The organism is Aquimarina spinulae (assembly GCF_943373825.1).
GTDB lineage: Bacteria > Bacteroidota > Bacteroidia > Flavobacteriales > Flavobacteriaceae > Aquimarina > Aquimarina spinulae.
Window position 1 is genome coordinate 1,181,887 of sequence record NZ_CALSBP010000002.1, and the last position, 230,686, is coordinate 1,412,572.

200 protein-coding genes, 3 tRNA genes and 3 rRNA genes (2 of these 206 running past the window's edge) are annotated in these 230,686 nt (G+C 33.3%); 109 read left to right on the forward strand and 97 right to left on the reverse strand.

The features are described from left to right. The 4 genes from NNH57_RS10875 to NNH57_RS10890 all read right to left on the reverse strand — a co-directional run. Nucleotides 1-785, reverse strand: the 5' portion of a protein-coding gene (locus NNH57_RS10875) for a beta-N-acetylhexosaminidase (protein ID WP_108807675.1). The gene continues 1,255 nt to the left of window position 1, outside the view; only the first 785 of its 2,040 coding nucleotides appear in the window; the start codon lies at nt 783-785; its stop codon lies off the left edge, out of view. 284 nt (nt 786-1,069) lie between these two features. After that, a complete protein-coding gene (locus tag NNH57_RS10880; protein WP_074409080.1) occupies nt 1,070-2,635 on the reverse strand; it encodes a SusD/RagB family nutrient-binding outer membrane lipoprotein in 1,566 nt (521 codons plus the stop codon). A gap of 21 nt (nt 2,636-2,656) precedes the next feature. Further along, nucleotides 2,657-6,088, reverse strand: a complete 3,432-nt coding sequence (locus NNH57_RS10885; RefSeq protein ID WP_159099199.1) for a SusC/RagA family TonB-linked outer membrane protein — start codon at nt 6,086-6,088, stop codon at nt 2,657-2,659. Between the two features lie 257 nt (nt 6,089-6,345). Beyond that, the gene (locus tag NNH57_RS10890) at nt 6,346-7,467 is read right to left on the reverse strand and encodes a FecR family protein (RefSeq protein ID WP_074409082.1); all 1,122 of its coding nucleotides are present in this window, start codon (nt 7,465-7,467) and stop codon (nt 6,346-6,348) included. Nucleotides 7,468-7,617: 150 nt separating this feature from the next. On the opposite strand from NNH57_RS10890, the gene NNH57_RS10895 reads away from it, so the two are divergent. Then, nucleotides 7,618-8,190, forward strand: coding sequence for an RNA polymerase sigma factor (locus NNH57_RS10895; protein WP_159099198.1), 573 nt, complete (start codon nt 7,618-7,620; stop codon nt 8,188-8,190). 145 nt (nt 8,191-8,335) lie between these two features. On the opposite strand, the gene NNH57_RS10900 is transcribed toward NNH57_RS10895, so the two are convergent. From NNH57_RS10900 to NNH57_RS10930, 7 genes are all read right to left on the reverse strand, one after another. Beyond that, nucleotides 8,336-8,413, reverse strand: a tRNA-Val gene (locus NNH57_RS10900). 69 nt (nt 8,414-8,482) lie between these two features. Next, nucleotides 8,483-9,700: a bifunctional folylpolyglutamate synthase/dihydrofolate synthase gene (locus NNH57_RS10905; protein ID WP_074409083.1), complete on the reverse strand. Its 1,218-nt coding sequence runs from the start codon at nt 9,698-9,700 to the stop codon at nt 8,483-8,485. Nucleotides 9,701-9,708: 8 nt separating this feature from the next. Further along, nucleotides 9,709-10,602, reverse strand: a complete 894-nt coding sequence (locus tag NNH57_RS10910) for a cell envelope integrity protein TolA (protein ID WP_074409084.1) — start codon at nt 10,600-10,602, stop codon at nt 9,709-9,711. 2 nt (nt 10,603-10,604) lie between these two features. After that, nucleotides 10,605-10,997, reverse strand: coding sequence for an ExbD/TolR family protein (locus NNH57_RS10915; protein WP_074409085.1), 393 nt, complete (start codon nt 10,995-10,997; stop codon nt 10,605-10,607). A gap of 1 nt (nt 10,998) precedes the next feature. Beyond that, a complete protein-coding gene (locus NNH57_RS10920; protein ID WP_074409086.1) occupies nt 10,999-11,685 on the reverse strand; it encodes a MotA/TolQ/ExbB proton channel family protein in 687 nt (228 codons plus the stop codon). 82 nt (nt 11,686-11,767) lie between these two features. Further along, entirely contained in the window at nt 11,768-13,237 is a 1,470-nt protein-coding gene (gene nhaB, locus NNH57_RS10925; protein WP_108807673.1) for a sodium/proton antiporter NhaB, read from the reverse strand. A gap of 27 nt (nt 13,238-13,264) precedes the next feature. After that, nucleotides 13,265-14,491, reverse strand: a complete 1,227-nt coding sequence (locus NNH57_RS10930; protein ID WP_074409088.1) for a Glu/Leu/Phe/Val dehydrogenase dimerization domain-containing protein — start codon at nt 14,489-14,491, stop codon at nt 13,265-13,267. A 471-nt stretch (nt 14,492-14,962) separates the two neighbouring features. On the opposite strand from NNH57_RS10930, the gene NNH57_RS10935 reads away from it, so the two are divergent. Further along, a complete protein-coding gene (locus NNH57_RS10935) occupies nt 14,963-16,105 on the forward strand; it encodes an acyl-CoA dehydrogenase (RefSeq protein ID WP_108807672.1) in 1,143 nt (380 codons plus the stop codon). 94 nt (nt 16,106-16,199) lie between these two features. On the opposite strand, the gene NNH57_RS10940 is transcribed toward NNH57_RS10935, so the two are convergent. Both NNH57_RS10940 and NNH57_RS10945 read right to left on the reverse strand, forming a co-directional pair. Further along, entirely contained in the window at nt 16,200-16,400 is a 201-nt protein-coding gene (locus NNH57_RS10940; RefSeq protein ID WP_132066301.1) for a hypothetical protein, read from the reverse strand. A gap of 130 nt (nt 16,401-16,530) precedes the next feature. Next, nucleotides 16,531-18,234, reverse strand: coding sequence for a helix-turn-helix domain-containing protein (locus NNH57_RS10945; protein ID WP_108807670.1), 1,704 nt, complete (start codon nt 18,232-18,234; stop codon nt 16,531-16,533). 670 nt (nt 18,235-18,904) lie between these two features. Between NNH57_RS10945 and NNH57_RS10950 the strand changes: the two genes are divergently transcribed. Beyond that, nucleotides 18,905-19,105: a hypothetical protein gene (locus NNH57_RS10950; RefSeq protein ID WP_108807669.1), complete on the forward strand. Its 201-nt coding sequence runs from the start codon at nt 18,905-18,907 to the stop codon at nt 19,103-19,105. A 94-nt stretch (nt 19,106-19,199) separates the two neighbouring features. Here the strand turns inward: NNH57_RS10950 and NNH57_RS10955 are convergent, their stop codons facing one another. The 31 genes from NNH57_RS10955 to NNH57_RS11105 all read right to left on the reverse strand — a co-directional run bounded on the left by NNH57_RS10955 (nt 19,200) and on the right by NNH57_RS11105 (nt 52,666). Then, a complete protein-coding gene (locus NNH57_RS10955; protein WP_074409093.1) occupies nt 19,200-19,457 on the reverse strand; it encodes a hypothetical protein in 258 nt (85 codons plus the stop codon). Between the two features lie 678 nt (nt 19,458-20,135). Beyond that, nucleotides 20,136-21,008, reverse strand: a complete 873-nt coding sequence (locus tag NNH57_RS10960; protein WP_108807668.1) for a sugar phosphate nucleotidyltransferase — start codon at nt 21,006-21,008, stop codon at nt 20,136-20,138. Nucleotides 21,009-21,022: 14 nt separating this feature from the next. Beyond that, on the reverse strand, nt 21,023-22,108 hold the full coding sequence (locus NNH57_RS10965) for a GHMP family kinase ATP-binding protein (protein WP_234423353.1): 1,086 nt from the start codon (nt 22,106-22,108) through the stop codon (nt 21,023-21,025). 46 nt (nt 22,109-22,154) lie between these two features. Then, a complete protein-coding gene (locus NNH57_RS10970; RefSeq protein ID WP_108807667.1) occupies nt 22,155-23,522 on the reverse strand; it encodes a Gfo/Idh/MocA family protein in 1,368 nt (455 codons plus the stop codon). 216 nt (nt 23,523-23,738) lie between these two features. Beyond that, nucleotides 23,739-23,846 (reverse strand): 5S ribosomal RNA (gene rrf / locus NNH57_RS10975). Nucleotides 23,847-24,025: 179 nt separating this feature from the next. Next, nucleotides 24,026-26,852, reverse strand: a 23S ribosomal RNA gene (locus NNH57_RS10980). A 230-nt stretch (nt 26,853-27,082) separates the two neighbouring features. After that, nucleotides 27,083-27,156, reverse strand: a tRNA-Ala gene (locus NNH57_RS10985). 217 nt (nt 27,157-27,373) lie between these two features. Beyond that, nucleotides 27,374-27,447: transfer RNA gene (locus NNH57_RS10990), tRNA-Ile, on the reverse strand. Nucleotides 27,448-27,611: 164 nt separating this feature from the next. Next, nucleotides 27,612-29,134, reverse strand: a 16S ribosomal RNA gene (locus NNH57_RS10995). The 16S, 23S and 5S rRNA genes sit together here with 2 tRNA genes alongside, the layout of an rRNA operon. Nucleotides 29,135-29,881: 747 nt before the next feature. Beyond that, nucleotides 29,882-30,370 carry a DUF2938 domain-containing protein gene (locus NNH57_RS11000; RefSeq protein ID WP_074410389.1) on the reverse strand — a complete coding sequence of 163 codons (489 nt, stop codon included), beginning with the start codon at nt 30,368-30,370 and terminating at the stop codon, nt 29,882-29,884. 124 nt (nt 30,371-30,494) lie between these two features. Continuing rightward, on the reverse strand, nt 30,495-31,340 hold the full coding sequence (locus tag NNH57_RS11005; protein WP_074410388.1) for an AraC family transcriptional regulator: 846 nt from the start codon (nt 31,338-31,340) through the stop codon (nt 30,495-30,497). 213 nt (nt 31,341-31,553) lie between these two features. Beyond that, entirely contained in the window at nt 31,554-32,633 is a 1,080-nt protein-coding gene (locus NNH57_RS11010) for a serine hydrolase domain-containing protein (protein WP_159099150.1), read from the reverse strand. A gap of 156 nt (nt 32,634-32,789) precedes the next feature. Further along, on the reverse strand, nt 32,790-33,935 hold the full coding sequence (locus NNH57_RS11015) for a helix-turn-helix domain-containing protein (RefSeq protein ID WP_108807312.1): 1,146 nt from the start codon (nt 33,933-33,935) through the stop codon (nt 32,790-32,792). 83 nt (nt 33,936-34,018) lie between these two features. Next, entirely contained in the window at nt 34,019-34,513 is a 495-nt protein-coding gene (locus NNH57_RS11020; protein ID WP_074410385.1) for a hypothetical protein, read from the reverse strand. A gap of 161 nt (nt 34,514-34,674) precedes the next feature. Then, nucleotides 34,675-35,640 carry an NAD(P)-dependent alcohol dehydrogenase gene (locus tag NNH57_RS11025; RefSeq protein WP_108807313.1) on the reverse strand — a complete coding sequence of 322 codons (966 nt, stop codon included), beginning with the start codon at nt 35,638-35,640 and terminating at the stop codon, nt 34,675-34,677. A 178-nt stretch (nt 35,641-35,818) separates the two neighbouring features. Then, entirely contained in the window at nt 35,819-36,766 is a 948-nt protein-coding gene (locus NNH57_RS11030) for a TolB-like translocation protein (RefSeq protein ID WP_074410383.1), read from the reverse strand. A 161-nt stretch (nt 36,767-36,927) separates the two neighbouring features. Further along, nucleotides 36,928-37,620, reverse strand: coding sequence for a LytR/AlgR family response regulator transcription factor (locus NNH57_RS11035; protein ID WP_074410382.1), 693 nt, complete (start codon nt 37,618-37,620; stop codon nt 36,928-36,930). Continuing rightward, nucleotides 37,617-39,311 (reverse strand): histidine kinase, encoded by a 1,695-nt coding sequence (locus NNH57_RS11040; RefSeq protein ID WP_159099151.1) that lies wholly within the window; start codon nt 39,309-39,311, stop codon nt 37,617-37,619. Before NNH57_RS11040 ends, NNH57_RS11035 begins: the two co-directional genes overlap by 4 nt. A gap of 107 nt (nt 39,312-39,418) precedes the next feature. Beyond that, nucleotides 39,419-40,843 carry an SBBP repeat-containing protein gene (locus tag NNH57_RS11045; protein WP_108807314.1) on the reverse strand — a complete coding sequence of 475 codons (1,425 nt, stop codon included), beginning with the start codon at nt 40,841-40,843 and terminating at the stop codon, nt 39,419-39,421. A 156-nt stretch (nt 40,844-40,999) separates the two neighbouring features. Continuing rightward, nucleotides 41,000-41,467, reverse strand: coding sequence for a GNAT family N-acetyltransferase (locus tag NNH57_RS11050; RefSeq protein ID WP_074410379.1), 468 nt, complete (start codon nt 41,465-41,467; stop codon nt 41,000-41,002). Between the two features lie 35 nt (nt 41,468-41,502). Further along, nucleotides 41,503-42,390, reverse strand: a complete 888-nt coding sequence (locus NNH57_RS11055; RefSeq protein WP_074410378.1) for an alpha/beta hydrolase — start codon at nt 42,388-42,390, stop codon at nt 41,503-41,505. 226 nt (nt 42,391-42,616) lie between these two features. Continuing rightward, nucleotides 42,617-43,009 (reverse strand): hypothetical protein, encoded by a 393-nt coding sequence (locus NNH57_RS11060; RefSeq protein WP_074410377.1) that lies wholly within the window; start codon nt 43,007-43,009, stop codon nt 42,617-42,619. A 44-nt stretch (nt 43,010-43,053) separates the two neighbouring features. Then, entirely contained in the window at nt 43,054-43,668 is a 615-nt protein-coding gene (locus NNH57_RS11065) for a hypothetical protein (protein ID WP_199915402.1), read from the reverse strand. Between the two features lie 100 nt (nt 43,669-43,768). Then, nucleotides 43,769-44,377 (reverse strand): hypothetical protein, encoded by a 609-nt coding sequence (locus NNH57_RS11070; RefSeq protein WP_108807315.1) that lies wholly within the window; start codon nt 44,375-44,377, stop codon nt 43,769-43,771. Nucleotides 44,378-44,588: 211 nt separating this feature from the next. Further along, on the reverse strand, nt 44,589-45,596 hold the full coding sequence (locus NNH57_RS11075) for a hypothetical protein (RefSeq protein ID WP_074410374.1): 1,008 nt from the start codon (nt 45,594-45,596) through the stop codon (nt 44,589-44,591). Nucleotides 45,597-45,959: 363 nt separating this feature from the next. Next, complete coding sequence (locus NNH57_RS11080; RefSeq protein WP_108807316.1) at nt 45,960-47,603, reverse strand: serine hydrolase domain-containing protein; 1,644 nt, start codon at nt 47,601-47,603, stop codon at nt 45,960-45,962. Nucleotides 47,604-47,690: 87 nt separating this feature from the next. Then, nucleotides 47,691-48,506, reverse strand: coding sequence for a helix-turn-helix domain-containing protein (locus NNH57_RS11085; protein WP_254504157.1), 816 nt, complete (start codon nt 48,504-48,506; stop codon nt 47,691-47,693). 580 nt (nt 48,507-49,086) lie between these two features. Then, nucleotides 49,087-49,554 carry a hypothetical protein gene (locus tag NNH57_RS11090; protein ID WP_132065930.1) on the reverse strand — a complete coding sequence of 156 codons (468 nt, stop codon included), beginning with the start codon at nt 49,552-49,554 and terminating at the stop codon, nt 49,087-49,089. Between the two features lie 145 nt (nt 49,555-49,699). After that, nucleotides 49,700-49,951 carry an FUSC family protein gene (locus NNH57_RS11095; protein WP_074410390.1) on the reverse strand — a complete coding sequence of 84 codons (252 nt, stop codon included), beginning with the start codon at nt 49,949-49,951 and terminating at the stop codon, nt 49,700-49,702. Between the two features lie 138 nt (nt 49,952-50,089). Next, nucleotides 50,090-50,557, reverse strand: a complete 468-nt coding sequence (locus NNH57_RS11100) for a hypothetical protein (RefSeq protein WP_132065928.1) — start codon at nt 50,555-50,557, stop codon at nt 50,090-50,092. Nucleotides 50,558-50,683: 126 nt separating this feature from the next. Next, nucleotides 50,684-52,666, reverse strand: a complete 1,983-nt coding sequence (locus tag NNH57_RS11105; RefSeq protein ID WP_108807317.1) for a putative porin — start codon at nt 52,664-52,666, stop codon at nt 50,684-50,686. 134 nt (nt 52,667-52,800) lie between these two features. Between NNH57_RS11105 and NNH57_RS11110 the strand changes: the two genes are divergently transcribed. The 3 genes from NNH57_RS11110 to NNH57_RS11120 all read left to right on the forward strand — a co-directional run bounded on the left by NNH57_RS11110 (nt 52,801) and on the right by NNH57_RS11120 (nt 59,962). Next, complete coding sequence (locus NNH57_RS11110) at nt 52,801-53,403, forward strand: ribonuclease HII (protein ID WP_074410368.1); 603 nt, start codon at nt 52,801-52,803, stop codon at nt 53,401-53,403. A gap of 149 nt (nt 53,404-53,552) precedes the next feature. Then, the gene (locus tag NNH57_RS11115) at nt 53,553-56,021 is read left to right on the forward strand and encodes a hypothetical protein (RefSeq protein WP_108807318.1); all 2,469 of its coding nucleotides are present in this window, start codon (nt 53,553-53,555) and stop codon (nt 56,019-56,021) included. A 284-nt stretch (nt 56,022-56,305) separates the two neighbouring features. Further along, entirely contained in the window at nt 56,306-59,962 is a 3,657-nt protein-coding gene (locus NNH57_RS11120) for a reprolysin-like metallopeptidase (protein ID WP_082995068.1), read from the forward strand. Nucleotides 59,963-60,037: 75 nt separating this feature from the next. Here the strand turns inward: NNH57_RS11120 and NNH57_RS11125 are convergent, their stop codons facing one another. The 5 genes from NNH57_RS11125 to NNH57_RS11145 all read right to left on the reverse strand — a co-directional run bounded on the left by NNH57_RS11125 (nt 60,038) and on the right by NNH57_RS11145 (nt 64,488). Further along, nucleotides 60,038-60,574, reverse strand: a complete 537-nt coding sequence (locus NNH57_RS11125) for a hypothetical protein (RefSeq protein WP_074410365.1) — start codon at nt 60,572-60,574, stop codon at nt 60,038-60,040. A 274-nt stretch (nt 60,575-60,848) separates the two neighbouring features. Further along, on the reverse strand, nt 60,849-61,565 hold the full coding sequence (gene lipB, locus NNH57_RS11130) for a lipoyl(octanoyl) transferase LipB (protein WP_108807319.1): 717 nt from the start codon (nt 61,563-61,565) through the stop codon (nt 60,849-60,851). Nucleotides 61,566-61,609: 44 nt separating this feature from the next. After that, nucleotides 61,610-62,374 carry a hypothetical protein gene (locus tag NNH57_RS11135; RefSeq protein ID WP_074410363.1) on the reverse strand — a complete coding sequence of 255 codons (765 nt, stop codon included), beginning with the start codon at nt 62,372-62,374 and terminating at the stop codon, nt 61,610-61,612. A gap of 261 nt (nt 62,375-62,635) precedes the next feature. After that, nucleotides 62,636-64,201, reverse strand: coding sequence for a S41 family peptidase (locus tag NNH57_RS11140; RefSeq protein ID WP_108807321.1), 1,566 nt, complete (start codon nt 64,199-64,201; stop codon nt 62,636-62,638). Nucleotides 64,202-64,332: 131 nt separating this feature from the next. Then, nucleotides 64,333-64,488, reverse strand: coding sequence for a YqaE/Pmp3 family membrane protein (locus NNH57_RS11145; RefSeq protein ID WP_074410361.1), 156 nt, complete (start codon nt 64,486-64,488; stop codon nt 64,333-64,335). Nucleotides 64,489-64,648: 160 nt separating this feature from the next. Between NNH57_RS11145 and NNH57_RS11150 the strand changes: the two genes are divergently transcribed. From NNH57_RS11150 to NNH57_RS11220, 15 genes are all read left to right on the forward strand, one after another. Next, complete coding sequence (locus NNH57_RS11150) at nt 64,649-65,704, forward strand: LuxR C-terminal-related transcriptional regulator (RefSeq protein ID WP_108807322.1); 1,056 nt, start codon at nt 64,649-64,651, stop codon at nt 65,702-65,704. 102 nt (nt 65,705-65,806) lie between these two features. Beyond that, complete coding sequence (locus NNH57_RS11155; protein WP_108807323.1) at nt 65,807-66,982, forward strand: hypothetical protein; 1,176 nt, start codon at nt 65,807-65,809, stop codon at nt 66,980-66,982. 111 nt (nt 66,983-67,093) lie between these two features. Further along, nucleotides 67,094-67,573, forward strand: a complete 480-nt coding sequence (locus NNH57_RS11160; RefSeq protein WP_074410358.1) for a DUF1573 domain-containing protein — start codon at nt 67,094-67,096, stop codon at nt 67,571-67,573. A 250-nt stretch (nt 67,574-67,823) separates the two neighbouring features. Further along, nucleotides 67,824-68,723, forward strand: a complete 900-nt coding sequence (locus tag NNH57_RS11165; RefSeq protein WP_108807324.1) for a hypothetical protein — start codon at nt 67,824-67,826, stop codon at nt 68,721-68,723. 319 nt (nt 68,724-69,042) lie between these two features. Beyond that, nucleotides 69,043-69,813, forward strand: coding sequence for a hypothetical protein (locus NNH57_RS11170; protein ID WP_108807325.1), 771 nt, complete (start codon nt 69,043-69,045; stop codon nt 69,811-69,813). Nucleotides 69,814-69,951: 138 nt separating this feature from the next. Beyond that, nucleotides 69,952-70,917: an alpha/beta hydrolase family protein gene (locus tag NNH57_RS11175; protein ID WP_074410355.1), complete on the forward strand. Its 966-nt coding sequence runs from the start codon at nt 69,952-69,954 to the stop codon at nt 70,915-70,917. 64 nt (nt 70,918-70,981) lie between these two features. Continuing rightward, nucleotides 70,982-71,914 carry an AraC family transcriptional regulator gene (locus tag NNH57_RS11180; RefSeq protein ID WP_159099152.1) on the forward strand — a complete coding sequence of 311 codons (933 nt, stop codon included), beginning with the start codon at nt 70,982-70,984 and terminating at the stop codon, nt 71,912-71,914. A 167-nt stretch (nt 71,915-72,081) separates the two neighbouring features. Further along, nucleotides 72,082-72,489, forward strand: coding sequence for a hypothetical protein (locus tag NNH57_RS11185; protein ID WP_074410353.1), 408 nt, complete (start codon nt 72,082-72,084; stop codon nt 72,487-72,489). A gap of 109 nt (nt 72,490-72,598) precedes the next feature. Further along, nucleotides 72,599-73,114: a hypothetical protein gene (locus NNH57_RS11190; protein ID WP_108807328.1), complete on the forward strand. Its 516-nt coding sequence runs from the start codon at nt 72,599-72,601 to the stop codon at nt 73,112-73,114. Between the two features lie 38 nt (nt 73,115-73,152). Continuing rightward, the gene (locus NNH57_RS11195; RefSeq protein WP_108807329.1) at nt 73,153-74,565 is read left to right on the forward strand and encodes a S41 family peptidase; all 1,413 of its coding nucleotides are present in this window, start codon (nt 73,153-73,155) and stop codon (nt 74,563-74,565) included. Between the two features lie 161 nt (nt 74,566-74,726). Further along, on the forward strand, nt 74,727-75,389 hold the full coding sequence (locus NNH57_RS11200; RefSeq protein WP_108807330.1) for a suppressor of fused domain protein: 663 nt from the start codon (nt 74,727-74,729) through the stop codon (nt 75,387-75,389). A 160-nt stretch (nt 75,390-75,549) separates the two neighbouring features. Continuing rightward, the gene (gene lysS / locus NNH57_RS11205; RefSeq protein WP_108807331.1) at nt 75,550-77,241 is read left to right on the forward strand and encodes a lysine--tRNA ligase; all 1,692 of its coding nucleotides are present in this window, start codon (nt 75,550-75,552) and stop codon (nt 77,239-77,241) included. Nucleotides 77,242-77,329: 88 nt separating this feature from the next. Next, complete coding sequence (locus tag NNH57_RS11210) at nt 77,330-78,934, forward strand: hypothetical protein (protein ID WP_108807332.1); 1,605 nt, start codon at nt 77,330-77,332, stop codon at nt 78,932-78,934. 472 nt (nt 78,935-79,406) lie between these two features. After that, a complete protein-coding gene (locus NNH57_RS11215; protein WP_159099153.1) occupies nt 79,407-79,544 on the forward strand; it encodes a hypothetical protein in 138 nt (45 codons plus the stop codon). A 536-nt stretch (nt 79,545-80,080) separates the two neighbouring features. Continuing rightward, the gene (locus tag NNH57_RS11220; protein WP_108807333.1) at nt 80,081-80,695 is read left to right on the forward strand and encodes an SPOR domain-containing protein; all 615 of its coding nucleotides are present in this window, start codon (nt 80,081-80,083) and stop codon (nt 80,693-80,695) included. An 85-nt stretch (nt 80,696-80,780) separates the two neighbouring features. Here NNH57_RS11220 and NNH57_RS11225 read toward each other — a convergent pair whose 3' ends face one another. From NNH57_RS11225 to yiaA, 5 genes are all read right to left on the reverse strand, one after another. Beyond that, a complete protein-coding gene (locus NNH57_RS11225; protein ID WP_108807334.1) occupies nt 80,781-81,125 on the reverse strand; it encodes a DUF6515 family protein in 345 nt (114 codons plus the stop codon). Nucleotides 81,126-81,378: 253 nt separating this feature from the next. Then, nucleotides 81,379-81,924, reverse strand: a complete 546-nt coding sequence (locus tag NNH57_RS11230) for a GDYXXLXY domain-containing protein (protein ID WP_082995064.1) — start codon at nt 81,922-81,924, stop codon at nt 81,379-81,381. Nucleotides 81,925-82,107: 183 nt separating this feature from the next. Continuing rightward, a complete protein-coding gene (locus tag NNH57_RS11235; protein ID WP_108807335.1) occupies nt 82,108-83,388 on the reverse strand; it encodes a DUF2157 domain-containing protein in 1,281 nt (426 codons plus the stop codon). A gap of 131 nt (nt 83,389-83,519) precedes the next feature. Continuing rightward, nucleotides 83,520-83,876, reverse strand: a complete 357-nt coding sequence (locus NNH57_RS11240; RefSeq protein ID WP_108807336.1) for a hypothetical protein — start codon at nt 83,874-83,876, stop codon at nt 83,520-83,522. A 305-nt stretch (nt 83,877-84,181) separates the two neighbouring features. Continuing rightward, on the reverse strand, nt 84,182-84,658 hold the full coding sequence (gene yiaA / locus NNH57_RS11245; RefSeq protein ID WP_034242593.1) for an inner membrane protein YiaA: 477 nt from the start codon (nt 84,656-84,658) through the stop codon (nt 84,182-84,184). A 180-nt stretch (nt 84,659-84,838) separates the two neighbouring features. Between yiaA and NNH57_RS11250 the strand changes: the two genes are divergently transcribed. From NNH57_RS11250 to NNH57_RS11300, 11 genes are all read left to right on the forward strand, one after another. Continuing rightward, nucleotides 84,839-86,323 (forward strand): hypothetical protein, encoded by a 1,485-nt coding sequence (locus tag NNH57_RS11250; protein ID WP_108807337.1) that lies wholly within the window; start codon nt 84,839-84,841, stop codon nt 86,321-86,323. A gap of 84 nt (nt 86,324-86,407) precedes the next feature. Next, on the forward strand, nt 86,408-87,181 hold the full coding sequence (locus NNH57_RS11255; protein ID WP_108807338.1) for a helix-turn-helix transcriptional regulator: 774 nt from the start codon (nt 86,408-86,410) through the stop codon (nt 87,179-87,181). Nucleotides 87,182-87,532: 351 nt separating this feature from the next. After that, complete coding sequence (locus NNH57_RS11260) at nt 87,533-88,987, forward strand: S41 family peptidase (RefSeq protein ID WP_108807339.1); 1,455 nt, start codon at nt 87,533-87,535, stop codon at nt 88,985-88,987. A gap of 340 nt (nt 88,988-89,327) precedes the next feature. After that, nucleotides 89,328-89,900, forward strand: a complete 573-nt coding sequence (locus NNH57_RS11265) for a hypothetical protein (protein WP_132065926.1) — start codon at nt 89,328-89,330, stop codon at nt 89,898-89,900. A 1-nt stretch (nt 89,901) separates the two neighbouring features. Beyond that, nucleotides 89,902-90,042 (forward strand): hypothetical protein, encoded by a 141-nt coding sequence (locus NNH57_RS11270; protein ID WP_159099154.1) that lies wholly within the window; start codon nt 89,902-89,904, stop codon nt 90,040-90,042. Further along, nucleotides 90,043-90,963, forward strand: a complete 921-nt coding sequence (locus NNH57_RS11275; RefSeq protein WP_132065924.1) for a DnaJ domain-containing protein — start codon at nt 90,043-90,045, stop codon at nt 90,961-90,963. 267 nt (nt 90,964-91,230) lie between these two features. Beyond that, nucleotides 91,231-94,281, forward strand: a complete 3,051-nt coding sequence (locus NNH57_RS11280) for an NACHT domain-containing protein (protein ID WP_108807341.1) — start codon at nt 91,231-91,233, stop codon at nt 94,279-94,281. 255 nt (nt 94,282-94,536) lie between these two features. Next, entirely contained in the window at nt 94,537-95,331 is a 795-nt protein-coding gene (locus tag NNH57_RS11285; RefSeq protein ID WP_108807342.1) for a DUF6602 domain-containing protein, read from the forward strand. A gap of 155 nt (nt 95,332-95,486) precedes the next feature. Continuing rightward, nucleotides 95,487-96,962, forward strand: a complete 1,476-nt coding sequence (locus tag NNH57_RS11290; RefSeq protein WP_132065922.1) for a DUF3644 domain-containing protein — start codon at nt 95,487-95,489, stop codon at nt 96,960-96,962. A 109-nt stretch (nt 96,963-97,071) separates the two neighbouring features. Beyond that, nucleotides 97,072-98,130, forward strand: coding sequence for a GumC domain-containing protein (locus tag NNH57_RS11295; protein ID WP_108807344.1), 1,059 nt, complete (start codon nt 97,072-97,074; stop codon nt 98,128-98,130). 165 nt (nt 98,131-98,295) lie between these two features. After that, nucleotides 98,296-98,601 carry a hypothetical protein gene (locus tag NNH57_RS11300; protein WP_132065920.1) on the forward strand — a complete coding sequence of 102 codons (306 nt, stop codon included), beginning with the start codon at nt 98,296-98,298 and terminating at the stop codon, nt 98,599-98,601. Nucleotides 98,602-98,862: 261 nt separating this feature from the next. Here NNH57_RS11300 and NNH57_RS11305 read toward each other — a convergent pair whose 3' ends face one another. Next, nucleotides 98,863-99,150 (reverse strand): GIY-YIG nuclease family protein, encoded by a 288-nt coding sequence (locus tag NNH57_RS11305; protein ID WP_025668179.1) that lies wholly within the window; start codon nt 99,148-99,150, stop codon nt 98,863-98,865. Between the two features lie 333 nt (nt 99,151-99,483). Here NNH57_RS11305 and NNH57_RS11310 point away from each other — a divergent pair, with 333 nt between their 5' ends. The 18 genes from NNH57_RS11310 (at nt 99,484) to NNH57_RS11395 (ending at nt 121,707) form a co-directional block, all read left to right on the forward strand. Further along, entirely contained in the window at nt 99,484-99,972 is a 489-nt protein-coding gene (locus NNH57_RS11310) for a hypothetical protein (RefSeq protein ID WP_108807346.1), read from the forward strand. A 563-nt stretch (nt 99,973-100,535) separates the two neighbouring features. After that, a complete protein-coding gene (locus tag NNH57_RS11315; protein WP_132065918.1) occupies nt 100,536-101,795 on the forward strand; it encodes a hypothetical protein in 1,260 nt (419 codons plus the stop codon). A 253-nt stretch (nt 101,796-102,048) separates the two neighbouring features. After that, the gene (gene bla / locus NNH57_RS11320) at nt 102,049-102,963 is read left to right on the forward strand and encodes a class A beta-lactamase, subclass A2 (RefSeq protein WP_108807349.1); all 915 of its coding nucleotides are present in this window, start codon (nt 102,049-102,051) and stop codon (nt 102,961-102,963) included. Between the two features lie 203 nt (nt 102,964-103,166). Then, complete coding sequence (locus NNH57_RS11325) at nt 103,167-103,865, forward strand: VOC family protein (protein WP_159099155.1); 699 nt, start codon at nt 103,167-103,169, stop codon at nt 103,863-103,865. A 188-nt stretch (nt 103,866-104,053) separates the two neighbouring features. Then, the gene (locus NNH57_RS11330; RefSeq protein WP_108807351.1) at nt 104,054-104,695 is read left to right on the forward strand and encodes a hypothetical protein; all 642 of its coding nucleotides are present in this window, start codon (nt 104,054-104,056) and stop codon (nt 104,693-104,695) included. 288 nt (nt 104,696-104,983) lie between these two features. Further along, a complete protein-coding gene (locus NNH57_RS11335) occupies nt 104,984-105,442 on the forward strand; it encodes a hypothetical protein (protein ID WP_082994842.1) in 459 nt (152 codons plus the stop codon). Between the two features lie 122 nt (nt 105,443-105,564). Further along, nucleotides 105,565-106,107: a DUF4287 domain-containing protein gene (locus NNH57_RS11340; protein WP_108807352.1), complete on the forward strand. Its 543-nt coding sequence runs from the start codon at nt 105,565-105,567 to the stop codon at nt 106,105-106,107. A 319-nt stretch (nt 106,108-106,426) separates the two neighbouring features. Beyond that, nucleotides 106,427-107,014, forward strand: coding sequence for a hypothetical protein (locus NNH57_RS11345; protein ID WP_108807353.1), 588 nt, complete (start codon nt 106,427-106,429; stop codon nt 107,012-107,014). A 215-nt stretch (nt 107,015-107,229) separates the two neighbouring features. Then, a complete protein-coding gene (locus NNH57_RS11350) occupies nt 107,230-108,033 on the forward strand; it encodes an AraC family transcriptional regulator (protein ID WP_108807354.1) in 804 nt (267 codons plus the stop codon). Nucleotides 108,034-108,109: 76 nt separating this feature from the next. After that, nucleotides 108,110-109,756, forward strand: a complete 1,647-nt coding sequence (locus NNH57_RS11355) for a serine hydrolase domain-containing protein (RefSeq protein ID WP_108807355.1) — start codon at nt 108,110-108,112, stop codon at nt 109,754-109,756. 410 nt (nt 109,757-110,166) lie between these two features. After that, a complete protein-coding gene (locus tag NNH57_RS11360; RefSeq protein WP_108807356.1) occupies nt 110,167-112,665 on the forward strand; it encodes a zinc-dependent metalloprotease in 2,499 nt (832 codons plus the stop codon). 480 nt (nt 112,666-113,145) lie between these two features. Next, nucleotides 113,146-113,832 (forward strand): aquaporin Z, encoded by a 687-nt coding sequence (gene aqpZ, locus NNH57_RS11365; protein ID WP_074407640.1) that lies wholly within the window; start codon nt 113,146-113,148, stop codon nt 113,830-113,832. A gap of 323 nt (nt 113,833-114,155) precedes the next feature. Next, nucleotides 114,156-114,608 carry a hypothetical protein gene (locus tag NNH57_RS11370; protein WP_074407639.1) on the forward strand — a complete coding sequence of 151 codons (453 nt, stop codon included), beginning with the start codon at nt 114,156-114,158 and terminating at the stop codon, nt 114,606-114,608. A gap of 99 nt (nt 114,609-114,707) precedes the next feature. Next, entirely contained in the window at nt 114,708-116,132 is a 1,425-nt protein-coding gene (locus tag NNH57_RS11375; RefSeq protein WP_074407638.1) for an SDR family oxidoreductase, read from the forward strand. A 365-nt stretch (nt 116,133-116,497) separates the two neighbouring features. After that, on the forward strand, nt 116,498-117,493 hold the full coding sequence (locus NNH57_RS11380; protein ID WP_074407637.1) for a nucleoside hydrolase: 996 nt from the start codon (nt 116,498-116,500) through the stop codon (nt 117,491-117,493). Between the two features lie 8 nt (nt 117,494-117,501). Beyond that, nucleotides 117,502-119,067 carry a protein-tyrosine phosphatase family protein gene (locus NNH57_RS11385; RefSeq protein WP_108807357.1) on the forward strand — a complete coding sequence of 522 codons (1,566 nt, stop codon included), beginning with the start codon at nt 117,502-117,504 and terminating at the stop codon, nt 119,065-119,067. A gap of 454 nt (nt 119,068-119,521) precedes the next feature. Further along, a complete protein-coding gene (locus NNH57_RS11390; RefSeq protein WP_108807358.1) occupies nt 119,522-120,865 on the forward strand; it encodes a hypothetical protein in 1,344 nt (447 codons plus the stop codon). A gap of 146 nt (nt 120,866-121,011) precedes the next feature. Next, nucleotides 121,012-121,707: a formylglycine-generating enzyme family protein gene (locus NNH57_RS11395; protein ID WP_074407634.1), complete on the forward strand. Its 696-nt coding sequence runs from the start codon at nt 121,012-121,014 to the stop codon at nt 121,705-121,707. Between the two features lie 93 nt (nt 121,708-121,800). Here the strand turns inward: NNH57_RS11395 and NNH57_RS11400 are convergent, their stop codons facing one another. After that, nucleotides 121,801-122,436: a TetR/AcrR family transcriptional regulator gene (locus NNH57_RS11400; RefSeq protein WP_074407633.1), complete on the reverse strand. Its 636-nt coding sequence runs from the start codon at nt 122,434-122,436 to the stop codon at nt 121,801-121,803. 54 nt (nt 122,437-122,490) lie between these two features. On the opposite strand from NNH57_RS11400, the gene NNH57_RS11405 reads away from it, so the two are divergent. From NNH57_RS11405 to NNH57_RS11435, 7 genes are all read left to right on the forward strand, one after another. Beyond that, nucleotides 122,491-123,348 carry an alpha/beta fold hydrolase gene (locus tag NNH57_RS11405; protein WP_074407632.1) on the forward strand — a complete coding sequence of 286 codons (858 nt, stop codon included), beginning with the start codon at nt 122,491-122,493 and terminating at the stop codon, nt 123,346-123,348. A 148-nt stretch (nt 123,349-123,496) separates the two neighbouring features. Continuing rightward, nucleotides 123,497-124,195, forward strand: coding sequence for a hypothetical protein (locus NNH57_RS11410; protein WP_074407631.1), 699 nt, complete (start codon nt 123,497-123,499; stop codon nt 124,193-124,195). Nucleotides 124,196-124,446: 251 nt separating this feature from the next. Beyond that, the gene (locus NNH57_RS11415; protein WP_074407630.1) at nt 124,447-124,803 is read left to right on the forward strand and encodes an FEKKY domain-containing protein; all 357 of its coding nucleotides are present in this window, start codon (nt 124,447-124,449) and stop codon (nt 124,801-124,803) included. 63 nt (nt 124,804-124,866) lie between these two features. Continuing rightward, nucleotides 124,867-126,147 carry an RNA polymerase sigma factor gene (locus NNH57_RS11420; RefSeq protein ID WP_074407629.1) on the forward strand — a complete coding sequence of 427 codons (1,281 nt, stop codon included), beginning with the start codon at nt 124,867-124,869 and terminating at the stop codon, nt 126,145-126,147. A 90-nt stretch (nt 126,148-126,237) separates the two neighbouring features. After that, nucleotides 126,238-126,594, forward strand: a complete 357-nt coding sequence (locus tag NNH57_RS11425; RefSeq protein WP_074407628.1) for a YciI family protein — start codon at nt 126,238-126,240, stop codon at nt 126,592-126,594. 11 nt (nt 126,595-126,605) lie between these two features. Further along, a complete protein-coding gene (locus NNH57_RS11430) occupies nt 126,606-126,806 on the forward strand; it encodes a hypothetical protein (protein WP_074407627.1) in 201 nt (66 codons plus the stop codon). A gap of 2 nt (nt 126,807-126,808) precedes the next feature. Then, nucleotides 126,809-127,342: an SRPBCC family protein gene (locus NNH57_RS11435; protein ID WP_074407626.1), complete on the forward strand. Its 534-nt coding sequence runs from the start codon at nt 126,809-126,811 to the stop codon at nt 127,340-127,342. Between the two features lie 187 nt (nt 127,343-127,529). On the opposite strand, the gene NNH57_RS11440 is transcribed toward NNH57_RS11435, so the two are convergent. Continuing rightward, on the reverse strand, nt 127,530-128,213 hold the full coding sequence (locus NNH57_RS11440) for a class I SAM-dependent methyltransferase (protein ID WP_108807359.1): 684 nt from the start codon (nt 128,211-128,213) through the stop codon (nt 127,530-127,532). A 257-nt stretch (nt 128,214-128,470) separates the two neighbouring features. On the opposite strand from NNH57_RS11440, the gene NNH57_RS11445 reads away from it, so the two are divergent. The 28 genes from NNH57_RS11445 to NNH57_RS11580 all read left to right on the forward strand — a co-directional run bounded on the left by NNH57_RS11445 (nt 128,471) and on the right by NNH57_RS11580 (nt 155,650). Beyond that, a complete protein-coding gene (locus NNH57_RS11445; protein ID WP_074407624.1) occupies nt 128,471-128,989 on the forward strand; it encodes a hypothetical protein in 519 nt (172 codons plus the stop codon). 57 nt (nt 128,990-129,046) lie between these two features. Further along, entirely contained in the window at nt 129,047-130,213 is a 1,167-nt protein-coding gene (locus NNH57_RS11450) for an MBL fold metallo-hydrolase (RefSeq protein ID WP_082994841.1), read from the forward strand. A 185-nt stretch (nt 130,214-130,398) separates the two neighbouring features. Beyond that, complete coding sequence (locus NNH57_RS11455) at nt 130,399-130,968, forward strand: Crp/Fnr family transcriptional regulator (protein ID WP_074407704.1); 570 nt, start codon at nt 130,399-130,401, stop codon at nt 130,966-130,968. A 70-nt stretch (nt 130,969-131,038) separates the two neighbouring features. Further along, entirely contained in the window at nt 131,039-131,524 is a 486-nt protein-coding gene (locus tag NNH57_RS11460) for a pyridoxamine 5'-phosphate oxidase family protein (RefSeq protein ID WP_074407622.1), read from the forward strand. Beyond that, nucleotides 131,521-131,703 carry a thioesterase family protein gene (locus tag NNH57_RS11465; RefSeq protein WP_074407621.1) on the forward strand — a complete coding sequence of 61 codons (183 nt, stop codon included), beginning with the start codon at nt 131,521-131,523 and terminating at the stop codon, nt 131,701-131,703. The genes NNH57_RS11460 and NNH57_RS11465 overlap by 4 nt, the downstream gene beginning before the upstream one ends. Before the next feature lie 41 nt (nt 131,704-131,744). Beyond that, nucleotides 131,745-132,005 carry a hypothetical protein gene (locus NNH57_RS11470; protein ID WP_074407620.1) on the forward strand — a complete coding sequence of 87 codons (261 nt, stop codon included), beginning with the start codon at nt 131,745-131,747 and terminating at the stop codon, nt 132,003-132,005. 56 nt (nt 132,006-132,061) lie between these two features. After that, entirely contained in the window at nt 132,062-132,493 is a 432-nt protein-coding gene (locus NNH57_RS11475) for a hypothetical protein (protein WP_132066246.1), read from the forward strand. A gap of 101 nt (nt 132,494-132,594) precedes the next feature. After that, the gene (locus NNH57_RS11480) at nt 132,595-133,689 is read left to right on the forward strand and encodes a serine hydrolase domain-containing protein (protein ID WP_234423320.1); all 1,095 of its coding nucleotides are present in this window, start codon (nt 132,595-132,597) and stop codon (nt 133,687-133,689) included. A 776-nt stretch (nt 133,690-134,465) separates the two neighbouring features. Beyond that, a complete protein-coding gene (locus tag NNH57_RS11485; RefSeq protein ID WP_108807360.1) occupies nt 134,466-135,224 on the forward strand; it encodes an SDR family NAD(P)-dependent oxidoreductase in 759 nt (252 codons plus the stop codon). A gap of 24 nt (nt 135,225-135,248) precedes the next feature. Further along, nucleotides 135,249-136,166 carry a helix-turn-helix domain-containing protein gene (locus NNH57_RS11490; protein WP_108807361.1) on the forward strand — a complete coding sequence of 306 codons (918 nt, stop codon included), beginning with the start codon at nt 135,249-135,251 and terminating at the stop codon, nt 136,164-136,166. A 169-nt stretch (nt 136,167-136,335) separates the two neighbouring features. Beyond that, nucleotides 136,336-137,253: a pyridoxal-phosphate dependent enzyme gene (locus NNH57_RS11495; protein WP_074407617.1), complete on the forward strand. Its 918-nt coding sequence runs from the start codon at nt 136,336-136,338 to the stop codon at nt 137,251-137,253. 180 nt (nt 137,254-137,433) lie between these two features. Next, nucleotides 137,434-138,225: a leucine-rich repeat domain-containing protein gene (locus NNH57_RS11500; RefSeq protein WP_108807362.1), complete on the forward strand. Its 792-nt coding sequence runs from the start codon at nt 137,434-137,436 to the stop codon at nt 138,223-138,225. Nucleotides 138,226-138,285: 60 nt separating this feature from the next. Beyond that, nucleotides 138,286-139,116, forward strand: coding sequence for a CPBP family intramembrane glutamic endopeptidase (locus NNH57_RS11505; protein WP_074407615.1), 831 nt, complete (start codon nt 138,286-138,288; stop codon nt 139,114-139,116). 180 nt (nt 139,117-139,296) lie between these two features. Beyond that, on the forward strand, nt 139,297-139,809 hold the full coding sequence (locus NNH57_RS11510; RefSeq protein WP_074407614.1) for a GNAT family N-acetyltransferase: 513 nt from the start codon (nt 139,297-139,299) through the stop codon (nt 139,807-139,809). 38 nt (nt 139,810-139,847) lie between these two features. Next, nucleotides 139,848-140,225 (forward strand): nuclear transport factor 2 family protein, encoded by a 378-nt coding sequence (locus NNH57_RS11515; protein ID WP_074407702.1) that lies wholly within the window; start codon nt 139,848-139,850, stop codon nt 140,223-140,225. A gap of 251 nt (nt 140,226-140,476) precedes the next feature. Further along, a complete protein-coding gene (locus tag NNH57_RS11520; RefSeq protein WP_132066248.1) occupies nt 140,477-141,346 on the forward strand; it encodes a DUF5694 domain-containing protein in 870 nt (289 codons plus the stop codon). A gap of 283 nt (nt 141,347-141,629) precedes the next feature. After that, nucleotides 141,630-142,136 carry a flavodoxin family protein gene (locus tag NNH57_RS11525; RefSeq protein ID WP_074407612.1) on the forward strand — a complete coding sequence of 169 codons (507 nt, stop codon included), beginning with the start codon at nt 141,630-141,632 and terminating at the stop codon, nt 142,134-142,136. After that, entirely contained in the window at nt 142,136-142,900 is a 765-nt protein-coding gene (locus NNH57_RS11530; protein ID WP_108807363.1) for an arylamine N-acetyltransferase family protein, read from the forward strand. Before NNH57_RS11525 ends, NNH57_RS11530 begins: the two co-directional genes overlap by 1 nt. Nucleotides 142,901-142,929: 29 nt before the next feature. Beyond that, nucleotides 142,930-143,478: a GNAT family N-acetyltransferase gene (locus NNH57_RS11535; RefSeq protein WP_074407610.1), complete on the forward strand. Its 549-nt coding sequence runs from the start codon at nt 142,930-142,932 to the stop codon at nt 143,476-143,478. Between the two features lie 81 nt (nt 143,479-143,559). After that, nucleotides 143,560-145,059, forward strand: coding sequence for a malate dehydrogenase (quinone) (gene mqo / locus NNH57_RS11540; protein ID WP_074407609.1), 1,500 nt, complete (start codon nt 143,560-143,562; stop codon nt 145,057-145,059). Between the two features lie 128 nt (nt 145,060-145,187). Further along, complete coding sequence (locus tag NNH57_RS11545) at nt 145,188-146,309, forward strand: helix-turn-helix domain-containing protein (protein WP_108807364.1); 1,122 nt, start codon at nt 145,188-145,190, stop codon at nt 146,307-146,309. Between the two features lie 102 nt (nt 146,310-146,411). Continuing rightward, nucleotides 146,412-146,819, forward strand: coding sequence for a lipocalin family protein (locus NNH57_RS11550; protein ID WP_108807365.1), 408 nt, complete (start codon nt 146,412-146,414; stop codon nt 146,817-146,819). A 197-nt stretch (nt 146,820-147,016) separates the two neighbouring features. Further along, a complete protein-coding gene (locus tag NNH57_RS11555) occupies nt 147,017-147,577 on the forward strand; it encodes a TIR domain-containing protein (protein WP_108807366.1) in 561 nt (186 codons plus the stop codon). A gap of 628 nt (nt 147,578-148,205) precedes the next feature. Further along, complete coding sequence (locus NNH57_RS11560; protein WP_108807367.1) at nt 148,206-151,433, forward strand: SusC/RagA family TonB-linked outer membrane protein; 3,228 nt, start codon at nt 148,206-148,208, stop codon at nt 151,431-151,433. An 11-nt stretch (nt 151,434-151,444) separates the two neighbouring features. Next, the gene (locus NNH57_RS11565) at nt 151,445-152,860 is read left to right on the forward strand and encodes a SusD/RagB family nutrient-binding outer membrane lipoprotein (RefSeq protein ID WP_074407604.1); all 1,416 of its coding nucleotides are present in this window, start codon (nt 151,445-151,447) and stop codon (nt 152,858-152,860) included. Between the two features lie 294 nt (nt 152,861-153,154). Beyond that, nucleotides 153,155-153,535, forward strand: a complete 381-nt coding sequence (locus NNH57_RS11570; RefSeq protein WP_074407603.1) for a hypothetical protein — start codon at nt 153,155-153,157, stop codon at nt 153,533-153,535. A gap of 49 nt (nt 153,536-153,584) precedes the next feature. Continuing rightward, entirely contained in the window at nt 153,585-154,169 is a 585-nt protein-coding gene (locus tag NNH57_RS11575) for a penicillin-binding protein activator LpoB (RefSeq protein ID WP_074407602.1), read from the forward strand. Nucleotides 154,170-154,249: 80 nt separating this feature from the next. Beyond that, on the forward strand, nt 154,250-155,650 hold the full coding sequence (locus NNH57_RS11580; protein ID WP_074407601.1) for a COG3014 family protein: 1,401 nt from the start codon (nt 154,250-154,252) through the stop codon (nt 155,648-155,650). A 15-nt stretch (nt 155,651-155,665) separates the two neighbouring features. Here NNH57_RS11580 and hemL read toward each other — a convergent pair whose 3' ends face one another. Genes hemL through NNH57_RS11600 form a run of 4 tightly spaced genes read right to left on the reverse strand, consistent with a single transcriptional unit; the run spans nt 155,666 to nt 159,103 of the window. Beyond that, nucleotides 155,666-156,952, reverse strand: a complete 1,287-nt coding sequence (gene hemL, locus NNH57_RS11585) for a glutamate-1-semialdehyde 2,1-aminomutase (protein WP_108807369.1) — start codon at nt 156,950-156,952, stop codon at nt 155,666-155,668. Nucleotides 156,953-156,954: 2 nt separating this feature from the next. Then, a complete protein-coding gene (locus NNH57_RS11590; RefSeq protein ID WP_108807370.1) occupies nt 156,955-157,827 on the reverse strand; it encodes a glucosaminidase domain-containing protein in 873 nt (290 codons plus the stop codon). A 1-nt stretch (nt 157,828) separates the two neighbouring features. Beyond that, complete coding sequence (locus NNH57_RS11595) at nt 157,829-158,776, reverse strand: 1-aminocyclopropane-1-carboxylate deaminase/D-cysteine desulfhydrase (RefSeq protein ID WP_074407598.1); 948 nt, start codon at nt 158,774-158,776, stop codon at nt 157,829-157,831. Beyond that, entirely contained in the window at nt 158,777-159,103 is a 327-nt protein-coding gene (locus NNH57_RS11600) for a hypothetical protein (protein ID WP_074407597.1), read from the reverse strand. A 28-nt stretch (nt 159,104-159,131) separates the two neighbouring features. On the opposite strand from NNH57_RS11600, the gene NNH57_RS11605 reads away from it, so the two are divergent. From NNH57_RS11605 to NNH57_RS11615, 3 genes are all read left to right on the forward strand, one after another. Continuing rightward, nucleotides 159,132-159,308 (forward strand): DUF5522 domain-containing protein, encoded by a 177-nt coding sequence (locus NNH57_RS11605; protein WP_159025630.1) that lies wholly within the window; start codon nt 159,132-159,134, stop codon nt 159,306-159,308. Nucleotides 159,309-159,463: 155 nt separating this feature from the next. Continuing rightward, nucleotides 159,464-159,994 carry a DUF4136 domain-containing protein gene (locus NNH57_RS11610; RefSeq protein ID WP_074407596.1) on the forward strand — a complete coding sequence of 177 codons (531 nt, stop codon included), beginning with the start codon at nt 159,464-159,466 and terminating at the stop codon, nt 159,992-159,994. A gap of 94 nt (nt 159,995-160,088) precedes the next feature. Continuing rightward, nucleotides 160,089-160,700, forward strand: a complete 612-nt coding sequence (locus NNH57_RS11615) for a DUF4230 domain-containing protein (RefSeq protein WP_108807371.1) — start codon at nt 160,089-160,091, stop codon at nt 160,698-160,700. Between the two features lie 277 nt (nt 160,701-160,977). Here the strand turns inward: NNH57_RS11615 and NNH57_RS11620 are convergent, their stop codons facing one another. After that, nucleotides 160,978-161,448: a GNAT family N-acetyltransferase gene (locus NNH57_RS11620; protein ID WP_159099156.1), complete on the reverse strand. Its 471-nt coding sequence runs from the start codon at nt 161,446-161,448 to the stop codon at nt 160,978-160,980. Between the two features lie 220 nt (nt 161,449-161,668). Between NNH57_RS11620 and NNH57_RS11625 the strand changes: the two genes are divergently transcribed. Genes NNH57_RS11625 through NNH57_RS11645 form a run of 5 tightly spaced genes read left to right on the forward strand, consistent with a single transcriptional unit; the run spans nt 161,669 to nt 164,140 of the window. Further along, a complete protein-coding gene (locus NNH57_RS11625) occupies nt 161,669-162,040 on the forward strand; it encodes a hypothetical protein (RefSeq protein WP_074407593.1) in 372 nt (123 codons plus the stop codon). A gap of 5 nt (nt 162,041-162,045) precedes the next feature. Further along, entirely contained in the window at nt 162,046-162,591 is a 546-nt protein-coding gene (locus tag NNH57_RS11630) for a YceI family protein (protein WP_074407592.1), read from the forward strand. After that, a complete protein-coding gene (locus NNH57_RS11635) occupies nt 162,588-162,980 on the forward strand; it encodes a hypothetical protein (protein ID WP_108807372.1) in 393 nt (130 codons plus the stop codon). Before NNH57_RS11630 ends, NNH57_RS11635 begins: the two co-directional genes overlap by 4 nt. 10 nt (nt 162,981-162,990) lie before the next feature. Further along, nucleotides 162,991-163,836, forward strand: a complete 846-nt coding sequence (locus NNH57_RS11640) for a DUF5777 family beta-barrel protein (RefSeq protein WP_074407590.1) — start codon at nt 162,991-162,993, stop codon at nt 163,834-163,836. 10 nt (nt 163,837-163,846) lie between these two features. Then, on the forward strand, nt 163,847-164,140 hold the full coding sequence (locus tag NNH57_RS11645) for a hypothetical protein (RefSeq protein WP_025667141.1): 294 nt from the start codon (nt 163,847-163,849) through the stop codon (nt 164,138-164,140). 75 nt (nt 164,141-164,215) lie between these two features. Here the strand turns inward: NNH57_RS11645 and NNH57_RS11650 are convergent, their stop codons facing one another. From NNH57_RS11650 to NNH57_RS11675, 6 genes are all read right to left on the reverse strand, one after another. Beyond that, the gene (locus NNH57_RS11650) at nt 164,216-164,908 is read right to left on the reverse strand and encodes a nitroreductase family protein (protein WP_108807374.1); all 693 of its coding nucleotides are present in this window, start codon (nt 164,906-164,908) and stop codon (nt 164,216-164,218) included. A gap of 291 nt (nt 164,909-165,199) precedes the next feature. Next, complete coding sequence (locus NNH57_RS11655; protein WP_074407587.1) at nt 165,200-165,658, reverse strand: GNAT family N-acetyltransferase; 459 nt, start codon at nt 165,656-165,658, stop codon at nt 165,200-165,202. Nucleotides 165,659-165,868: 210 nt separating this feature from the next. Then, nucleotides 165,869-166,915: an alpha/beta fold hydrolase gene (locus NNH57_RS11660; protein ID WP_108807375.1), complete on the reverse strand. Its 1,047-nt coding sequence runs from the start codon at nt 166,913-166,915 to the stop codon at nt 165,869-165,871. After that, on the reverse strand, nt 166,915-167,526 hold the full coding sequence (locus tag NNH57_RS11665; protein WP_108807376.1) for a hypothetical protein: 612 nt from the start codon (nt 167,524-167,526) through the stop codon (nt 166,915-166,917). The genes NNH57_RS11660 and NNH57_RS11665 overlap by 1 nt, the downstream gene beginning before the upstream one ends. A gap of 208 nt (nt 167,527-167,734) precedes the next feature. Further along, nucleotides 167,735-168,871: a helix-turn-helix domain-containing protein gene (locus NNH57_RS11670; RefSeq protein WP_108807377.1), complete on the reverse strand. Its 1,137-nt coding sequence runs from the start codon at nt 168,869-168,871 to the stop codon at nt 167,735-167,737. A 115-nt stretch (nt 168,872-168,986) separates the two neighbouring features. Beyond that, nucleotides 168,987-170,123 (reverse strand): ankyrin repeat domain-containing protein, encoded by a 1,137-nt coding sequence (locus NNH57_RS11675; protein WP_074407583.1) that lies wholly within the window; start codon nt 170,121-170,123, stop codon nt 168,987-168,989. Nucleotides 170,124-170,473: 350 nt separating this feature from the next. Between NNH57_RS11675 and NNH57_RS11680 the strand changes: the two genes are divergently transcribed. Continuing rightward, nucleotides 170,474-170,806: a single-stranded DNA-binding protein gene (locus tag NNH57_RS11680; RefSeq protein WP_074407582.1), complete on the forward strand. Its 333-nt coding sequence runs from the start codon at nt 170,474-170,476 to the stop codon at nt 170,804-170,806. 94 nt (nt 170,807-170,900) lie between these two features. On the opposite strand, the gene NNH57_RS11685 is transcribed toward NNH57_RS11680, so the two are convergent. Continuing rightward, nucleotides 170,901-171,551 carry an OmpW/AlkL family protein gene (locus NNH57_RS11685; protein WP_074407581.1) on the reverse strand — a complete coding sequence of 217 codons (651 nt, stop codon included), beginning with the start codon at nt 171,549-171,551 and terminating at the stop codon, nt 170,901-170,903. A 296-nt stretch (nt 171,552-171,847) separates the two neighbouring features. On the opposite strand from NNH57_RS11685, the gene NNH57_RS11690 reads away from it, so the two are divergent. Then, nucleotides 171,848-173,089, forward strand: coding sequence for a peptidase U32 family protein (locus NNH57_RS11690; RefSeq protein WP_108807378.1), 1,242 nt, complete (start codon nt 171,848-171,850; stop codon nt 173,087-173,089). Continuing rightward, on the forward strand, nt 173,089-173,319 hold the full coding sequence (locus NNH57_RS11695) for a ferredoxin (protein ID WP_025667151.1): 231 nt from the start codon (nt 173,089-173,091) through the stop codon (nt 173,317-173,319). The genes NNH57_RS11690 and NNH57_RS11695 overlap by 1 nt, the downstream gene beginning before the upstream one ends. A 62-nt stretch (nt 173,320-173,381) precedes the next feature. On the opposite strand, the gene hppD is transcribed toward NNH57_RS11695, so the two are convergent. Both hppD and NNH57_RS11705 read right to left on the reverse strand, forming a co-directional pair. Next, the gene (gene hppD / locus NNH57_RS11700; RefSeq protein WP_074407579.1) at nt 173,382-174,539 is read right to left on the reverse strand and encodes a 4-hydroxyphenylpyruvate dioxygenase; all 1,158 of its coding nucleotides are present in this window, start codon (nt 174,537-174,539) and stop codon (nt 173,382-173,384) included. A gap of 25 nt (nt 174,540-174,564) precedes the next feature. Then, nucleotides 174,565-175,725: a homogentisate 1,2-dioxygenase gene (locus tag NNH57_RS11705; RefSeq protein ID WP_074407578.1), complete on the reverse strand. Its 1,161-nt coding sequence runs from the start codon at nt 175,723-175,725 to the stop codon at nt 174,565-174,567. A 397-nt stretch (nt 175,726-176,122) separates the two neighbouring features. Between NNH57_RS11705 and NNH57_RS11710 the strand changes: the two genes are divergently transcribed. Next, the gene (locus NNH57_RS11710; RefSeq protein ID WP_082994839.1) at nt 176,123-176,701 is read left to right on the forward strand and encodes a helix-turn-helix domain-containing protein; all 579 of its coding nucleotides are present in this window, start codon (nt 176,123-176,125) and stop codon (nt 176,699-176,701) included. Between the two features lie 43 nt (nt 176,702-176,744). Here the strand turns inward: NNH57_RS11710 and NNH57_RS11715 are convergent, their stop codons facing one another. The 4 genes from NNH57_RS11715 to NNH57_RS11730 all read right to left on the reverse strand — a co-directional run bounded on the left by NNH57_RS11715 (nt 176,745) and on the right by NNH57_RS11730 (nt 181,911). Further along, on the reverse strand, nt 176,745-178,568 hold the full coding sequence (locus NNH57_RS11715; RefSeq protein ID WP_108807379.1) for a hemopexin repeat-containing protein: 1,824 nt from the start codon (nt 178,566-178,568) through the stop codon (nt 176,745-176,747). 220 nt (nt 178,569-178,788) lie between these two features. Beyond that, nucleotides 178,789-179,475, reverse strand: a complete 687-nt coding sequence (locus NNH57_RS11720) for an HAD hydrolase-like protein (RefSeq protein ID WP_074407576.1) — start codon at nt 179,473-179,475, stop codon at nt 178,789-178,791. Between the two features lie 2 nt (nt 179,476-179,477). Beyond that, complete coding sequence (locus NNH57_RS11725) at nt 179,478-180,632, reverse strand: TIGR03364 family FAD-dependent oxidoreductase (RefSeq protein WP_074407575.1); 1,155 nt, start codon at nt 180,630-180,632, stop codon at nt 179,478-179,480. Further along, nucleotides 180,619-181,911, reverse strand: a complete 1,293-nt coding sequence (locus NNH57_RS11730) for a DUF5690 family protein (protein ID WP_108807381.1) — start codon at nt 181,909-181,911, stop codon at nt 180,619-180,621. Before NNH57_RS11730 ends, NNH57_RS11725 begins: the two co-directional genes overlap by 14 nt. 663 nt (nt 181,912-182,574) lie before the next feature. Here NNH57_RS11730 and NNH57_RS11735 point away from each other — a divergent pair. From NNH57_RS11735 to NNH57_RS11750, 4 genes are all read left to right on the forward strand, one after another. Next, the gene (locus NNH57_RS11735; RefSeq protein ID WP_074407573.1) at nt 182,575-184,185 is read left to right on the forward strand and encodes a glutamate synthase-related protein; all 1,611 of its coding nucleotides are present in this window, start codon (nt 182,575-182,577) and stop codon (nt 184,183-184,185) included. Between the two features lie 69 nt (nt 184,186-184,254). Next, nucleotides 184,255-185,001: a hypothetical protein gene (locus tag NNH57_RS11740; RefSeq protein ID WP_074407572.1), complete on the forward strand. Its 747-nt coding sequence runs from the start codon at nt 184,255-184,257 to the stop codon at nt 184,999-185,001. A 5-nt stretch (nt 185,002-185,006) separates the two neighbouring features. Then, the gene (locus tag NNH57_RS11745; protein WP_159099157.1) at nt 185,007-185,180 is read left to right on the forward strand and encodes a hypothetical protein; all 174 of its coding nucleotides are present in this window, start codon (nt 185,007-185,009) and stop codon (nt 185,178-185,180) included. A gap of 13 nt (nt 185,181-185,193) precedes the next feature. Further along, on the forward strand, nt 185,194-186,435 hold the full coding sequence (locus NNH57_RS11750) for a cation:proton antiporter (protein ID WP_108807382.1): 1,242 nt from the start codon (nt 185,194-185,196) through the stop codon (nt 186,433-186,435). Between the two features lie 18 nt (nt 186,436-186,453). On the opposite strand, the gene NNH57_RS11755 is transcribed toward NNH57_RS11750, so the two are convergent. The 4 genes from NNH57_RS11755 to NNH57_RS11770 form a co-directional block, all read right to left on the reverse strand. Further along, nucleotides 186,454-187,152, reverse strand: coding sequence for a Crp/Fnr family transcriptional regulator (locus tag NNH57_RS11755; protein WP_082994838.1), 699 nt, complete (start codon nt 187,150-187,152; stop codon nt 186,454-186,456). 250 nt (nt 187,153-187,402) lie between these two features. Beyond that, nucleotides 187,403-188,260, reverse strand: a complete 858-nt coding sequence (locus NNH57_RS11760; protein WP_254504159.1) for a carbonic anhydrase — start codon at nt 188,258-188,260, stop codon at nt 187,403-187,405. Nucleotides 188,261-188,438: 178 nt separating this feature from the next. Beyond that, a complete protein-coding gene (locus tag NNH57_RS11765; RefSeq protein ID WP_132066339.1) occupies nt 188,439-189,125 on the reverse strand; it encodes a Crp/Fnr family transcriptional regulator in 687 nt (228 codons plus the stop codon). 150 nt (nt 189,126-189,275) lie between these two features. After that, complete coding sequence (locus tag NNH57_RS11770) at nt 189,276-190,130, reverse strand: carbonic anhydrase (RefSeq protein ID WP_254504160.1); 855 nt, start codon at nt 190,128-190,130, stop codon at nt 189,276-189,278. 171 nt (nt 190,131-190,301) lie between these two features. On the opposite strand from NNH57_RS11770, the gene NNH57_RS11775 reads away from it, so the two are divergent. Further along, nucleotides 190,302-191,201: a hypothetical protein gene (locus tag NNH57_RS11775; protein WP_108807384.1), complete on the forward strand. Its 900-nt coding sequence runs from the start codon at nt 190,302-190,304 to the stop codon at nt 191,199-191,201. Between the two features lie 342 nt (nt 191,202-191,543). On the opposite strand, the gene NNH57_RS11780 is transcribed toward NNH57_RS11775, so the two are convergent. Continuing rightward, nucleotides 191,544-197,498 carry a fibronectin type III domain-containing protein gene (locus NNH57_RS11780; RefSeq protein ID WP_254504162.1) on the reverse strand — a complete coding sequence of 1,985 codons (5,955 nt, stop codon included), beginning with the start codon at nt 197,496-197,498 and terminating at the stop codon, nt 191,544-191,546. Between the two features lie 724 nt (nt 197,499-198,222). Between NNH57_RS11780 and NNH57_RS11785 the strand changes: the two genes are divergently transcribed. Continuing rightward, the gene (locus NNH57_RS11785; protein ID WP_108807386.1) at nt 198,223-201,642 is read left to right on the forward strand and encodes an amidohydrolase family protein; all 3,420 of its coding nucleotides are present in this window, start codon (nt 198,223-198,225) and stop codon (nt 201,640-201,642) included. Between the two features lie 979 nt (nt 201,643-202,621). Here the strand turns inward: NNH57_RS11785 and NNH57_RS11790 are convergent. After that, nucleotides 202,622-203,488, reverse strand: a complete 867-nt coding sequence (locus NNH57_RS11790; RefSeq protein WP_074407567.1) for a bile acid:sodium symporter family protein — start codon at nt 203,486-203,488, stop codon at nt 202,622-202,624. Nucleotides 203,489-203,690: 202 nt separating this feature from the next. On the opposite strand from NNH57_RS11790, the gene NNH57_RS11795 reads away from it, so the two are divergent. Then, a complete protein-coding gene (locus tag NNH57_RS11795) occupies nt 203,691-203,915 on the forward strand; it encodes a hypothetical protein (RefSeq protein WP_108807387.1) in 225 nt (74 codons plus the stop codon). Between the two features lie 23 nt (nt 203,916-203,938). Then, nucleotides 203,939-204,097 (forward strand): hypothetical protein, encoded by a 159-nt coding sequence (locus NNH57_RS11800; protein ID WP_159099158.1) that lies wholly within the window; start codon nt 203,939-203,941, stop codon nt 204,095-204,097. Nucleotides 204,098-204,166: 69 nt separating this feature from the next. Here the strand turns inward: NNH57_RS11800 and NNH57_RS11805 are convergent, their stop codons facing one another. The 6 genes from NNH57_RS11805 to NNH57_RS11830 all read right to left on the reverse strand — a co-directional run bounded on the left by NNH57_RS11805 (nt 204,167) and on the right by NNH57_RS11830 (nt 215,268). Then, nucleotides 204,167-205,762 (reverse strand): solute:sodium symporter family transporter, encoded by a 1,596-nt coding sequence (locus NNH57_RS11805; protein ID WP_234423321.1) that lies wholly within the window; start codon nt 205,760-205,762, stop codon nt 204,167-204,169. Nucleotides 205,763-206,095: 333 nt separating this feature from the next. Then, nucleotides 206,096-207,619, reverse strand: coding sequence for a RagB/SusD family nutrient uptake outer membrane protein (locus NNH57_RS11810; RefSeq protein WP_074407565.1), 1,524 nt, complete (start codon nt 207,617-207,619; stop codon nt 206,096-206,098). 20 nt (nt 207,620-207,639) lie between these two features. Beyond that, nucleotides 207,640-210,993 (reverse strand): SusC/RagA family TonB-linked outer membrane protein, encoded by a 3,354-nt coding sequence (locus NNH57_RS11815; protein WP_074407564.1) that lies wholly within the window; start codon nt 210,991-210,993, stop codon nt 207,640-207,642. 136 nt (nt 210,994-211,129) lie between these two features. Further along, nucleotides 211,130-212,137, reverse strand: a complete 1,008-nt coding sequence (locus NNH57_RS11820) for a FecR family protein (RefSeq protein ID WP_108807388.1) — start codon at nt 212,135-212,137, stop codon at nt 211,130-211,132. Nucleotides 212,138-212,323: 186 nt separating this feature from the next. Next, the gene (locus NNH57_RS11825; RefSeq protein WP_108807389.1) at nt 212,324-212,872 is read right to left on the reverse strand and encodes an RNA polymerase sigma factor; all 549 of its coding nucleotides are present in this window, start codon (nt 212,870-212,872) and stop codon (nt 212,324-212,326) included. 110 nt (nt 212,873-212,982) lie between these two features. Further along, complete coding sequence (locus NNH57_RS11830) at nt 212,983-215,268, reverse strand: glycoside hydrolase family 3 N-terminal domain-containing protein (protein ID WP_234423322.1); 2,286 nt, start codon at nt 215,266-215,268, stop codon at nt 212,983-212,985. Between the two features lie 272 nt (nt 215,269-215,540). Here NNH57_RS11830 and NNH57_RS11835 point away from each other — a divergent pair, with 272 nt between their 5' ends. From NNH57_RS11835 to NNH57_RS11850, 4 genes are all read left to right on the forward strand, one after another. Next, nucleotides 215,541-216,479 carry a hypothetical protein gene (locus tag NNH57_RS11835; RefSeq protein WP_108807390.1) on the forward strand — a complete coding sequence of 313 codons (939 nt, stop codon included), beginning with the start codon at nt 215,541-215,543 and terminating at the stop codon, nt 216,477-216,479. A 49-nt stretch (nt 216,480-216,528) separates the two neighbouring features. Next, entirely contained in the window at nt 216,529-217,260 is a 732-nt protein-coding gene (locus tag NNH57_RS11840) for a glycoside hydrolase family 25 protein (RefSeq protein ID WP_108807391.1), read from the forward strand. A 146-nt stretch (nt 217,261-217,406) separates the two neighbouring features. Next, nucleotides 217,407-218,945, forward strand: coding sequence for a serine hydrolase (locus NNH57_RS11845; RefSeq protein WP_108807392.1), 1,539 nt, complete (start codon nt 217,407-217,409; stop codon nt 218,943-218,945). Nucleotides 218,946-219,149: 204 nt separating this feature from the next. After that, a complete protein-coding gene (locus NNH57_RS11850) occupies nt 219,150-219,329 on the forward strand; it encodes a hypothetical protein (protein WP_074407557.1) in 180 nt (59 codons plus the stop codon). 62 nt (nt 219,330-219,391) lie between these two features. On the opposite strand, the gene NNH57_RS11855 is transcribed toward NNH57_RS11850, so the two are convergent. The 10 genes from NNH57_RS11855 to NNH57_RS11900 form a co-directional block, all read right to left on the reverse strand. Then, on the reverse strand, nt 219,392-221,455 hold the full coding sequence (locus tag NNH57_RS11855) for an alpha-ketoacid dehydrogenase subunit alpha/beta (protein ID WP_108807393.1): 2,064 nt from the start codon (nt 221,453-221,455) through the stop codon (nt 219,392-219,394). 151 nt (nt 221,456-221,606) lie between these two features. Further along, a complete protein-coding gene (locus tag NNH57_RS11860; RefSeq protein WP_108807414.1) occupies nt 221,607-222,680 on the reverse strand; it encodes a branched-chain amino acid aminotransferase in 1,074 nt (357 codons plus the stop codon). A gap of 83 nt (nt 222,681-222,763) precedes the next feature. Continuing rightward, on the reverse strand, nt 222,764-224,044 hold the full coding sequence (locus NNH57_RS11865) for a dihydrolipoamide acetyltransferase family protein (protein WP_234423323.1): 1,281 nt from the start codon (nt 224,042-224,044) through the stop codon (nt 222,764-222,766). Between the two features lie 152 nt (nt 224,045-224,196). Then, the gene (locus NNH57_RS11870; RefSeq protein WP_074407553.1) at nt 224,197-224,793 is read right to left on the reverse strand and encodes an acyltransferase; all 597 of its coding nucleotides are present in this window, start codon (nt 224,791-224,793) and stop codon (nt 224,197-224,199) included. A gap of 106 nt (nt 224,794-224,899) precedes the next feature. Then, complete coding sequence (locus tag NNH57_RS11875) at nt 224,900-225,652, reverse strand: enoyl-CoA hydratase/isomerase family protein (RefSeq protein WP_074407552.1); 753 nt, start codon at nt 225,650-225,652, stop codon at nt 224,900-224,902. A gap of 31 nt (nt 225,653-225,683) precedes the next feature. Further along, nucleotides 225,684-226,004, reverse strand: coding sequence for a GIY-YIG nuclease family protein (locus NNH57_RS11880; protein ID WP_074407551.1), 321 nt, complete (start codon nt 226,002-226,004; stop codon nt 225,684-225,686). A 70-nt stretch (nt 226,005-226,074) separates the two neighbouring features. Next, nucleotides 226,075-228,576, reverse strand: coding sequence for a phenylacetic acid degradation bifunctional protein PaaZ (gene paaZ, locus NNH57_RS11885; protein WP_074407550.1), 2,502 nt, complete (start codon nt 228,574-228,576; stop codon nt 226,075-226,077). Nucleotides 228,577-228,579: 3 nt separating this feature from the next. Continuing rightward, nucleotides 228,580-229,791, reverse strand: coding sequence for a 3-oxoadipyl-CoA thiolase (gene pcaF / locus NNH57_RS11890; protein ID WP_074407549.1), 1,212 nt, complete (start codon nt 229,789-229,791; stop codon nt 228,580-228,582). 118 nt (nt 229,792-229,909) lie between these two features. Further along, nucleotides 229,910-230,320, reverse strand: a complete 411-nt coding sequence (locus tag NNH57_RS11895) for a PaaI family thioesterase (RefSeq protein ID WP_174412250.1) — start codon at nt 230,318-230,320, stop codon at nt 229,910-229,912. A gap of 9 nt (nt 230,321-230,329) precedes the next feature. Continuing rightward, nucleotides 230,330-230,686 carry the 3' end of a 3-hydroxyacyl-CoA dehydrogenase NAD-binding domain-containing protein gene (locus NNH57_RS11900; protein ID WP_108807415.1) on the reverse strand. It continues 822 nt past the right edge of the window, so only the last 357 of its 1,179 coding nucleotides appear in the window; its start codon lies beyond the right edge, outside the window; its stop codon occupies nt 230,330-230,332.

Below are 230,686 nucleotides of genomic sequence, written 5' to 3' on the forward strand. Positions count from 1 at the left end.
AACCAAGAAGTAGCATGACCTGGTATATCAAATTCGGGGACAACTCTAATTCCTAAGTTGGATGCATACGCTACTAATTCTTTTATCTGCTCATGAGTATAGTATTGTCCATCTGATGCTAATTGATGAAATTTAGGTCTTGATTTTATCTCCACTCTAAAACCTTGATCCTCGGTTAAATGCCAATGAAAAACATTCATTTTTACAGCAGCCATGGCATCTAAGTTATTTTTTAGCACTTCTAGTGGTTCATAATGCCTAGCGACATCTATCATTAAACCTCTCCAGGGAAATCTGGGTGCGTCTTTAATATTAACTCCATGAAAAAAATATTCGGTTTTAGTGTGAGCATTAAGCTGTAATAAGGTTTCTAATCCTCTTATTACACCTATATCTGTTATAGCTGTTAAGGTTATTTGGTTATCTAATACTGAAAGTTCATAGGATTCGTCTTCATTTAACTCTAGTTTACCTTCTCTGGTATAATTTATAACCAAAGATGGGTCTTTACTTTTAGAGGCAATTGTTGCAAATCCTTCGTCAATAAATACTCCTGTTCTATCAGATAGTCTTCTCAGAAATTTGGTTGTTGCGTTACCTATTTTGGGATTAATATTGTCTTTATTTACTGTAATCGTAAAATCTTCTTTAATGATAAATTTTTGACCGTTCTCTGTGATTTCTTTTGGCCAGGGCATTAACTCATATTTCTCTGACAACTCAACTTGTGCGTTAGTTTGAAAACATGATACTATAAAAACAAAAATTAATATATTTTTTTTCATAACTAGTATTGCATTTTACTTCAAATTTCTATGGTTTGATGATTACATAGTGAAAACGATGATGTCTTCTAATATGTATTAAAAGCTTGAATTAAAGCATAAATTACCAGACTAAGTTTGTTGCATGTATATCCTGATTTTTTTATATCATTATTCTTATACAAAATTTGCAATAATCATGACTACAAAAAACACTTTTCTATTTTCTGAAATTAATACTGAAAAATAGCCATTCTTAAAAACTTAATCTGGCATTCATTTATACTTCTATTATAAATAGTAAATTAATTTACATCCCACCAAAGAGCCGTAGACATTATATCTGGACCTTGAGCATTAATTGCTTCTTGTACATTAACACTATTAGAGATTAATTCTGTACTAGAATATTGTAATCTTTTAGGAACATTACCATTATTAGGTTGGCTTACCCAAAAATTAACATTATCGGTTATTTGTGGTATCATATCTACCCTTCTTACCAATGCCCAACTCTCATATCCGTTTGTTAAAGATGCTAACCATCTTTGGTTATACACCTGATTAAGCTGATCCTGAGTAGCACCACTTAATGTAGCAATAGCTTCATTTGTTATGAAATCACCGGCATCTTGACCTCCCCAAAAATCAATACTAGCTAGTATACCACTTTGGTATAAACTATTAGCATCTCCTCCATATCCTAACAATGCAGCTTCTGCTTGTAAAAAATAGGATTCGGCTGCTGTTAATACCATTACAGGTACTTGATCATTAATGTCAGAAAAAGACGTTCCTACTATTTTTGGTCCAGGCTTAGACATATCCTCCCAGGCTGGAGAAACTCTTACATTAGACATACCTCCAGCATACCCTCCATTTTCTGCTTCAATTGCAATTTCTGGTAATCTTGGATCATTATTATCTTGCATAAGATTTACAAGTCTATCTGTTAAAATCCATTTAGAACCTGTAACTCCATTACCTCCTGCACCAGTTCCAAATCCCCAATAAACATCTTCAAAACCACCATCCAGATTACCATTAACCAGAGGGTCACGAGATCTAATTAGTGTAGCCTCATTAGTTTCGTCTATTAATGGATTTAATAAGCAATCTGCTATGACACCATCAATAAAAGCGCTTTCTCCATCTGCATTAAACGCATCTCTACTTCGTAATGCCATGCGTAATCGTAATGTATTTGCCAAAATTTTCCACTTTTGAGGATCTCCTTCATATATAAAATCTCCGTTATCACCACTAATAGTTGTTGTTGAGTTTCCTATGACATCCATTTGTGCTTTTAGATCTTCTAAAATGCTTCTATAAATAACTTTTTGAGTGTCATATTTTGGAGGATTCACTTCAAACTCAGGCAGTATAACTTCGGCATAAGGGACATTTCCAAAGATATCAGTCATTTTTTGATAAAAAAGAGACATCATAATTTTGGTCGCAGCTTGACCATTGGTATCCTCTAATTCGCCAAATTTGATTAATAAATTACGTAGATTTAAACTACTCTTTGTAAAAGATTTATCAAATACAGCATTGGTCCAACCTTGATCATTATCATATATATCACCACCATCCCACCAGCTTCCTACAACACTTGTTGAGAATTGATGAGAAAATTGTGATGAATATAATAAATTACCTCTCCATGCCACAAATCTAGGCTCTGCAAAGGTAAAATATTGCACCCCTCCCATAATGTTATCTGCTCCACTTTCTTCGGGTAAATTAGGGTTGGTATTTATTTCTTCAAAGTCTTTAGTACATGAAGACGTTAAGAAACCAAACATTAACACAATAGTGAAAAATTGTCTTTTAATGTTTGAATAATTTTTATTATCAATGTTTTTCATAATATTTTAAATTATTTAGTATTAAAATGACAAGTTTAACTTTACACCATGGCTAGAGGTAGAAGGGAAATCATAAATTTCAATTCCTTGGATAGAGGTATTAAAACCAACTTCTGGATCAAAATTTTGTGTATTCTTATGAAGAATTGCTAAGTTTCTCCCGATATAGCTTATAGACAGATTTGCAATCGAAAATCTATCTAAAATACTAGATGGAAAGTTATACGTTAAGGATACTTGTCTTAGTTTAACATAACTACCATCAGAAATCCAGTTTTCAGAGATATTACCTAATCTTTGATAGTATGTTGCTGGGTCTACCCCTCTAGAGGCAACACTTGGAGATAATGTACCGTCTACAACGGCGTCACTTGGTACCATAATACCATTACCTCCTGTATAAAATTCTCTTCCTTCTAAGGTTCTAATATCGTTACCATTTGTACTGGCTACAAAATCAGTAAATGAGAACACATCTCCTCCTGATTTAATATCAATCAAAAACCCAAGTTCTATGTTTTTATATGAAAATGAATTATTAATTCCAAGTAAGAAATCTGGAGTAACATTTCCTATGATTTTATTTTCTCCTACAACTGGTAAACCATCACTATCATAAATCACACGTCCCTGATCATCCCGAGAAAATGATGGTCCAACCAAATCTCCATACACATTCCCTTCGGTGGCAGTTAATTGTATAACATCATTAAATTGTCTTGCTATAATAGCAGTGGGTAGTTCTTCTACAAGCTTTTCTATTCTATTTTCATTCTTACTAAAATTAAAAGCTGTATTCCATTCGAAATTTGTTGATTTTATAGGAGTTGCTGTTAAAGCGATCTCTACTCCTTTATTAGAAACCAAACCTGCATTAATTATTTTGCTTTGCGCTCCTGTGGTAGAGGGTAAAGAGATTGATAATATTTGGTTTTTTGTCTCCTTATTATAGTATGTAACATCTAATCCTAATCGATTATTGAATAGCTTAACATCCATACCCAACTCATATTCTGATGACAATTCGGCTTTTAGATCTTTATTAGGTATTACAGTTCCCGGAGCTGCTCCTTCTTCTGCTTGTCCCTGTGTTAAATTAGGGTCACCAAAATAAAATAATGTAAGCCCATCATACGGAGCAGAAGATACATTATATACTGGAGCCAATCTGTAAGGCAGTGTTGCATTTCCTGTTTTTGCCCAACTTGCTCTAAGTTTTATAAGATTAACCTTATCGCTATCTATACCAAAAATATCATGCAATAGAAAACTTGTTCCTACAGAAGGATAAAAAAATGAAAAACTATCTACTGGTAATGTAGAACTCCAATCATTTCTCCCCGTTACTTCAACAAATGCAAAATCATTAAATCCAAATTGTACCGAACCAAATAAAGATTGAGATTTAAGGTTACTTATTCTTGTACTAGCTCCTTTAGTTCCAAAATTATTTACTGAAAAAAGTGAAGGATCTAATAAATCCGATGCTTGCACAGTTGTAGATTTTGCTTTGTTCTCAAAACCACTATATCCTACAGTTGAGTTTACAGATATTTTTTCTGTTAAATATCCATTATATGATAATAAGAAATCATAATTTGATGTGGTAGTTTGCTGTGTGATTTCTACTAATTGCCCTGAAGGTGCATTATCAAAAACTCCTCGACCTTTGAATATAGAAGCGGCATAATTACTTTGATCCTGAGAATATCTAGCAGTAGCAGATAAATTATCTATAAGTTTATATGTTGCACTTATTAATCCTGTATACCTGTTTTTGGTATCTTCATTCAGCTTAGTATTAATTGCATAGTAAGGGTTCATTGTAAATGAAGATCCTCCAAAATTATTTGGCGTACCATCGGGGTTAATATAATTGGCTTCTAAATCTGCATTAGAAATGTTTCTAGATTTTAAAATCAAACTTCGAACTGTATTTGCCTGTCCATCTGTTATATCGGCTCTATTAATTGCTGTGTTTTTTACATATGCAATTTTGGCTTGTACTTTTAATTTATCTGTCACATTGGTATTTGTATTTAACGACAAAGATTGACGTTTATAATCACTACCTGATAAAATTGGCTTATTAAATAAATTAGAATAAGACAATCTATAATCTATAATATCAGATCCCCCAGATAAGCCTACAGAATTTATCATAGTTAAACCTGTTCCATAAAAATCTTTAAAATCACCGGGATTACCACTGTAAGGAGCTGTACCTACACCGTCAAATCGTGTTTGCTGACTACCGTCTAATGCTGGTCCCCAACTACCGGCTCTGGTAATATCATAAACCAACTGTCCTGTAGCAGCATCAAAACGACCTTGCCCATAACTATTCTGTAGTTTAGGGGCAACTAATACATTATCAAAAGTCACTGAAGAAGACAGATCAACTTTAATTCTGCCTGCTTTACCTTTCTTTGTCGTAATTACAATAACCCCTGCAGAACCTCTGTAACCATAAAGTGCAGTGGCATTCCCTCCTTTTAAAATGTTAATACTTTCAACATCATCAGAATTTATATCGGATAATGCATTTCCATAATCCAGGCCTCCAGAAAAACTTCCTTCTCCTAAACTACCTCCATCCAAAACAACACCATCTACAACAATCAACGCCGAGTTTTGTCCTGGCACTAGTGAAGTAACACCTCTAACGGTAACCGACGCAGATCCTCCTATACCGGTCCCGTTTTGATTAACCTGAACACCAGTTACTCTACCTGCAAGATTATTAACTACATTAACATTTCTAACTTTTGTTAATTCTTCGCCGTCTACCGTTTGTATTGAGTATCCTAATTTTTTGGCCTCCCTTTTAATTCCTAAGGCAGTCACTACTACTTCTTCTAAACTTGCAGTGTCATCTTCCATAACGACATCAATAGTTGATGAATCTCCTACTGCAATTGAAACTGTTTTCATTCCTATAAATGAAAAATCTAATACATCTCCTATTGAAGCTTTTATAGTATATCTTCCATCAAAATCTGTTTGCACTCCTCTAGTCGTTCCTGATATGATTATATTTACACCTGTTAATGGAACTCCTAGTTGATCTTTTACAGTACCATTGATTTCTTTTTCCTGTTTTGTCTTTCTAACCGGTTCTGGGATTAACTTTTTAACAGTCTTATTGTTTAGTTTATTTTTGACTAAAATAATTTGCCGATCTACAACTTTATATGTTACCCCTTGATTATTAAACAGTTGATTTAATATCTTATAGATTTTTTTATTTTTCATGTTAATCGAAACCAAACGGTTTTGATCTATTACATTTTCATTTGCCAAAAATTTAAACTCAGATAACGACTCTATAGTCTCTAATACTTCTATAACTTTTACAGATTCTAAATTAATGGTAATCCTAGTATTTTGAGAATATGATTCAGCTTGAATTTTAAAGAGAGAAATGAATGTTAATAACAGTGTTAGTTTCATTTTTAAATTCAATTTAGGGGGCGTATATAAACATGCCCCTGAGGTAAAGAATTTTTTCATATTTTTGTGATGATTTAGTTAATAATAAAGATTCATGTCGAAATGATTCATATTGATTAAATCGTATTCTATAATCGGGAAATACGTCACTATTTCTCGATTTTTTTTGCAATACGTTTTTATTCAATTAATAATTTTATATTAAAAGTTTATATCATAGGCATTACTTTGGTTTAATGGTTTAATGGTTAATAAAATTATCGTTTATTTATTGTTATTCTATTTTCTTCAATTGTAAAAGAAAATTCTTCACTACTCTGAAAAGATATTAGTACTTGTTCTATAGTTTCTGTATCAAATTTTGCTAAAAAACGTTTTTCATTTAGTGAACTATAATTGTTTGTAATAACGACATCATAATTTCTTTCTAATATTTTAATGATTTCAGAAAATGGTTTCATTTTAAACAACAACTCTCCTTTAGTCCAAGCAGTGTACTCACTAACATCAACTTCTTTTACATTAATACTCTGTTGAGATTTATTCAAAGTAAATTTATAACCTGGCTGTAATACAGTAGAAGTATTTGCATCAAATTTCTCATCCACTTTATAAACTCCAACTGATCCTTCTACCAAAACAGTATTCATTTCATTATCTTCTCTATAAGAATTAACATTAAATTTAGTTCCCAAAGCTTGAACATTTACATCTTGAGTATTTACAATAAAGGGATGTTGTTTATCTTTTGCTATTGCAAAATATGCTTCTCCGCTTAAAAATACTTTTCGATCTTTACCTTTTAAAAATTTTACTGGATATTTTAATGAACTTCCAGCATTTAAATGAACCATGCTCCCATCGGATAAAACAAGTTGTAGTTTTTTACCATAAGGAATTGACACCTCATTATATACAAGCTCCTTATCATTTACTTTAGTATTTTTATATTCGAGCTTATCATCCTGATATACACCTACTATTGTTCCTTCTTTATTTACTATTTTTTCATTGTTATTCTCTCGAATAATTTTTACATCTCCATTTTCTAATTTTAAAGTAATCTCATTATCTTCGGTAACTACCTCATTAGAAGTATTTAAAAGAAATAAACTACTAAGTCCAACAACGCCAACAAAAATAGCAGCCCATTTATACCACCTTTTATAACTATTTTTTTGTTTCCTAATGGATTTCATCAATGTCGTATATTCGTTTTCAACATCTACATCTTGTAAGGCATAATTTAGATCATAATATTGTAGTATATATGCTTTAAAAATTTCTTTATTTTCATCTTTCCTTAACCAATTAGATAAATCCATCATTTCTGAAGAGCTAATCGTGTTGGTCAAATATTTTTCAATTAATTTTTTCAAGTTTCTGCTTTTTTTTCAACACTAACTACTATTCTTTATTGATTAAACGTATGGTTTGTCAAAAACCCTTAAAAGAAAATTCTTTTTTTTTTGCATATTTGTAATTCACATTTCAGGAATAACGTTGAATTTAGCATGAATGACAGTAGTTTGGTTTTAAAAATTAAGAAAAATGATGAAGATGCATTTAAATTAATTTTCAATGAATTGTATAAGCCTTTATTAGCTTACGTAACAACTTTAACATACGACACAGAAAAAGCTAAGGATATTGTTCAGAATTCTTTTATTATTTTATGGAATAAACGAGAAATTTTATCTGAAGAGTCTTCTTTAAAAAATTACCTTTTCACAGTTTGCTACAGATTGTATATTGATCAATACCGTAAAGATCAAATAAGAAACAAGGTAATCGATGAATTAAAACTAAGTGTTTTAAAAAATCAAATCGAATACAATGATTCTACAGAACGGCAATTAAGGGTAAAAAAGATTCTAGCAGTTATTGAAGAGCTTCCTCCACGCTGCAAACAGATTTTATTGCTAAATAAAAGAGACGGGGTAAAGTATAAAGAAATTGCTGAAAAATTAGATGTATCTGTAAAAACCGTTGAATCTCAAATGCGAATAGCTTTTCAAAAAATTAGAGATAGTTTTAAAAATGAGAAAATCATTTTATTTATTTCAATGTTAAAAAAACGTTCTTTAAAATATTTGGACTAAAAAGAGGTGCTTCTAACGAAGTGCAAATTCTTTTCTTTCATCACTCCTTATTACTATTTCTCACCTATTGTTATCCTAAATAGTAATAGGTAATTTATAAGAAATAAAAAAAGGAATCAACATTATAAAAATGAAGATTCCTTTTTGGTGGGCGCGAAGGGATTCGAACCCCTGACCCCTTGGGTGTAAACCAAGTGCTCTGAACCAACTGAGCTACGCGCCCGCTATCTTGCGATTGCGGATGCAAATATAAGACAGTTTTATAGTCTACCAAAAGAATTTTAAAGAAAAATTAAATTATTTCTGCAACAACAAATGTACTTCCTCCCACATAAACAACATCTTTCTCTGTAGCCTGCTGTAATGCAGCTTTATACGCTTCTGCAACCGAGCTATACTCTTCTCCTATTAAGTTAAACTTTAAAGCTTCTTTTTTTAATTTTTTCTCATCAAGCCCTCTTAAAATATTAGGTTGAGAAAAATAATATCGGGCCTGCACAGGAAATAACGGCAAAATAGTATCTAAATCTTTATCGTCGACCACACCTAATACTATATGAAGATGATCATATTCTTCTTCAATCAATTGCTTCATCACCATTTTTAATCCATCTTCGTTATGAGCGGTATCACATATCACTTTAGGGTTTTCTTGCAATATCTGCCATCTTCCCAACAAATGAGTGTTTTTTACAACATTCTGAAGTCCTTTCTTAATATCATTTTCAGTTATACTCCACCCATTTAACTTAATCAAACCTACAGTTTGTAAAACAGTCTTTATATTTTCTTTTTGATAACTTCCTTTTAGATCAGACGAATATATTGTACCATTACGGTCTTCGGCAAAATACAAAGGACTTTGGGATGCATTAGCGGCCTCTACAAAAACTTTTGAGGTCTCTTCTACATTCCTTCCTATAATAACTGGCACACCTTCTTTAATGATTCCTGCTTTTTCTGAAGCTACTGCAGCTAATGTATTCCCCAAAAAACGAGTATGATCTAATCCTATATTAGTAATTACAGAAATTTCTGGAGTAATAATATTAGTAGAATCCAATCTTCCCCCTAGTCCAACTTCTACCACTGCTATATCTACCTTTGATTCTGCAAAATACTGAAATGCCATTCCTACGGTCATTTCAAAAAAAGAAAGTTGATTCGATTCGAGATAAGGTTGATGTTTTGAAATAAAATCAATCACATATTCTTCAGATATAGTAACTCCGTTAATTCGAATGCGTTCTCTAAAGTCTTTGAGATGCGGCGAAGTATACAATCCTACTTTATAACCTGCTTCCTGTAGTATTGAAGCTAGCATATGACTAGTAGAGCCTTTACCATTTGTTCCTGCTACGTGTATACTTTTAAATTTGGTTTCGGGATTTCCTAGATATGCTGCTAATTGTATCGTATTATGAAGATCTACTTTGTATGCACTGGCACCCTGGCGCTGATACATTGGTAATTGGGTAAACATCCAATCGAGGGTCTCCCTATAGTTCATTCTTTGTATTATTCAGAAAGTTTAAACTGATAAATAATTGTTCCTACTTGCTTTGCCGGAGCTTTAGAATCGCTATTAAACCGCGTAGCCAAGGCTGCTCTTTTTGCTGGCCCCATTAAACATGAAGCACTATTGGTCGTTCCTTTAACTCCAGGAGTGGCTCTAATCACTTTTCCGCTTTGGTTAACTTCTATTTTTACCACCACAATACCTGATTCATTACAATCCTGAACAAATTTTTCTTTATTAAGGGCTTTTCTACCGCCTAATCGATAATTACCATCTCCATCTAATCCTTTACCAGTTCCGTAGTATGACCTGGCATTAGGATCTCCATCCGGGCTTCCTTTATCCCCTGGTGATTTATCATCTCCTTCTCCCCCTTTTGCTTTACCATCATTCTTTGGGCCGTTAGAAAAACTATTTAGAATATCCAAAGTAGACTTATCTGGTTTTGGATCTGGTTTTTTTTCTTCTACCTTTTTAACAGGCTTTTCTTTTGTTGTATTTTTTGAAGGCTTCTGATCCGAAGGTTTCGGTTTTTCTTTAGGCTTCTCTGTCTTCTTTTTAGGTTTCTTTTTTGGTTTTTTTTCTATCACTGGTGCATCTTCGAGCTCTTGAGTTACCACTTTATCTTTTATTTGAGGAGATTCTTCTTGTGGTTCTGGAATCGATGATGTAGTTTCTGGAGTAGTTTGCCTGGGTGAGGATTTAATAGGGGTATTAGGCTGGATTTTACCCGAACCAGTTGCTGTAGTCCCAAAATTTACAGCAATACCACCTTCTTCTTCGGGCTCCATGTAATTTAAGCTCAGATAAAACAATAAAAAGATAATCGCTACATGCACTAGTATAGTAAGCACAAAGGATTTCTTTTTATGTTTTGTATCCAGCTTTATCATTTCTATTCGGGCCTAACGGCTAATATTACTTTAAATTTATTTCTATTGGCAATATCCATTACACCAACTGCCTTTTCTATAGGAACCCCTTCTTCTGCTCTTAGAATAATGGTAGGTTCATTTTTTCCTTGTAATCGTGATAATAATGTAGATTCTAAACTACTTTGACTTATACGCTCTTCATCGATATAGTATTGTAACTTATTAGTAATACTTACCGATATATTTTGCACATTAGAACTCTTTCCTTTGGCTTTTGGTAATATTAAATCCAAAGCTTCTGGAGTAATCGCAGGAGATGTTAGTAAAAAGAAAACTAATAACAGAAATACAATATCTGTCATAGAAGACATACTAAACTCTGGACTAACTTTATTTCTTCCTCTTAAATTCATATTACGCAGGTTCGTTTAACAAGTCTAAGAAATCTACAGCATTAGCTTCCATACTGTGGATCACTTTATCTGTACGAACCACCAAATGATTATATCCTATATAGGCTACAATCCCAACTACTAGTCCACCAACAGTTGTTGTCATTGCCGTATAAATACCTTCGGCTAAAACACCCATATCTGCTGTTCCCGAACTTGATGCCAGATTATGGAATGCAATAATCATACCTATTACCGTTCCTAGAAAACCAATCATAGGAGCAGCTCCTGCCACTGTAGCAAGAATACTAACATTTTTTTCTAGTTTATACACTTCAAGTCTACCAGCATTTTCTATTGCTTTATTAATATCTTCTAACGAATGCCCTATTCTCGAAATTCCTTTTTCGGTCAATCTTGCTATAGGGTTATTCGTCTGTGCACATAAAATTTTTGCGGCTTCAATTTTACCACTCACCACGCTATCTCTAATCTTATCCATAAAACTTTCATCATATTTTGAAGCTGCTTTAATTGCAAAAATTCTTTCAAAATAAATATACACAGCGACAAATAGTAATACAAAAAGAATCGATATGATTACGATTGCTCCTGTTCCACCACTAAGTAAAAGGTCCATAATGGACAATGTATTCTCTTCTACTTGCGGATCAATTTCTGGGGTATTTTGGGCTAAAGCACCAAGCATTGATAAATACGTCATTTTGATTTTGTTAATTTAGTGTTAGTATACTAACGTTATTTCTGTAGGTTAAGTATATTCTTTATTCTTATAATATATATATAACTCCTAATAAACCAATACCTCCGAGCACTATTGTATATGGAAAAGCCATCTTTACCATTTTAGTATATGACAATCCAATTAACGGTGCTAAGGAAGAGGTTAGTAAAAATAAAAACGCAGCTTGACCATTAGGTGTTGCAACACTAGGTAAATTTGTTCCTGTATTAATTGCAATTGCTAATTTTTCGAACTGTTCTCGTGATATTGCTCCATTATTAAACGCTTGTTCTACTTCTCCTATATATACTGTTGCGACAAAAACGTTATCACTAATCATTGATAAAACTCCATTAGCCACATAAAACATAGAAGGTTGTTGGCCCGGATCTAAGGATAATGCCCAATCAATAATTGGTGTAAAAAGATGTTGGTCATGTATCATTGCTACTATAACAAAGAAAACCACAATCAAACCTGTAAACGGAAGTGCTTCTTCAAAAGCTTTTCCTAATTGATGTTCTTCTGTAATTCCCATAAAAGCAGTCTGAACAATAATTAATGCTAAGCCTATAAGACCAACTGGTGCCAGATGCAATGCTAAACCAATAATCAAAAGTACTGCAGATACTGCTTGAACGATTAATCCATATTTAGATTTATCAGATCTGTTTGCATCTTCATCTTCTGTATAGCTTTCTATAATCCTTCTGGCAACTTCTGGTAATTTTGCTCCAAAACCGAATGACTTTGTACTTTCTAAAACTATTGTTGTAAGCAACCCTGCCCCCAGAACAGGTATTGTAATTGGTGCCATTTTTAAAAAGAATTGTATAAAATCCCATCCCATTCGTTCTCCGATAAGTAAGTTTTGCGGTTCTCCTACCAAGGTACATACACCTCCCAATGCTGTTCCTACTACCCCGTGCATCACCAAACTTCTTAAGAAACTTCTAAACTGCTCTAAAGTTTCTCCACTTAATTCTTTTCTATCCAAAACCCCACTCTCATCAAAATCTCCTGACCCAGAATGAATTTTGTGATATACTCCATAAAATCCTACCGTAACACTTATTAAAACAGCTGTTACTGTCAAAGCATCCAAAAATGCAGAAAGTATTGCCGCCAGAAATACAAACAATAGCGACAATACCATCTTGGATTTTATTTTAGTAAATACTTTACTAAAAATATACATTAGCAAGGGCTTCATAAAATAAATCCCTGCAACCATAAAAACTAATAGTAAAACTACCTCTAAGTTCTGATCTACTTCATGATATGCTTTTTTGGGTGTTGTGAGATTTAATGCCAGGATTTCTATCGCTAATAATCCTCCCGATTGTAACGGATAGCATTTAAGCGCCATGGCAAGGGTGAAAATAAACTCCCCAATAAACAACCATGCGGTTACAGTTGGCCCTAAAAGAAAATAAGAAAATACATTAAAAATCAAAAATCCGATCATTACGGTTTTAAACCATTTCGGACTGCTCCCTAAAAAATACTTGAACATAGTTTTACTCGGTTAATACAATTAATATTATATCAGCTGTCTGAGAGCTATCTCAAACGCTGTTTTACTGATATTGGTTTCTGTTTGTTTTTCGTTATATGTATCCTGAATCGCTTTCTTTATGGTTTCTGAAGTGTCTTTAAAAATAGCTTCATCAGTCATCTGTACTTTTCGCTCCATAAAATAAGCAAAAACTCTTGCCATTCCACAGTTAGAAATAAAATCGGGAATTAGGCTTACTCGTTCATCGGTATATTCCATTATTGGACCAAAAAATATTTCGCTATCTGCAAAAGGTACATTGGCTCCACATGAAATAACTTCTAAACCAGAATCAATCATTTTGGTAATTTGGTCTTTAGTAATCAATCTGGATGCTGCACAAGGAGCAAAGATTTCGGTTTGTAAAGACCATATTCTTTCATTCATTTCATCAAAAGGAATGCGTTGTTCGCTATACAACTTATTTCCTCTCTTATTTAAATACAATTCTTTTATTTCTTCAAACGAAAAGCCATCTTCGTTTATAAGTCCTCCGGCATGATCAATTATCCCCACAATCTTTGCTCCCATCTCAGAAAGATAGTATGCTGCTGCAGATCCTACATTACCAAAACCTTGCACTACTGCTTTTTTCCCTTTTACTTCACCCCCATAAATAGTATAATAGTGCCGTACAGCCTCTGCTACTCCATATCCTGTAATCATATCTGCCACAGTATATTTTTTGGTAACATCGGGAGAAAACATAGTATTCTCTAGTACTTTAATAACACCCTGGCGCAGTTGCCCTATTCTATTTATTTTATCAGCTTCGGTAGGTTGAAAATGACCATTAAATACTCCTTCTTGCGGGTGCCAAACTCCACATTCTTCGGTTATAGGTATAACCTCATGGATCTCATCTACATTAAGATCTCCTCCTGTACCGTAATAACTTTTTAACAAAGGAGATACAGCTTTATACCAGCGTTTAAGAACTCCTTTTTTGCGGGGATCATCAGGATCAAAATTAATACCCGACTTTGCTCCTCCTATTGCCGGGCCAGATACTGTAAATTTGACTTCCATTGTTTTTGCTAAAGAAAGGACCTCATTCATATCTAATCCTTTACGCATTCTGGTTCCTCCGCCTGCAGCACCACCTCTCAATGAATTTATAACTGTCCATCCTTCTGCTTCAGTTTCAGCATCTTTCCAATTAAAAACTATTTCGGGTGTTTTATTTTCGTATTTACTTAATAACTCTTTCATTCTTAAAATTTCAATTTATTGAATAACCAATTGTGTTTTTAAAAAACATTTCAAAAAACAACATACTTATTTTATCCTATCTTTTTAATTAAAAATAATCCTCCATTACGGAGGTTAGAGTTGAGTCATATTACCAGATATTACAATAAATCGAACTATTGTCAAAATTCGACTTCACAAATATAAAAAACTAAACATGGCAAAAGCTTAAATAAAAATAAAATTATGGTAATTATGTAGTAGTTTTTTTACTTTAAAAAAAATAATCTACAGTATTTTTATATCCCTTATAAAAATCTTCTACACTTTATCTTGAAAAATGATTATCTCAAAAAATCAAAAAAACAGTAAAACTATCATATTATAGCCTATATTTGTAGAATTAATAACAAAATCGTGATTATCTCGATTTATTTTCATTGAAAGTGAAAATTTCGTGTTATGCACGCACAGTAAATTATAAAGAAAATTATGGACTTCAAATTATCCGAAGAGCAGTTAATGATACGCGACGCAGCTCGTGATTTTGCTAAAACAGAACTATTACCAGGTGTAATCGAACGTGATAACAAACAAGAATTCCCTAAAGAACAAGTAAGAAGAATGGGAGAACTTGGATTTTTAGGAATGATGGCTTCCCCAGAGTATGGTGGTGGTGGAATGGACACTATTTCTTATGTTTTGGCAATGGAAGAATTATCCAAAGTAGATGCTTCTTGTTCTGTAATTGTATCTGTAAACAATTCTTTGGTATGTTGGGGCCTTGACACTTTTGGAAATGCTGAGCAAAAAGAAAAATATTTAACTAAACTTGCTACAGGAGAATCAATAGGTGCTTTTTGTTTATCTGAACCAGAAGCTGGTAGTGATGCTACTTCTCAAAAAACAACGGCTATTGACAAAGGGGATCACTATGTACTAAACGGAACAAAAAACTGGATTACTAATGGTAATTCTGCTGATTATTATTTGGTTATTGCTCAAACAGATAGAGAAAAAAGACATAAAGGTATCAATGCTTTTATTGTTGAAAAAGGATGGGAAGGATTTGAAGTTGGCCCAAAAGAAGATAAATTAGGAATACGAGGAAGTGACACACATTCTCTTATATTTAATGATGTAAAAGTTCCTAAAGAAAATCGAATTGGCGAAGATGGTTTTGGGTTTAAGTTTGCTATGAAAACATTGGCTGGAGGCCGTATAGGAATTGCTGCACAAGCATTAGGAATCGCTTCGGGGGCGTATGAACTAGCAAAAGAATATGCTAAGGTTCGTAAAGCTTTTGGCACAGAAATTATGAATCACCAGGCAATTGCTTTTAAGCTTGCCGACATGCATGTACAGATTGAAGCTGCCCGTATGTTAGTTTATAAAGCTGCAATGGACAAAGATAACCATGAAAACTATGACTTATCTGGTGCTATGGCAAAACTAGCTGCGTCTCAAGCCGCAATGGATGTTAGTATAGAAGCAGTACAAATTCATGGTGGTAATGGTTTTGTTAAAGAATATCACGTAGAACGATTAATGAGAGATGCAAAAATCACTCAAATTTATGAAGGTACCAGTGAAATACAGAAGATTGTAATATCAAGAAGTATTCTTAGAGATTAATTAGTTAAAACTCTCTAATAAAAAAGCCCAGTTTGTAAAATTACGAACTGGGCTTTTGTGTTATTTATTTTAGATTAGATTAGTTATATCATTACTATTTTCTAATCCAATTAGTTTTTGTCACCTCAAAATTACAAGGAGGATTAGAATCGCAACCAGCACTATTACAAAGCTTAATTATGGAATCATTAGTATCTTGAAAACCACCACCTCTCACATCATATTTCATTGGGTTATCTAATTTTGTTATTTTAATTTTTTGAAGATTGATTTTAATCTTGTTCTTTCTTTTCATGGTTTCTTTTGTATTAATGAATACATCAAAAGTAATAAAGAAACAATCTTGTAACATCTATTAAAAATCATTTGCAGGTCAAAATTCATAAATCTTTACCTTATTTCACTACAAATACAAGCATCCCAAACTAATTAGCGTATCTTTTCATAAACTCTGCAGGATTACATCCTTTTCGTTTAGAAAAAGCTGTGACAAAAGATTGTAAATTATTAAAACCAACTTCTTTTGCCATTGACCTGATCGAGTAGCGTTTAAAATTTTTATTTTGTTCTATCTGTTGTATGCAATATTCAATTCTTAAATCATTAATATAATTTGCAAAATTCTTTTTCTTCTCCATGTTAATCACCTTAGACAAATAAGTAGAATTTGTTTTTAAGTTTTTCGAAACTTTATTTAAAGTAAGATCGTTTTTTAAATATCCTTTATTATCTTCAAAATCGTTCAACTTCTCAAGTATTTCTTTTTTCAATTTAGTTGAAAAAGCCTTACTTGACTTCACAATCTTCCTCTCTTTATTCTCTAAAACTTTAACCTTCTCTAATTCCCTATTTAATTGAATTTTATAATTATTTTTTCTTTTCTTCGAAAAATAGATATATAAAGAACTTACAATTATGATCAAAAAGACACTAAACGCTATTGACTTATAAGTTAAAACTTTATTGTTATTTCTAATTTCACTTATCAAGTGATCTTTATCTTTTATCAACTGTGGTATATCGTACTTTTTTACAATAGAATGATTTAATTGGCTATATTTTATACTAGAGGCGTTTTCATACCGTAACAGTTTTTTCATTATTTCTAACTGATTCTTTTGATCTTTATTCTTTTTATAGTGATCAAGCAATAATGTAAACGCTTCTCTTATTTCTAATCTATAGTTTGACTCATTAGTAATTTCATCTACTTTCTTTAAATATTTCAATGCTTTTCGCTCTTCTTTTAGTTGCAAATAGGTTTTCCCCAAATACAGATATCCTTTTCTTACATTTACATCATTGACATCTTCTTCTGATAAAATCAATGCTTTATCCAAACTATCAATAGCCGATTGGTATTCTTCCCTATAATAACTATTGATTCCGTAAGCAAATAAAAGATTTGGGTAATGATGCCTATAAGTACCAGACAGACTAGCTGTTATTCCTTTTTTAAGATAAAAGTATGCCGAATCATAGTGCTTAAGTCGATTATAACTATCAGACAATTTATACAACGTAGCTATATAAATCTGACTACGCTTCATAACACTATCTTGTTTTAGTAAGTAACTATAATTTTCTTTATATACCAGTAGTGCTTCTTTCTCTTTTCCCAGGATGGTTTTTAACAATGCAATGTTATGTTTTAAACCAATTAACTGTCGTTTATTGTTATTCCTTTCTGCATATTCTTTAGCAACTAAATATGCTTCTAATGCTTTATCGTGCTGTTCTATTGTACTTAATATATTTCCTTTTATCATATATCCTGTAGAAGGATAATGATTATTTCGTAACTTTTTTGTTATTTCAATTATAGAATCTGCATACTGCAATGATATTTCAGGCTGTTTTTTGTAGATAGAAAGAAACATTTGATATCCATCTGCTATCCTCTCATTATTAATCTGTTTTTTCGCTTTAGAAATATAAGTATCTGCAAGTTTTCGTTTATAAACAGAATCGAGGTCTTTCCCTTTCCAAAACTCAATTGTTAATTCTCTTAATGTTTTACTCTTTAATGAATCTGCATCAACAATTTTCTGTTCGGTTTGTAATTGGCATGTTGCGTGTAATGAAGGGATATAAAATGTTAATATTATCAATAAACCGATCCATTTCATATATAAGTAGATTAAAAAGGGTATGTATGTTTAATAAACAAACTTACAAAGAATAAAAAACTTCAAAAAAGTAGTTATCCTGGCAATTACAAAAAAAGAACCTAAGTATAAAAACGTAGGTTAAAATTTATAAATCGATAAGGTAAAATTTATAAATCCTAACCAGAGCACCTTGAAAAACTTGTCTTTTCCATATAATTTTATCCCACAAATTTACTCTTTAGATATATATCATCATCATAAGACAGATAAAAAGTGAATATATAGTCGTAAAACCATAGACGACACTAAACATATTGTGGTATCAAATTATTAATATATATTATGAAAAAATCGATTTTAGATTTCAGAAAAACGTTAAGTAAAGATCAACAAAAAAAATAGTCGGTGGGGCACGTATATGTGATCATAGATCAGAAACTTGTTATGAAGGTTCTGCACCCAGTTCTAATCTCAACCAACTAGTAGTTATTGATTCTTAAGGGTTTATCACATATATTAATTAATCAAGGCATAGGTGTTAACATTATTTAACTTTCAATAAGCAAAATAATTATATTAACTTATAAATTCCGGAAACAAACAGTTAATATAAATTATTGCAAAAAAAGTTCGATGCTAACTACTTATAATTAAATAATTATTCAATAACACTTTAAAATTACATTTTATGTATTTAAAAAATTTTTCTAAGTATAGAATTGACAAGAAATTATTATCAAAAATAAATGCAGGCGGGCATGGTTTAGTAATTTGTGGTAATGGAGAATCATTTAGTGCATCTGCAGAATCAGAAGGCTCAGTAGAACGAGGCGGTAGCCGTTGGTGTCGAGATAGAGATGGTGTATCTGCTACTGTATATCTTGAATAAAAATAAACTTTTACTAAACGCTACGAAAAGACAAAGTAGGGCTTGGTGTTAATTTCAAGTTCCTAATGAATCGTGTTTCTAAACATTCTTCTTTCTAATTGTAGCGTTTAGCAACCAATAAAACATTCAATTTACTAATAGCCAATCTACAGAATTGGCTAACCCCACAAATAGCAAAGAAATAGAATCCCCCTCTATTCCCTATGATTTTATATGCTATGGGATCTATAATATTAATTTTACAACTGGCAAATAAAGAATATAGCATTACAGCTTTTTGAGTAGTTCTATGAAAACCAGAAAACAGATAATTCTTTCTACCTAAAGCCCGTGATCTGATGATGTTTTCCATCTAATTGTGGTCAATTTCATAACGACATCAGTGATATATCTTTTCAGCTTGTACCGTAATTTTAATACATATCCAATTGCTTTTCCAATAGCACTTTTAGGCAGAACCCCAAGAACATGTGCCTTAAAGCTAATTTTCAAAACTATTTAAAATCGAAGCAGCATATAATTTGCGGTAACGTTTTCTCTGTTCAACTGAACTTTCAAGTTTCCTTGCTTTTCACTCTATAGCGTATAGCTTTTGATTTTGTTCCAATACATATCTGGCTCTGAATGCATCACCATTCAGTACTTTTTCAAAATATCCTCTAGCATGTACTATACATACCAATAAAGTAATGTTTCCTTTTGTATTTAAGTTTGTGAAAACCGAAAAGCTTAATAAAAACAGAGTAGGTAAAATTCTTAACAATTTAAAATAAATGAAGAACAACTAAAAAAAGTAAAAGGAGGAGATGGAAACAAACCTAAAGTTACTTCTATCGATACATCAGGTCTTGAACAACCTATAGAACCTGTAGGTACAGGATTCGATACTGAACTAGTACTTTAATTAAAAAAACTAGAGATTTCACGATAACAAATCTCTAGTTTTTTTCTTTTTATCATATTTATTAAGATGAACCTTTCATTATCTACCTTTAAAAACAACCCTTTTTAAAAGATCATATAAAATACCTTATCGGTTCCAATCCATATCAACATAGTGTATCTCTATATATTCTTTAAGAATAGTAATATCTTCCTTTGATGTTAGATCTGGTACATGTTCTGATATCGGTATCCCAATTACCGATGTAGGGTGTTCTTTTACCATATCTAATAGTGCTGTGGGAAGTTCTTTTTCATTCCTTTTTTCATTAACTGGGCAATTCACTACATACCCCTTAAACATTGCTCCATCAAACTTAAAAATATTCATACTTACTCTAAGTTTACCAGATCCATCTTTATAGAGTTCACTGTCTTCGATCGAAGGTTTTTCAATAATATCCTTCAAAAATCCTTCTTCATCCAAAGACACCAGAGCAAACCGAGCTATACGTTGTAAACTAAACTGTAATGCATCTCTATCATAACTCACAAAAGCATTTGCATGATCTGTACAGCGTAAAGCCTTTAAAGCAACCTCAGAATACAGATTATCACTGTTACAAACGGTATAGGTCGTAGTATTCAATTCTGGATATTGTGTAATTGCCTGATGAACAGCATCTGCGGTCCCAAAAGGTTTTTCTCTATCTTTAGGAATATATTGTATTGCATAATTAATAGTGAGGCCATAAAAACTATTTCCCTTAAGATTATTCCCATAGAACTCCTTTATCAGGTTTTCTTTTTCTCCGATAACAATGAATATATGTTTATACCCTGCCTGTTTAGCGTTATATAAAAGATAGTCCATTACAGGTCTCCCACTTGCATCTATACTAATAAGAGATTTTGATCGCGTATTAGCTTGTGTTGTCAAATCAGTATTTAATTCGGTTTTTATTGCCTTTTTCATTCTCGAAGATGCTCCTCCTGCCAAAATGATTAAATTTTCATGCATAATTTTTCCTTGCTTTAAACAACTCTTGCCCCAGAGTCTACATTTACAATATAAGCTGTTTTACCTTCTCGTTTAATAGCTTCTACAACTTCCTGCTCCTTATCTTTTGGAGCTATAGCCACAATACTACCTCCTCCACCTGATCCAACAATCTTAACTCCATAGGCCCCAGCTTCTATTGCACTATCTACCATTTTATCTATTACAGGAACTGTTATTTTAAGGATATCTTTTAGAATATGATGGTGTTGATTCATTAAATCTCCTAAATACTTCATATTCGGAACTTCCTTTTTAAATTCTTGTAAAGCTTCAAGCGTTATAGAATGATTTTTTAGAGCCGCAAAGAAATAAGGTTTCAAATCAGATGGAATATATTTTTCATATTCGTTATACTCTTCCGGTAAAGTAGATTTTATACTGAAATCAGGTTTTTTTAGCGTCACGTATTCTATAGCTTTAAGTGCTTTTTCTTTTCGATCTCCCAGCGTACCTATGGTTTCTTTTTTCACTCCGGATTCACCTACAATTAATCCCGGTACCGTATTCTGTATCCTTTCATAAGATGTTTTCTCACTGGTATCGATAAACAAAACTCCTCCCAAGCCAATTGAATATTGATCCATCAATCCTCCAGGTTCATTATGTTCCAGAACTTCGGCTTCATAAGCTATTCTTGAAACCAGTATTGGGGTTACTTCCTGGTTTGCACCAAATGCTTCTAACAGAAATCTTATCCATGCTACTATTAGTGCAGAAGAACTTGAGACTCCCGCATTAAGTGGTAAATCTCCTTTTATCTCTATATCATAACCTTGATCTGGGATGCAGCCATATCGTCTTAGCACTCTAAGAGATGAAGCAAAATAATCTCTGTGCTTGATCTGCTCAAATTTTTCACCTATAAGAATCTCCCTCTCTTTTCCGATATCCGGTAATTTTATCTTGAAAAGAGTGGTCATATTTTCAATAGCATTTAGTGTGATATATTTATCTATCGCACATGCAATAACGGGCAATCCAAGATAATCCTGATGATCTCCAAACAAGCAAGTTCTTCCCGGAGATACTATATTTATTTTTTTCAAAATTGCTTTCAAATAATGTATGTTTTATAATAAACCATCTCAATAATCTCTATCAAAATTAGTAGGTATCCTTAATCCAGTTGTAAGGTTTTCTTTTGAGCCACAATCCTCTTGTAAAATCCGGAAAATCCTGTGGTTCGCCGTTATTCTCTATAGAAACTTCTGATAGCGGTGTAATTGCACTCCATGCAGCCGCATCATACACATCTAATGGTGGTGCTATATTTTGTTTTGCAGATTCTACAAAAGCATTAATAACAAAAAAATCCATCCCGCCATGACCAGCGCCCATCGCATGTTCTCCATATTTTTTCCATAAAGGATGGTCATATTTTGCCAGCCATTCATCTGCCTGATCCCATTTATGCGATTCTGATTTTCCTTCTATATATATTCTATTTCCATCAACCTCCCATAATCCATTGGCTCCCTGAACTCTAAATCCTAATGAATAAGGACGAGGCAAGTTACAATCATGAGTAACTATGATGGTTTCTCCCATTGTAGTCTCAATGGTCGAAGTAATAACATCCCCTTGTTTAAACTTAACTTTTGCATTTGGATGGTTTTCTCCTCCATTTTTTACAATATAATTGTGTAAACCTATACTTTTTGTTGCATTAGAAGTAATTGATGAAAAGCGATTACCTCTATTAATATTACACATTGTAGCCATAGGACCTACACCATGAGTTGGATATACATCTGCATTTCTTGCTACCGAGTGCTGTGTTCTCCATTTTGATTCAGAAATGCCTTTTTCACCAAACTCTACTCCTTTTCCATATGCAGTTTTTCCATCATTTAGTTTTACAAATCTCAGATCATGTTGATATCCACATCTAAAATGTACCAACTCTCCAAACACATTTTGTCTAACCATATTTAAGACTGCCATAACATCACGTCTATAATTAACGTTTTCTAAAATCATAAGATGTGCACCGGTAGCTTCATGGGTATTTACCAAATCCCAACATTCTTCAAGAGTATTTGCAGCAGAAACTTCAAGACCAGTATATTTACCAGCTGTCATCGAATCTTTGGCCATCTTTGCATGCCATAACCAGGGAGTAGATATAATCACAGCATCTACATCCTCTAGGTTTAGCAGATTTCTGTAATCATACTCATTTTTGCTAAATACTTTTGGTTTAGTTTTCCCTGCTTTATTGATTGCTTCTAAAGAAAGATCTATCCGAGTCTGATCAATATCACAAATTGCTGTTACTAACACATCATCTCTTAAAAGAACATTTCTTAAATGATTTGTTCCTCTTAGACCAACACCAATTAATCCCAATTTAAGTTTTTCTTTTTGACTATATCCCTTATTTCCGAAAGTTAAGTTAGGTAGTACAGAAATACCAGCCCCTGCTATTGCTGTTTTTTTAATAAAATTTCGTCTAGACTTGTGTGTATTCATGGTGTTTAGTTTTTCTATTACATTCTTTAAATATAACAGAAAAGCTCATAGTTAAAAAGGACTGTGTATTTCTTTTTTTCTATCTGTATAAGCTACGAGCTTTCATTTTTTTTTAACGGCTCTATCTTATTGTATGACTACTCTATTTTCTAAAGTATTTGGGGTTGGTTTTAGAGCATAAAAAAAACCCTTCATTATATAATGAAGGGTTTTCAAGGAAGGCGGTGACCTACTCTCCCACGATTGTAGTACCATTGGCGCTAACGGGCTTAACTTCTCTGTTCGGAATGGTAAGAGGTGAGCCCCGATGCTATAACCACCTTAAGCTGTTAATCCTGAAGTTATTTCAGGATCTGCTGAGTCATTAATACTTGCTTGTTAATATTTAAGCAACTATAAAGAATCAACTAATAAGTTAACATATTGATTTAATATACGATAAAAGAACACTAAAATTAGCTTGCAAAGCAATTCTCCACTCCGATAGTTGCCTATCGGAGTGTGCGCATAAGCCTATGGGTTATTAGTACTACTCGGCTATGACATTACTGCCTTTACACCTATAGCCTATCAACGTGGTAGTCTCCCACGACCCTTTAAAGAAATCTCATCTTGTGGTGGGTTTCGCGCTTATATGCTTTCAGCGCTTATCCCTTCCGAACGTAGCTACTCTGCAATGCTCCTGGCGGAACAACAGATACACCAGCGGTTCGTCCAACTCGGTCCTCTCGTACTAAAGTCAGATCCACTCAAATTTCTAACGCCCACTGTAGATAGAGACCGAACTGTCTCACGACGTTCTGAACCCAGCTCGCGTGCCACTTTAATGGGCGAACAGCCCAACCCTTGGGACCTTCTCCAGCCCCAGGATGTGACGAGCCGACATCGAGGTGCCAAACCCCCCCGTCGATGTGAGCTCTTGGGGGAGATCAGCCTGTTATCCCCGGAGTACCTTTTATCCTTTGAGCGATGGCCCTTCCATACGGAACCACCGGATCACTATGCTCTACTTTCGTACCTGATCGAGCTGTATCTCTCTCAGTCAAGCTTGCTTATGCCATTGCACTCTACGCACGATTACCAACCGTACTGAGCAAACCTTTAGAAGCCTCCGTTACTCTTTTGGAGGCGACCACCCCAGTCAAACTACCCACCAAGCACTGTCCATCTCACGATGTTAGGCTTCGAATAAGCAAAGGGTGGTATTTCAACAATGACTCACACACGCCTGGCGACGCATGATCAAAGTCTCCCACCTATCCTACACATTACTTATCCAAAGTCAATACTAAGCTATAGTAAAGGTTCACGGGGTCTTTTCGTCCCACAGCGGGTAACCGGCATCTTCACCGATACTACAATTTCACCGAGCTCATGGCTGAGACAGTGTCCAGATCGTTGCACCATTCGTGCAGGTCGGAACTTACCCGACAAGGAATTTCGCTACCTTAGGACCGTTATAGTTACGGCCGCCGTTTACCGGGGCTTCAATTCAATGCTTCTCCGAAGATAACATCTCCTCTTAACCTTCCGGCACCGGGCAGGTGTCAGGCCATATACATCATATTTCTATTTAGCATAGCCCTGTGTTTTTGATAAACAGTCGCCTGGACCTTTTAACTGCGGCCTCGCCGAAGCGAGGCGACCCTTCTCCCGAAGTTACGGGTCGATTTTGCCTAGTTCCTTAGCCATGAATCTCTCGAGCACCTTAGAATTCTCATCCCAACTACCTGTGTCGGTTTACGGTACGGGCTGCTTCACTTGGTTTTCTTGGAAGTCGATCCGCTAGATTATCACCTCGACCGTAGTCTTAGTGTACTATCGCCGTGTTACCACTGGCTTCAACGCACATTTCCGTCAGTGCGCACTAACTTCTCGCCTCCGTCACTTTTAATGTGAGCAGGTACAGGAATATTAACCTGTTGTCCATCCACTACCCCTTTCGGGTTCGCGTTAGGGCCCGACTAACCCTCAGCTGATTAGCATAGCTGAGGAAACCTTAGTCTTTCGGTGTGCGGGTTTCTCGCCCGCATTATCGTTACTTATGCCTACATTTTCTTTTGTAGATACTCCAGCATACCTCACAGTACACCTTCAACGTCACTACAATGCTCCCCTACCCCTCCAAACTAGTTGGAGGCCATAGCTTCGGTAATATGCTTATGCCCGATTATTATCCATGCCGAACCGCTCGACTAGTGAGCTGTTACGCACTCTTTAAATGAATGGCTGCTTCCAAGCCAACATCCTAGCTGTCTAAGCAGTTCAACCGCGTTTTTTCAACTTAGCATATATTTTGGGACCTTAGCTGATGGTCTGGGTTCTTTCCCTCTCGGACATGGACCTTAGCACCCATGCCCTCACTGCTGGTAAACATTTTATAGCATTCGGAGTTTGTCAGGAATTGGTAGGCGGTGAAGCCCCCGCATCCAATCAGTAGCTCTACCTCTATAAAACTATACCAACGCTGCACCTAAATGCATTTCGGGGAGTACGAGCTATTTCCGAGTTTGATTGGCCTTTCACCCCTACCCTCAGGTCATCCCAAGACTTTTCAACGTCAACGGGTTCGGTCCTCCACTTTGGATTAACAAAGCTTCAACCTGCCCAAGGGTAGATCACACGGTTTCGCGTCTACTACTACTAACTTAATCGCCCTATTCAGACTCGCTTTCGCTACGGATCCGATGCTGAACATCTTAACCTTGCTAGTAAAAGTAACTCGTAGGCTCATTATGCAAAAGGCACGCCGTCACACATAAATGCGCTCCGACCGCTTGTAAGCGTATGGTTTCAGGATCTTTTTCACTCCCTTATTCAGGGTTCTTTTCACCTTTCCCTCACGGTACTGGTTCACTATCGGTCTCTCAGGAGTATTTAGCCTTAACGGATGGTCCCGCCAGATTCATACAGGATTACACGTGTCCCGCACTACTCAGGATACTACTAAATCAATGTGCTTTACTTATACCAGGCTATCACTGTCTATGGCTCCTCTTTCCAAAGGATTCTAATTCATTACATATCTTATATTGTAGTCCTACAACCCCTGCATTGCCGTAACAATACAGGTTTGGGCTAATCCGCGTTCGCTCGCCACTACTAACGGAATCACTTTTGTTTTCTTCTCCTCCGGGTACTTAGATGTTTCAGTTCTCCGGGTTCGCCTCCTCGAAAGGATACTATATCTTCAATATAGTGGGTTGCCCCATTCGGATATCTACGGATCAATCAGTATGTGCCTGTCCCCGTAGCTTTTCGCAGCTTATCACGTCCTTCTTCGCCTCTGAGAGCCTAGGCATTCCCCATACGCCCTTAATTAGCTTATGCGTCTTGCTTTAACTTGCTCTTTTAGTTTTTGCCGATACTAATAAAGTAACTAAATTAGTATCAACCTCTTTTATGTTCATTAATTGTAAACAATTAATGCTCGTATTTTTAAATCAATATGTCAATGAACGTTTTTCTTAATAACAATATAAAATCAATGAATATAAAGACTATTTCATTTCATGAATCCTGTGCTTTATAATCTATCAATACTTATACCTAAAGAATCGTGGAGAATATCGGAGTCGAACCGATGACCTCCTGCGTGCAAGGCAGGCGCTCTAGCCAGCTGAGCTAATCCCCCGTATTAGTTGTTAGTTATCAGTTAATAGTTGTTAGAACTTTAACATAACTCCTACTTTCTTAACGTGAACGCTAACTCCTAGAATTTCCTTTCAATATAATATGAACTTAGTTTTTAATCCGTAATTCTAAATCATGAATCACTAATTAAAATCGTAGTCTCAGCCAGACTCCCTTCGATAAACTCAGGATAAACTTCTTGTCTGTCTTTCGACTTGTAGTCTCAGGCAGACTCGAACTGCCGACCTCTACATTATCAGTGTAGCGCTCTAACCAGCTGAGCTATGAGACTTCTTCATAGTTGTGTGTTGGTGGTTAATTGTTGATCGTTGAAACAATCAACTAACAACCAAAAACTAACAACTAAATAATTAATTAACAGCATAAAGACTAAAAACAACTAAGATACATTCCATCGTATCATTTCTTGGTTTCCTTATAAAAGGAAATCTCTAGAAAGGAGGTGTTCCAGCCGCACCTTCCGGTACGGCTACCTTGTTACGACTTAGCCCCAGTTACCAGTTTTACCCTAGGCCGCTCCTAAACGGTGACGGACTTCAGGTACTCCCAGCTTCCATGGCTTGACGGGCGGTGTGTACAAGGCCCGGGAACGTATTCACCGGATCATGGCTGATATCCGATTACTAGCGATTCCAGCTTCACGGAGTCGAGTTGCAGACTCCGATCCGAACTGTGACCGGCTTTATAGATTCGCTCCTATTCACATAGTGGCTGCTCTCTGTACCGGCCATTGTAGCACGTGTGTGGCCCAGGACGTAAGGGCCGTGATGATTTGACGTCATCCCCACCTTCCTCGCGGTTTGCACCGGCAGTCTTGCTAGAGTTCCCGACATGACTCGCTGGCAACTAACAACAGGGGTTGCGCTCGTTATAGGACTTAACCTGACACCTCACGGCACGAGCTGACGACAACCATGCAGCACCTTGTAAATTGTCCGAAGAAAAGTCTATCTCTAAACCTGTCAATCTACATTTAAGCCCTGGTAAGGTTCCTCGCGTATCATCGAATTAAACCACATGCTCCACCGCTTGTGCGGGCCCCCGTCAATTCCTTTGAGTTTCATTCTTGCGAACGTACTCCCCAGGTGGGTTACTTATCACTTTCGCTTAGCCACTCAGACCGAAGTCCGAACAGCTAGTAACCATCGTTTACGGCGTGGACTACCAGGGTATCTAATCCTGTTCGCTACCCACGCTTTCGTCCCTTAGCGTCAATTAATTGTTAGTGATCTGCCTTCGCAATCGGTATTCTGTGTAATATCTATGCATTTCACCGCTACACTACACATTCTAACCACTTCACAATAATTCAAGTCTTGCAGTATCAATGGCAATTTTCCGGTTGAGCCGAAAACTTTCACCACTGACTTACTAAACCGCCTACGGACCCTTTAAACCCAATGATTCCGGATAACGCTTGGATCCTCCGTATTACCGCGGCTGCTGGCACGGAGTTAGCCGATCCTTATTCGTAGAGTACCGTCAGCATTCCACACGTGGAATGGTTTCTTCCTCTATAAAAGTAGTTTACAACCCATAGGGCAGTCTTCCTACACGCGGCATGGCTGGATCAGAGTTGCCTCCATTGTCCAATATTCCTCACTGCTGCCTCCCGTAGGAGTCTGGTCCGTGTCTCAGTACCAGTGTGGGGGATCTCCCTCTCAGGACCCCTATCTATCGTAGCCTTGGTATGCCGTTACCATACCAACTAGCTAATAGAACGCATAGCCATCTTATAGCGATAAATCTTTAATCCTTAGTGAAGGCTCACTTAAGATACTATAAGGTATTAATCCAAATTTCTCTGGGCTATCCCTTACTATAAGGTAGGTACTATACGCGTTACGCACCCGTGCGCCGGTCGTCAGCGAGTGCAAGCACTCCTGTTACCCCTCGACTTGCATGTGTTAAGCCTGCCGCTAGCGTTCATCCTGAGCCAGGATCAAACTCTTCATCGTTTGTCTTTAAATATTATTCAAAACAATACAACGGAATTATAATCGTATCTCAATATGTCTCTAGTCTTTATTCTCTGTATAAACTATCTCTAGCTTTATACGCGCTGTCAATCAATATGTCTATGAACTTCGTTTAATTAATAAAGCAATCTTCATCGCTATTAATTATAGATCGTAAATAAGGAATCGAACCCCATAAATGTTAACTAAAACACCCTAAACCATTACTACTGTTTTTTATGAACTTGTGCTGTTTCTCTAAGCGGGTGCAAATATATAACCCCTTTTATTATTAGCAAAACTTTTTGTGAATTATTTTTAAAAAAAATCAACCCTACTTAATCCTCTAATCCAATCTCAATGAACATACAAAACAATATCCCGTTTTGCGGGCGCAAACATACAACCCTTTTTTATTCTGACAAGATTTTTTTAATAAAGTTTTTAAAACTTTTTCTTAACTATAAAACCAAAAACAAACCTCTCAATGAACTCACAAAACATTATCCCGTTTTGCGGGTGCAAACATACAATCCTTTTTCCTTCTATCAACAAAATTTGGTAACTATTTTGAAACTTTTTTTTAACACTCTGATATCACAAACTTTACATGAACATAAAAAGTATAAACTGTACTACGACCCCAGACATAAGGTATCTCAATCTAAGCAGAGGTATTCTTTTTTTACATCACAGAAGCACAATACCTATACTATCTAATTGTTTATTTTAAATAACAGCAAAGAATTACATTGTCAATATTTTATTTAACAGAGTTGCACTTAGGTATAATCCTATCCCGAAAATGGTATGAGCAAGCAAGCTTTTTATTCTACCTGTAGCTGGATTTGGTATATCTGATAATGCAATTCCTAATCCAAATGCGGGCTGCATAATAAAAAAAGGAGCGACAATGGTAACAAGACCTATTAAAATCGCAGGTTGAAGAGTTGGATTAGTTAGCCAATTTTTACTGCAAACAAATACCAATAAAAATGCAAATGATATTCCTATTATATAATGTGACAACCAACCTATTATCAATTCATTTTTTAATGAGGGGGAATTAAAGATTTTATCATGAAAGAATTTTCCTTTGGGTATATAACCAACCCAACGACCAAGAAGACTATAGTCAAGTGATTTTATTTTAAACAGACTTAATATATATGACCAAATATCCATTGTAAATGTAGCACTAACACCAATAATTATTGTTTTTAATATCCAATTCATTTTATATCTGTTTTCTTGATTAGTTTAGACGATAAAGAGAAATAATAAGAGATTATATTAACACACACAAAATTAGTACGCATACAGGATGCTGGAGTAGGACAAAATTTTGGTTTACCAGGACTTATCTAAAATTATGTCTAAACACTTTGGGTGAACACCCCATATGTTTTTTAAAAAACCTGATAAAATAAGATGCATCATCATATCCTAAATCATAAGCTATACTACTTACTTGATTAGACGTAGCCAAAAGATATCTTTTAGCTTCTAAAATTATATGTTCATTGATTAACTCTGAACATGTTTTACCTAATGTAGATTTAGTGATGGCATTAAGCTGATATAAAGAAAGGTTCATCATTTCTGCATACTGAGCTGCTCGTTTATAGGTAATGCTATGTGTTTCTAAAAGTTCTAAAAATTCTTCGAGTCGTTCTTGTGAATATGGTGTACCGTTACCCCTATGGTCTTTTCCTATTTTTCGACTAAGTTCGGTAAGTAATATGCTTAAGTTTGCATTAATTACTTCCTGGTACCCCTCATCCTTATTTGTAAATTCCTGAAAAATTGCTTCTAAAACAGATATTGGTTTTTTAAAACTATTACTATCAAATTGATAACAGTTCAAACTACTTATTTTTCTTAGCAATGCTACCTTTACCCTATCATGAGCAACATAAGAATTGGCATTAAAATTAAGTAAATACCCAGTGCTCTCCTTATTTAATGTAAGCTGATGTACCTGACCCGGGCGAAGAACAAATATAGAATACGCACAAACATCATAAGAAATAAAATCTATTTCATGAAAACCCGACCCTTGCTCCAGTGCAAGTAAAAAGAAAAAATCATGCCTGTGAAGATTTTGGGTCATCCGTTTTCCGCCTAACATCTTCTTAACATCTTTAATTGCGAAAATAGACTCGTTTGAGTTCACATTACCTTTTCTTACCGGAATCTCTTGCATTATACGACTCAAGGATTTAAATTCAACTAGTCTTTTTAAAAATCACACCATTTACTACAAGCCTATATTCATTCATGGGATAAGAAAATCTCATATTAAATTAAATTTCATCGAATCTTTCTTACCCCTTGCACAAAAGCTTTGCATCAGAAAAGTATACTAATACTTTTTCGCACCACTAAGATAATTAAACCGATAAAAACGTAGTTCTGTTTATTTACCTAATTCATTCCAGATTTTCTTAAATCTTTCTAAATTATCTGAAGTTAGATCTTCGTTTGCCATTAGAATCTGTCCAATGTTTGTTTTGGGATCAAACATCATAAAAGCAGATACTCCTAGATCTGAACCGGTATGCCCTATTTTACCAGATTTAAAATACGCCATAAAAAGTCCGGTATTAGGTTCTCTTGGGCTAATGTTCTGAACGTTTTTCCTTTCATCAAAATTCTTAGTATATAACTCAACCCACGACTTTTTAGTAAGTAATGTACTATTTCCATTATATCCTTTTATGAGTTCAATTAAGTAAAGAGATAAGTCTTCTATGTTTGTTTTTAAGCTTCCGTCGGGATACGTCACACAAGAATAAGGCCGTATAGCCTGATCTTTTTCATCGTATAGTATACTATGTTGTGTACTGTCTATATTCTTATAAAACCAAGCTGTATTATTCATGTTTAGTGGTTTGAATATATGTTCTTCGGTAAACTCATTAAAAGGTTTATCACTAACTTTTTCAATTATATAAGCCGCTAATGCCGCTCCAATATTCGAATACTCATATTGTACTCCCGCTTTCTTTTTCGAGAAGCTTTTCTTTACACTCTTCCTATTATGATTAAGATGCTCATATAGGTATGTTTTTAAAGATATTTTTGGGGAAAGCTCATAGGCATATGCAGATTCGTATATATTTTTATTATCTATGATTCCTGAGGTATGGGTTGCCAGGTGTCTCAATGTAATAATGTTCGAATCGTCGACATGCGGATTAACAATTTTAAAGTCCAGATATTCATTAATATCCTTATCCAAATCAAGTAGTCCTTTCTCTTTGGCGATCATTAAGGAAACTCCGATAACTGTTTTACTCACCGATCCAACGGGTTGAATTGTATTTTTTGAATACTTCTTCTTTTTTTCTGTATTAGCTAATCCAAATGTTTCAACTTTTAGAACCTCATCCCCATTAACTACAGCTGTAGCATAGCCCGTAAATTTTCTATCTTGAGATATACAACTCTGGATGCTTAAAAAAGCAATCAAAATAAAAGTAAAATAAGATTTCATAATTATTGTTTTTTTGATTGATATATTCATTTTGAAATTACATACTACTCAAACATTACATATCACCCTATCGAATAATTATTCTGTTGAGATTTGACACAAATAAATATGAAAATGAAGATCTAAACGCCCCAATGCTTCTATTGGCACCTATTTTTAAGATGTTTCCTGAAGTGAGGATTTGAATTGAGAAGGAGACAAACCAGTTTCTTTTTTAAATATTCGATTAAAGCTGGTCTTAGATTTAAAGCCAGATTCGTATGCAATACCCAAAAGTGTGATATTGTTATACTCTGGTGATTTTATTTTTTCTTTGACAGAGGCTACGCGATACTTATTCACATAGTCATAAAATGTAGTTTTCAAATATTGATTTAAAAATGCTGAGAGTTTTTTATCAGAAATTGAAATTGCATTTGCTAATGTGCTTAAGGTAAGATCTTCGTCTAAATACTTTTTCTCAGCAAACATTACACGTTCTAGTGATAATTTCAGCATATTCAATTCTTCATCATTTATACCAGATAAGTACTCATTTTTTTTACTCTCTTTATCTTTTTTTTCTGGTGTATTGATCAAGAAATCCGGGAGTAAAATTTTTGACTGTTTAACTCCATAATATCCTAAATATATTATCAATATAATTACTGAGACTAATGTTAAATACGAGGTTTCAAAATTCAAATCTTTGACGTTGACCTCATATAAAGTAAATATCACATCCAGGCATGAAATCACGAGCACACCGATTAGCATTCGTTTCACCCAACCAAAATCACTTTCAGAAATGTTTGAAAAATTGAGTTTCATTGCACCTTTATATCTATTAAATAATTTTAATGAATACAATGTGTAGAAAATAAAATACAACATCAACAAAATACCAAACAGATCTCCATGATCATTGATGGTTTTTAAATAGTTAAAAACAAACTCTTTCTTAATGATTGAGATCAAAAAAGGAATGGACACACATAGCAAATAGAGCAAAGTGGGAACAAAATGAATGTAGTATTTCCTTATTAGTTTTGTCTTTCCCTCAAATAGAGACTTTATATAAACAAATATCAAAGGTCCGGTAAAAAATTCAATAATTTCATTAAACACAAAAGTGCTTAGAAATAAGAATTTTAATTTATGAACTTGTGCATACCCATGAATAATGTAAAATAGGGTTATAGAAAAAAACAAAAGAAGTAATTGCTGTGGTGTTTCTTTGGTTTTAGATTTTATCAACAACAGAAGTATAATAGCATTAATAACGATTCCTGTGGTTAAAAAAAAGGTAATTATTAAATTCATAAACTAAAAATGCTGTAAATTATCTCTAATTATATAGCGAGTATTGGGTTATTTTACGATTAAACCAAAATAACAATGTCTATTTAATAATTTGCAAAATGCGTATGTATTATTTTCGCATTACCTTGTTTATCATTACTAAGAATAAATGTAACGGGGCCTTTTGAAATACTATCTTTTACTGCATTTCTATCTCCAAAATACCATACCGCAGCTACCATTGCAGTTTCTCCATAAATTTTTGTCGTCATATCTTCTAACCAGAGCGATTTTTCAGGTTGCTTTCCCCCTTCTACAAAACCAAATCCCAGGTGATGTGGTTTTAGATGCTTGTATCCAATCATCAAACCTTCCTTTTCTGATGAAAAATAGGTAAGATCTTCGGTTTGAAGAAAGATATCGTCTAGCAGATTTAAGTCATAAGTCTCCCACAAATTTAACCATTTATTAATCACATGTTCTGTCTCATTTTGAGATAAAGCTGCTTTCTTATTTTGAATCTCTATTTCATTTTTTTGCGTATTGCAAGCAATTACGAATACAAGGAAAGGGATTATATTTAGAAATTTAAAGTTCATAATCAGAGCTTGTTTTTTATACTATCAATCTATCAAAAAATAAGCAGGTTCGCAAATGTAAAATCAAGTGTAGTCTATCATTAAATCTCTCAATGCTATATCACATCTTGTTGATAGACATTCGGTTTCGTCTTTTTCTTTCTTAAACTTAGGTTTTTTGTCTATTCCAGAGCTATCACAACATTTCCTTTTTTTAGATCTTGTTCTATATACCTATGTGCATCAGCAACTTCTTCTAATGCATACTTCTTATCTATTATTGTCTTTAGCGTACCAGCCTCAATTAATTCTTTAAGAAACTCCAAATCTTTTATTTTAGGACTTGTTAATCCTGTCATCATTTTCTTTTTGCTTGTTAATGACACCCACAAATTTGGGAGTACTCTCGAAAGTAGCGGAATAGCAGAAATATACCTTCCATTTTTATTTAGTAATCGCAGAGATCTTGTATGTGAGAGTGCGCCTACTACATCAAAAACAACATCATATGTTGTTCCATCATGGGAGAAATCCCCAGCTTTGTAATCAATCACTTTGTCTGCTCCAATAGAGCGAAGCATTTCTAGTTTGTCTGCACTGTCTACTGCAGTTACCTGTGCCCCAAAATACTTAGCCAATTGTATTGCATAAGTACCGATGCCACCACCTGCACCATTAATCAGTATCTCTTCTTTATTATTAATTTTTGCCTTTTTTAGGAAATGCAATGAATCTAGCCCCAGAGCAACAGGAGCGGCTTCTTCATAAGTCATATTAGAAGGTAAAGCTGTTAGTACTGCTTTATCTGATAAACTAATATATTCGGCATACGCACCAAAACGCTCACTAATCCCGAAAAGTCGATCTCCTTTACTGAATGAAGTTACCTCTTTTCCCACAGATTCAATTTCACCAGCCAGGTAACTTCCTAATATTCTCTTTCTCGGTTTTCTAAGACCAAAGAACAATCGAACTATCAGCCATGTTACGTTGGGGATTTTCGGGCTACGCATCTCACAATCTCCCATTGTTATTGCAGAAGCACGAATTTTTAGTAGTATTTCATTGTCTTTGAGTACTGGTTTTTCAAGCTCTTTGAGGTAAAGCACTTCTGGAGCTCCATATCGATCATAATAGATAGTTTTCATGTAAATCTAATTAAGAGGTTGATGTATTTTCTCAAATTCTTATACCAGATAACGATTTGTATATAATTAATAGTCTATTATTCGATATCTTTTTCTGTCATATTCATCTTTTGAATATTCCTTAACAAGTTCTTTTAAACCTTTCTAGATCTCTTAGCATATTGATATTAGCCATTATCTATTTTCTTTGATCTTTAAAAACAGTACTAACATCTACCCAATACACTTCTCCTTTGGTTACTCCTTTCCATCCACTCTTTGGAGGGTTACTGTATCTTTTTGAAAAGAAAAAATACTTGTCGTCTGGTGACATATATGGGCAGAAATAAATCCAATCTTTCTTTAGCGACTCACCAATATCAAAATGAACCGGAGCTTGCCATTTGTTATTTTCTTTAAATGATATTGCAAAGCCTTTCTCATCTGTATATGTGTTTCCTGTAATCAAATAACTTTCATCGGGAGAAACATAGGTGCCGCGTTGGCCTTCTTCAGAATTCACCTCAGAACCAATATTCTTTGGGGTATCGAATTTTCCTTCTCCCAGATATTGGGCTCTATAAATATCTCCTTTACCAAGACCACCAGGGCGATTTGATGTGAAATATATACTTCCATCTGCAACTACTACCGGATACGATTCTACATATTTTTCTGTGGATACGGGGTATCCAACCTTTGAAGCGATTTGCCATTTCCCTTCAATTTTTTGACTTCTATATATGTCTGGCTTACCTTTTTTCAAACGATCTTTAGGACTAACACCAAGGAAATACATAGTATTGCCATCTTGTGTTATTGATGGATCAATTGCGACAGATTCACTTTCCTGGTTAGCATACATTTGTATGGGTTGCGGTGCAGTCCACTTGCCATTAACAAAATCAGAATGATGTATAATAAAACTACCATCAATAATTCTGGTAAAAAACATTTCGGTAAACGAAGCATTAAATACTGTATTAATTTCTATAGCATCTGTATTTACAAAGGATGGAGCGAATAATTCTGGTGCTATCCCTGGTAGTTTTTCATCTATATAGGAGTTATTTGAGTTAATCGGTTTACAACTTTGCAAAACAAAAACGAATGCGATCATTGATAAGAAATAATACCTTCTATCCATATTTTCTGATTTAAATAATTTGTTAACGGCTTTGTATATGGTTGGTTGCGTAGGTTAGGACTAAATTAATAAAAGAAAACGAATCAAAGGTAAATCCGTAAAAGTTTTCTAGGTACACATAAAACGGGTGATTAACCAGACCTCTTGTTTCGTGTTTTATTTCAATACATATTCAGGAAGAATTCCTTATACATTGTACGATTTAATGATACTATTTCGCCACTTAATAATTCTAGACTATATTTCCCTCCACCATGTTTAATAACTTTACTAATTTTAGATTTTTCAACAATATATGAACGATGAACTTTAACAAAACTATCTGGAAGTATTTTTGTTAGTTTTTCTAAATTTTTGTCGTGTAAAAAGCGACGTTTATCGATCGTATATATTTCTGAATAGTTCCCCGAAGCTTTAATCCATTCAATATCCTCAATACTAATTAAACTAATCCCTTTTTTAGATTTAACAGCTAAGCATTTTAGTTTTTCACGATGTATGCCATTACTATTAAGAAATCTGTTAATAGCAATCTTGAATCGTTTTTCTAAAATAGGTTTGCTTACAAAATCTAAAACACCAAAGTCAAAAGCTATAGATGCTTTTTCTCTGTTTGCTGTAATTATAATTGTTTGGAAAGATGATGACGCAACTAATTTAAGGAGTTTAAAACCATCCTCACCATTTAAATTAAGATCTAAGAATAGTAAATCATATACTTCCTCGGTAATGCAATACTGTGCGTCCTTTAAAGTATGTGATATTTTAATCTTACAGTCTATTAAGTACTTTTTTGCCAAATCGGAAATGCGATCAGCAACAAGAGTGACATCTTCTACAATTAGGACTCTCATACATTATGTTTTATTTCAATAATGGATTCCCAACCATTTTTAATTTTATTCGAATGTAGTTTCCATTTTCCGGGATAACATTCTTCTAATCTAGCTTCTACATATTTTAGACCTGTACCCGAGGTATGCATTAAATCTGTCTTTTTTATAGCGCTATCATTAAAAAGATGATACAATATCGAGCTTGATGTTTCTTGCTTACTTAATTCAAAGTTAGCATCTTGATTACCCGAATATCCATGAGTAATTCCATTTTCTACAAGAGTATGAATAACTATGGGAGGAATCATTTCATCGCCAATAACTCCATTTACCTTCATCTTATAACTGGCCTTTTGTTGAATACTCATAATTCTAAGGTGTGCTTTACATATTTCAATTTCTTGATGTATCGGAACAAGTTTCTTTTTACTCATTATAGATAATAAATGAAACTCTTCTGATAACGCTTCGATCATTTTACTTGCAGTTTCAGGCTCTTTTGATATCAATTGTTGTAATGACATTAAAGAGTTTATTATAAAATGAGGCAAAATACGCTTTTGTAAAAATTGGTATTCAAGACGTTCTAATTTAAGTTTTGCTTCATTAAGTGATTTTGTTTTATGCAATATCCCTTTTGCTGAAATGAAAATCATAACCAGAGCAAAAATAATCATGCCGAGATTATCTAACTTATAGACTAAAGATGTGATTATAAAATTACTATATACAAAAGTGTAACTTTCAATACTATTACTGTCGTCCAGGTAATTAAAAAGAAACAAAACAAATAGTGATATTGTAATAATCGTTCTGTTTTTCGCTTTTTTTAACGAGGCAAGTAAACTCATAACAAAAGGTAAAAAACTTAGAGTAACTGAAATATTAGCGTTAGTTGAAGCAGCAAAAGCATAAACTATGATGAAAGCTAGAATTGAAAGAAAAAGAGTTTTCTTTTGATATTCATATTCAAAGTATAAAACAAAAAGTAATATAAAATAAGTGATATGTTCTAGCCCACTTCTAAGGGTATAGCTGTGTATAAAAGAAGCAGATGGAACAAAACCGTTCCAATACAGTACTTCATAAGCAACTAATACACTATTAATCAAAAATAAAAGAGCTAATAGAAGAAAAACTTTTTTTCTATTTAGAGAAAAATACAGCACTAAATTAATAAGTAAGAAGAAAATGAATATCCCAAAAAACAAAATGGGTGCCGTTGTCATTACGGCTGTGTGTTTTTGAAATGCTTCTAAATTACCGATAGACACATCTCTAAAATTTGCATTTGTTTTATTTTTATAGTTAGTAAATTCTATTTCAATTTTGTTATATCCGTTTACCAGATAATCTTTTGAAATTCTTTTTTTTACTAAGTTTTTACCTCTAATTTTGGCTTGAGATACGTTTTCAACTCTTCCATTTCTAAAAAGTAATTTGTCATTTAAATATAGATTAGCAGCATTAACGTTAGTACGAAACTGTATCCAAATATCACTATTATTAATTGTCTCTTCTGTAACTTTAAAATCCAGAGTCACATACCAAAGCCCTTCTTCTTTACTTACGTGTTCATAAATACCTTTGGCATTTAGGTTATCTGCGAGAAATTGCTTTGTATTTCCTTTGTATAAAGTAGCTATATCAAATGTGCTTAAATCCATAACATTCCCAGAATATTCGGGAATGTTATGGACTGTCTGCATGTTTAAAAAAAAACTTATGATTAGCAGTAATTTCATTTTTACTTAAAAGTCTTATTTATGATAAAGATACTTCTTCTATATTTATTTAATAACGATATTTATTTCACTTAATCTACCCATAAGCGAGCAACAATCATATCAAATCGACCACCTAAAAAAGTAGTTTGTATTGGATTTACTGTTGGAAAATCAATCGAATTTGATGCTCCTGAGACGGTTAGCGAACCATCGGTCCCTATGGCAAGACCTTCGAATATATCCTGGCCTTTTCCGCCTATTAAAGTAGAATAACGAAGAAATGATCCGCTTGGATCAAGCATAGCTATAAATGCATCATCATCACCTCGCAGGTTTCTTTCTTGACTATTAACTATAGGGAAATTTTTGGAAGCTGTATTACCCACAATGAATGCATAACCTTGCTTGTTGACTACAAGATTTCTGGGGTTGTCATCTTTCTCTCCACCTAAATAAGTCGAATATACAATCTCTCTTTTATTTAGATTTAATCTAGTGACAAAGGCATCTCTAACCCCTCCAAAATCAGTTTGAAACGCCTTTGTAGTTGTTGGGTAGTCTACAGAGTTTGTAAATCCCATCATAAATACATTACCCGAAGAGTCAAGATCAATACTGTAAAGTCGTTCGGTTTCTTTTCCTCCCAAGTAACTGGCAAAGTTAATGATCGATCTAGTTGGGTCAATTACGGCTAAAAAAGCATCGTCTTTTCCTTTTTTTTCACTTTGTATAGCATTTTTAACTGGAAAATTAATTGAACTGGTTGTCCCAGCAATATAGAGTTGCCCCATACTATCCAATTTGATTGAGAAGCCAATGTCATCACCTGACCCTCCTATATAAGTTGATGTCAGCATTTTTCCATTAGGATCAAGAGTAACAATAAAAGCATCTATCCCCCCAGCCGATTTTGATTGTAAGGCTCCTTCTGAAGTAGGAAAATCTTTAGACTTAGTTCTACCAATAACATGAACATTACCCTGTTGATCAATAGCTATACCTCTACCATCTTCATCTTTACTACCTCCTAGAAAAGTTGACCAAACGACTTCACCTTTGGGATTAATTTTAACAACAAAAGCATCACTCTTTCCTCCAAAATTTGGTTGAAATCCATTAGGGTTTATAGGGAAATCAGACGAATATGTAGTTCCTACGGCATAGATATTCCCTATAGAATCTGATATGAGTCCCTGGATAGCATCCCATTTTGCCCCACCAAGTTTAGTTAAGTAGGCAACTTCTGTTCCTTTTTTGTTTAGTTTCACAACAAAAGCATCCATTCCTCCACTAAGAGTATATGGGTATCGATTAGCTCCAGGTAAATCTGCAGAGCTTGAGTGGCAACCAAGGTATGTATTTCCTTCTGAGTCGACAGCAACAACATCGGCATCATCGGTTCCGTTGCTCCCATAGTATGTCGAATAAAGAGTTGAAGTTGACAATTCTTGACCATACAACTCATCTTTTACAAAAGTTAGAATAATCATTATTGCAATTAATAGTTTTTTCATAACATGATTTTTATTTTAAAATCAAAATTAATTATGAAGTACTTATCTATGTAAAGGTAAATGGTGAAATGCACGAGGATCGTGTGAATATCACATGAAGTTATTCTATGAAAAAGATATTAGATTAAGTTTAGGGTTGATACATTTTACACCGTATTAATGATTGTTTTTAGTATTGTTTTTTTCGAGGAAAATTAATTCTAGTTTTTTGTTTATCCTTTGCTTTCTAAATTCTGAATATCCAAGTTTAGTATAGAGTACTAAGTTCCTATCACTTTTATGTCCTGTAAACAGCTCAAAACGCTTTGCTACGTCAAATTGAGATTCTATTTGGTTCATTAATCGTGTTCCTAGCCCTTGTTTTCGAAATTCTTTTTTTACAATTAACCTACCAATCTTGCAGGTACCTGAGTCTAAACTTCCTCGAACAGAGCCTATTATTTCTCCATCAGATTCAATTTTTAAGATTTTTTCGTTTTCAAAATCAAGTTCAATTGATGCTAAGGTTTGTGTTAATGGAGGAATTGAAAAATCGTTATATAATTCTGCTTCTTCTAAGTAGCAAGTTTTTTGCAATTCTAATATTGATTTAAGATCTTTTTTTTCTGCTAAAGATATCTTCATCACTAAGTTTTAGATTCGGTTTATGCTTTGATACGCTATTCTTTTGTCAAGCCTGATAACCAATACATACCACGAACTGCTGACATGGGAAAAGCTCCACCATGGTCAGCAGATTCAATCACCACAAGCTTTGATGATAAATTTGTATATTTTTTGCTTTTCAATATGGAAACAAGACCTTTAGCATGTCCAAGCATACTTTCTTTTTCCAATGCGCCAATTGACACAAAAACATTAGCATTTAACTCTTTTTGATTCAAGGCGGTAATAGGCTCATGTTCATAAATGTATGATCCGTCTAATAAAGCTCCGGGGCTACCAAGAATGTAGTTTTTAAAAGTGTCTGGTTGTACAAATAATATGTATGCTCCAAATTTAGCGCCCATGGAATACCCAAAATAGCTGCGGTTATCAGAATCAGTTTGATAGTTGTTTTCAACATATTTAATAACATCGTTACGAATGAAATCCAGATGATTACTGGCCTGCCCACGTTGATATTTAGCTTGATGTTCTGGATTACTTGATTTCATTATTGAGTAATCTCGAAATCTACTTGCATGTTCTCCTAATGCACCTAATTTTCCTTTTAGATCTTTTTGCCAGGAAATACCAACCAAAATAGCGTTTTCCACCACGTGTTCAGCGGAGCCGGATAATATTTCGATGTGCTTCATTGCATCAGTAAAATAAAGCACGGGATATTTGATATCACCGTTTTCTGAATATCCCTCTGGCAGCTTAATATAAAGTTCATATTGCCTGTCATTTTTAGCGTCCTTTATCGGGATTACCTGTATCCGAGGTAATTCTAAATAAGACTTTTCTACCGTTTGTGTCTCATCGTTTATATTATTTTCTTGAGCAACGACGGTATTGAGTGATAAAACACATGTCAATATTAATAATTTCGTTGTTTTCATGTTTTCTTTCCTTATTATAAATGTGTTAATTTCTCATTGTTTAAATTTTTATAATGTTTGGTATTGCAACTAACAATGATATATGTGTACTAGTACACATATACTTATTACGTAATTTTGCACACATATTAATAACCGTTTCTATAAATACCAAAACGATCTTATAAAGTCTTAATTATACCCAGATCATGCAATCTAGTACACTATAGTATCCCGCTGTTTTTGATTAGTTCCCAATTACTAATAGTATCCCGATTAGCAAAAGAACTACCCATCCCGGGTGTTTTCCTTTAGTACCTACTAAAACCAAAAGAGATGCCAAAAACATGGTATACATGATGGACTGAATTATAAAACCAATATTAGTTGGATTTAGTTCATTTTGTTCTGCGGAAATTTTGATCAATATCGCTCCGATACCCCAACCAAAAACTGAAGCCAAATGCCAGGTTGCCCATAATATCCTTAAATGTCTTTCTTTTAATGCTTCGTTTTTTTTTGACGGAACCAAGCTTCCTTTATTTCTTTTGCTATTAAAAATCAAATATTCTCCAAGAATTGAGTGAACAATTCCTAAGAGAAAACACAGAATTCCTGCTATACATAAATACGTATTCATTACTCATTTTTTAGTGAACTCATCTTAAGTTATGTGTTCGTTCTTTATTTTCCTATCAAAATATGATATTCTGTTGGTATTTCAATTCCTCTATATCCATTTGTTAATCCATAAAATAGTACCAGTGTTACTACTACACCAAGTACAAGTATTAAAACAGATTGTTTTCGAGGGGTAATCCCCAATACGTTATTTTTAATTTTAGCATAATGAATAGCCGAAATGTGGCCAAAAAATGAAAGTATAGCAAGCCCGTAATAGGGTATGAAAAATAGATTTATCGGAAAAGTATTCAATCCTGCTACTCCAAAATAAATATTGGTATCTAAGTCTAAAAATAATCTACCTGCGAATACTGCCCCAAGATGAAATAGGAAGAAAACGGCTAGATATAATCCGCTCCATACTTGTAATTTTTCAAAAAACCCAGTGGTATTTTTTCTCCTTCTTAAAAATAGTCGTATCCCAGAAAAAATCTGAATGAACACTGCTATCAATAAAAGAGTTTCGACAAAAACATTTCTATATACCCAACGAAATTTACCCATTAATCGGATGTGCTCCTCTACCCCAAAAAGACTATAACTATGGTTAAACAAATGAAAGCTTATAAAAATTGTAATTATAATCCCCGAGATATAATGAATTCGTCTCATCATTTTTTTCACAAAGGTCAATCTAAATTATAATGTATCATTTGATTTATATCAAATTCGGTTTACCATTCAATCGTCTTATAAAATCTCATAATATCTTCTGCTAATAATTCTGGCTTTTCCTACCTCCGATTGTAAATCCAATAGACAGTCCTAAATAGCCACTATCTACTGTTCCTATGATTTGGCCACTCGATAGTTCAATATCTGCTTTCGGAATAAGGTTATATTCTAATCCAAGTCTTGTTTTGCCTAATTCAAGTCCTCCTCTTACTAGAAAGCCTATCTGGTTATTAACACTTCCTTCTAACACATCTGCAGAGCCAACTGGGGAAACATCGATATAGCTCAACAAATAATATCCTAAGCCTAAACCTACATAAGGACGATAATTATTTTGATTTAAGTAATAATCGAAAGTCGGTACAAACGAAATGACAGCATTATCAGATTGGTCATCAATACTAAATTGACCACCATCATTATTTTCAAATTTTTGAGAATTTAATGCAACCCCAAATCTCAACCCAATAACTGTATTTTCTGAAATTTTAATTTTGGGTTCAACATTAAGTAATAATTCTAAATTTCCGGATTCTGAAAATAGGAGAATCCCAGGTTCTATTCGAAAAGTTATATTACTCTTTTCTTGAGCATTTAGATTGAATAAACAGAATATTAATGTTATAAGTACTAACTTTTGCTTACCCATAAATCAACTCATTTGTTTTGTGATAATTTAAGTTGAGAACGTTTGTTATGTTAAGTTATTGAATACATCACTCATTATATAGTTATAGCTAACGGTTTATGTATATGATTAATTGCGGAAAATCTGTTACGATTTTCCGCTGTATTAATTAGGACACAATGTTATAAAACGTTTATCTGTTTTTTACTCCTATGTTTTAAACTTAAAAAAGTTACTTGATTTTTTTATCGCCCGGATTATCAGGAAAAGCTTTTTCAAACCTAGTTTTACTTTCCCCTGTTAAATATTTTTTAGCTAATAGAATTACGGCATCTGGTCCTTTGTTCACCCATTTCACAAGATTCTCATCATCCTCTTTTGCCTCTAATGCGAGCCATACCGCAACTGGCATAGCTCCCCATTTTTTTTTCATAGGACCTCTGGATAAGTTTGCGTGCAAATTGCTTTCTTCTCCCTTTGTAAGGTTTGACTGTGTAGATACTTTAATGATTCTTTCAGTAAATATTGGATATAAATTTTTGAACGTATTTTTTGATGTCGAGGATAAAGAATCCCCTACAGGAAACCATTTAGTCGACATCGAGCGATACATCCCAAAGCCTTCTATTACGCATTCCCACAAAATCTGATCTTTGAATGTATCGAGTTTCAAGTTGTTTTCCTTTGCCCATTGTTTATGAAGTAAATGTGTAAATTCGTGTGCAAATATACGGTCAATTCGATTGTCATTAACAGTTTTTTTTGCAGATCCGTATTCTCTGTGTAGTGCATTTACATCGAGACAAATAGTTTTGTTTTTATAGGTAAAAGCATCATCACCACCTTGATACCCTAAAAGGATAGAGACGGTGTCTTTAAGTTTGATATTCTGAAAAGGTACTTTTAGTGAGTCTCTAAAAGCATTCCATTTAGTTGTTTTGGATTCAATTAAGTTGATCCAATCTTGTTCTTCTTTTGTTATTTGTTTAATCACATTTGATAGAGAGTCGAGTATAGCAGCATTCTTCCTACTTACTAATACATTTTTCCATTCATTAGATATCTGATTGGAATTAACGCCTAATTTAACCTTTATAATTCTGGTGTCTTCAATTTTATGGATTGAAGAGTTCTTTATTACTTCTTTACTTCCTGAATTAGTAGCTTTTTTCGAATTTGAGTTACAACTCACTAATAAAGTTAAAATAAGGATAAGGAAATAAATGTTTAAGTTTTTCATTTGATTGATTGATTGATTCTAAATATCAGAGTTTAAAAACTTATTTATGTTACACAATCCTTGTGAATCTTTTTTGATGAATTAGATAGAGTCCTCGAGCTTAGAAGGTTATTTGTTTCTTATCTTTTGAGAGTTTGAATACAGAAATCCTATTATAAATTATTATTAACGTTTCGTATAAGAAATGTAGGACGGTTAATTAACGATAATTTTTAGATTGGTACTAAATCAAATATAAATATTTTGCTTTTATCGTTTTTTGCGAATGTCTAATTTAAGATTTGGCGACTTAGTAAATCAGTCAAAGCCTTTTAAAACTATCTTAAACCGTCCTACGTTTTTATACATTGTTGGTTATTGGCTTTATTTTTTCTCTATTATTGCGGGTAATATATATTCCTTCATCATTTTGTCTGCATTAGCGTGAGCATTTGGATTGTTATATGCAGAAGACGTAATAACGACAACAAAAGGAATATTTTTAAAGATAAAAATCTTATTTCCACCTCTACCACTACAAAAAGAAACTGGGTAATCTCTGCCATTAACAGTATATATTTTATTCCAGAAAAGGTAGCCGTAGTGGCTATCTTTTATACCAGCATAGGCTTGTGATACTTGTTTTGATACACTTTTCTCTACCCATTTTTCTGTTATAATTTGTTTGCCATTCCATTTTCCTTTGTTTTTGTATAATTGTCCATATTTAGCAAAGTCGATGGCTCTTAGCTGTATTCCGCCAGCGGTATTACCAACTTTTTGTGGTGTGTATTGCCATTTATAATTGGTAATATTAAGTGGTGCAAATAATTTTTTATCTGCATAAGAAATTAATCCTTCAGGAACAGATTTATGAATGATATCTCCTAAGATCACGACTCCAGCAGTAAAATAAGTAAAGTCTTTTCCTATTGTTTTATCTTTCTGCATTGGTAAATCAAGTGAAAATTTAACCCAGTTATCGGTTGGATACATATTTTCTTCATTTCCTGGGCTATTGTAATCACTATCATCACCTACAAATCCCGAACTCATAGTTAGAAGAGATTTTAATGTTACAGAATCTTTCTTACTGCTATAGTTTTTAAAGGATTTTAATTTGTAAAAATCTTTTAAAAATGCATTTTCACTATTGATATGGTTTTCTTTTATAGCAATCCCCAGCATTGTAGATGCAAATGATTTCCCTACAGATCTTGAGTTGTGTAAGCTATTTCTGTTTTCACCATTAAAATATTCTTCTATTAAAAGCTTATTTTCTTTTATAACGACAACTCCATTAATATTTTCGAATCTTTTTTCAGCTATTTTTCTATTTAGTGCTTCTATTTTGTGACGATCAAAACTATCTTTAGATAATTGCCAACCACTATCGAGTTGTATTTTTTGAACTGGTATTAGACTTTCATCTATAGGAATTTTGGCCACTTCGATCGTTATATTCCCTTTGGCTAAAATCGCACCTACTTTTAGCGTTTCTTCTTTTAAATAAGGTCTTATTTCAATAGTTAAAGAATGGTTGCCTTGTGCGAGAACATCTTGTCCTCCACTTAATTTCATAAACTTTAGCCACATAAACCAACCCCAAAAGTCAATCTGTTCGGGATACATTAACGGAACCATATGTTTAAGTTTGGTTGTCTTAGAATCTATAGTTCCTGCACCTTTGTTTAAATTTTCTACATGAATTTTTTTACCATCTACTAAAAACGAAAATTGAAAATTCCCTTTATTTAATAATTGATCTTGTGATAAATTTGGAGCTAATAATTTAAGACTTTCAACAAGAGGTTTATCTAATGTAAAATGAATGTTCAGAAACTCATCTTTATTAAGTGTAAAACTATTGACGTAGTTATTTGGTCTAGGTCTATTTTTTTTAAAGTCAGCCTTTGAAAAAAATAGATTCTCAATTTCATTGGTTTGAGATTTTTTTGGTGTTGAACTTTTACTGGTATTGCAAGCTACGATGAGGCAAACAATAAGTATTAAATAACTTGATTTCATATTTGATTGATAATTGAATTATTCAACAAACATAGATCTATCAAGGCTTACAAAAGCTCCATATTATATAATGGGACTCATTTAACGCTATTGAGAGTCGTTTTTTATTGACTTTTTATAATGTAAAGGAGTGATGCCTTTAATATTTTTAAAGACTCTGTTAAAAGTTGTTTTTGAATTAAAACCACACTCAAAAGACAAACCTAATAAGGTTATATGATCATAATTACCACTATGTAGTTTTTCGATAATAGCATTTACACGATATTCATTTACAAAATCCGAGAAATTTTTATCCAAACCATCGTTTATTACTTTAGATAAAATATTGGGATGCATATTAAGATTTTCTGCTAAAGACTTTAATGTCAATTCTGAGTTAAGGTAAAAACGATTAGTTACCATTTGCTCTTTTAACCAAGATGCTTTTTTGAAGATTTCTTCAGATGGCTTTTCTTTATCAATACTATTTTCTCTATTAGCCTCGAGTAAAATTACTTCTGGTCTTAAAAAAGCTTCTGCACTAATCCAAATAGTGATAATAGACAGTACTACATAAATTGGGTAATAATCACTTATGCTTAACTGAAAATTAAATACTACATAATCAATAATAGTATAGGGTGTCCACAAAAACCAAAGTACAGCAAATACGATAATCAACCTATATAACCATCTTAAACTATATGCGTCATTATTACTGTAATTTTTATTTAACCATGTATGATAAGCTTTAATTTCTTTTAGGGCATATAAACAATAGGTTACTATAGAAATAATTGCAAAAAACTGAACGACAGGCATTAATTGAAGGTAGGTATTCGTTTCTATACCAATAGTATTATTAACAAGTGCATCACGACTAATCATAAAATGTATCGCGAGTTCTATTACTAATGGCAAAAAATGAATGCTGTCTTTTTTAGAAAGACGATAACTAAAGTTGGTTATTTTTTTTACATATAAATATAATAATGGTCCAAGAGCTAAAGAGTAATTTAATGGTATTAAATAAAAATGTGGTATATAATTAGTGATTTGAAAATCCAAACTCAATATCCAAATATTCCAAAAAACAATAATAAAAGTAACTAAGCCAAGTAGTACATTAGCTTTTTTATTTATCCGCTTAGTAAAAATTAGTAATAACCCAAATGTGATTCCTATACATATAGACGCTATTATAATAAGGTTGAAAATATTTAAATTGAATTCGCACATTATTGTATTCTTCTTTTATAAAACTACCTATTTATAAGTGAATACGATTTTTTGCAGCAATGCTAATTCACTTTATTATAAGTGTATTCAGTATCTGTGATTATACTATTTTTAAAGGCTGTTTTTGGTAATGTTTTTAGTTTGTTTATGATGTTTCTTCAACTTGTTGTCGATATCTATTGCATGTTGCTTTCATAAAAATACAACAACCATTCGATTAAGCATCAAGCTGCTATGATCCCATATATTTTGTTGTCCTCGTTTATTTTTCAAAATTATCTCCGTCAAAATATAGATTTGAATTGCCTAATTCTTTCCAAGCTTTTTCACTAAACCCTCCACAATAGTTGAGTTCGGGATTAAAGCAATCTTCAGTATTGGGATCTAAATTTAAAGTTTCATAATTATAAGTGTTTTGCCCTAGATACATATCAGCTATTTTCAAATTTTCATTTTTTTGGGTCTTTTCAACGAAGAATTTTAAATCCCATTCAAGCGATATTATTTCAATTTTTAAAGTGTTTTCCGTTTTTATATTTTCAACAATAATCTTTTTTGTTACCATTGGGTCAATTCCGAAAACAAAATGAGGAGTATAAACAATTTTTATCTTAATGTTTTCATCAAGATAAGAAGTTGCTCTTGTCTTCCACAAGAATTCTCTGCATAAGATAATCATGATAAGAAAGACTATAACTATGGTTACTTTTCGTTTTGTGAAATATCTCATTTTGTTAATGTAGTACAAGGTCTCTTGTATGTTATGTTTGCTTCTCGAAGGGAGCATATATAATATACAAATTATTGTGTGTAGTTCTCTTTATTTCAAACTAATCCGATCTTGAATTTCAATTTTTACAAATGTTCATTATCCTCTACTTTAAATTTCGCTCTTTTAAAAGGTTTTCAATTTCTCGTTTATTATATTTAGAATTATTTACCAATTTATATATCGCAAATAAAAGTATTAAAGTTAAGAAACCAAGATTATTAACTGCAATGCTATAAATCAAAATCCCGATTAACACTCCAATTAATGTAGCATTTATAATTGCGGTTGATTTCATTTTTTTAGCCTCGTTTAAAAGTTCTTCATTAGTTAATCCTGACAGCTTTTTTTCTTTCATTTTGCGTTGTTTGATCTTTTCTGCGTATTGGTTGCTAACTTTTACTTTCTGCAAGCATTGCGCCCTCATAAAATATAGTAACCATGTGGTTCATCACTTAACTGCTATGATCACATATATGTTTTTGTAAATAGTTTTTTACATTTCATTCCAAATAATCTTATAGTTTGAGAATTGAGTTTCAAACCGATCCTTTATGTTTTTTAAAGAAGAGTAATCCAAATTTTTATATTCAATTTCAATTCCGATTAAATGATCACTTAAGCACCAACCTTTACAAATTATGTTTTGGTTAGAATTAGTTGAATTTAGAATGATTTTTTCTCCATATTCATATCCATAATTCATTAAATCAAGCTTATTTAACGTTTTTTGAATTTTTAGTTTAACAGATTTTTCCTTTGAAAGTTGAACATTCTTAGGATTAATCTTAATAGGTTTTTGAACCTCAAAATCCAAATCAACAATAGCATTTTGTACCTCAAAATAATACTCTTTTGACCAAGTATAATTTCTGTCATAAGTCATAAACTTATAAAATAAGACAACTCCCAAAATCATTAAGATTGGAAGTAGAATCAATCTATTTCGTATTTGTTTATTCAAAATGTTAATTTTGAGTTATCTACAACAATGTTATATATGCAACAAAATGCATATACCTATTTGTACTTATTTCTACACGTTTGTAAACATTTGTTTTATCATGATACTATATAATAAAGGATTCGCTTACAAAAAGAAATTCCAAACCAGACCAAAGCGCAATACAGCATCACGTGTTGCATATCCCGGTGCAGAAAACTCGTTGTTCTGTCTAAAGGCTTCACCAAAATTTTCGACTTTAAAAAAGATTCTTGTCTGTCGTACTTTAGCATTAAAAAAGATATCAAACTGAGGGTAACCACCAATCTCTTCTGCATTTTGAACATAAAACTCGGACAACACAGGATCGTATGCATCTGCTTTATAGCTTGTAAAGTATTTAAAGGTGACTCCTGTTTGTAGATACAATGCTTTTTTAAACCAGTGATCGTGATAATACAAACTGTTTCTGGTGGTAATTTCGGGTACATTATATATTTGATCTCCTCCCTGAATGTTTTGGTACATTACGGTATTATCAAGACCTAGTTTCCAGTATTTAAGTCCTTGTGTAAGTTTTACCTTCAATACATCAATACTTTCTGGAGCTTGTAGAGGTACAATTGCAGCATTAGCATCCTTTGTAAAATAGGTATATTTACTAATTGTAGCATAGCTCGCTTCTACTTCAGCAATTTTCTTAGCTTTGATATTAACCTGTATTTTTTGAGTTTCGGTATTATCAAAATTATTTTGCCAGTTATAGTTTACATAATCACTTTGGTAAAGTAAAAAATTATAGTTGGGAGCAACAGATTTAGAGCTTATTTTGGCTCGGATACCATATTTCTCATTAAGGTCATATCCAGCACCTGCATTAAAATAATTTCCTGTAAAATCACCAGAGACAATGTTCATTCCATCGGCAAACAGCTGAAATCCTTTATAGGTATTCTTATACTCACCTCCAACAGAATATATATCTCCTTTAATACGGTTTGTTATATTTATTTGAGCGCCAGAGCTATTTACCTGATTTACAATTGCATTATACCCGTAGTTATAATTAGAGCTTCTGCCCAGTATACGCAGATTCCCCAACCACTTATTGGTAAAATCCACAAATACCTGGTTGCTAAAATCTTCTAAGGCTACATTATCTGAAATATTTGTAGCTACATAGGATGCCCCCAAGAGATTATTAGGAGCAATTGCTGCCTGATCATATTTAAATCTCTTATCTGTAAGATCCATAATATGTCCTACAGACAAGGATGTAGAAGAACTATCTGTTTTTTTTAGTATTGCGTATTCGTGATTTAGATAAAATCGTTTTCCGAGCAATATACTTTCGGCATTTTGAAAATTAACAGATACCGAACCCCGATCTGCAAATTCGTCATCTTCTCCAACAAAATCGCCTGTACCCAAATACTGGTTTAATCCTTCTGCCGATAATCCTCCGTTTTCTTCATTAAGCAAATCTTGTGACACAAAATGTGTGCGTACTTTATATCGGTCATTTTTGGTCGAATAACTAGCTGTAGCTCTAAAATTACCAGTACTCGTTAAGGCATGTTGATATTTCCCCAAAGATCGCACACCTTTATAAGCGATCGAAAGATTAAGTCTTGGTGAAGTATTTACCGTAAAAAATGCATCTAATTGCTGCCCTTGTTCAAAGGTAGTTCTAAAATACAACTCTGTAAGCGGAGTGGGCACCTGGTAGTATCTTATATCTTCGGCTTCCATAAAATTGAAATGCCTGGCCCTGGCTCCCATAAGTGGTAATATATGGTCTCGCTCTTCTCGCTTTGCTAAACTATTATAGGTTTGCCCAACATTATGAATAGGAAGTAACTCAAAATCATCTCTACGCAGATAATTAAACTTATAATCCTTTCGTATCGTTAATGTCGTATCCTGATACGTTGTATCATTTTTTATCGTAATGATCTTATAGTCTGTAACCGGTGGCTTCTTTTTTTTAGTCTTTGGCTGCCTTAACGATTTTCTGGGTTCTTGAGATCCATCTCCTAGATTAGAATCACCTACTCTCTCCTGATCTCTTTGTGCCCACATCATCGAAACCGATAACAGTGCAACTATAAATATTATGTTTTTTCTCATTAGAATGCTAAACTGTGGCAAAAATATACTTTTTTAACGAAAGTAAATGATACTCATTGTTTGTTTAAATTAACTTTTTAGTCAATTTATAAAAATAGTTTTTTGGTATTCTATTCATACCGTATCTTCGTAATATGCTTACATTACAATTAAATCCAGACATTCTCGAATGTGGTACCGATGAGGCAGGGCGAGGATGCCTGGCAGGTCCGGTCACAGCAGCTGCCGTAATCTTACCCGATGATTTCAATAATTCGATTCTTACTGATTCTAAACAACTTACCGAAGCCAAAAGAAATCTACTAAAACCTATAATAGAAGACTCCTCTTTGACCTACGGTGTTACACATATTTTTATGGAAGAGATTGATGAGATCAATATTTTAAATGCCTCTATTCTGGCTATGCAAAGATCGATAGCGCAATTACAACCTGAGCCAGAACACATCATTGTAGACGGAAACAGGTTTAAGCCATATCATAATATACCCTATACTTGCGTTATAAAAGGAGACGGAAAATATTTAAATATTGCAGCAGCCTCTGTATTGGCAAAAACATATCGTGATGAGTTTATGGAAAAAATACATGAAGAGTTCCCTATGTACAATTGGAAAAAGAATAAAGGATACCCAACAGTAGAACATCGGGATGCCATTCGTAAATATGGAATTACCAAATATCACAGGAAAAGCTTTAGGTTATTACCAGAACAACTTACACTAGATCTTAAATAGTTATATCTTTGAGGCTGAAGAAAGAGAAAATTTTAAAATATATTAAATTATATTTCGATCATTATATTAGACTTTATATTTTGCAAACCGGGAAACTGAAAATTTTTATTTTGACAACCAAATTCAGGAATACAAAACGCATTGGCATAATGAAAAAGATAACTGCTGTTCTTTTAATTTTTATTGCTATTTCTTGCGAGGACACATCGAAAAAATCAAATTCTTTACTGGATCACATCCCAAGAGATACTCAAATTATTATAAAAATTAATGATCTTGAAGGTGCTGCCAGTAAATTAAGAGATAATAATTTTATCAAAAACAATAGCCAGGTTGCTTTTTTTGAATACTTCAAAAACTTGTCTATTCTGGATCAAACTCATCAGACAGAAAGCATATTATGTTTCTCTCCATTGGGAAAAAACGATTATGAATATACTTATATTTCAAAATTCGACCCTGCTGTAATCAATACCGATTCGCTAAATACAAAGCAAATTGAAACAATAAATTATTCTGAGAATACCATTTATAAGGTGACATCAAAGGGAGAGTCATTTTTTGCTACCCGACAGGATAGCCTGCTTATTGCCTCTTCTTCTCAATTATTGATCGAAAATGCTATACGAATGCAAGCCGCTCCAATTCCTATTGATAAAGATTTACAAAAAGTATATGAAGTGTCTGGTACCGAAAACACATTATCTGTACTGGTTAATGGAAAAAAATTACAAAACATTCACAATACATTACTGCCTAATACAGATCTCAAAAGCTTGCAAAATTTTAGCGGTTGGATATCAGCCGATGCTACTATAGGACAGGATGCAATGTATCTGGATGGTATTGCTATAGAAAAAGATTCACTATCCAGTACCATTGGGATTTTTGATAATACAATTGCCCAGGAAAATAAAATTTCAAAAGTGACACCTGTTACTGCAAGAGGTTTTATCTCTTATACTTACGATGACTTTGATGTATTGAAGAAAAATCTATCCGTAGCACAGGATAGAGAATTAGAAGATATCCCTGGAGACCTTGACGATATATTATCAGGTGTTTCTGAAATCGGTATGATTTTTCTCGAAAAAGAAAATATATTAGTTCTAAACTCTCTTAATCCCGAAACGGCTCAGGAAAGTCTGGCAGGAGATAAAGTAGACACCTATAGAAATACACCGATATACAATTATAAAGGCTCCTCTGCTTTTTCGCAAATCCTTACTCCTTTGGTTACCGATTTTGACGCCAAGTTTTATTTTGTTCGGGATGATTTTATCATTTTTGGATCTTCTACAAGAGCTCTTAAAGATATTATTGCTAATATCCTGAATCAAACATTACTCTATGATCAAGAGTATTACAAAGCAACTGTAAAAGATTTATCCGACGAATCTTCGATATTAATAGCAGGTACTATCAAAAACATAAAAGAATACATTTCTAAAAATGTTGAAGAAGAACATTCATCGCAATGGGAAGCACTTAAAAATAAAGGATATCAAATAGGAATTGTACAGGTTGTAAAAGAAAACGATTTTGCTCACGTGCATAGCATTTTACAAAAAAGCAGAGCTAAAGGTGCCGCTACATCTGTCACTCAAACCGCGTCAACTACTCTGGAAAATAAGGTATTAACCAGGCCTGTTCTTGTTAAAAACCACAGAACCAAAGGTATGGATGTTGCAGTACAGGATATCGAAAACAATGTATATCTAATTTCTGATAAAGGTGCTATTTTCTGGAAAAAACAAGTCGATGGTGAAATACTAGGCGATATTCAACAAATCGATATCTACAAAAATGGCAGATACCAACTATTATTTAATACTGCCAATACCTTATATCTGGTTGATCGCGATGGAAAAGATGTAAAACCGTATCCTAAGACATTTGAAAAACCAATTACACAACCTCTTGCGTTATTTGATTATGACAAAAGCAAACGTTATCGTATTGTTATTACCCAGGGCAATGAAATAAAAATGTTTGATGCAGAGGCAAAAGCTGTAACCGGTTTTAGGTTTAAAAACACAGAAACAGATCTTATTTTACCGCCAAAACATATTAGAATCGGAACCAAAGATTATATTTTACTTTCTGAAAAAAATGGAACATTAACTATCCTAGATCGAATAGGTAAACCGCGAATTAATGTAAAAGAAAAAGTTGATTTTTCTAAAAATGAATGGTACCAATACCTGAACAAATTTACATCTACTACTAAAAGTGGAAAATTAATTCAAGTACAAAACGATGGTAATGCTGTAGAGCAAAATCTAAGTTTGCATGAGGATAATAGAATGGTAGCTACCAATAAAACCCTGGTTACTTTTTCTGAAAATAAGCTTACTATAAAAGGTAAAACCCTTGAACTTGATTTTGGAGTGTATACAGAGCCTAAACTTTATTTTATCAATAATAAGATTTATGTTACCATTACAGATATACAAGCCAAAAAAGTATACTTATACGATAGCAATGCAGAGCTATTTCCTAATTTTCCGGTATATGGTAATTCTGTATTAAGTTTAGGGAATATGGATAAGGATCCTAATCTCGAATTTGTAGTTCAGGGAGAAGAAAATGGGGTACTTATCTACCAAATAAATTAATCTATTGTTAAAAAACATCGATAAAAGAAAACTTGAAATTTAAATTTCATGTTTTCTTTTATCAGAACTCAATTCACACATAACTCCGTACTACAGAGCATTTCCTTGCTTTTCACCTTACTACTTTAAGGAAATACATTCATACATATTATTTAACATTAATTTAAGATTTTGAGTCGGTTATTATTATTTTATGTTAAATGTTATTTTACAAGTACTAAATTTCATGTTTAAGAGTTGTACAGCCAATGACATAGATTTACTAACACAAACCAAACTCAATTATGAAAACAAGTATTTTTAACAAAATACTGGTGCTCACGTTCTTACTCGTGAGTATTAGTGTTAATGCACAACTATGGAGTCCCGTATCTCCTGCAAAAGCACAAGCCAAATCCAAAGAACTTAGAAAAACAACTCCAACGCAGTATCAACTATTTAACTTAAACACTACAGCGTTAAGATCTATCTTGCAACGTACACCATCAAGAGTACAGCAAAAAAGTTCTGGTGTTGTAATCCAACTCCCTACTGCAAAAGGAGTATTACAAAAATTTAGAGTTCTTGAAGCTTCTGTTCTTGAAGAAGGGCTCGCAAAACGATTTCCAAGTATCCAATCTTTTGTTGGATACGGGATTGATGATCCTACATCTATTGCCAGGTTTAGTTTCTCTAATGTTGGTTTACACGCCATGATAACTTCTGGAAATCATTCGACCATTTACATTGATCCTTATACAAAAGACAAAACGAGTTATATCTGTTATGCTAAAGCAGATCTACCTGCTGATCCTAATAGTTTTGAGTGTCTGGTTGAAGAAAACGTTAAATCAAACTTTTCTAATCAACAATTCAATGCTTTAAAAAATGCCAATGATGGCAAACTAAGAACTTTTAGGTTAGCTATCGCATGTACCGGAGAATATTCTCAATTTCATATCAACAATCAGGGAATTAGCTCTAGTGCCTCTGATCAGGTAAAAAAAGAAGCTGTACTTTCTGCTGTAAATACTACTATGACTCGAGTAAATGGTATTTTTGAAAGAGACCTTGCTCTTACCATGGTACTGGTAAATAATAATACAGATATCATTTTTCTAGACGCTAATACCGATAACTTAAGTAATAGTAATGCCAATGCATTAATTAATGAAAGTCAGACTGTTTGTGACAATGCTATTGGTTTTAACAATTATGACATCGGACATGCATTTAGCACCGGAGGAGGAGGATTGGCACAACTTAGATCTCCTTGTACAAATTCTAAGGCACGAGGAATCACAGGAAGTGGTCGTCCTATCGGAGATGCGTATGATGTAGATTATGTTGCTCATGAAATGGGACACCAATACGGTGGAAATCATACTCAAAACAATAGCTGTCAGAGATCTAATGCATCTGTAGAGCCAGGAAGTGCTTCTACGATTATGGGATATGCTGGTATTTGTTCTCCAAACGTACAAAACAATAGTGATGCTTATTTTCATGCAATTAGCATCCAGGAAATGTGGCAGAATATTTCGCAGGGAAACAGTACATGTGGTACCCAAAGCAATACTGGTAATGCTGCCCCTACTGCTAATGCCGGACAGGATTATACGATTCCTGCCTCAACACCATTTGTATTAAAAGGTAATGGATCTGATACTAATTCGGGAAACAATCTTACGTATTGCTGGGAGCAAATGGACGCGCAACCTGCAACTATGCCACCTGTTGCCACTTCGACCAACGGACCTGCTTTTAGATCTTTGACTCCAGCTGCTTCGCCTGATAGATATATGCCAGCATTACCAACAGTGATTTCGGGGCAAACCTCTTCTACCTGGGAAGTTGTTCCTTCTGTAAGCAGAACAATGAATTTTAGACTTACCGTAAGAGATAATGCATCTGGTGGAGCAAGTACTGCCAGTGACGATACAAAAATAACCGTTGCAGGTGCAGCTGGGCCTTTTGTTGTTAATGCACCCAATACCAATGTTAACTGGGCTTCGGGATCAACACAAACCGTTACCTGGGATGTTGCAGGAACAACTGGTAATGGTATTAATGCTGCCAACGTAGATATTTTACTATCTACCGATGGAGGAAATACGTATACAACGACAATTGCTTCTGCAGTACCTAATGATGGTTCTCATAGCATCACTGTACCAAATGCGGTAGGAACACAGAACAGAATAATGGTTAGAGGATCAGGACATATTTTCTACGATATTTCTAATGCCAATTTTGAAATCTCTGGAGGAAGTGGTGGAGATACACAAGCCCCTACAACTCCTAATGGTTTAGCTGCTTCAAATATCACACAAACCACTGTTGATCTTAACTGGAACGCGGCTACAGATAATGTAGGAGTTACAGGATATGATATCTATCAAGGAAATACTGTAGTCACAACAGTAACTTCTACTTCATATCAGGTTACCGGATTATCAGCTAATACATCATATAGTTTTAGAGTAAAAGCAAAGGATGCAGCAGGTAATGAATCTAATTTCAGTAACACTGCTAATGCCACTACGCTTTCTCAACCAGATACTCAGGCGCCAACGGCTCCTGCTAATTTAGCAGCTTCTAATATTACAAAGACCACAGTTGATCTTTCCTGGGATGCTTCTACCGATAATGTAGGGGTTAGTGGATATGATGTTTATCGAGGTACTACAGTGATTTCTACAGTTACTACTACTTCTTATCAGGTTACTGGATTATCACCAGATACTGCTTATAGCTTCAGCGTAAAAGCAAAAGATGCTTCTGGTAACGAATCTAATGCCAGTAATACTGTAAATATTACGACACTTCCAGATACAGGAGGTTCGTCTTGTACCGGAGAGATTTCATCATTTCCATATACTGAAGGATTTGAAAATACTCTTGGAGCGTGGAAACAGGCAACCGGAGATGATTTTGACTGGGCTGTAGATGCTAACGGAACTCCATCCAGAAACACTGGGCCTTCTAGTGCTTCACAAGGAACTTATTATGTGTATATGGAATCGTCTACGCCTAATTATCCTACCAAAAGAGCAATTCTTAACTCTCCTTGTTTTGATTTAACCGCCCAGACAAAAGCTAATTTCTCATTTAAGTATCACATGTATGGTGCTTCAACTATGGGTAGTTTAGCATTAGAAGCCAGTAATGATAATGGTGCTACATGGACCTCGGTTTGGTCTAAATCAGGAAATCAAGGAAATTCATGGCAATCGGCAAATGTAGATTTAAATACATACTTAGGTTCTACAGTACAATTACGTTTTAATGGGGTTACAGGCAACACCTGGCAAGGTGATATAGCTATAGATGATGTAAGTCTAAGTGAAGGAGGATCACAAACTACCTGTACTGATGTGGTATTAACTCTTAATTTTGATAATTACCCACAAGAGACAAGCTGGCAAATTACCGATAGCAATAACCAGGTCGTTGCATCGGGAGGAACTTATGACTCTCAACCTGATGGATCAACATTAACAATTACAGAGTGTTTAGAACCAGGAACCTATACTTTTACACTTAATGACACGTATGGTGATGGTATCTGCTGTGCCTATGGTAATGGATCCTATACGCTTACTTCGGAAGGAACTACAATAGCCTCTGGAGGATCTTTTGGATCTTCTGAAGCTACAACATTTACAATCGGTAGCCCTTCTGCAAGATCATTAGTAACCGTAGAGGGCACAACAACTACCAAACAAGTAGAAGTATCTGCATTCCCTAATCCTGTAGGAAAAGATCGTTTACTACATGTAATCGTTTCTAAAAAAGATACTTCATATGAGATTGTAAGTATTCTTGGGAAAATCGTAATGAAAGGTAAGCTAGTTCAAAAAACAATCAATACCAGTGCATTACCATCTGGATTATATATCCTGAAACTTAACCCGGGAGGCGAAGGTAAATACAAATCTTTTCAATTTGTACAAGAGTAAATATTCGATTATAGTTAATTATGGTAAGCGATGCATTGAGAAATGCATCGCTTACTTTTTTAAGTTAAACCCGAATTAAAGTCTTATTTTTTCTTTAATGTTGAAGGTTTTATGAGAAACCTCAGGTATGCTAAGCGATATATCAATATTAATTTCGTCTTTTGATTTTTGAAGCGTTAAACTCCCATCTTTTACCTTATAATATCCTGCCTCTCCTCTACAAAAACAATGTTTTCCGAAAAGTAAATCTACTTGTTTTAATGCCTCACCTTTTAAACGTAAAGTCTCTGCATCTTTATTGATTTCAAAATGTATTGTTTCAGAATAATCCCCATCTGCAGTACCTTCTGGCCCTTTGATTAAAAATTTAAATTCGACAACTATCCCCTCTCCTTTTTCGATAACAGGATAATATCTACCTGTAGTATCTTTTTTTAACACCAGCGAAGATTTTTTATGAAGTTTGATAGTACAGTTCCCCCCCTCGGGGCAATACTCTTTATTATTATGAGGTATAGAAACTACTGCTATTTCTTTTGAAGAATCTACTGTGTTTTGAGTTTTGCATGCCCATACCAGCATAAGAGCACTAAGAAAAGTATATACCTTCATCTGTTTATCATTTTTAATCTTTTTTTTGTTTAAAAGGTCAGATTGTTATTATGAAGGGATTTACACTTTTTTCAGTGGCTATAAAATGCTATTTTTTACTCCTATTTTCACTTCAATCAAAAAAAATAAATCACCTTTACATATAAAACCCGGGATTAACTTTTTTAGTATGAAATGAACCATAATAATGTAGTTAATATCAACCAAAATTAATATTAGCGAATTCCTATCCGACCGATACTACAAATAAAATAAACAGATAAAACACCGAAGATTAAATTTCGGCTTTTTGTGGTATAAATTCTGCTTCAAAAAGAGTTGTGAAATGTTTTAGCAACTTTGCTTTAACCTCATCTACGTCTACACGATCTACTTCTAATTCGACATGCAATGATGTAACGGTTTTGTCTTTAATTCCACAAGGAATAATATGATCAAAATATCCCAGGTTAGCATTAATATTTAAAGCAAAGCCATGCATTGTAACCCAGCGACTGGCCCGAACTCCCATAGCACAGATTTTACGGGCAAACGGAGTGCCCACATCAATCCACACTCCAGTCTCACCTTCACTTCTTGTGGCATTAATATCATATTCTGCCAAAGTAAGAATTACCATTTCTTCTAAAAAACGAAGATACTTATGGATATCGGTAAAGAAATTATCAAGATCAAGAATTGGATATCCTACAATCTGCCCGGGGCCATGATAAGTAATATCTCCTCCTCTATTAATTTTATAAAATGTGGCTTCTTTTTCTTCTAATTGCTCTTCTGATAATAACAAATTGCTGATATCACCACTTTTACCTAATGTATATACATGTGGGTGTTCTACAAAAAGAAAATGATTTGGTGTACTAAGCCCTGCATCTTCTCTTCGATTTTTTATTTTTATATCTAAAATTTCTTTAAAAAGAGTTTCCTGATACTCCCAGGTTTCTTTATAATCTTTACGGCCAATATCCTGGAGTTGAATTTTTTTATTCATAGTTCACAAAGATACGTCTTAAAAAAAGTGAAATGATATTTTTTTTAATTTTCAAGCTCTACTTCGACATCTAATATCTTAGGGTTTTCCATAAAGTCGATAAACCCGACTTCGAGTATAAAACTCTTCATGTCTAAGCTAAATGTGGCTTTATCAGATGACATTTTTACTATTTTTCTCGGAAAAGTATACTTCAATTTATATTTAGAGCTTGCTAAAAACATTTTGGCTTTTTCTAAGCTATCCATGCTTTTTTTAACCTTTTCTTCGTCAATAATCTCTGTAATCCTACTAAACTTATTGTTTTTAAAACTATATCTTACTTTGGTCCCTCCTTCTTCCGATGTTAATGTTTCGAGAGGATCAAACGTACTCCCACTTCCCGGAGTCTTATTATTCTTGCCTTCGATAACCATAGCAGTTTTAAAATCACTAAATATATCACCTAACTCAGAAACGTCTTTAAAGCCTTTGTACATATCCATATTCATTTCTTTAGCTTCAGAGTTGACCACGATATGCATTTCAAAGTCTTTTAGCCTTTGTAATCGTTCCTGCATTTCTTTTGACAATTTTGAAATACTATCTTTATGCTTTTCTAAAAAGTCGTTAAAAACCAGCAGCGAATCTATTTTTTCTTTCTTTTCTGCAACCTGCCCTTCTCCCATCTTCATAAGCTCTGATCCATCAAAGTTTATGGTAATTTTTCCTGTTCCATCTTCATTCAGATTCAAATGCTCTGAAAATTGACATCCTACCAAAAGTAAAGATGATACTATAGTTAACACACAAAGACTAAATCTTTTCATATATTTTATTATTTATTCGAACTAGAGTACCTATTCTAACAGATCTATTTTCATTAAGATTATGGATAGTACCCAGCTAGCTTTTCCTTACACTTTTGATCTGTGGTGTAAAAGTAAATTAAATATTATAAAGTATTCAAAATAATGAGTCCTGAGTTAGGAATAAGTAATCATTAGCATAAAAGCCGCATTTATTATTTTTGATGTAGGAAGTATTGATATTAGGTTCAATCTTACGGAATTTACAGGTATTACCATATCTTATTTATTCACATCTTGTACTACCCACTCAAGCTCTTTATCTACTCCTTTTTTTGTTTCGATATAAACATCTGGTTTAATCCCAAAACCATCGGGTTCTACGGTATGAGGCGCGTTTATTTTCATCAACCCTACTCTCATATTTACTTTAGAATTGGGAAGCTCTACATAGGCAAAAAAGCCTGCAATGGTCCCGTTATATGCCCCACCAGTTTCTTCTCCTACAAAAGTAGCACGTTTGGTCGCTTTTAGATGAGTAGATAAAATACTACTTGCAGAAAAGCTTTCCCCATCTATTAAAACATAAAGTTTACCGGTATACGAATTTGATTTTGGTGTTCTGAGTTTACTATACTTAAATTTAAAATAAGGATCTCCTTTTTCTTTTTTAACTTTAAAAAACTGGTATGTTGTTAACACCGGGGAGAATAATATAGCTCCGGTTTTTCCGATCCAGGATTTTGTATGAAAAAGTGGATATAAGAAACTTAACCGTTTAGTCATTTTTGCCTTTTCGATAAATACATATTCTTTATCGGTCAAATAAGAATAGAGTTCTTCTATTTCTGCTAATCTGCCTCCCAGGTTTCCTCTTAAATCTATAATAAGGTTTTTACTGCTTGCAGAATCTATCTTTGAGAAGCTTTCTTCATAAAAATCTTTATAATTCCCATTCGTAAAACTTCTTATTTTCATATAAGCAATAGCAGAAGTACTATCTGATATAATAAATTTAAAATTTCTATTGTATTCTTTTTTGTACGTATCAAAACCATATTTATTATGCTGTTTACGTACCTCCTTATTCTTTTTTCTGGCTATTTTTTTATCTGATTTACTTTTCTTTTCTACAGGTACAGTTATAGTATCCTTTTTTATCTTTTTTATCTTTTTGCTATACCCTGCATGTACATAACGAGAATAAATACTATCTCCGGTTTTTAGCTTCACTAGTACACTATCTTTTTGTTGGTGTGTTCTGGCATAAAACACTCCAAAACCATGACCAATATACTTTGGGATAAATGTTCTATTATAACCATCCCCGGTATGTAATTTTTGAAAAGACACTAATAGATCACTTGTTTTTTGATGATCTACACTCAATACTTCAGAACCCACCACTAGAGTATCACTTTTTTCATAATTCTTTTCGACATATACCTTATTATCTACACTATGAAAAGCTAATGATTTAAAAGGGTAACTCCTTTTCCCTTTTATTTTTTTCTCTCTTCTTGTTTGCTTCTTATACGGAGGATAAATTGCAGTATGCCCCTGTCGTATACTGGCAACTACCGGAGCTAATTTTTTATAAAATATAATACTGGATACAGGTTTTTTTATGCTTTTCTTTAATCCATCTATTTTTTTATCCAATGAATCCTTACTAATATACCAATACAAATCCGGGTGTAGTTTTTGTAATTTACGATATGCAAAATCTATATCATCGTGTATTTCTTCTGGACTATGAAGTTCGCTGATTTGTTGATTATATTTTTTTACTGAAGAACAAGCGGTTAATAAAAGGATTAATACATATAAAAATAACGTTCTAATCATAAGACTTCATTTTGGATCCGAAAGTGTACCACTAAATGTATGCCACAATTATTGTAGCTATGTATTAATCATAATTATCCTGTTTTACTGTATCGACTACCTTTCTGTAGAAAAATCAGAAGTGTTTTCTGTCATTTTGGATTATTAAGTATAACCAATGCTGCTATCACTCCAGGTACCCAACCGCAAATAGTTAACAACAATACTATTACGACAGACCCACAACCTTTATCTAATATCGATAACGGTGGAAAAAAAATAGCCAATATAACTCTCCAGATACTCATAGTTTATAATGTAAAATAAATTAAATGTTATACTTATAAGTAGATGACAATTTTATTATGTTACAATATTACTATAAAATTAATTTCTATATTTTTAACCTGGCTTGAAAATTAAAAATAATAAAACGAGCAATACCAAATTTTAAAAAGGCTTAAATGCATGAAATTACCATTTCTAATACTATACTTTAGTGTATTGATTTGTCCCAAAATACTTTTGGCACAATATGAATTTTCTGGCTATGTCGATAAAAAAAACTGGTCGGGAGATATTTATTTATCGTTGATAGAGGATTACAGAAAGTTATCTGGGGTCTATCCCGAACAGATTATTCAGAAAACGGTAAGTGACTCGATGGGCTATTTTAGCTTTTCGGGAGATAATCTTCCATTACAAAATCATATGTATAGGATTCATATAGAAGGGTGTTCTGAAAATGAAAAAGAACCAATTCATTTTAATGGATTTTGCCCTTATAGTAAAGAAATACTATTTATTGCCAATAACACAGATACGCTTACCTTACCCTTTTCTTTTGATAACGAAATGTTTTGTAAAATTATTTCGAATAATGAAAAAAGCAATGCTTTTATTAAAGTCGACTCTATCATTGATGAAATGCGTTTTGCCTTTGCTTCATATAGAAGTGAAACCAATCGTAAGATCAATGAAAAAAAATGGTTTACGACATTACAACATTTCGTAAAAAACCAAAACGAACCCCTCACAGAACTTTATGTTTATGCTTTTTTATCTGATAAAGCCAACAATCTGTATGCCCATTACCTTGAAGATTTAAAACAAAACACATATTACGATAATCTATTAGAACGATTACAAAAAAAATATCCCAATAGCACGTATGCCAAGCAATATGAAACAGAATTAGCTTCAGACAAATTTATAATCAGCCCCAAAGCGGTTTCATACAAAAATTGGTGGTTATGGATAGTGTTAGCATGTGCTATAGCGCTTAACATTTTTCAATTTCTCAACTATAGAAAAAAGATAAATACATCTCAAAGTTCAGAAAAAAATCTTACGCAACAAGAGCAAAAAGTATTAGACCTTATTCTTGATGACAAGACAAATAAAGAGATTGCTTCTACCATGTTTGTAAGTATTAGCACTATAAAAACTCACATTAACAATCTGTATAAAAAACTTGAGGTAAGTTCAAGAGACGAAGTTAAATCCTTATATATCAAGAAATAGCGAAAAATCCACCCGGGGTCTAGTCCCCATTTCAAACCTGTTTTTATTGATTTTATTCCTTTATGTTTTGATTTTTGATAACGCTAATCCAAATCAAAATAAATGCATAAAATACCTGTAAAAATAATTCTTACATCAATATTCGTTATTGCGCTGCTATGTACTCTAAAGGCGCAAACCAGTTCTGTACAAATTCTTCAAACCACAAGATTACCAAAGGATACAATTATAACGAAAACGTTAATTAATTCATTCGATGGATTTCTTAGCTTAAAAGATAAACCCAATAACCAAAATACATTTGTCTTACCTCAAAATCTTTTGGCGACCTCAGCATTACTAGATGAGCTAAAAGATATAGAAAAAAGTACCAAGTTTAAAGATGACAATTTTTATAAATGCTATGTAAATAATATCCTCAAACTTAATGACACCGAGTATTTAGTTCAGTTTTACTATATGGGTATACACCAAAACGAACCCGTTTTAAGAGCAAACTATAGCATACTCGCACAGAAGAAAGGTCATCAGTTTTATTTCTATTCCCCGCTACATCAAAATACAGTATCATGGCAAACAAAAACAATAGGAAATAACACCTTTTATTTTAAAAACAATTTTGAAATCTCCAAAGCAATAGCATATACTTCAAAAATTGCAGAATATGATAGCATACTAAATATTCCCAAACAACCCACCAAATTGTATTGTGCAGAAAATTTTAATGAAGTGTTGAAATTAGTGGGAGTGGATTTCAAAGTAGATTATAATGGATACAGTCACAATACACTTATTGTCTATGAAAATACTACTAATCTAATTATCGATGGTGTTCTAGCTTCTAACCCTGAAGGTTTTGATCCACATGATCTATGGCACAGTAGAGTACGAAAAATACTTCCTGCAAAAAAAATATACAAACCAGTCGATGAAGGTTGTGCTTTCTTATTTGGTGGCAGCTGGGGATATAGTTGGGAAGAAATTCTTCAAAAATTTAAACGATTTATAGCCTTAAACCCAGATGTCGACTGGATAACTCTTTATAATGAAGGTAAAAATTATGGAGACGAAATCAATAAGGCATTAAGAGTAGATTATACCCTTAACGCTTTATTGATAAAAAAAATAAACAAGGAGAAAGGCTTTTCTCCTATCCTCAAATTACTGAGTTGTGGTAAAAAAAGCGAAGATTATTTTCCTGTATTGGAAGAAGTAACCGGTATAACCAAAAATAATTTCAATCAAAATATAGCTAAGCTGATTAAACAAATTAAATAATTGTAGATCGTACTATCTACAACACTACAAAAGAATTAAACCGAGAAGAATAATACCTCTTCTCAACAAACAATGTTTTTAACCCTTTTAAATAATTAAAAAATCGAAATCATGAAAAAAGAATTCCTAATCTTAGCCAGCCTACTTGTAATGGCTGTAGTATCTTGTAAGGATGATGCTACCAAAAAGATAAACGTAGAAAACGTAGCCGTTTCTGAAAGTCGAGATGCGAAAGTCTCAGATTTTCCGGTAATGGACTTTGCCGAAATCAATCACAATTTCGGAACCATTAACGAGGGTGATATTGTAGAACACAAATTTACTTTTACCAATACCGGTAAAGCGCCACTGGTTATTATTAGTGCCAAAGGTAGTTGTGGTTGTACGGTGTCTAAATGGCCAAAAGAACCCATTGCTCCGGGAGCTACAGGAGATATGATGGTTACCTTTAATTCTAATGGTAAACCCAATATGCAGAACAAGCAGGTAACGATTACGGCAAACACCGAAAAAGGTAAAGAAATACTTAAAATCAAAGCTATGGTTACTCCCAGAGCTAAGGCCGTAAGCGGGGCTCCAATAAGCAAATAGTCATTCTATATAGAAGTAGCTTATATAACTCGAAATCAACCAATTCTTAATAGAAGGAGCTACAGTTACACTCGGGTTAAATCCAAAACGATGAAGCTTTCTAAAAAATAGAATCTCAATGTCAAACTGAGCTTGTCGAAGTTTTTATACTATTGATAGGCAATACTTCTTGGACAGGCTCAGACTGACAATGTATTTCAAACAGCCTTATCATTTACATCTTATTTCCACTTAATTTAAACCCAACACAATGAAAACAATCATATGTCTTATCATAACTATGATTTTATCCATAATGACACTTTCTGCCCAATCTTTTAATCATGAGATCAAAACAGAGGGAAGTTCTCCTATGCTTCTTGGTAAAATCAATAATCAGGGCTTAGCACAACCGCCATATAACGAGTGGTTTTCAAAAAACCATAAAGAATACATCCCGAAACAAAGCAGTATAGATTCTTTAACAACTCAACTGCTCCCCTATACGATTACTCTTTTTATGGGTACCTGGTGCGGAGATAGTAAACGCGAAGTTCCTCGTATGTATAAAATATTAGAAGAAAGTAATTTTCCTCTGGATCGACTCACCGTTGTTGCGGTAGACCGAAGCCGGGAAGCCTATAAACAAAGTCCTGGAGGAGAACACGAAGGTTTAAATATACACCGAGTACCTACTCTGATTTTTCACAAAGACGGAAAAGAAATCAATCGTATTGTAGAATCTCCCAGAAAAACACTGGAAGAAGATATGCTTGCGATACTGTCTAAAAACTATACTCCAAAATATAGCTCGGTAATGCTTATAGATGATGTCCTTACTAAAAAAGGAACGTCCTACATCGCTAAGAACACAAAAAAACTAGTCAAACAATTTAAAGATAAGACTCAGAGTTTATACGAACTAAACACCTATGCCAGCGTTCTTTTCTATGCGGGTAAGAAAGAAGAAGCTTTAGCAATATTAGACTTTAATACTTCATTGTTTCCAAAGGAAGCAAATACTTATGTAAGCCTAGCTAATACATATCTTTATCTGGAGGATACTGCAAATGCAATCAAATACTACCAGAAATCATTAAAATTTGAAGATAATAAGAAAATACAAAACAAAATTAAAGAACTAAGCACTACATTAAATGTTTCGAAGTAATCGTAACAAGGTTTATAGACCTCACAGGTTTTAAAAACCTGTGAGGTCTGTTTTTGGTCTACATTTTGGCCCAATCGTTTACCTAAAGCATTTACAATCATCACTTTTTTGCTTCCATTCGTCACAAAGTCTATTGATATGGCGACACACATGTTTTTATTATTGATATTTGGTTAATCATTACAAGCAGGCGCATATTGTGTATCTACAATGTATATATTATTGATAATTTTCTAGATTTTTTATACCTGAATTATTGTGCCACATAGGTTTGCAATTGTAACCAAAACCATATTTCAACATTAAAAACATAATAAAAATGCCCCAATTATCTAAAGCAGACAAAAAAATAATAGACGAATTTATCAAATTAAATACCTCTCAAAATAATGCTGATTTCATTAATCTTAATGAAGAATCATTAGAGGTTATGTATAAAAAGAAAATTTCAGAAGATTTTACTTTTTTGTTAGTCAGGTGGAAGACAAAAAACGGAACTAAAACATGGGGGCTTTTGCCTTTCAATGTAATGATTAATGACATAAATGAAGAAGAATTGTTAAGAATCAAGGAGCCCGAAAGATATTTGAGGGTAATCAATCTCTTATGTGGAAAGTATTTATGTGAAAACGAACCTGAAAATATTTCTTTAATTGATGAATCATTTGAAATAGAAAATTTCAGAATGAAGTTGTTCAATAATTTTGAAGATATCCGTATTGAGTTCGATCAAAAATATGTTCATAACGGATTAGAAGTAATGAAGGGTACTTCTTCGGTACTTACCTATCTAAAAACATGCGATATTGAAATCAATTCACCTATTCAGGTATATACCAATACTTCCAAAAAAATTAAACTTAGCGTGGCTTCTTGTACCATAAAAAAGAAAAGAAAGAAATATAAGCTTTGTCAAGAGAATTTATTATTTATTGAACAAAACAATACTGGTCATTTCTTAAAATTATATCAGATGGCCCTTAACAGACAACCTGTATTTAGTAAATACCCTCTTCATTACTTTATTGGAAGTAAATTGGGCCCGATCTTCATTGGCAATAAAGAGTATGACCACTTACATCTATATTAGGTATAGTCTCTATCATCTACCAAAACCATTTACAACCATCACTTTTTTTAAATGCATTTCTCACATAGTCTATTGATACAGCATATGCACCTTTTTTATTATTGATATTTGACTATTATCAAAAACAAAAAACATCCTATGAAATCAATTATAATGCTTACCTCTGTATTTTTAACATTTACATTTCAGAGTATATCGCAAACCAAAAATGGCGAAATACTAAAAACCGAAAAGTATCGTATTACAACTCCATATGATTCTTTATCCGATTTTCTTCGATGGTACTTTCCCAAAAAAATGTATGACGAAGCAAAAAATCAAAAAACATACGAATGTTTAAAAATTAAATACTCTAGTGATACTCACCAAGTAGAAGGTTTCATATATAAGCCTATAGAAACTCAAACCAAAAAATATCCGGTCATCATCTGGAATAGAGGAGGGACTGGTAATTATGGGAAATTTGGAGAATCAGACCTGGTTACCTTTCATCAAATTGCCAAAAGAGGCTACATCATAGTGGCTTCTAACTTAAGGTATATTAATAACAAAGAAATGTACGATCAATTGGGTGGAGACGATTTAAATGATATTTTAAATCTAACGCCATTAATTAAAACGCTAGACTATGCCAATACTTCTAACATTTTTATGGTAGGATATTCGCGAGGAGCTCTTATGACTCATTTAGCAATAAAAAATAATGTTCCCATTAATGCAGCGGCTGTAATTGCTGGTGTAACTGATGCAAAAGTTTTTTATACAAATAGGCCAGAATTTATTGATGGATGGAACTACGACGGATATGTTTTTAATGGTCTTAAGAAAAATCTTCCTGATTTTGAAAATAGAAAAGAAGAATATATACTTGAGCGTTCTCCAATACGTTGGATCGACAAGATAAATACACCACTATTAATTCTTCATTCTAGAACCGATAGTAAAGTCCCTGTAGAACATTCGATTAACTTAGCTAGTGAAGCACAGAGGTTGGGTAAGGTATATAGTCTAATAATATATGACGATGATGGTCATTCTCTTCCTGGTAATAGAGATGATGTATTCGATAGAATCTGTAACTGGTTTCAAAAATATATGCAATAGTTACTATTACCTACCGTTTGTTATACGTGTACCCAGCACTATTTCATACATAATCATAAAAATTGTGCAAACAAAATACAATTACTACATAGGGAACATCAATAAAGTATTAGATTACATAGATAAAAATTTAGAAGAACCTTTTTCACTAGAAGAATTATCCTCGATCGCTAATTTTTCTAAATTTCATTTTCATAGAATATTCTTCACCATTATAGGAGAATCACCATTTCAATATATAACAAGACTTCGTTTAGAAAAATCTGCTTCCTTGATGTTATCTCGACCCGATGAAAAACTATCCAGCATAGCTTCTTTATGTGGTTTTTCTGACCTTTCTATCTTCTCAAGAAATTTCAAAAAACATTTCAATATTCCCCCTTCTTCTTACAGAGAAAATACAATTAAAAAAAGCAATACAAGTCAAACGAAGAGCAATAATAAACATATCGAAGATAAGATCGACATATACTTTTGCCCAGAATCTAAAACCACTAAATGGACAAGTACTATGGAAATTATTAAAAACGTTGAAGTAAAAAGAATTCCAAAAATGACCGTAGCATATATAAGAAGTATCGGTCCGTACAAAGGAAATGATGCATTGTATAAAAAGCATAGAGATGAGCTTTTTGCTTGGGCTGCATCTAGAGAATTGATAAATAATGCAAACTTTAACTATCTCATCCTTTATCACGATAACCCTAATGTTGCTCTTAACGACACACAAAGAATGAGTCTTTGCGTAACAATTCCTCCCGAGACCGAAACAACTGGTGTAATTGGTAAAATGGATATAGAAGAAGGAAAATATCTTATTTGTCAGTTTGAATTGTCTACACAAGATTTCCCAAAAGCCTGGGATTGGATTTATGGGCAATGGTTTCCTCAAAATCATTATATCCCGGATGACAAACCATATTTTGAGCTTTACCCAGAACAACCAAAAGGAGAAATATTTAAAGTTAACTTCTGTATTCCTGTAAAAGCAGTTTAAACAAAAGTTAGATTATATTGTTATTACAATCATCACTTTTTTACACATATTCGTCACAAAATTGATTCATATTACCATACATATGTTTTTATTATTAATATTTAGCCATATTTTGTTTTGTAGCATGCTTGATAAAGTAAATCATATACCAACGCTTATACGTAAATATGAATAAACACATATGCAATGGTACTTCTAATATAAGTACACTGTCTAAAATAAATCCAAAGAGTTTAATTGATGATTATAGAAAACAAACCAAGATTTGCTCTAAAAACGACTGTTTGAAAAAAAGCTCTATTAAGAAAAATAATAAAGCAGTTGACCGGATGTATCAAATCGTTGATTTGATTTCAAAAAACAATTGCCAGAATGAAATTGACAAATTTTCAAAATTATTATATGACAAAAAAAACAGAACTAATCTTTGGTCTGCTATTCATTTACTTGAAAAATTAACTTTTGACAAACAAACTGAAAAAACTGCATTAAAAATCATTCAAAATGTAGCTAAGGGAGATAGTATTGAGGCCTTGGGATTTCAATATTGGTTAAAAGAATATAAATCAAAATGATGTCATAAAAAATAACTTTATGAACTAAATTGGATTAATAAAAGCATAACTTGTAATCCTGAAAAATCAGAAATTCACAAAATGATCGATCAGGAAAATTCTGAATTAAATGGATTCTTATCGAATAAAAATAATAGATATTGATGATGTATATGTGACCGCTACTTACTTTTTATTTAGTACTCAGGTTCCGGATTTACCATTAAAAGAGAATATTGCATTTCAATTCATTACAGATGCATATTACCACCTCAAAGAATTTGAGTCCCGGGTTTATTTTAATACTACTAGCATTACTGCTAAAAAAATTTCTGAATTATTAAACCATTGTGCAGCCCAGGAATTGAACACCTATAATGCTATGCTTAGAAATATTGATCAATCTCCAGAGTATACTGCGATTTCTAATAGAGAAATCCAAAATTTAGAACTGATACTTGACAAAAATTGGGATCTGGTCGATACATGGGAGAAAGAAATTTTTGAAGGAATCGAATATTCAAAAACCAGTATTGAGGCTCCTTCTTCGACTATTCGATTTAAAGTCAAAAATAAAAAAATGATTAAGCACTTGGTTCCTGGATTAGAGTGGAGAACATGCAGTATCTGGGATAGAAATGAGTAAATTATAGTTCTATTATTTACAAAAAGAAATGTTGAGAAATGAACAAACTAATAATTATTTTAGTACTAATTTTTCCTTTTTCAGTCTTCTCACAAGATTGTGATTGTGAAACAAGTTTTAAATGGGTTAAAGAAACTTTTGAAAAAAATGATGCAGGATTCAGTTATGTCATTAATCAAAAAGGAAAAGAGGCCTACAAAAAACATAATCAAGAGTTCTTTAAAAAGTTAATAAACATCTCAAATAAAACAGATTGCTATGAACTGATTCGGGATTGGGTAACATTTTTTAGGAAAGGACATTTTGAAATTCGTTCACTTAATCAAGAGAATGTTAAATCAAATAATAAGAATAAAAAATGGGAAACGCTAAACCTCGAAGAAGATATATTTAAAAAATATTTGAAAAATAAAGAAGAAACCTATAATTATGAAGGAATATGGAAGTCCGACCCTTACACAATTGGGATTAAAAAAATTAATAACGAATATAAAGGTTTCATTATTGAAGCAAATGGTAGTCAATGGAAAAAAGGTCAAATAAAATTAGTTATAAAACCTGATAGTTCTTCTATATATTATATGGGAGATTATTCCTCTAAAACTTTTCAAAAAACAGAACTTTTAGGAAATGAATACTTACAATTAGGATTTGTAACTTTAAAAAGAATTTTTCCCGAATCTGAAAGCAATTCTATAATAAAAAGGTATTATAAATCTATTTCTACAGAAAAGCCCTATATAGACAGACTTAATGAAAACACACTCTTGCTTAGAATCCCTACATTTGATACTTCTCAAAAAAAATATACTGACAGCCTTATAATAAGCAATAAAAATCAAATCCTAAAAACAAAAAATTTAGTTATTGACTTAAGAGACAATGGAGGAGGTAGTATTAGGAATTATGAAGAATTATTACCTATATTATATACAAATCGAATATTGACTGTTGGTGAAGAATTACTATCGACTCAAAGAAACAACCAACGAGTTAAAGATTTTATCTCAAACCCTAATTGGTCAGAAGAAGGAAAAGAATGGGCTAGAAAGGCTTATAAAAAATTATCAGAAAATGAAGGGAAATATGTCAATTTGGAAACTACTAAAGTCACTACTACAAAATTTGACACCATTTATAAATACCCAGAAAATATCGGAATCATCATTAATCGACAAAATGCCAGTACTACAGAGCAGTTTCTTCTTGCTGCCAAACAAAGTAAAAAAGTAAAGCTATTTGGCCAGACAACATTTGGGGCATTAGATATTTCTTATACTTATCCTGCTAAATCTCCTTGTGGAGATTTTGAATTGATTTATTGTTTATCTAAAAGTTTAAGAATTCCTGAAATGACAATAGATAATAAAGGAATTCATCCTGATTATTTTATATACGATGATGTTCCGAAATTTAAATGGATTGATTTTGTAATTGATAGATTAAATTAATATATAGTATTTTATAAATACTCATGTAGATTAAGTTTAGTAAATAAAAAGAAATGCATAATATAGATCAGTCATAAACCAAAAAGGTAATATATAAAAACTATTACTATGTTAATACAATGTCATATTAAGTAACCAAGAAAAACAAACTAAAAGTAACTATGAGTTTTTTAAAAAGATTATTTGGCAACAAGGAAAAACCAATCGAAAAAGATTTTACAGATGCAGAACACCAAAAAGATTATGAATTAAAATCTAAAGGGCTTGAAGATGTTCTTGGAGAAATGCATGATCTAGTTGGCCACGCAATCATACCTTTTGCAATTGGCGGAGCTGTGGATATGTATTATTTCCCAAATCATATAAAAGGAACTGGATTTGCTACCATGGAGTTATTAGATCCAGATGGCAATGGCCCTTTAAAAAATCGCTTGGGAACATATGAATTAGTTGCATTCACAAAATATGACTATAATGCGAGCAAGGATCCCCAAACTCCTTTTAATTTGGTTGAACGAAATGCTTGCGGATTTTTAACTTCGATTGGGATGTACTCTTCTCAAGCAGTTCTTAATCCAAAAGAAACTATAGAAATCCCGAATGGAGAAGACGAAGAAAACACCTGTTTAGTATTTGATTTATACGAACCAAATGGCAAAAAATTTAAAATCGGGGATAGAGAACACCACTTATTACTTTGCCTACAATTGTTTAGAAGTGAAATGGACTATGCAAGACAAAATGGAAGTGATGAATTGTTCAAATTGCTAAAAGAAAAAGGACATTATCCTTATAGTGATTTAGACAGAGAAGCTGTAATATAAAAGAGTAACACGCAAGCTGCCACTTATAAAACACACCTGATAAGCACTAAGATTAGATTGCTTTTTTCAAAGTCTTAAAATTGAGGTCAAAAGTTTTTAATCAGACCTTTCTTTAAATTCTTCAAATAGGCTATTTTTGTGCCTTTAAAATGACGAATTTATGCAATTATCAGAACAAGAACTTGTAAGAAGAGAGAAATTAAACGCATTACGTAATCTAGGTATCGATCCTTATCCGGCTGCATTGTATCCGGTTGACTATACCTCGAAACAGATAAAGAGCAAGTTTGAAGAAGGTAAAAAGGTAATTATTGCAGGTAGATTAATGTCGAGAAGAATACAGGGTAAAGCTTCTTTTGCAGAACTGCAAGATACCGATGGTCGCATACAAGTCTATTTTAACAGAGATGAGATTTGTCCTGGTGAGGACAAACTCTTGTATAACGAAGTCTATAAAAAACTATTAGACATAGGTGATTTTATAGGTATCGAAGGAGAGCTTTTTACTACCCAGGTTGGTGAAAAGACTGTATTGGTTAAAAACTTTACACTATTAAGTAAATCCTTAAAACCTCTTCCTCTTCCTAAAACAGATAAAGAAGGAAATACTTTTGACGAATTTAATGATCCAGAGTTAAGATATCGTCAGCGTTATGCTGATCTGGTAGTGAATCCAAAAGTTAGAGATACGTTTATTAAACGCACACAGATTGTAAATACCATTCGTAATTTTTATAACGAAATGGGCTTTTTAGAGGTCGAGACTCCAATTCTTCAGCCTATCCCAGGAGGTGCAGCAGCACGTCCGTTTATAACGCATCACAATGCACTGGATATTCCTCTTTATCTTCGTGTTGCCAACGAGCTATATTTAAAACGCCTAATTGTCGGAGGATTTGATGGAGTATATGAGTTTGCAAAAGATTTTAGGAATGAAGGTATGGATCGTACTCACAATCCAGAATTTACCGTAATGGAAATGTATGCCGCTTATAAAGACTACCATTGGATGATGGATACGACTGAAAAGTTATTAGAAAAAGTAGCCATTGCACTTCACGGAACTCCCGAAGCACAATTTGGGGATAATGTCATTAACTATAAAGCACCTTATAAGCGTATTGGTATTCTTGATGCGATAAAAGAACATACCGGATATGACCTTTATAAAAAGAGCGAAGACGAAGTTCGTGAAGCAGCTAAGGCATTAGGTCTTGAAGTTGATGAAACTATGGGGATCGGAAAAATGATAGATGAAATTTTTGGAGAAAAATGTGAAGCCAATTATATCCAACCTACATTTATTATCGATTATCCCGTAGAGATGAGTCCGCTTACCAAAAAACACCGTTCTAAAGAAGGGCTTACAGAACGTTTTGAGCTTATGGTAAATGGTAAAGAACTGGCAAATGCCTATACAGAGCTTAATGATCCTATCGATCAACGCGAACGCTTTGAAGATCAACTTAAATTATCTGAAAAAGGTGATGACGAAGCAATGTTTATCGACCAGGACTTTTTACGTGCCCTGGAGTATGGTATGCCACCAACCTCGGGAATCGGAATAGGTATTGATCGATTGGCCATGTTTATGACTAATAATCAATCTATCCAGGAAGTACTATTTTTCCCGCAGATGCGTCCAGAGAAAAAACAAGTAGAGCTTAATGATAATGAAAAAGCCATCTTTGAGATTCTTAAAAAAGAAAAAAGTATGGATCTATCAGAACTTAAGAGTGCTACAGGCTTAAGTAATAAAGGTTGGGACAAGGGAATCAAAGGGCTTTCTAAATTAGGATTAACAAAAGTGACCAAGACCGATGATGCTCTAATTATAGAAGTCACCGAATAGATAAAGAATAGGGATCCTTGTTTCAAAATAGCACGTTAACATTTTTTTAACTATATTGGCGGCTATTTTATAAATAACCTCAACTATTATGAAACAAGGATTACTAACATCTATTACCCTATTGTTTTGTTTAATTTCGTTTGCGCAAAGTGCAGATTTGGATAAAGAAAACTTTAAAGTTTCTTATGTAAAACTACCTACCAAACCCATTCTGGATGATACCAAAAGAACGTATTCTACCAATCATAGGGGGATTTCAATTTCCGGATTCTCAAAAGTAAAATCTGAAGGAACATTAGATTATAATTACACGTTTAATGGTACAGAAATAGGAGAAGTCAACATCAATAAGAACAAAATTGAGAAAAAGGATAAAGAAGGAAAAGTCATTTCTGTAAGCTACGAATATATGGTAGTTGTTACCTATTCCTCTTCTGCCTCCTTATCGTTTAACAATGCAGAAACTGCAGAAAACTTCCAAAAAACATATTCAGAAAGCACTACTTATAAGAGTAGTACTTTTGGTAGCTATACCAAAGCAAAAGATTATTACAACAATAATCGACATAACTTAAGAAACAAGTATAGAACTGCTCATAAGAACACGATTATAAGCAATATCAATAGCTATGCAAATCGTGCATATGGATACATTCCTTATACAACCGAATATGAGTATTTATGGATTTTAGGCTCGAAAAAGCACCCAGAATTTCAAAAGCACCACGAAGCATTTGATAAGGTAAAAGCTTCATTTGATAAAATTAAATACGATGAGCCCATTGATGAGATCAAGAAAGAGATGGAACCCATCATCGAATATTTTAATAGTGTAATCCCTAACTACCCCGGAGATAAACGTAAAATAAGAAAGGTGCGATATGCCAGTTATTATAACATCGCAAATTTGTACTACTATCTAGAAATGCCTGAGAAAGTAAAAGAGTACGCTCAGAAAATCATCGATAATAATTATGACAAAAAAGATGGTAAATATTTTATCAAAAAGGCAGATAAGCTCATCAAATCTTTAGAGACTAATAAAACAAACACTCGGCACATGAAAGTACTTACCGAGGATCTAAGTAATGTACCAGAAGAGGAAGAGGAAGAGGAAACTGAGACTGCAGATGTAGAATTAAATAAAGCATATTTGATCACCAAAGAAAATGATACCACACTGGTTGATATTAAATCTAGTGATATTGCTTCAATCGGATACAAGTTAAAAACGGTAGAGTATGATCAAAATGGTACTCCAATCGGAAGCAGAGTAAAGAGTGCTAAAAAATGCAAAGAACTTGTTTTTGTTGATGGGCTTCATTACAGAAATATTAAATTTAAAGAATCTTCTATTAAATCCGGAGCTGTAGATGCCGGGCAAATGGTATTAGGTGGCGCTACTGATAAGCTTTGTAAAGTGCTTTTTGAGTCTGATAAGATTAATTTATATCTATTTAACGAATCTGAGATGGTTATTCTTCCTGCCGGAAGTGAAAAAGGAAAATCAACTATGGCCGCTGGTTTTGTTTTTGGTTTTAAAAAGAACCTTACCAAATATGCTGAAGGTTGCCCAACAGTAATCGAAAAAGTTGCTAATAAAGAGTACAAAAACAATCAGAAAAGTTTATTAAAGTTTTGTAATGAACTTACCAAATGTAGTAGTTCAGCAACTACTCAAGACGGAAACTAATAGCAAAAGCTAAAGATCACTACATAAAAGAGGTTGAATTCTATGATAAAGTATAGAATTCAACCTCTTTCTTTTTAAACAACTTTGGTAATACAAGGCAGAAAATCTAAATTTTAATCAAAATTAATGACTTTTTTAGTTTAAAAAAGACTGCACAGCTCTGTGTAAAATCTACTGCCGATATAATGGTTAACCGTAAATCATACCATCAAAAAAAAAATCGTCCCTCGATTTTTCTTTTTATCACTATTTAAACCTAATTCGTCACAAACATCTTATTTCTATAGCATCATTTCTAACATCTAATCTATGTTTGAGGTAAATAATAATGATACATACAAGGGGGTAATTATTCTAAATAAAAAGGCTAGTCACTGGTGTTTATCATAATCACGACTATAGAATAAGGCATAGATCCCAGATGCCTTAAAAAAATGCCTGGGAGACATTTATATAATTAAAAACAAACAACATGTTAAAAAACATTAAAAATTTAACAGGAGTAAAAGAGTTAACAAAAAACACACAAACTAAGATTAATGGAGGAACTGCCCCAGATTACTGTAATAAAGGATGTGAACATAGAGGAGGAAGATGCAGATGTTATTAGTAATGATGTAGATTAGAGTCTAACTAATAAACCATGTTAAAATCAGTATTTGATTTTAAATAAGTCGAACTCTTTTTTGACATCTAAATAGTGCAACCTAATTCTGGATCATGTTTTACATAAATAAAAAAACGCAACCTTACCGGTTGCGTTTTCCCCTCAAACAATTTCGGATACACAAGACTTTCCCAGTTGTCTTCGAACATACTTTTCTAACAATGCAATAATGACATCCTAGTACATCCGGGTATTCCTTGCCGAAAATGTTATCCTTACGTATTCTCAACTTTAAAGATTTGGATATCACAGATCATCAATATCCAAAATCAAATAATTCCCTTTCGATCAATTATTTATATGTAGCAAAGATATCTATACTATTATATATAAATGTTACCTATATATTAAATAACCTTACAAATTTTACGTTTTTGCCGTAGTATTTTCAGTTTGCAATATATAAATATTCCTAAAGCTCGCAAAACCTTGAAGTTTTATAATAAACAATTATATTTGAATATCTAAACACAAATCAGATGCCTTTTATAACAGACGAAGAATTACAGGGTTTTAAAGATCAAATAGAAAAAGTCGAAGAATCTAAGCGTGCTGTGGATTATGCATGTAACAAAGCTGTAAAAGACGAAAAAGAAAACTCTCGAAAATTTAAGATCGCAACTATCATACTAGGTATCATTGCATTACTAGGTGTTGCAGGGACTGTGTATTTTATGAATTTTAATACTCCAGAAAATATGGTTACCAAGAAAAAGCATAAATCTGAGGTAACTACACGGGATACTAAAATCGCTGAGTTAACAGAAACGGTTAAAAACCTATCTATGAATCAGGAATTAGAATCAGATTCAGGTGGTAGCGGAGTAGGAAATGGTCGTTCCTTGCAAGATGAATTGGTATATGCTGTACAAATCGGAGCTTTTGAAAGTATAGATTTGTCTATGTATTCTGAGAATTTTGTGAATTTCAGACAAATTAAAAGTGGTGGATTTAATAAATATGCCTTAGGAAATTTTGAAACACTTAATGAAGCCAAAAAATTTCGTAGAGAATTGGTACGACTCGGGTTTAGAAATGCTTTTATCGCTTCATATCAAAACGGAGAACGACTACAGATTGAAGAAGCCTGGTAACTTCGGGTTCTGATATAATGGATACCCCGACGTGAAAACGCCGGGGTATCCCCATCAAAACTAACTAACCAACTCAATGCAACAACTATACATGTACTACAACATATTTTCTACCTGATCTCTTGTAGTATACTCCTTTACATCTGTAATATTTTACACCTCTTACTTTTACTGTCTTATATCCTCTGGGTAGGGTAGCCACCCGTACTCCGGCAGGAACGCTAACTCGTTTATAAGCTCTATTCTTTTTTACATACCATACACCTGCGCTTCTATAATAGTTTACATTTTTATGCACTATAATTTTAGGGTGATGTACTTTGGTAACCACAACTCCTCGTACCGGACGCACTTGTACCGCAGTAGCACAAGACGTCATTAAAAACCCAAACAATACAACCGGCACCACTATTTTCATTACATTTTTCATATTCCTTACTATTTTGATTTCTAATCATAAGACCTTAGAATTACAAAAAGGTTTAATTTGGGAATATTAAAAATGTGTTTTTTATCATTGAAAAAAGCGTCAATTCGAGTGGTTTTTCATAATAAAATGGAGAAAAATTGTATCGAGAATAGCTTTTTTGATCAAAAATCCTATTCTCGATACACTTCTTCCTACGGTCGAAGCACTCGAATTGACGAATTTCGGATCAAAAAATATCAAAATGCATAACAATTCATTCTACATACTCCTGTATCGGTATCCCTTCGATAATTACATCTTCTAAAACCGATGCACCATCTTTAACATATACCACCGCATAGACATCATCTTTTTTATTATTTCTATTTACATCTCTATAGGCTTTTTCTGCATCGTATGCTTTGGTTTCTTCCATATAAAATCTATCAAATGGTAGCTCAAACTGTATTTCATCATTATACGTATTCGTTACTTTGGCCATAACATAATCACCACCAATATCAAGAGGTTCTCTACTTATCTGAACAACTTTTGCAAAGCCCTCATCATCATTTTCTATATACACTCGTACCTTATCTCCGTATACATAAGTACTATCTGATGTTTTAAAAGAATTCATTTCAAACTGAAGTGTAATATATTTCCCTCTAAACGGATCTGTAGGATCAATAGGTCTGGTTTTAAATTTATATGCAGTACCCGATATCAGGATATCCTCGTTATCAAAAATCATCTTTAGCGGAGTACCAATTTGTACTACTGCCAAGACTATAAATACTATAAAATAAATCGGTTTCATCTGTTCTTTTTTTATTGTTTTTAATATCTCTTGTCACACTGAATCTGTCGAAGTGCTTTCAAATTTGCGTTTTCAAATGTCTTCGACAGGTTTGTCCTGAGTTTATCGAAGGGCTCAGACTGACAATTAAAAGCTTAACTAAATAGACATTACACTATTTATGTATTAGAATATATCATCAAACTACTTCTTAATGCGCTGTTGTTTTTTCAGCATGATATAATTGGTTAAAAAGAACCCTGCTCCTACCATCACAAATAAAATCCCTCTAACAACAAAGCTCATTCCCGTATCAAAAAACCTACAGATGATCAGTATCGAAATAATCAATAATCCATAGTTAAGGATCCCGAAGTTAACTTTATCTGCTCCAATTTTTATGGCAGACATACCCAGGGCAAATACCAATACATTCATTAATACCACAGGTAAAATTCCTGTATCGGGAAGTAAGAAGTATACTAACCCAAAGACTACAAAGGCTACCTGAAACAGATTAACAGCTCGTATTCCCTTTCTTATAACAGTATACCCCAAAACAGTGATACTTAACAAGGATACTACTACTGCTGTATAGAGCTCCTGGGTATCATAATTAAATGTCTCTGGGAGTTCGTCCCATATCCAACGAAACGTAAAAATCATCAGCGATACTATAGTCCCTAGCGAACCAATGATCAAAAAACCATTTCTAAGTGTTCTTAACTCTTTAAATACAGGAAGTTTTCCTATAGAATACAAGAGTCCAAACATGGTGATGTACATCACAAAACCAAGATCTTCACTACGACCTATAAAAGCACTTAATGCAATTGCAATACTTGCCGGAAAAATCCAGGTAAAAATGGTAACTGTATTGCTAGCCGTATTTTTTGTAATAAGGGTGTAGTAATACGGTAGTATTGCTCCTATAAACGCAATATACAACCAGGGAGTTTCTGTATTTCTATAGTTCCATAACCCAACTTCTACCGCATAGTAGGTACTTAGCAGTATCGTAAGCAAGGCAACTGCATGCGATCGTAACAAGTATACCAATGGTAAGCAAAGTACAATCCAGGTAAGTAAAAAAGAACCTAATTCTCCCGGGATATTATAAATCTGACTTACCAATGCCATACATGCACCCACTGCGAAAAAAAGAAAAGTCCCTGATGCTTCTTTCCAGGTGGCACTTTTATTTTTTAGTATAGAAAAACCAGCAAAAATCTGACCCAATAGTAAAGGACCAAATGCTAAAATTGTTTTTGTTAATCGCGAAAAATCATCCCAATTGTGTGCCAGCATTAAAATAATACCCGACCCGACTAATAACGCTCCAAAAATCCCAAAGATCATAAACAGCTTATTAGGCTTTCCCACATCTTTGGTAGCATAGTATTGCTCTATTTTATCTGCAAGCTCGGGAGAAATGATCTTATCTCCTACCAGTGTTTGCAACTCTTTATTAAATTTTGAACTCATAATATTATGTTGTTTAGTGAACTTTTAATCCGTTGTGCATTTTAGAATTAAAAAGTATTAAAATGTCAATCGATAAAACTGTATACAGGAATATTTACAAATTATAACATGCACCAGTTTTGCACTCATCTCTACTTATCTTTTATATTCAGATATGTAATAAACACAGAATACGCGGCGATACACATGGGTATAATCTCTAAGAAAATCAACTCTCTGTTACTATTCATATGTAGATCATTTATTTCCATTTGAAATAAAACACCATATAACAAAACTATACCCCAGTATACCAGTACATTCTTTTTTACCATGGCACTTCGTTTTTTCCATTGAATAAAAAAAACCAACCCAATACCAAGTTGAATGCCGCCAAGAAAAATCTGAGCAAATAATCCATCTTTCTCTCCCATAATTCCGTAACACCCTAAGGTGATTACAAAAGCCAATGCATTGATTATAAGTGCTATATTTTTGATTTCTTTCATCTTTATCAGATTTATTAATAATCATAAAAAGACAGCCGCAGCCACACGGCCGTCTTCTTTAATCATCAAAACAAGAGACCTCAAGCCTTCCTAAGGTCCCTTCTTTTGATTTCATTTTGTTAACCTTTATAACGAAGTGCTAATGCACAATTCGGCAACGTCGTTTAGTTAAGGATAATATTTAAAATTTCTTGTCACACTGAGCCTGTCGAAGTACTTTTCAAATTTGTGTTTTCAAATGTCTTCGACAGGCTCAGACTGACAGCTAAAAGCTTAACTTAACGTCATTGATAATTCGGATTTAATTACTCCTCACTGTTTTCGATAAACTTTTTATCCCTGGTATTCTTCTGTACTGCAATGGCAGCAAATAAACTTAGGGTAAAAGACATCCCATAAAACCCTTTTTCACTAAGCTCCAGGTCGGCATTCCATAAGCCGATAATCAGCAACAAAATAGAGGTAAGCGTGGTAAACCAACTAATCCCATAATAGATATCGGTAACCGGGATTCCCTCTAGCCTATCTCTAACACTTTTTTGCACAGATACTGCAGAGAACAATCCAAATAGCAGGATCGTAAAGTAGTACCCTTTCTCGTTAAGTACCATACCTGCATTCCATAATCCAGTGCAATAGGATATCATTCCTATAAACAGTGCAGACCATGATGCTGATATAAAAGCCGGCGTTGGCTTTTGATCATATACTTTGTTTTCTTTCTTTTCTACATTTTCGATTACGGTATCCTCGGATACATCGTTACTAAATTTGTAATTCATAATTATTGTATTTTGATGATTCAATAAAAATTCGAATTGTTCATTCGAACAGGACAAATGTGCGATGATATGCGTTGATATAAAACTCTATTTATCAAAAAAACTTACGATATATTTATGTTAATAATCTAACTGTATCAATATTCATAGTATCTTTATCAAAATTATACTTACGATACAATGCATGTTATTTCTTCTATAATACATACCTTATCTGATGAATCAAAGCGAGCTTTTGTTACGATATTGCGGCAAAAGAATAAAAGAAACGATACCAAAAACATACAGTTATTTAAGCTTTTGGATACCACATCAACGGCTAAAGATCTCGATATCCAGATTTATGGCAAAAGAGCTAAGGGTGCGTATCACGCGCTATGCAAAAGATTGCATGATACGCTCATTGATTTTATTGCGGCCAAAAGTTTTGAGGAAGAGACTTCAGAAGAGATGGAAACCCTTAAGCTCCTTAGAGCCAGCAGGAGTTTCTTCGAACAAAAACAATATAAAATTGCTTTTAAAACCATTGCCAAAGCAGAGCAAAAGGCCAAAACCTATGCACTTTTCAGTATCCTAAACGAGATTTACTACACCCAGATCCAATATGCGCATCTTAACCGTGGGATAGCAATAGAGGCTTTATTTGCTAATTTCAGGAGTAATAAAAAATCACTACAACAAGAAGAAAACTTAAACCTGTTTTATGCCACCGTGCAGCACGAACTCATGAAACAAAGAAGAGATGCCGTACCGATTATAAAAAATACCTTATCCAGATTTGGATTATCGATCACACAAGACCTTACGTTTCGATCCTTATTTAAGATCCTGGAGATTACAAACCAAACCGCTCATATCACCAGGGATTATCGCACTATACTTCCTTTTGTAGAAGAAGTCTATACACAAATAGATGCCAAAGAGGATGTAATCGACAAGCACCTCTTCTACCATATCCAAATCCTGTATTATGTAGCCAATTCTTATTTTAGGAGTAAAGATTTTACGACCTCGCAGCAGTACCTAGCTCTTATGCACGAGGAGATGAAAAAACACCAGGACAAGTATTACAAGCGATTTTTTCCGCAATACACCTTACTACACTCACTCAATCTTAATTATACAGGTCGGGCAAAAGATGCAATCATGATCTTAGATACTTTTGATTATGAAAAGTACAAAGATCAGATCGCATATATCCTGGATCTTAAACTAAGTCACATTGTATATTATTTTCAGCAACAACAGTATAAAGAAGCCCTGGATATTCTTAATGATTTTTATCATAGTGATCACTGGTATACCGAAAAAGCGGGCCTGGCTTGGGTAATTAAGAAAAACCTGATTGAGATTCTGTTGCGTATAGAGTTGGATCATATCGATATTGTAGAATCCAGAGTAAACAGTTTTAAAAAGAAACATGGGGCTTATCTCAAAAACAATAGAGAAACGCGGGCATCAGAATTCTTAAAACTAGCCACTATGTACTACCGCAAACCAGAGGTGGTTACTACAGCAGCATTTAAGGGTAAGATGTATACTACACTCACCACTCCTACCCCCGAAGACGAAGACATATTTGATATGAGTTTTTATGCCTGGATAAAGACTAAGGTCGAAGGTAGTACGCTGTATGAAAACACTTTACAGCTGGTACATCAATAAAAAAAGAGATGAAGTATACCAACAATCATATTAATTTGCTAATTTCCTGAAAAATTTAAACCCAGATTAAACAGAAATCGTTCAATGCCATTAGATAATCTTGAATTTTTATCCATTACAGATCAAGCGCAGGATTTCCCGATGCATTATCACGATACGTTTTGTATCTCTTATGTTCGTTCGGGAATCGAGCAAACGCAATTACAACACCAAACTTTATTATGTAGTGCCGGTGCAATTTCTATTACACATCCTTACGAGGTACATACCACGCCTGTTTTAGACAAAGATATTGGGGTGAGTTTTGATACGCTTTATCTCTCTAATGATGTGGTAAAATTCTTTCTTAATGGTAAGACCTTACACTTTTCAGAACGCGTTATTCATGATAACACCCTAATTCGATTGTTTTTTCAATTAAAAGAAGCCCAGGAAAAACACGACCTAAGCATAACCGAGCAGTATTTAAAAAACTTTATCCGGCAACTAAGCCTGTACTCTACTGTTTCGGCTTATCAATATGATGATTGCATTCGGGATTTTAATACCATTACTTGTTATATCGAAAACAACCTTACTCAAAAAATCTCTTTAGAAGATCTGGCTAAAATCGCCAACATTAACAAGTTTAGTTTTACCAGAAAATTTAGAACAGAGACCGGTTTAACACCGATAAACTATCTGTTAATGAAAAAGATCATGGCTGCCAAAACGGCTATCCAGAAAAACTCAGAACTCACCCAGATCGCTTACCAGTATAACTTTACCGATATGGCTCATTTTTCGAGAACTTTTAAAAGGTATATTGGTATATCGCCCAAAGTATTTCAGGATCGGTTGATACCAGTTCTCAAATAAAATTACTTACTAACTTGTTAATTTTCATTTATACATTCTTACGTCACAACTTGTCCCGAATTTTCCTCGGGATCGAGTGATTTCATCAGTAGCGATAGCGGTTGATAAAATTGTACTTCGACAGGCTCAGCAGAGCTATCGAGATGCATTTGAAAACGATAATATGATGGGTTCTCGATACAATTTTTCTCCTGTCATCTCGAGCGTAGTCGAGAGGACATTACGAAAAACCACTCGAACTGACGCTTTTTTAAACATTTTGGCTTCGGTCGCACTCAGATTATAAAATTGTCAATATTATACAAGCCTGTTACACAAGATGCCTCGTTCTTTGTAGAAATCATTTTATATATGAAGCATCTTATCGCAATCCTTAGTATCACCCTTCTTTTTTCCTGTAAATCTGAAAAAAAAGATCCGCTATTCGCTATGACCCAAGATCAAATGGAAGAAGATTTTCAACTCTTTCAATCTATATATGAAGAAGCGAATGCTGGGCTTTATAAATACCATAAAAAAGAACAGGTAGATAGTGCTTTTGCTGCGAACAAAGCTCAGATTTCAGAAAATACATCCTATCGGGAGTTTTATACCCTGCTTTGGAATGTAATTGATTACACAGGAAGTTGCCATAATGGTCTGACCTATCCCCAGGCTGTGGACGATGCGTTAAACCCCAAAGACATTTTCTTTCCTATCCCATTAAAATATATCGACGGAAAATTCTATACAAATTACACCTACAACACTATTGCTATGGGTAGTGAAGTACTTGCTATCAACAATATGCCAATAGACGAAGTAGCAAAACGCTGCGGACATTTTATAAGTACCGATGGGCATAACCAAACCGGTAAGTATACCGACTTAGACTCTGACTGGTTTGCTTTTTATATGTATCTGGTATTTGGGGAGCAGCAGCAATTTACATTGCAGTACAAAAATAAAGCTGAATCTACATCTGCAACGGTGCAAAGCGTAGATTATATTACCTTTTTTAATAATTATCAAAAGCGTCATTCTGCGGCATATGATAATCGTATTACCAAAGACTACTTCTTTACATACAAAGACAGCATCGGGTATCTCAACATCAACACCTTTGCTATGGGAGGTCCCAAGTCTGAAGGTCATAAGCAATACGCTACCTTTTTGGATTCGGTTTTTATAGCGATAAAAGAAAACCATACCCAAAAGCTTATTGTGGATATAAGAGGCAATGGTGGTGGTAATGACCCAAACGACTTATTACTGTATTCCTATCTCACAGATCGAAGTTTTAGAGAAAATACTACGGCACATACTCTTTTTCAGGAGGTTCCTTTTCCTGATTATTATCTCGACGATGACATCGATGAGCTAGCCAAAGAATTAAAAGAAGAGCACTCGGTTTTTAAGGATGGTAAATATTATCAAAACGCTACCTTTAATACCGCATGGCAACCCAAACCAAATGCATTTACAGGCGATCTGGTACTCTTGATTGATCCTCCCGTAGCATCGGCCGGCTCTCTATTTGCCAGCTTGGTAAAAAGTGACGATAACACTACCGTAATTGGGGAAGAAACATTGGGTGGGTACTATGGACACACAGGACACATCCCCGTATATTATGAATTACCTAATTCTAAATTAGAGCTCAAATTCTCGATAGTTGATCTGGAGCAGGATGTTCGACAACTACCCGATGAGCAGTATGGCGATGGCGTACAACCCGATGATAAAGTGGTACAAACCTACCCCGATTTCCTTACCCACCGAGATACACAACTAGAGTATGCGATTAAAAAGATGAGTTTGAAGTAACCCTTCGACTACGCTCAGGGTACGCGATGGTTTGTTGTAATATAGTTACCCTGTCATTCCGGACTTGATCCGGAATCCACAATCACATCTCCCTTTTCATAAAAATACCTATATCTGTACCCTTCGACGTGCCTGTCCCGAGTTTATCGAAGGGCTCAGGGTACGTGGTCACCCGTTACACTATAGTTTCCCTGTCATTCCGGCACTTCGTCTACGCTCAGCATAGACTTCAGCCAGAATCCATAATCATATCTCTCTTTTCATAAAAATACCCAATACAGGGTATTGAATGCCTTTAGAAGAATTACAACTTTTGAGTGTTCAATTACAACACATAAATATGAAAATAAATTATAAAGGGAATTATGAACAAGTTAAGTTAGCAGTCGAAGATGCTAATGAAGTATTATATTCTAATGAAATTTATGAATTAATAAGGCAACGTACTAATTTTAATTGTTCGGAAAAAACTCCGCAAGAAATTGCTGATATCATTCAAAACACCAGCTTGGAAGTCGAAGTTAAACTATACAAACCAAGATGGAGATTTAGCAAAGTACTTGGATACTTTGTGAAGAGTAAACCAAATAATCTTTTTCTTAATTCCAGAAAATTATACCGAGATACAAGTTCGATAAGTAATACTATTGTACACGAGTATGTACATGCAGTGGATAATAATTTTGACAATACGATCATTGATTTTGGCCATAATTGTGGGACTTTAAAAAACACTGCTCCCTACGTTATCGGTAACATTGCAGAGATAATCATTGACGGAAACGAAATTGATGATATTGATTCTTCTTTAAAACATTTTGAAAGTAGAACTATGGTTCATTGTTTTATTGATGGCAACCAGCCTTTTTCGAAAAACGAAGAATTAATTATTGAAGAAACCAGAATTTACTAAAATGAAACAGCTATTTACACCCGTAGTAGTTTTTATGGTATTCGTATCTGCTACTTACAGTCAAATTATTGATATTGATTATTCAAAAAAAGGGGAGTCACTTACCGAAACAAGAGAAGAAAAGGAAAACCATTTAAACTAAATGACAGACTATTACAAAATACTGGGGATTGAAAAATCAGCTTCTCAAGAAGAGGTCAAGAAAGCGTACCGAAAATTATCAATAAAGTTTCATCCAGATAAAAATAACGGAGATGCATTTTTTGAAAATATGTTTAAACAAATTCAAGAGGCATATGAAACTTTAAACGATGTTCAAAAAAGAAATGAGTATGATAGAGAAACAAATCATCAGGATTTCAATCAAGATAATTCATATTCAAATTTTAAACCAATAATAGATTTTTTCAAATCTAATAAAACTTTATTTTATAGTGGAGATGAAATAACATTTGAATGGAGAACCTTTAATGCAGACTTGGTTGAAATTAAACCATTTGGAATAGTGAGTGCAAATGGCAGCAAAACATTAAAGCTCAACAACATTAATAAACAATTCATAACGATTGAACTAAAAGCCACAAATACAAATATCTCTAGATATGTATCTAAACAGATTATTCTAGAAAATAATGTATTTAGAGATGCTAAAACACAATCAACTCATAAAAGTGGATTTTCTGGCACTTACAAAAAAACAACTTCATATAGTTCTGCTAATAACATAAAATCAGAAACGTTTTGGTCGGCAAAAGGTAGATTAAGAAGGAAGGATTATCTTAGTAGATTAATTTTATTAGGACTGCTCTCTGGAATTGTAGCGGCAGTAATTGAAAATTCTCGCAATGAAGTAGTTTTGTTTTTTTCTTCAATTATAGCGATTGCTTGTTGGATAATAATAACAATTCAAGCAATAAAAAGATTACACGACATTAATATGAGTGGTTGGTGGTATTTTATTCTTTTAATTCCTTACATCAATCTAGTTTTCGGGCTATATGTTCTATTTGCAGACGGAACAGAAGGAACTAATAAATATGGAGCCGACCCAAAGAATCGATAAAAACTTCATACCTACTACCTAAAACCCAAAATCTAGTTCCATATCGTATCCTGAGCCCCGTCGAAGGACACACCTACTATCCCATACAAAAAACTTTCTCACCCACCATGTGGTTTCCCGTAACCGTAATAAAAAAGGTAGCTGTAGTTTTACATAAAACGTTGGTAAGCATGAGTTTTTCTGGTAAAAACTAATGCTTGTCGATACGTATAAATGGGCGTATGTGTGTTGAGACATATTTACTGTAGTTAGCTTTAATTTAAACAAATGAATGAAATATCAGAATTTAAACGCTTAGCGAAAAAAATAAAGAACAATAAAGAATTTCAGAAAAGAAATATATCTGAGTTAATTAAAATTATTCCATTCATTGGAAGTTTAATCGAAGAAAACATATTTGGTCCTGAAAGAGATGCAAATTTAGAGTCAAGATTTATTGCTTTAGAAGATTTAGCCTCAAAAGCATTAATGAAAGAAGATGTCTCTAAAATTATAAATGTTTTAGAGCAACACACATTAATATTAAACCGATTTGTATTTGAAAATGAAAATTTACTACTAGAAAACGCAAACGAACTAAAAAGAGTAAAAGTCGGAATTTCATTTGTAGAACAGGACATTAACTTAGCTAAGTCAATAATTAAGCAATTGAAAAAAAACCAAATAGATGTTGTTTCAAATAACTTAAAATTTGCAGACGAAAATAAGATTAGTTATAATGAATTTTTACCTCCAACTGTTGATTCACTAATTGTTTTGTATAGTAGTAATTACGAAAATCATAATAGTTCTTCTTATAATAAAAACACTTATCTAAATAAAGGTATTGAATTAAAAACACCTATAACTACGATTGCTTTTAATGAAATAACTAACTCGAAATTACCAATAGAAAATTCATTAAAAAAAGTTTTTCATTCTAACGAAGTATCTGATATAATTGACACTTTTTTCTTTGACAACTATATTGAGTTAAAAGAGAAGGAACAAGATTTAATCACAAAATATTCCGATGTAGAAACAATATTAAAACTCTATAACTCAAACTTTAATAAAATTGAAAGTTATGAAAAAAACAAAATAGGGTTTGAGTTATACGAATTAAAAAATCTTACTGGGTCAAGTATTTTTTGTGTGTATCTCTATGAAAACATATATATAAAAAACACTTTAAAATTCATTCATAATAACTGCATAAAAAATAGCGAAGAATATTTTATTCTTGTTCAAAAGACAAAAAGATATGATCAAGAAAAAAGAATAGATTATTTAAAAAAACATGCAAGAAAGAATACTAATGCATATTATATAGATGATTTTATTTGGGAGAATTTAACATCTTCCTATTTTGAAACCAAGCAAACATATACCAATACATCGTTTATACCTCCAAACTTATTATACCAGAAAAAAACATTTGACAATTTCAATTTTTTTGACAATTGGTTGTATAAAAAAAACTCTCCTACTCTTATTATTACCGGCTCTGGCGGAATTGGAAAAACCACACTTGCTAAAGAATTAACTAACAGAATAAACAATAGTGCTAATAAAACTAAGGCTATTTATATTGATGCATTAAAAATCTCGAGTTCAATTTTACATTTAACACATAATAATGATAACATTAATTTATATTCATTTTACGAAAGTAGTGTAAGTAAAAACTCAACACCATCGTTAAGCTATGATTTGTTTAGAATAAATATTGATAATGGAAACCTAGTAGTTATTATAGATGGTCTTGACGAAATCATTTCAAGATTGGGCGAACGATTTAATATTTCAAATTTTTTTGAAACTATACAGAATTTCACAGATGGAGTTGGAAATGGAAAAGTTATTTTAACTTCCAGAAATCACTTTTGGAATATTTCAAAATCGTTTTTTTCAAATTCCCAAGAAATCGAAATTTTACCATTTAACAAAGATAAAGCTCTAGAGTATTTTGACAATTTATATCCCAATTCTCCGAAGTTAGTTAAAAAAGCTATGAGAATTTCTGAATCAATCTTAGGAGACATATCGAACAATGACTTTATACCTTATGTTTTAGAATGTGTTTCTTTTATAATTGAAGACTCTACTGAAAGTGGAAAATATTATGACCCTGATTTCAATTCCACTATTTTAAGACAGGATATTAAAAACGATTTTATTTTGGGTAAATTGTGTGTAAGAGAAGAGCAAAGAACAGAACAAATTGATGTTGACCAACAATTAGAAATATTTTATGAAATTGCAAATAAGAACATTCAGAAAGATGAATTTCATAGTGCCTGCAAAAGAATAAGTAAAATAGACATCAATGATAGACAAATTGAAACTTTCCTCTCGCATCCAATAATTGATAGTTCAAATGATAATGTTAAGTTTAAGTATGATTTTTTTAAAAACCACATAAAAAGCATATATTTAAATAACTTATTTAATATTAATGATTTATCAATTAACGAAAATCATATTGATATTTTTTCAAACCTTATCTCCTTCAATTCTTCTTTTACTTTAGATATTTCTGAAAGAATAAATATTGAAAAAGAGGATTTAATGTATAGGTTTTTAGTCTTACAAGAGGAGATTAAAAATAAGTCAGAAATAAGTACAGAAGCGAAAAATAAGTCAATCTCTTCTCTTTTTATTATTTTGTTAAAAAACAATGTACATAAATACAGCTACAGTAGCGAATTAAACACACAATTATTGGTAGAATTCTTTGGAAAAACAAATGGTACAATAGACGCTCTAAATATAATTGATTTATCTTGTAATGATAGTAATAAAATAATATTTGATTTTTCAAATATCAAATTTGATAATGCTTTTATAAGTTCCTATGATTATTTTTGGGAATGTAAATTCAATGCTAATACAGAATTTTCTAATTCATATTTTTATAAAGTTCACAAGAGCAAAAAAATTAATACTAGTGCGAAAGAAACCAATTTCATCAATGTAAAAGGGTCAGATGAAACATTTAAAAGAGTTATTTCTGAATCAAAATTTTTTAATAAAAATAAAGATAGCAAAATAATATCCGATTTACATCAATTCTTTTCACACTTTTGCAGTAATGGAATAGTTGACCGAAAAATATATCCTAGGATAAACCAATTATATCAACGGAAATACATTAAACTCGACTCACTTATAAAAATTTTAGAAAAAGAAAATATTATTAAAACCTATTCTTCTCCTAAAAATATTGTTACAATAGAAATTTTACATGAACATCATCAAGATATTCTTAAATTTTATTCTAATAGAATTTCAGGAGGTTGTATCAAAGAAATATTTAATGTAATAAAAAATAAATAACAATATAGATAAAAACTTAACACCCAAAACCTATATCGTATACAAAAAACTTTCTCACCCACCATATGGTTTCCCGTAACCGTAATAAAAAAGGTAGAAGTAGCTTTAGGGGATTAAAATATAAAAGCGTGGATAGGCAGGAGTTCAATGATAAAAATAAATGCTTGTAAACGATTATAAATAAGTACAAACGGGTGTATAGTTAGTTACCAAGGTAACTATACATAATTGTTGGCAACAAGCTGAAGAAACAGAATGGCAAAGTCATATTATAAATCAAGACCAGTAAAAGCTAATCCGAAATTCAAATCGAAATTTGAAGAAGCTATTCATAATTTTTCAGGAGCTTTCATTGGGAGTAAAGAGTTTAATCATTCTCTTACAAAAGGAGAACAAAGAGAAATACCTCTGAAAAACTTTTTATCGAAAGCCTTACCTTCTAATTTTGAAATTAAATCTGGAGAAATAGTTGATTGTTTTAATAACTCAAGTCCTCAACTTGATATAATGATTTATGACAAATCAAAAACCATTGAATTTTTTAATTCTGATGCTTCAATTATTCCAGCTGAATCTCTACTTGTTAGTATTGAAGTTAAATCAAAATTGAATAAAGCAGAAACTAAAAAGATTCTCAAAAACGCGACGGATTTAAAAAACTTGAAACCATTCAAGAAAAAACCAGTTTTAAAACAAAGAGATGATGATAGTAAAGCTGCACATTGTAGATATTTCCATTGTGTTTTTGCATATGAAACAGATTTTACTAACCCTGATTGGGCTAAAAGTGAATATGATAGATTCAAAAGTGTAGCTCAAGAAACAAAAACCGATTTGAATTCAATTGACAGGATTTATGTAGCAAAAAAGGGCTTAATCAATCCTTCTGCTGAACAAGGAGTGAATGAGATAGATGGAAAGGTTAGAACACTTATGTATTTTTTTAGTCATATGTTAAACTTTGCTATGCGAGAAAACGGACGAAGAGCACCAGTTCCATACGAACTCTATGCTGGAAGACAATCACAGGGTTGGAAATCATTGAAATAAAAAGTCATTCTACCAATAGAATATTACCAGATAGCGAAATGTTTTTTTGACCTTATAAGTAAAAAATAAAAAGTTTTGACTAAGTGTGTAATTAAAAGGATAGTTACTTTTAATCTTGCACTAACCATAGCCGAGAAGTTAGCAGTAATTAGGATTTGAAAAAGAGAAGATCACCAATATCAAAAAGTTTACAAAAAAATAGTGTATCAGCTATGTTTGCCGCAATTGAAATACACAATAAACCTGTATTTCATTATCGATACGAAGTTGTTGTGCTTCTAATGATAAATGCATGGGAACTAATTTTAAAATCCTACTTATACAAATTCACAAAAACTAAAATTTTTCAAAGTGATGGAATCTCAAAACCTTTTTTGGATTGTTTGAATGCCACAGAATCAAATCTAGGAAAAGAGTTTCTTCCAACTAAAGAAAATCTATCCTTACTCTATGGTTACAGAAATAAGGTTGCTCATTTTTACTCTGAAAAACTTGATGTAATAATCTATTCTCTACTTAAGAAATCATTGATTTTCTATGACTTTTTTATCAAAAAGCATTTTAAAATCGATATGTCAAATGAACTCGGAATAGTGTTAATTCCTATAGGGTTTAAAAAGTTTTTTTCTCCGCTAAATTTCTTAACAAACGAATCAGCAATAAAAGATTCAAATTCGGAAGTTAAAAAATTTGTTAAGGACATAATTGACTCATCAACAAGTTTGAATAACCAAGGAATTGACGAACCGATTATTGTTGATTTTAAAATGAATCTGACAAATATTAATAGAATAAAAAACGCTGATATTGTTGCCGGTATTGATAATTCAAAAATACAGAATACTACATTTTCAGTAACAAAAAACTCCGGTTTGGTCAAAGTTTCACCAGATGCAAAGGAATCAATTATATTGACAAGGGATAAAAATAAAAGCCAAGGTGTCTTACTTTACGAAGAGTTATCAGATGGTATTTTTGATGAGATCAACAATATTGTTGATGCTAATAAATTACTAGCTAAAGGTGACCGTAAATTTATGCTTGGTCAAACAATGTATTTTAGAATTTATGCAGAAAGACAATTCATAAACTTTAACCTTCTTACATTTGAAATGCTTGTAAAAGCAGGTCTGTTTAATTTTTACGCTCCTTCTTTATTTTGGCTATCGCAATTATCATCACAAAAGATTAAGGATATTTTAGACAGTTTACTAGACGAAGCTAAGTCACCAAATGTTACAAATTTGATTAAACTTTCGGTTCTTCTTGGCGATGAAATTTCCAATTATTATTTCGACCAAGTATATGAAAGGTATCGAGGAGTGACACAACCGCCACAATTTTATTACACATTCTCAGACACAAGAAAATATAGAAGATCAGACACTATATTAAAAGCCTTAAAATCAAATGGTCAAAAGAAATTAACTATCAATACTGACACTTATGAATATCGACATATTTTGAATAATCCAACAATTGGAATTAATATTCTATCAAGCTTATGTATGGATATATATAACGGTGATGTCAGTAAGAGATCAATTGCTAGAGAATTAGACTTTCTTTCATATGGAGATAAATTGAGAAGCAAATCCGTTGAAATTATAGAATTAATAAAAAACCATTAACATTATTATGTTTGTATGTGGAATCATAATCGAGTAAAGCCAGCTACACAATTCAAAGCTACAGATTCATACATTGAGTGTTATATTAGGATTAATCAAATAGAATAAAATGGCAAAAGAACCAGAACTAAAAAGAGGAGAAAAAGGATACTTACAAAGATTCATAAATATTTTTCAAGATGATGCAAAAATAGCTTTGGATAGTTTTAAGGACGATTCTGAGAATACTATTTCTGAAATAAATGATCTAAAAATTTCTTTAACTGATGAAATAAGTATTCTTAATGAAAATATTGCATCTTTAGAACAACAAGAATCAGAATTACAGGTTAAACTCGAAGAAGTATCCAATTTTTATACTACAAATTTCGAAATAAATGATGAGGGAGAAATTGTTTCAGAAGAGATTGAGGGATATGTAGACAAGTTTAAGAGTTACAAAACCGAAATCGATGAGCTAAAGAAGCAGGTGGACGATTACAAAGATGAATTATTTGGAACGGAAGATGAAGAAGGTAATGAAATAAAAGGACTAGATCATAAAATTGACAGTCTAAAAAATCATCTTCAAAATACCATTAAAGAGAGTCAAGAAAAACTAAATGTCTTTCTAGAGAAGAACGAGAAAAAACAAGATGAATTATTTACTAAAATAGAAGGGTTATTAAAAGGAGCTAGTACCGTTGCCTTAGCAAAAGCTTTTAAAGAACATAAAGATTCATTTATAATTTCAAATTATATATGGATGATACTGTTTGTTGCTTCAATTATTTCAATAATGAGCCTATCGGTTTGGGGTTTTATAAACGCTAATTATGAATTTAAAGACATGTGGAAATATACTTTGGGAAACTTACCCTTTATTGGTGGTGCAATTTGGTTAGCCATTTATTCAAGTAAGCAAAGAAGTCAAAACAAAAGACTACAGCAAGAATATGCTTTCAAGGAAGATGTTGCCAAAATCTATTATGGATTAAAAGAAGAAGTAGAGGAACTTGGAGATACTGTATTAGGAAAGAAATTGAATGAGTCAGTATTAAAGCTTGTTATTGATGTTGTATCTTTAAACCCAAGTGAATCATTAGATAGTAAATCACATAATGATAATGGTCCAATTATAGAAAGTTTAAAAAATCTTGGAGAAGTAGTAAAACACGTCAAAAGCTAAATATAAAAACTATACTCGAAAAGCGGATTTCCAACCCGATAACTCAGATTCACAATCCGCACCATACAATACCCAATCAGTAAATAAAAACACCTTGTCAACTTTTTGTATGACAAGAATATGATGTGATTGGCTGATATTTGTTTTGTCACAAAAACAGATACTATGCACCAAAACAATGAGCAGCTTATCATCGATTTGATAAAACAAGATCTTAAACATTGCCAATTGGTATACGGCTTAGCGCAATTGGGATTAGAGGGATCAAATACACACCATCTAGAGATACTGGAGATCATATACCAGCTTATGCATATCCCCAGTGAGAAAAAAAACGACTACCTGGCCGAGACCTATGCGGCTTTTATGAGTATGGCTACCGATTATGACATCACCCCCATGGGAGAATCGTTACGCCCCCTGGCAAAAGAGTGTTACCACCGGTTAAAATATCTTATAGAATTGGTGTGATTGTACCCTTTGAGAACCAATCGTTACTATCGTTTTTAATTGCGTCTCGATAGCTCTGCTGAGCTTGCCGAAGTACATTTTTTATACGCTATGCTTCAAAAAAACACTCGATCCCGAGGAAAATTCGGGATAAACTATGACGTAGCGTTTGTGTTGTAACGTAGCGTGTTAGCTCGTCTGTTCGAGTGGTTTTTCGTAATGTAATGGAGAAAAATTGTATCGAGAACCAGCTCAGCAGAACTATCGAGAACCTTTTTAATATCAAAAACTCTTTTTAGCAAGGTTAGGAAGAGCATCATAATCATTGTTTATTAAAGCTTCTTTCTTAGCTCTTGACCATTTTTTAATCTGTTTTTCTGTATCTATTGCCATAGTGATATTTGTAAACTCACATTTAAAAACTAATTCAACAGGTCTTCTTTTATATGTATAACAATCTTTATAAAAGCCTGATGAGTGTTGAAACAGTCGTTGATTTAAATTTGATGTAACTCCTGTATAATAGGAATCATCAGAGCATTTTAAGATATAGACATAAGATAATTTCATTGTCATAAATATATGGTTTTTTGTAATGTAATGAAGAAAAATTGTATCGAGAACTAGCTTAACAGAACTATCGAGAACTCATCATATTATCGTTTTCAAATGCATCTCGATACACGCTCGTTCCTCACGCACTCGATCCCGAGGAAAATTCGGGACAAGTTGTGACGTAGCGTTTGTGTTATACGTACCCTGAGCGTAGCCGAAGGGTACAATCCTAACAAAATCAAAAAGTTAGCTAAACCTTTCTTAAAAAAATCTCAGTTCCGAAAAATGAAACTGGCGTACTATATTCTTGTGCTATAAATATTTATTAACTAAAAAAATATAGTAAGAATGGCATTAGAAAATTTAATTAGTGTAACCTTTACAGAAGACGAATTAAACAAATTAACCCAGGGGATAGCAACCATACGAGAAGTACTGGCGGGTAAAACGGTAAACCTTACCCCCGAGCAACGGGCACAATACGGGCGTATTGCCAATCAAAACAAACTTATTGTAGACAAAGCCAAAAACTATATGGAGCAGCATCCTAGCTGGATTCCTAATTTTTTGGATAAAGAAGAGTTTGATCGCGATTATAGTACCCGCCAACAGATAGAAACCCACGTACAGTTATTAGAAAACCTCTCCCAGCAGTTAGTCGATACCAAAACCTTATTAGACTATGACAATTACTCTAATGCATTAAGTTTTTATCGTATGATGCGTTTTCTGGCTGGCGAGAACGAACCCGGTGCCAAATCGGTGTATCAGGATATGAAAGTCCTTTTTAAAAAAAGTGGAGGAATCACACCCGATACGCCCGATACAGAACTATAAATCACTATCCAAATCGTATCAAAATAGCACCAGCCATAACGGCTGGTGCTGTTGTTTTGTCCTAGTTACCTCTTAAAGACACCCTTCGAAGCGTTACCGAGGTCCTTCGAAGGCTCCCTTTATGGCCTCGACCCCCAAAAGGTATCGCTTTTACCCCTCCTGCCAAGCCCTCTGGGCCATAGGATATCAGCTCGACCCCTGATCGTATCACTTCGAAGGGTCATCATCACCCTTCGAAACGTTAAAATATCAGCTCGAACCACCTTTTGATAGGGTACCCCCCATATCGACAAGGGGATACCCCCTTGTTGACATGGGTTGTGTACCCTTCGAGAGTACTTCGACAAGGCCTGTCCTGAGCCCTTCGATAAACTCAGGACAGGCCTTATCGAAGGGCTCAGGATGACACCTCAGGGTACTGGTATGCATATATCATTGTTGGCAATAATTAAAGATTAATCATCTCTTTTTTTTAGCGTAGAAAAAGACAATGCATTAAATCTTAATTTTTAAGTAAACTGTAACATTTGTCATATTATCCCATCATGATAAAAACTATTATCATGAAAAATATTAGAAAATTTTTATTTTTTGTTATTCTGTTGCTTGTTTGTTTTGCTTCAAGAAAGTCGTTTGCACAAAATGAGTATTCTATTGACTCGATTATTCAGTTAAATACATATACTTTCAAAATTGTAAACAATGAAATTATTGGAAATGGAAAAGATTTTCTTAAAAGAGAAGCCGAAAATTCTCAATTTTTTATGATTGGTGAGTTACACGGAAATAAAGAGACTCCCGAATTTACTTCTGCTATTCTTAACTTACTAAAGCCTAAGGGATACAACAACTTTGCTGTTGAGATTGGTCCTTTTAGCAAAAAAAAATTGCTATCTATTATTAAGCAAAAAAATGGTATTGATTCTTTATCCAATTTTTATAAAAAGTATAATCCAGATGATTTAACAAATCCAATTCCCTTTTTTGATGGGATTGATGAAGTTAGAATGCTAGAAATTGCTATAACTAATGGGTATAATATCTGGGGAATCGATCAAGAGTTTGTATATGCAGCTCCCTTTTTATTTGATGATATTTTTAATAAGACAAAAAAATTAAAAAACAATTCAAAAAGCTATGAAAAGATCTATAAAGAAGCTCGCGCATCTTTATTAAAGCATCTTACTACGAAATCAAAATCTAAATTTAATCTTTTATTGAAAGATAAACATATTCTTGAGTTTATTGCTGAATCAAAAGGAGTAGATAATGAGGTTACTACGCTATTGACAGAGTTAGAAAAAAGTTGGAAAATATATGCTTACGGAAATGGTCCAACAAAACAATACTTCGAAAGTAATAACTCCAGAGCGATTATGATGAAACATTACTTTTTTGACTATTATAAAAAGGCTTTATTAAAGGAGCCTAATCCAAAAATGATCTTAAAAATGGGTAGTATGCATACTGTTTATGGAAAAAATCCTTTAGCTATTTATGATATTGGAAATACTTTATATGAATTATCAATATTAAATAATTCCAAGAGTTTTAATCTTGCCCTTGCTGGCAGATATTATATTAGAAGTAGTGGAGAAAAAATTGATCGCTTAAAATATGTTCCAGAATATGAGAAATTATTTAAGCATCAGGAAGAAAACCTTTGGACTCTCTTGGATTTAAGGCCTCTTAAAAAGGCTATTTACAATGGAAAAATTAAGGTAGACGATAAGAAATTCAAAAAGCTACTTTATAGATATGATTCTGTTCTCATGAAAACTCTTACAGCTGCTACAGAGGATATTAGAGATTATAAAAACTAAATTGAAATTTTTGGAATGGGTTGTACAATTCAAACCCGACAGCGTGGATTTATAATTCGATAACGATACGCAAATAAAAAAGTTTTTCCCTGCCATATACATTACCATTGCTATATCAAAAAGATAATAGTAGCTTTGGGTAATTAAACAATTATAAACACCTACACATGTGTATATGTGTACTGGTGCATATACTATTGTTGGTGACATTTCTTGAAGACAAAAACGTAAAAAGACTAAAAGAAAATAAAGAATGAATAGACTATTTCAATTAACAGCTTTACTATTATTACTTTTAATAAGTTGCACGACACCAAACAGCAAAACTGATTTACTACGAAAAAAAATTGAGCAAATCGTATCTGACAAAAATGCGGTAGTTGGGGTTTCAATAATCGGAAATGATGGGAAAGATACTCTTTCTCTGGACGGAGATAAACGATTTCCAATGCAAAGTGTGTTTAAATTCCATATTGCATTAGCCGTTTTGTCAGAAGTTGATAAGGGAACATTGTCATTGGATCAAATAGTAGAAATAGATAAAGATGAACTTTTACCTGAAGACTTTTGGAGCCCACTTAGAGATGAAAACCCAAATGGAGGTAGCTTTACAATTGAAAGATTAATTCAATACACAGTTTCTCACAGCGACAATACAGCCTGTGATATTTTAATACGACTTATCGGAACACCTAAAACGGTTGAACAATACATTAAAAAGAGTGGTATAGAAGATATCCAGATTACTTTTAACGAAGAAGGATTGCAAGCAAAGTGGGAAAATATGTTCCAAAATTGGACAACCCCGAATGCTGCAAGTGAAACACTTAAAATATTTTTTGAGAATAAAAATAACTTACTTTCAAAAAGCAGTTATGATTTTTTTTGGAAAACTAATAAAGAAACAACAACAGGAAAAGGTAGAATAAGAGGGCAACTACCTAAGGAAACAATTGTTGCCCACAAGACAGGTTGGTCTGGTACAAATAAAGAAACTGGGATTACCGCTGCAGTAAACAATATTGGAATAGTCTTTTTGCCAGATGGGAAGTACTTTATCATCAGTGTTTTTGTAACAGATTCGCAAGAAAATTTTAAAACAAACCAGAAAATTATAGCGGATATTGCAAAAGCTACTTATGATTTTTACACTATACAGACGAAATAATAAACAATCGCTAGCAGTGTGTAAAAATGTATTGAAACCCGACAGCGCAGATTTGCAATCTGTGCAATACAATAACACATCGTCTAGATAAAAACCTTGACAGGCGGGAGTTTTATGATATACGTAAACAATTATAAACACCTATAAACAGATATATGTATACCCGTATGCATATATCATCATTCTGAATAATTATGATCAAAATGAAAAGAAAATATCCCTATTTTGCTTTTTGCATTGTAGTATTGATAGTAGTAGGATGTGCAAAAAAAGAAGTGAACAATATGCAAATAGACCATATCATACTGGCCATAAACGACCTTGATTTGGGCATTAAACAATTTGAGGAATTAACCGGGGTAAAAGCCGTATATGGAGGAGGGCATCCAAACAGTTATACTCATAATGCTATAATACCCATGGGCGATATGATTTATATTGAAATCCTGGCACCAAAGAATGAATTGGACACAATTCCTGAATTTTTTAAAAATATGAATGTTTTAAAACCTATTGGTTTTGCAATAGCTACCGATACCATAGAATTTCTGGAGAAAACAATCGTAGACTCTCAATTTGAAACCAAAGGAATTGAAAATTGGTCAAGAAATAAACCCAACGGAGAGGAATTGAAATGGAAGTTGTTACGGATAACTAATCCAGGGCTAAACATTAATCCTTTCTTTATAAGTTGGTCTGATAAAACAACTCATCCTTCGGTTCAAAAGAACACCCTTTGTTTTTTGAAAGAATTTCAAATTAAAACTCCGCATAAAAAGGATATAACAGACATTTTGTTGAAGAACAAATCAACGATTCAATTCATGAAGATGGAAGATGGAGATACAACGCAACTTAAAGTAACCATTAAGACCCCAAAAGGAGAGGTAACATTTAAATAACTATACATAACAATACCCCACTGCGCGATTTGAAATCTGTGCAATATCCGAAAGCGCGGATTTGAAATCCGTGTAATACAATAACACATCGTCTAGATAAAAACCTTGACAAGCGGGAGTATTATGATATACATAAACGGATCAATTTTTGATAATAATTGACAATATAATTTGTCATTACTCGAGATATGAATAGAAATTTGATATTAATAATCATTTTTATCCCAATTATATCATTTTCACAATCAATTAAAAATTGGAATGAGAAAACTTATAATGTTTTAAATACAATTAAACTTGATTTAACAAGAGAACAGTTTAACTATTTTAAATCTATAATTCTAAACAGGCAAAAGTATCAGACACAAAAAAGAATAGATTCCACAAAAGGAGTTATCAAAATAGTAGAAGGTTATAATTTTAAAGAGAATACGTTTGGAATTATTGAAGAATATCGTTTTTCAAATGGAAGAATATTCACTTATTTGAATAATTTAAAAGAATGGGGAGTGAGTTTCGATGATTACGACAATTTTGTTGAAGCAAGTAATAGAAAGCACAAAATTGATACGATTCTTCCACGAAAATACACTGCTGTATTAGGTTGTATAGGAAATAAACGCGCAATTAGAAAATCAAAAAGAATTGAAAAGATGGCTAAAAACCAAGGTGTCGTAATTGAAAATTATTTAAAAATAGAAACGTTAATTGACTCGGTAGTTGATAAAATTTATATTTCATTTTTAATTCCAAAAAGTGGAGCTAGAGAAGTTCAGATATCTTATGGACCATTTTATCTTGATGTTGAATTGGAATATTGGTTGAATTAAAAACTGGTTGCAACAAGATATATGCATTCATAATAGCTAAGTGATAAACAGAGAAGCTTTAACACAAAACAGCAGGCAACACTATAACACTGATCTTTATATCAATCTTAGGGTTTTGATTGAGGAAATAGATATTATTTAAATCCGAAAGCGCGGATTTGAAATCCGTGTAATACAATAACACATCGTCTAGATAAAAACCTTGACAAGTGCGAGTATTATGATATACATTAAGTATAAATTAATTCCCAAAATAAAATTAACTTTATCGGCATCAATCAACATGTTATGAGAAACCAAATTATACTAGTGGCCTGTTCGTTTATTTTTATGACCTGCAACAAAAACGAAACCGCCCCAACCCTATCAAAACCTAAAGAGATCAAAAAAATAGAAGGAGCATGGAAAATGGTGTATGGAGAGATCAAAGAAGGAGATTCTGTAAAAATTAAAGACATGACCTCATCAGATTTTATAAAAATCATCGGTAAGGATCATTTTGCATTTTTTAATCAAGATCATACCAACCCAGATGGTTTTTATGGAGGCGGAGGAACCTATACTCTAGAAGGAAATACCTATACAGAAACATTACAATATTGTGCGGTAGAAGCTGTAAGAGGTCACAAATTTCCATTTACCATAGAAATAAAAGGAGATACTCTTATACAATATGGGCTAGAGGAAGTAAAAGAAGCTAACATAAAAAGGTATGTTGTAGAAAAATATATTAGAAAGAATAAATAGTAGCTTTGGGTAATTAAACAAATAAAGCGTTTGTAAACAATTGATAAAAAAATACAAACGAGTATACATGTACTGGTATACACATACTATTTGTTGTAACTAATGTAACTAATAGATTAAAAATGGATAAAGCATTACAAACTATGATTGACAACATGCCTGAAAAAACAGGTAAGTCATTAGATGAATGGAAAGCAATTCTTAAAGAAAAGTCCTTCACTAAACATTCTGAAGGGGTTAATTTTTTAAAGACAGAGCATAATTTGACTCATGGGTTTGCTAATACAATTGTTACTTTATCCAAAGAAGAAAATAACTCTCCTGATGATTTAGTGGGCGCCCAATATAAAGGGAAAGAAAATCTGATTCCAATGTATAAGAAACTAATTGACTATGTTACATCATTAGGCTCTGATGTAACCATTACCCCTAAAAAAGGAAGTGTTAGTATTATTAGAAAAAGGCAATTCGTTTTAATTAAGCCGGCTACCAAAACAAGAATTGACTTAGGATTTAAACTAAAAGACAAACCAACTACAGATAGACTTGAAAACTCGGGGCCATTCGGTACAATGTGCACTCATAGAGTTCGGCTATCCGAAGAATCAGAAATTGACAAAGAATTAAAAAACTGGATATCTGAAGCTTATGAAAAATCAATATAAAACCGGGTACGACAATACTAAAGCATAGGCCTAACCCGAAAGCGCGCATTTGCAATCCTTATAATATAATACTCAACGCCTTATTAATACAAGCCTTAATAGGCGTGAGTGTACTAATACATATATTCTGTTGTTAGCACAACATATAAAAGTTCGATCAATACCGTTTAAACGTGAATTCGACATAAGACAATCTACCTTAGGTATTTAAAATTTCATTAAAAGAAAAATTAACATTTCATTTTCAATTAGGTAACCAGAAATTAATGTAATTGAGTTAATTATAAAATACTTTTATCTTAAACTAAAATTATAAGAGGTGAAAGGCAATAGACTTATTTATGGAATGATTTTGACATTAATAATTTTAATTTTTCTGTCAGAAAATTCTACTAAATTAAAATCTGGAGATATTGCATTTGTTGGATTTAATGCTAATAATGATAGTTTCGAAATTATAACTTTTATTAATATACCTCCAAAAACATCAATTCATTTTACAGATTCTGAATGGAATGGAAATCGTTTTGGTGCAGACGAAAATGATCTAGTCTGGGAAACAGGAGAAGAGATTATATCCAAAGGGTCTATAATCAAATTTACCAGTCTAGGTTCAAATCCCATTGTTTCCTCGGGCACATTAAAAAATACTCTTAGAATATCGAAAAAAGAAGAGGCAATATTTGCATACGTGGGATCGACAAAGATGCCCACTAAATTTTTGGCTGCAATGGCTAATGATAAACTTGGATATGGAACATTATTAAATACAGGGTTGGATAACAAATCTGTATTAACCTTTCCAAAAGGTACAACCTATGCCACCTATAAAGGCCATCATAATTATCAAAATGTTAATGAATATATTGTTGCTTTAAACAAAATATCGAATTATACATTTCAATAATTAAATAGAACAAACAGAAATCGCCTGGAAATTCTAAATACATTTATCAATACCCGACAACGCACATTTGCAATCTGTACAACACAATACTCATCGCCACATAAAATAATAAATGTGAGTGTTATATTACATAAAAACACAGATTTGTCGATGGTTTTGTAACTTTACTCTGTTACGACATAAATAATAAACGTAATGTACAAGCCCGACTTAGAATGAAGATATTAACTAAGGGAAAATATTATGGAATAAAGGATTCTGAAAAATCATTTGGCGGGATTCTGCTATCGCAATACGATTATAAAAAAGACAGAACAGACTGGCACTACCACGAAAACCCATATTTCTGGTATATTCTAAATGGTGATATGATGGATTGTAATAAGAACGTGAAGACCTTGTGCCCATCAGGAAGCTTAATGTTTAATAATTGGCAAGAAGTTCATTATGGCTCTAAACATTCTAAAAATGCTAATGGTTTTCATTTAGAATTTCAAAAAAAATGGTTAGATACTAATGGGATAGATTTGGATTTACTTGAAGGGAGTCTATTAATTCAAAACCCACAAGTACATTTTCTTTTTGCAAAATTATATTATGAATTTATAAACTCTGATCAATACAGCGAGGTTTCTGTAGAAGTTCTATTATTACAAATTTGTGAAGCATTAAGTGGATTAATAGAAACCAATCTCAAAAATATCCCAAACTGGATAAATGATCTAAAAGAATTACTTCATTTCGATAATTCAAACCTTAGCTTACAATACCTTTCTGATCAACTAGGAGTACATCCCGTTCATATCTCAAGGGCAGCACCAAAATATCTCTCTACAAGTCTTGGAGAGTATGTAAGGCAACATAAATTAAAAAAAGCTATACCTCTACTGCTCGACCCAAGTAACTCGTTGACTAAAATTGCATATCAAACAGGTTTTTCTGATCAAAGCCATTTTAACCGTGTCTTTAAATCCCATTTTAATATGAATCCCAGTTTCTACCGAAAAAGAATTACATAAAAAATAGCAATGTTAATCTGATACAATTTTTGTAAATATCGATATGTTACTTTTGAACTCAATTAAAACTTAAATTATGTTTAAAAATTTAACGTTATCACTCTTGTTATGTTTCTCATTTTTTACAAGCTGTGCTCAACAAAATATAGTAGATTTTATAGGAGAATGGGAAGGAAAAACAACGAACAAAGATGCCCTTAATCTAGACATAATCGTTAAAAAACTGAGTGAAGAAGATGCCGTTTTTACACTTTCAAATAACAAAGAAATTATAACGAAAAAATTCAAATTTGATAACAGAATCAATCTTGCATTAGGTGATAACCTTATTTTTAGTGGAATCGTTAATGACGGGCAATCAGAAATAAACGGTTTTATTAAATCAAAGCGGTATTTGTACCCTGCTAAACTCTATAAAAAAGGAGATCATTTTGAAGGAAAGTGGAATCTATCGATAATTCATTATCTACAGCCTCAATCTTTGCGTTTAACGATAAAAGAAGGCGGTGGATCTGATGATGAATATCGAGCTTACCCAATTCTTGGAAATCTCTGGTGCAATAATTTTAAGAAAAAGAATAATTCTATTTCATTTACAGATTCTAATACAGGGCTTGAATTTGACGGGCAATTAAAACCCTCTGAAGTTGTATTAAATATTAGTCTGGAAGGGAATTTTATTACAAAAACATCATTTAAAAAAAGCATAAAGCATAAAAAGGATACTTCAATAAATGAAAATTCTCAAATAAACGACGGCTGGGAGTTATCAAAAAATCGATTAGTACTACAAAAAATGGAAGAAGGCATTCGTAATGATAGTCTAGTCGGAATAGAGGGAATACTTATTGCAAAAAATGGTAAGATCACTTATGAAAAATATTTTGCAGGCTTCAATGTTAACATTCCGCACGGTATGCGTTCTGCCTCAAAAAGTATCTCATCTGCCATCATCGGTATAGCCATTGATGATAAAATTATAGAGAGTGTCGACAAAAAACTATATGATTTTATCCCTCAAGCATATCAGTATACAAAAGATTCCTTAAAATCTAAAATTACCATCAAAGACTTATTAACGATGAGTTCTGGATTAGACGTAAATAACAAAGCATATGAAGAGTACTACCAAGAATCAAATAATTGGTTAAAAACAGTACTTGAAGCACTTATGGTAAAGGTCCCTGGAACTTATGCCGATTATGGGTCTGCAAACCCATTTTTACTAGGCGTTTATTTAAGTAATCGATTAGACGTACCCTTAGAATTTTATATGGCTGATAAGCTTTTCTCACCTCTGGGAATTACAAATTACATATTGAATACCGACGATACAAAAGCTATACCTTATTTTGGAGGTGGGTTTCATTTAACCCCAAGGGATATGTTGAAATTTGGGCAACTTTATCTAAATGAAGGTGTATGGAATAGCAAACGAATTATTTCAGAAAATTGGATAAGAGAGTCTTTCAAGAAACATACAAGATTGCAGGATAGAAGAGATAAAAATCAATATGGCTACCTATGGTGGCATGACACCTATATCATCAATGAAGAGGCAATTACATCTATTGAAGCACGAGGTGCCGGAGGGCAATTTATTTTTATAGTTCCAGCGCTGGAATCCGTAGTTGTAATAACAGCAGGAAATTATAGGAATAGGAAAGGTAATCAATCACGGGAAATATTTGCAAAGTATATTCTTCCTGCACTGTTAAATTAAAAGACCAGCACATAACAAAGTATTAATCAATTGAGAATAGTATTAAAATGCATTTCGGCCTATGTACCGAGGTGTACACGCACTCGATCCCGAGGAAATCAAAAACATGTACCGTACTATAGATATCCTATAATTCTAAACTTGATCCAGAATCCAGAATCGCATTTCCAAAAGTGGACCCCAGATCAAGTCTGGGGTGACAAGTTGTACCGTTCCCTTCGGCGCGCCTGTCCTGAGTTTATCGAAGGGCTCAGGGTACGATATATATTTTAAAGATGTAAACAACAACAAAATTCATAATAAATTCACAATTAACAGAGGTTAGGCTCTCTATCAATCTACCTTTAACCTTACTTTCACATATGTCGGTTTCTTATTTTATTACCTTCCGCCGATTAAAAATTCTTCACATGCTCAAAAATACATTTAGATTGCTTCTATGTATAGTCGTAATCACTACTAGTGGTTGTTCTGTTCTTCAACCCAAAAAAGGAAAAACCCCTACGGCCAATGCCAAAAAACCAGGTAAAGACAAAGATACGATTAAGCCGTATAGCGAAGTCATTACCGAAAAGGCCAAAACCGACAAAGGTTTATTTACCGTTCATAATATAGACAGTAAATACTATTATGAAATTCCGGATTCGTTGTTTAATCGAGAGATGCTTATGGTAACGCGTATTGCCAAAACCGCTACAGGAATTGGTTTTGGTGGTGGAAAACAAAACACCCAGGTATTACGCTGGCAACGAAAAAACAAGCAGATATTACTTCGCGTTGTATCCCATCAGATCTTCGCTTCAGATTCTTTACCGATTCATGAAGCTGTAGAGAATTCTAATTTCGAACCGGTATTATATGCATTTCCGATTAAAGCATTTTATAAAGATTCTACTAATGCCGTAAAGAATGCAACGGTGATCGAGGTTACCGATCTGTTTAAAAAAGACGTAAAACCTCTAGGATTTCCTGGTAGTAGACGAAAACAGTATAAGATTTCAAAGTTAGATGCCGCCCGATCGTATATCGATACAATAAGAAGCTACCCACTAAATATCGAAACCCGTCATGTAAAAACGTATAGTGCTGCCGAACCACCTTCTAATGCCAGTACAGAGTCTATCTCATTAGAAATGAGTAATTCTATGATTCTGCTTCCTAAAACCCCTATGAGACGTCGATATTTTGATCAGCGAGTAGGATGGTTTGCCCGTGGACAAACGGATTATGGATTAGAAGCACAAGAAAGTAAAACAGTACGTTATCTGGATCGATGGAGATTAGAGGTAAAAGATGAAGATCTAGCAAAATTTAAACGAGGAGAACTGGTAGTGCCCAAAAAGCAAATCGTATACTATATTGACCGCGCGACCCCCAAAAAATGGAGAACATATATTAAGCAAGGGATCGAAGACTGGCAGGTTGCCTTCGAACAGGCTGGGTTTAAAGAGGCTATTATCGCCAAAGATCCTCCTACAGAAGAAGAAGATCCTGATTGGAGCCCAGAAGATGTGCGCTACTCTGTAGTGCGCTACCTGGCCTCTCCAATCCCTAATGCCAACGGGCCTCATGTAAGTGATCCCAGGTCGGGAGAGATTCTGGAGAGTGATATCAACTGGTATCATAATGTAATGACTTTATTGCGCAATTGGTTTTTTGTACAAACCGCAGCAATCAATCCAGAAGCGCAGAATGTTGCTTTTAAGGATGAAGTGATGGGAAGATTAATTCGGTTTGTATCTGCTCACGAGGTAGGTCACACCCTGGGGTTACCACATAATATGGGAAGTAGTGTTGCTTATCCTGTAGAATCTCTAAGAGATCCTGTTTTCACTAAGAAATACGGTACAGCGCCATCGATAATGGATTACGCAAGATTTAACTATGTGGCCCAACCAGGAGATGGTGATGTCGCCTTAATGCCTAATATCGGTATCTATGATAAGCATGCAATACGATGGGGATATCGACCCATACTTACCCCAACTGCCGAAGAAGAGAAGAAGACGCTGGACAGCTGGATACTCAAACATCAAAATGATCCTATGTATCGATTCGGAAAACAACAGTTTGGAGTTATAGATCCAAGCTCCCAAACCGAAGATCTTGGTGATGATGCCGTACTAGCCAGTACTTACGGAATCAAAAACCTAAAAAGAATTGTACCCAACCTCATCACATGGACTGCCGAAGATGGTAAAAACTATGATGATTTGGGCACGATGTACAGACAGGTATTAGGGCAGTTTAATCGATATATGGGCCATGTATCTTCTAATATTGGTGGGGTATATGAATACTATAAAACCTATGATCAAAAAGGAGCAGTATATTCTCATGTAACCAAAGCGAATCAGAAGCGTGCCATGAAATTTTTACACGAGCAATTGTTTAATACTCCGGATTGGTTACTCGACAAGACTATTTTTGATAAAATAGAATCTGCAGGAAATGTAGAACGTATTCGTAATTTCCAGGTGAGAACATTAAATAATCTATTGGATCACGGGCGCATGGCACGATTAATCGAGAATGAAGCTTTAAACAATAAAGAAGCCTATACTCTACTCGATATGATGACCGAACTGCGATCAGGACTATGGAGCGAATTGCGAAACGGTCGTACCATAGATGTATATCGTCGTAATCTACAAAGAGCGTATATCGATCGTTTAGAATTTTTAATGACCAAAGAGCAGCCTAAGGTCCCCGAGAATATAAGACGCTTTGTGGTACGAACCAATGTAAATGCCTCGCAAAGTGATATTAGAGCAGTAGTACGTGCAGAATTAAATACACTACGCCGAGCAGTTAGAAATGCTATTGGCAGAACATCAGATAGGATGACACAATATCACCTGCAGGATATCGCAGAACGTATCACCGCCATCCTCGATCCTAAGAAATAAGATAATACAACTGTAATAATATATCCCCCTGTTTGAATCATCAAGCAGGGGGTTCTTTTAATAGGTACTATCTGACCGAATGAATGCTTTGTTGTAATGCTAATGGAAATTATAGTACTTCGACGTGCCTGCCCTGAGCCCTTCGATAAACTCAGGACAGGTCTGTCGAAGAGATTATCAAGACTATCGAGAATCAATAATTACTATCGTTTTCAAATGCATCTCGATACACGCTCGTTCCTCACGCACTCGATGTGACGTCACATTTTTATTGAGTATATCGAAGGAATCAGAGTATACGTTATTGATTATATATGCCCCCTTAGAGTGAGTGATTAAACTATAGTTATCCTATTATTCTGCATTTAATCCGAAAATTAAAAGAAAAGATCATACGAGAATAGAACCTATAAAAGAAAGATAAGTATCTTAGTAATAATTCATACCCTCATTATTAACATCAACAATAGAATAAACAACATGAAAAAATTAATTTCAGAATTTATTGGAACCCTATGGTTAGTATTAGGTGGGTGTGGAAGTGCTGTATTAGCGGCGGCATACCCAGAGTTAGGGATTGGATTTGCAGGGGTTGCTCTCGCATTTGGTTTAACCGTTGTAACCATGGCTTATGCCATTGGGCATATTTCGGGTTGCCATCTTAATCCTGCTGTATCTATTGGGTTATGGATAGGTGGCCGTTTTGATAAAAAAGAACTGCTACCGTATATTGTTGCCCAGGTATTGGGTGGTATTGCCGGTGCAGGGATTTTATACCTTATTGCTACAGGAAAATCAGGATTCGAAATCGGTGGATTTGCTGCCAATGGATATGATGATCATTCTCCGGGTGGCTATTCTATGCTTGCGGCTTTAGTAACCGAAATCGTAATGACATTTATGTTTTTGATTATTATTTTGGGCGCTACTCATTCTAAAGCTCCCAAAGGTTTTGCAGGCCTCGCCATAGGATTAGGGCTAACCCTGATTCATCTTATAAGTATACCGGTAACCAATACTTCGGTAAATCCTGCCAGAAGTACAAGCCAGGCATTATTTGCAGGAGGTTGGGCAATAGAGCAACTATGGTTATTTTGGGTAGCCCCCATCATAGGAGCTATTTTAGCAGGATTGGTCTACAAATTTATTTCTCCCGAAGAAGCATAACAAAAAAACACAATAAACCTATAATAAAACCCTTGTATGATGATTTATGCAAGGGTTTATTTATGATATGCACCACTCGATCCCGAGAGAATACCCTTCATGTACCTTGAGCGTAGCCGAAGGGTATAGTGTGGATAAATCAAAAGGCTTACCAGGACCTATCGAGAACCTATCATTCTGATACCATGAGGTTTCCCGTAACTTTTTTAAAAAAGGTAGTCGTACTTTTATAAAAGAGATACTGAGGTACTGTTACACTAACAGCTTTACCTAATCGCATTTAAAACATCCCTATTTAGCTAATCATAAATAATAAATGTAAAATGGGCTACGAAAAAAAAATAAAAACAATAGAACGATTTTCTGGATATGATGCCGAAATCAATACCAAAGGAGTATTTATTTTAATTCTTAACATATTGATTATTGTTAGTATCATAATCATCATAGGCGAATTAACAACACTAGTGTCCCCTCTGCATCTTTCTCCTTTTAAAGTGATCACCAGTTTAATACTTCTTTTTTCTATTTTTTCGATACTTATTACGGTGTATACCATAACCCCGTATTTAAATTCTTATAAAAAATCTTTTTGGTCTTTTAACGGCATCGCGAATAGCTGTAAGAAAAAGGAAATAAAACAAGATGTCAATAGTCAAATTAATGATTTGGAAAAAGGCTTAAAAAGAAAACATCAGGGTGTTAAAATGGCGTTACTTATTAATGTTATTCAACTACTTTTTCTAACCTATATCACATATATTATTGTATTTTAGATAAAACACTCTAATCGCCAATAAAACAAAAGTATTGGTATACATGAGTACAAACAAGTATACAGGATGTATGTCCTGAGATGAGTTCTATTTAGATAAATGAAAATACTCCTAACAGGTGCCACAGGCTACATCGGTAAACGAATCCTCCCTTTATTAGTAAATAAAGGATATCATGTAGTATGTTGCGTAAGGGACACCTCTAGATTTCATCCTCCCCAGTCCTTAAACGCAAGTATTTCTGTACTAGAAATTGATTTATTAGACGCTCCCTCGCTTTCAAAAATCCCTGGTGATATTGATGTAGCCTATTATCTGGTGCATTCGATGTCGACATCTGACAATTATAAATCATTAGAACAAAAATCTGCTGTCAATTTTAGAAATGCACTATCTAATACAACTGTTAAACAAGTGATATACTTAAGTGGTATTATCAATGAATCCAACCTATCTAAACATCTGTTATCAAGAAAAACCGTTGAAGAAGAACTAGGAAAAGGCAATTACAATCTAACGTGCTTTAGGGCCGGAATCATTGTTGGGTCTGGCAGTGCATCCTTTGAGATTATGCGTGATTTGGTAGAAAAACTTCCTATTATGATTACGCCAAAATGGCTTCTTACCAAATGTCAACCCATAGGGATAGCAGATGTACAACGTTTTTTAATCGGATGTATCCATAAAGAAGAAACGTACAACAGGAATTTTGATATTGGCTGTGATGATATTCTATCGTATAAAGAAATGCTTCTTGGTTTTGCTAAAGTTCGAAATTTAAAAAGAAGAATCTGGACTGTTCCTGTAATGACCCCAAGGCTTTCTTCTTATTGGTTATATTTTGTAACCTCTACTTCTTACAAACTGGCTAGATCCCTGGTCGATAGCATGAAGGTCGAAGTTGTATGTCGAGATCATGAAATCAATACCCTACTAAACATACATCCTATACCCTACAAAGAAGCCTTATTAAGAGCATTTGACAATATTAAAAATAATGAGATTGCTTCTAGCTGGAAAGATTCTTATTCTAGTAGTGAGATAACCAGTAACATATCAGAATTTATAGCGGTTCCAGAATTTGGATGTTTTAAAGACAAGCGTATTCGACAAATTGAAAACTACGAATCATCACTAGAGAAAATCTGGAGTATCGGGGGTGAGAATGGATGGTATTACGGCAACTGGCTTTGGAGAATCCGTGGTTTTTTGGATAAATTATTTGGAGGAGTCGGATTAAGAAGAGGCCGCACTAATCAATCTACTATATCTGCAGGAGACTCATTAGACTTCTGGCGGGTGCTCTACGCAAATAAACAAGAAGGAAGATTGTTACTTTTTGCAGAAATGAAACTCCCGGGAGAAGCATGGCTCGAATTTAAAATAGTAGGTAACAATCTGATCCAAACGGCAACATTTAGACCCTTAGGCTTGGCCGGCAGACTATACTGGTATGCTGTATACCCGTTTCATGGCTTTATTTTTACAGGGTTAATTAACGAAATTGCCCATAACAAAACCTAACTAACTGTAATAATAGCAGAAAACCCAACACCTAAAACCTCACACCTCCCTCCTAATTCCTCCTTATATACAAAAAACTTCCTCCTACTATCATGTGGTTTCCCGTAACTCATTTAGAAAAGGTAGTAGTAACTTTAAAAGACTAAAAAAGTATTGCCATACATGAGTATCGCAATACGAAGAAACGTGCAAGTACATATACAATAAGTATAAACATGCATAGAGGGTACATATCCTATACTATAACAATCCCCCATAGCCCTATTCTGAGTCCTTCGATAGACTGGGGGCAGATACATCGAAAACTCAAAACGAATTAAGGATAATTATACAAATTTCGATTTAACAACAGTAAACGAATAAAAATGATACAAACTAAAAACACAATTATTATTCACGACGGAGCTACAGATGAATTAATGTCAATTCTTTTTGCCGCATCAATGCCTAATATTAGTATCAAAGGAATCATGGTACTTAATGCCGACTGCCAGGGCTATCCAACTGCAAAGGTTAGTAGTAAACTTCTCGACCTCATCAACATCAAGGATGTGCATGTTGCGGTATCGGGCGCAAGAGGGTGGAATCCATTCCCCTGGACGTATCGTCAATACTCATTAATGGTTGATCTTTTTCCTGTCGTAAATCAATACAAAGAGAATGTAGTCGTCCCAGAACCTCAAATGGATTTTCCTCTGGAGACTATGGTTGATACAGTATATCGCGAGAATAATAACTCGCCTGTAACCTTGCTTTGCCTTTCTCCCGTTACCGATATCGCCAATGCACTAAAGAACGATCCTGATTTTGCAGGTAAAGTTTCAGAAATAGTATGGATGGGAGGAGTTTACATTACAGAAGAAACGCCCTTTGGAAATATTGATACCGGGATAGCTCCCGGGGCAAACCCTAATGCAGAATGGAATGTGTACTGGGATCCCCAAGCAACTCAGGAAGTATTAAACTCGGGTATTAACATCAAAATGTTTCCTCTTAATGTTACCAATAGCGTTACACTATCGGGAGAAATCATTCGAAGGTATTTTTTACCAGAAAGCAACACCTTCCCTGCCCTATCCCTTGCTGCACAGATGTATGCATTAGTAGCTTTTCAATATGGATTTAGCTTTTGGGATACTGCCGCAACATCTTTTCTTGGCAAGCCCGATCTGTTCACCTTTAAAAGTGCTTTTGTTGAAGTAGATACCTCCCCGGATCCCGTGAAACAAGGAACGATGAAAGTTGAATTTATTTCGGATATAGAACCGCTAGAATCTACCATCGAGATCGCATCAAGCATTAACGTAAATATGTTTTACGACTATTACGTAGCACAACTTAAAACCTTAATTTTTAAATAACTAACACTATGTCTATTACACAAGAAAACAAGTCTGCCAGCATCACTTCATATGTTTACCAACAAACTTATGACCTTAAACCAGGAACCAGCCAGGTTACTATCACCCTTATTTCTAAGGGAGCATCATTTAGTACTACCGAAAGCATCAAAACATTCAATACGGGTACAATCGGCAATAAGAATTCTAAAGAAAGTTTTACGGTCTATTCGAACGGGGAATTTGTATATGCTTTAATCGAAACTCAATATAAACCGGTAACCAGAACAGGACATAAGCCGATTGATCCACCGTCTTATTGCCACATCTATTTCAAGCCCGGTGGTACAAACTGGTTGTGGTCGACAGATGCTCAAACTGCAGATAACGACAGTATTTTTCATGGTGGACAGGGTGAACGTACTGGTTCGACCATTACGATTCAATCTCCAACCGATCAGAATCCGTCTAGCTTGCCCAGTACATTGCCAAATTTAAATAGCGAGCTTGTATTTTTGCTCGATAAGAATGTAAATGGAAATATGTTATTTCGTGGAAATGAGCCATTGAAACCAGGGTTAAAGTGCCAGGATATTGATTTTCATACTTTGCATAATTGTCTTAAAACAAAGTATCAACTACAAACAGGTTTAGATAATTTCCCCGAAATGGGAAAATATGTTCTTCGCGATATTGCATTCTTAGGTCATAATATAAATGGTGAATTACCAATACTACTTGCCGAAGTAGGCACCTTTGGTGCATTAGAACTAAGCCAGGTAGATCAAAAATGGTATCCGGCATCCCCAAAAAAATTCTCAAGTGGGATGAAAGCACAAGTATCAAATTGGAATGTTGAGCCTGCAGAAACCTCTACAGCATTAGATATAGAAATGATAAAAAACCTTAGCACCTGGATGAAAACCGATTCACCATATAAAGATGCAAACCATAACCCCATCCCTGTGATTTATTATATTCACTGTTCTAGTGGGCATGACCGTACTGGTATGATTTCTTCGGGGTACTTAATGCACCATTACGGCTTAGGGCTAACTGATGCATTTATTTTGGGTACTACTATTCATAAATTAAATGCTTCTTATGGAGGGAACTTAGTGACCAATTGTGAAGATTTCGTAAGTAAAGAAGTAGATTCCAATCGATCACGTTGTTTTGTTGCCGGTACCCAAGCTAACCCAACATACAATAACGGGATTCTTAATATTTACAATACATTACACGGCACTGCAGTAACAGAGCTACCTTCAAAAGCAGTCTCTGGTGATCCGGCAATTAAAAATACGGGACAAGCTTATGTATTTTCGCACTATCCCTGGGATTTTGTAGCCCAAGGCTATGCAACCATGGTAGCAGGAGTTGTAGTAGAAATCGGTATTTTAATAGGAGGTTGCGGATACACCGAGCCACCTGTAATTACTATCGAAGCTCCATCAAATGGTGGAATGACAGCTACAGCCACTGCCGAAATCACTAATGGAATTGTAACAGACGTGACAATGACTAACCAGGGAAGTGGGTATGATTTTTCGCCACAGGTTTCTTTTTCCTCTCCTAACCCGGTGAATTTATAGATGCCATACCTCTTTTAATAGATATTACTAATTATCTAACTGATTCAAAGGAGTGAGATGTGAAGTTTAACTATGCCAAACAAAACCTAATTAATTCTGGTAATGGTTCTTTTAAAAACTCATATCTCGCTTCTTATCTCTATAAAAAACTTTATCGCTTACCATGCGGTTTCCCGTAACCATATTAAAAAAGGTAGTGGTATTTTTACAAGATTAAAAAATAAAAGTATTTATAAGTATGTATTGCAATTGTCCAAATATTCAGACTTTATAATTATAAGGGTCATATGTAGTTCTACACATCTTTTGCTTGTATTTTTATTTTTTATCAGTCCCTCTTATTCTGCAATAATATCCCTTAATCCTACTAAACAATTATTTACCAAGGAGTAGTATTTTAATTAAATACTACTTCGTTGACAGATATTTTTTAACTCAAAAAAACTAAAAGTACATGTATAAAGGTTCTGAAAAAGAGTATGAATTATTGAAAGGTGAAGCAGATACAATTAGAAAGTCTATACTTCAGTTTATTGGATTTATTATTAGTATTGCTGGAATAGCTGTTGCAATAGCAAAAGTATTTTTTAATCCAAAAGAAGATAATAGTATAATTATATTAGGAGCTATTGTAGGTGGCTTGGTTGCAATAACATTTTTATTTGAAGTTATATGGTATAAGTTCAAATCCCATAATCGTTATGTTGGATATATACTACTTCTAACTCAAGAGGTTGGATATGTCGAATTGACCGATGAAATTAAGAAAAGGGAAAGCACAGATGATAAATCGCACTTAGATAATATAAAAATAACAGATTGCCCTGATGGTTCTTATCTAACTCTATTTACCTGGGAATATATGATGGCTAGATTAAATAATGCAGATTTTGAAAATTCAAAGCTAAAAATACTTACCGCAATTCAAAAAATATATTTTAAATTTAGAATCCCAGATACCTATAAATATAAGTCGATAAAACCTGAATTAAGAGATGCTTTAGAGGATAATTACTTCAAAAATGTTGTGCGATTAATGTATACCCCTGAAAAGAGTTTTTCTGAAAGAGTTTTAGATAAAATACATGATGGATTTTGGGGCCTTTTAGATCTTTATATTCCTATTCGCTATTCTTTTTTCAAAAAAAGGTTCAAAAGAGTTAAAAGAGAATATTTATGTACTGGGTGGTTATTTCCAAAAAAAGTCATTCAAGTTGTATTTTTTCCAATTACATTGTTGCTAATATTTTTCTATTCTGTCCTTTTTTCCAATTTTAAGATCGCTTCAAACTTGAATTTTGATAACATATCATATCCTGTAACTTTTATGTCTCTATTAGTTTTTTTTATTAGTATAATTTGGGTTTTTAGATATGTAGGAGGGCTAAAATCAGTAATCTTTGGAAAACATAGTGCTGAGTATTTTAGTTGGTCTTTTTTTATTTTTAGAGTACAATTGCTTAATTCGTATGATATATTTCCTATTTATTTTTCGCAGAACTTTATACGATATTTTAAGTCGATAAAAATCATAGAATATCATAATGATCTCTACAACTGTTCGGCACAAAAAGACACTGATAAATGCTCAATATGTGAGAAACAAAAGGGTGAATTTTTGCAATCATCACCAGATTTAAGTTTACAGAATAATAACGCTATGAAAAAATTTGATGTTATATGCTGTGATTGTAGTGACCTATATAAACATAAATTAATAAGTGCTTCAAAAATATCAAAAGAGCTTATCGACTTTCATTTATATATAGAAAAGAAATTAAATTCAGATCCTATTTGAATTTTACTATCTCACCCCAAAAATAGATTTACTATTTTAGTTACTTATGTAAAAGCAATATAATTACTCTAGTCATTATATTTAATTGTTTACAAACATAAGAAACGAGAACACACAAAATAGACAAGAGGTGATTAAGAATAAAAATGATTAAAACTCAAATAAAAATAGAAGACCTATTATCTGATTTAATAGTTGAAATTCCAAGCGGAAAAATATCACTACGAGATGATAGGAAAAAGCAAAAATGGGTTGAGACTATTAATTCATTTTACTTGTCAAAGTATTTAGTATCTCAGGATTTATTTCATGAGGTAACAAATCAAAGGCCAAGTATATTTAAGGGAGACAATAGACCTGTAGAAACTGTTTCCTGGTTGGATTGTGTCATATTTTGTAATGACCTTTCTGAGAAAGTTGGATTAAAACCTTATTATTCGATTAATAACACTAAAAAAGATTTTAAAATTAACAAAAATTCAAACGGATATCGACTTCCAACCGATGCAGAATGGGAATATGCTTGTAAAGCTGGATTGACAGCCCCGAGATATGGTGAGATTGATTCAATTTCATGGTATAAAGCAAACTCTAATGGGGAAACGCACGAAGTTGGCATTAAAGAACCTAATTCGTTTGGGCTATACGATATGTTGGGAAATGTTTGGGAATGGTGTTCGGATATTTATGATGAGACTGTTTATGGTTCCTATCGGATAATTAAAGGGGGTGGTTGGAATGATGAAGCACGTGGTTGCCTGGCAACTAATCGTAGAAGAAGTCATCCTACTGCCTATAAAATAGACGACCTTGGATTTCGGATTGCAAGAAATTTAAGATAAATAGAATTACGTTTGGTAACACTGTACCATAACCGTATAAAATTAATTGCTAGCTTTAGTACGCACAACATATAACTAATCTTATAAAAATTGTTACGTGTTATTAAAAAGCTCTGGCAATAAATCTTTGAATTCCTTTTGGCCTCTCAAAGTCAAAAATGGATATAACATACTCAAAAGGGTATTTACTTGATTTTCTATATGTATTGCGGTAAATCTATTTAAATAAAGTCCCGAAGAATATATCCAAGTATTCCCATAATTTATCATTCTTTCTGTCAAAAACTCATACTCCAATGCAAAAGATGAATCCTTCATTAAATTTTGTTTTTTCATTTTTTCAAACAGCAAAAAACACCCTGCGACCCTATTTTTATATGCTTCTTGAAAATGTGTTCTTACTTTATCACTTACACCTAAAAGATTATACAAATCTGTCCAGAAAAATTTATAATCCATCATTCTTATCATACTTTGCTTAATGTCGCTTCTAATTTGAGCTATTGATATTTCGGTATTGTCTAGTTTTTCTATTCTTTCATCAAATACTGAAACCATCTCAAAATATATGGCTTCAAAAATATCTTCTCGGTTTTTATAATGATAATTTAGATTTCCTGAACTCATATTCAGCTTTAAAGCAATCATTCTTATGGTAACCTGGTAATAGCCATGTTCATTAAACAAGGCAGTAGCAGCTTCTAAAATCAATTTCTTTTTCTTACTCATTAGTAAACTTGTCCTAATTAATTATTATTAGTAAATTTGTCCTAAAATTACGAAATGGAATCGTTATACAAATCAGAAACCGGAAAAAAAGAAATACTAGAACTCTACAATCATAAATTAAATGAATTAGAAATAAAATATAAAAACAAACGAATTGACACCTATCACGGAAAAACGAACATTATTGTAGTAGGCGATTCTACAAAACCACCATTAGTATTAGTTCACGGCTCTAATGCTTGTGCCCCTATAGCTCTAGAAACTTATCCAACTCTTTACAAAAAATATCAAGTATTTGCTATTGATGTTCTAGCACAACCGAATAAAAGTGCTGCAACTAGATTAAGTATGACAGACAATAGTTATGGTGTATGGATGAACGACATCATAAATCAATTAGAACTAACAAACGTGACTATGGCAGGTTTCTCATTGGGTGGATTAATAATTCTCAAAACTTTGATTCAAAATGAAAACAATATAAGAGAGGTATTTTTATCATCTCCGGCATTTATTGTAAATGGAAACCCATTAATTGCGCTGTTCAAAATATTTATCCCTATGAAGCGGTATATAAAAACTCAAAACAATAAATACCTTGAAAAATTCCTAAAAACACTTTTCACAGAAAGAGACGAATTTGCTCTTAAATATTTATCTAGAGTGTTTTTACATTTCAGAATGGATTTTACTCCTGTTCCTGTAATAAAAGAAAAGGAAGCTAAATTAATCAAAACTCAACTTACTATAATCGCAGCAAAGAATGACATTATGTTTCCAGGAGCCAAAATGATTAAACGTGCAAAGAAAATTTTTCCTTCTTTAAAAAATACAGTTTTGCTTCAAGATTCGAAACATGTTCAAAGTAGAAAAGATAATAGCAAAATAGAAAAGCTAATATTAGAAGAATAACATGTTACAACACCGTATATAGCCAATAGTAGCTAAAATTTCTACAGGATTTCGTGTATGTTTACTATCTTTAAGACAATGCTAAATATAACTTTTTGCTTTCCCACTTCGAAACCACGCATTAAACATTGTAAAAGCATTTGCGAATATGGAAAATATATTACAAATTTTAGGAGCATCTGTCTTAAGTCTTGGAGGAGCAGGTGCAATAATTTTAGGATTATCTAAATGGTTTGGAAATTTATTTGCAAAAAAACTCTTAGCAAAAGACAGTGCTAAATATTCTCTAGAACTAGAAGCTCTTAAAAGTAATTTTCAAACTGAATTAGAAGCTCAAAAAGCCTTTCAGAACGAGAAATTAGAAATTTTAAGGCAGAAATATCAATCAGAGCTCGAATCTACCAAAATTGAATTAGAAAAATCTAAGATTTTGTTTCTAAAGTATAGGGAAAATCAGTTTCAAATCTATAACGACCTGTGGCAAAGCTTATGTGATTTAAAACTTAAAGGGGCTGACTTATGGGAAGTAGCTTCAAAAGAAAGATTAAAAAGCTTTTCGATTCAACTCAAATCGACAAGAGAATCGCTAGAAAAGAATGCTTTGTTAATTGAAGAAAGTCATTATAAAAACCTAATGAGCAGCTTGGATGATTTTGAGAATTTTGAAATTGGCAAACAAAGATTAATTGAACTGCGAAATACAGACTTCGACCATCTAAATGAAATTGGAGGAGGTGAGGATGAAATTAGATATAGGATTAGTCAGAACAGAGAGGTGAAAAATCAGTTTGAGAAAGAAATGAGTAAGATGGCAAAATATCTTAGAAAACAAATAAAAGGAGAGTAAATAACTTATTACAACAAGATGTATAACACCTTAAAATGTACAATATACTAAACCAATAGAATAAATTTTCAATTCATATCATAAGCAATGCCTAAACAAAAAACTTAATCAATTCTGGTAACCATACGATCTATAATCACCTATCCCTAAATGAATCGCATTGCCATATATCAATAAAAAGATAAAAGCATAAAATATTTGCTATTTTAGTTACTGTATTGCTATACTAATTGTTGTACATCATGAAATAAATGAACCGGAAAAAAATAATAACTATTGTAATACTATTGCTTGGAATTGGAATCACATTATCATATTTCGGATTCTTTAATCGATTTAATTACATAACGGCAAAGTTGGATATCACCAATAATAACCCTCAAAAAGTACTAGTAGGGCTTCCCTTTATTTCTCCTACAGAAATGAATAAAGTTAGTAAGAAGTACGGATTTAAAAATATTAGATTTGGTTGTATAATAAGTGGAATGGAATTAAATGGAATAGATATGTATAATGACCAAATGGATCAATATTTAACCAAAATAAATGGGGTTGGCTGGGAATTAAAATATAACAAGGAAATTGATTCTCTGATTAAAATGAAGTAACATGAGTGGGGTAAAAAATAAAGTAAAACGTATTTTATATACCATGTTGTAGTCAACATAAAAATGACCGGTAATAAAACAAATATAAGGAACAAAATAGATCATCTATTCAGACATGAATATGGTAAATTAGTTGCTGTACTCACAAAAACATTTGGAACTTCGAATATAGAGCTTGCCGAAGATGTAGTACAGGAGGCTATGCTCGAAGCCCTAAATAAATGGTCGTATGAAGGAATTCCTGATAACCCTACCGGATGGATATATAAAGTTGCTAAGTATAAAGCTGTAAATATTGTTAATAGAGAACAATACAAGCGAGAACATGCATCAGAAGTTGCCCGTCACTTACAATCAGAATGGACGGTAGCAGCTGCTCTAAAACATATATTTACCGATAAAGAAATTGCAGATGACCAATTACGAATGATATTTACCTGCTGTCACCCTTCTATTTCTACCGACTCACAAATAGCACTAACTCTAAAAACACTATGTGGATTTAGTATCCCCGAAATCGCAAAAGCATTTCTGACAACTAATGAAAATATCAACAAAAGATTAGTTAGGGCTAGAAAAACGATTAAAGAGGCCAATGTTCCATTCGAAGTGCCTGTTGGAAAAAAATTAGAACACAGATTATCAAGTGTTCTGGAAACTATTTATCTTTTGTTTAACGAAGGCTATAATGCTACTACCGGAGATACTATAATTCGTTTTGAATTATGTGAAGAAGCCATAAGACTTGCCGAGATTATTGCCTCTAATGTTAATATAAACTCGTCTCAAACCTATGCATTATTGGCTTTAATGTCCCTAAATACATCTCGTTTCGATTCTAGAATAGACGTATCTAACAATCTCTTAAACTTAGAGCATCAAGACAGAAACAAATGGGATAAAGCCTTAATCAAAAAAGGGCTTTATTATCTAGAATTTTCGGCAAAACAAAACGAAATTTCTATTTACCATATACTTGCTACCATATCTGCTCATCATTGTACGGCCAAAACCTACGAATCTACAGACTGGGAAAGTATTTTGGCTCTTTATGACTTGCTGGTAGATATTGATAATTCGCCACTTGTTCTACTCAATAGAGTTGTTGTTATTGCCAAATTAACCACTAGTAAAGAAGCGCTTGAGCAACTTAATAACATAGAGGGTGATTCTATATTTCATTCTTATTTACCATATTACACTACAAAGGCAGAGCTTCATTTTAAAAATAATGAACCAAAAATCGCTATCGAATTATTAAACAATGCTTTAAAATTACCGCTTAACAAAAACTCAAAAGCATTGATTAACAATAGATTAAAAGAATATTCTAAAAAAAATTAATTTTTTTAAGGTTTCAATGTCCCTTTTACCTCCTTTCGTTTGACTTAAGGGTATAAGACAATAATTATTAATTAGTCAAAAAATTAAACTATGCAGGAATTTATGATTTTTATCAAAACCAAAGGAGACCATTTAGAAGGGCTTTCACCAGAGCAACAACAAGCTCATGTTCAAAAAATAGGACTGTACATCGGAGGACTAATGGAAGCTGGAAAATTAAAAGGAGCACAACCTTTAGAAATGAAAGGTGCCATTATTCATGGAAACAAAGGCGTTTTTAAAGACGGCCCTTTTAATGAGTCTAAAGAAGTAATTGTAGGCTATTTCCATATAGTAGCAAAAAACTTAGAAGAAGCTATCGAAATTGCAAAAGCAAACCCAATGTTTGAAGATGCAGAAGGTACTATAGAAGTTAGAGCTATTAAACAAATGGAAGGTATAAATTAAAATGCAAAGCAATGAAAAATCTAGAATATAACGGAAACTGTGCGTTTGCCGTAAGCACAGGAAAAACAACGGTTAAAACAAGTACTAAATATATTTTAACTAAAAATGGAAAACACTATGCTTTTTCTAATGGTGTAGCAAAATTTTTATTCAAACTATTACCCAATCGAATCGAAAAGGCAAATACCGCCTGGAATTCTAAAGACTTATAGTAATGAAGATATTAAAAAAAACAGGTTTAGGAATACTACTACTAATTCTTTTGATAAGTGTGGTATCGCTATTCTTTTCTACACAAAAAGAAGTAAGCAGATCTACCGTAATTCACGCACCAGTAGAACATGTTTTTAATCATGTAAATGCTATGGAGAACTGGAAAAAATGGGGCGGGCCATGGCAAGAAGAAGGAATGGATTATGCTAAAGTAATTCAAAAAACACTGGGAGCAACTGTTGGTGTTGGTTCAAAATTGATTTATAATCAAGGAAAAGGAGATGGAAGTGTTGAAATCATTGAAAGTGATTTGAATAAACGAATTAAGACACTAATTACTTTTGAAGATGGTGGTTTCGCAAATGGTACCTGGTTATTTAATGAGGATCATAACACAACTACAGTTACGTGGACGGTTAAAGTAAATTTAGGGTACAATCCTTTAAAAAGAATTATGGGTAATTTAATGATGGAGCATAAAATAGGTTCTGTCTTTGAAAAAGGATTAGTCAATCTTAAAAAAGTTTCTGAATAATCCTGGTCATAAATACATACCTAAAAAAGCGGTTCGGGTTAACGCCTATATCGCTTTTATTTTTAAATTAAGTATCTTAATTTCTGAAAAATTAGTTAAAAAACTAATAAAAATAACACTTCCCTGACAACGAAATCACAACACATACACTAACCACATTTGAATACAACCCTTGGTATAAAAACAACTATAGTTTAAAAAAATTATACAGCGTAGTTACAATACTCCCCCGATGATTATCTAAAGTAATAGATACCAATTGTTTTTCTTCTTTTACCTTAACATTAAATGGTGGTGCTAATATGTTTAGACCACTTTGTTTTTTCAGTCTAATTCCTTGTCCGGAAATAATATCTATATTGGGAACAAAATCGCCTTCAGGTAAATGCTCTGTTAAAATAACATATTCAAAATCAGTTAACTTGCTCACTACACTTTGTACTTCTGCATTCGATAGATGTTGTAACACTTGTCTCACTATAGCGCAATCCCCAGAAGGCAGATCATCTACTGCAATATCCAAACAATGAAATTCTAAATTTTCTGCTTTAAAGTTTTCTTTATTATATGCTATAAGATCTGTTACTATATCTACCGCAACATACTGCTTCGTATACTTTACCAATTCTTTTCCTACATTAAAATCCCCACAACCTAAATCACATACGGTAAGAGGACTTTTAAAAGATGTTAAAAATGAGGTTACAACATCTATATAGGGATCTACGATCTCGGGTTGATGTGACCCTGCACCCGAATAAAAACCAGATGTATTACCTCCCCAAAGTTTCATTTTATAAACTTGCTCCATAGCATCTTTAGTTGGCCAGGGCTTTTTTATTCTATTGGCTCTATCTTCTTTCTTTTTCATAAACATTCTATTGATCCCATATATACTATAAAAACATTTGGCAACTATTTTCACTGAAAACAGTGAGAGATAAAAATATACTTAAATTTACTTTTGTTCTAAATTAAAATTAATCATTCTGTTAGCAAATTTCCTGCTGAAACTAAAAATCTAAAAAGCTTCGGAAATTATACCTAACATGAAATTATATAGAGAAATTTTTCAAAGAAATATTAGAGTTACAAACTTTATGTAAATAACAAATAGTTACGCTACATATGAAAAAAAACATCCTCTTTTTACTACTATTGTTATCAGGAGTACAATATGTAGTTGCACAGCATTGTGGATGGGAAGCGATGTGTTACAAGATTTTAATTTTAGAAAAAGAATCTATACACCCCAATCACCAATTTGCAATACAATTATTAGATAGCACGTATACTCCTGTAAAAGATAGTAATAATAGGATTGTTTCTTTTTACCAACAAAAAAAGAACAATACATTAGTATCGCATTCGACAATGCATGATGTTTTGCCAAACTTGGAGGGATTTAGCCTTAAAAATTTTTCGGGCCTTAACCATTTTGTTACGCTATTTCAGTCTTGTCATAATAAAAATTATCATTTACAAATTGAAAATAAAACAGTGAATCAAAAGCAAATCATAGCTCTAGAACCAAAACATTTTCAGACCATATGTAGTTCGTATATAAACGTTAATTTAAAGGATAAAACATTAGAAATCTTCGATATTATTAAAAAATGTAAAGACGCAATAATTAAATTAAAATAAAATTTTTGGTATTTTACTGACTCCCAATGCCTTAACCCTCCACATATAAAACAAATCATGAATATTCAATTAATACATTTACCCGATATAAAACAATTGACACTAATTTTTCTTTGTGTGTTTTTCACTTCCTGCTCAGATCAAAAAACAAAGAAAAAGGGTGAAATAGCTGTTCGACATGAAACAAAGTTAGAACAGGAATCTAATTTTGCTCAACAGAAGATAACCGATAATCTTTATGTTGTAAAATCTAAGAATTACCATACAAATGTTGGTGTTTTTATAGGAAATAAAGAGATCATTTTAATCGATCCTATGACAGGCTCTAATAATCACCAGGCCTTATTAGAAAAAATAAAAGAGCTTTCTAATAAACCTATTAAATATGTAATCAACACACATCATCATGAAGATCACACTGGGGCAAATTCATTCTTTGCAGAATTAGGAGCAACAATTATTTCGCAAGAAAATACTAAATATACCTCTGCAAAATACGATGTTACTTTTAAAAACGAGTATACTCTCGATTTAGAAAATGAAAGAATCGAGTTATATCATATTACTTCACACACTTTTGACGATGTGCTTATCTATTTCACTAAAAACAACACTATTTTTATGGGAGATACCTATATGACTAATTTCTTTCCGCATTTTTATTTCGGAGGTGGTAGTAAGGGTCATATAAATTTCATAGACAAAGCATTATCTATTGGAAACCAAAATACTGTTATTGTAGCGGGTCATGGTAAATTATCTTCTGATAAAGCAGAACTTCATACCTATAGAAAAAATTCAATACAATGGATTGAAAAAATCAAAGAACTATCACTTGCAGGCAAAACTCCGGATGAAATAGCTCAAGATGAAAAAATTAAACAATTAGCTATGGCTTTTTGCGGAAATAATACCGTACATCCCCAAACAATTGAAAAAACAATTTCTGTTGACTACAATTCTGGCACTGCGTTTCCAGAAAATGCAAAAAATTACGAAGGAATGTACCAATATAAAGATGGGGAAATTGATGAATTAATTTTTCAAGATAAAAAATTAATGCTGCGAAGAAAAGGCGCATATATATTTGAGCTCTCTACGCTTTCTGATACCAAATTTCATATCAAAGGACAAGTACCATACAGATATATCTCTTTTTCGAATGACGGAAAAGAATTGACTTATTTTAATGGAAAAGAAAGTCAAATCGCAAAAAGAAAATAACAAATAATAGTCAATGTTACAGAAGTCCTTAATATTATAAAAACCATGTGATGCTATACCCCTCGACAAACTCAGAAGAGGCCTTTCGAAAAGCTATTTTATGGTTCAAATTCATTATCTTTCCATAGTCAAATCATAACTTTATGTAGTCCTACGTATATCTGATGCGTCAAAAAAATAATTCAATGCTAGATGAAATTATTGCTAAAATAACAAGCGAATATGATACGCTGTCAAATGAAATCATTGAAGAGTGGAAAAGCGATATTCTAATGTTAGAATTAGAAAAAGGTACTCAATTGGTACGTGAAGGTAGTTATACAAATAAGCTTTTTTATATCTATAAAGGGAGTGCAAAGGCATATCACCTAAAAGACGGAAAAGCCATAGCAGATTGGTTTTCTTTTGAGCATGAATTTATCTGTGCAATTACCGGTTATTTTTTGGGCCATCCCAGTGAGCATTATATAGAACTTACCGAAGATAGTATCTTATTAGAGTTTAACCGGAAACATATCAATATCCTTTCAAATAAATATCACGATTTTGAACGATTTACAAGAAATGCCATTACAAAAATAATGCTTCAACTACAGAAAAGGGTCGTATATCTTCAGTTCTCTACTGCAAAAGAACGATATGACTTTCTTTTAAAAGAATATCCTAAAATAGAATTACATATTTCATTGGGTGATATTGCTTCGTACATCGGTATAACCCAAGAGACCCTAAGCCGGATTAGAGCACAGAAATAGTCGAATTTGATCTATGTCAAAAGATTTCTGTTTCTAAATATTGACTTTTACATAATGTAAAAGGAATAAAATGGATAGTATCGCAAACTGGAAATTTATCAGAAAGCATTTTAATGTTACCTATAAGACCAGCTTATCGGTTGCTATAGCTTCTGTAGATAATGATAACAAACCGACGGTAACACCAATAGGAACTTTTTTTTTAAACAAAGATCAAACCGGTTTCTATTTTGAGAAATTTCCTAAAAAGATACCTCATAATGTAAAAACAAATAAAAACGTATGTGTTTTAGGTGTGAATAGCAGCAAATGGTTTTGGATAAAAGCGCTTTACAAATTAAAATTTGATTCTTATCCTGCTATTAGACTCTATGGAATGTTAGGAGAGAAAAGAAAAGCCACTGATATTGAGATTTCAAGACTAAACAGACGGATGAAAACAACAAAAGGATTAAAAGGAAATGCATACCTATGGGGGAATATGGAATACGTTCGTGATATAAAATTTACCACGGCAGAAGGAGTAAATATTGGAAAAATGACAGAGGTATTATGAAAATAACTAAAACCCCAGAAAGTAGAGCAATAATCCGTTTTCCTGATTGTGATCCATTCAATCATTTAAACAACTCTAGGTATATAGATTATTTTATAAATGCCAGAGAAGACCATTTGGTAAATAATCATGATTTTGATGTATATCGGTATGCAAAAAAACAGGTAGAAGCTGGTTAGTGACTCAAAATCAAATCGCATATTTTAACCCTGTGCAGTTAATGGAAAAAGTAATCATTCTATCAACAATATTAGAATGGAATACCAGCGATATTCTGGTAGAAATGCAAATGTGGAACGAAGAAAAGACCCTATTAAAATCGGTATTATGGACAATATTTACGCATTACGATTTAATTCATCAGAAGAGAAGTAAACATAATGCATATCTAAATGAAAAATTTAGTGAATATGAAAATCCGTTACCATCTTCGCTTCGCTTTAAGCAAAGAATAATCAACATAAAACAGAATGATAAATAGCACAATACCTATTGAGTCTATTAATCTACATACTTATAACATAATTACAAGCCCATATGAAATCGACATCAAAAATTTCAAAAATAGCCATAGTAGTCTCTATCCTCTTTTTATTATTTTATCACATATCAAAGCTATATATCATCTATTTTGGAGACGATATGGTAAACTCATATAATTTCTTACACTCATTTCAAGATGGTATTCCTGTTTCGGCCATAATAACGATACAGAGTATTCTTAGAGGTATAATAATTATTAGTCTAACCTTAATTATTTTTAGAAAAAATATAGGACCAGCATTGATGTGGCTAGGCATAGGAACACTTATTTCTACTCAATTTTTTATCGTATCTCAATCAAACCATGACTTGATCCTTTCGATTCACTCTGGATTAAAACCGCTAAAAGGTTTAATTCTTCCCATAGTCATAACGTATCTATATAACAAAATCAACCCAACCAAGATATCAAATCATATTTTCTAAAACCGTATTTTTGGTATGCGCTCTTGTGTATAAGATTAGTTTTTAAATAAATATAAACTGATATAACCATACTGGTACATATATTGTGGTTACTTATTACTATGAAAAACATAGCAACCCAAACATTTTTTATCCTCTTAATTAGTACATTTTGCTACGGACAAAACCCATATAAATATTCTCAGCCAAAAAACTTAGAGGACGGATGGGAAACAAGCAATTTACATTCAAAGAATATCGATACTACAAGAATCTATCGGTTATTCAACCAAGTGCAGAATGGTAAAAATAAGTTACACAGTATTTTATTAGTAAAAAATAATCAAATCATTATTGAAGAATATTTCAACGACCATTCTGCAAATAAGCAACACGACCTTCGTTCTACAACAAAAAGTATAAGGTCAATTTTATTGGGAATTGCAATTGATAAAGGATTTATTGATAACATCGACGATCCCATATCAAAGTATCTCAAAAATCCCGTGCCAACCAAAAATCTTGATAAGAGAAAAGATAAAATCACAATCAGACATCTATTAACCATGTCACCTGGATTTGATTGTAATGACTGGGATAAGAAATCAGCGGGGCAAGAGGATAGAGTTTATAAAAAAAAGGATTGGCTTCAATATACGCTTAATTTGCCAATGGTTAACGAACCAGGAACAGTCTCTAACTATTGCTCTATGGGCGTAGTTTTAATAGCTGAAATAATAAGTCAAACCTCAAAAATGACAATCGACAAATTTTCTAAGAAATACTTATTCAATCCATTAGGTATTACCAATATAAGTTGGGGACATACTTCAAATAAAAAGGTGATTCCTTCGGGAAAAAGGTTGTATATGACCTCACGCGATATGGCAAAAATCGGACAATTAATACTCAACAATGGAAAGTGGAATGAAAGACAAATTGTTTCTAAAAAATGGATTGAGGAATCGACCACTCCAAAAACAAAAATTACAGGAATTGATTACGGCTATTTGTGGTGGAACATTCCGTTTAAAGTAAACGAAAAAATGATAATTTCTAAAACTGCAACTGGAAACGGAGGGCAATATATCATGATTTTCCCTAAACTGGATATGGTTGCTGTATTTACAGGTGGCGCATACAACTCGCAAGAAGATAAGTTACCTTTTGTAATAATGAAAAACGTCTTCTTACCGGCATTCGTAAACAAAAAATAAAAATCGATATCATTTAAAACTATTATCATTTTCTAATATGGAAGGAAAATCGTTTAACGAGATCTGGGGTATTCTAAAAAACCTAAATAGTTATCAAACCAAAGATGAAATTGATGCATTGGTATATGGCTATCGAAAAAAACAAGCCTTGAATTAAAAACAGATAGATATGAAATGAGATTCATAGCAAACGGATATGTATTCGAAAATCAACAGTCTTTTTTCAAATCTTTAAAATACGGATACAAAATAGAAGTGATACCAAAATAATCTAATACAACATGTAAGTATATCAAAAATAACATTACAATAAACCATTAACATTTATGTGATGAGCTACTAGATTTAATTCCTAAAATAGCATTAAACTGTTTGACTTCGCGTTTATAAAACTGGAAGAATTTACGTAGTAAAAAAGCAAAACTATGGCTGGATTGTTTCATAAGTATGTAATTTTAGATATACTTTATTGGTATCGTTATATATAAAAATATCACACTTTTTAGAAGAAATTTTTACGGTAAGAATAATTGCTGTCACTAAAGTCTCTCTTTATAATGATATACGTACTGGTATAAAAACATCAAGAACCTCATTTTTGAAATACAACCACCTATATTGAATAAGTCTTAAAAAAATGTAATCGAGTATATGTATAGTGTTTGTGGTGAGAGTTTATCCTTACATATTAGATTTGGATAAGATGACCATAGATTTGAAACATTATAGTTTTCTACATTGACTCAATTTTGTATTGTAATTAAAAACAATATAAAATGACTCAAAAAACAGCAATTATAACAGGAGCAAGTCGAGGTTTAGGAAGAGATATGGCCCTTAATCTTGCAAAGGATGGTGTAAACATTATCTTCTCTTATCACAGCAATGATAAAAAAGCAAAAGAAGTTATTTTAGAAATAGAATCTGTCGGGCAAAAAGCGGTTGCTTTTCCTTTTGATGCGAATAACTATAAAAGCGGACAAGAATTTATGGCCAAAGCAACAGATTATTTAGAGCAAGAAAATGGTAGCGCTAACTTTGATTTTTTAATTAATAATGCCGGAACAGGAGTTTTTAATTTGATATCTGATACTACAGAAGAACAATTCAATGAAATGATGAATGTACACCTCAAAAGTGTATATTTTTTAACCCAAAAAGCATTACCATATCTTAATCGAGGTGGGCGAATTATTAATATCTCTAGTGGATTAACGCGTTTTAGTTTACCGGGGATGTCTGCTTATGCCATGATGAAAGGCGGTATAGAAGTATTTACACGGTATTTAGCAAAAGAATTAGGAGAACATAAAATTACCGCCAATGTTATTGCTCCTGGGGCTATAGCAACCGATTTTGCCGAAGGAAGTAATCGGGATAATGAAGAAAAAAGAGCGATTATAGCCAATATTACAGCATTAGGTCGCGTTGGCGAAGCTGAGGATGTCGGGGGTACTGTTGCTTTTTTATGTTCTGATAAAGCAGGTTGGATTAACGGTCAACGTATCGAAGTATCTGGAGGAATGTTAGTATAAAATCTTTTCTATACATTTATAATAATGAAAGACTTAATACACTTAAAAAAGATTAGCGATTATCATAAACTAGCTCATATCGCTGCTCCCGAACACCCGTTAATTAGTTTAGTAGATTATAGTACTGTTAAGTATTCATCAGACATTAATGATTTGCAATGGAGACAAGATTATTATACTATTGGGTTAAAACGTAATGTGGCACATAAGTTTTTTTACGGCCAACAAGAATATGATTTTGATGAAGGTGTAATGACTTTCGTTGCGCCAAATCAAGTGATGAGCTTAAGAAACAATCCAAACATCAAAAACCATACGCCTTCAGGTTGGTTATTATTGGTACATCCCGATTTTTTATGGAATTCACCTTTAGCAAATCAAATCAAACACTATGATTTTTTTGGGTATACTATAAATGAAGCGCTTTTTCTTTCTGAAAAAGAAGAGCTAATGATGGTAAATCTTTTGAATACTATACGTCATGAATACCAATCTAATATTGATAAATTTAGTCAGAAGATTATTATTTCGCAGTTAGAATTACTACTCAATTATGCAGAACGATTCTATGAAAGGCAGTTTATTACTCGTAAAATACCTAATCATCAAATATTAAATAAATTCGAAAAAGTTTTGTTGGATTACTTTAACAATGAAAGTATAGTTGACAAAGGTTTGCCAACAGTTTCATGGGTTGCTAATTGCTTAAATCTTTCTCCAAATTATTTAAGCAATATGCTCAAATCACTTACAGGGCAAAGTACGCAGCAACATATTCATAATAAATTAATAGAAAAAGCAAAAGAACAACTATCTACTACACCACTTTCAATAAGTGAAATTGCTTACAGTTTGGGTTTTGAGTATCCAGCATCTTTTAGCAAACTTTTCAAGAATAAAACAGAAATGTCTCCTTTAGAATTTAGAAAGTCGTTTAATTAATTATTTCTATTAGGGATGAAAGACATTCAAAATATCATACCCTATATTGTAAAACCTTATTTTTGATATACACTTATGCAGTGTATTAGATGAGTTTTTAGAATAAATTTAAACTAATATGTACATATTTAGTATATATTAAGTTAGCTAGACAATTTTAAAATAACTAATGGATCATAAACTTTACATAGAAACCCCAATTTATAGCTCACATAAATTAAAAAGAGAGCAACAAAAAAACATATTTTATAAGTTAGACTGCTATCAACCAACCGGTTCTTTCAAAATTAGAGGTATGGAAGAATTGTGTCGCTTTCATTTCGAAAAAGGGAAAAAAAATTTTATTGCCTCTTCGGGCGGAAATGCAGGATATTCTTTGGCATACGTTGGGAAATATATCGGTGTAAAAGTTAAAGTGGTTGTTCCTAAAACGACTTCTGCATTTATGATTAACAAAATAGCAAATTTGGGTGCCGAAGTCGAAGTATATGGTAATGTTTGGGATGAAGCGCATAGGTATGCCCAGAAAATTTCGGAAGAAACCGGTGCTGTTTATGTTTCCCCGTTTGATGATCCTTTACTTTGGAAAGGCCATTCGACGATTATTGATGAATGTGCAAAGCAAATACAGCAACCCGATAAAATTGTAGTATCTGTTGGTGGTGGGGGTTTACTCTGCGGGATATTTGAAGGAATGAAAAAAAATGGATGGGAAAACACTCAGGTAATAACAACCGAAACTATCGGTGCAGCATCATTCTATAAAAGTTGGCAAGCAAAAAAAATTATAGAGCTAGAAGAAATATCCTCTATTGCTACCAGTTTGGGAGCAAAAAAAATTGCCAAAAAATCATTAGAACTAGCATCTCATTTCAATGTTAAGCCAATCACAGTTAGTGATAAAGAAGCTGTTGATGCTTCTTTTAATTTTCTGGATGAATATAATGTAATCGTTGAACCGGCATGTGGAGCAGCACTTTCTGTCCCTTATTTTCATCCTAAATTGATAAAAGACGATGAAACCGTTTTAGTAATTGTATGTGGTGGAGCGAATACAGAAATAAAAACATTGCTCAGTAAAAAATAAGCTCGATATAACAACAGTATTAAAATGCTATAAATACCTATCAAAAACAACACATTCTATTTTGTAAAACCGTATTTTTGATATAAGCTCATATTGACCATGTGAGGTTTTAAAATAAATACAAACAAGTATCTGTATTCTAGTACAAATACTGTTGTTGCCAGCACCAAATCAGGCCCTATGAAAATAATCTTAATTTTTCTTTTTACACTACTTATTGGCACTTCTATCCATGCCCAAAAATCTTCATACACTCTAGTAAATGATAGAAAAGGTAATCAAAGTGTTATCGAATTTTTAGAAGAGTTAATCGATAAAAAAGAAAATATTGAGGAACTGGATTTATCCCACGGAAAACTAGATAGTATTCCAAAAATTATCGGAAAATTTAAAAACCTAAAAGTATTAAGACTCTATGGTAATAATTTATCTACTATAACCAAGCAAATATGTCAACTCACCAACTTAGAACGTCTGGATTTACGGTTAAATATGCTTGAAAAATTACCCAAATCTATAGAATGTCTAAAACAATTAAAAGACTTAGATTTACAAGAAAATTTATTAACCGAATTACCCGAATCACTTGGAAATCTATCCAGTTTAACCGATTTGTATCTACAAAACAATCCCATAAGAAAATTACCCAATACAATAGGAAATCTTAAACAATTAAAAAATATATATTTAAGAAATAACGCAATTAAAAAGCTTCCGGATTCTTTTATCAACTTAGAAAAATTAGAAATTCTTTTTATTGTAAATAACCCTCTGGAACGACTTCCTGATGCTATAGGAAATCTTAAAACATTACAAAGTATTTCTATCTATGACAACAAAATTTCGAATTTACCTGAATCCATGGAGAAGCTGACCAGATTAAGATATTTAGATGTTCATGGAAATAAAATTAATCCTGCTGATATAGAAAATCTAAAGGAAAAATTAAAATATTGTGAAATTGAGAAGTAATCTATTGCCCATTAATGCATACTTATAACATAAGTAGCAACTTCAAAAGATTAATATATCATGAGAGAATATGCAAAAAGAAACGCTGTTACTTTCTTCTTCATTCTAACATTTATTATCTCATGGAGTGGAATTTTGATTGTAGCAAGCCAAACTGGGATTCCGGCTACTTCAAAACAATTCGACAAACTGCTTCCTATTGCAATGATTCCATATTTATTTGGCCCCAGTATCGCTGGTTTTATTATACTTGGGATAACCAAAGGTAAAAAAGGGTTCAAAGATCTACTCAAAAAATTAATGACTTGGCGTTTAAGAACTCGTTTATACCTCATAGCGATATTGACTATACCTATTCTTTCAATTATTTCTCTCTTCATTTTAAATCAATTTTCAGAAGTATACATTCCAGATATTTTCACAACAGAGGATAAAACAACCTTGATTCTAAGCGGGTTAATTTATGGAATAGTTGGAGGAGGCATTCTAGAAGAATTGGGGTGGTCTGGATTTGCTACGCCAAAACTAAGAGAACACTACGGAGTGTTAAAGACAGGTTTGATTATTGGGGTATTCTGGGGAGCTTGGCATTTCCTTCCGGTTATTTGGGGATCTGGTGACAGTTCTGGTAATTTAGTGCTATCTAAATTTCTACCTGGCTTGTTCTTTCATTACGCTGGCCTAATTCCCATAAGAATTTTGATTGTTTGGCTCTATGACAAATCAAATAGTTTAATTTCACCCCTTATTATGCATGCTACAGGTACAGCTTCTACATTTTTTATCTTCAATATTTCTGAAATAGGAATACCTCTCTTTATTTATTATTTTTTACTTGCTACCCTACTTTGGTTATCTATTGTATTGATTCGATACAAATTCGGATTGTAATAGGAATAACACTTTCAATAAAAAAACAAATCACTAAAACGATATATCCTTATTAAAAATTGATCTATAGTTATCTAATAGCAATAGAATATCAAATTCACAAAACATTAGCAATTTTTGGGTTGTAGCACTTTAAAAATAGTTAGACATTTGAATACACATTTCCTAAATGAAAAGAGTATGAAAATTGAAAATTGCACAATAAATGATATCGATGAGATATACCGGTTATACAGAATAGCTTCTGCATATCAAAAATCAAAAGAAGGAGTTGTCGTTTGGCCAGAATTTGAGCGAAAACTTGTAGAAGACAGTATTTCAGAAAACAGGCAGTGGAAAATTATCATTGATAACAAGATTGCTTGTGTATGGACCATTACATTTAGCGACGAGCAAATTTGGGAAGAAAAAAATGGCGATGCCGCTATCTATATTCATCGTATCGCAACGAATCCCGATTTTAGAGGTCAAAATTTTGTAGCAACTATTGTAAAATGGTCAAAAGAATATGCCCAAAAAAGTAATAAGGATTATATACGATTAGACACACTTGGCAATAATGTAAAACTTATCGAACATTATAAAAAGGCTGGGTTTGACTTTTTAGGGTTCTTTGATTTAAAAAATACCGAAGGATTACCTGATCATTATGGTAAAGCTCCTGCCAGTTTATTCGAAATAAAGCTATCTTAGTGACGCTATACAACTCTTACTGTATAAAAATAAAGATGATGAACTTAGAAGAAAACAAAAAGAATGCTATCGCATTCTACAAAACTGCCTATACCGGAAATCCCAAAAAAGCGGTAGAACGCTACGTTGGCGATGTGTATATTCAACATAACCCAGATGTTAAAGATGGTACCCAGGGATTTATTGATTACTTCGAAAAAATGCAAGTCGAGTACCCCGAGAAATCAATTGAATTTGTACGTTGTATTGCCGAGGGAGATCTGGTCGCACTGCATACGCATCAAACCTGGCCCGGAAATGATGAATATATAACCATGGATTTTTTTAGGTTTGATGAAAAAGGCAAAATTGTAGAGCATTGGGATGCCATCCAGCAAATCCCCGAAAAAAGTGCTAATAAGAATACTATGTATTAATTAAAGCTGTCACTACTCCATAGAATCTCATACCAAATACCAATATCTTTGCGTATTTTGAAGTGAAAAAATCAAAAGTACTGTAACAATTTTATACTCCTTTCATCTTTACACCAACACATCTTAATATCGATATTAAGAATAGATTTATAAACAGTACAACACAGAAAGGCCGTGCTGTAGTTTTTACAATGCAAAGTTATCTTAGTAACGACGCATGTTTGTTAGTGATAATTATGAAACATCAACTTATGAAACCATTTTTAAAAAGTCTTTTACTATTATTAGTGGTTGTACTAATATTTAGTTGTAATCCAAATAAAGACACCCCCACCTTTAATGAACTTGAGAAGGCAGAAAACACATTAAAAAATTATGACTCGTTAACGCAATCAAAAATTATGATTGTAGGAACATTACACTTTGGTAAAGATGTTCTTGAATCCAAAAATCAAGAGAATATTGCAAAATTGGTCGAAACTATATCCAAATACAATCCTACAAAAGTAGTACTAGAATGGGAACCTTCTGTATTATCTGTAGCAAACAAAGAATATCAATCTTTTGTAGCTGATACATTTAATATTTCAAATAAGAGGAATGAAGTTTATCAATTAGGATTTCGCATTGCTAAAAATATGAAACATGATAGTATATACCTTTTTGATAACCAAACCGAATTTATAGGTTCTTTAGAGAATTTTTCTTTTGATTCATTTGGTAAGTATGCTAAACAAAATGATGATGGTTTTTACAATAGATATGAAAAGCATCTAACTAAGATTTTTAATCAAAATCAAAAGACATACAAAAATCATAATCTTTATGATCGTATTGCACTTATGAACTCTCCAACGGCTCAAAAATTTAACGCGCAACGTATGCATATGTATGAAATAAGAGTTGGGATCCAAAAAAACTGGATCGGCCCCGATTGGGTAGGTCGGTGGTACCAAAGAAATATAAGAATGGCAGGCAACATTCTAAAAATGACACAGACAGGCGATAGAATACTTGTTATTGTTGGTGATAATCATAAATGGGCATTAGACATGCTATTTGAAAACATTCCGGATTTTGAAGTGGTTTCAAGTTGGGATTATCTAAAGAATAACCACTAACGAGTTTGTCGCTTTATCTAAAGTTTAAAACTCGACTCTATCTACAATAGAACAAAAAAATCTATAAAATAGCAGTGCAACAAAATTCCCTGTAAATGGTATAGGCATACCTCCTATCGACGCTAACCCATATACAAAAAACCACGAATTACAAACTACATATCATCTACCCGTGCTGATCACGATAGATTTTTTTATATTAGTCTCAATATAGTATATCGTAGTAGATAGCTATAGAAAAACAACAACCAGATCAACAATATAAAAAAGAACATCACACCCGATGAAGAAAGGAATTATAATTCTGGGAAGTTCAAATAGTAATGGAGATACATACAAGGCAGCTTCATTCGTTAGCCAGCAAATGAACTATTCTATAATAGATTTAAAAACAAAAAATATTTCTGAATTTGATTACGAATTCAAAAATAGAAATGATGATTTTCATCCTCTAATTAATGAGGTCGTAAGTCAATATGACCTCATTATTTTTGCAACTCCCGTGTATTGGTATACCATGAGTGGAATTTTGAAAACGTTTTTAGATAGAATTTCTGATTGTTTAAAAATAGAAAAAGATGTAGGTAGAAAACTAAGAGGAATGGAAATGGCAGTACTAAGTTGTGGTTCGGATAAACAACTAAAAGATGGATTTCATATGCCATTTGTAGAAACATCAAAATATCTGGGGATGAAATACATTGGAGATGTACATTGTTGGATCGAAAACAATAACCTTCCTAACTTGGTAGAAACAAAATTAAGCGATTTTATAAATCAAATACAGTAATGGATATTCAACCCTATCTAGAACGAATAAAATATAAGAAAGACATAAGTGTTAGTAAAAAAGTTCTTTTCGAACTTCAGCAATGTCATTTAAAAAATGTGCCTTTTGAGAATCTGGACATTCATTATAATAGAGAAATCACTCTCGACATTGATGCTGTTTACAATAAAATAGTGGTTCAAAAAAGAGGAGGTTTCTGTTATGAACTAAATGGGTTGTTCTATCATTTACTAAAAGAAATCGGGTTTGATGTAAAAATGATTTCAGGTAGAGTTTATAGCAAATCAGAGGGTTATGGAAAAAAGTATGATCATTTAGCAATAATAGCTTCTATACATAATGAAGATTATCTGGTAGATGTAGGGTTTGGTAGGTTTTCATATACCCCATTACTGATTAAAACCGGAGTTAAATTATCAGATGATTTTGGTTATTTTAAGTTCGATACATTTGATGATGATTATTTAAGAGTAAATGAAATAGTAAATGAGGTATCGACTCCACAGTATATTTTTAAAACTATAGGTCGAAATTTTAATGAATTTCAAGAAATGTGTACTTTTCATCAAACAAGTAAGGATTCTCATTTTACACAAAAAAAAGTAATTTCTATGGTAACCAATACCGGAAGAATTACTCTAAATGACAAGCAATGCAAAATTACCAAAGGAACAGATACTGAAATAATAGAGTTTACAGAAGAAATAAAATTTAATAAGCTTCTAAAAGAGTATTTTGATATCGAAATACAGAAGCGTTCCTAAATCAAATCATAATATCATACTAAAAATAAATGGCGATTACATTTCCTATTATAGAAACAGAACGATTACAACTACGGCAGTTTACAAACAATGATTTAGAGAATGTATATCTCGGTCTATCAAATCCCGATGTAATCAAATACTATGGGGTTAGTTTTAATAGTCTTGAAGCTACCAAAGAGCAAATGACATGGTTTGCAGAATTAGAAAAAAATGAAACCGGGATATGGTGGGCGGTCTGCTCAAAAGATGGTAACACTTTCTATGGTGCAGGAGGACTTAATGCTATAGAAAAGGAAAATAAAAAAGCAGAAATTGGGTTCTGGCTTCTTCCAGAGTATTGGGGAAAAGGAATCATGAAAGAAGTAATGCCTCTCATTTGTAAATTTGGTTTTGAAAATCTAGGATTACATCGAATTGAAGGGTTTGTAGATGCAGAGAATACGAACTGCAAAAATGGATTGGCAAAATTCGATTTTAAATATGAAGGGACTATGGTCGACAGTGAAATCAAAGACGGAAAACATATTAGTGTAGCTATTTATGCTATGCTAAATAAGAGTTCATCTTCTAAATAAAAAAGAAAAGTATCTCATTTACTGTAAATAATATTAGATTGACTCTGGTTCTATTTCTCACTATATTAACAAATAAATGTTATGCCCAATATAAATAACTTTACCCTTATCGGTGCCGGAATTATGAGCGCCACTTTAGGTGTACTTATAAAAGAATTAATTCCTGATGCCCAGATAAACATCTACGAACGATTAGACAAAGTAGGTGCCGAAAGCTCTGATGCATGGAATAATGCAGGTACCGGGCATTCTGCCTTTTGCGAATTGAATTATACTCCCGAACGAGAGAATGGTGCGATCGATATTTCTAAAGCACTAAGAATTAGTGATAATTTTGAGGTTTCAAAACAGTTATGGGCATATTTACTAGAAAAAGGCTGTCTACAAACAGAAAGTCCATTTATTAATGATATCGATCATATGAGCTTTTTGTGGGGTGATAAAAACATTGCTTTTCTAAAAAAGAGGTATGAAGCATTGACTCAATACAACATGTTTAAAAACATGAAATATGCAGAAGATCATAGAGAAATTGCCGAATGGATTCCTTTGATCATGACTGGTCGAGATCCTAAGCAAAAGGTGGCAGCTACCAGAATGCCTATTGGTACAGATGTAAACTTTGGTGCTATTACCCGTGGAATGATAAAATACCTGGAAACCTGTGATGGTGTAAATCTGTATCTGGGACATGAAGTAGAAGATCTTAGGATGCAGGACAATGGCAACTGGCAGGTTGATGTGACAGATTTGCAAACCTCAGAAGAAAAAACAGTGACTACTCAATTTGTTTTTGTTGGCGCTGGTGGTGGATCGCTATTGCTTCTAGAAAAATCAGATATCCCAGAAGAGCGCGGGTATGGTGGTTTTCCTGTAAGTGGTCAGTTCCTGCGTTGTAACAATCCCAACGTTATTGTTAAACATGAAGCCAAAGTCTATGGTAAAGCCGAAACCGGATCCCCACCAATGTCTGTACCTCATCTCGATACCAGAATGTTAGATGGAGAACGTTCTTTATTATTTGGGCCTTATGCAGGTTTCTCTACTAAGTTTCTAAAGAATGGCTCATATATGGATCTCCCTTTGTCTATAGAAGCACATAATATTTGGCCAATGTTAGCAGCAGGAGTTCATAATTTGTCATTAACAAAATATCTAATCCAACAAGTATATCAGTCTCCCGAAGAACGATTTGCCACATTGCAAAAATACTACCCCGAAGCTAAGTTTGAAGATTGGGAGTTAATCACTGCTGGACAGAGAGTTCAGATTATTAAAAAAGACAAAGAAGATGGTGGGATTCTTAAATTTGGAACCGAAATTGTTACCAATCAGAAAAAGACAATGGCTGTTTTACTAGGTGCCTCACCAGGAGCCTCTACTTCTGTCTCTATAATGTTAAATGTGCTGTCAGAATGTTTCTCAGAAGAAATGAAATCAAAATCATGGAATACTACTTTAAAACAAATTATTCCCAGTTTTGGCAAATCTTTAATTGAAGATGGTAAATTATGTCTTCAAACCAGAAACAGAACAACAGAGATATTAAAGCTACAATCATCTAGACAGACTCCTATCTAGATAGATAGCTAAATAGTAAAAAAAGTGTCTACTTTGTATCAATACTTTTGTAATGCAATTGGTTTCATAAATTATACAAATGTCTAATCTGAGCTACGCAATTAAGATAAAATAAACTTTTATTGAGTATGAATTTTGAAATATTAGATTTTTTGATTTTAATAGGAGTAACTCAAGGGTTTATCTTTGCGATTATAATTTTATTTTCCAAGTTTTTTAAAAACAAGGCTAATTTATACCTGGGAATAAGTCTTTTACTCGGAGTTTTTATCAATATTCAATATTGGGCTTTACATTATAATTGGTATGAAGAGTATCAAAATTTTAGAATACTAGAAGATATTGAATTAGTATTGGCTTTTCCGGTAACCTTATATTTTTATTACTTAAAATTATTAAATCCTTCATTAAAGCTTAGAAATAAGGAGTGGTTATTGTTTATTCCCTTTATTATTTCTGTAGGGTTAAACCTATATATTGGCGGGCAGTTTTACTTTGATTTATACCCTATTCATAACAAAGCGTGGATACCCCATTTTTATACGATAGAATATTACTTTTCGATTTTATTTAATTTAGGTCTACTTGTAGTAGAATTTCGCTTGTTATTTAAAAACTCTATCAAATATCAACCCGATATCGGCTATGATCTAAAATGGATACGTTTATTTTATACTTTTCATGTTTTACTCATCTTCTTTTGGATTTTAACAAGTGTAGTAGATTATTACTATAACAGTGATTATTCTATCATTATATGGCTATTGCTTAATATCCTTTTTTATTGGATTGGTTATCAAGGCATATACAAGTTTACCTTGGCCAAAAACAGATTCGAAATAAGAGAGATTAACAAAAAGAAAACAAATGAAAAACAGAAAGAACCTGTAAAATTTAAAGAAGGAGAAGACAATCCATATTTTAAAAAATTTATACAACTTCTAGAAAATGAAAAGGTATATAGAAATCAACAATTGAGTAGAGGTGATATTGCAACTCGGTTAAATATAAGCATTGGTTACCTTTCTCAAATAATTAATAGTGTTACTCAAAAGAATTTTTCTGATTATTTAAACGCATACAGAGTGAAAGAAGCTAAAACCATGATTTTAGATCCTGAATTTGACAACTATGATATGGTAGCAATAGGACTTGAAGCTGGATTTAATTCTAAATCTGCTTTTTATAAATATTTTAAGAAAGAAACCGGCCATACCCCAACTACATTTAAAAAAATACACAAGGAATAGAGATAATGACAAAAAAGAGTCCATAATTGTTCAATTCTAACTTTTAGAGACTTCTACCTTTTAAAACCAAACTAATTTTGCTCAAAACAAAAAAGAAAAGTTATGAGCAAAAAACTAATTGTATTCGTTTTAATAACATTAAATATTACGTTTTCATGTAATACCGATGATGATGTGGTCGGTACAATTAATGAAACATTTATTATTGGTAAATGGCAATTATCCAGTTCTACCAAAAATGGAACTACTATTGATTTAGACACTTGTGATCTTATGGAAACTTATGTTTTTAGCAACTCTAATAAAGTAAGTATTACGCTTTACACGTTTAATACAAACAACGTATGTGAAGAAGATGCTAAAACAGCTTATGATTATACTATTATCGGTGCTAATCTTACTATTAATAACAATAGTGCTTTTGTAATCTCGACTCCAGAAAACGCCACTCTTATTCTCACATCCAAAAGTTCATCAGATACTTTTGTAAATACATATACCAGAAAATAACCAAAAAATATCTTGCGTTAAAAATGTCTAGGTTTATTATCATGATAAATCTGGACATTTCTATATTTTATGGCCTGGATAAATAGCAAAGAAATCTTTTATTGCGCTCGGTATTATGAAGATTTAACAATATTCATAACAACAAAACCCAAGAGTAGTACGTTAAGATATTCACACACGATCATGTTAAAGAACTCATGAATATATTACCTAAATACGGGCTACTGCAGTTTAGAAATGCAGCGAGAATATATAGTAAGTCTATTACTGAAAGTCTGCAACTCTTTAGGGAAGAAACAAAATTCCTTAAAACTTCTCTGTTTTTTTCTTATAAACACGACGAGCTTGAAGAACTCGATAGTGCAATTAATTTTTTAAAAGGATTTGGTGTACTTATCTATGCAGATTATTTGTTGCTTGATCCAGATACTACAGAAAACCCCAGTAAGGTAACCGACAAAGAAGTCCAGCAAAAAACAGAAGGAAAAATAAAGGATAATAAAAAGTTTATTTTCCTGGCCACAGAAAATGCCATTAGTTCTAAACGTTGTAAGTGGGAATTACGATATGCCAATACACAAAAACCCAAAGATCATATCGCTATTTTTCCTATACGAGAAGATTATACAGATTATGGTGGTGCAGAGTACTTACAAAAATTTCCCTACATTCAAAAAAGTGAAAGTAACCCAGATGGGTATGATGTTAAATCTCCTAATGGAGATATTATAGAACTAGGTGCTTGGTTAGCATCTTAATTTGGTATCTAAAATCTTAGAAAATACCATATCGCAGTTAAGTGGTTTGCTATTCAGAGTTTTGTGTTTATCAAAAATCTGAGATCAAATTCATATATGACCAATGAGCTTAACCCGTTTTTATCTTCTTTAAAGATTTTTCTCAATATCTTCATAGTAAATCATAAAAATCAAAATTTACCGATTATCTACACCTTTTTTATTTAAAAAAAACGAACTCCAATTGGGGGGTAATGCTCAATAACACGTCTTATATAATAAGCACCATTATCATTACAAGTAACAATTAACGTAGTGCCCAAGCTTAACCAATTTCTAGTAATCGTAGGTATACTTACCTATTAATAGTATATCTCTCTGGTATAAACCTTAGTAAAAACACGAAAAATGCTTCTAAAAAAATCATTTGGTATACATATACTACATGTTTTATTACCCCCTATGTTAATAAAACATTTTGATATTTTGTATATCCAATTACTTTCTATATCAAAAATGCATTTTCTTTTTATTTCGGCATTTCATAAAACACTACCTACTCTATATACTCCCCAAAATATTCAAAATTATAATTCACCAACTAAAATGTAATACCATTTTAATTCATGTCTAATCAAATCACAATTGTATGAGAAAACAACTCTTAATTTTAATGTGTGCAGTACTGCTATCAAGTATTGGTTATAGCCAAACTACAATAACAGGTACTGTACGGGACATAGCAGGTCCCTTACCTGGGGCAACAATTCTAGTACAGGGAACTAGAACTGGAACGACAACAGATTTTGACGGTAAATATACTATCGATGCAAACTCTGATCAAACATTAGTCTTTTCGTATTTGGGATATGTCACAAAAGAAATACCAATTGCTAATCAAACTGCAATCGATGTTATCTTACAGGAAGATGCCGAAGCCTTAGGCGAGGTTATTGTAACCTCTTTAGGATTTGTAGAAAAAAGAGATAAACTGTCTTCTACTTATTCTAAAATCGATGCAGACAAACTAGTACAGCCTGTAGAGAATAAGATCATTGACGGTATAGCTGGTAAAGCCGCTGGTGTAAGTATCAATGCCACTTCTGGAGATCCCGGAGCTGGTTCTAATATTCAAATTAGAGGAACCAGTTCTCTGGGAGGCTCTAGTCAACCTCTAATTATTGTAGATGGGGTACCTTTAAACAATGATACATTAGAAGGCTCTGGTAGTGGAGATACTTCTGCAGGAGTATCGCAGCAATCCAGGCTTAATGACCTTAATCCCGATGACATCGAATCTTTTCAGGTATTTAAAGGAGCTTCTGCAGGAGCATTGTATGGAACAAGAGCGCTTAACGGAGTAATTGTAATCACCACCAAAAAAGGTAAAAAAGGTAAAATGAGAGTTACCTTCTCGTCTGGTGTTTCTATCGATGAAGTCTCGTACAAGCATCCATTACAACGATCTTTCGGGCAAGGTACTAACGGTAACTATAGCCCAACATCTGCCTTCTCTTGGGGAGATAGAATCTCTAACAGAAGCGGAGCTCCAGATGATGTAGATACTACAGGAGAATTTTTTGAATCTTTGGTAACCAATACTACTATCTATCCGATTACTCAAAAAAATAGAACAGATCAGTATGTAGATAGTAATTTTGATAAAGTATTTGGTACCGGGGTCACACTTGATAATCGTTTCACCTTAAGTACCGGGAGTGAAAAAGGCACTTATTTCTTAAGTGGAGGTCACGTAGATCAAGACGGAACAATTAAAAATAGTTATTATAAGAAAACTAATTTCACCTTATCTACTTCTCAGAATTTTACAGATAGACTTACTGCTAATATCAAAGGAAATTACATACACACCAGCTCTAACAGAATTCAGCAAGGTTCTAATACCGCAGGGTTATACCTGGGATTACTGCGTACATCTCCAGATTTTGATATTACAGATTATAAAGGAGATTATAATAATGGCTCTGGGACTATCGTACAATCACGTCATCGTTCTTATCGAAGATATCTTGGAAATAGTGATAATGTAATTTATAATAATCCTCTCTGGACAATCAATGAACAAGGAAGTACTGCCAAAGTAAATCGTTTTATTGGTACAGCAGAATTAAAATACCAATGGAACAATAATATCAACTCTATCCTTAGAGGAGGTGCAGATTTTTATTCTGATAACAGGGTATATTTCTTTCCATACTACACTGCAAGTTCTGCTCGAAGGTTTGGTTTACTTAATGACGAAACCATAAATAATGAAGAGTATACGATGGATATATTAACATCTTTTCGATATGCATTAACAGAACAACTAAACACTAATGTAATCATAGGATATGGTATTAATGACAGAAGAAGAAAACGAGATTTTATTGAAGCAGATAACTTCATTGCCAATTTTAGAAAACCATTAGATCCTGTAGAGATCTCGGCAAAAGAAAATATTTCCTCAGAGATTACCAGAACCTCGAGAAGGAATATCCGCTTCTATGGTACTGCCAATTTTGATTATGCCGATCAATTATTTTTAACCCTAGGAGGAGCGTATGAAAAACATTCTGTACTCCCAAAAAGTGATAATGCTTTCTTTTACCCAAGCGCAGAATTAGGATGGACTTTTAGTAGATTAATCAATGGTTTTGATCCTTTATCCTTTGGTAAACTTAGACTTGCTTTTGGCCAGGTAGGTAATGTTCCTCTAGCACATAGAGAAGAGACTGTTTTTGAAGTAGGGTCTTTTTCTACTTTTTCTGATACGATCGCACTCGAAGATTTTGGAGGAGGGTTTCAATTCGACGAACGACTTGGGAATCCAAACCTAAAACCAGAAATAAAAACAGAATATGAAGTTGGATTAGATCTTCGTTTCTTTAAAAATAGGTTTTCATTATCGACTACCTATTACAAAAACGAAACTAAAGATGTATTACTCAATATAGCAATACCTCCAACATTAGGGTTTTCTGAAATTTATGGAAATGGAGCTACTATAGAAAATGAAGGGTTTGAAGCCGAATTGAAATATGATTTTATAAAAAACAGAGATTGGAAAGCTAGTGCTGCCATAAATTTTAGCACCAATAAAAATCTGGTTTCTAAGATCGAAGGAGGAGGAGTGGTTAGCTTTACCCCTGGTAGTTCTATCCAATCTGTAGCTATAGAAGGAGAACCACTAGGAGTTTTGTATACCCAAGGTGCTCAACGTAATGCTGATGGAAGCCTGGTATTAGATGCCAATGGTTTTCCCATAGTAGATACTAGTGGTAACAAAGTGGTAGGAGATCCTAATCCAGATTGGTTAGGAGGTTTACAATTAAGTGTATCGTATAAAGATCTATCGATATCGGCATTGTTTGATACCAGTCAAGGTAATGATATGGCTCAAAGAACTCGTTTCATCACTTCATACTTCGGTACCCACGGAGATGTAGGAAACACTATTACTTTAAATGAAGATTTGGTGAATTTTAATGGAGATGTGGTACCAGCGGGCACAAGCGTAAGAGCTAATATAGGAAACTTCGGAAATGGAAATGTATTACTAGATGAGAGTTATTATAGAAACCTATATGGTTTTGGAGATGGTAAATTAAATGAATTTGCTGTTGGAGATGCTAGCTGGACAAGGTTTAGAGAACTTTCATTATCCTACCAGCTTAATTCTCAAGGGCTACAAAAAACAACAGGATTAAGCTCAATTGAATTTACAGCCTCTGGAAGAAACCTGGTTATCTGGACCGATGTAGTTGGTATAGATCCCGACATAAATCAATTTGGTGTCGGCAGAGGAAAAGGATTGGATTATTTTTCGAATCCAGGAGTGAGAACCTATGCTTTTAGTATTAAGTTTAATTATTAAAAAACGAAATCATGAAAACTATATATAAACTAATAGTATCCTGTATCGTAATTACGATGTTCTCCTGCGAAGATTATCTGGATGTTAACGAAAATCCAAATCAGCTGGTCGAAGTCCCATCTGGAGATCTTCTATTAAAAGGAACACTCTTGGCCAATGCACAGGTACAACAAGGACAACTGGCCAGAACATCTATGTATTATTCTGGTGGACTTATCGGGCTAAATCTGGTACAACAAACGCTCTATAATTATGATTATACTCCAGGTGATTCTGATGCCGTCTGGGAATTGATATACAACGGAATATTAGTTCAAAACAAGGAAATTAGAAGAATTTCTCCTAACCTAGATTTATTACAAGGGATCATCGATGTTAATGAGGCACTAGCTATTGGTACAGGAACATCTCTTTTTGGAGATATCCCCTACTCTAATGCAGTACCTGATAATGCTAGTTTAGAATCTCCTGATCCTACAATAGACCTGCAACCCGACATCTATAGTAATTTGCAAACTTTACTAGATGGAGCTATATCCAAAATAAATAATGCTACCACTAATGTAGGTAGTGAAGATATTTATTTTTCTGGGAATGGAGCTTCCTGGGTTGCCGCTGCATACACTCTTAAAGCCCGATATTATTTACAAACCAAACAGTACAATTTGGCATTAAACAATGTAGTAAATGGTATTAACAGTGCATCTGGAACAATGGCTTATAAACCTATTGGTACTGTCGACTCCAACAGTAATATTCTTTTTAATTTTGTAAACAGTAGTCGTGCAGGTGACATGACCGGCGATAATGCCTTTTACCGAGACCTTATAGATCCTGCTAATGCTTCTGGCAGAAATAATGCCAAGACAGATGAAACTGCACGCAGAAACTATTCTTACGTTAGCGGAGATGGAAATCAGGATGATGGTATCGATGGACCATCTACTCCTATGAAATTAGTAAGCTACGAAGAAAACCTATTGATTTGGGCAGAATGTATATTGCGTGTAAATAATGATAATCAGGGCGCCATTGATAAACTTAATGAACTAAGAACTTATCTGGATTCTGGAAATGCATTTAATCTTATCGATGCAGCAGATACATTTAATTATGATCCGTATGTCCTTGCAGATTTTCAAGCAGGAGGAATTGAAAACACAGATAATATAGCAGTAGATAGAGCTATCTTAAGAGAGATTATCGAAGAACGTTACGTGACAGGGTTTAGCACCTATATGCCATTTAATGATGCCCGAAGATTACTCAAATCCGATAGTGATGTTATTGTCCCTTTTCCATTAAACAATACCACCACTACAATCAATCCACAACGATTTTTATATCCACAGGATGAATTAGATAGTAATGAAAATATCCCCCGACCCATTCCCGATTTATTTACTCCTACTGCAGTAAATCAATAACTGAATTATTCTATTTTTTGGGAATGGTTAAAAACCAACGAAGCTAACTTCGTTGGTTTTTTTTATAAAAAAATTAGAATACAAGCTGATCTGTTCTAATACAATATGATTAGATAAATTTTAACATTTCTAAAATAGGGTAATGTTACTACTACATGTTGTGTATATAAATTGAGAAGTCAAAATAGCTTCATAGATATTAAGATTATTTTTTTCATATGATGCAACCCTTTGACTTTTATATTGTCATTTATTATTAGGTAATATTTATATAGAAACTAATCTATAAGCATTATGAGAAACATATTTTCAGTATTCGTTTTTGTTATAATAGGATGTATTGGGTATGCACAAGAAGCACAACTCGCAGAAGACCAAAACCCAAATTATAAAGAGGCGATGAATAGATTTTCAAAAAATAGTCAGGAATATACAATACAACAAGGTACCACTGTGCAGGAAACCTATAAAGCTATTGATCCTCTCGAAGAAAAAAGAGAACTACGCTCGTTACGAAGACAATACCGATCACAAAGGGCATACTGGAGACATGAGCGAAGATTAAAACGTATCGAAAACACCAGGTATTATGACTATGGATCTTATTATGGTCATAGATCGTATGGGTATAACTGGTTAACATTAGGAGTTTTAGGAGCATGCTTCCTTTGGTAATATTATTAAAAAAAACAATAATTAAAGTACATTAAATAAAAATCACAAAATGAGAAAATTAATCGCTGCTATAGCAGTATTACTGGTAATATCTTTAACTTCTTCATGCGCAAGAAAAATTACACGTGTAGCTCCGGATACACAAATTGATATTAGCGGACGATGGAACGATACTGATTCACGCTTTGCAGCAGAAGAACTAACGCAAGAAGTACTTACAGGAAATTGGATAACCGATCACACTCAGGAAAAAGGCAAAAAACCGGTGGTTATAGTTGGTTTGATACGCAACAAATCACACGAGCACATAGAAAGCGAAACCTTTATTAAAGATATAGAAAAAGCTTTTATTCAACGACAAAAAGTTAGAGTAGTACAAGGTGGTAAAATGCGCGAAGAACTAAGAGCAGAACGTGCCGATCAACAAGACAATTCCTCGATATCTACAGTCAAAAAATTTGGATTAGAAACAGGGGCAGATTATATGCTTCAAGGCAATATTAATTCTATAGTTGATGCCCATAAAAGAAACAAAGTAGTATATTATCAAATCGACCTGGAGTTAACCAATATTCAAACCAATGAAAAAGTATGGATTGGAGATAAAAAAATAAAAAAGTTTGTAAAAAACTAATTCTGTAGCACTCTAAATTCACAAAACACCAAGCTTTCTCAGGAAAGCTTTTTTGATAATTGAATATGGTCCATAAAAAAATGATCTTTCGCATTGTACTATTGTGTTGTTTTTCAATAGTACTTAGTAACTGTGGCAGTTATCATACCAAGAGCACACTTTTTCAATCCAAGGTACAACAGGGAGATATGGAAGGTGCCATGGAGGTGATCGAAGAAAATAAGTTTTTAGGAAAACCCAGAAATCATCTTCTATATTTATTAGAAAAAGGGAAATTGGCATACCTGGCAGGTAATTATACCTTAAGTAATGAGCTTTTAAACGAAGCAGATGTATTTATAGAATCTAATAAAAGAGCTATAGGAAATCAAGTTCTGGGTATTCTTTTAAACCCCGAAAAAGAAACATATAAAGGAGAAGATTTTGAAAAAGTTGCAATACACTATTACAAAGCGCTTAATTATATATTTTTAAACCAATATGATGAAGCTATTGTTGAAGCAAAACGCATCTCATTACAACTACAAAAAATAAATGAAAGTTATCCTCCCGAGAAAAAAAACAGGTATAGTGATGATGCATTTGCTCATATATTGCAAGGTCTATTATACGAAGCCTCGGGAGATAATAACAATGCGTTTATTGCATATCGTAATGCTGTAGATTTATATCTAGAAAATCAAGGTACTTATATAGGAGTTAATATCCCTGAACAACTATGCCAGGATATGTTTCATACAGCAAGTGCTATGGGATTTATCGATGAAATAGAACGTTATGAAAATCTATTAAACACTACCTATATTCCTAAAAAAAATACTGAAGGTGGAGAAGCAATTATTTTTTGGGAAAACGGACTAGCTCCTTACAAGGATGAAACCTTTTATACGTTTACCATCCTACCGGGTAACGAAATCGGGTTTCTAACCATTATCAACGAAGATCTCTCTTTAAATTTACCATTACCGATACCAACCGGAGGAGATAATAATTCCGATTTTTCTGACCTTGATATTTTTAATGTTGCATATCCAAAATATGTGAGTCAGCAATCCTTATATAATAATGCAGAGATACAAGTGGATAGTCTATCATATCCGTTTCAACTAACACAAGATTATGAAGAAATTGCTTTTAAAACTTTAAAAGACAGAACATTTAGAGAGATCGGAAAAATTGCTTTGCGACTAGGAACAAAGAAAGTTTCAGAATACATAGTAAAAAATCAAAACAACGATTTAGGAGCTTTATTAGGGGTATTTAATGCATTAACAGAAGGTGCCGATACTCGTAATTGGCAAAGTTTACCTAACAAAATATTTTATACCCGAATCCCTTTAAAGAAAGGAGAAAATAGCTTGACCGTTAAATTACGTACACATCAAGGGGAATTAACTTCTAAAAATATTCAGATACAGGGAACCGGAGGAATTCAATTTGAAAAAATCACAACTCCAAGAATTTCTCTTCCCAGTCAATAAAAGCGTGTTTATCCTCTAAAGTGTTTTAGCGACTTTTTGTACTATAGCAATAGTTTCATCCAGGTCTTCATAAGTAAGTGCTTCGGTTATAAACCAGGTTTCAAAAGCACTTGGCGCAATATAAACACCGTTGTCTAGCATTCCGTGAAAAAACTTTTTAAAAGTATCGTTATTGCCCTTTGCCGCAGTATCAAAATCTACTACGGTATCTTCAGCAAAATGAACCGAGATCATAGAACCAATTCTATTAATCGTATAAGTAATATTATGCTCATCCAGAGCATTAGCAATTCCATGATGCAAGTATTCGGTCTTACTGGCAAGGCTTTTAAAAATCTTTGGGTTGTTATTTAATTCGTTGAGCATGGCTAATCCTGCAGCCATCGCCAACGGATTACCACTTAAGGTTCCTGCCTGATATACAGGTCCAAGCGGTGCTAAATGATTCATAATTTCGGCACGTGCGGCAAAAGCACCAACCGGTAATCCTCCTCCAATTACTTTACCAAAAGTAACAATATCGGCATCTACGCCTGTAAGCTCTTGAGCTCCTCCTTTTGCTAATCTAAAACCGGTCATTACTTCATCAAAAATCAATAATATACCATGGGTATCACATAGAGATCTAAGTCCTTCTAAAAATCCTTTTACTGGTGGGATACATCCCATGTTTCCGGCAATAGGTTCTATAATAATGCAAGCAATCTCTCCTTGATTAGACATGATAATATCTTCTACATGATCCAAATCATTATATCTTGCCAATAAAGTATCTTGTGCCGTTCCTTTGGTTACTCCCGGGCTATTGGGGCTTCCAAAAGTAACTGCACCACTCCCTGCCTGAATCAGGAAAGAATCACTATGCCCATGATAACATCCTGCAAATTTGATAATCTTATCTTTGTTTGTATATCCACGAGCCAATCGTACAGCACTCATACAGGCTTCGGTACCAGAATTCACAAATCGAATTTTATCGATATTAGGTACCATAGAAACTGCAAGTTCTGCAATTTGAGTTTCGATTTCTGTTGGCATTCCAAAACTGGTTCCTTTTTTAGCTTTATCAATAACCGCATTTACCACTGGTGGATGCGCATGCCCCAAAATCATCGGTCCCCATGAGTTGATATAATCTATCAATCGGTTACCATCTTCGTCGTACAAATATGCTCCTTTGGCCTCTGTAACAAATATGGGATCTCCTCCTACAGCTTTGAAGGCTCGTACTGGTGAATTAACCCCTCCCGGGATTACTTTTTGCGCTGCTGTAAATAATGCGCTACTTCTTTTATAGATCATGCTTAATTAAAATCTTCTTCCTCTTCGTCGGCAGCTGCTACTTTAAGAACTTGCCCGACCTTGATATTATTATTGACCAGATTATTAAATGCTCTGAGTTCCTCTACAGAAATCTTATACTTTCTGGAAATCGAATATAGAGTGTCTCCTTTTTTTACAGTATAGCCATCCTTATTAGAAATGGAAGTTATAACTGCAACAGCTTTATTTTTTTCGTCTTTTCTTCGCGGTTTTTTACCCAATACCTCATCATCAAACTTATCCAAATCATAACGTTCAATAATAGCAATAAGTTTTTGAGGATATTTCTTATCGGTAGCATAACCTGCTTCACGTAGTCCACGTGCCCAAGATTTATAGTCTTTTTGGCTAAATGTAAATAGTCTGGAATATCGTTTTCTATCTTTTAAGAATAAAGAATGATCTCTAAATGATTCACTTGCCCGATTATATTTTCTAAAACATTCCTGAGAACGATCATCATCATGATATACCCGATCTCCTTCCCAATCATGACATTTAATCCCAAAATGGTTTTTTGCTCTTTGGGTAAGATCTCCATATCCGGCTCCAGACTCCAATATTCCTTGTGCTAATGTGATACTGGCCGGGATCCCGTAAGTTTTCATTTCACTTTTAGCGATACCCGAGAACTCATGGATATAGCGTTGCACTTTATCTTTATATGACAGTACAGGAAGTGGTTTTCTAGTTGTATGTTCTTCTACTATTATTTTTTTAGGGCCCTGCTCAACCTTGGTTATAACCGTCGGTTTTGGCTTTGGTTTAGATGGTCTTGAAGATGTTACTTTTTTGCTCCCTCCACAAGAAATGATAACCATAGCAACACATAACAATACTATAAATTTCCTCATTTTAATATTCAATTGTAATAAGGGGTAGTTTCTTTTTCTTTAATTTTTTATTCATTCCGGCTATCCCTTGCAAACCACCGGTATGAATGGCTAAAATACGAGTATTTTTCTTAAAAACACCTTTTTGCACCAGGTCAAAAATACCAAAAACCATCTTAACTGTATAGACTGGATCTAATGCAATATGTTGCTGATTGTTAAACTCATTCATAAACTCTACTCCTTCTTGATTTATTTTACCATATCCCCCAAAATGATATTCAGAAATGAGCTTCCAATTAGTTTTTGATGTATGTTTTTTAATCTCTTTGTCAAGAAAATCTCCTTTTAAAGCAGGAAATCCCAGAACCGTCTGGTGAGTTTTAGTGCTATTAATAATTCCTGAAATTGTACCTCCTGTCCCCACAGCACAACAAATAATATCATAGGTATTATCCTGTGCAGTTAATATTTCTTCGCAACCTTTAACAGCCAAATCATTAGTGCCTCCTTCGGGAATGATGTAGCATGAACCAAACTCATCTTTTAACTGTTCTAAAAAAGCTGAGGATGTTTTTTCTCTGTATTGCTCTCTACTAATAAATTTAAGATGCATTCCCGAAGCGTGAGCAAACCGTAAAGTATCATTTTCTGATAGTGTTTTCTCAAGATTTTTAGCCAATTCGTCTCCTCTGATTACCCCTATGGCTTGCAACCCCATAATTTCTCCGGCTGCTGCTGTTGCAGCAATATGGTTACTATATGCTCCTCCAAAAGTTAGTATAGTAGTATAACCCGTTTTTTTAGCTTTAATAAGGTTATATTTTAATTTCCTGAATTTATTACCCGAAACGTCCTTATGAATCTGGTCTTCTCTTTTGATATCAAGAATAACTCCAGCATTATCCAAAATAGAATGAGTAATCGATTGGTTTTTTGAAGGTGGTGTTTCCGAAAAAAAAATATGCATTTATCGATATTTAAAAAAACTCCAGAGTTTTCTTGTTTTGAGATAATCGAGGTCTTCTTCATTAAGATATGCTTCTCTTTCAAAAGAGATATTGCGATAGGCTTGTTGTAAATTTCGATATTGAATAACTCTAAACAAATATTCTGTAAAGTAAAAAATATAAAAAGGTATAACCAACAGTTCTGCCTGCTGTCTCAAGTGGATTTTTTCGTGATTAATAAAGACTTCATCCTCTTTAAGGAAAGAATTATTAACCACAATAAAAGGCCAAAGGGCGATGCCTACAAAACGGCGACCTATCAAATATTTGTTAACAACAATGGGCATATTACTGCAAGATACTATTTTTGTAACTATGGACAATCCTAAAAAAGTATTAACTCCAAAAGAAGGGGATTATTATATTACCCCAGAAGGGTATCGTTGTTTTACAGAACAATATCACTTAAGGAGAGGCTATTGTTGTGAAAGTGGTTGCAGACATTGCCCGTATGGTTATGATAAAAAAACAAATAGTTATTCTAAAAAATAGATTCACTATCTATCTCATGGTATGATTATTGTGGTTAAATTTGTATATAATAGCTATTGTTAAACCAATATCAAATGCTTATAAAATGATTGATAAAAACGTATTTTTATTTTCTGATCATCATGACATATTTGATATTATAAAAAACTAGGATTATGAAACTTTTTTCACTTTTATCATTAATCCTTATCATAACTCTTAGTTCTTGCTCCACAGTGCGCGTTGCTTCGGATTATGATAAGCAGGCTGATTTTAACACCTATAAAAGCTTTGCATTTTACAAGCCTGGAATCGACAAAGCAGAAATTAGCGATCTCGACAAAAAACGTATCCTGCGTGCTATCGAAGCAGATATGACCTCAAAAGGTTTTGCTAAATCAGCAAATCCAGATGTACTCGTAAGTATTTTTACAAAAACTAAGGAAAATGTAAACATCTATCAAAATAACTTCGGATGGGGTTATGGATGGGGGTGGAATCCATGGTTCTGGGGAGCTGGATACAATACTGTTTCTACGACTACAGAAGGCACTCTTTATATAGATCTTATTGATGCCTCTAAAAAGGAATTGGTCTGGCAAGGAATGGGTTCTGCAGCATTAACCAAGAACGTGAACAAAAAGCAAGAAAAAATGAATGAGATTGTTACTGCAATCTTAGAAAAATATCCACCACAGGAACAATAAAAAAATACCCTTTTATTTATATTACAAATAGCCTTTCTTTATAAGAAGGCTATTTTTTTGTGTACATTTATACTCAACTTGATACTATAGATGTATGCGTAATTTTCTACTCGGTGCACTTTTAACAGCACTCCTGGTGTTTGGAATAAAATATATTATTGATCAATCTAATACCCAAAAAACAGAAGTAGCATCTTCTGGTCTGATTCTGGATCAAATCAAAAACGTAGGTAAACTGGTAGTTACAGAAGGACACTTTTCTGATATCATTACCTATAAAAATGATAAGACTTATTTTAATGTAATCTCATCAAAGAAAAAAATAATTGTAATGGTTAATGCTAATGTACAGGTCTCTTATGATTTAAGAAAAATTGAGCATATTATCGATCAAGAAACAAAAACGCTAACCATTACAGAAATCCCAGCGGCAGAGGTTAATATTAATCCCGAAATAAAATATCATGATATCGAAGAAGGGATCATTAATAAATTTAATCCCGAAGATCATAATGCTATACGTAAAATAGTACTGGAAGGATTAAATAAAAAAGTACAAAAATCTGCACTCGTTACCAATTCGCAAAATCGACTCATTAGTGAATTGCAGAAACTATATATCCTTACTAATTCTCTGGGTTGGACATTAAAATATAAGGATACAACGATAGACAGTCAAATAGGTATTCAAGAATTTATACATTAAAACCCTTAACTATAATCAAAAAATGGGAAGAACGAATTCTTCCCATCTTTAAATTTAAAAAAATCTGAATTACAGAATTCATTTTGTCCCTTAAACTCTAGTGTTATTACAGATTTACAAATTTGTTACTTCTTTATAACGCTTTACTTTTTATATACCCTACCCCTCTTTATTTAAAAAATAAAAATTTTATTATTTTCCCATTAAGACTCATGGCAATATACATCTTGATTTTTCTCATTTCATTCTTAGTTTATAAATGAATCATATAAGTGCTTTATTTTTTTAGCGTGTACTTTCGTTCTATACTATTTTCTTTTTCAGCATAAAATTCTTCAACATAATTCATTTCTTTTTCAAGAATACGTATAGAACCTAAATTATCTGTGCTTGCATATGCGGTTAACTCATCTAATTTAATCTGATCAAAACAGTACCTAAACAATCCTTTTGCTATTTCTCTTCCAAATCCACTCCCCCAGAAACATTCTCTTAATCGATAGGCTATTTCAAATTCTGATCTATCATTTTCATATACCCCGCATATACCTACAAATTGATTACTATTGCGTTCTATTACTGCCCAAATTTTAAAAAAAACATCAGCATCCTTATAATACTTAATAAAACGATTTAATTCTTGTTTACTCTCCTCAAAATTCATCGTTTTTTTGATATATCTCATTACATTGGGATTACCCTGCATATCATAAAAAGATTCTAAATCGCTATCCTCTAAGCGTCTCACAGACAGTCTCTTTGTTTCAAACAGTATCATTTTGCACTACAGATTACACATTAACATATAAGATTACTCCTTTTTATCACTATCACAAACTACTTTTCTCTCTATAGAGATACTACTCCTAAAAAAGTTACATGATTTTGTAACCTTTTTCTAAAAAAATTATCAAAAGGCAAAAGCATAAAACAAAATTTAAAATAAATATAAACCAAACACACAAGTTATGAAATCAATATCAAACATCAACAAGGTTCTGGTTGTAGTTATAGTAATAATCGGATATAGTTGTTCTAGTGACAACGAAGATGATATTGCTCCACCTCCGCCTCCGCCTATGGGTGAGAAACTTACGTATACGGCAAATATCAAAAGTATAATTGACTCTAATTGTATAGGATGCCATGCGAATCCTCCGGTAAATGGAGCCCCTTTTCCTTTGATAACCTTTCAAAATGTTAGTGATCAAGCTTCTGCTATACTTAATGCTGTTTCAAAACAAACAGGAGAATCAGCAGCTATGCCACCCTCGGGAAGATTACCGCAGGGAACAATAGATGATATTGATCAATGGATTAAAGATGGATCATTAGAATAATCAAAATGAAAATATTCATAATCATATTTTGCTTATTGATATCTGGTGTTTCTCGTTCTCAAGAAAAATATATAGAAAAAAAGGGAACCATTGCTTTTGAAGCTTCTGAAAAAACATTTGAACCTGTTAAAGCAAAAAACACATCTGTTACTGCAATTCTAAATGTAAACACTGGCGAAATAGCCTCATTGGCTTTGATAAAAGAATTTAGGTTCAGGAACGCACTAATGGAAGAGCATTTTAATGAAAACTATATCGAATCAGACATCTACTCTAAAGCTATTTTTAGAGGAAAAATTATAGCATTTAATTTTTTTGAATTATTCGAACAAGAAAAAGAGTTTAAAGTCAACGGACAGCTTAAACTACATGGTAGAGAAAAAAGTATCGAATCGATACTATATCTATCAAAAAAAGATGAGTACATCTCTTTACGCGGGGAATTTGTTGTTACGCCACAGGATTTTGATATCTCTATTCCAAAAATAGTAAGGAATAAAATAGCCGAACACGTAAAGGTGTTCGTTGATTTTAAATTAAAACAACAATGAAAACCAAGAACTTTATCTTTCTCACTCTGGCGTTTATAGCAGCTACGGGTATTGTTTTGTTGAGCTATATATATAAGGAACATAGAACCATACGTACCGAAAAAGTTAATACCAGCACTACGGCTATTGCATTCTATTCGGCATTCATTAAAGACAAAGCAGCTTTTAACGCGATTCATCTTGACAAAACAATAGAATTAAAAGGTCTGATTACTACAATAGAATCTAATCGTATTGTTTTGGATCAAAAAATAGTCGTGACTTTAGAAAGAGATCTGATGACGTTAAACATCAACAAAAAAATAACAATCAAAGGAAGGTATGTAGGATTTGACGACCTCTTAGAATATCTAAAAATAGATCAGGCTACAGTTACAAGTACCCAATAAATGTATTATTATGAAAAAAATATTTCTATTGTTTTTAATTCCTCTATTGTCATTCTCGCAAGATGATTTACTTCGGGAAATTAATACTGAAAAAGATGACAATCAATATGCGAGTGCTGTTTTTAAAGGATTAAAAATTGTGAATTTCGAATCTACCAAACTAGCCGATAAAGGGTTATTTTATTTAGTCGTTTCTCATAGATTTGGTTCTGTTAAATCAGGAATTGAAGATTTTTTTGGATTAGACCAGGCCGTTACCAGGTTAAATTTTATGTATGGCATTAGTGATAAAATACAAATTGGTATATCCCGTAGTTCATTTCAGAAAACATATGAAGCTTCTCTGAAATACCGGTTATTAAGGCAAAAAAAGAGTAGTTTTCCTTTTACAGTAGTGGGTTACCATAGTATAACTGCAAATACCGATCTGGACAAAGAAGATTTACCTGGCCTCGAGTTTAAGCATAGGTTATCTTATGTATCACAGTTGTTAATCGCCAGAAAATTTAACAAAAACTTCTCACTACAGTTAATGCCAACACTTTTACATGAGAACCTTGTAAAAATTAGCAATCAGGATAATACGCAATATGCGATAGGAATTGGAGGGCGACATAAACTTACCAAAAGATGGTCTGTTAATATCGATTATGGACTTCATCTTAATAGAGCTAGTAACTCTCCATTTAAAAACCCTCTTTCTATAGGGTTTGATTTAGAAACTGGCGGACATGTATTTCAGTTACATTTTACCAATGCACAACCTATGAATACAAGTGGATTCTTGAGTCAGGGATCGGGTGATTGGAGTGACGGAGACTTTTTCTTTGGATTTAATTTATCACGAGTATTTTAATATAATAGTTATGGTATTTAGAAATACAATTCCTATTCAAAATCTAAAATGTAATAATTGTGCTGCAGCTCTAAAAAAGAAAATATTGCAGATTCAAAACATTTCGGATGTGTATATCCATAGTGATTACTCTCATATTTCTTTTAATCATACTTCGGTCAATGATTTATCGAATATTGAAAATATGTTAACTTTTTTAGGGTTTCCTCCTGTAGGCGAAAAAATTAAAAAAAAGAATAATGCAGGATATTATTGTAAAGATCAATCCAGAAATTATTGTGTTTTCGAAAAAACCAGCGCATAGACTCACAGTACAGATTACGAAATGATCTGGTTTTTTGCTCAATAAAGAATATTTCTACTTTAGATTTTTTCAATTTTATTCATAAAAAACGGTCATTTCATCCAACTCTTTTCTTTTTAAATCTGGAACATAGGTAGGAAATTTGGGATAGCCAACCGGGAGCAGCAAAAAGGCTCTTTCATTAGCCGGTCTTTTAAGAATATTTGTCAAAAAATTCATGGGACTAGGTGTATGAGTTAATGTCACCAACCCAGCGTTATGAATTGCAGAGATTAACATCCCGCATGCGATCCCTATAGATTCATTTACATAATAATTATTATGTTTGTCACCATTTTCTTCGAATTCATAAGCTTTTTTGAATGCAATAATCAACCAGGGAGCAACTTCTAAAAAAGGTTTATTCATATCGGTAGCTAGTGGTTCTAGGTCCTTTTTCCAGCGTTCACTCATCCTGTTCCCATAGTTTATTTTTTCTTCGATTTCCGCTTCTTTACGAATTTGGGATTTTAAGGTCGGATTAGAAATAGCACAAAATGTCCAGGGTTGTTTATGAGCTCCAGATGGAGCCGTAGAAGCACTTTTGATAAGATTTTCAATAACCTCTTTAGGAACATGTTTATCAGAGAAATCTCTTACCGATCTCCTTTTATCTAACCACTCGTAAAATGATTTACTTTTTAAAACCAGTTCTTCTTCAGAAAAAACATCAGAATGGTAAGAAACATGATTATATCCATTGATGGTAATGCTACTTGGTGATTCCATTTTTATAGTTTTATGTTATTGTTTAATTTCTACTTCGTCTTATCTTATGAGTATATAGTTGTATAAAGTTAACATACTTTTTCTTAATTGATACATTTCATTTATTTTTTCTGAATCAGATTTTTACTGTTTTTTCCATTTTATAATCCTCTACAGAATGTCCATTTGGAAATGAATTTACAACCGATTCTTTAATTATAAATCCTTTTTTTAGGTAGATATCAATTGTATTTTGGTTCTCTCGGTTGACTATTAATTCAATTTTTTCGACTTTATTTTCTTTTGCAAACCTTACAAATCTAGCTTTTGATTTAATTGCATTAGAACTCGTTCTGAATGATCTCCAAAATAGTTTGATTCATTCTTAATAATTTCAAATCCTATTTTTTTGTAAAAATCAACCGCAGGACTATTGGGTTCGGTAGTCAAAAGAATACTGTTAATATCCAACTCATTAATTTTTTTTATAACGGTCGAAATTAATTTTAAGCCTATTCCCTGTTTTCTAAACTTCTTTTCAGTTGCCAAAGCGAGTATCCAGCCATCTTTCTCTTTAGGATTAACTCCTCCAAGAATATATCCTGCCATTTCTTTTTCTTCATTTTCGGCAATCAAAAAATAATCCGAAAATAAATCATAGTACTGCCTAATCACAAATAGTGGATAGTGCATTGGGGAAAATACTTTTTCTTCAATTTTATAGATTTTCTCTAGTTCACTTAGGGTTACTTTTCTTATCGATATTTTCATTTGTTTTTATTAAAATGATTTTATTGTATTCATTTTCTTTTTGAAAACTTTATCATGATAGTTCTCAATCTTAAATGAAGATAAAAAGTTTTAATTCAAATGTACTCTAAAATTTCTACCACTAGCTAAAGGAAAGAGCAAAAAATGGTTCTTCATTATTAGGAGTTAAGCTTGAGATCTGTACTATTAGATCATATAATTTCTGTCTTACTATTTATGCTTATTGATGAAATCAATTACTTTTTCGGCAAAAAGATCTGGTTCTGTATCCATAGGGCTGTGTGCCGATTTTTCAAAAATGAATAGCTCTTTTTGATTAGATCCTAAATTGTCATAGGCTTCCTGGGCGTATACCGTAGGAACACCAATGTCGTATTTACCCCAAAGCACTAGTGATGGTATGGTAATTTCATGTAGTCTATTGGTAAACGATACCTTCTGAAAAAGCCCTTTTTTAACTAAAATAGACTGTATTCTGTTAGCATTCCAATTATTTATAAAGAAATTATATTGTGAACCATCATCATCAGATGTTGGTTTGTTAATTATCTTGTCATCAGCAAGTTTTTCTTCTGCTCTATAAGCTTCTCTATTCATTTTATAAAAATCATCTTCATTATAATCTGAGTCTACATTTTTTACTAAATCAAGTACAGCTTTCCAATAATCAATATTATTTTCTAAAGCGATTTGCTCATCAGCCATCTTCTTTAAAGCGATTTTATATTCATTGTAAGATCCTTTAGGGTCATGAGCACCATCTACATCAATCCACCCCAAAAAATCTTCCTGATTTTTTAATAAGGTAGCAGGTCCTAAAGTGCCTCCCCAACTATGTCCCATTAAAAATAATCGAGAATCATCGCCGTACTTAGTTTTTAAAACCTTTACAAGGGCCAACACATCTTCTGCCATAATATCCACACTTACATCTGCTTCAGAATAATTCCCTTGTGAGTTGCCAGAGCCACGTTGATCAAAATAAACAACAGCATTGTTTTTTTCAATTTTACTTTTAATAGTGTTCTTTCTATATTGCCATCCGGATCCACCAGGGCCACCATGCAATATGATTAGAAATACTTTTTCAGAAGCATTGCCATGAATATACGCTGTCATATCTGCATTTTTATGCCTTACAAAAATGGTTTCGCCTAAGTCATTAATATTATCATCGTCTTTTGAACAAGAGAAAATAGTTAGACCTATTAATATTAGCACTGCTATTTTTACGTTACTAAGAATTATTTTTTTCATTATCTTTTTCTTTTAAAATTAAACCGATGGCCGTAGTGCAATGATAAAACGGGTAATGTACCGGCATTATAATTGGTTCGTAAGGTTAATTGAAGGTTTAAATACCAACCCGAACGTTTTTTCCCTTTACGAAGTTTCCCTATCCCAACAGCAATAGAAGGAGCGTAATAACCCCTGCCAGGCAAAGAAACTTTAGAAACACGATCTCCTTTTACCTCATACGTTTCGGGTAAAAATGAACGATAGTACCCAAGTGGATTTAACTCTACATTATATTGTTTGCCTTTGGGATTTGTTCTTCGCCAGATAAGGCCGTAATAAGTAGATAGCCCATTATCTGTTTGTGTTGAGAAATTTGTAGAATAACCAAGGTTTCCATTAAACAAAAATTGGTGTGTAATGATCTTTTGTCCTTTCTTTCTTTCTTTGATATTGATGTATTCCTTCCATGCATATTCGGCACCAATAGTAAGTCCGTTATCCCAAGCTATATTCCCATAATACCCAATTTTAAATTCTGTTCTATCTAAAAAAGAAGCGCCACTGATTTGATTTTGGGCTTGAAGATGCATAGTAGCTACAAGTAGAAAAATAATAGTATGTATTTTCATTTTACTTAAAACTAAATAAAGTAGTTAATAATAGTTTTTTTGCCATATACTTTTCTGTAGTATGTGTAGGCATACTACAGAAAAGACTAATTGCAATAATTAGATATTGTTTTAAATTCATTTTAGTATTTAATTTATTTTGATGGCAAACGTATGGGGATTAGCCATACTTAAGGTTTCAATACCTTAAAATTGAATAAATCCGTACTTATTTATACTTCTTTCGGTAGGCATTTGGGGTAGTGCCCGTTATTTTTTTGAAAGCATTATGAAAAGTTGACTTTGAAGAAAAGCCACATTCTAGTCCGATTGCTAAAAGACTATAGTTATCGAACTCAGAATTGAGAATTAAATCTTTAACCGCCTCAACACGGTAATGATTAATATAAGTAGTAAAATTATCTCCTGTAACTGTATTTACAAGCTGAGAAACATAGCCAGTACTAATACCTAACATTTCTGCTACTTTATCCCTGTCTAATGTACTGTCTCTATAAATGTGATGATTTACACAAAGGTCTTCTAGCTTTTTAAAATAGGAATGTTCTTTAGTAAAAGACTCTGCTTTTTTTGCATCATGTATTTTAGATAGTTTAACATCGGTAACAATTTCTGTAGTACTATCGTTTTTTCGTTTATCTATTAATGCTCTAATTTCTTCCTGATCTTTTGCTAGTCTAAATTTAAAAATACCAAAATAACTTATCCAGTGCATTAAGAATGTGGCAATTACGGTAAGAATCTTCATGACAGATGTAAAATCATACTCTAAAAGAATACTAGACAATACAGTCAAAATCCAAGAACCAAATAGGGTTGCCGTTAACAACCACAAATGAGTAAGCCATCTTTTTTCTTGAGTATTTTTCGAATAACTAATAAGGACAAAGGCGTAAATTAAAATGCCTGGTATGAAAAAAAGTATTATTAGAATTTGTATGATATTTAAGAAAAGTAGAATGAAATTATAAGGGGTATCAAGATTAGTAGTTATATTAATATCATCAAAAATATCTACAATTGTAGAGTACAAATATGGCACAAATAACCATATTATCTTTCTGGATTTTTTAATCGGATGATCAATTTGATGAGCAACATATAAAAAAATAAAAACAGGAAAAAGAAGCCCAGAATCTATGGTGTCGATAAAGCTTAGCAATGGAATGTTAGTATATACTCCAATATCGTCAAGAACATAATTTAGTAGAGAAATTGAAATTGAAAAAATGGCGTAAGCCAAGTATTTATTCGCCTTGCTTTTGAATATAGGAGATTTTAAAATAATTATTCCCAAAACAACTCCCTGGAATATTGCAATATTAAGAAGGGTTATTAATATCAACGGTAAGTTTTATTTTAAGATTCGAGGATTCATTTAGTGTTTTACAACGTCTCTTGTATGGCGTGTTTGTATCCCTAAAGGTGCAAAATGAACTATACAAATTTTTATAGATTCTTTAATTTCCCAGTAGTTTTATAATCTCTTCATTTTTCATCGCTACAGCTAATGATAACGGTGTATGATTTTCCGCTTCTACATTTTTATCAGCGCCATTTGCTAATAACATACGAACCATTTCATCACGTCCCATTTCTGAAGCTCTATGTAATGCGGTAAAACCTCTCTCATCTTTAGCATTGACATCAGCATTATTTTTAATTAATAAGTTTAAATGTTCAATTTTGTCAGATTGTACAGCATTCATTATTGGTGTTGCTCCTTCCGTTGATCTAGAGTTTGGATCAGCTCCATTTTCGAGCAAGAAATTCAAAATGTTTGGGTCTGCTGTCATTGCCCATTGCAGAGTTGAAAGTCCATCTCCAGCCAAACAATTTATATTAGTACCTTTATTTAACTCATCAATTATTTTATCCATCTCCCCCCTAGCAATTGCAATATGCAATAATGAATGGGATCTTAGTTTCAAATCAGTCTCATATTTGAAATTATTTTCAAAATATCCTAAATGAGCCATATTTCCATAAGTTGAAAAAGCCCACATTCCAGCTTGATCTGTATTTTCAAATAAATCATTTGGAATAGGAGCGGGTATAGTTTCATTTAAAGAATGACTAAATAATAGAAACATTAGGATAGATTCGGTCATTTCTCGAGATTCATCGTCTGTGAATTCTCCTGTTATTTCAGTTATTCTTAATTGGTTTTTCTCTTGGGTAGTTTTTGCAACCACAAAAGCTTCCCTTAACCAACTTCTAATAAATATCAAACAATCATTCATAAAATAAATAGCCCATTTGTGTTCCATTGTTGATGGGGTAAACAAAACTCCCTCTTCAAGTCTCCCGTCAATTGGAATACTTAAATTACTAGAAAAACTCTTGCTTGATTTAGGGAAATAATCTTTAAAAGTTGTTCCATCTTCTTGGTTGTATGAAATAGCATTGGTCGCCATTCTCTCATCCTTTGAAGTAGAAAGCATATTTTGAGAAATTGGTCGTAAATCCAAAATGTTCAGACCCCAAGGGTTTTGCTCTGGAGTGATCCATTGTAAATTGTATTCACTTTTCTTGATTTCTTTTTTTTTAGGATCGTTTTTCTCACTTCCTCCAAATAGCTTTTTAAAAATCCCCATATTTTTCTTTATTATATACAACAAGCAAATAAACGCATCTATAGTGTTTACTTATATTATCGCACTAAAATAGACTTTTTCAGAATAAAAACACTAATTTTTCAAATTCCTCACAAACTGTAATAATCAATATTATTAAACATTTTTAAACGACTACAAACGGTTACAAGCGAAAATAAACACTTCCTAACCGAATATAGTTATGGTCTCACCCTAAGTTTGCGGTGTCGAATTGAAGTAAGCTTTTCTTATACTATAAAAGTTATTCTCTGATTTGATTAAAATTAAAAAGCTCTTAAAACGAATTTTAAGACAAGGTATTAACTGTTTAACACGAAAAAATTAAAATCATGAACACGCTAAAAAACAAAGTACAGTTGATTGGAAACTTAGGACAAGAACCAGAAATTGTAAATCTTGAATCTGGTAAAAAACTTGTTAAATTCTCTATTGCAACAAATGACCAATATTATAACAAACAAGGGGATAAAATCACAGATACCCAATGGCATAATATCATTGCATGGGGTAAAATTGCCGATATCGTAGATAAATATGTAAACAAAGGACAAGAGGTCGCTATCCAAGGGAAACTTACCTCTCGAAGTTATGAAGATAACGAAGGTCAAAAACGATATATCACAGAGGTAGTTTGTAATGAACTATTGATGTTAGGAAAATAAAAACAACTAATTTATTTGAGTATTATTATAGCCAATTAAAAAACCGCTTAACAGAAATGTTAAGCGGTTTTTACAGTATATAACTTGTATTTTTTTATAATTTAATACCCACTCCTGCTCCAAATATCCATGGATTAATATCTACATCTGCGCCTACAGTTGCTCCCAAAGCCGTTGTTGCATTAACAGTAGCATCTGTGCTTAAAAATACTTTTTTGACATCTACATTTATAAACCATTTGTCGTTAAGCATAAAATCAAAACCACCCTGAAAAGCAAAACCAACAGCAGTATCGTAATCTACGTCATCTACCACAGGTCCTTCATCAACCCCATAAAATAGAGTTAGATTAACTCCTGCACCAAGGTATGGAACAAAATTACCACCAGTAAAATGATATTGCCCAAGTAAAGTAGGAGGCAATAACCACACATCACCCAGGTCTATATTTCCTGCAGCAGTACCCATAGCTTTTACATCATGTTTTGTAGTTGCCAAAATTAGCTCTGCAGACCAGTTTTCTGTAAAAAAATAAGTGATATCCAATTCTGGAACAATAGCCGTAGAAATATCTACATCTCCTCCTATAGCTTCTATTGTAGCACTTTCATCTGGTGATACAACGATTCCTCTTAGTCTAATTTGCCATTTACTAAAATCGGCATTATCATTTGATTCTTGTGCATACGCAAAATTAGTTACTCCTAATAGTACAACCAATACAGTAATTATTACATTTTTCATCTTGAAAGAATTTTGAATTATGTAACAAAAATATCGACAAGAAAAAGGGCTAAATATGACTTTTATCATTCCGTAGATTAGACCTTTCAGGCTTCAAAAACAGTTGTTTTTATACACTTACAAATCAACACATTACCTTTAACATAAAGAATAAAAAAGAATGATTTTAAATACTATTTTTATTCAGCAAATAGCATACATTTGCGTTTTGAAAATAAGTACTCTTAGCATATAAATTTTCACATCAAAAAAGATGAAAAATAATGTGTTTTTGTACTTGAATTAATGAAGAAAATATGACCCCAACAGGAACAATGGAGTTAATGGCACCAGCAGGTAATTTTGAATCTCTACAAGCCGCTATTGATAATGGAGCAGATTCTGTTTATTTTGGAGTAGATCAATTAAATATGCGGGCCAGAGCCAGTATAAATTTTACGATTGCCGATTTACCTGAAATAGCGCGTCGCTGTATCGAAAAAAATGTACGTACTTACCTTACACTTAATACTATAATTTATGATCACGATTTATCGATTATAAAAACGTTATTAGATGCTGCCAAAGCAGCAAATCTAACTGCTGTAATTGCAATGGATCAGGCTGTTATTGCTTATGCTAGACAGATCGATATGGAAGTTCACATTTCTACTCAAATCAATATCACCAATATTGAAACGGTAAAGTTCTATTCTCTTTTTGCAGATACTATGGTAATGAGCCGGGAATTAAGTTTACGACAAGTAAAGAAAATTTGTGATCAGATAGAGAAAGAACAAATTAAAGGCCCTTCGGGAGAATTAGTTGAAGTTGAAATTTTTGGTCATGGAGCACTTTGTATGGCGGTGTCTGGCAAATGTTACCTGAGCTTGCACTCTCATAACTCTTCTGCTAATCGTGGTGCCTGCAAACAAAATTGCAGAAAAAAATATAGTGTTGTAGATCAGGAAACTGGTTTTGAAATGGAATTGGATAATGAGTATATCATGTCTCCAAAAGATTTATGCACATTAGATTTCTTAGATCAAGTTATAGACACCGGGGCCAAAGTATTAAAGATTGAAGGCCGTGGGCGAGCTCCCGAATATGTAGCCAAAGTGATTAAAACGTATCGTGAAGCCATAGATGCCTGTACCAATGGAGACTTTACCAAAACCAAAGTCGATCACTGGATGAAAGAATTAGAGAAAGTATATAACAGAGGCTTTTGGAGTGGGTATTATTTAGGACAAAAATTAGGAGAATGGAGTGATGTTTCTGGATCCAAAGCCACCCAAAAGAAAGTATACATTGGTAAAGGTGTTCACTTTTTTCCTAAGCCCAGCATCGCAGAGTTTAAAATTGAAGCTTATGATATTAAACTGGGAGATACCATTTTAATTACAGGCCCTACAACAGGAGTAGAAGAGTTCGAACTCAAAGAGATGATGGTAAACGATGAGCGATTAGATACTGCACAAAAAGGGGATTCGTGTACTATTCCTACTAATTTTAGAATACGTCCATCTGATAAACTTTATAAAATCGTTCAGGAATAATGGTAGTAGTTACCCTACAGCGCGAAAAATGTATTGGTTGTAATTATTGTGTAGAAATGGCCCCTACCCATTTTCAGATGTCTAAAAAAGATGGAAAAACAGTACTACTACATGCCACAGATAAAAAAGGATTCCACACCCTAAAATCTCCCGACAACACTATTTATGATGATTGTGTACAGGCTCAAAAAGCCTGCCCAGTAAAGATTATTACGACAAAGATGGTATAACCCCTCCTATCTTTAATAATGTAACGTTTCTTTAAAGGGCAGTCTATTCTATAAGTTCATTGCTATAATGTTCCTCGTCTTGCCTGTTCTGCTTCTATAGATTCAAATAGGGCTTTAAAATTTCCTTTCCCAAAAGATTGCGCTCCTTTGCGTTGAATAATTTCAAAAAACAATGTGGGTCTATCGGTCAATGGTTTAGTAAAAATCTGAAGCAAATACCCTTCATCATCTCTATCTACCATAATCCCATGTTTTTTAAGAAGTTTCATATCTTCTGCTATTTCTCCTACACGATCTCCAACGGTATCATAATACGTTCCTGGTACATATAGAAACTCTACCCCTCGTTTTTTCATTTCGCTAACTGTAAATACAATATCATCTGTAGCAACGGCTATATGCTGACATCCTGCTCCGCCATAAAAATCTATGTATTCTTCAATTTGAGATTTCTTTTTGCCTTCGGCGGGTTCATTTATCGGAAATTTAATTCTTCCATTCCCATTGGTCATTACTTTACTCATTAAAGCCGTGTATTCTGTAGAAATATCTTTATCATCAAAGGTAATCAGGTTTGCAAACCCCATCACTTCGTTATAGAATTTTGCCCAAACATTCATTTGCCCCCAATCTACATTACCTACCATATGATCAATATATTTTAGGCCACAACTTGTTGGATTGTAGTGAGATTCCCATTTTTCGAACTTCGGAAGAAATGTTCCGTTGTAGTTTTTACGTTCAACAAAAACATGCACTGTATCTCCATAAGTGTGTATTCCTGATCGCACTACTTCACCATCTTCATCCTTTTCTACTCTTGGCTCAAAATAAGATTTTGCTCCTCTTTTTGTAGTTTCTTCCCACGATTTACGAGCATCTTCAACCCATAATGCAATAACTTTAACTCCATCACCATGTTTTTGAATATGATCATATATTTCTTTACTTTCTCCACCTGGCATTGGTGTGGTAAAAACCAAACGTATTTTATCTTGTACCACAACATAGGATGTTCTGTCTTTTAGGCCTGTCTCTAAGCCGGCATAAGCCAAAGACTGAAACCCAAGTGCTGTTTTATAAAAATGAGCTGCCTGCTTTGCATTTCCAACATAATATTCTACGTAATCTGTTCCTAAAAGTGGTAAAAAATCTTCGGCTTCAGGAAATATTTTCTCTAAGCTATATTTATAGTTTTCTATATTTTTTAAATCTGGCATGTCTTTAAATTTTTAAGTGAAAAACCTATTCGGTTTTCCAGGATTTATAATAATCATCTACTTGTAAATTCATTGCTTCTTCTGTAATCATAATAGGATTAAAAGGGTCTATCATAACTGCAAGTTCTTCTGTCGATTTTTTACCAACACTTCGTTCTATTGCTCCCGGATGAGGCCCGTGAGGAATACCTCCTGGATGTAATGTAATTTGCCCTTTTTGGATATTATTTCTACTCATAAAATCGCCATCTACATAATACAGTAGTTCTTCAGAATCAATATTACTATGATGATACGGTGCAGGAACAGCTTTAGGGTGGTAATCATATAATCTTGGTACAAAAGAGCAGACCACAAATCCTGCAGCTTCCCATTGCTGATGTATTGGTGGAGGTAAATGTATACGTCCTGTTATGGGTTCGAAATCAAAAATTGAAAACGCGAATGGATAATTAAAACCATCCCAGCCAATTACATCAAAAGGATGATTGGCATAGGTATATTCCCATAATACATCTTGTTTTTTAGAAATGATTTTAAACTCTCCTTGTTCATCATGCGTTTCTAAATTTTGTGGTAATCTAAAATCACGTTCACAAAACGGAGAATGTTCTAAAAACTGCCCATAATTATTTCGATAACGTTTAGGTGATTCTATTGCACTTGATGATTCGATAAATAATATTCTATTGGTTTCGGTATCAAAATCTATCTGATATGTCGTTCCTCTTGGTATGATCAAATAGTCTCCATATTTAAAAGGAATATTCCCATACATTGTTTTTAATGTCCCCGAACCCACATGAATAAATAGCATTTCGTCTGCATCACTATTTCTATAAAAATAATCTCGCGAAAATGTTATGGGAGCAGCCAAACCGATCTTTAGATCATTATTAGTAAATAGTATTTTTCTGCTTTCCAGAAACTCTTCTCCGTTAGGAAGTGAAAACCCCTGAAAACTCATCGCTTTCATATTTTTATCGATCGCTATTTTTGGAGTGATGTCTTTACCTCTTTTAATCTCTGAAACTACTGTAGGAGGGTACAGATGATAGATAAGTGATGACATTCCTGCAAAACCCGCTGTTCCAAATAATTCTTCTTGATACAACCCACCTCTAGGGTTGTTAAAAGTGATATGTCTTTTATGAGGGATCTCTCCCAATGAATGATATCTAGGCATAAATTATAATGTTAAAATGATTAATATGAAATAAATAGGCGTAAGGTTAGGTAAACCTTATTCAGGGTTTCTCTTAATGAGAAAGTGCAAATAGATGAGTATGTATATCCATTGAGAATTCACAACGCTAATAAAAGTATTGCGTTTTAGAAAAAACATGACAAATGTCATGTTACAACACATTTCTTCTGATGAAGTACATAGTAAAGCCAAAGAATACCATGGGTAGTGCATTAGAAAGCATAAAATTGTCCTTCCCTTTTTAATTCTTAAATCAGAAGCAACAATAAATTTGTTAAATAATACTCGTTATTTCCCTGATATTACGATCAGAAACATTTTCTTTGTCTTTACTTTTAAGAATATTGTTATACTATTATTTACTATTTACAAACAAATGGAAGATTATTTAATAGGTATTGGTAAACGTCTAAAAGAAATTCGTAAAAGCGATAAAAAAACCATTAATGACATTGCTACTAAAGCTGGGGTTAGTAATGGACTTATTTCCCGAATTGAAAACGGAAGAACTATACCTTCTTTACCTGTTTTGCTAAACATTATTAATGCGCTTGATATAGAGATTCCTGCTTTTTTTAATGGGATGCCTAGTCAGACTAATTTTACATTTTTAGTCACCAGAGCTTCTGAGTACAGTGTTATCGAAAAAGAGGATGATGCTATTGGATTTAGCTACAAATACATTTTTGGTAAACAGCTTTCTTCTATTGGTTTTGAAGCTGTCTTTTTAGAAGTGCAACCAGGTTCTGAACGTAATAAAGTAGAAACTGATGCTTATGAATTTAAATATATCCTAACCGGAGAATGCCATTATATTATTGGTGACGAAGAAGTTCTTTTGAAAGAGGGAGATTCGATTTTCTTTGATGGGCGGATTCCTCATGTACCTGTAAATCGCGGAAAAACATCTTCTAAAATGATTGTTTTATATTTCTTTTTGGATAAAGGAAATTAAAAAGGCTACCAAAGGCAGCCTTTTATATTCAGTTTATCTTTTTTTAGTTTAAAATTCCTGGCCATGTAGTATCATCTATATTTTTTGGATACCCAGAAACCACAGCATCTTTTTGCTTATCATATTTTATATATGTATTATCTATTAAAAAGAAATATACGTACTTCGAATTCCAATCTACAACCGATGAAATAGAAGTGGCGTAACTTCCTAATCCAGGCCAGTTGCTATTATTTATAGGTCTTGGATAACCGGGTTCTGCACTGTCATTGGTAATACTGTAGCGAATGTAAGTACCATCTTTTAAGAAAAAATAGGCTTTATCATTATTCCAGTTTACAGCTCCAATAACCTTATCTCCCAAACCTTCAAGACCAGGCCAGTTGTTATTATTAATCAAAGCTGGATATCCATTATCTACTTTATCTGCGTTCATATCATATCTCAAGTATCTTCCATCTGATAAAAAGAAATATCCTTTATGATTATTCCATTTAAATGCTGCTGTGATCAATTCTTTGTAGGCTCCTAACCCAGGCCACGAACTATTATTTATCTCTTTTGGATATCCCAAATCTGTTTCGTCTTTTAACTTATTATAGCGTATATATTGCCCATCATTTCTAAAGAAATATGCTCTATTGTTTAGCATATCATTCCAATCTAAACATGCAATAATTTTTAAATTCTGGTTCCTTGATTCTATCGATGCAGTAGATTCTTCGATTCTAATAGTGTATGTTGTTTTCCCATCATTTGTTGCTGTGTCTAGATAATTCCCTTGAGAAGCAGGCACTGTAGTAACTAATTGATTGTTTTTGTAGATCTCTGCATTATTTTCGCTATTAGATATCCAGAATAATTCATTTTGATTGTTATTAACAAACAACAATTTTCTTGGTCCATCGACACCTATTAATGGAGCTGAGCTTAGTTGCCAATTAGTCTCAATATTGATTTCCATATGTCTTAATATCGTAGGTACAATAGATGTTTGTGCAGGATATCCATACAAGCCATTAAAATCAGTATTTGGAAGATTTGATATTTTAGATTTGAATTCCTGGTTCCCGGGTTTGTTCATTCCTATAAATATTGTTTTTTCGGATTCTGTAGCTCCTCCATGACTATATCCTCCGTTTGAATTTCTACCGTGATCCGTAGTAACCATAATCAACCAATCTTCATTTTTGGTTGCTAAGCGCTGTGTAATAGCATCCATTAACTGACCCAATTGCTGATCGGCAGCAATAATTGCATTGTCATATGCACTGCCAAACCCAGATGCATGCCCTACAATATCAACATTATCTAAATGAATAAATACCAAATCATGATTACTATTTGATATTTGATGTACTCCTAGATTAGTTGAATTAGCATCACTACCTCCTTCATTTCTATAATCGACCAGAGACATATCATTCTGTAAGAATTCGTGAATAGGACTCCAGGTCGCAATACTTGCTATAGATGTATTGTTTTTATTTTCTTTAATCAGTCTATATATGCTTTTGACTTTAGATTTATAGGTTCCCGAACTGTTATTAGGCACACCGTGTCTATCTTTCCAGACTCCTGTTAAAATTGATGTCCATCCCGGGCCGCTTGATGTTGCTTGCTGGCTCAAATTTCCTTTGATTCCACCAGTATAAGCTTTCGAAATATGTAGCTTATCCAGGTTTGGGGTGTTGAGAGCAGTAATTCTTTCAAATTGCAATCCATCGATCCCCACTAGTAGTACTTTTTTATGCGTCGATGTTTGTTTTGATGTATCGTTAGGATTGGTTGGTAGATTTTCTTCACATCCTGTTATAAATACCAGGAAAACAAGAAAAATAAGTTTTAAAAAGAGTTTTGTTTTCATAAGTTGATTTTTTAATATTAGTAATATTTTGAATCAAAACTATACAAATATTAAAATCAAAAATCATCTAAATATCAACTTAATCATTTGATAATTAAATTAATACTTAGCATTTCTTTTTATAAAGAAAATTTTACTATTAGTTAACTTTATATTTCCTAATTAACATTAAAAAACCGCCTTTTGGCGGTTTTCATAAACAAACAATTAAAACGTTGATCTAATAAAATATAATATTGATCAACTCTATTAACTCATTTACAATATAATCTGGTTTCGCTTTTTCTAGTTGTTCTCTATTTTGTGCTCCGGTTAAAACTCCAACGGTAATACCACAATCTGCATTTTTACCTTCTTCGATATCTATTGCAGAATCTCCTGCTTTTAATACTTTAGAAGCATCTGTAATATCAAACATTTGCATTGCTTTACAAATCATTTCTTTATGTGGTCGGCCATTAATTACGTCATCTGCTGTCAGTAACGCATCAAAGTGCTCTCCTTTTTTCCACCCTAATTTTGTAATAAGCTGATTTGCTGTCTTTGCATCGTATCCTGTATTAAGAACTACATTAATCTCATTATTTTTCAACACATCGAATAACTCTTCGACCCTTTCGAAAGCTACAACTTCTAACGCTGTATATAGTTTTTTTAAAATAGGTTTGAAATTAGAAAATGCTCTTTTTGCAGTACTTTTTACTTCTTCACAAGAAGTCACACTAGTCAAAATATCCTGTATAGCCTGATGTTTTTCTTTACCTGCTCCATATTCAAGTACATCATTCAGGCTAATGTTATACCCCTCATCATTAATGACTTGTTGTACGGTTTTATAGACTATATTATCTTCATTTACTGTGGTTCCTGCCATATCAAAAACAGCCAATTCAATTTTTTTATTCATATTTATATATTAAAAATTCTTGTAATATTCTCTTTTGCAAAGCCAGCACTTCCTGTCATCCCTTTCCCTCCAATCCCAGTTATGATATGGATATTATTACCTATCGATTCCTGAAATACGTCCTTAGTTTTACACTGAGAATACATACCGTACCATCGATTTTGAATATCATAAGTTGGTAAATCAATGATTTTTTGTGCCTCAGAAATCATAAAATCATCTATATTCATATCTAAATCATATCCCAAATCTTCTATATGTTTTGCATCGGCATATTCATGAGAATCTCCAACAATTACAGATCCGTCTGGCGCCTGTTTAAACAAAATATGGACTCCCCATTTTTTCTGAAGTGAATCTGGATCTTCCTGTGATTTAATTCCTGAAAAGGAAGCACACTCGGTAAATGCTTCATAACGCCGTATCGACCATCCTGTTAGAATATTTCCTGGCAATTGATATCCCGATTGGGGTTTAGTTTGAAGCATTTGTAATTTTGTTACTTCGAGATCACTTTCACTGAAAAGCTTTGGGTATAGATTTTTAAACTCATTTCCATTACAGATGATCACTTTTTCTGCTTCAAAAACTTCTTCTGAAGAGGAGGTAACTTTTACTGTTGTAGTTACTTCTTCACAAGAAATTACATTTTGATTAGTAAAATAGGCTAGATTCATATGTTTCACCATAAAATCCTGTAATCGATGAATCATTTCTCTGGATTCTACAGTAACTTCCTCTTGGAAAAATAATCCTGCTTCTATATAATCCGATCGCAATCCCGGATATTTTTTCAGACATTCTTCCTTGGTTAATAGTACTGAGGTATATTGGTTGTTCTTATTAATTTGATGAAGTTCTTCTATAAGCTCTACTTCTTCGTGATTTGAAGCCAGATATACTGATCCATTTTCCCGAAGAGTAATATCAAATTGTTGCTGAATCTCTTTGTAGATTTTTAAACTTTCCCTGCCATAGGCCTGCCATTTGGTATTCATCCCAGATGGAACTACTTGTCCAAAATTTTGAGTCGTAGCTCCTTGCGGTCTTTTATTTTTTTCTAGTAAGGCTACCTGTAATCCATTTTGTAGTGCATGATATGCATGGAACGTACCTAGCACTCCGCCTCCTACAACAATGAGGTCATATTTTTTCATAATGTAATTCTGTTTGTATCGTTTTTAATCGAGTTTGATATGCGTTTTTAAAATAAAGCAAAGACCCCAGTATGCAGAATACTCCTAATACTGTTACACCATATGCCCCATAAATAAAAAAGTCTAACCATGTTAAATTTGCTTGTCCAAAATTTTTATATAGCAAAGCAGATATGCTACCTAAATACCCAAAAGAATCTGCGATATAAATCAAAAATCCAGCATTTCCCCTTACCTTGAATGCTGCAATAAATCGATCAAAAAACAAGCAATTAAAAGGAACGTAACAAATGTAGAGTCCAAAACCACAAATCACCATCCAGATAAAAGGGTTTAATATTTCTAACTGAAATAGTAACGTAGAAACTCCAATACACAGGACACCTGTTAAAATCAAAAGATGATAGATATACAAAGCTTTTACATTGTTTTTGATATAGAATGTACTTCCTAAAATCAGTAGTACTATTACTGCAATGATAGTTTCTGAAGTGGTATATACCGATATATCTCCTTGATAACCAACACTATCCCAAAGTTCTCGAGCAAAATTATCTCTAAAGTCTCTGAATGCAGTTAAAATCGTATAAAACACTACAATTCCTATAATAGGTACAAGAAAGGAGCGTAACAGGTTTTTTCTATCTATTGAAGACATTGGCATACGAGCAGAGCGCATTTTCTTATCTTCTTCGGTAGTACCCGGTAGCTTTTCTAACAACCATGCAAAAAACACTAATGGGATTATGAATAATACTCCTGTGGTTGCGGGCATCCAAAACTGAGATATATCCCAGGTATTCATAAGATATAGACCAATAGATTTTACAATTCCGCTAGATACAATAAAACTAGAACATAGGGCTACCCCAAGTATTTCTGTAAATTTTCGTCCTTCTAAATATGAGAACACAATACCCCATATCATTCCTAACGGTAAGCCATTAAAAAATAAAGAAACTGCATTGTATGGTCTAGGAAGAATCGCAAAAAGTAGTAATGCTAATTCTGCAAAAAGAATTAACCCAATTAGATAAAATATACGCTTCCCTGTTTTTAATTCTGAAATTATTTTAATCCCAAAAAACTTTGATAAAGTATATCCAAGCACTTGAGCAATAATCAATATGATTTTGTAATCTATATTGAAAACAGAAAACCCCTCAAAAGTCGCAACACTAAATGGTTTTCTAAACGCATACATGCAGAAGTATACCCCAAAAGAAGCAACACAAGCATGTAAGATAAATTTTAGGTTAGATAATTTAGTTTCTTTCAAATTTTTACAATTAGTAAATATTAAGCTTCAAAAATGAAAAATATTTTACTATTTGTAAAACTATAGAGTTTAAGAAATATTTACCATAGTTTTGATTAATTGTAAAATTCAGATTAAAAACATTTCCAAAATAAAGATCATTAATAACGAATTCTTAATCTTGAAAAAGAGGTTGAAATCATTCTAAACTAATCATTACACAATACAGGAATCTATTTTTTTCCATTCCCCACACAACCTATATCATTGATAATCAATAGATAAAAAAATCAACTTAAAGTATTTTTTTAAAATTAATTGATAGATAGTATGGTTAGAATTGAGTATTTTTAATACTACTAACTAATAACCTATTTTCTTGAATATATGTGCTAACATTAGTTTTCTAAAGAAATTAACCTATTTAATGAACTAGTAGAATACTCTATTGCATTACCTACACAAGGTATAATAGTATAAATCAAGGCCTATTTGCCTTTATACTAGAGTTTGTTTTTTTGCAAACAACAACACCTATAACGAAGTGATTATTAGTAAATTTTATCTAAAAAACAAAAACAATTATTGTAAGCTAATGAAAGTCTTACTAAAGTTTTGAGACCAAATACAATATTTATTCTGATCAAGATCAAAATAAGTTCTACTTAAACTAATAAAAAATAGATGAAACAACCAGTCTTAATAGCACAACTTAGTAATTTAGAAAATAAAGAACCCGCACACGCCTTGGTAAATGGATTAGATTTGGTCATTGTAAAATATGATGATGAAATTTCTGTATTATACGGAAGGTGTTTACACAGAGGGGCGCTTATGGCAGATGGTCATATCGATGGGCATAATCTCATCTGCGGAGTACATGGTTGGGATTATCGCTATGACACTGGTGTTTCTGAGTATAACAACAGCGAGGTTTTACATAAATTTAGCACAAAAACAGAAGGAGACAACCTCTATGTAGATGAAATTGAAATCAACTCTTATATCGCAGATCACCCACAACCATTTAACCGTGAAGAATATCTCGGTGCTTATGCAGATACTCATCCTGAAGAAACCGAACCCTATACAGGTTATATTAAAGAATTAGCTAAAAACGGTTTAAAAAATCTGGGACATCATGGATTCTCTGCATCAATGGGAGTAGATAGAAATACGCTTCCAAAATGGAATGATATCCAATTTCTACCGGCTCAGCTAGCCAACCGACCTTTGTTAGACCATGAAGAAGTAGCTACCAAAGTAATTATTGGTCCCAATGCTCAAAAGCCCCTATCTATTGATATTCCTTTGTTTGTAAGTGATATGAGTTTTGGGGCGCTTTCTAGAGAAGCAAAAATAGCATTGTCACGCGGGGCAGAAATGGCAGGAACTGGCATCTGTTCGGGAGAAGGTGGGATGCTACCACAGGAGCAGGAAAGTAACACTAAATATTTTTATGAATTAGCTTCTGCGCAATTTGGATTCTCGTGGGATAAATTAGATAAAGTACAGGCCTTTCATTTTAAAGGAGGGCAAGGTGCAAAAACAGGAACCGGAGGGCATCTTCCCGGGAGTAAAGTAAGTAAAGAGATTGCAGAAGTTCGAGGATTACAGCAAGGGCAAACTGCAATTTCACCAGCTACCTTTCCGGATTTTCATGGTGTACAAGATTTTAAAGCTTTTGCAGATCAGGTACGTGAACGAACCGGTGGTATCCCCATTGGTTTTAAGATTGCTGCCAGTCATATCGAAAAAGATATACAGTTTGCATTAGATGTAGGCGTAGATTACATTATTCTGGATGGTCGTGGTGGTGGAACAGGTTCTGCTCCTACTATTTTGCGTGATAATATTAATGTTCCTACCATACCTGCACTCGCAAGAGCACGAAAATACCTGGATAAAGTAGGCGCAAACGACGTATCATTAATCATTACCGGAGGGCTTCGTATTGCCGAAGATTTTGCAAAAGCAATGATGCTGGGAGCAGATGCTATTGCCGTATCCAATTCTGCACTGCAAGCGATTGGATGTCTGGGGATGCGTGCTTGCGGAAGTAATAATTGCCCCGTAGGGATTGCGACACAAAAAGAATCTTTAAGAAGTAGAATGATTATAGAATCTTCTGCTAAACAATTACATAATTATTTTGACGCGACCAATGACCTTATAAAGGTAATTGCAAGAGCTTGTGGATATGATGATGTTTCAAAATTTAATCATGATGACCTTTCAACTTTTGATCACGATATGCACCGATTAACAGGCATCAATTATGCTGGTGTTATGTAGTAAGAACCCAGTTTAAAACAATAAAAAAGAAATTTTTCTAACGAAGACTAACTAATAAATCAACAAAATATGACTACTCAAATGCATTTAGCAGCGCAATACCTGGCAGCTGCAGGGATTAGCTTTCTAGAAAAGAAAAATGATGATAGCCATACTAACCTGGGATTTTCTATAGAGAAAGGAACTTTATATACCAGACCTCTTAATTCATCTAAAGATATACTGTCTCTTAATTATAACCTTTTTGCTTTAGAGTGGAACAGTCATAGTTTAACAAAGACATTGCAATTAGATGGTACTTCGCATGCAGAAGTTTTGCAATGGATAAGACGTATGGCAAAAGATAGCGATATCAATACACCTTATAACTATGCTCTGCATTATGATTTGCCTTATACGATAACAAATGACTATATCTACACACTGAAAGATCCAGATAGATTACGAGAACTGGTAGCATTTAGAAAATTATCCAAATCTGCTATCCAAGAATTTTTACAAAATAATCTACTAAATTCTGAGATTAGAATATGGCCTCACCACTTTGACACAGGTGCTTTTGCCTCATTAGAAGACGAATCTGGCCTTGCCATAGGTATAGGGCTTGCCATTCCTGATACGATGTGTAATGATTATTATTTCTATATCAGTGGGTATCAAGGTCATGATAGCCTAGGCACTTCTGATTTCAAACCGTTAACAACAGGAAAATGGTATAATGAGGGGTTTAAAGGCGCTGTTTTACCTATTTCTGGAGTAAATAAAGCTACAATTATTGCCTTTTTTGAAGAAGCATTTACGGCCTATAAAAATTAAATACTATGAAACATTGGTATATCCCGGCTACTATAATACCTACTATTAGTTCTTTATTAGGCCTGATTACACTAAATGTATATTTATTTAGAGCAGTAAAATCAGGCAAGACCAATTTAATAACAAATGTTAACACCAAAAAAATAATCGATCATGGTTTCAAAAATATATTAATATAAAATCTTAGAAAACATGTTACAATCTTTCAGTATCATTTTTGCTATCGCTGCTTTCTTCAACTTTGTGAACTATAAGTGGCTTAAACTACCTACTACAATTGGTTTGATGCTGATGAGTTTGGCTACGATTCTAATCATAACCATTAGTAAAAGTATTATCCCAGAATTCTATCAGTTTTTTTGTGATATTGTTACCAACTCAGATTTTAGATCTTTACTATTAGATGGGATCTTAAGTTTTCTTCTTTTTGCAGGAGCGTTGCATGTAAACATTGACGAATTAGCAAAAGAAAAATGGCCCATCCTTTTATTTGCAACATTCGGCGTACTAATTTCTACTATTATTGTAGGTGGATTAACCTTTGGAGCTGCACAACTAATTGGCCTTGAACTTCCTTTTCTGCATGCCCTACTATTTGGTGCTTTGATTTCTCCTACGGATCCAATAGCAGTAATGGCTATTCTTAAAAAGGCTAATATTGCTAAAAGCCTGGGGATTAAAATTGAGGGGGAATCGCTTTTTAATGATGGTATCGGAGTTGTAGTTTTCTCTGCAATATTGATTCTTGCGGGGATGGGAGAGCATCCTATAGAAGGTTCTATAACCTCTGAAATAGGAAAGCTTTTTCTTGAAGAAGCTATTGGCGGAATATTATATGGAGGACTTCTTGGTTTTATTGGATATCAATCTATCAAATCTGTAAAAGACAATCCTCAATTGGCGGTAATGATTAGCCTGGCAATTGTAATGGGTGGTTATGCATTTGCATCTCTTATCCATGTTTCTGGCCCATTAGCTATGGTAGTTGCAGGAATGATCATTGGAAATAAATTAAATATTGCTACAAATAAAGGTCCAACCAGAAAAATGCTCAATGATATTTGGGAAGTACTTGATGATGTGTTTAATGGTATTTTATTTGTGCTTATTGGATTAGCCATTCATTTATTAAAATTTGACCTGGATCATTTAATCTTGGGAACTATAGCTATCCTGATTGTATTGATTTCGCGATTCATTTCTGTATTTATTCCCTATTCTTTGTTGAAACATTCAGAAAACAACCCAATAAAAACGGTAACTATATTAACCTGGGGAGGCTTAAGAGGTGGGATTTCTATCGCATTAGCATTAAGTTTAGCCGATAATACTTCTTCAGAAATCATATTATATATTACTTATGTAGTAGTCCTATTTTCTATTATTATACAAGGACTTAGTATAGGGAAATTAGTAAAGAAACTATACGATTAACCAATCATAAAATCATCGTTATACGAGGTTAGTTATACTTATTAGTTTTTCCATGTCTTTAACCATAATTACATTTTCTCGGATCTCAATAATTCTCTCCTCCTTAAAATCATGCAATACACGAACTAAAGACTCAATCGATGTTCCCACTATATTACTGTGGTCTTTCCTTGATAATTTAACTCCCACGTTCATAATTGATTCTTCATTAAAGAATTCTTCCAGTTTTATGATAGACAAAGCAGTTCGTTCTCTAACACTATGCTGAGCCAGAATCTTAGAATTATTTAAAAATACCCCAAACTCATGACTAATATTTTGTAATAAACGATTCAACATGTCTCGATTATTTTCTATGATCGAAAAGAAAATGTGTTTAGGAATTAAATAAAATATACATTCTGTTAAACAAGCAGCAGAATGGGAATAGGTTTCATTACATAATATATTATGATGGCCAAGAATTCTATTTTCTCCTACCAAATGAAAAATATGTTCTTTTCCATTTAACCCAGTAGCATATTTTTTTACTTTTCCTTGCTTTAGTATATATACCACAGTCGGGATTGATCCTTCATGAAACAATACCTGACCTTTTTTAAGCTTAAGAACAGTTTTTTTTTCTTCAATTATTTCTAATACATCATCTGGAATACACTGTAAAAACGATTCATGTATAAATGAATATTGCTTATTGGGGAAAAGAGCACTAATCATAGGGTATAATTATTTAGTGAATCTTATTTAAAAACGACATTTGATTCAAAAATTAACATTTTTTATGTTAATTTAACGTAAAAATCATGAATTTATTGCAAAGACAAGACTACTTTATATTGTGTCTTAATAGCAAAAAAAGAGATAAATGTAATGGTATACATTATCTTAACCATAAAGAAAAGGCTCTCCTTATTTCTAAAGACAACCTCTTCTCTCAATTTAGGTTAGTGATGGGGAAACTTAACCTTTAATCATCATTAGAACGAACTATTCTTCCATTCAATTCTTGAACTGGTCTGAAATTTTCATGCATGATATGCTTAAATTGCTCTAACTGTGCATGTGTTGCCTGGATAGGTTGTTTAACTACATACCAGGTAACAATTTCTGAACAGGCAGGAGTCGTTAAAGAACCACTATAGGTGTAAAAATCCATAGTATCAGGAAGTATATCGGCTATATGATACTCCTCATTACTTGTGTAATATTCGCCCTCATGTTCGGGAAGATTATTCATAAACTGAGACAAAACTTCATTTTCTACTCCTTCGGTAAAAAAAATACCGACTACTGCCAACAAACCAGTAGTTGGGTTTCTGTGTACCAAATGCATCTCCATAGGATATCTATTTCCATCTACAGTATGCTCACTACCTGTATGAAAGTGAAACTGTAAAAGATCATAATCAATATTGTTTAATGAAGCCGAACTACCAGGAGTATAATCAAAACGTAAAGTATGACCATTATTAACAATAGTTGTAGTACTTGTAGTATAATTGGTATTGATATTATTAATAGTATCATCATCATCTGCATCATCGGTTATAATATCAATTGGAGACTGTGCATTACCTCCACAATCTTTCCAATCTTCGCCGCAAAGATCAGCCCAGAATGCTGGACCTTCTTGTCCCTCGTACTCAAAATGACAATCTGATGAACTTTTTCGTCCAAAAAAGAGGTTTCCTAAATTTGTCTCGTCATTTTCATGAATATCCTGATTAATATTTTGATCCAGAATATCTGTTTTTTCATTCTCACAGGACGCTAATCCATAGATTAAAGCCAAAGTAAATAAATACTTAAAAAAAATTGATTTCATAATACGTTGAATTTGTGTTTACTATTCTGCCAAAAGTATTAGATGCCTAGAATTAAAAGTCAATATTCATCAAATCAAGAATTGATTTATATCAACTATTGGTTTGATATAAATCAATTAGTTATAAACACAATGCAACTTATACACTAAAAAAAACATCTCATCTCAAATTAATTGCTCACCTAAAATTAGCTGCGGTAATTATTTTTTTTGTATCCTTAATAATAATCGTGTTTTTTTCAATTTCTATAATTTGTTCTTTTTTAAAATCATGTAGTACCCTTATCAAAGATTCAATTGAGGTGCCTACTAAATTACTATGATCCTTTCTTGATAAATTGAAACAACCTTTCTCTTCAAAGAATTCGTCTAATCTTAGTATCGATAAAGCGGTTCGTTCTCTAACACTATGCTGAGCGAGAATTTTAGAGTTATTAATAAATACTCCAAACTCATGGCTAATATTTTTTAAAAGACTATGAAGTATTTCTTGATTATTTTCGATTATTGAGAAGAAAATTTCTTTGGGTATTAAATGAAATAAGCAATCGGTAAGACAAGCTGCAGAATGAGAATATTTCTCTTTACAAAGCAAGTTATGATGACCCAGAATTCCGTTTTCTCTGATTAGGTAAAAAATATGTTCTTTACCATTTAACCCTGTAGCATATTTCTTTATTTTTCCTTTTTTTAATATATATACCCCACTAGGGATAGTACCTTCATAAAACAAGACTTGTCCTTTCTTTAGTCGTATAGGAATTATATTTTCTTCTATAAAAGACGAAACATCATCCGGGATCATTTCAAAAATATCAGAACTCATAAAAGAATATCGTTTATGAGAAAAAAGAGTATTGATCATAATATTTAAGTTGAGTTTTTTTGTCTAAAACAAGTCAAACTTAAAATACCCTACTTCAATTTTTATTTTTTTTAGTCCTTAAAGAAAAAAGAGATACTCCCAAATGGCAGTACCTCCTTTTACAACTATCAAAAATGGTATCCCTAAATTCTAATTATTAGTATTAACAACCCTTCCATTCAATGCTTGAATTGGTCTGAAATTTTCGTGCATGATATGTTTAAATTGTTCTAACTGCGTATACGATGCCTGAATAGGTCGTTTAACCACATACCAGGTAACAATTTCTGAACATGCAGGAGTTGTTAAAGAACCGCTATAGGTATAAAAATCCATAGTATCAGGAAGCATATCGGCTATATGATACTCCTCATTACTTGTGTAATATTGATCTTTATGCTCAGGGAGATTATCCATAAATTGAGACAGCACTTCGTTTTCTGCTCCTTCGGTAAAAAAAACACCAACTACTGCCAACAAACCAGTAGTTGGGTTTCTGTGTACCAAATGCATCTCCATAGGATATCTATTTCCATTTACAGTATGCTCACTACTGGTATGAAAGTGAAACTGTAAAAGATCATAATCAATATTGTTTAATGAAGCCGAACTACCAGGAGTATAATCAAAACGTAAAGTATGACCATTATTAACAATAGTTGTAGTACTTGTAGTATAATTGGTATTGATATTATTAATAGTATCATCATCATCTGCATCATCGGTTATAATATCAATTGGAGACTGTGCACTACCTCCACAATCTTTCCAATCTTCGCCGCAAAGATCGGCCCAGAATGTCGGCCCTTCTGGTCCTTCGTATTCAAAATGGCAGTCTGATGAACTTTTTCGTCCAAAAAAGAGGTTTCCTAAATTTGTCTCATCATTTTCATGAATATCCTGATTAATATTTTGATCCAGAATATCTGTTTTTTCATTCTCACAGGACGCTAATCCATAGATTAAAGCCAAAGTAAATAAATACTTAAAAAAATTTGATTTCATAATAAGTTGAGTTTATAATTTTATATGTTCAAAAATATAGGCTTGTTAGTATTTTTTGTGCTATATCCATCAATCAAGAATATGATATTTATCAATTAATTTATTGACTATTGAATGGTTTAAACCAGAATAAATCGATATTTTTAAAGTATTAACTATCGCACAAAACTTATGACACAATCCTCTAACCCCCGACATAGATTAATTACTATTTTAAAGCTCTCTACTTTTCTTATTTTTTTAGGCAGAGCCTATCAACACATTGTATGGGATGCCCCTTACAGAACTTTTTTATGGGACGAAAGTATTCTAAAAAGTAGTATTGAAACCATTTTTGGTACCCCCTGGAATGATTACGTGACCAGCCTCTCGGCTGCTAATTCTATTTCTTTTTCTATAAAAGTAATAGGCATCTTTTATCTCATTTGTGCTATCATTACTTTAATGATAAAACCCAACATGAAAAAAACAGGTAAATTCTTTCTAATTGGTGGAAGTATTGGCCTTTTTATTTTAGCGCTTTTGTATTGTAAAGAGAAGTTTTTGCATGTAGGGCAATTTTTTGAATATACAATTCAATTTATGACTCCGGTACTTCTTTATATGGTATTATTTACTTCTATCGAGTTTAAAAAGATACGCTTAATTGCTCTTATTGCTATTGCACTTACATTTAGTTGTCATGGTTTGTATGCTATCGGATATTATCCCAGACCAGGAAGTTTTATCGACATGACACTTAACACCTTACCTATTAGCGAACCTAGTGCACATACTATGTTAAAAATTGCAGGCATCCTCGATTTTGTAGTAGCCATTGCTATTTTTATTCCCAGAATATCTTATGCTGCTTTAGTATATGCCTTTGTATGGGGAGGGTTGACTGCTATAGCCCGGCTAGTAGGTCATTTTCACATTGCTTTTTTATGGAACTCATTCAGTCAATGGACCTGGGAAATGTTGATTAGACTGCCTCATGGTTTAATTCCCTTGTTTGTGATGATTGCTGATCGTCCTAATGTACGTTATCTAAAGAAACTTTCTTTTAGAAAAACCCCTCAGACTGTATAATTCATTTCACCATTATAACTTCATAAATAACCCTCGGGATAAACCCCGAGGGTTATATTAGAATAAGTTCGGTTAATTATCTTTATATAATACGTCATACTCTTTCTCCTAACTTTAATTTTTAATGAATTGAGCTACAATTTTTGTTAGGCTATAGGATTGAGCACTTTGAAATGAGAAATGAATTTTATACTAACCTTCTTCTTCGTAACCTGATCAATCATCAAGCTTAAAAAAAACGACGATATTGGTTGAGCAAATCTTAGAGTATTAACTCTTCTTAGAATAAAAAAACTGCCTGAACGTATACTCAGGCAGTTTACTACTAGTAAGAAAGATATTTTATCTTTTAATAAACTTCTTACTTTCCTCTCCTTCTCTTGTTTTAATAACAATGAAATATACCCCTGCATTTAATTTATCAATAGCATAGGTTGTTGTTTCTGATTTAAAGTATACTTTATCAACCACCCTTCCGAACATATCTCTGATGATAGCTTCAGACCTATTGGCCTTAGTATAATTAGGATATTTGATGTGTAATACACCCGATTCTATCGGGTTAGGATGAATTTCCAGTTTTTTCTCTATAACACTGTTCTCATCTACTAATGAAATATCATTTCTTTGAGCAACAGCTGCGATAGTATGTGGATTGTCAATAGTCACAAGACTACCTCCTGTAGGATTCCAAACATCGATATTGGTTGGTAAAACAAACAAGTTGTTATCACTCACCTGTCCAACACTACTGGCATTATCTACTTTAATAGTTCTAAGTTCTATCTTATTCTTATCAATCCATAACCACTTAAACTGGTTAAACGATGCTGCAGCTCTTGTCCATGTTTTGGTATCAGAAGCATTACGTAAGGGAGCTCCCCAACATCCTTCACCAACATAAACAGCTCGTTTAGGATCGGTATCCACTCTTACAAACCCTTCATCACTTCCTGAGCCTGTCGAAGGTTTGATTGGCCAGGTACGTTTCACCACATGAGAATCACTCTCCATTACCAATTGTACGGCATGAGTATAAAAAGGTTTAGACCATGCTTCATACTGATCGTTCTGTTCTGATTTACCAGGCTCATGAGGTCTGGTTGCTCTATGGTACTGAGCTACAGCCCAGGTGTGACTAGCAGAATTGGATGTTAAATCATTAGCCAACCAGGTTCCCTGTGTACCTGCTGGTGTTACCTCTGTGTTTAAGGTATAGGTTCTTATCAAATTTCCTCCAAAACTCAATGCATAATATTCTCCTCCTGCAGCAGTAGGAATATCAAAAAGATCTCTAATATCATTAGAGCTTTCATGATTACCTCGTGCCGCTACAACCGGAATAATTCTTCCATCAGCACCGATAGTCAATTGCCAGTCATCAAACCAGTTTTGCCATTGAGAACTAGATGATGAACTTGTCATATCTCCTCCAAATAGCACAGCGTGTGGTCTGATCTTGGCTACAAGTCTATTAGCATTTTGTCGTGGAGTACGATTGTTTCGGGAATCTCCTCCTGCAATAATTGATAATCGAGTATTGGGATCGCTAGGTGCAGTTTTAAACCAAAACCTTTTAGAAACTCCTTCACTATCTTTGATCACAAAATAATAAGCAGTATCTGCCTGAAGCCCTGTTAATCGAGCATAGTTATTATTCATCCCTTTACTAGAAACTGTTCTATCTACAGTTTTGCTAAATGGATATGACGCAGCATTACTTCCAAAATCTGTTGTACCATAATGCACAACTGGATTCGTTCCTCGTACCTGGTTCCATCCTACAACCATAGTTGTAGACGTATTACCTCTCCAGGTTAATCGATACTTTTCTGTTGATGTACTGATCACTGGAGTTTCAGTAAAGGTTGCTGTTACTGTTTTATCAGAACTCATTGTCACAGATCCCGGGTTGGTAGTACCAGATAAGGCACCAGACCATCCACTAAAATCCCATCCTGATGCAGCAGTAGCAGTAATAGTAACTGAGGTTCCTGAGTTATAGGTTCCACCACCACTTACAGTTCCCTGTCCTGTTGTATTGGTCGTTAAGGTATATTGAACAACATTTGTTGTAGTGGCATTGGCAGCAGTACTATTTGCAGATACATTACCTGCAGCATCTTTGGCTCGCACTGTAAAACTATAACTAGTATTGGCAGTAAGACCACTAACACTATAGGTAGTACTTGTTGATGAACCAATACTTGCTCCATCTTGATATACATCATACCCTGTAACCCCAGTATTATCTGTAGAAGCATCCCAACTAAGATCTAATGATGTGTTTGCAATATTAGCAGCTGTTAGGTTCGCAGGTATTGTAGGTGCTTGTGTGTCGGGAATGATAGAAATAATCTTCACATTATCGATCGCTATATCACTACTCCATCCTGATCCTGTAGTTGCTTTAAATTGTAACTTGATGACAGATCCAGCATATGAAGTAAGTGCAACAGTAGCTTGGTTCCAAACATCTCCCTGGCTACCATTCTTTGACCAGATCGAAGTATACGTAACTCCATCATCGGTACTTGCTAAAACTTCCATATTACCCATAGCAGTTCCCTGCATGTGGTATCCAAATTCTAATGATCCATTAGGAACTCCTGTCAAATCTATACATGGACTGTTTAATAGAGCAACTTTATTTGGACTACCTGCCGGAGTAACATTGGTCGATGCTTCGGTATACAGATAGAATGAACCATCTTGCCCACTTGCAGGACCAGTACCATTAGATGGGGTTCCTCCTGAATCTCGGGTCCAATCGATATCATCACCTGTAGCATTGGTCCAAACTCCTAAACCAGACTCGAAACTCTCACTGTATGGAAAATTACTAATCCCGGCACATGCTGGAGTAGCTGTAGTAGTAATATTAGCAACATTACTGTTTCCTGATACATTACCTGCTGCATCTTTAGCTTTTACCGTAAAACTATATGCGGTTGAAGCAGTAAGACCGGTAACATTAAAACTAGTGGTTGTCGATGTTCCTATACTACTACCTCCCTGAAAAATCTCATATTCGGTAACACCTATATTATCTGTAGAAGCAGTCCAGGATAAGTCTGCTGTTGTTGCTCCAATATTAGAAGCTGCTAAACTTGCCGGAGCACTTGGTACTTGCGTATCGGGTGTTGTAGAAATGATCTTTACATTATCGATCGCTATATCACTACTCCATCCTGATCCTGTGGTTGCTTTAAATTGTAACTTGATGACAGATCCAGAATATGTCGCAAGAGATACAGTAGCTTGATTCCAAACATCTCCCTGGCTACCATTCTTTGACCAGATTGAAGTATAAGTAACTCCATCATCGGTACTTGCTAAAACTTCCATATTACCCATAGCAGTTCCTTGCATGTGGTATCCAAATTCTAATGAAATGCTTGTAACTCCTGTTAAATCTATACAAGGACTGTTTAATAAAGCAACTTTATTTGGACTACCTGCCGGAGTAACATTGGTCGAAGCTTCGGTATACAGATAGAATGAACCATCTTGCCCACTTGCAGGACCAGTACCATTAGATGGGGTTCCTCCTGAATCTCGGGTCCAATCGATATCATCACCTGTAGCATTGGTCCAAACTCCTAAACCAGACTCGAAACTCTCACTGTATGGAAAACTACTAATCCCGGCACATGCTGGAGTAGCTGTAGTAGTAATATTGGCAACATTACTATTTCCTGATACATTACCTGCTGCATCTTTAGCTTTTACCGTAAAACTATATGCGGTTGAAGCAGTAAGACCGGTAACATTAAAACTAGTGGTTGTCGATGTTCCTATACTACTACCTCCCTGAAAAATCTCATATTCGGTAACACCTATATTATCTGTAGAAGCAGTCCAGGATAAGTCTGCTGTTGTTGCTCCAATATTAGAAGCTGCTAAACTTGCCGGAGCACTTGGTACTTGCGTATCAGGTGTTGTAGAAATGATCTTTACATTATCGATCGCTATATCACTACTCCATCCTGATCCTGTGGTTGCTTTAAATTGTAACTTGATGACAGATCCAGAATATGTCGCAAGAGATACAGTAGCTTGATTCCAAACATCTCCCTGGCTACCATTCTTTGACCAGATTGAAGTATAAGTAACTCCATCATCGGTACTTGCTAAAACTTCCATATTACCCATAGCAGTTCCTTGCATGTGGTATCCAAATTCTAATGAAATGCTTGTAACTCCTGTTAAATCTATACAAGGACTGTTTAATAAAGCAACTTTATTTGGACTACCTACCGGAGTAACATTGGTCGATGCTTCGGTATACAGATAGAATGAACCATCTTGCCCACTTGCAGGACCAGTACCATTAGATTGGGTTCCTCCTGAATCTCGGGTCCAATCGATATCATCACCTGTAGCATTGGTCCAAACTCCTAAACCAGACTCGAAACTCTCACTGTATGGAAAACTACTAATCCCGGCACATGCTGGAGTAGCTGTAGTAGTAATATTAGCAACATTACTGTTTCCTGATACATTACCTGCTGCATCTTTAGCTTTTACCGTAAAACTATATGCTGTAGAAGCAGTAAGACCGGTAACATTAAAACTAGTGGTTGTCGATGTTCCTATACTACTACCTCCCTGAAAAATCTCATATTGGGTAACACCTATATTATCTGTAGAAGCAGTCCAGGATAAGTCTGCTGTTGTTGCTCCAATATTGGAGGCTGCTAAACTTGCTGGAGCACTTGGCGCCTGCGTATCTGCGCTTACTACAACTCCGTCAACAATCAATGAAAAGTCCTGAGATCCATTAGTCAATGTACCTTTATGAGTAACTGTAACGGTATATGTTCCTGCAGCCAAAACAGCATCTATTTTTTCGACATTATCTCTAAAATTATCTCCTTTTTGGGCAGGATCTGTATAGTTATTAAAACTTCCGTTAGGTACCATTACCCAGGGAGAATAGGTAGTATTGTTACCAGTCACACGAACATCCAGATCATTTACCAATACAGGTGTATTTCCTGAACCTATTGCTCCTGCGGGGTCGTTCCATACGATAGTCAAAGCTAATGGGGTAGATCCATTAGAAATAATAGTTCTGGTATATGTACTTCCGTTATTTAAGGTTAACTCATCCATAATAGATGTGTTACCATTATTAGTGATCACCTGGGCAGCTCTTTCTGCATTCACCAGCCCCCATCCACTTGCAAAATCAGGACCATCATTGGCTCCCATTTCATCAGCAGTATCAATAATCAATCCTTTAGCTGTAGCAGCCCTCATATACACTCCGTTAATATTTTTATAGTGCTCTTGTAACAAAGCAATAGTACCTGCAGTTGCCGGAGTAGACATAGAAGTACCGCTCTTCGTACCATAATCTGTATTATTAGCACTATCAGAAGAATATACCGTAGTACCATTATTAGTAATATCTGGTTTAATTCTCCAATCATCAGAAGGACCGTAGGAACTAGATGAAGACATACTTACAGAAGAAGGCCCCGTATAGTTTAGTACATCATTACAATTTCCGACAACCAGTAAATTCTTTGCAAGTTGGTTTGTTTTTACTACTCCATAATTATTTCCACTATTTCCTGCAGATTTACAATGCAGGTAAAATGGAGCATTATGAGTGACTTCATCCATGTCGCGGGCAGTAGCATCATAAACACCAGCTGAACCACTTGGAGTATTAGAGTTATTAGACAAAATTCCTCCAGCAGCAGCAAATGAAGCAGCTTCTGTTACCATCCCAGAAGCTGTATAGTTTTTTATAGTTGCTCCAGAGGCCATTCCTCTGGCAGCTGGATCGGTACCACTTGCGATTAATGTTCCTCCTGTATGTGTCCCGTGGCTGGTAACAGATCCCCCATCACCTCCATTAGAAGCTCTGCCTCCAAATTCCTGATGAGTCGGTCTGGCATAACCACTTTCCCAAACACCTATTTCGATGCCAGAACCAGTAAGATTAAGTCCAGATGAACCTCCTGTCCAAATTTTATTTGTACGTCCAGAAGCAGCAGCATCAACATTATCATCATATGCATAAATGGCTTCACCTTTTTCATTAAAAGAATAAAAAACTCCTAATCGACCATCTGAAGTGGTCTTAGCAAGAGGAACTTTTTGATTTGCAATTTTGGCCTTATTCGCATTATTCACATTATTAGACCTGTCAACAATCCTTTGTAAGGCTTGTAAATTGGTCTGCTTTTTAATATTCTCTCGGTCATTCTGATTTTGTGCGTTAACGAATATCGAAAACAACAAAAAAGGAATAAGGAGGAATATGCTCTTCCTTGATTTCATGAGTTGAGTTTTAATTAATTAAGATTGTGTGTTTAGAAAAATTAGCTTAAGATTTTTATCAGAAAAATCTTTTATGTCTAAAAAGACATTGAGTTCGGGGAATTATAATCTTCGTTTTGTTACTTCTGGTTTTTTGAGTATTCATAAGTTTTAATTTGGTTACTAATTAAAATGGTTGTGTCTATTTATTATGACGTATTAATTATAATCACCCCCTAGTTCATTATTTCTTTATTTAAATAAAGCTTTTACTATCAATAAGTTATAACCCAACACTGTAGACTACATCTATCCTGAGGGTAGTTTATCATTTTTATTAAACTGAATTCATTTTTTTATAAAGCTATAGTGTAGTTTCTTCTTTTTCTACATTTAGAAATGTAAAATTGTAATGAATGATAGTATATAAAGTTGGAGATAAGAATATTCCCTTGATTATCATAAGCTTGTGTAGATTTGTGGTTAATAATGATTCAAAAATACTTTCTTATCATCATTCAAATTCTCGAATTAATCAACCTAACTCCTGATATTTATCAACTATTTTTTTGACATATATCAGTTTAGTACCTTCATAAAAGGTGATCTTTTTTAATTTACTTTTAGAGAGCTTAAAAGGTGATACATTTCACAAAACTTTAGTATTTAGGATCTTGAACAAGAATAGAGTCCATTAATTTATTGTTTATATTTACTTTTCAAAATAATTCAACATTCACAATCAATGAACTCACACATCACTCTAAGGGTTACTTCCCTATTTTTATTTTTATGTACGCTCACTACATTTTCTCAAAATGCTAAAAAGGAAAAAGATTCAATCAAAAAAGCGACTAAGGAGCTTCCTTTAGAGCCTGAACGTACAATATCCTTTACAACCGATCAGGGAACCTGGATTTCGCTAGATGTAAGTCCGGATGGAAAAACTATTGTTTTTGATCTTATGGGTGATATCTATTCTATTCCAATTAGCGGTGGTAAAGCAACGCAAATTACTAGTGGTATGGCATATGATGTACACCCCAGATATAGTCCTGATGGCAAATCCCTGGTTTTTATCTCAGATAAAAGTGGTTCTGATAATATCTGGACTCTGGATCTTGCTACCAAAGAGGATAAACAGATTACTAAAGAAGAAAAACACAATTTCTTTTCTGCAGAGTGGACTACCGATGGTGAATATATTGTAGGTGGTAAAGGGCGTAGAAATATTAAACTACATATTTATCATAAAGAAGGTGGCTCTGGTGGTCAATTATTTGAAAAACCTAAGAATATCAAAGCTATTGATCCTGCTTTTAGTGCAGATGGTAAATTGTTATATTTCTCTCAGCGTAAAGGTTCGTGGGACTACAATGCACAATTACCACAATATCAAATAGGGACTTATGACATGGAAGATGGTGACATGGCAGTAATAACCTCTCGATATGGTTCTGCTTTCACTCCTACTTTATCTAATGATGGCAACTGGCTGGTGTACGGTACTCGTTTTGAAGAAGAAACCGGTCTTGTGTTACGAAACTTAAAAACCGGAAAAGAGCGATGGTTGGCATACCCGGTTCAACGGGATGAGCAAGAATCGATAGCGCCTCTGGGAGTGTTACCGGCAATGTCATTCACTCCTGACAATAAAAGCCTAATTGTTTCGTATGGTGGAAAAATATATGCTGTTTCTGTAGAAAACAATACTGCCAAAGAAATCCCTTTTCAGGTTAATGTAAGCCTTGATCTAGGGCCAAAACTAGCTTTTAAATACCCTATAAAAGATACAGAAAATGTATGGGCAACCCAGATTCGTGATGCCAAACCATCACCAGATGGTTTGAAACTGGCATTTACTGCATTGAATCGGTTATATATAATGAATTTACCTAATGGTACTCCCAGACGTTTAACTACAAATAATTTTACAGAAGCGCAACCTACCTGGTCTCCCGATGGAAAATATATTGTATTCACTACCTGGAAAAAAGGAGGTGGTCATTTATTTAAAGTAAGTCATGATGGTCGTTCTGCACCTATACAATTAACCAAACAACCCGGTATTTATACAAAACCTTCATGGTCTTATTCTTCAAATAGAATTGCATTTCATCGAGGAGTAGCTCAGACGTATGATGATGCAATTAACCCATTTTCAAATCGAACTCAGGAAGATTTAGTATGGATAAATGCTAATGGAGGTGTTATCAATATGATTGATAAAACAAAAGGAAGACAAAACCCTCATTTTACCAAAATAGATAATCGTATTTATTTAAGTAGTAATGAAAAAGGGTTAATTTCTATTCGTTGGGATGGATCTGATGAAAAAGAGCACCTAAAATTAACCGGAATCACTACTCATGGTTCTCAGGATATTTTTGGTAAAGATCATCATGAAAATAATATTGATAGTTATATTTCTAGTGCGTTGCCATCAGCAGAAGAAGGGTGGCGTGATAAAAGTAAGGCTTCCAAACCTTCAGAAATACAAATCTCTCCAGATGGAAAAACTGCACTCGCTTTAATTAATAATGATATTTATACAGTAATTATTCCTCGATATGGCAAAGCGCCTTCGGTTTCTGTCGCCAAAGTTAACGGAGCTGCATTTCCGGCTATGAAATTAACGGTTATGGGTGGTGAATTTCCTACCTGGTCCTCGAATAGTAAAAAAGTACACTGGTCCCTGGGAGCAAGTCATTTCAGGTATGATCTAGAAGCAGGAAAAAAGTTTAACGATAGCTTAGCGGCCAAGAAAAAAGAAGAACTTAAGGAAACAGAGAAAAAATCTGATACTACAAAAACAGACAAGAAAGAAGATGAAGAAAAAAAGAAAGATCCAAAATTTGAAGCTGAAGAATTTAAAATTAAAGTAAATTATAAAAAGGATATCCCTAAAGGAACTTTATTATTACAAGGAGGTCATATTGTTACTATGAAAGGATATGATGTTATTAAAAAAGGAGATATTCTTATAGAGAACAATAGAATTAAAGGTATTGGTATTTCGGGAAGCATAACAATTCCTGCAGGTACACAAACTATTGATGTTTCTGGAAAAACATTAGTCCCTGGATTCATTGATACTCATGCCCATATGTGGCCCAGTTGGGGTGTGCATAAAAACCAGGTGTGGATGTATTCTGCAAACCTGGCCTATGGCGTTACAACTACCAGGGATCCACAGACCGGTACAACCGATGTGCTTACTTATAGTGATATGGTAGAATCTGGTATGATCCATGGTCCACGTGTATATAGTACTGGTCCGGGAGTTGGGTTTTGGAAATATCAAATCGAAAGTCTGGATCATGCCAAAGATGTATTAAAGCAGTATAGCGAGTATTACAATACCAAGAGTATCAAAATGTATTTGGTGGGTAATCGTAAACACCGACAATGGATCATGATGGCTGCAAAAGAATTAAAACTAATGCCTACTACTGAAGGAGGCTTAGATTTTAAACTAAATATGACCCAACTCTTAGACGGCTATCCCGGTCATGAACATTCCTTCCCTATTTACCCTATCTATAAAGATGTTGTAAAAACCGTAGCAGATTCAAAAATGGCAGTGACACCTACTTTATTAGTATCCTATGGAGGGCCTTGGGCAGAAAATTATTATTACTCACGTGAGAATGTTTGGAGAGATCAAAAAATTCAATATTTCACACCTTATGAAGAATTAGCACAAAAATCCAGAAGAAGGCCAGGTTGGTTTATGGAAGAGGAACATGTATTTAAAAAACATGCCGTGTTTATGAAAGAACTGGTAGAAGCAAGTGGTTTGGCCGGAATAGGAAGTCATGGACAATTACAAGGACTCGGATTTCATTGGGAATTATGGTCTGTGGGTAGCGGTGGAATGAAAAATCATGATGCTCTTAGAGTTGCTACAACACTTGGTGCTGAAGCATTGGGATTAGATAATGATTTGGGAAGCATTGAAGTCGGAAAACTAGCCGATATTTTAATTTTATCAAAAAACCCATTAGAAAATATCAGAAACACAAATACATTAACTCATGTAATCAAAAATGGAAGAGTGTATAATGCAAATACATTGGATGAAGTATGGCCCAAAAAACAAAAAGCAGAAACTTTTCATTGGCAAACCAAAAAACCTAATGGATTACCCGGAATTAAGAAGTAGGTATGTGAAAATAGAGTTAATTTCAATAAATATTTGGAAAACAATAAAGAAACTATTAATATTTGCATAACAAAATGAGAAACAATAGACTACATATTAATCCTAAAACATTGTATAAACAATGTAAATATCGTTGGGTACATACATTATCCCCACAAAATAGGATGCTATATGGCTATTTTTGATTTTTTTTGAAGTGATTTAAAACAAAACTAAATATAACTCAAGCGTCCAAGAAATTGGACGCTTTTTTTATTGAATCTTTTTGATGTAAAATAAAGTAAGTGCAAAAATCTAGTCGAAATAATCTCACTAAAGAATAGAATTTGATATAAGTAACAATACATTTTGATCTCATAACTCAATAATCTCTATAAACTCAGTAAAAAAATTAGACATATGAATAAAAATTAATTAGCACATAAAAAATATCATTTGGAAAGTAAGCAACAGGGAGACAGACAATTGCAAGAATATCCAAAATCTGTTGAAAAACGGACAGGGATTTCTATGTCTTAAAATGATTATAACTAATTGATTTTCAATAAAATAAATTAAAAAAATATTTGCTTATTAAAAAATTGTTTTGATCTTTGCATCGAAACAATTGCGAACTTAGATTGATATCAACAGTACGCATTTAACTTAAAAAAACAAAAATGACACTTAGTAATTCACAACATATGTTAACCCGACTTTTTAATAAACAATCGAGGTATTGTTCTGGAGTGAATATAAAAGGTGTCTATTATATAGAAAAGATAATTATAAGAGTATAACTTATAAACAAATCAAGATATAAAAAAGACGCCCTAATAAGGCGTCTTTTTTTGTTGATAAGGTTCATTGACATATTGAAAAAACTAATGTATAAGGTTCTAATACCAGAACCAATATAATATAGTATGTACTGTAGCACAATTGCTAGTACATCCGACTGTCTCTTGGATGTATATCCCGCACTGCGGGATCGGTACTACTAATTTTTCTGGGTATTACTTTTCTTAATACCCAAATAAACAGCAATACCTCCTGTAAAAAACATTAATAAGCTATACACTGCTGGAGCAACTGCAAACGAAGTATTTTTAAGTAAAACAACAGCAATAGTTATTGCTAGAGTTCCATTTTGGATTCCCGACTCTATTGCGATTGAAATAGCTCTTTTATCTTTAATACTAAATAATTTAGCAGAATAATATCCCACAATCATTGTAATAACATTTAAACATAAGGCAACTATTCCTGCTTGCTGAAAGTAAGACACCATATTATCTTTTTCTTTAATTGTGATACCTACAATTACAAGCATTAGTACAATGCCAGAAGCTCGTCGAACAGGTTTAGCCATTTTTAAAGCAAACCGTTCATTATATTTTCTAATTAACATACCAATACCTACAGGAATAATGGTAATTACCAATATCTGAACAATAGTTGTTACTACATTCAATTTAATCATTTGTCCCTCTTCCAAAAAATGAAGAAGTGCAAAATTTATAATAAAAGGTATAGTTAAAATAGTAATAAAGCTACTTAATGCAGTAAGGGTAACGGATAATGCTATATCTCCTTTTGCCAAATGAGATATCAAATTAGACGTTGGTCCTCCGGGACATGCAGTTAAAATCATAATTCCGATTGCAATCTCGGGTTGAATAGGAAATAAAGATGCCAATGCAAATCCTAATACTGGTAAAATTAGTATTTGATTGGTCAATCCTAACAGTATTGCTTTTGGATATATAAATATTCTTCTAAAATCATCAACAACCAGCGATAATCCCATTCCAAGCATTATAATAATAAGAGATAAGGCTAAAATAATTGTCGATACACTATCCATCTTTTATAGTTCTGATTGAATAAGCAATATAGAAATTTTTGAAGGATATTCTGGTAAAACATCACAAGGAACACGGTATTCCTCAAGGGTCTAATTACCATCAATTTATGAATCACCCATACCATAATTAACATATAGTATAAAAAAGCAAAAACTGATAAGATAATCTTATCGGCTCTATTAATCTTTAAAAACAACAATCATGAGAAATGATGAATCACAATGGTTTTTACGTAAAACCACAGAAACAGAAAAGTTCACTGTACAATCTAGAGCTATGAGTGTTACTCTTCATCTTAAATCAACTAATGTGAGTAACCTCGATAGGTATGACATGAGCTATACAACAAAGAAACGAATAGAAAATTATTCAAATTCTTTTGAAAAAATTAACGCACCTGAGTTTGAATCATTACCAGGCACATAAATAACAGTTCAAAATTTAATAATATGAAAACACAACTTACCAATAATAAAGAAAGAAAAATATCAAAAATACTAGCAAAATGGCTTTCTAATTACATCACGGCGATGAGCAAAGCTTTATACCCTCCGGAAGTAAAAGGAGTACAAAGTAAAAATGACAGACATCGCATTTTTGATAAATGATGTAGTAGTGCCCTGTTACAAATAGGAAAAGGTAACGGGGCTTTATTTACACAATTAAGCAAGTCATTTTTATGAGAAATATAGATAAATAGCAATCACTGTTATACAAATCGATACACCAATGGGCATTACATATCTTAGCGGAGTGATATTTACCTGTTTGGTGTATTCTTGCTTATATTCATCTTTCCTTGGATAAAGCTTACCTATTAACAGCATAATAACTACATTTAAAATAAATAGCACTGCCATTACATGTAAGAAATGCGGATAATTTTCTTCTCCAATCACATATGGTTTTAATATAAACTGACTAAAAACATATAACATAGAGCCCGAAATAAGTCCTATTTTTGCAGCAATTGCTGGAACATGTTTTGTTAAATACCCTACTATAATTATTGTCAAAATCGGAATACTATAAATACCATTTGCCTCTTGTAGGTAACCAAATAATCCATCCGAAGCATAGACAAGAAGTGGTGCCACAAACATTGATATTACTGCTAAAATAATTCCGAATAATTTTCCTGCTTTAACAACAGTAATTTCATTAGCTTCTTTATTAAAATATTCTTTATAAATATCTATCCCAAATAATGTAACAGAACTATTCAAAGCGCTATTAAATGAACTTAAAATAGCTCCAAATAATACTGCTGCAAAAAAGCCTACCAAGGATACCGGCAAGACTTTACTTACTAACATAGGATAAGCTTCATCTGGATTTTTGAGTGTATCTCCAAACATATGAAAAGCGATAATACCAGGTAACACTACTATAATTGGTCCTAAAATCTTAACAAATGATCCCAATAACAGGCCTTTTTGCCCCTCCTTTAAATTTTTGGCTCCAAGAGCTCTTTGAATAATAGCCTGATTGGTTCCCCAATAAAATAATTGTACCAGCATCATTCCCGTAAAAATAGTTGTAAAAGGAACCGATGCTTTTTTACCTCCTATTCCATTAAATTTATCAGGATATAAATCAAACAAAACATTAATTCCTTCTAAAATATTGCCACTTCCAATATCCCATAGTCCAAATAAAGGAATCATCACTCCTCCTATTAATAATCCAATAGCATTAATAGTATCTGACACGGCTACAGCTTTTAATCCTCCAAAAATTGCATAAATTGAGCCTATACTTCCTATTCCCCATACTGTAATCCAAAGTGCTATTGATTCTGATACTCCCAGAAGTTCTGGTATATTAAACATAGTATTAATAGCCAATGCACCAGAATATAACACTGTGGGTAGCAAAATAATAGCATACCCCGTAAGAAATAACCCTGATGTTATTGCTTTGGTAGTTGTATCGTATCGTCGTTGTAAAAACTGGGGTACCGTGGTAATCCCTCCTTTTAGATACCGAGGTAATAAAAATATGGCTGTAATTACCATAGCGATTGCCGCAAGTGTTTCCCATGCCATCACCAATATACCTTCTTTAAATGCAGCTCCATTTAGACCTACAATCTGTTCTGTTGATAGGTTAGTAAGCAATAAAGATCCTGCAATGACTCCTGCTGTTAAACTTCTTCCTCCCAAAAAGTAACCATCAGAAGATGTTTCATCTGTCTTAGATGTAGATAAATAGGCAATAATACCAACCAAAAGTGTAAACCCAAAAAAAGAAATGATACCTATATAGTCCATAATTTTATTTTAACCTTCATGTATAATTTTGGTGTAATGTTTAGAAAATTACTAGCATCTCATATAGGTTATAATTAAAAGAATATACCCTATGAATATTGTACCATATCATCAATATCCACATTTCTGTGCTATATACTACTCGTATACATTTGAAAACTATAGACAAAAAATTGAAGGATTATTTTTATGCAGTGCTTTTTTCTTTTGGGCAATTGCTTAAAAATAGTAATATGCTTGTATTAATCAATCATGATCATGATATGCTATAAAAAAACAGCGTGTTTACACACGTTGTTTTTTTATAATCTAATTACTATTACTGATTTTAATTTAATATCCTGGATTTTGATCTGATACCGACAATGCCGTATTCAATTGAATTTCGGTCATGGGAATAGGAAACAAATTATTTTTAGTTGTATATCCTGTTCCTGTAAGTTCTGTGGCTGCTCTACCCCATCGTACCAAATCCCAAAAACGTTGCCCTTCATGTGCTAATTCTAAGAATTTCTCATTTATAATTGCTTCAAATAAATCATTTCCGGATATTCCAGAAAGGTTAGGTAATCCAGCTCTATTTCTTACCTTATTTAATTCAATTAATGCCAGATCATCTTGGCCATTTTTATTGTATGCTTCTGCAGCTAATAGCAAAACTTCTGCATACCGTAATAATCTCCAATTGGCTGAATAATTTACTTCTGGTACTCCTTCAGAAACAGTTTCAGATAAACGAGTAACATACTTCATACGTATAGCTCCTTCATAACCCCAAATATTCTCAGGGGTATTCACGCTACCTCCAGCAGCAATAATTTCTGCTTCTGTAGCTATAGTAGCTGCTTTTCGATCTATATCCCCAGCTATATCAAAAGCTGTTACCAATTTAGATGTAGGTAAATTAAACCCCCATCCATTTAGAATTCCTAATCCAGCTACATCAAAAAAACCATCTCCTCTTGGTCCCATTAATTGTTGGTGAATATTACTTTCTGCACGACCTCCCCAGGGAAAATTACTCCAATCATAGCCATTAGTAGAGATATACCCTAATTCAAAAAGTGATTCTTTACCGAACTCTGTTGCAGTAGTCCATACATCTGCCGGAGTATCTTCAAGATCATGTGCGGGATTAGCTATCACACTGGATAACTCTGTAATTGCTGATGCATATTTTTCCTGAAAAACCAATACTTTACCTAAAAGAGCTTTTGCTGCTCCTTTGGAAACTCTAAACGGCTGAGAAACCGACATCTTATCTGGCAAACTAGCAATAGCATTTTTTAAGTCATTTTCTACATGCTCATAGATTTTTGCTCTAGAGCTTTTAGGTAAAGCAAAATCATCAGGACTTATATTAGATGGGCTCTCTAATCGCAAAGGTACGTCTCCCCACATTGTTGCTAATTCAAAATAACACCAAGCTCTGATAAATTTTGCTTCTCCCAAGACTAATTCACGATTACTTAAAGTTCCTGTCTCTACAGTATTAATAATAATATTTGCTAATGCAATTGTTTGATAAAACAAATCCCAATTGCTCTGAATTGAAATATTATCAATAGACACATTTACATAACCATCAATATCTTGTAACTGCTCTTGATCGGTAGAACTACCTCCTCCTGCATTGACATCATCTCCTGGTAACATTTTTACAAAATATGCACTATTCCAGTTAAGACCATAATTGTGTTGCATAAGATCATACAATCCTATAATTGCTTGATCTGCATTTTCTTCAGTATCAAAATATGTAGCATTATCTAATGTCCCAACTGGGGCAATATTTACAAAATCGTCACTACAAGATGTACAAAAAACCAATATTGTGATAAAAATTATTTTTTTCATAATTATAAATAATTAAATTTTTAAAAATCTACTGATAAACCAAATAATGCTTTACCAGGTATTGGGTAAAATCCTCTATCAATTCCTTGGCTATTATTTGCAAAACTTCCTGCCTCAGGATCTAAACCATTATACTTAGTGAAAGTAAAATAATCATCCAGAGAAATGTAAACTCTTAACTTTCCTAAGCTAAGTTTATCTGTAATTGCTTGTGGAAAATTATACCCTAATTGTAATTGTTTAATTCTTAGATAAGAGCCATCTTCTACCATAAGATCGGTATCATATGCTTCAGCTATATTTGCAGCTCCCGGAAAAGATGCTATATCCCCTGGTCGTTGCCATCTATTATTAAAATAATCAACGGGTTTATTAGTTAATGGTCTAGAAGGACGATGATATCCTGCAAAAATATCATTACCATATGTTCCTTGAAATAATACGTTTAGATCAAAGTTTTTATACCCCAAACTAATATTACCTCCAAACAATATATCTGGATGTGGTGAACCAATCATAGTTTTATCATTAGAGGTAATACCAGGAACTCCATCGGTATCAACAAAAATAATTTCTCCTGTCTGAGGATCTATACCATTGGTTTTAAATCCATAAAAATACCATACAGGAAAACCTTCTTCAAATCTTGTAATCGGTCTTCCTGGGATTGACGCGCCATTTAAAGCTCCTCCAATAGATACTTCTGAAGTATTATTTTTTAATGTAGATAAGTTAAGGTTAATACCATAATCCAAACCTCCGTTGCTAGTGGTATTATAACCAATCTCAAATTCAAAACCTCTATTCGTAATTGTACCTGCATTAATTGCTCCTAATGTTCTACCTACGGACCCAGGTACTATAATATTACCATTAGAAACAATCAAATCTCTGGTAGTTTTACTATAATAATCTACAGAAAAGTTAAACTTATTATCTAATGCTTTTAAATCAAGACCAATGTCGAGTTGTTCTGAACGCTCCCATAATAATTGAGGGTTTGCCAAATCTCCAACTTGAGTACCACTTACGCCCTCATAAACTATTGGTACAACTCCAACATCGGTAGCAACACTTTGCCAGAATTGTAAATCTCCATTACCCGACAAGTTTGCATCACTTCCATTCTGTCCCCAGCTACCACGTAATTTGATGTGGTCAATTTTATTTGAATTCCAAAAATTTTCTTTAGAAACCACCCAACCAACAGAAACTGCAGGAAAATATCCTCCTCTTTCATTTTTAGGAAAAACACTTGATTGGTCATATCGTAGTGACCCTTCTAATAAATATTTATCTAAATAATCATACGATATTCTTCCAAAAACCGAAGTCATATTCTTCTGAAATATATTGCTCCCTATGATATCATTATCTCTGTTAGAAAAATCAAAATATGCAAAATCATCAGTTCCTCTAGGAACATCAGCCCCTTGCAAATTATAAAATGGATTTTTGATTTTCTCGGCAGAATAGCCAAGTAAGCCAGTAAAACTATGTTCTTCTAGATTCTTAGTATATCTTGCAAAATTTTCCCATAACCATCTTGAATTTCTGTTTATTGCATGCTTTAGACTTACAACAGAATTACTTGCTTCACTGGCAACATAATATACAGGTGTCCACCTTGTGTCAAATGAATTAGATCTTTCATAGCCAAATCTTGATGTAAATGATAAATCATTTGATAATTTTATCTTTCCTTTAACAGAAAGTAAAACTCTATCGATATCTATTCCCCCTCTAAAAATATAGTTTGAAGATGCTACAGGGTTAATTATCTCTCCTGTAGTATACGTAGGATATCCATATACATTCCCATTTCTATCAAGCATTGCTGTGCCATCCTCAAGACCTGTCATTGCTCTTGGAGGAAGTGTGCCAGTATATATAACGGGAGTTAACGGATCAATTAATAGTGCATGATTTACTACTCCTCTAAAAGAATCGTCCTCTGTAATTGGAGACTGCCCTGTATTAGAATACACAATATTAGTTCCTACTTCTAACCAATCTTTTATATCACTCTTAAGATTTGCTCTTAAAGTATATCTTTTGTACGATGAATTATTACCTACTATACCATCCTGATCTAAAAAAGACCCTGATAAAAAATACGTCGATCGTTCTGATCCCCCCGAAAAACTAAGGTCATGTTTCTGAATAAATGCATCTTGAAAGGTTTCATCAATCCAGTCTGTATCAATCCCATTATTTACTACAGTTGTATTGCCAGCTTCATTCGAATATGTTACAAATTGAGAAGCGTTCATTAGTTCCATTTTAGTTCTTAAAGTCTGTATTCCAATTTGTGAATTATAGCTAATAACTGATCGACCTTTTCTACCTTGTTTTGTAGTAACAATAACAACACCATTTGCACCCTGAGTACCGTAAATCGCTGAGGATGCAGCATCCTTTAATACTTCTATATTCGCAATATCGCTTGGAGCAATATTCTCTAAATTTGAAACTTTCATACCATCAACTATATAAAGAGGATCAGAATTCCCATTAGAGCCCGTACCACGAATCCTAACTTTTGATGCAGAACCAGGAGATCCTGACGAAGAAACAACTGTAACACCAGACACTCTACCTTGTAAAACTTGTTCTATACGTTGATTAGATGAATTTTCTATTTGTTTAAAATCAATACTAGAAATTGCTCCGGTAACTAAACTTTTTGCCCTGGTTCCGTACCCTACAACAATTACTTCTCCTAATTCTCCCGCATCTTCAATCAATGTAATATCTAATTTAGGTTGACCAGAATATACAACCTCTATATTAGCAAACCCCAAATAAGAAAACACTAAAGATTCTCCTTTAGATACTTCTAATTCATAGTTACCATCAAAATCGGTTTGAGTACCTCTATTTGTATTTTTTATAATAATACTTGCTCCTGGTAAGGGTTCACCATCGGCGGTGGTAACTTTACCTGTTAACATCGCCTGTTGGGGTTCTTTTGATTCTGAAATCGTTTTCGTACCCAACTCTTTTTTTCGTTTAGATATTACTATTTGCCGATCAATTATTTTATAAGTGAGATCTGTTTTTTGAAATACCCTATTTAGTATCTCTTTTACAGTAGATTGTTTAAGACGTAGTGTGATTTTTGTATTGGTTTTTACAATATCATCCTTATAAAAAAATATAAACTCGCTTTGAGAATGAATTTGATCAAACAGTTCTTCAAGAGTACCGTTTTTTAAGTTAATATCCAGCTTAGTTTGTGAATAAGAGTTATGTGCATACACACTTGTTAAGCCAAAACACAGGAATAAAATAAAAACTCTCATAAGGGTTAATAAAAAATTGTGTTTCTTCTTTTCAGACAAAAAAGAAACACTGTTAACTTTTTTATTCATAATTTTGTTTTTTTATGCATTAAGTATTGCGATATCGCAATATTTGATTTAGGTCAGAAAATGTTGCCGCATTTTCTGACTTTTTTGTAATAGATTACAATCTCTTTGTCATTTCATATCATATGGTTTTTGGTTTTTAGTTAATTACAAATTTTCCGTTTTCTATTTTGTATCTCAAATCTGTTGATTGTTTGAGAACTTCCATCACTTTTTCTACACTATCTTTTAAATCTAAATGACCAGAGAAAGTCTGCATTTTAAGTTCTTCGCTCTCTATAGAAATTACAACATTATAATACCGGGAAAGCTTTTTAACTATCATATCCATTCTTTCTTTTTTGAATATAAATTTACCATCACGCCACGACATATATTTGGTAACATCGACTCTCTTGCTCCTTATTTTTTTAGTTTTATTATTATATACAGCGAGTGTTCCCGGAGTTATTTTTATACTTGATTTCCCAAAAATAGAATTCCCTTTATACTTTATCTCTACACTACCTCGTTCTAAAGCTGTACTTGTATAATCATCATCATTATAACTGCTTACATTAAATACCGTACCTAAAACTTTAATATCGTAATCATCTGTAACCACATAAAATGGTTGCTTTTTGTTATGTTTTACATCAAAAATAGCTTCTCCTATAAGATGAACTTCTCTTTTATCTCCATTAAACACAACTGGATATGTAAGTTTCGAACCCGAATTAAGCCATACTTTTGTACCTTCAGACAGAGTGATTTTAGTTCTCTTTCCAAAAGGAACAATAACTGTATTAAAAGTATTCTCTAACGATTGTTCTATTATTTTAGAATCATTAATATCTACTTCTCCTCCAGAGCTAGAATACGTGACACTTGATGTTTTTTCTGTAATTTTCACTTCCTCTTTATCATTTAAAACCAACTTTACGTCTCCATCTTTATCAATATTAATATCTGTAGCATCAACATAGTTTTTTATTGCAGATGAATTCTGAAAGGTATTGGTATGCTTAACAGAAAAAAATATAATTGTAATTGCTGCAGCAACACCTATATAATATCCTAGTCGTCTCTTTTTCTTTTTATTACGATATTCTGTAACAGACGTATTTATTTTATTTTTTAAAATTCTTTTTTCTTCTTCGGTTAACATTTTGGGAAGATTTTAATATCAATTATACTATTTTATGTTTTTATCTAGCACATTATTATACTATAGCATTTGGTAAAACTTAATGATGAAATAACAAATTCAGCACCTTACCATATTATAAAAGCATCAAAACCAAAAAACATAGACAAAAAATTATCTTTTTTGTTTTTTTAATTTTTGTTTAACTCAAATCTCATTTCTCAATTTTTTTACCGCTCTGTAGATAAGTGTACGTACCGATTCTATAGAAATCCCCATGATCGCGGCAATCTCTTCGTATGATTTTTTTTCATCAAATTTTAAGGATAATCCTTTTCGTTGTCTACTAGAAAGAGATGTTAAAGCAGCAGAAAGTTTTGCTTCAATTTCTGATGTGTTTTCTGACTGAATAATAATTTCTTCTATCGACTTGTATTCAGATCTAATTTCATTTTTTTTCTCTTCTGTTGAGAATAGACTAAGTTTTGATTTAAATTTTCTATTGATCTTTCTTTTCAAAGATTTAAAAAGATAATATTTTACATTATCAACATCAGAAAGTTTTTTACGGTATTTGTAAATATCTAAAAATAGATCATGGATGCAATCCTTAACATAGTCTGTATCCTTGGTATGTTGAATACCAAATTCATAAAGTGCATCTATATATTTGTCATATAGTTGATTAAAAGCATCTAAATCCCCTAATTTAACTTTTGTCCACAATACAGAATCTATAGTTTTAACAGATTGCATTTAAAATAGTTTAAGCGTTTATGAATTCCTGAATAAATAATTTATTTTCAAAGCATTAAGAATATTTTTTTAACATTAAATTAACAAAAACAATTCTAATAAAAAAATCTTTACGGTTCTTGTAGCTCTTTTTCAAGTACTATTTTTTTAGAAAGGGGGCCAATCATTATTTCAAATTCTCCACTTTCTGCAATCCATTCATTATTTTCATTAACAAACTTTAAATCATCAATTCCAATCGTAAATGAAACTGTTTTCATTTCTCCTGGTTGAAGTTCTATTTTTTTAAATCTTTTTAGAGCTTTTACCTCAGGTGTAATACTTGCATACATATCTTTAAGATATAGTTGCACCACTTCTTTTCCGGTTCTTACTCCAGTATTTTGAACATCTACAGTTATTTGAATCGCGTCTTCTTTATTAATAAATATCTTATCCAGTTTTAAATTTTTATAGCCAAAAGTTGTGTATGATAACCCATATCCAAACTCATATTGTGGATTATAACTTTTTTGATAATCTGCATCATCATTTTGCTCTTCATCTCCCAAACTTTCTGTATATTTTCTATTATATTTTTGTAGAGAATTTGTGTATCTGGGATAATTATAAGGTAGTTTTCCACTTGGATTTATATCTCCATAAACAATATCTACCAAAGCACGCGCCCCTTCATTTCCTGGAAGATAACATTGCAAAACGGCATTCATATCGTTTTCAAATTGACTTATGATTCTTGGTCTTCCTTCATTAAGGATTAGTATAATCGGTTTATTTAGCTTAGCTAATGCTTGTGCTAATTTGATCTGGGGTTCTGTGATCATCAAATCATTAATATCTCCCGGGGTCTCTGTATAGTTATGCTCGCCTAAACATAAAACAATATAATCTGCATTACTGGCAAGTGAAACAGATTTGGCAATATCAACCTCTTTAAAAATAGATACCCCAGGCGTATATACTAGATTTTGCTCTCCTACTTTATTTTTAAATGCTTCTAAAATTGTAAGTTTATCGTTTGCATATTCATCACTTTTTTCCCCTTGCCATGTGTATGACCATCCACCATTAAGGTATTGCATACTGTTAGCAGTTGGCCCTGTTATCAGTACCTTACTTTCTTTAGCAATAGGAAGTATTTTATCTGTGTTTTTTAGTAGAGTAATAGACTCAGATGCGGCGATATACGACATTGCTATCGAAGAAGGAGAACCAAAATCAGGATAATCTTCAGGGTTGGTAATCGGTGTTCTAAATAAATCTAATTCAAACTTCACTCTCAGAATTCTACTTACCGCATCATCTATTCTAGACATAGGTACTTCGCCGTCACTCACCAAAGAAAATAACTCTTCAAAAAAAGAGTAATTCTCTGGCACCATACTCATATCAATTCCTGCCATAACTGATTTCTTAACAGCTTCACGCATAGTAGAAGCTACCTTATGACGAGTATGTAAGTAAATTATATCTTGCCAATCTGTTACCACAAAACCTTTAAAATCTAATTCACCTTTTAGAATCTCTGTTATCATTTTTTTACTAGCATGAACAGGAGTACCATTAATCTCTCCAGAGCTAATCATAACACTTTTGGCTCCAGCATTTATACTATTCTCATATATGGGTAAATCATATTGTCTAAGTACTCTTTCAGGAATAATGCTTGGGGTCCTGTCTTTTCCTGTAGTTGTACTTCCATATCCAATATAATGCTTAAGACAGGCAGCTACTTTATCAGATGCACCAACATCATTTCCCTGAAAACCTTTTACCATTGCTACAGCCATTTGTGAAGACAAGTACGTATCCTCCCCAAAGGATTCCCAAAGCCTTGACCAGGCTGGATGTCGTGGCAAATCTAAATCAGGAGAAAAAACCCAGGGTATCGAAGATGCTCTGGTCTCATAAGCAGCAATAGCTGTACATTTTTCAACCAATTCGGCATCCCATGTTGCGGCCAAACCTATTTGTTGAGGAAATAAAACGGCTCCATCTGTATAACTTGCTCCATGAATAGCATCTATTCCATAAATAATTGGAATTTTCTTATCGGTCTGATTAGTTTCTGCCAAAATTTCATTTAAAATTGCATTCCACCTTTTCGGTTTTGGAGCTCCTGGATTAGGTGTATTAAGTATCGAACCAATCTTATATTTATGAATCGCTTCTCTTAATTTATTTTTGTCCAGTATTCCTGGTTGCCCCTCTTTTTCTAGTGCAGTAATTGTAATTTGAGTCATTTGACCAATTTTCTCTTCCAAAGTCATACTTGATAATAGTTTAGATACTTTGGCATCAATTGGATCAGAAGGAACATCCTCTTGTTTTTTAAATGAGCAAGATGATAATAGAGCTACACTTAATAGCATAGTAATAATTGTACTAATTCTCATATTTGGTGATATATTATTAATTCGTAAACATTTATAAAAGAGTACTTGTTTCAAGAAACATAGACACTATTCTTAAAGTTTTTTTAAAGAATCATCAAAAATATCACTTGTATTATATCAAAATTGTAGAAAATCATATGGTAATTTTATGCATAATTTTTCTGAATATACTTTATATATTTCTGTAATAATTACGTATAAATACCTATACAATTTACTTCAAAAATTCTCTACCTTTAAACTACACAAAATGAACCAACTTTACTACTGCTATGGATATTAACCAAACACTATCCAATCTTATTAAAAATGATAAAACCTGGGTTATTATCATCTCTTTGATTATTATCATTCTGGGGTTTAGTAACATACTAGTGGCACCAGCTATTGATTTTTTATCTAATATTAATGGAGATATGATGCTGGGTCTTGGCGTTGCCATGGAGTTAAAAAGTATTACTACAGGTATTGACAATTCTGGTATCCTCTTAGTTGGGGGACTGGCAACAGAGCTTTCTGATATTTTTACACGAGCAATCAATTATTTAACCTTTGCAAATATTGTAATTGCAGTTCAAACCATATTGGTAAATATGGGTAAATCATTACTGTTTAAAGTACTCCCTGTGATTTTTCTTATGGGTATATTCTTTGAAAAATATAAAAAAACAGCTTTAAAACTGCTTATTATAGCATTGCTTATCAACCCGGGACTTTCTTTATATGTTAATGGAATACACTATGTATCTGACACTATGGAATTAAGTCTTGGTTCTTCGTTACATGAGCATCTTTCATCTATTAAGAACAAATATGAAGCAAAGAAAAAGCACATCAAATCAAAACAAGAAGCTCGAAAAAACAGACAATTAAAGAAAGCTAAAGAAAAAGGTCGTAAAGGTATAGGCATTTTTAAAAAAGTTGAAGATGCAGTTGTTGATAAAGTCGAAGATGTTAGTGTTGATGCAGAAGAAGGATTTTCTGAAGCTTTTGCAATCTTAAAAGAAGGTAAAAAAGAATTGATGAAACTTATCATAAACATGATTAGTAACCTCATTGTTCTTTTTCTTATTTTACCACTATTATATTTTTATATCATGAGTTTCTTACTTAAGAAGTTCTTTCATTTTTCTGGATTAAGTAAAATTGAAGAAGCCCAAGAGGAAAATTTAAAAAAACTTGGCAAAGATCTAACCCATGATCCACATTAACCTAAAATTTAAACAATTAAATACTTTTAAGACTTAACCAATAGAATTCATGAAAAAAATTACCATTCAACTTTTTATACTATCGTTAGTACTGTTTTCTTGTGCAACAGACAAAAACAATTTGTGTACTTCAGAAAACCAAAGACTCGAAACGGACCCTTCTATCTTAGGAATGGATGTATCTCATTTTCAAGGAGATATCAAATGGAATGATATTAAGAAAGACGGTGTTAATTTTGTATACATCAAAGCTACAGAAGGTGATGATTTTAAAGATCCAATGTTTAAAACAAACAGAGCAGCTGCAAAAAGTAAGTGTATCTACCGGGGTGCTTATCATTTTTATCAAACCGGTTACGACCCTACAAAGCAAGCTCAAAATTTTATAGCTGCAGTAGGCACATTAGAACCGGGAGATTTACCTCCTGTTTTAGATCTAGAAGAATTAGGGATTCAAGCCCCTGTTACTAAAAAAGAATATCAAAAAAACACCTTACTCTGGTTACAAACAGTAGAAAAGGAATGGGGAGTAACTCCAATTATCTATTCTAATTATTATTTTGGTGTTAAATACCTTGACCATCCCGATTTTGCCAAATATAAATTGTGGATTGCAGCGTATACCAAAAAAGCTCCAAAAGTTCCTAACACCTGGAAAAGTGAAGGCTGGATTATCTGGCAACGTACAGATCTTAAAAATTTAAAAGGAATCAAAGGCGATGTCGATTATGATCTATTTCATGGCAATGCTGAAGCATTTAGAAAACTATTGAAAAAATAGTACTCTGCATACCTAATTGTAGTTCTTAATTAGACAAAACTGCTTATATAGCTTATCATTTTAAAGGAGATATAACAATTCTTATCATCTTAAATAAATTATATTTACCTTTCGAAACACACAAAACACTATCTAAAATTAATATCATGAAAAAACTATTGCTGTTATTTACAGTATTGCTGATTTCTACAACGAATATATTAGGTCAAACAGGCACTACAGTTGATCTCAAAAAATTAGATGAATACTATGCAAAAATGGCAAAAGACTGGGATATCCCCAGTGTTTCTATTGGAATTGTTAAAGATGGAAAACTGGTTTTTAGTGGTAGTTACGGAATAAAAGAACAAGGAAAAAACGAAAAACCTGATGAAAATACACTGTATGCCATTGCATCTAATTCTAAAGCGTTTACGGCTACTATCATTGGAATGCTGGTTCAGGAAGGAAAGCTAAACTGGGATGATAAAGCAAAGAAACACCTACCATATTTTGCGCTCTATGATCCATGGGTAAGTAATGAAGTTACTATAAGAGACATACTAAGTCATCGTGTAGGGCTTGGTACATTCAGTGGTGATGTGATCTGGTATAAAGCAAACCTAACATCAGAAGAAATTATAAAAAGAATTAAACATCTTCCTAAAACTCATGATTTTAGATCTGGTTTTGGGTACTCTAATGTGATGTACATTACTGCAGGAGAAATTATAAAAAAAGTAACCGGAAAAAGTTGGGGAGAAAATGTACAAGAGCGAATTCTGGATCCTTTGGGAATGGATAGAACCATAACCTCATATAAAAAACTCGATTCAAAAAAGAATTATGCCACCCCACATGGTCGTGTAAATGATAAAAATATCCCTATCGAATGGGTAGATTGGGAAGAAATAGGAGCTATGGGTGGGCTTATTTCTAGTGTTAAAGATGTTTCTAAATGGATGATCTTTAATCTAAACCACGGTCGTATTGATAAAGATACCTTACTTACCAAAAACACCAGAAATATAATCTGGACACCTCATAACAATTATAGAGTAGATCACACTTCAAAAAATGATTTCAATAAGCATTTTAGTGGCTATGGATTAGGATGGGGATTAAGTGATTATCAAGGAAGGCTTAGCGTTGCTCATACAGGAGGGTTCGATGGGATGATTACGGCAGTTACTTTAATTCCTGACGAAAATCTTGGGGTTGTAGTACTTACCAATGGTATGAAAAGTCCAATTAGAGCTGCAACTTACCACGCTTTAGATCAATTTCTAGGCACAACATCTATCGATTGGTCTGCCAAATTATTGAAAAAGGCAAATACTAATGGCAAAAAAGATACTCGAATCTCTAAAAGAAAAGAAAAAAGAGAGTTAAATACCAAACCTTCTGTCGCACCAACTAAAATAGCAGGGGATTATAGGTCTGATATCTACGGAAAAATTAAAATCTCGTTAGAAAAAGACCAGTTACGCATGAAATTTGAACATACTCCAGATTTATCTGCTACACTACGACACTGGCACCATGACGTTTGGGAAATTGTTTGGGATAAGAAACATGCCTGGTTTAGTTTTGGAACCGTAAAATTTAATACTGATAATAACTTAAATGTTAAAAGTATGGATTTTGATGTTCCTAATGATGACATCTTCTTTGAAGAACTAAAACCATATAGAATATCTGAATAACAAAACAACTTACATTCAAAACAAGAATCTGATTTTCGATATGAGAAAGTAAGGTGATCTCTTTATATAAATCAATACCTTCTTCACTATCAAATTCAATAACTTAACATAATCATATTATATCACATCAAACAAAAACTCCTTATTATCAATATCTTACACCATTATTAATTCATTGAATATAAACTCTTAAAACCTTCAAAAATGAAAAGTATTCTAAATGTAAATGGGGTAAAAAAACTAAGTAAAGAGCTTCAAAAATCTATTAATGGCTCTGGGCCATTACCCGGTTGTTATCAACTAGGAAATTTATGTTGTCCTACTAGAAGTGGTAGAGGTGCTTGTGGTATAGGGTACTGTGATAGATTTTGCAGATGGGGATAAAAAAATATACCCTGGTAATTTAGATCTAAACTACCAGGGTATTTCTTTTACTAATCAATTACTTAATAATTTAATAATTCGTCTATCTTCTCTTTTACCTTTTCGGTAGAAGGAATCATGGTTTGCTCCAAAGTGCTGTTCAAAGGAATAGCTGGCATATTTTCTGACCCAATTGTCATTACAGGAGCATCCAAAGATCTAAAGCATTCTTCCTGGATTTTACCCGATAATGCTCTTGCAAAAGAATTATTGGTAGGTTCTTCGGTAACTACAAGACATTTCTTTGTTTTCTTTACCGATTCCATAATGGTTTCTTCATCTAGAGGATATAATGTGCGTAAATCGATAACCTCAACCACATCTTTCATGTCTTTTGTGGCATTAAGCGCCCAATGTACTCCCATACCGTAAGTTATGATCGTCATAGTTTCTTTTTCATCCTGTGGCCATATACGTTGTACAACATTAGCTTTACCAAAAGGCAATACATAATCTTCTGATGGTTCTATGGTTCTGGCAGCATCGGTTCCTTTTACCTTTGACCAATACAATCCTTTGTGCTCTAAAATGACTACAGGATTTGGATCATGATATGCAGCTTTCATCAATCCTTTAAGATCTGCCCCAGTACTTGGATATGCAATCTTGATTCCACGAATATTAGTTACTACAGATTCAACCGACGAGGAATGATAAGGTCCTCCACTACCATATGCTCCAATCGGAACTCGTAGAATCATCGATACCGGCCATTTTCCATTAGATAAATAACAGGATCTACTTACTTCTGTAAATAATTGATTTAGCCCTGGCCAAATATAATCGGCAAACTGTACTTCTACAATAGGCTTTAAACCAACAGCAGACATTCCCACAGTAGAACCAACAATAAAAGCTTCCTGGATAGGAGTATTAAACACACGTTCGTCTCCAAATTTTTGAGCTAATGTAGCTGCTTCTCTAAATACTCCTCCTAGTCTTCCCCCTACATCTTGTCCATATAACAAACATTCTTTATGCTTCTTCATTAATTCTTCTACAGCAAACAGAGCGCAATCTACCATTACCACTTCTTCTTTATCTGCAGGAGATCGTTCTCCTTTCTCTTCTGTAATTGGTGTTGGTGCAAAATCATGAGTAAACAGGTCTTCTGGTTTTGGATCTTCGGCCTTCATAGCTTCTTCCAAATCTTTGGTTACTACTGTTTTTGCTTCTGTTTCGATAGCCAATACTTCATCTTCTGTAAAACCAGATGAGAGTAATTGATTTCTTAATACTGGATATGGATCACGAGAACGAGCTTCTTCAAGATCATCACGATACCATTCCATTCGCACTCCCGAAGTATGATGATTTAGCAAAGGTACTTTGGCATGCACCAGAATCGGTCTTCTTTCTTCCCTAATGGTTTTGATTACTTCTTGTATCGCCAAGTAGCTTTCGGTAAAATTAGCCCCATCGATAGAAATAGCTTCTAATCCATTAAATCCTGCTGCATATTCAAAAGCATTTTGCGCACGGGTTTCCTCTTCATTTGCAGAAATATCCCATCCGTTATCCTGTACCAAATACAAAATCGGTAATTGCTTTAAGGCAGCCATCTGAAAAGCTTCTGCAATCTCTCCCTCTGTTACTGATGCATCTCCAAGAGAACATACTACCAGAGGTTTATCTTTTAATGATTTGTCATCCAAACCAACCAATTCTTTGTATTGCATTCCCATTGCTACTCCCGTAGAAGGTATCGCCTGCATTCCTGTTGCTGATGATTGGTGCGGAATTTTTGGTTTATCCTCATCACGTAAACTGGGATGCGAGTAATAGGTTCTACCTCCCGAAAAAGGATCTTCTTTTTTTGCCAGTAACTGCAACATCAAATCATACGGTCGCATTCCTATCCCCAGTAACATCGAATCATCCCTGTAATACGGAAACGCATAATCCTGAGGTAATAACTGCATTGCTGTAGCTATTTGAATTGCTTCATGCCCTCTCGAGGTAGCATGTACATATTTAGAAACAATCTTGAAATTTTCTTCGTACAACTCTGTCATCGACTTAGCCTTACAGAGCGTCATGAATGCTTTTTCTAATACTTCTTTTGCTATGGTTTTTTCAGCTAACATTTTAAATCAATTTTTGATGTACGACTTACGATTTTTGATTTCACTTGCTTTCGATATTCTTTAACTATAAAACACTGAAACCACCTAAATTCTTCCTTAAATAACATTTTAATTATTTTATCCTTCGTAAATCCAAATTCGTAAATTCTAATTATTTTACTTTCTCTTTAATAGACACGGGTATAATCCAACCATGTTTATCTTCTCTTTTCTGGGCTTTAATCTCATCAAGAGTATTTTTCATATCCTGACTTACAGGGTTTGTATTGGGTAATGTGATTAATTCTTCATTATATCCAATAGTTTCTATCATGGCAATAGCAACTGCTGTTCCTGTTCCAAAAGCTTCTTCTAATTTTCCTTCTTTCGAAAACTCAATAACCTCATCAATCGTAATCGGGCGTTCTTCTACTTCAAAACCTTTATCTTTTAGTAAAGTGAGTACACTATCACGAGTAATTCCTTTTAGAATTGATCCATTGGTTCTTGGGGTGATAAACTTTCCATCTACTTTAAAAAAGATATTCATCGTTCCTACTTCCTGAATATACTTGTGTTCATTAGCATCTAACCACAATACCTGATCATAGCCTTTGGCTTTAGCTTTTTCTGTAGGCAGGATCGCTGCAGCATAATTACCTGCTGCTTTTGCTTCTCCTGTTCCTCCATCTGCAGCTCTTATATATTCGGTTTCAGCATATAATTTTATTTTTTTGGTAAAGAACGGTCCGGCAGGAGAACAGATCACAATAAACTTATAACTTGTTGCTGCACGCATCCCAATAAAAGGTTCATCTGCATACATAAATGGTCGCAAATACAATGCACTTCCTTCTTGTGGTGGTATCCAGTCATATTCTACACCTACAATCTGCTTTACTGCCTCTACAAAAAGTTCTTCGGGTACAGAAGGCATTCCCATTCTGGCAGCACTATGATTAAATCGTTTTGCATTTTCTTCTGGTCTAAACAACAGCGGAGTATTATCTTTTCCTACTGTAGCTTTCATTCCTTCAAAAATTGCTTGCCCATAATGCAAAGCCATCGCTGCAGGATGTGTAGGAATACATTCTAATGGTTCGATACGCGGGTTTTGCCACGCTCCATTTTCATAATCACAGATAAACATATGATCGGTAAAGGCTTTACCCAAAGGAATATTATCAAAATCAATATCCTTTAATTTTGAATCTGAGGTTGTTGTAATTTTGATTTGCTGCTCCATTAGTATTTGTTTTGGGCACATCCCATTGGGTCGGGCTATTCGCGCTACATGGTAGCCTGCTTCTATCCCTTGTGCATTTATTATTATATTTCTCTATTTATATCAAAAGCTTCCAATTCATCACCTACTTTACGTAAAAATGATCCTCCTAAAAACCCATCTACTACTCTATGATCAAAAGACAATGACAAATACATCATACTTCTAATTGCAATTTCATCTCCTTTTTCTGTAGTAATTACTTCGGGTCTTTTCTTAATAATCCCTAAAGCAAGAATAGCAACTTCGGGTTGATTAATAATTGGTGTTCCCATCAAACTACCAAAGGTTCCTACATTAGAAATGGTAAAGGTACTTCCCTGTATTTCATCTGGTTTTAAGGCATTATTCCTTGCACTATTTGCCAAATGGTTTACACGTTTAGCCAATCCAAGTAGGTTTTTTTCATCTGCATTTTTAACCACCGGAACGATTAAGTTACCATTAGGTAGTGCAGTTGCCATACCAACATTAATATCGTTATGTACCACAATCTTCTTGTCATCTACAGAAACATTAATCATTGGGTATTCCTGAATTGCCTTAGCAACCGCTTCTACAAAAATTGGAGTGAATGTTAATTTTTCTCCGTGTTTTTCCTGAAACTTCACCTTTACTTCGTTTCTCCAATTCACGATATTGGTTACATCAACTTCGATATAACTGGTTACATGAGGCGAAGTATGTTTAGAATACACCATATGATCTGCAATCATTTTGCGCATACGATCCATTTCTACAATACGATCTTTGCCTTCTACAAACGAGATCGGTGGTGCATTGTAAGTTGATTTTGGTGATTGTGGTTGTGGCCTGCTAGGCAGTGGGTATTTCCTGTTTTTCAGGTATTGCATCACATCACTTTTGCGTATACGACCATCTACTCCTGTACCTGCAATACTCTGCAGTTCTTCTATAGTGATATTTTCTTTTTGAGCAATGCTAATGATCAAAGGAGATAAAAAGCCATCGTTTTCGCCTAAATTTAGATTTTTGAAATCAGAATTACTTGTTGTTTTTGATGCTGTTTGAACAGATGGTTCTGGCTTTTTTTGTGATCTTTCAATAGTAGTTTCTGTCTCTTCCGATTTTTGATGAGATGACCCAGATACTGCATCGGCATTGATAACAGCAATTACCTGCCCTATCTCTACTACTTCATTAGGCTGATACCGTATTTCTGTTATCACTCCATTACAAGGAGAAGGCACTTCAGAATCTACTTTATCTGTAGCTACTTCTAAAATTGTTTCATCCTCTTCTACCGTATCACCTACATTCTTTAACCAGTTAAGAATGGTAGCCTCTGATATACTTTCACCCATTTTGGGCATTTTTAATTCTACTGTCGACATCTTGGTTAACAAATGTTTGTTAGTTAATTACTTGTAATATATTAATTTTATTCGTTCATGTTACATTTCGACAACACTTCAACAAGCTCAGTGTGACAACTCAATGTGACATTCGTAATGATCTATTTCTTTTTAAACTCTTCCAACGTTTTATAAAATGCTTCCTGTCTTCCTCTATCCTCTGGGACTTCTCTTAGAGGCTCTACTTCTTTTAATGACTCATAACAATCTGCTGGTAATTGTTGATATAGCTGTGTACCTTTTGTTTTCCAGGCTATCATTTCATCACTTACTTCTTTAATTACCTTTGCCGGATTACCAACAATCAAACTTCGTTTTGGAAAAACTGTATTTGCTTTCACAAAAGACATTGCTCCCACTATACATTCATCCCCTATCTCTGCATCATCCATGATTACAGTATTCATTCCAATTAAGCAATTACGTCCCAAATTTGCACCATGAATCACCGCTCCGTGTCCTACATGCGCACTTTCTTTGAGCACAATAGATTTACCTGGAAACATATGTACCGTACAATTTTCTTGCACATTAACTCCATCTTCAAGGATAATCTCTCCCCAATCTCCACGTATCGCAGCTCCTGGTCCGATATAACAGTTTTTACCAATGATCACATTGCCAGTTACTGCTGCCAGCGGATGCACAAAACTACTTTCGTGTACTACGGGTATATATCCTTTAAAGCTGTAAATCATAACTTATTCCTGCGTAAGCAGGGATCTTTACTTAGTTCTATTTTAATTTTCTTTTCTGGGATTCCTGGCTACACTTCGAGACGCTCAGTGTGACCCCAGGAATCTGTTATTTAAATCCTTTTAATTTCTCTTTTGTAAAATCACTTAATACCAATCTTCCGCTAATTACGGCTCTATCTGCCAAAAGTGTATCCCAATCTTCTGTTCCTTTCCAAAATGCTTGTTTCATATCCTTCATTGCCTCTGGATTGTATGTACATAAATGTTCTGTAAAAGCTTTTACTTCAACATCTAATGTTTCTACATCTTCAAAAACTTTGGTAAACAACCCTTTATCTCTAGCCCACTCTGCATCATAAAATGAATTGGCATCAATCGCTATCTGTGTCATTGCAGACAATCCTATTTTACGTTCTACGGCAGGCCCTACTACAAATGGTCCTATCCCTACATTAAGTTCGCTTAATTTTATAGATGCATATTTTGTTGCCATACAATAGTCGGTTGCAGAAGCTAATCCAACTCCACCACCAACGGTTTTTCCTTGCACTCGCCCGATAATAAATTTTGGGCATTTACGCATAGCATTGATCACATTGGCAAAACCAGAGAAAAATACTTTTCCAGTTTCGGCATCATTAATATTGATCAACTCTTTAAAACTTGCTCCGGCACAAAACGTTCTGTCTTTTCCGCTTTTTAATACAATTACCTTGATATCATCATTAGTACCTGCATCAGTAATTGTTTGAGCAAGCTTAGCCAAAATATCTCCTGGTAAAGAATTATGAGCAGGATGAAAAAACTCAATAGTTCCTACCTGATTTTCTATGTTTATGTTTACGTATGGTTGTGTCATTATCTGCGTTCCCGCATAGGCGGGAATCTTATTATTTTAATTCTACATTATTTTTAAAATACTCGGTCAAATTTTCAGTCAAGTCAATCCAACTTATATTATCTTTTTCAATCAATTTTATTTTCCATTCCCGATTCCATTTTTTCATTTGTTTTTCCCGGGTGTACGCTTCTTCTTTTGTCTTATAATTTTCATGATACACCAACTTCTCCAGATTATATCTTGCTGAAAATGTTCTCGGATGTATTTTATTTCTGTGTTGGCGTATTCTTCTTTTCAAATCTTTAGTCACTCCTATATAAAGAACTCCGTTAGGTTTATTTGTTATGATATATACACTCCAAATTATCATTTACATTTAATTATAAGATTCTCATCCCTTCATAATTTAGATTCCCGTCTTCACAGGAATTTTGATCAATTTAATCTAATAGATTAAATTGATCAAAATGATGGTTTAAATGTTTTCTTTCTAACAGATACCATTCATATTTATTCAATTCTCCGAAAACAATATTTTTTAGTATTGCATCTGGATTTTCCTTAAAATATGTTTTATATACTTCCCTAGATTCGCTTAGCTTTGTTATAGCTGTTTCGAGATCTGGATGATTTAGATCTTCTAACTCTCCTTTTTTAAGTAAGGGAAAGTCTGTATTTTTAGGAAAAGCTTCATAATTATACAAGCTATTATGTACTTTATCCAAAATCTTTTCTGGTGTTGCAATTTCAAAATCCTGAATTTCTCCGGCAGCAATTTTGTAGGTATACTCCAGGTGTTCTATCATATGTTGCGGTGTCATGATCCCCCATTTTGGTTTAACATCTGCAGATAGTTTACCTAAGCATTCCTTAATTTTTGCTTCAGTCATTTCTACAAGAGAAGTTTGCTTTTTCTGTACCATTGTTAAAATGGTGGCAATAGCTACTAACTCATCTTCGGTATCAAATACTTCTACAAACCATTTTACGATTCCGCTAGGATGCTCTGCACTTGCAACATCTCGATCTACTTTTTCTTTACAGGTTAGTCTAACATATACCGTATCATTATGGTAGATTGGTCTTAAAAATCTACATTCTTCTAATCCATAATTGGCCGCTACAGGACCTTTATTAGGATATACAAACAAACCTGCTGCGGCTGCCAGGATAAAATACCCGTGGGCGGTACGTTTTTCAAAAATACTTCCGTCTAAGGATGTTATATCTGTATGCGCATAGAAGTGATCCCAGGTAAGGTTTGCAAAACCAATAATATCTGTATCAGTTACTGTACGTTTATGAGTTTTTAGTGACATTCCCGGCTCAATATCTTCCCAATGATACGAGAATGGATGATTTTCTGATTCTTTATATGCAGAATTTGCCTGGTATATACCTGTTACTTCTGTAAGTGTGGTTGGTGTTCCCTGGATGGCACAACGTTGCATAAAGTGCTTAATTCCTCGCATTCCTCCCATTTCTTCGCCACCACCGGCACGTCCCGGACCTCCATGTGTAAGTAATGGTAATGGAGAACCATGACCAGTACTTTGTTTAGCATTTTCTCGATTACCAACTAAGATGCGACCATGATGAGAAGCTGCACCTACTATATATTCTTTAGCTATTTTATCATCGTATGTAAAAATAGAAGATACCAATGATCCTTTACCCATTTGAGATAATGTAATAGCATCTTCTAGCGTATCATAAGGCATAATGGTTGCTACCGGACCGAATGCTTCAATAGTATGCGCATTTGTATTTTTGAATGGGTTATCTTCTCGCATCAAAATCGGACTTACGAATGCTCCTTTTTGAGCATCGGCTCCAACAGTTTCAAGTTTATCTAAATCACCATATACAATCTGAGCAGTTTTAGCTATTTCGGAAATATTATTTTTAAAGCTTTCTACTTGCTGCTTACTTGCCAGAGCTCCCATTCGCACTTCTTTTAATCTTGGATCTCCTACAGTAACTTTATCTAGCTGTTGCCCTAATGCGATTTGTACATCTTCAACCAATTCTGAAGGCACAATAATTCTACGAATTGCAGTACATTTCTGACCACATTTCACAGTCATTTCTTTTCGAACTTCTTTGACAAATAAGTCAAATTCTGGTGTCCCTGGCACAGCATCTTTTCCTAATATAGAAGCATTTAATGAATCTGCCTCCATAGTAAAAGGTACAGATTCTTCTATAAGTCTTGGATGTGCTTTAAGGATCCTTCCGGTATGTGCAGAACCTGTAAAAGTTACGACATCCTGAGATTGTACAGTATCAAGAATTGTTTTGGTCATTCCGCTAAGTAACTGTAATGCTCCTTCGGGAAGTATTCCAGAATCTATAATTACTCGTACTACTGCTTCTGTTAAGTATGCGGTTTGTGGTGCAGGTAATACAACTGCTGGTACTCCTGCCATCCAGTTAACAGCACATTTTTCCAGCATTCCCCAAATAGGAAAATTAAAAGCATTAATATGTACAGCGACTCCTCTTTTAGGTACTAAAATATGATGTGCCATAAACCGCCCTCCTTTAGACAGATCTATAGGATCTCCTTCTACATGATAAGGCTGATTCGGAAATAATTTTCGCAAGGATGCATTGGCAAAAAGATTACCAAAACCACCTTCGATATCGATCCAACTATCTACTCGGGTTGCTCCCGTACGATAACTTAGTTCATAAAACTCTTCTTTGCGTTTGGTAAGATATAATGCCAATTTCTTAAGCATATTACCACGTTGCTGAAAAGTCATTTTCCTCAGTTTTTCTCCTCCTTTTGTTCTACCGTATTGTAACACTTCTGGAATATCTAACCCTTCGGTTGTAGACGCCCCAATAATTTCACCTGTAATGGCATCGTGCATTACAATTCCATCACCAGAACCTGCAGTCCATTTTCCGTTTATGTAGCTTTCTAGTTTTTTCATAAATCAGATATTTGTATTTTCGATTACACAAGCATATCCTTGACCTACTCCAACACACATTGTGATTAGCGCATATCGTTTATTTTGTTGTTGTAACTCTAAAGCGGCAGAGTACGCAATCCTGGTACCGGTTACCCCTAATGGATGTCCTATTGCAATAGACCCGCCGTTAGGATTTATTCTTGAGTCATCATCTGCCAATCCCCATTCTCGTATACATGCTAATGCTTGTGAGGCAAAGGCTTCATTAAGTTCAATAACATCTATATCGTCCATTGTAATTCCGGCTTTCTCTAAGGCTTTATTAGATGCCTGAACAGGACCAATTCCCATAATTCTGGGTTCTACTCCCACTACTGCAGAACTTACTATTCTGGCCAGTGGTTTTAAGTTATATTTTTTTACTGCATCTTCTGATGCAATAATGGTAGCTGCTGCTCCATCGTTTAATCCCGAAGAGTTTCCTGCTGTTACGCTACCTTCTTTTTTAAAAGCTGGACGTAATTTTGCTAATACCTCTTTGGTAGTAGTTGGTTTTACAAACTCGTCATCAGAAAATAGGATTGGATCTTTTTTACGCTGTGGAATTTCGACTGTAGTAATTTCTTTAGCTAGTCTCCCAGATTTCTGAGCATTGGTCGCTTTCATCTGACTCCAATACGCAAAAGTATCCTGATCTTCTCTTGAGATATTATATTTCTCTACCAGATTCTCTGCAGTATTTCCCATACCGTCTGTACCGTACAGGTCGTGCATTTTTTGATTTACAAATCGCCATCCAAAACTAGAATCATACATTTTAGAATCATTACCAAAAGCAGATGACGGTTTTGCAATCACATATGGGCCACGTGTCATATTCTCTACTCCTCCCGAAATAAACAGATCACCATCTCCTGCTTTGATTGCTCTATTTGCATGGATTATTGCAGATAGTCCCGAGCTACATAAACGATTTACCGTTTCTCCCGGAACAGTAAAAGGTAACCCGGCTAATAATGCAGCCATTCTGGCTACATTACGATTATCTTCACCGGCTTGATTAGCACATCCCAAAATGACATCATCATAAGCCTCTTTTGGAATATTTGGATTATTTTCTACTAACTTTTCTATCACCAAAGCTCCTAAATCATCAGTTCTTACTGCTGATAATGTTCCTTTATAGCTTCCTATAGGAGTGCGGACTCCATCTATTATATATGCTTCTTTCAAAAGTTTAAATTTTAAATGTTAAATCATAAATTCTAAAGTGTAATCTTATATATCCGAACCACTTCTGCATTTATCATTTTATGGTTTTATATTTTAAATTCTATTTTGATTTTTATATTTATTCTTCCCAGTCTTTACTGGTTCTATATACTACTCCTTTAAAAAGCGCAACGATATCATTTCCTCTTTTAACTTCTACAATATTGAAGCCTACTTTGGTTTTAGTAATATCAACTGTAGCTTCTGCTGTTAGATAATCCCCTTCTTCTAACGCCTCGATATGATTGATCGAAGTTTCTATAGATACAGCATATTTGCCATGGGTGTTTGCAGAAAAACCAAAAGCTGTATCTGCTAAGCTATAGGATATTCCTCCGTGAGCTTTATTCATGCTATTCAACATTTCTTTCCTAATCGTCATCCCTACTTTACATCTTCCTTTTTCGACTTCGATAATTTCGATACCTAACCATTGGCTAAAAGCATCTTGAGATAACATCTTATGAGGAATTCTTTCTGATTTTATCATACTGGTAGATTAATTATCTGCAACTAGTTTTTTATTAAAAAAAGTTCGATTCTCTCTCACCATTTTTCTTAATATCGGACTACATCGATATCGATCTTCGTGATATTCGTTATAAAGATTGTCTAACATATTGACACACCAATCCATTCCTTTTTCATCTGCCCAGGTTAACAATCCTTTAGGGTAATTTACGCCTTTGGTCATTGCAATATCGATATCTTCTGCCGAGGCAATATTCCAGAACAGTGCATCTGCTGCTTCATTGATCAACATCACCAATACTCTATCAAAGATGTATTGCGCCAGTACTTTATCTTTTTTATGACTTTGCTTTATTGCATTTTCACCATATTCATAATACCCTTT

Bases quoted from the DNA above. Each gene is read 5' to 3' on its own strand.
- NNH57_RS10880 (WP_074409080.1), bottom strand. From the start codon at position 2,635: ATGAAAAACATTGATAATAAAAATTATTCAAACATTAAAAGACAATTT.
- NNH57_RS10885 (WP_159099199.1), bottom strand. From the start codon at position 6,088: ATGAAACTAACACTGTTATTAACATTCATTTCTCTCTTTAAAATTCAA.
- NNH57_RS10905 (WP_074409083.1), bottom strand. From the start codon at position 9,700: ATGAACTATAGGGAGACCCTCGATTGGATGTTTACCCAATTACCAATG.
- NNH57_RS10910 (WP_074409084.1), bottom strand. From the start codon at position 10,602: ATGATAAAGCTGGATACAAAACATAAAAAGAAATCCTTTGTGCTTACT.
- NNH57_RS10915 (WP_074409085.1), bottom strand. From the start codon at position 10,997: ATGAATTTAAGAGGAAGAAATAAAGTTAGTCCAGAGTTTAGTATGTCT.
- NNH57_RS10920 (WP_074409086.1), bottom strand. From the start codon at position 11,685: ATGCTTGGTGCTTTAGCCCAAAATACCCCAGAAATTGATCCGCAAGTA.
- nhaB (WP_108807673.1), bottom strand. From the start codon at position 13,237: ATGTTCAAGTATTTTTTAGGGAGCAGTCCGAAATGGTTTAAAACCGTA.
- NNH57_RS10930 (WP_074409088.1), bottom strand. From the start codon at position 14,491: ATGAAAGAGTTATTAAGTAAATACGAAAATAAAACACCCGAAATAGTT.
- NNH57_RS10935 (WP_108807672.1), top strand. From the start codon at position 14,963: ATGGACTTCAAATTATCCGAAGAGCAGTTAATGATACGCGACGCAGCT.
- NNH57_RS10940 (WP_132066301.1), bottom strand. From the start codon at position 16,400: ATGAAAAGAAAGAACAAGATTAAAATCAATCTTCAAAAAATTAAAATA.
- NNH57_RS10945 (WP_108807670.1), bottom strand. From the start codon at position 18,234: ATGAAATGGATCGGTTTATTGATAATATTAACATTTTATATCCCTTCA.
- NNH57_RS10950 (WP_108807669.1), top strand. From the start codon at position 18,905: ATGTATTTAAAAAATTTTTCTAAGTATAGAATTGACAAGAAATTATTA.
- NNH57_RS10955 (WP_074409093.1), bottom strand. From the start codon at position 19,457: ATGGAAAACATCATCAGATCACGGGCTTTAGGTAGAAAGAATTATCTG.
- NNH57_RS10960 (WP_108807668.1), bottom strand. From the start codon at position 21,008: ATGCATGAAAATTTAATCATTTTGGCAGGAGGAGCATCTTCGAGAATG.
- NNH57_RS10970 (WP_108807667.1), bottom strand. From the start codon at position 23,522: ATGAATACACACAAGTCTAGACGAAATTTTATTAAAAAAACAGCAATA.
- NNH57_RS11000 (WP_074410389.1), bottom strand. From the start codon at position 30,370: ATGAATTGGATATTAAAAACAATAATTATTGGTGTTAGTGCTACATTT.
- NNH57_RS11005 (WP_074410388.1), bottom strand. From the start codon at position 31,340: ATGCAAGAGATTCCGGTAAGAAAAGGTAATGTGAACTCAAACGAGTCT.
- NNH57_RS11010 (WP_159099150.1), bottom strand. From the start codon at position 32,633: ATGAAATCTTATTTTACTTTTATTTTGATTGCTTTTTTAAGCATCCAG.
- NNH57_RS11015 (WP_108807312.1), bottom strand. From the start codon at position 33,935: ATGAATTTAATAATTACCTTTTTTTTAACCACAGGAATCGTTATTAAT.
- NNH57_RS11020 (WP_074410385.1), bottom strand. From the start codon at position 34,513: ATGAACTTTAAATTTCTAAATATAATCCCTTTCCTTGTATTCGTAATT.
- NNH57_RS11025 (WP_108807313.1), bottom strand. From the start codon at position 35,640: ATGAAAACTATCTATTATGATCGATATGGAGCTCCAGAAGTGCTTTAC.
- NNH57_RS11030 (WP_074410383.1), bottom strand. From the start codon at position 36,766: ATGGATAGAAGGTATTATTTCTTATCAATGATCGCATTCGTTTTTGTT.
- NNH57_RS11035 (WP_074410382.1), bottom strand. From the start codon at position 37,620: ATGAGAGTCCTAATTGTAGAAGATGTCACTCTTGTTGCTGATCGCATT.
- NNH57_RS11040 (WP_159099151.1), bottom strand. From the start codon at position 39,311: ATGCAGACAGTCCATAACATTCCCGAATATTCTGGGAATGTTATGGAT.
- NNH57_RS11045 (WP_108807314.1), bottom strand. From the start codon at position 40,843: ATGAAAAAACTATTAATTGCAATAATGATTATTCTAACTTTTGTAAAA.
- NNH57_RS11050 (WP_074410379.1), bottom strand. From the start codon at position 41,467: ATGAAGATATCTTTAGCAGAAAAAAAAGATCTTAAATCAATATTAGAA.
- NNH57_RS11055 (WP_074410378.1), bottom strand. From the start codon at position 42,390: ATGAAAACAACGAAATTATTAATATTGACATGTGTTTTATCACTCAAT.
- NNH57_RS11060 (WP_074410377.1), bottom strand. From the start codon at position 43,009: ATGAATACGTATTTATGTATAGCAGGAATTCTGTGTTTTCTCTTAGGA.
- NNH57_RS11065 (WP_199915402.1), bottom strand. From the start codon at position 43,668: ATGATGAGACGAATTCATTATATCTCGGGGATTATAATTACAATTTTT.
- NNH57_RS11070 (WP_108807315.1), bottom strand. From the start codon at position 44,377: ATGGGTAAGCAAAAGTTAGTACTTATAACATTAATATTCTGTTTATTC.
- NNH57_RS11075 (WP_074410374.1), bottom strand. From the start codon at position 45,596: ATGAAAAACTTAAACATTTATTTCCTTATCCTTATTTTAACTTTATTA.
- NNH57_RS11080 (WP_108807316.1), bottom strand. From the start codon at position 47,603: ATGAAATCAAGTTATTTAATACTTATTGTTTGCCTCATCGTAGCTTGC.
- NNH57_RS11090 (WP_132065930.1), bottom strand. From the start codon at position 49,554: ATGAGATATTTCACAAAACGAAAAGTAACCATAGTTATAGTCTTTCTT.
- NNH57_RS11095 (WP_074410390.1), bottom strand. From the start codon at position 49,951: ATGAAAGAAAAAAAGCTGTCAGGATTAACTAATGAAGAACTTTTAAAC.
- NNH57_RS11105 (WP_108807317.1), bottom strand. From the start codon at position 52,666: ATGAGAAAAAACATAATATTTATAGTTGCACTGTTATCGGTTTCGATG.
- NNH57_RS11110 (WP_074410368.1), top strand. From the start codon at position 52,801: ATGCTTACATTACAATTAAATCCAGACATTCTCGAATGTGGTACCGAT.
- NNH57_RS11115 (WP_108807318.1), top strand. From the start codon at position 53,553: ATGAAAAAGATAACTGCTGTTCTTTTAATTTTTATTGCTATTTCTTGC.
- NNH57_RS11120 (WP_082995068.1), top strand. From the start codon at position 56,306: ATGAAAACAAGTATTTTTAACAAAATACTGGTGCTCACGTTCTTACTC.
- NNH57_RS11125 (WP_074410365.1), bottom strand. From the start codon at position 60,574: ATGAAGGTATATACTTTTCTTAGTGCTCTTATGCTGGTATGGGCATGC.
- lipB (WP_108807319.1), bottom strand. From the start codon at position 61,565: ATGAATAAAAAAATTCAACTCCAGGATATTGGCCGTAAAGATTATAAA.
- NNH57_RS11135 (WP_074410363.1), bottom strand. From the start codon at position 62,374: ATGAAAAGATTTAGTCTTTGTGTGTTAACTATAGTATCATCTTTACTT.
- NNH57_RS11140 (WP_108807321.1), bottom strand. From the start codon at position 64,201: ATGATTAGAACGTTATTTTTATATGTATTAATCCTTTTATTAACCGCT.
- NNH57_RS11145 (WP_074410361.1), bottom strand. From the start codon at position 64,488: ATGAGTATCTGGAGAGTTATATTGGCTATTTTTTTTCCACCGTTATCG.
- NNH57_RS11150 (WP_108807322.1), top strand. From the start codon at position 64,649: ATGAAATTACCATTTCTAATACTATACTTTAGTGTATTGATTTGTCCC.
- NNH57_RS11155 (WP_108807323.1), top strand. From the start codon at position 65,807: ATGCATAAAATACCTGTAAAAATAATTCTTACATCAATATTCGTTATT.
- NNH57_RS11160 (WP_074410358.1), top strand. From the start codon at position 67,094: ATGAAAAAAGAATTCCTAATCTTAGCCAGCCTACTTGTAATGGCTGTA.
- NNH57_RS11165 (WP_108807324.1), top strand. From the start codon at position 67,824: ATGAAAACAATCATATGTCTTATCATAACTATGATTTTATCCATAATG.
- NNH57_RS11170 (WP_108807325.1), top strand. From the start codon at position 69,043: ATGCCCCAATTATCTAAAGCAGACAAAAAAATAATAGACGAATTTATC.
- NNH57_RS11175 (WP_074410355.1), top strand. From the start codon at position 69,952: ATGAAATCAATTATAATGCTTACCTCTGTATTTTTAACATTTACATTT.
- NNH57_RS11185 (WP_074410353.1), top strand. From the start codon at position 72,082: ATGAATAAACACATATGCAATGGTACTTCTAATATAAGTACACTGTCT.
- NNH57_RS11190 (WP_108807328.1), top strand. From the start codon at position 72,599: ATGGATTCTTATCGAATAAAAATAATAGATATTGATGATGTATATGTG.
- NNH57_RS11195 (WP_108807329.1), top strand. From the start codon at position 73,153: ATGAACAAACTAATAATTATTTTAGTACTAATTTTTCCTTTTTCAGTC.
- NNH57_RS11200 (WP_108807330.1), top strand. From the start codon at position 74,727: ATGAGTTTTTTAAAAAGATTATTTGGCAACAAGGAAAAACCAATCGAA.
- lysS (WP_108807331.1), top strand. From the start codon at position 75,550: ATGCAATTATCAGAACAAGAACTTGTAAGAAGAGAGAAATTAAACGCA.
- NNH57_RS11210 (WP_108807332.1), top strand. From the start codon at position 77,330: ATGAAACAAGGATTACTAACATCTATTACCCTATTGTTTTGTTTAATT.
- NNH57_RS11215 (WP_159099153.1), top strand. From the start codon at position 79,407: ATGTTAAAAAACATTAAAAATTTAACAGGAGTAAAAGAGTTAACAAAA.
- NNH57_RS11220 (WP_108807333.1), top strand. From the start codon at position 80,081: ATGCCTTTTATAACAGACGAAGAATTACAGGGTTTTAAAGATCAAATA.
- NNH57_RS11225 (WP_108807334.1), bottom strand. From the start codon at position 81,125: ATGAAAAATGTAATGAAAATAGTGGTGCCGGTTGTATTGTTTGGGTTT.
- NNH57_RS11230 (WP_082995064.1), bottom strand. From the start codon at position 81,924: ATGAAACCGATTTATTTTATAGTATTTATAGTCTTGGCAGTAGTACAA.
- NNH57_RS11235 (WP_108807335.1), bottom strand. From the start codon at position 83,388: ATGAGTTCAAAATTTAATAAAGAGTTGCAAACACTGGTAGGAGATAAG.
- NNH57_RS11240 (WP_108807336.1), bottom strand. From the start codon at position 83,876: ATGAAAGAAATCAAAAATATAGCACTTATAATCAATGCATTGGCTTTT.
- yiaA (WP_034242593.1), bottom strand. From the start codon at position 84,658: ATGAATTACAAATTTAGTAACGATGTATCCGAGGATACCGTAATCGAA.
- NNH57_RS11250 (WP_108807337.1), top strand. From the start codon at position 84,839: ATGCATGTTATTTCTTCTATAATACATACCTTATCTGATGAATCAAAG.
- NNH57_RS11255 (WP_108807338.1), top strand. From the start codon at position 86,408: ATGCCATTAGATAATCTTGAATTTTTATCCATTACAGATCAAGCGCAG.
- NNH57_RS11260 (WP_108807339.1), top strand. From the start codon at position 87,533: ATGAAGCATCTTATCGCAATCCTTAGTATCACCCTTCTTTTTTCCTGT.
- NNH57_RS11265 (WP_132065926.1), top strand. From the start codon at position 89,328: ATGAAAATAAATTATAAAGGGAATTATGAACAAGTTAAGTTAGCAGTC.
- NNH57_RS11270 (WP_159099154.1), top strand. From the start codon at position 89,902: ATGAAACAGCTATTTACACCCGTAGTAGTTTTTATGGTATTCGTATCT.
- NNH57_RS11275 (WP_132065924.1), top strand. From the start codon at position 90,043: ATGACAGACTATTACAAAATACTGGGGATTGAAAAATCAGCTTCTCAA.
- NNH57_RS11280 (WP_108807341.1), top strand. From the start codon at position 91,231: ATGAATGAAATATCAGAATTTAAACGCTTAGCGAAAAAAATAAAGAAC.
- NNH57_RS11285 (WP_108807342.1), top strand. From the start codon at position 94,537: ATGGCAAAGTCATATTATAAATCAAGACCAGTAAAAGCTAATCCGAAA.
- NNH57_RS11295 (WP_108807344.1), top strand. From the start codon at position 97,072: ATGGCAAAAGAACCAGAACTAAAAAGAGGAGAAAAAGGATACTTACAA.
- NNH57_RS11300 (WP_132065920.1), top strand. From the start codon at position 98,296: ATGCACCAAAACAATGAGCAGCTTATCATCGATTTGATAAAACAAGAT.
- NNH57_RS11305 (WP_025668179.1), bottom strand. From the start codon at position 99,150: ATGAAATTATCTTATGTCTATATCTTAAAATGCTCTGATGATTCCTAT.
- NNH57_RS11310 (WP_108807346.1), top strand. From the start codon at position 99,484: ATGGCATTAGAAAATTTAATTAGTGTAACCTTTACAGAAGACGAATTA.
- NNH57_RS11315 (WP_132065918.1), top strand. From the start codon at position 100,536: ATGAAAAATATTAGAAAATTTTTATTTTTTGTTATTCTGTTGCTTGTT.
- bla (WP_108807349.1), top strand. From the start codon at position 102,049: ATGAATAGACTATTTCAATTAACAGCTTTACTATTATTACTTTTAATA.
- NNH57_RS11325 (WP_159099155.1), top strand. From the start codon at position 103,167: ATGAAAAGAAAATATCCCTATTTTGCTTTTTGCATTGTAGTATTGATA.
- NNH57_RS11330 (WP_108807351.1), top strand. From the start codon at position 104,054: ATGAATAGAAATTTGATATTAATAATCATTTTTATCCCAATTATATCA.
- NNH57_RS11335 (WP_082994842.1), top strand. From the start codon at position 104,984: ATGAGAAACCAAATTATACTAGTGGCCTGTTCGTTTATTTTTATGACC.
- NNH57_RS11340 (WP_108807352.1), top strand. From the start codon at position 105,565: ATGGATAAAGCATTACAAACTATGATTGACAACATGCCTGAAAAAACA.
- NNH57_RS11350 (WP_108807354.1), top strand. From the start codon at position 107,230: ATGAAGATATTAACTAAGGGAAAATATTATGGAATAAAGGATTCTGAA.
- NNH57_RS11355 (WP_108807355.1), top strand. From the start codon at position 108,110: ATGTTTAAAAATTTAACGTTATCACTCTTGTTATGTTTCTCATTTTTT.
- NNH57_RS11360 (WP_108807356.1), top strand. From the start codon at position 110,167: ATGCTCAAAAATACATTTAGATTGCTTCTATGTATAGTCGTAATCACT.
- aqpZ (WP_074407640.1), top strand. From the start codon at position 113,146: ATGAAAAAATTAATTTCAGAATTTATTGGAACCCTATGGTTAGTATTA.
- NNH57_RS11370 (WP_074407639.1), top strand. From the start codon at position 114,156: ATGGGCTACGAAAAAAAAATAAAAACAATAGAACGATTTTCTGGATAT.
- NNH57_RS11375 (WP_074407638.1), top strand. From the start codon at position 114,708: ATGAAAATACTCCTAACAGGTGCCACAGGCTACATCGGTAAACGAATC.
- NNH57_RS11380 (WP_074407637.1), top strand. From the start codon at position 116,498: ATGATACAAACTAAAAACACAATTATTATTCACGACGGAGCTACAGAT.
- NNH57_RS11385 (WP_108807357.1), top strand. From the start codon at position 117,502: ATGTCTATTACACAAGAAAACAAGTCTGCCAGCATCACTTCATATGTT.
- NNH57_RS11390 (WP_108807358.1), top strand. From the start codon at position 119,522: ATGTATAAAGGTTCTGAAAAAGAGTATGAATTATTGAAAGGTGAAGCA.
- NNH57_RS11395 (WP_074407634.1), top strand. From the start codon at position 121,012: ATGATTAAAACTCAAATAAAAATAGAAGACCTATTATCTGATTTAATA.
- NNH57_RS11400 (WP_074407633.1), bottom strand. From the start codon at position 122,436: ATGAGTAAGAAAAAGAAATTGATTTTAGAAGCTGCTACTGCCTTGTTT.
- NNH57_RS11405 (WP_074407632.1), top strand. From the start codon at position 122,491: ATGGAATCGTTATACAAATCAGAAACCGGAAAAAAAGAAATACTAGAA.
- NNH57_RS11410 (WP_074407631.1), top strand. From the start codon at position 123,497: ATGGAAAATATATTACAAATTTTAGGAGCATCTGTCTTAAGTCTTGGA.
- NNH57_RS11415 (WP_074407630.1), top strand. From the start codon at position 124,447: ATGAACCGGAAAAAAATAATAACTATTGTAATACTATTGCTTGGAATT.
- NNH57_RS11420 (WP_074407629.1), top strand. From the start codon at position 124,867: ATGACCGGTAATAAAACAAATATAAGGAACAAAATAGATCATCTATTC.
- NNH57_RS11425 (WP_074407628.1), top strand. From the start codon at position 126,238: ATGCAGGAATTTATGATTTTTATCAAAACCAAAGGAGACCATTTAGAA.
- NNH57_RS11430 (WP_074407627.1), top strand. From the start codon at position 126,606: ATGAAAAATCTAGAATATAACGGAAACTGTGCGTTTGCCGTAAGCACA.
- NNH57_RS11435 (WP_074407626.1), top strand. From the start codon at position 126,809: ATGAAGATATTAAAAAAAACAGGTTTAGGAATACTACTACTAATTCTT.
- NNH57_RS11440 (WP_108807359.1), bottom strand. From the start codon at position 128,213: ATGAAAAAGAAAGAAGATAGAGCCAATAGAATAAAAAAGCCCTGGCCA.
- NNH57_RS11445 (WP_074407624.1), top strand. From the start codon at position 128,471: ATGAAAAAAAACATCCTCTTTTTACTACTATTGTTATCAGGAGTACAA.
- NNH57_RS11450 (WP_082994841.1), top strand. From the start codon at position 129,047: ATGAATATTCAATTAATACATTTACCCGATATAAAACAATTGACACTA.
- NNH57_RS11455 (WP_074407704.1), top strand. From the start codon at position 130,399: ATGCTAGATGAAATTATTGCTAAAATAACAAGCGAATATGATACGCTG.
- NNH57_RS11460 (WP_074407622.1), top strand. From the start codon at position 131,039: ATGGATAGTATCGCAAACTGGAAATTTATCAGAAAGCATTTTAATGTT.
- NNH57_RS11465 (WP_074407621.1), top strand. From the start codon at position 131,521: ATGAAAATAACTAAAACCCCAGAAAGTAGAGCAATAATCCGTTTTCCT.
- NNH57_RS11470 (WP_074407620.1), top strand. From the start codon at position 131,745: ATGGAAAAAGTAATCATTCTATCAACAATATTAGAATGGAATACCAGC.
- NNH57_RS11475 (WP_132066246.1), top strand. From the start codon at position 132,062: ATGAAATCGACATCAAAAATTTCAAAAATAGCCATAGTAGTCTCTATC.
- NNH57_RS11480 (WP_234423320.1), top strand. From the start codon at position 132,595: ATGAAAAACATAGCAACCCAAACATTTTTTATCCTCTTAATTAGTACA.
- NNH57_RS11485 (WP_108807360.1), top strand. From the start codon at position 134,466: ATGACTCAAAAAACAGCAATTATAACAGGAGCAAGTCGAGGTTTAGGA.
- NNH57_RS11490 (WP_108807361.1), top strand. From the start codon at position 135,249: ATGAAAGACTTAATACACTTAAAAAAGATTAGCGATTATCATAAACTA.
- NNH57_RS11495 (WP_074407617.1), top strand. From the start codon at position 136,336: ATGGATCATAAACTTTACATAGAAACCCCAATTTATAGCTCACATAAA.
- NNH57_RS11500 (WP_108807362.1), top strand. From the start codon at position 137,434: ATGAAAATAATCTTAATTTTTCTTTTTACACTACTTATTGGCACTTCT.
- NNH57_RS11505 (WP_074407615.1), top strand. From the start codon at position 138,286: ATGAGAGAATATGCAAAAAGAAACGCTGTTACTTTCTTCTTCATTCTA.
- NNH57_RS11510 (WP_074407614.1), top strand. From the start codon at position 139,297: ATGAAAATTGAAAATTGCACAATAAATGATATCGATGAGATATACCGG.
- NNH57_RS11515 (WP_074407702.1), top strand. From the start codon at position 139,848: ATGAACTTAGAAGAAAACAAAAAGAATGCTATCGCATTCTACAAAACT.
- NNH57_RS11520 (WP_132066248.1), top strand. From the start codon at position 140,477: ATGAAACCATTTTTAAAAAGTCTTTTACTATTATTAGTGGTTGTACTA.
- NNH57_RS11525 (WP_074407612.1), top strand. From the start codon at position 141,630: ATGAAGAAAGGAATTATAATTCTGGGAAGTTCAAATAGTAATGGAGAT.
- NNH57_RS11530 (WP_108807363.1), top strand. From the start codon at position 142,136: ATGGATATTCAACCCTATCTAGAACGAATAAAATATAAGAAAGACATA.
- NNH57_RS11535 (WP_074407610.1), top strand. From the start codon at position 142,930: ATGGCGATTACATTTCCTATTATAGAAACAGAACGATTACAACTACGG.
- mqo (WP_074407609.1), top strand. From the start codon at position 143,560: ATGCCCAATATAAATAACTTTACCCTTATCGGTGCCGGAATTATGAGC.
- NNH57_RS11545 (WP_108807364.1), top strand. From the start codon at position 145,188: ATGAATTTTGAAATATTAGATTTTTTGATTTTAATAGGAGTAACTCAA.
- NNH57_RS11550 (WP_108807365.1), top strand. From the start codon at position 146,412: ATGAGCAAAAAACTAATTGTATTCGTTTTAATAACATTAAATATTACG.
- NNH57_RS11555 (WP_108807366.1), top strand. From the start codon at position 147,017: ATGAATATATTACCTAAATACGGGCTACTGCAGTTTAGAAATGCAGCG.
- NNH57_RS11560 (WP_108807367.1), top strand. From the start codon at position 148,206: ATGAGAAAACAACTCTTAATTTTAATGTGTGCAGTACTGCTATCAAGT.
- NNH57_RS11565 (WP_074407604.1), top strand. From the start codon at position 151,445: ATGAAAACTATATATAAACTAATAGTATCCTGTATCGTAATTACGATG.
- NNH57_RS11570 (WP_074407603.1), top strand. From the start codon at position 153,155: ATGAGAAACATATTTTCAGTATTCGTTTTTGTTATAATAGGATGTATT.
- NNH57_RS11575 (WP_074407602.1), top strand. From the start codon at position 153,585: ATGAGAAAATTAATCGCTGCTATAGCAGTATTACTGGTAATATCTTTA.
- NNH57_RS11580 (WP_074407601.1), top strand. From the start codon at position 154,250: ATGATCTTTCGCATTGTACTATTGTGTTGTTTTTCAATAGTACTTAGT.
- hemL (WP_108807369.1), bottom strand. From the start codon at position 156,952: ATGATCTATAAAAGAAGTAGCGCATTATTTACAGCAGCGCAAAAAGTA.
- NNH57_RS11590 (WP_108807370.1), bottom strand. From the start codon at position 157,827: ATGAGGAAATTTATAGTATTGTTATGTGTTGCTATGGTTATCATTTCT.
- NNH57_RS11595 (WP_074407598.1), bottom strand. From the start codon at position 158,776: ATGCATATTTTTTTTTCGGAAACACCACCTTCAAAAAACCAATCGATT.
- NNH57_RS11600 (WP_074407597.1), bottom strand. From the start codon at position 159,103: ATGCCCATTGTTGTTAACAAATATTTGATAGGTCGCCGTTTTGTAGGC.
- NNH57_RS11605 (WP_159025630.1), top strand. From the start codon at position 159,132: ATGGACAATCCTAAAAAAGTATTAACTCCAAAAGAAGGGGATTATTAT.
- NNH57_RS11610 (WP_074407596.1), top strand. From the start codon at position 159,464: ATGAAACTTTTTTCACTTTTATCATTAATCCTTATCATAACTCTTAGT.
- NNH57_RS11615 (WP_108807371.1), top strand. From the start codon at position 160,089: ATGCGTAATTTTCTACTCGGTGCACTTTTAACAGCACTCCTGGTGTTT.
- NNH57_RS11625 (WP_074407593.1), top strand. From the start codon at position 161,669: ATGAAATCAATATCAAACATCAACAAGGTTCTGGTTGTAGTTATAGTA.
- NNH57_RS11630 (WP_074407592.1), top strand. From the start codon at position 162,046: ATGAAAATATTCATAATCATATTTTGCTTATTGATATCTGGTGTTTCT.
- NNH57_RS11635 (WP_108807372.1), top strand. From the start codon at position 162,588: ATGAAAACCAAGAACTTTATCTTTCTCACTCTGGCGTTTATAGCAGCT.
- NNH57_RS11640 (WP_074407590.1), top strand. From the start codon at position 162,991: ATGAAAAAAATATTTCTATTGTTTTTAATTCCTCTATTGTCATTCTCG.
- NNH57_RS11645 (WP_025667141.1), top strand. From the start codon at position 163,847: ATGGTATTTAGAAATACAATTCCTATTCAAAATCTAAAATGTAATAAT.
- NNH57_RS11650 (WP_108807374.1), bottom strand. From the start codon at position 164,908: ATGGAATCACCAAGTAGCATTACCATCAATGGATATAATCATGTTTCT.
- NNH57_RS11655 (WP_074407587.1), bottom strand. From the start codon at position 165,658: ATGAAAATATCGATAAGAAAAGTAACCCTAAGTGAACTAGAGAAAATC.
- NNH57_RS11660 (WP_108807375.1), bottom strand. From the start codon at position 166,915: ATGAAAAAAATAATTCTTAGTAACGTAAAAATAGCAGTGCTAATATTA.
- NNH57_RS11665 (WP_108807376.1), bottom strand. From the start codon at position 167,526: ATGAAAATACATACTATTATTTTTCTACTTGTAGCTACTATGCATCTT.
- NNH57_RS11675 (WP_074407583.1), bottom strand. From the start codon at position 170,123: ATGGGGATTTTTAAAAAGCTATTTGGAGGAAGTGAGAAAAACGATCCT.
- NNH57_RS11680 (WP_074407582.1), top strand. From the start codon at position 170,474: ATGAACACGCTAAAAAACAAAGTACAGTTGATTGGAAACTTAGGACAA.
- NNH57_RS11685 (WP_074407581.1), bottom strand. From the start codon at position 171,551: ATGAAAAATGTAATAATTACTGTATTGGTTGTACTATTAGGAGTAACT.
- NNH57_RS11690 (WP_108807378.1), top strand. From the start codon at position 171,848: ATGACCCCAACAGGAACAATGGAGTTAATGGCACCAGCAGGTAATTTT.
- NNH57_RS11695 (WP_025667151.1), top strand. From the start codon at position 173,089: ATGGTAGTAGTTACCCTACAGCGCGAAAAATGTATTGGTTGTAATTAT.
- hppD (WP_074407579.1), bottom strand. From the start codon at position 174,539: ATGCCAGATTTAAAAAATATAGAAAACTATAAATATAGCTTAGAGAAA.
- NNH57_RS11705 (WP_074407578.1), bottom strand. From the start codon at position 175,725: ATGCCTAGATATCATTCATTGGGAGAGATCCCTCATAAAAGACATATC.
- NNH57_RS11710 (WP_082994839.1), top strand. From the start codon at position 176,123: ATGGAAGATTATTTAATAGGTATTGGTAAACGTCTAAAAGAAATTCGT.
- NNH57_RS11715 (WP_108807379.1), bottom strand. From the start codon at position 178,568: ATGAAAACAAAACTCTTTTTAAAACTTATTTTTCTTGTTTTCCTGGTA.
- NNH57_RS11720 (WP_074407576.1), bottom strand. From the start codon at position 179,475: ATGAATAAAAAAATTGAATTGGCTGTTTTTGATATGGCAGGAACCACA.
- NNH57_RS11725 (WP_074407575.1), bottom strand. From the start codon at position 180,632: ATGAAAAAATATGACCTCATTGTTGTAGGAGGCGGAGTGCTAGGTACG.
- NNH57_RS11735 (WP_074407573.1), top strand. From the start codon at position 182,575: ATGAAACAACCAGTCTTAATAGCACAACTTAGTAATTTAGAAAATAAA.
- NNH57_RS11740 (WP_074407572.1), top strand. From the start codon at position 184,255: ATGACTACTCAAATGCATTTAGCAGCGCAATACCTGGCAGCTGCAGGG.
- NNH57_RS11745 (WP_159099157.1), top strand. From the start codon at position 185,007: ATGAAACATTGGTATATCCCGGCTACTATAATACCTACTATTAGTTCT.
- NNH57_RS11750 (WP_108807382.1), top strand. From the start codon at position 185,194: ATGTTACAATCTTTCAGTATCATTTTTGCTATCGCTGCTTTCTTCAAC.
- NNH57_RS11755 (WP_082994838.1), bottom strand. From the start codon at position 187,152: ATGATTAGTGCTCTTTTCCCCAATAAGCAATATTCATTTATACATGAA.
- NNH57_RS11760 (WP_254504159.1), bottom strand. From the start codon at position 188,260: ATGAAATCAATTTTTTTTAAGTATTTATTTACTTTGGCTTTAATCTAT.
- NNH57_RS11765 (WP_132066339.1), bottom strand. From the start codon at position 189,125: ATGATCAATACTCTTTTTTCTCATAAACGATATTCTTTTATGAGTTCT.
- NNH57_RS11770 (WP_254504160.1), bottom strand. From the start codon at position 190,130: ATGAAATCAAATTTTTTTAAGTATTTATTTACTTTGGCTTTAATCTAT.
- NNH57_RS11775 (WP_108807384.1), top strand. From the start codon at position 190,302: ATGACACAATCCTCTAACCCCCGACATAGATTAATTACTATTTTAAAG.
- NNH57_RS11780 (WP_254504162.1), bottom strand. From the start codon at position 197,498: ATGAAATCAAGGAAGAGCATATTCCTCCTTATTCCTTTTTTGTTGTTT.
- NNH57_RS11785 (WP_108807386.1), top strand. From the start codon at position 198,223: ATGAACTCACACATCACTCTAAGGGTTACTTCCCTATTTTTATTTTTA.
- NNH57_RS11790 (WP_074407567.1), bottom strand. From the start codon at position 203,488: ATGGATAGTGTATCGACAATTATTTTAGCCTTATCTCTTATTATTATA.
- NNH57_RS11795 (WP_108807387.1), top strand. From the start codon at position 203,691: ATGAGAAATGATGAATCACAATGGTTTTTACGTAAAACCACAGAAACA.
- NNH57_RS11800 (WP_159099158.1), top strand. From the start codon at position 203,939: ATGAAAACACAACTTACCAATAATAAAGAAAGAAAAATATCAAAAATA.
- NNH57_RS11805 (WP_234423321.1), bottom strand. From the start codon at position 205,762: ATGGACTATATAGGTATCATTTCTTTTTTTGGGTTTACACTTTTGGTT.
- NNH57_RS11810 (WP_074407565.1), bottom strand. From the start codon at position 207,619: ATGAAAAAAATAATTTTTATCACAATATTGGTTTTTTGTACATCTTGT.
- NNH57_RS11815 (WP_074407564.1), bottom strand. From the start codon at position 210,993: ATGAATAAAAAAGTTAACAGTGTTTCTTTTTTGTCTGAAAAGAAGAAA.
- NNH57_RS11820 (WP_108807388.1), bottom strand. From the start codon at position 212,137: ATGTTAACCGAAGAAGAAAAAAGAATTTTAAAAAATAAAATAAATACG.
- NNH57_RS11825 (WP_108807389.1), bottom strand. From the start codon at position 212,872: ATGCAATCTGTTAAAACTATAGATTCTGTATTGTGGACAAAAGTTAAA.
- NNH57_RS11830 (WP_234423322.1), bottom strand. From the start codon at position 215,268: ATGAGAATTAGTACAATTATTACTATGCTATTAAGTGTAGCTCTATTA.
- NNH57_RS11835 (WP_108807390.1), top strand. From the start codon at position 215,541: ATGGATATTAACCAAACACTATCCAATCTTATTAAAAATGATAAAACC.
- NNH57_RS11840 (WP_108807391.1), top strand. From the start codon at position 216,529: ATGAAAAAAATTACCATTCAACTTTTTATACTATCGTTAGTACTGTTT.
- NNH57_RS11845 (WP_108807392.1), top strand. From the start codon at position 217,407: ATGAAAAAACTATTGCTGTTATTTACAGTATTGCTGATTTCTACAACG.
- NNH57_RS11850 (WP_074407557.1), top strand. From the start codon at position 219,150: ATGAAAAGTATTCTAAATGTAAATGGGGTAAAAAAACTAAGTAAAGAG.
- NNH57_RS11855 (WP_108807393.1), bottom strand. From the start codon at position 221,455: ATGTTAGCTGAAAAAACCATAGCAAAAGAAGTATTAGAAAAAGCATTC.
- NNH57_RS11860 (WP_108807414.1), bottom strand. From the start codon at position 222,680: ATGGAGCAGCAAATCAAAATTACAACAACCTCAGATTCAAAATTAAAG.
- NNH57_RS11865 (WP_234423323.1), bottom strand. From the start codon at position 224,044: ATGGGTGAAAGTATATCAGAGGCTACCATTCTTAACTGGTTAAAGAAT.
- NNH57_RS11870 (WP_074407553.1), bottom strand. From the start codon at position 224,793: ATGATTTACAGCTTTAAAGGATATATACCCGTAGTACACGAAAGTAGT.
- NNH57_RS11875 (WP_074407552.1), bottom strand. From the start codon at position 225,652: ATGACACAACCATACGTAAACATAAACATAGAAAATCAGGTAGGAACT.
- NNH57_RS11880 (WP_074407551.1), bottom strand. From the start codon at position 226,004: ATGATAATTTGGAGTGTATATATCATAACAAATAAACCTAACGGAGTT.
- paaZ (WP_074407550.1), bottom strand. From the start codon at position 228,576: ATGAAAAAACTAGAAAGCTACATAAACGGAAAATGGACTGCAGGTTCT.
- NNH57_RS11895 (WP_174412250.1), bottom strand. From the start codon at position 230,320: ATGATAAAATCAGAAAGAATTCCTCATAAGATGTTATCTCAAGATGCT.